General features: G+C 41.0%; 162 protein-coding genes, 2 pseudogenes and 1 riboswitch (1 of these 165 cut by a window edge). Of the genes and pseudogenes, 127 read left to right on the top strand and 37 right to left on the bottom strand.

The features are described 5' to 3' along the window. The first annotated feature begins 443 nt into the window (after positions 1 to 443). The 3 genes from AAV98_RS05985 (at position 444) to AAV98_RS05975 (ending at position 2,836) form a co-directional block, all read left to right on the top strand. The gene (locus AAV98_RS05985) at positions 444 to 899 is read left to right on the top strand and encodes a DUF1934 domain-containing protein (RefSeq protein WP_060664651.1); all 456 of its coding nucleotides are present in this window, start codon (positions 444 to 446) and stop codon (positions 897 to 899) included. Beyond that, the gene (gene argS, locus AAV98_RS05980; RefSeq protein WP_060664650.1) at positions 896 to 2,566 is read left to right on the top strand and encodes an arginine--tRNA ligase; all 1,671 of its coding nucleotides are present in this window, start codon (positions 896 to 898) and stop codon (positions 2,564 to 2,566) included. The genes AAV98_RS05985 and argS overlap by 4 nt, the downstream gene beginning before the upstream one ends. A 93-nt stretch (positions 2,567 to 2,659) precedes the next feature. Continuing rightward, positions 2,660 to 2,836 carry a XapX domain-containing protein gene (locus tag AAV98_RS05975; protein ID WP_010197488.1) on the top strand — a complete coding sequence of 59 codons (177 nt, stop codon included), beginning with the start codon at positions 2,660 to 2,662 and terminating at the stop codon, positions 2,834 to 2,836. Positions 2,837 to 2,907: 71 nt separating this feature from the next. Here AAV98_RS05975 and uvsE read toward each other — a convergent pair whose 3' ends face one another. Then, positions 2,908 to 3,861 (bottom strand): UV DNA damage repair endonuclease UvsE, encoded by a 954-nt coding sequence (gene uvsE, locus AAV98_RS05970; RefSeq protein ID WP_060664649.1) that lies wholly within the window; start codon positions 3,859 to 3,861, stop codon positions 2,908 to 2,910. A gap of 39 nt (positions 3,862 to 3,900) precedes the next feature. Beyond that, positions 3,901 to 5,106 (bottom strand): cardiolipin synthase, encoded by a 1,206-nt coding sequence (cls, locus tag AAV98_RS05965; RefSeq protein ID WP_060664648.1) that lies wholly within the window; start codon positions 5,104 to 5,106, stop codon positions 3,901 to 3,903. Between the two features lie 266 nt (positions 5,107 to 5,372). Between cls and AAV98_RS05960 the strand changes: the two genes are divergently transcribed. From AAV98_RS05960 to AAV98_RS05915, 9 genes are all read left to right on the top strand, one after another. Beyond that, the gene (locus tag AAV98_RS05960) at positions 5,373 to 7,490 is read left to right on the top strand and encodes a heterodisulfide reductase-related iron-sulfur binding cluster (RefSeq protein ID WP_060664662.1); all 2,118 of its coding nucleotides are present in this window, start codon (positions 5,373 to 5,375) and stop codon (positions 7,488 to 7,490) included. A gap of 634 nt (positions 7,491 to 8,124) precedes the next feature. Continuing rightward, positions 8,125 to 9,303 carry an acetyl-CoA C-acetyltransferase gene (locus AAV98_RS05955; RefSeq protein WP_060664647.1) on the top strand — a complete coding sequence of 393 codons (1,179 nt, stop codon included), beginning with the start codon at positions 8,125 to 8,127 and terminating at the stop codon, positions 9,301 to 9,303. Positions 9,304 to 9,330: 27 nt separating this feature from the next. Then, positions 9,331 to 10,185 (top strand): 3-hydroxybutyryl-CoA dehydrogenase, encoded by an 855-nt coding sequence (locus AAV98_RS05950; RefSeq protein ID WP_060664646.1) that lies wholly within the window; start codon positions 9,331 to 9,333, stop codon positions 10,183 to 10,185. 60 nt (positions 10,186 to 10,245) lie between these two features. Next, positions 10,246 to 11,382: an acyl-CoA dehydrogenase gene (locus AAV98_RS05945; RefSeq protein ID WP_060664645.1), complete on the top strand. Its 1,137-nt coding sequence runs from the start codon at positions 10,246 to 10,248 to the stop codon at positions 11,380 to 11,382. 447 nt (positions 11,383 to 11,829) lie between these two features. Beyond that, positions 11,830 to 12,969: an acyl-CoA dehydrogenase gene (locus AAV98_RS05935; RefSeq protein ID WP_060664643.1), complete on the top strand. Its 1,140-nt coding sequence runs from the start codon at positions 11,830 to 11,832 to the stop codon at positions 12,967 to 12,969. Between the two features lie 19 nt (positions 12,970 to 12,988). After that, positions 12,989 to 13,645, top strand: a complete 657-nt coding sequence (locus AAV98_RS05930) for a TetR/AcrR family transcriptional regulator (protein ID WP_060664661.1) — start codon at positions 12,989 to 12,991, stop codon at positions 13,643 to 13,645. Next, positions 13,623 to 16,886 (top strand): fused isobutyryl-CoA mutase/GTPase IcmF, encoded by a 3,264-nt coding sequence (icmF, locus tag AAV98_RS05925; RefSeq protein ID WP_060664642.1) that lies wholly within the window; start codon positions 13,623 to 13,625, stop codon positions 16,884 to 16,886. The genes AAV98_RS05930 and icmF overlap by 23 nt, the downstream gene beginning before the upstream one ends. Before the next feature lie 284 nt (positions 16,887 to 17,170). Then, the gene (gene rpoE, locus AAV98_RS05920; RefSeq protein ID WP_060664641.1) at positions 17,171 to 17,737 is read left to right on the top strand and encodes a DNA-directed RNA polymerase subunit delta; all 567 of its coding nucleotides are present in this window, start codon (positions 17,171 to 17,173) and stop codon (positions 17,735 to 17,737) included. 394 nt (positions 17,738 to 18,131) lie between these two features. Next, positions 18,132 to 19,745 (top strand): CTP synthase, encoded by a 1,614-nt coding sequence (locus AAV98_RS05915; protein ID WP_060664640.1) that lies wholly within the window; start codon positions 18,132 to 18,134, stop codon positions 19,743 to 19,745. Positions 19,746 to 19,798: 53 nt separating this feature from the next. Here AAV98_RS05915 and AAV98_RS05910 read toward each other — a convergent pair whose 3' ends face one another. Further along, positions 19,799 to 20,347: a DUF2529 domain-containing protein gene (locus AAV98_RS05910; RefSeq protein WP_060664639.1), complete on the bottom strand. Its 549-nt coding sequence runs from the start codon at positions 20,345 to 20,347 to the stop codon at positions 19,799 to 19,801. 349 nt (positions 20,348 to 20,696) lie between these two features. Here AAV98_RS05910 and AAV98_RS05905 point away from each other — a divergent pair, with 349 nt between their 5' ends. From AAV98_RS05905 to prmC, 11 genes are all read left to right on the top strand, one after another. After that, positions 20,697 to 21,068, top strand: coding sequence for a response regulator (locus AAV98_RS05905; RefSeq protein ID WP_029326551.1), 372 nt, complete (start codon positions 20,697 to 20,699; stop codon positions 21,066 to 21,068). Between the two features lie 307 nt (positions 21,069 to 21,375). Continuing rightward, complete coding sequence (locus AAV98_RS05900) at positions 21,376 to 22,233, top strand: class II fructose-bisphosphate aldolase (RefSeq protein ID WP_060664638.1); 858 nt, start codon at positions 21,376 to 21,378, stop codon at positions 22,231 to 22,233. Between the two features lie 142 nt (positions 22,234 to 22,375). After that, positions 22,376 to 23,020: a fructose-6-phosphate aldolase gene (fsa, locus tag AAV98_RS05895; protein WP_060664637.1), complete on the top strand. Its 645-nt coding sequence runs from the start codon at positions 22,376 to 22,378 to the stop codon at positions 23,018 to 23,020. A 331-nt stretch (positions 23,021 to 23,351) separates the two neighbouring features. Further along, positions 23,352 to 24,644, top strand: a complete 1,293-nt coding sequence (locus tag AAV98_RS05890; protein WP_060664636.1) for a UDP-N-acetylglucosamine 1-carboxyvinyltransferase — start codon at positions 23,352 to 23,354, stop codon at positions 24,642 to 24,644. 189 nt (positions 24,645 to 24,833) lie between these two features. Beyond that, complete coding sequence (gene glpX / locus AAV98_RS05885) at positions 24,834 to 25,802, top strand: class II fructose-bisphosphatase (protein ID WP_060664635.1); 969 nt, start codon at positions 24,834 to 24,836, stop codon at positions 25,800 to 25,802. Between the two features lie 771 nt (positions 25,803 to 26,573). Continuing rightward, the gene (rho, locus tag AAV98_RS05880; protein WP_060664634.1) at positions 26,574 to 27,845 is read left to right on the top strand and encodes a transcription termination factor Rho; all 1,272 of its coding nucleotides are present in this window, start codon (positions 26,574 to 26,576) and stop codon (positions 27,843 to 27,845) included. A gap of 397 nt (positions 27,846 to 28,242) precedes the next feature. Beyond that, positions 28,243 to 28,488, top strand: coding sequence for a type B 50S ribosomal protein L31 (locus AAV98_RS05875; protein ID WP_010200435.1), 246 nt, complete (start codon positions 28,243 to 28,245; stop codon positions 28,486 to 28,488). A 141-nt stretch (positions 28,489 to 28,629) separates the two neighbouring features. Continuing rightward, positions 28,630 to 29,235, top strand: a complete 606-nt coding sequence (locus AAV98_RS05870; protein WP_060664633.1) for a thymidine kinase — start codon at positions 28,630 to 28,632, stop codon at positions 29,233 to 29,235. A 68-nt stretch (positions 29,236 to 29,303) separates the two neighbouring features. After that, positions 29,304 to 29,741 (top strand): hypothetical protein, encoded by a 438-nt coding sequence (locus AAV98_RS05865; protein ID WP_060664632.1) that lies wholly within the window; start codon positions 29,304 to 29,306, stop codon positions 29,739 to 29,741. A gap of 171 nt (positions 29,742 to 29,912) precedes the next feature. Beyond that, positions 29,913 to 30,983, top strand: a complete 1,071-nt coding sequence (gene prfA, locus AAV98_RS05860) for a peptide chain release factor 1 (RefSeq protein ID WP_060664631.1) — start codon at positions 29,913 to 29,915, stop codon at positions 30,981 to 30,983. An 8-nt stretch (positions 30,984 to 30,991) separates the two neighbouring features. After that, positions 30,992 to 31,861 (top strand): peptide chain release factor N(5)-glutamine methyltransferase, encoded by an 870-nt coding sequence (gene prmC, locus AAV98_RS05855; protein WP_060664660.1) that lies wholly within the window; start codon positions 30,992 to 30,994, stop codon positions 31,859 to 31,861. 115 nt (positions 31,862 to 31,976) lie between these two features. On the opposite strand, the gene AAV98_RS05850 is transcribed toward prmC, so the two are convergent. Further along, the gene (locus AAV98_RS05850) at positions 31,977 to 32,288 is read right to left on the bottom strand and encodes a hypothetical protein (RefSeq protein WP_060664630.1); all 312 of its coding nucleotides are present in this window, start codon (positions 32,286 to 32,288) and stop codon (positions 31,977 to 31,979) included. 342 nt (positions 32,289 to 32,630) lie between these two features. On the opposite strand from AAV98_RS05850, the gene spoIIR reads away from it, so the two are divergent. From spoIIR to AAV98_RS05745, 21 genes are all read left to right on the top strand, one after another. Then, positions 32,631 to 33,335 (top strand): stage II sporulation protein R, encoded by a 705-nt coding sequence (spoIIR, locus tag AAV98_RS05845; protein WP_060664629.1) that lies wholly within the window; start codon positions 32,631 to 32,633, stop codon positions 33,333 to 33,335. A 64-nt stretch (positions 33,336 to 33,399) separates the two neighbouring features. Then, positions 33,400 to 33,855, top strand: coding sequence for a GNAT family N-acetyltransferase (locus AAV98_RS05840; RefSeq protein ID WP_060664628.1), 456 nt, complete (start codon positions 33,400 to 33,402; stop codon positions 33,853 to 33,855). A 246-nt stretch (positions 33,856 to 34,101) separates the two neighbouring features. Continuing rightward, entirely contained in the window at positions 34,102 to 35,154 is a 1,053-nt protein-coding gene (locus tag AAV98_RS05835; RefSeq protein WP_060664627.1) for an L-threonylcarbamoyladenylate synthase, read from the top strand. Between the two features lie 108 nt (positions 35,155 to 35,262). Next, a complete protein-coding gene (locus tag AAV98_RS05830) occupies positions 35,263 to 35,817 on the top strand; it encodes a manganese efflux pump MntP (RefSeq protein ID WP_060664626.1) in 555 nt (184 codons plus the stop codon). Between the two features lie 142 nt (positions 35,818 to 35,959). Beyond that, on the top strand, positions 35,960 to 36,388 hold the full coding sequence (locus tag AAV98_RS05825) for a low molecular weight protein arginine phosphatase (RefSeq protein WP_060664625.1): 429 nt from the start codon (positions 35,960 to 35,962) through the stop codon (positions 36,386 to 36,388). A 66-nt stretch (positions 36,389 to 36,454) separates the two neighbouring features. Then, positions 36,455 to 37,744, top strand: a complete 1,290-nt coding sequence (locus AAV98_RS05820) for a methyl-accepting chemotaxis protein (protein ID WP_060664624.1) — start codon at positions 36,455 to 36,457, stop codon at positions 37,742 to 37,744. Between the two features lie 135 nt (positions 37,745 to 37,879). Continuing rightward, the gene (gene rpiB / locus AAV98_RS05815) at positions 37,880 to 38,317 is read left to right on the top strand and encodes a ribose 5-phosphate isomerase B (RefSeq protein WP_060664623.1); all 438 of its coding nucleotides are present in this window, start codon (positions 37,880 to 37,882) and stop codon (positions 38,315 to 38,317) included. Position 38,318: 1 nt separating this feature from the next. Beyond that, positions 38,319 to 38,882 (top strand): TIGR01440 family protein, encoded by a 564-nt coding sequence (locus AAV98_RS05810; protein ID WP_060664622.1) that lies wholly within the window; start codon positions 38,319 to 38,321, stop codon positions 38,880 to 38,882. Between the two features lie 236 nt (positions 38,883 to 39,118). Continuing rightward, positions 39,119 to 40,360 (top strand): serine hydroxymethyltransferase, encoded by a 1,242-nt coding sequence (gene glyA, locus AAV98_RS05805; RefSeq protein WP_082380789.1) that lies wholly within the window; start codon positions 39,119 to 39,121, stop codon positions 40,358 to 40,360. Between the two features lie 158 nt (positions 40,361 to 40,518). Continuing rightward, a complete protein-coding gene (upp, locus tag AAV98_RS05800) occupies positions 40,519 to 41,148 on the top strand; it encodes a uracil phosphoribosyltransferase (RefSeq protein ID WP_060664620.1) in 630 nt (209 codons plus the stop codon). A gap of 280 nt (positions 41,149 to 41,428) precedes the next feature. Continuing rightward, on the top strand, positions 41,429 to 43,738 hold the full coding sequence (locus tag AAV98_RS05795; RefSeq protein ID WP_060664619.1) for a S8 family serine peptidase: 2,310 nt from the start codon (positions 41,429 to 41,431) through the stop codon (positions 43,736 to 43,738). Between the two features lie 427 nt (positions 43,739 to 44,165). Beyond that, complete coding sequence (locus AAV98_RS05790; RefSeq protein WP_060664618.1) at positions 44,166 to 44,387, top strand: AtpZ/AtpI family protein; 222 nt, start codon at positions 44,166 to 44,168, stop codon at positions 44,385 to 44,387. A 2-nt stretch (positions 44,388 to 44,389) separates the two neighbouring features. Then, the gene (locus tag AAV98_RS05785; RefSeq protein WP_060664617.1) at positions 44,390 to 44,776 is read left to right on the top strand and encodes an ATP synthase subunit I; all 387 of its coding nucleotides are present in this window, start codon (positions 44,390 to 44,392) and stop codon (positions 44,774 to 44,776) included. Positions 44,777 to 44,778: 2 nt separating this feature from the next. Then, on the top strand, positions 44,779 to 45,531 hold the full coding sequence (atpB, locus tag AAV98_RS05780) for a F0F1 ATP synthase subunit A (RefSeq protein WP_060664616.1): 753 nt from the start codon (positions 44,779 to 44,781) through the stop codon (positions 45,529 to 45,531). Positions 45,532 to 45,588: 57 nt separating this feature from the next. Continuing rightward, a complete protein-coding gene (gene atpE, locus AAV98_RS05775) occupies positions 45,589 to 45,801 on the top strand; it encodes a F0F1 ATP synthase subunit C (protein WP_060664615.1) in 213 nt (70 codons plus the stop codon). A gap of 134 nt (positions 45,802 to 45,935) precedes the next feature. Continuing rightward, complete coding sequence (gene atpF / locus AAV98_RS05770; RefSeq protein WP_060664614.1) at positions 45,936 to 46,481, top strand: F0F1 ATP synthase subunit B; 546 nt, start codon at positions 45,936 to 45,938, stop codon at positions 46,479 to 46,481. Then, complete coding sequence (locus AAV98_RS05765; RefSeq protein ID WP_060664613.1) at positions 46,478 to 47,020, top strand: F0F1 ATP synthase subunit delta; 543 nt, start codon at positions 46,478 to 46,480, stop codon at positions 47,018 to 47,020. Before atpF ends, AAV98_RS05765 begins: the two co-directional genes overlap by 4 nt. Positions 47,021 to 47,038: 18 nt before the next feature. Further along, positions 47,039 to 48,550, top strand: a complete 1,512-nt coding sequence (atpA, locus tag AAV98_RS05760) for a F0F1 ATP synthase subunit alpha (protein WP_060664612.1) — start codon at positions 47,039 to 47,041, stop codon at positions 48,548 to 48,550. 113 nt (positions 48,551 to 48,663) lie between these two features. Beyond that, entirely contained in the window at positions 48,664 to 49,524 is an 861-nt protein-coding gene (locus AAV98_RS05755) for a F0F1 ATP synthase subunit gamma (protein ID WP_060664611.1), read from the top strand. A 173-nt stretch (positions 49,525 to 49,697) separates the two neighbouring features. After that, positions 49,698 to 51,116, top strand: a complete 1,419-nt coding sequence (atpD, locus tag AAV98_RS05750) for a F0F1 ATP synthase subunit beta (RefSeq protein ID WP_060664610.1) — start codon at positions 49,698 to 49,700, stop codon at positions 51,114 to 51,116. A 25-nt stretch (positions 51,117 to 51,141) separates the two neighbouring features. Continuing rightward, on the top strand, positions 51,142 to 51,543 hold the full coding sequence (locus tag AAV98_RS05745) for a F0F1 ATP synthase subunit epsilon (RefSeq protein ID WP_060664609.1): 402 nt from the start codon (positions 51,142 to 51,144) through the stop codon (positions 51,541 to 51,543). Positions 51,544 to 52,140: 597 nt separating this feature from the next. Here AAV98_RS05745 and AAV98_RS05740 read toward each other — a convergent pair. Next, complete coding sequence (locus AAV98_RS05740) at positions 52,141 to 52,368, bottom strand: hypothetical protein (RefSeq protein WP_060664608.1); 228 nt, start codon at positions 52,366 to 52,368, stop codon at positions 52,141 to 52,143. A gap of 115 nt (positions 52,369 to 52,483) precedes the next feature. Here AAV98_RS05740 and AAV98_RS05735 point away from each other — a divergent pair, with 115 nt between their 5' ends. From AAV98_RS05735 to AAV98_RS05630, 21 genes are all read left to right on the top strand, one after another. Then, positions 52,484 to 52,858: an NADH-quinone oxidoreductase subunit A gene (locus AAV98_RS05735; RefSeq protein WP_010200369.1), complete on the top strand. Its 375-nt coding sequence runs from the start codon at positions 52,484 to 52,486 to the stop codon at positions 52,856 to 52,858. Then, positions 52,849 to 53,361 (top strand): NuoB/complex I 20 kDa subunit family protein, encoded by a 513-nt coding sequence (locus AAV98_RS05730; RefSeq protein ID WP_010200368.1) that lies wholly within the window; start codon positions 52,849 to 52,851, stop codon positions 53,359 to 53,361. The genes AAV98_RS05735 and AAV98_RS05730 overlap by 10 nt, the downstream gene beginning before the upstream one ends. A gap of 2 nt (positions 53,362 to 53,363) precedes the next feature. Beyond that, a complete protein-coding gene (locus AAV98_RS05725) occupies positions 53,364 to 54,629 on the top strand; it encodes an NADH-quinone oxidoreductase subunit C (RefSeq protein WP_060664607.1) in 1,266 nt (421 codons plus the stop codon). 3 nt (positions 54,630 to 54,632) lie between these two features. Beyond that, on the top strand, positions 54,633 to 55,733 hold the full coding sequence (locus AAV98_RS05720) for an NADH-quinone oxidoreductase subunit D (RefSeq protein WP_060664606.1): 1,101 nt from the start codon (positions 54,633 to 54,635) through the stop codon (positions 55,731 to 55,733). Continuing rightward, positions 55,733 to 56,743 (top strand): NADH-quinone oxidoreductase subunit NuoH, encoded by a 1,011-nt coding sequence (nuoH, locus tag AAV98_RS05715; RefSeq protein ID WP_060664605.1) that lies wholly within the window; start codon positions 55,733 to 55,735, stop codon positions 56,741 to 56,743. Before AAV98_RS05720 ends, nuoH begins: the two co-directional genes overlap by 1 nt. A 147-nt stretch (positions 56,744 to 56,890) precedes the next feature. Continuing rightward, entirely contained in the window at positions 56,891 to 57,310 is a 420-nt protein-coding gene (gene nuoI, locus AAV98_RS05710) for an NADH-quinone oxidoreductase subunit NuoI (protein WP_060664604.1), read from the top strand. Further along, positions 57,307 to 57,846, top strand: coding sequence for an NADH-quinone oxidoreductase subunit J (locus AAV98_RS05705; protein WP_060664603.1), 540 nt, complete (start codon positions 57,307 to 57,309; stop codon positions 57,844 to 57,846). Before nuoI ends, AAV98_RS05705 begins: the two co-directional genes overlap by 4 nt. Beyond that, positions 57,843 to 58,157 (top strand): NADH-quinone oxidoreductase subunit NuoK, encoded by a 315-nt coding sequence (nuoK, locus tag AAV98_RS05700; protein WP_060664602.1) that lies wholly within the window; start codon positions 57,843 to 57,845, stop codon positions 58,155 to 58,157. The genes AAV98_RS05705 and nuoK overlap by 4 nt, the downstream gene beginning before the upstream one ends. 314 nt (positions 58,158 to 58,471) lie before the next feature. After that, positions 58,472 to 60,340 (top strand): NADH-quinone oxidoreductase subunit L, encoded by a 1,869-nt coding sequence (gene nuoL / locus AAV98_RS05690; protein ID WP_060664600.1) that lies wholly within the window; start codon positions 58,472 to 58,474, stop codon positions 60,338 to 60,340. Beyond that, positions 60,337 to 61,875: a complex I subunit 4 family protein gene (locus tag AAV98_RS05685; RefSeq protein WP_060664599.1), complete on the top strand. Its 1,539-nt coding sequence runs from the start codon at positions 60,337 to 60,339 to the stop codon at positions 61,873 to 61,875. The genes nuoL and AAV98_RS05685 overlap by 4 nt, the downstream gene beginning before the upstream one ends. 7 nt (positions 61,876 to 61,882) lie before the next feature. Next, entirely contained in the window at positions 61,883 to 63,412 is a 1,530-nt protein-coding gene (gene nuoN / locus AAV98_RS05680) for an NADH-quinone oxidoreductase subunit NuoN (RefSeq protein WP_060664598.1), read from the top strand. A 225-nt stretch (positions 63,413 to 63,637) separates the two neighbouring features. Continuing rightward, entirely contained in the window at positions 63,638 to 63,868 is a 231-nt protein-coding gene (locus AAV98_RS05675; RefSeq protein WP_060664597.1) for a DUF1146 family protein, read from the top strand. Between the two features lie 400 nt (positions 63,869 to 64,268). Continuing rightward, complete coding sequence (locus tag AAV98_RS05670; RefSeq protein WP_060664596.1) at positions 64,269 to 65,102, top strand: YwmB family TATA-box binding protein; 834 nt, start codon at positions 64,269 to 64,271, stop codon at positions 65,100 to 65,102. A gap of 32 nt (positions 65,103 to 65,134) precedes the next feature. Next, positions 65,135 to 66,439: a UDP-N-acetylglucosamine 1-carboxyvinyltransferase gene (murA, locus tag AAV98_RS05665; protein WP_060664595.1), complete on the top strand. Its 1,305-nt coding sequence runs from the start codon at positions 65,135 to 65,137 to the stop codon at positions 66,437 to 66,439. A 413-nt stretch (positions 66,440 to 66,852) separates the two neighbouring features. Continuing rightward, positions 66,853 to 67,881, top strand: coding sequence for a stage II sporulation protein D (spoIID, locus tag AAV98_RS05660; protein WP_060664594.1), 1,029 nt, complete (start codon positions 66,853 to 66,855; stop codon positions 67,879 to 67,881). A gap of 263 nt (positions 67,882 to 68,144) precedes the next feature. After that, complete coding sequence (locus tag AAV98_RS05655) at positions 68,145 to 68,984, top strand: M23 family metallopeptidase (RefSeq protein WP_060664593.1); 840 nt, start codon at positions 68,145 to 68,147, stop codon at positions 68,982 to 68,984. A 455-nt stretch (positions 68,985 to 69,439) separates the two neighbouring features. Continuing rightward, the gene (locus AAV98_RS19880; protein ID WP_082380787.1) at positions 69,440 to 70,036 is read left to right on the top strand and encodes a transposase; all 597 of its coding nucleotides are present in this window, start codon (positions 69,440 to 69,442) and stop codon (positions 70,034 to 70,036) included. 58 nt (positions 70,037 to 70,094) lie between these two features. After that, entirely contained in the window at positions 70,095 to 71,711 is a 1,617-nt protein-coding gene (locus AAV98_RS05645; RefSeq protein WP_060664591.1) for a gamma-glutamyltransferase family protein, read from the top strand. 167 nt (positions 71,712 to 71,878) lie between these two features. Then, positions 71,879 to 72,442, top strand: a complete 564-nt coding sequence (locus AAV98_RS05640) for a chromate transporter (RefSeq protein WP_060664590.1) — start codon at positions 71,879 to 71,881, stop codon at positions 72,440 to 72,442. Continuing rightward, on the top strand, positions 72,442 to 72,969 hold the full coding sequence (locus AAV98_RS05635; RefSeq protein WP_060664659.1) for a chromate transporter: 528 nt from the start codon (positions 72,442 to 72,444) through the stop codon (positions 72,967 to 72,969). The genes AAV98_RS05640 and AAV98_RS05635 overlap by 1 nt, the downstream gene beginning before the upstream one ends. Positions 72,970 to 73,069: 100 nt before the next feature. After that, a complete protein-coding gene (locus AAV98_RS05630) occupies positions 73,070 to 73,723 on the top strand; it encodes a pyroglutamyl-peptidase I (RefSeq protein WP_060664589.1) in 654 nt (217 codons plus the stop codon). A 67-nt stretch (positions 73,724 to 73,790) separates the two neighbouring features. Here AAV98_RS05630 and AAV98_RS05625 read toward each other — a convergent pair whose 3' ends face one another. Both AAV98_RS05625 and AAV98_RS05620 read right to left on the bottom strand, forming a co-directional pair. Further along, positions 73,791 to 76,397, bottom strand: a complete 2,607-nt coding sequence (locus AAV98_RS05625; protein WP_060664588.1) for a calcium-translocating P-type ATPase, PMCA-type — start codon at positions 76,395 to 76,397, stop codon at positions 73,791 to 73,793. 1,123 nt (positions 76,398 to 77,520) lie between these two features. Then, a complete protein-coding gene (locus AAV98_RS05620) occupies positions 77,521 to 78,723 on the bottom strand; it encodes a hypothetical protein (RefSeq protein ID WP_060664587.1) in 1,203 nt (400 codons plus the stop codon). 336 nt (positions 78,724 to 79,059) lie between these two features. On the opposite strand from AAV98_RS05620, the gene AAV98_RS05615 reads away from it, so the two are divergent. From AAV98_RS05615 to AAV98_RS05600, 4 genes are all read left to right on the top strand, one after another. Beyond that, positions 79,060 to 79,566, top strand: coding sequence for a hypothetical protein (locus AAV98_RS05615; protein WP_060664586.1), 507 nt, complete (start codon positions 79,060 to 79,062; stop codon positions 79,564 to 79,566). 407 nt (positions 79,567 to 79,973) lie between these two features. Further along, positions 79,974 to 80,156 carry a hypothetical protein gene (locus AAV98_RS05610; RefSeq protein WP_060664585.1) on the top strand — a complete coding sequence of 61 codons (183 nt, stop codon included), beginning with the start codon at positions 79,974 to 79,976 and terminating at the stop codon, positions 80,154 to 80,156. Between the two features lie 107 nt (positions 80,157 to 80,263). Further along, positions 80,264 to 80,566 carry a DUF4212 domain-containing protein gene (locus tag AAV98_RS05605; protein WP_060664584.1) on the top strand — a complete coding sequence of 101 codons (303 nt, stop codon included), beginning with the start codon at positions 80,264 to 80,266 and terminating at the stop codon, positions 80,564 to 80,566. A 159-nt stretch (positions 80,567 to 80,725) separates the two neighbouring features. Further along, entirely contained in the window at positions 80,726 to 82,378 is a 1,653-nt protein-coding gene (locus tag AAV98_RS05600) for a sodium:solute symporter family protein (RefSeq protein ID WP_060664583.1), read from the top strand. Between the two features lie 441 nt (positions 82,379 to 82,819). Here AAV98_RS05600 and AAV98_RS05595 read toward each other — a convergent pair whose 3' ends face one another. Next, a complete protein-coding gene (locus tag AAV98_RS05595) occupies positions 82,820 to 83,158 on the bottom strand; it encodes a BsuPI-related putative proteinase inhibitor (RefSeq protein WP_060664582.1) in 339 nt (112 codons plus the stop codon). A gap of 411 nt (positions 83,159 to 83,569) precedes the next feature. Between AAV98_RS05595 and spoIIID the strand changes: the two genes are divergently transcribed. The 7 genes from spoIIID to AAV98_RS05560 all read left to right on the top strand — a co-directional run bounded on the left by spoIIID (position 83,570) and on the right by AAV98_RS05560 (position 88,770). Beyond that, on the top strand, positions 83,570 to 83,833 hold the full coding sequence (gene spoIIID / locus AAV98_RS05590) for a sporulation transcriptional regulator SpoIIID (protein ID WP_010200304.1): 264 nt from the start codon (positions 83,570 to 83,572) through the stop codon (positions 83,831 to 83,833). A gap of 370 nt (positions 83,834 to 84,203) precedes the next feature. Next, positions 84,204 to 85,205 (top strand): rod shape-determining protein, encoded by a 1,002-nt coding sequence (locus AAV98_RS05585; protein WP_060664581.1) that lies wholly within the window; start codon positions 84,204 to 84,206, stop codon positions 85,203 to 85,205. 681 nt (positions 85,206 to 85,886) lie between these two features. Beyond that, positions 85,887 to 86,708: a flagellar hook-basal body protein gene (locus AAV98_RS05580; RefSeq protein WP_060664580.1), complete on the top strand. Its 822-nt coding sequence runs from the start codon at positions 85,887 to 85,889 to the stop codon at positions 86,706 to 86,708. A gap of 32 nt (positions 86,709 to 86,740) precedes the next feature. Next, positions 86,741 to 87,577 carry a flagellar hook-basal body protein gene (locus AAV98_RS05575; RefSeq protein WP_060664579.1) on the top strand — a complete coding sequence of 279 codons (837 nt, stop codon included), beginning with the start codon at positions 86,741 to 86,743 and terminating at the stop codon, positions 87,575 to 87,577. 28 nt (positions 87,578 to 87,605) lie between these two features. Further along, positions 87,606 to 87,908: a DNA-directed RNA polymerase subunit beta gene (locus AAV98_RS05570; RefSeq protein WP_060664578.1), complete on the top strand. Its 303-nt coding sequence runs from the start codon at positions 87,606 to 87,608 to the stop codon at positions 87,906 to 87,908. Positions 87,909 to 87,988: 80 nt separating this feature from the next. Next, the gene (gene fabZ, locus AAV98_RS05565) at positions 87,989 to 88,420 is read left to right on the top strand and encodes a 3-hydroxyacyl-ACP dehydratase FabZ (RefSeq protein ID WP_060664577.1); all 432 of its coding nucleotides are present in this window, start codon (positions 87,989 to 87,991) and stop codon (positions 88,418 to 88,420) included. Between the two features lie 119 nt (positions 88,421 to 88,539). Beyond that, positions 88,540 to 88,770, top strand: coding sequence for a hypothetical protein (locus AAV98_RS05560; RefSeq protein WP_060664576.1), 231 nt, complete (start codon positions 88,540 to 88,542; stop codon positions 88,768 to 88,770). A gap of 55 nt (positions 88,771 to 88,825) precedes the next feature. On the opposite strand, the gene AAV98_RS05555 is transcribed toward AAV98_RS05560, so the two are convergent. Then, on the bottom strand, positions 88,826 to 89,290 hold the full coding sequence (locus AAV98_RS05555; RefSeq protein WP_060664575.1) for a hypothetical protein: 465 nt from the start codon (positions 89,288 to 89,290) through the stop codon (positions 88,826 to 88,828). Between the two features lie 292 nt (positions 89,291 to 89,582). Here AAV98_RS05555 and AAV98_RS05550 point away from each other — a divergent pair, with 292 nt between their 5' ends. The 20 genes from AAV98_RS05550 (at position 89,583) to AAV98_RS05450 (ending at position 110,802) form a co-directional block, all read left to right on the top strand. Continuing rightward, positions 89,583 to 90,332 (top strand): YveK family protein, encoded by a 750-nt coding sequence (locus tag AAV98_RS05550; protein ID WP_060664574.1) that lies wholly within the window; start codon positions 89,583 to 89,585, stop codon positions 90,330 to 90,332. Beyond that, on the top strand, positions 90,322 to 91,032 hold the full coding sequence (locus tag AAV98_RS05545) for a CpsD/CapB family tyrosine-protein kinase (protein WP_060664573.1): 711 nt from the start codon (positions 90,322 to 90,324) through the stop codon (positions 91,030 to 91,032). Before AAV98_RS05550 ends, AAV98_RS05545 begins: the two co-directional genes overlap by 11 nt. Before the next feature lie 93 nt (positions 91,033 to 91,125). Further along, positions 91,126 to 92,961: a polysaccharide biosynthesis protein gene (locus AAV98_RS05540; protein ID WP_060664572.1), complete on the top strand. Its 1,836-nt coding sequence runs from the start codon at positions 91,126 to 91,128 to the stop codon at positions 92,959 to 92,961. A gap of 15 nt (positions 92,962 to 92,976) precedes the next feature. Next, on the top strand, positions 92,977 to 93,870 hold the full coding sequence (gene galU, locus AAV98_RS05535; RefSeq protein ID WP_060664571.1) for a UTP--glucose-1-phosphate uridylyltransferase GalU: 894 nt from the start codon (positions 92,977 to 92,979) through the stop codon (positions 93,868 to 93,870). A 232-nt stretch (positions 93,871 to 94,102) separates the two neighbouring features. Next, the gene (locus AAV98_RS05530) at positions 94,103 to 94,462 is read left to right on the top strand and encodes a type IV pilin protein (RefSeq protein ID WP_060664570.1); all 360 of its coding nucleotides are present in this window, start codon (positions 94,103 to 94,105) and stop codon (positions 94,460 to 94,462) included. 372 nt (positions 94,463 to 94,834) lie between these two features. Next, the gene (locus AAV98_RS05525) at positions 94,835 to 95,464 is read left to right on the top strand and encodes a sugar transferase (protein ID WP_060664569.1); all 630 of its coding nucleotides are present in this window, start codon (positions 94,835 to 94,837) and stop codon (positions 95,462 to 95,464) included. Between the two features lie 28 nt (positions 95,465 to 95,492). Continuing rightward, on the top strand, positions 95,493 to 96,386 hold the full coding sequence (locus tag AAV98_RS19875; protein WP_082380786.1) for an NAD-dependent epimerase/dehydratase family protein: 894 nt from the start codon (positions 95,493 to 95,495) through the stop codon (positions 96,384 to 96,386). 12 nt (positions 96,387 to 96,398) lie between these two features. Further along, entirely contained in the window at positions 96,399 to 97,496 is a 1,098-nt protein-coding gene (locus AAV98_RS05515; protein ID WP_060664568.1) for a glycosyltransferase family 4 protein, read from the top strand. Positions 97,497 to 97,525: 29 nt separating this feature from the next. Further along, positions 97,526 to 98,641: a glycosyltransferase family 1 protein gene (locus tag AAV98_RS05510; protein WP_060664567.1), complete on the top strand. Its 1,116-nt coding sequence runs from the start codon at positions 97,526 to 97,528 to the stop codon at positions 98,639 to 98,641. A gap of 20 nt (positions 98,642 to 98,661) precedes the next feature. Next, complete coding sequence (locus tag AAV98_RS05505) at positions 98,662 to 99,633, top strand: glycosyltransferase family 8 protein (RefSeq protein WP_060664566.1); 972 nt, start codon at positions 98,662 to 98,664, stop codon at positions 99,631 to 99,633. 109 nt (positions 99,634 to 99,742) lie between these two features. Continuing rightward, positions 99,743 to 101,011, top strand: coding sequence for a hypothetical protein (locus AAV98_RS05500; RefSeq protein WP_060664565.1), 1,269 nt, complete (start codon positions 99,743 to 99,745; stop codon positions 101,009 to 101,011). A gap of 4 nt (positions 101,012 to 101,015) precedes the next feature. Beyond that, entirely contained in the window at positions 101,016 to 102,044 is a 1,029-nt protein-coding gene (locus AAV98_RS05495) for a polysaccharide biosynthesis protein (protein WP_060664564.1), read from the top strand. Continuing rightward, positions 102,041 to 102,895 carry an SDR family oxidoreductase gene (locus tag AAV98_RS05490; protein ID WP_060664563.1) on the top strand — a complete coding sequence of 285 codons (855 nt, stop codon included), beginning with the start codon at positions 102,041 to 102,043 and terminating at the stop codon, positions 102,893 to 102,895. The genes AAV98_RS05495 and AAV98_RS05490 overlap by 4 nt, the downstream gene beginning before the upstream one ends. A gap of 88 nt (positions 102,896 to 102,983) precedes the next feature. Further along, positions 102,984 to 104,411, top strand: a complete 1,428-nt coding sequence (locus tag AAV98_RS05485; RefSeq protein WP_082380784.1) for an oligosaccharide flippase family protein — start codon at positions 102,984 to 102,986, stop codon at positions 104,409 to 104,411. Positions 104,412 to 104,562: 151 nt separating this feature from the next. Next, positions 104,563 to 105,933: a UDP-glucose dehydrogenase family protein gene (locus tag AAV98_RS05480; protein WP_060664561.1), complete on the top strand. Its 1,371-nt coding sequence runs from the start codon at positions 104,563 to 104,565 to the stop codon at positions 105,931 to 105,933. Next, positions 105,914 to 106,945, top strand: coding sequence for an SDR family NAD(P)-dependent oxidoreductase (locus tag AAV98_RS05475; RefSeq protein ID WP_060664560.1), 1,032 nt, complete (start codon positions 105,914 to 105,916; stop codon positions 106,943 to 106,945). The genes AAV98_RS05480 and AAV98_RS05475 overlap by 20 nt, the downstream gene beginning before the upstream one ends. 37 nt (positions 106,946 to 106,982) lie before the next feature. Next, complete coding sequence (gene galE / locus AAV98_RS05470) at positions 106,983 to 107,972, top strand: UDP-glucose 4-epimerase GalE (RefSeq protein ID WP_060664559.1); 990 nt, start codon at positions 106,983 to 106,985, stop codon at positions 107,970 to 107,972. Positions 107,973 to 107,989: 17 nt separating this feature from the next. Then, positions 107,990 to 108,895: a UTP--glucose-1-phosphate uridylyltransferase GalU gene (galU, locus tag AAV98_RS05465; RefSeq protein ID WP_060664558.1), complete on the top strand. Its 906-nt coding sequence runs from the start codon at positions 107,990 to 107,992 to the stop codon at positions 108,893 to 108,895. Between the two features lie 166 nt (positions 108,896 to 109,061). Continuing rightward, complete coding sequence (locus AAV98_RS05460; protein ID WP_060664557.1) at positions 109,062 to 110,297, top strand: O-antigen ligase family protein; 1,236 nt, start codon at positions 109,062 to 109,064, stop codon at positions 110,295 to 110,297. A 259-nt stretch (positions 110,298 to 110,556) separates the two neighbouring features. After that, positions 110,557 to 110,802, top strand: coding sequence for a DapH/DapD/GlmU-related protein (locus tag AAV98_RS05450; RefSeq protein ID WP_060664555.1), 246 nt, complete (start codon positions 110,557 to 110,559; stop codon positions 110,800 to 110,802). A gap of 1,423 nt (positions 110,803 to 112,225) precedes the next feature. Here the strand turns inward: AAV98_RS05450 and AAV98_RS05435 are convergent. Continuing rightward, positions 112,226 to 112,567, bottom strand: a complete 342-nt coding sequence (locus AAV98_RS05435; protein ID WP_060664552.1) for a hypothetical protein — start codon at positions 112,565 to 112,567, stop codon at positions 112,226 to 112,228. Between the two features lie 59 nt (positions 112,568 to 112,626). Between AAV98_RS05435 and AAV98_RS19870 the strand changes: the two genes are divergently transcribed. Together AAV98_RS19870 and AAV98_RS05430 are read left to right on the top strand one after the other, a co-directional pair. Next, positions 112,627 to 112,860, top strand: coding sequence for an SMI1/KNR4 family protein (locus AAV98_RS19870; protein ID WP_082380793.1), 234 nt, complete (start codon positions 112,627 to 112,629; stop codon positions 112,858 to 112,860). A 458-nt stretch (positions 112,861 to 113,318) separates the two neighbouring features. Beyond that, positions 113,319 to 113,690 (top strand): immunity 22 family protein, encoded by a 372-nt coding sequence (locus AAV98_RS05430; RefSeq protein ID WP_060664551.1) that lies wholly within the window; start codon positions 113,319 to 113,321, stop codon positions 113,688 to 113,690. 352 nt (positions 113,691 to 114,042) lie between these two features. Here the strand turns inward: AAV98_RS05430 and AAV98_RS05425 are convergent, their stop codons facing one another. Both AAV98_RS05425 and AAV98_RS05420 read right to left on the bottom strand, forming a co-directional pair. Further along, positions 114,043 to 114,324: a DUF948 domain-containing protein gene (locus AAV98_RS05425; protein WP_060664550.1), complete on the bottom strand. Its 282-nt coding sequence runs from the start codon at positions 114,322 to 114,324 to the stop codon at positions 114,043 to 114,045. A gap of 123 nt (positions 114,325 to 114,447) precedes the next feature. Next, entirely contained in the window at positions 114,448 to 115,503 is a 1,056-nt protein-coding gene (locus AAV98_RS05420; protein ID WP_060664549.1) for a YcxB family protein, read from the bottom strand. A 165-nt stretch (positions 115,504 to 115,668) separates the two neighbouring features. On the opposite strand from AAV98_RS05420, the gene AAV98_RS05415 reads away from it, so the two are divergent. The 6 genes and pseudogenes from AAV98_RS05415 to AAV98_RS20700 all read left to right on the top strand — a co-directional run bounded on the left by AAV98_RS05415 (position 115,669) and on the right by AAV98_RS20700 (position 128,366). Beyond that, positions 115,669 to 116,742, top strand: coding sequence for a serine hydrolase domain-containing protein (locus AAV98_RS05415; protein ID WP_082380782.1), 1,074 nt, complete (start codon positions 115,669 to 115,671; stop codon positions 116,740 to 116,742). Between the two features lie 14 nt (positions 116,743 to 116,756). After that, positions 116,757 to 118,397: an ABC transporter transmembrane domain-containing protein gene (locus AAV98_RS05410; RefSeq protein ID WP_060664547.1), complete on the top strand. Its 1,641-nt coding sequence runs from the start codon at positions 116,757 to 116,759 to the stop codon at positions 118,395 to 118,397. Positions 118,398 to 118,485: 88 nt separating this feature from the next. Continuing rightward, on the top strand, positions 118,486 to 119,763 hold the full coding sequence (locus AAV98_RS05405; RefSeq protein ID WP_060664546.1) for a helix-turn-helix transcriptional regulator: 1,278 nt from the start codon (positions 118,486 to 118,488) through the stop codon (positions 119,761 to 119,763). Between the two features lie 583 nt (positions 119,764 to 120,346). Continuing rightward, the gene (locus AAV98_RS05400) at positions 120,347 to 120,619 is read left to right on the top strand and encodes an immunity protein YezG family protein (RefSeq protein WP_231687701.1); all 273 of its coding nucleotides are present in this window, start codon (positions 120,347 to 120,349) and stop codon (positions 120,617 to 120,619) included. A gap of 271 nt (positions 120,620 to 120,890) precedes the next feature. After that, a pseudogene (locus AAV98_RS20875) lies at positions 120,891 to 121,019 on the top strand (SMI1/KNR4 family protein); the annotation flags it as partial. 834 nt (positions 121,020 to 121,853) lie between these two features. Then, a complete protein-coding gene (locus AAV98_RS20700; RefSeq protein WP_060664545.1) occupies positions 121,854 to 128,366 on the top strand; it encodes a 5'-nucleotidase C-terminal domain-containing protein in 6,513 nt (2,170 codons plus the stop codon). A 434-nt stretch (positions 128,367 to 128,800) separates the two neighbouring features. Here AAV98_RS20700 and AAV98_RS05390 read toward each other — a convergent pair whose 3' ends face one another. The 8 genes from AAV98_RS05390 to AAV98_RS05365 form a co-directional block, all read right to left on the bottom strand. Next, positions 128,801 to 129,520, bottom strand: a complete 720-nt coding sequence (locus tag AAV98_RS05390; RefSeq protein WP_060664544.1) for a leucine-rich repeat domain-containing protein — start codon at positions 129,518 to 129,520, stop codon at positions 128,801 to 128,803. A gap of 110 nt (positions 129,521 to 129,630) precedes the next feature. Continuing rightward, a complete protein-coding gene (locus AAV98_RS05385; RefSeq protein ID WP_060664543.1) occupies positions 129,631 to 129,831 on the bottom strand; it encodes a hypothetical protein in 201 nt (66 codons plus the stop codon). 166 nt (positions 129,832 to 129,997) lie between these two features. Then, positions 129,998 to 130,429, bottom strand: coding sequence for a hypothetical protein (locus AAV98_RS05380; RefSeq protein WP_060664542.1), 432 nt, complete (start codon positions 130,427 to 130,429; stop codon positions 129,998 to 130,000). Between the two features lie 227 nt (positions 130,430 to 130,656). Then, positions 130,657 to 131,124 carry an SMI1/KNR4 family protein gene (locus AAV98_RS05375; protein ID WP_060664541.1) on the bottom strand — a complete coding sequence of 156 codons (468 nt, stop codon included), beginning with the start codon at positions 131,122 to 131,124 and terminating at the stop codon, positions 130,657 to 130,659. 208 nt (positions 131,125 to 131,332) lie between these two features. After that, on the bottom strand, positions 131,333 to 131,482 hold the full coding sequence (locus AAV98_RS20695; protein ID WP_231687700.1) for a hypothetical protein: 150 nt from the start codon (positions 131,480 to 131,482) through the stop codon (positions 131,333 to 131,335). 56 nt (positions 131,483 to 131,538) lie between these two features. Continuing rightward, entirely contained in the window at positions 131,539 to 131,661 is a 123-nt protein-coding gene (locus AAV98_RS20800; RefSeq protein WP_269433436.1) for a hypothetical protein, read from the bottom strand. A gap of 162 nt (positions 131,662 to 131,823) precedes the next feature. Next, positions 131,824 to 132,324: a hypothetical protein gene (locus tag AAV98_RS05370; protein ID WP_060664540.1), complete on the bottom strand. Its 501-nt coding sequence runs from the start codon at positions 132,322 to 132,324 to the stop codon at positions 131,824 to 131,826. Between the two features lie 391 nt (positions 132,325 to 132,715). Continuing rightward, positions 132,716 to 133,588 (bottom strand): helix-turn-helix domain-containing protein, encoded by an 873-nt coding sequence (locus tag AAV98_RS05365; RefSeq protein WP_060664539.1) that lies wholly within the window; start codon positions 133,586 to 133,588, stop codon positions 132,716 to 132,718. Between the two features lie 175 nt (positions 133,589 to 133,763). Between AAV98_RS05365 and AAV98_RS20200 the strand changes: the two genes are divergently transcribed. The 3 genes from AAV98_RS20200 (at position 133,764) to AAV98_RS05355 (ending at position 136,072) form a co-directional block, all read left to right on the top strand. Continuing rightward, positions 133,764 to 133,922 carry a hypothetical protein gene (locus tag AAV98_RS20200; protein WP_156317647.1) on the top strand — a complete coding sequence of 53 codons (159 nt, stop codon included), beginning with the start codon at positions 133,764 to 133,766 and terminating at the stop codon, positions 133,920 to 133,922. A 331-nt stretch (positions 133,923 to 134,253) separates the two neighbouring features. Beyond that, positions 134,254 to 134,889, top strand: a complete 636-nt coding sequence (locus AAV98_RS05360) for a hypothetical protein (RefSeq protein WP_060664538.1) — start codon at positions 134,254 to 134,256, stop codon at positions 134,887 to 134,889. Between the two features lie 103 nt (positions 134,890 to 134,992). Beyond that, a complete protein-coding gene (locus AAV98_RS05355) occupies positions 134,993 to 136,072 on the top strand; it encodes a hypothetical protein (protein WP_060664537.1) in 1,080 nt (359 codons plus the stop codon). Between the two features lie 42 nt (positions 136,073 to 136,114). Here the strand turns inward: AAV98_RS05355 and AAV98_RS05350 are convergent, their stop codons facing one another. The 3 genes from AAV98_RS05350 to AAV98_RS05335 form a co-directional block, all read right to left on the bottom strand. Continuing rightward, the gene (locus tag AAV98_RS05350; RefSeq protein WP_060664536.1) at positions 136,115 to 136,882 is read right to left on the bottom strand and encodes a TerC family protein; all 768 of its coding nucleotides are present in this window, start codon (positions 136,880 to 136,882) and stop codon (positions 136,115 to 136,117) included. Between the two features lie 585 nt (positions 136,883 to 137,467). Continuing rightward, on the bottom strand, positions 137,468 to 138,190 hold the full coding sequence (locus AAV98_RS05340) for a bacteriorhodopsin (protein WP_082380780.1): 723 nt from the start codon (positions 138,188 to 138,190) through the stop codon (positions 137,468 to 137,470). Positions 138,191 to 138,926: 736 nt separating this feature from the next. After that, positions 138,927 to 139,766 carry a TetR/AcrR family transcriptional regulator gene (locus tag AAV98_RS05335; RefSeq protein ID WP_060664534.1) on the bottom strand — a complete coding sequence of 280 codons (840 nt, stop codon included), beginning with the start codon at positions 139,764 to 139,766 and terminating at the stop codon, positions 138,927 to 138,929. 95 nt (positions 139,767 to 139,861) lie between these two features. Between AAV98_RS05335 and AAV98_RS05330 the strand changes: the two genes are divergently transcribed. Then, positions 139,862 to 142,942 carry an efflux RND transporter permease subunit gene (locus tag AAV98_RS05330; protein ID WP_060664533.1) on the top strand — a complete coding sequence of 1,027 codons (3,081 nt, stop codon included), beginning with the start codon at positions 139,862 to 139,864 and terminating at the stop codon, positions 142,940 to 142,942. An 856-nt stretch (positions 142,943 to 143,798) separates the two neighbouring features. On the opposite strand, the gene AAV98_RS05325 is transcribed toward AAV98_RS05330, so the two are convergent. Continuing rightward, positions 143,799 to 144,164 carry a DUF3889 domain-containing protein gene (locus AAV98_RS05325; RefSeq protein ID WP_082380779.1) on the bottom strand — a complete coding sequence of 122 codons (366 nt, stop codon included), beginning with the start codon at positions 144,162 to 144,164 and terminating at the stop codon, positions 143,799 to 143,801. A gap of 274 nt (positions 144,165 to 144,438) precedes the next feature. Between AAV98_RS05325 and AAV98_RS20190 the strand changes: the two genes are divergently transcribed. Continuing rightward, positions 144,439 to 144,606: a hypothetical protein gene (locus AAV98_RS20190; RefSeq protein ID WP_156317643.1), complete on the top strand. Its 168-nt coding sequence runs from the start codon at positions 144,439 to 144,441 to the stop codon at positions 144,604 to 144,606. A 337-nt stretch (positions 144,607 to 144,943) separates the two neighbouring features. Here the strand turns inward: AAV98_RS20190 and AAV98_RS05320 are convergent, their stop codons facing one another. Further along, positions 144,944 to 145,879 carry a S66 peptidase family protein gene (locus tag AAV98_RS05320; protein WP_060664531.1) on the bottom strand — a complete coding sequence of 312 codons (936 nt, stop codon included), beginning with the start codon at positions 145,877 to 145,879 and terminating at the stop codon, positions 144,944 to 144,946. A 178-nt stretch (positions 145,880 to 146,057) separates the two neighbouring features. Between AAV98_RS05320 and AAV98_RS05315 the strand changes: the two genes are divergently transcribed. Beyond that, positions 146,058 to 146,819: a TerC family protein gene (locus AAV98_RS05315; protein WP_060664530.1), complete on the top strand. Its 762-nt coding sequence runs from the start codon at positions 146,058 to 146,060 to the stop codon at positions 146,817 to 146,819. A gap of 190 nt (positions 146,820 to 147,009) precedes the next feature. After that, a complete protein-coding gene (locus AAV98_RS05310) occupies positions 147,010 to 147,516 on the top strand; it encodes an SRPBCC domain-containing protein (RefSeq protein ID WP_060664529.1) in 507 nt (168 codons plus the stop codon). A 91-nt stretch (positions 147,517 to 147,607) separates the two neighbouring features. Here the strand turns inward: AAV98_RS05310 and AAV98_RS05305 are convergent, their stop codons facing one another. Genes AAV98_RS05305 through AAV98_RS05295 form a run of 3 tightly spaced genes read right to left on the bottom strand, consistent with a single transcriptional unit; the run spans position 147,608 to position 149,005 of the window. Further along, a complete protein-coding gene (locus tag AAV98_RS05305) occupies positions 147,608 to 148,012 on the bottom strand; it encodes a hypothetical protein (RefSeq protein WP_060664528.1) in 405 nt (134 codons plus the stop codon). Between the two features lie 2 nt (positions 148,013 to 148,014). Beyond that, the gene (locus AAV98_RS05300) at positions 148,015 to 148,521 is read right to left on the bottom strand and encodes a hypothetical protein (protein WP_060664527.1); all 507 of its coding nucleotides are present in this window, start codon (positions 148,519 to 148,521) and stop codon (positions 148,015 to 148,017) included. Then, on the bottom strand, positions 148,511 to 149,005 hold the full coding sequence (locus AAV98_RS05295) for a hypothetical protein (RefSeq protein ID WP_060664526.1): 495 nt from the start codon (positions 149,003 to 149,005) through the stop codon (positions 148,511 to 148,513). The genes AAV98_RS05300 and AAV98_RS05295 overlap by 11 nt, the downstream gene beginning before the upstream one ends. A gap of 238 nt (positions 149,006 to 149,243) precedes the next feature. Here AAV98_RS05295 and AAV98_RS05290 point away from each other — a divergent pair, with 238 nt between their 5' ends. Then, entirely contained in the window at positions 149,244 to 149,747 is a 504-nt protein-coding gene (locus tag AAV98_RS05290) for a thioredoxin family protein (RefSeq protein WP_442853673.1), read from the top strand. Between the two features lie 620 nt (positions 149,748 to 150,367). Here the strand turns inward: AAV98_RS05290 and AAV98_RS05285 are convergent. Then, positions 150,368 to 151,078: a hypothetical protein gene (locus tag AAV98_RS05285; RefSeq protein WP_060664525.1), complete on the bottom strand. Its 711-nt coding sequence runs from the start codon at positions 151,076 to 151,078 to the stop codon at positions 150,368 to 150,370. Between the two features lie 173 nt (positions 151,079 to 151,251). Between AAV98_RS05285 and rarD the strand changes: the two genes are divergently transcribed. The 3 genes from rarD (at position 151,252) to AAV98_RS05270 (ending at position 153,287) form a co-directional block, all read left to right on the top strand. Next, the gene (rarD, locus tag AAV98_RS05280; protein ID WP_060664524.1) at positions 151,252 to 152,187 is read left to right on the top strand and encodes an EamA family transporter RarD; all 936 of its coding nucleotides are present in this window, start codon (positions 151,252 to 151,254) and stop codon (positions 152,185 to 152,187) included. A gap of 201 nt (positions 152,188 to 152,388) precedes the next feature. Then, on the top strand, positions 152,389 to 152,766 hold the full coding sequence (locus tag AAV98_RS05275; RefSeq protein ID WP_060664523.1) for a nuclear transport factor 2 family protein: 378 nt from the start codon (positions 152,389 to 152,391) through the stop codon (positions 152,764 to 152,766). A 65-nt stretch (positions 152,767 to 152,831) separates the two neighbouring features. After that, positions 152,832 to 153,287 carry a hypothetical protein gene (locus tag AAV98_RS05270; RefSeq protein ID WP_060664522.1) on the top strand — a complete coding sequence of 152 codons (456 nt, stop codon included), beginning with the start codon at positions 152,832 to 152,834 and terminating at the stop codon, positions 153,285 to 153,287. A 15-nt stretch (positions 153,288 to 153,302) separates the two neighbouring features. Here the strand turns inward: AAV98_RS05270 and AAV98_RS05265 are convergent, their stop codons facing one another. After that, a complete protein-coding gene (locus AAV98_RS05265; protein ID WP_060664521.1) occupies positions 153,303 to 153,575 on the bottom strand; it encodes a hypothetical protein in 273 nt (90 codons plus the stop codon). A gap of 509 nt (positions 153,576 to 154,084) precedes the next feature. Here AAV98_RS05265 and gloA2 point away from each other — a divergent pair. Continuing rightward, positions 154,085 to 154,471: pseudogene (gloA2, locus tag AAV98_RS05260) on the top strand (SMU1112c/YaeR family gloxylase I-like metalloprotein). 530 nt (positions 154,472 to 155,001) lie between these two features. After that, positions 155,002 to 155,427, top strand: a complete 426-nt coding sequence (locus AAV98_RS05255; RefSeq protein WP_060664520.1) for a DUF4064 domain-containing protein — start codon at positions 155,002 to 155,004, stop codon at positions 155,425 to 155,427. A gap of 136 nt (positions 155,428 to 155,563) precedes the next feature. Here the strand turns inward: AAV98_RS05255 and AAV98_RS20185 are convergent, their stop codons facing one another. Then, the gene (locus AAV98_RS20185; RefSeq protein WP_156317641.1) at positions 155,564 to 155,740 is read right to left on the bottom strand and encodes a hypothetical protein; all 177 of its coding nucleotides are present in this window, start codon (positions 155,738 to 155,740) and stop codon (positions 155,564 to 155,566) included. A 41-nt stretch (positions 155,741 to 155,781) separates the two neighbouring features. Next, positions 155,782 to 155,876, bottom strand: a riboswitch (cyclic di-GMP riboswitch). Positions 155,877 to 156,022: 146 nt separating this feature from the next. Then, complete coding sequence (locus AAV98_RS05250; protein ID WP_060664519.1) at positions 156,023 to 157,156, bottom strand: SEC-C metal-binding domain-containing protein; 1,134 nt, start codon at positions 157,154 to 157,156, stop codon at positions 156,023 to 156,025. Positions 157,157 to 157,370: 214 nt separating this feature from the next. On the opposite strand from AAV98_RS05250, the gene AAV98_RS20795 reads away from it, so the two are divergent. From AAV98_RS20795 to AAV98_RS05240, 3 genes are all read left to right on the top strand, one after another. Continuing rightward, positions 157,371 to 157,505: a hypothetical protein gene (locus tag AAV98_RS20795; RefSeq protein WP_269433435.1), complete on the top strand. Its 135-nt coding sequence runs from the start codon at positions 157,371 to 157,373 to the stop codon at positions 157,503 to 157,505. Next, positions 157,502 to 163,267, top strand: coding sequence for a pullulanase (locus tag AAV98_RS05245; RefSeq protein ID WP_082380777.1), 5,766 nt, complete (start codon positions 157,502 to 157,504; stop codon positions 163,265 to 163,267). The genes AAV98_RS20795 and AAV98_RS05245 overlap by 4 nt, the downstream gene beginning before the upstream one ends. A 132-nt stretch (positions 163,268 to 163,399) precedes the next feature. Beyond that, on the top strand, positions 163,400 to 164,323 hold the full coding sequence (locus AAV98_RS05240; protein WP_060664518.1) for a DMT family transporter: 924 nt from the start codon (positions 163,400 to 163,402) through the stop codon (positions 164,321 to 164,323). A 76-nt stretch (positions 164,324 to 164,399) separates the two neighbouring features. Here the strand turns inward: AAV98_RS05240 and AAV98_RS05235 are convergent, their stop codons facing one another. Further along, the gene (locus tag AAV98_RS05235) at positions 164,400 to 167,222 is read right to left on the bottom strand and encodes a leucine-rich repeat domain-containing protein (RefSeq protein WP_060664517.1); all 2,823 of its coding nucleotides are present in this window, start codon (positions 167,220 to 167,222) and stop codon (positions 164,400 to 164,402) included. 283 nt (positions 167,223 to 167,505) lie between these two features. Next, positions 167,506 to 168,039 (bottom strand): competence protein ComK, encoded by a 534-nt coding sequence (locus AAV98_RS05230; protein WP_060664516.1) that lies wholly within the window; start codon positions 168,037 to 168,039, stop codon positions 167,506 to 167,508. Positions 168,040 to 168,348: 309 nt separating this feature from the next. Between AAV98_RS05230 and AAV98_RS05225 the strand changes: the two genes are divergently transcribed. Continuing rightward, entirely contained in the window at positions 168,349 to 168,846 is a 498-nt protein-coding gene (locus AAV98_RS05225) for a VanZ family protein (RefSeq protein ID WP_060664515.1), read from the top strand. A gap of 132 nt (positions 168,847 to 168,978) precedes the next feature. On the opposite strand, the gene AAV98_RS05220 is transcribed toward AAV98_RS05225, so the two are convergent. Continuing rightward, complete coding sequence (locus AAV98_RS05220) at positions 168,979 to 170,607, bottom strand: diguanylate cyclase domain-containing protein (protein WP_060664514.1); 1,629 nt, start codon at positions 170,605 to 170,607, stop codon at positions 168,979 to 168,981. Between the two features lie 346 nt (positions 170,608 to 170,953). Here AAV98_RS05220 and AAV98_RS05215 point away from each other — a divergent pair, with 346 nt between their 5' ends. The 6 genes from AAV98_RS05215 (at position 170,954) to AAV98_RS05190 (ending at position 178,700) form a co-directional block, all read left to right on the top strand. Next, positions 170,954 to 171,865, top strand: coding sequence for a carbohydrate ABC transporter permease (locus tag AAV98_RS05215; protein WP_156317649.1), 912 nt, complete (start codon positions 170,954 to 170,956; stop codon positions 171,863 to 171,865). Further along, the gene (locus tag AAV98_RS05210) at positions 171,865 to 172,692 is read left to right on the top strand and encodes a carbohydrate ABC transporter permease (RefSeq protein WP_060664512.1); all 828 of its coding nucleotides are present in this window, start codon (positions 171,865 to 171,867) and stop codon (positions 172,690 to 172,692) included. Before AAV98_RS05215 ends, AAV98_RS05210 begins: the two co-directional genes overlap by 1 nt. Before the next feature lie 81 nt (positions 172,693 to 172,773). After that, positions 172,774 to 174,051, top strand: a complete 1,278-nt coding sequence (locus tag AAV98_RS05205; RefSeq protein ID WP_060664511.1) for an ABC transporter substrate-binding protein — start codon at positions 172,774 to 172,776, stop codon at positions 174,049 to 174,051. Positions 174,052 to 174,920: 869 nt separating this feature from the next. After that, on the top strand, positions 174,921 to 176,717 hold the full coding sequence (locus AAV98_RS05200; RefSeq protein WP_060664510.1) for a sensor histidine kinase: 1,797 nt from the start codon (positions 174,921 to 174,923) through the stop codon (positions 176,715 to 176,717). Continuing rightward, the gene (locus tag AAV98_RS05195; protein WP_060664509.1) at positions 176,695 to 177,465 is read left to right on the top strand and encodes a response regulator transcription factor; all 771 of its coding nucleotides are present in this window, start codon (positions 176,695 to 176,697) and stop codon (positions 177,463 to 177,465) included. The genes AAV98_RS05200 and AAV98_RS05195 overlap by 23 nt, the downstream gene beginning before the upstream one ends. 197 nt (positions 177,466 to 177,662) lie before the next feature. Continuing rightward, positions 177,663 to 178,700: a Gfo/Idh/MocA family protein gene (locus AAV98_RS05190; RefSeq protein WP_060664508.1), complete on the top strand. Its 1,038-nt coding sequence runs from the start codon at positions 177,663 to 177,665 to the stop codon at positions 178,698 to 178,700. A 123-nt stretch (positions 178,701 to 178,823) separates the two neighbouring features. Here AAV98_RS05190 and AAV98_RS05185 read toward each other — a convergent pair whose 3' ends face one another. Together AAV98_RS05185 and AAV98_RS05180 are read right to left on the bottom strand one after the other, a co-directional pair. After that, on the bottom strand, positions 178,824 to 180,194 hold the full coding sequence (locus AAV98_RS05185) for a general stress protein (RefSeq protein WP_060664507.1): 1,371 nt from the start codon (positions 180,192 to 180,194) through the stop codon (positions 178,824 to 178,826). Positions 180,195 to 180,690: 496 nt separating this feature from the next. Further along, positions 180,691 to 180,987: the 3' portion of a hypothetical protein gene (locus AAV98_RS05180; RefSeq protein ID WP_060664506.1), read on the bottom strand. 234 nt of this gene lie beyond the right edge of the window; the window shows 297 of its 531 coding nt (coding positions 235–531); its start codon lies beyond the right edge, outside the window; it ends in the stop codon at positions 180,691 to 180,693.

Genomic DNA, 180,987 nt, shown 5'->3' with positions numbered 1-180,987 from the left:
AAACTGTCCAATAGACCGCTTCTCTACGCCCGAAGTCCAAGGAAATCAAGGTAAACTGTCCAATAGACCGCTTCTCTACGCCCGAAGTCCTAGGAAATCAAGGTAAACTGTCCAAAAGACCGCCTCTGTACACCCGAAGTCCAAGGAAATCAAGGGAAACTGTCTAATAGACCGCTTCTCTACGCCCAAAGTCCAAGGAAATCAAGGCAAACTGTCCAAAAGACCGCCTCTATACACCCAAAGTCCAAGGAAATTAAGGGAAACTGTCCAATAGAACTCCTGATCGCACCCCCCAACCCCCCACAACACAAAAACCCGCCAATTTTCCACTGCCCACCAACATCCTCTATTGAACTCCACACCCTACTTGTTTTATACTATGAAGGTTATAGAAAAGTCGACGCGAACCAGTAAGCGTTAAAGATAAAAGGATGTGGGGCCAGATGGCAGACAATCAAAATCACTTAAAAATGCCGATAAAGGTGACGTTCCAATCGGAAATAATTAATGCGGATAATGACAGGGAATTTGTTGTGTTTGGAGCAGATGGTCAATACTACATAAAAGGTGATTCAGAATACATCGTCTTCTCAGAAGAACTTGAAGGCAAAGAGAAGGTCGATTGTTTTTATAAAATTACAGACAAAGAAGTACGTCTGAAGCGCTCAGGGGACATCAATATGTTGCAATCCTTCCGTGCCGGTGAAACGACAGATGGTAGTTACCAGGGCGGTGGAGCAAGGTTTCAGTTTGAAACGGAAACCGAAAAAGTAGTCTTGATGAAAGATCCAGATAAGAAACGAGGCTGTTTGCAGCTTGATTATAAATTGAAGGTTCAAGATCAGATTACCGGTCAATACTTGATAACAATCAACTACGAGGAGGAACAGGCAAGATGAATATAGTAGAACAAGTACAAGAACGCCTGAAAGAAGAAATTAAGGCTTCCGTTCTTAAAGCAGGCTTGGCAACAGAGGATCAAATTCCAGCTGTTGTGCTTGAAACACCAAAGGATAAAGCAAATGGGGACTATTCCACAAACATGGCGATGCAGCTTGCACGCGTAGCGAAAAAAGCACCACGGATGATCGCGGAAGAAATTGTGAAAAATTTTGATCAATCAAAGGCATCTATCGAAAAAATCGATATTGCTGGACCAGGATTCATCAACTTTTACATGAACAATGCTTATCTTACGGACTTGATTCCGACAATCCTAAAAGCAGGCTCCGAATATGGTCGTTCAAATGTCGGAAACGGGGAAAAAATTAATGTCGAGTTCGTATCAGCAAATCCTACAGGCGACCTTCACCTTGGACATGCTCGTGGTGCGGCAGTGGGAGATTCTCTATGTAATGTACTCGACAAGGCAGGCTACGATGTAACACGCGAATATTACATCAACGACGCGGGTAACCAAATTAACAACTTGGCACTTTCTGTTGAGGCACGCTATTTCCAAGCACTTGGCCAAGACAAAGAAATGCCGGAAGACGGCTATCATGGAAAAGACATCATTGGGATCGGCCAGGCAATCGCAGAAGAGTTTGGTGACCGCTTCGTCCATGAATCTGAAGAAGACCGCCGCAGCTTTTTCCGTGAGTACGGCTTAAAATACGAAATGAAAAAATTGCAACAGGACTTAGAAGAGTTCCGTGTCCGTTTTGACGTTTGGTACTCTGAAACTTCGCTATATAATAACGGGAAAATTGACGATGCAATGGCAACCCTTCGTGAACAGGGCCACATCTACGAAGAAGAAGGAGCAACGTGGTTCCGTTCTACAGAATTCGGCGATGACAAAAACCGTGTACTAATAAAAAATGACGGATCTTACACGTATTTAACTCCTGACATCGCGTACCATCAGGATAAACTAAAACGTGGCCATGATAAGCTGATCAATATCTGGGGAGCAGACCATCACGGCTATATCCCTCGTATGAAGGCTGCTATTGAAGCGCTTGGATACGGGAAAAATGCACTCGAAGTGGAGATCATCCAGCTTGTTCACCTTTTCCAAAACGGGGAAAAAATGAAAATGAGTAAACGTACGGGGAAAGCCGTAACCATGCGCGACTTGATGGAAGAAGTGGGCTTGGATGCGGTACGTTATTTCTTTGCGATGCGTTCAGGCGATACGCATTTAGATTTTGATATGGACTTAGCCGTATCTCAATCCAATGAAAATCCTGTATTCTACGCACAATATGCGCACGCTCGTATTTGCAGCATGCTTCGTCAAGGGGGAGAGCAAGCTCTAAGCCTAGAAGGGGACTTTGCGCTAGAACACATCTCGTCTGAAAAAGAGATTGACCTTTTGAAAAAGCTTGGGGAATACCCACTTGCGGTAGCGGAAGCGGCAGAAAAACGCATCCCTCACCGTATTACAAACTATACATTTGAACTTGCTTCCGCACTTCACAGTTTCTATAATGCGGAAAAAGTATTAGACCCTGACAACCAAGAAAAATCCAGAGCACGACTTGGTTTGATGAAAGCCGTTCAAATCACGCTTCAAGATGCACTTAAGTTGATTGGAGTTTCAGCACCAGAGAAAATGTAAGACCAAAAGCTCTCTACTATTAATAAGAGTAGAGAGCTTTCTTTTGGCCAAAATAACAACATAAGATAAAAACAACAAGGGAGTTTTTCAACAATGAAAGAAAGTTTATTAGCACTGGCAACAGGCATGGTCGTAGGATTCCTCTTTGCGCTGTTCCGCCTGCCAATCCCAGCACCGCCAGTATTCTCCGGCATCGTAGGAATCGTCGGTATATACCTCGGCTACCGCCTATTCACCTGGGTAGCACCTATCTTTCAATCAAGCAACTAAAAAGAGAGGGGGCTGATCCTTCACCGCTTTAGAGCGGTGAGGGTCAGACCCCTCTTTACTTCTTTATCTCTTCACCACTCCACCGCGCCGCCATTCAAACGTTTCACGCCTCGAATTTTGGCAATTTCTTCGCATAGTTGCAGTGCGGCTTCATCTTTTCGTTTTGCTTCTACCATAAAGTCCACATCCTGCCCCATGTCGACTGCCACTTTCAAAAATTCCATGATAAATTGCAGATCGACAAAGTCCGCATGGTGTCTCAATTTCTTTTCCGATATAGGGGAGGAGATATGTACCTTGGGAATGATGCCAATGTCTTGCCACGTTCCATATACACGTGGCAACAATTCCTCCCATGACACAGAACTTGGATTAGCATACTCATGATGGTAATCGAATGCAAGCGGAATCCCAAGCTCCTCGCACAATACCAATGTTTCCTCTGTTGTGTAAGTCTTATCATCGTTCTCCAGCGTCATCCGTGCCCTTACCTCATTTGGTAACGACATAATATTCTCACGAAACCTCTCCACTGCAAGCTCTTTGTTTCCATAAGCACCACCAACATGAATATTGATCGTACCCTCATCCTCTAACCCCATTGCTTTCAACATTTCATAATGGTACACCATATCAATCACCGCATTTTCAGTAATATGCGGTTTATCACTCGTAAACAATGTGAATTGGTTGGGGTGGAAACTTGAACGCATGCCATACCGCTTGACCAAGTCGCCAATCTCCTTAAATTCATCACCGAACTCACGAACAAAGTCCAATTTTACATCAGGATGGGTGGCAAGCGGAACGATGGAGGAGGAAAAGCGGAAGACTTGAATTTCATGTGCGATGCAAAAATAGATCGTCCTCAAAGTGTTCCGTAAATTTTCACGGGTGACGGCCAATAACTTGTCTTTTTTTTCCGCATCACTCAACTGCTTATACCGAGTATAGGTTAACGAGCGGGCAGGGGATGCCTCCCACAACGTCCAAGACTGTGATACAAAACCAAAGCGAATACGCATAACACCAGACTCCTTTTCAACAGCTTACCATGCCACATCTTACAACAACGGCGCAATAATCTTGGAAAGCTTTTCTTTTCCTTTATCCATCCAAGTTCTGTTTCGGATAAACTCAAGCGTCAACTTCTCCGAATTGTGCATGTCCTTATGAATCTCCTGAACGGTCTTGTGCACAAACTCTTTATCAAAAATTAAACAATTTATTTCATTGTTCAAAAAGAGGCTGCGTTTATCAAAGTTGGCAGTCCCAATATCACAAGTGTGGTCATCAATCACGAGAACTTTCGCATGATAAAACCCAAGATAGAAGCGATAAACTTCGGCACCTGCTTCAATAAGCGTTGCGAAATAAGGGAACGCAGCATCCATCACCAGCGCATGGTCCGCTTTTGCAGGTACAAGTATTGTTACCTTTACGCCGCGGCCGATAGCGTCTAGTAACTCATCCAACAATGGTTCACTTGGTATAAAGTAGGGAGTACAAATGATGATGGATGTTTCCGCTTTTTGAATTAGTTTAAAAAACGTTTCCGTCAAATGGCCGCCATTCGTTGGTACGAGTTTGTGTGTGATGGGTCCTTTCCGAAGCTCCGGATAATACCTTTTACCCCACTCACTAGATGGAAGATCGCCGGCTTGCTCCCAGTTCTGGATAAACTGAGACTGAAGGTCCTGAACACCTTCCCCCTCAATTTTCAAGTGGTAATCGCGCCAAACACCAAACTCCGGATCCTGCCCCAAATATTCTTTTCCAATATTGAATCCACCAACAAATCCGATTTTCCCGTCAATCACTGTAATTTTGCGGTGGTTTCGCTGATTAATACTGAAAAAAAAGAATGGGAATGCAGGCTTATGATAAACCTCTACTTCGATACCGTGCTGTTCAAGGTCTTTTATTGTTTCTTTTTTTACATCAAAAGATCCGAAATAATCAAGAAGGAGACGAACCTCCAACCCCTGATCAGCTTTATCTTTTAAAATGGACAGAAATTCATTGCTCGCATGATCGTTTCTTACCATGTAAAAGAGGGAATGAATGTGATTGGTGGCATGACGCATATCGTGAAATAAATCCTTATACAGCAAGTTGCCATCAGCATAGAGGAGAATCTCACTCTGCCTTTTCGGAAACTTCAACCTTTTAATTTCTTTCAAATGCTTTTTTCTCCCGAGATATAAATCAAGTGCCAACCAAGCAAACACAAGTACAATCGCCCCGATAATGAATAATGCAATCTCCATCCTTTTCCCTCCCAAAAACACGTCCATTTAGTTTTTACGTATTCCTGCGTTCTTATCCTATAACTAATTACCCATACCCTAATTCGTCGAAAAATAAAGCCAATATTTAAACTAAATGTGTTGACTGAATGCTCATTCAGTTATAAGATATAGGTAAATTACTAAAGTTCTGAAAATTATATTCTTTCCAAACATTGAGGCTCTTTCGTAGAAAAAAAACACGTAAACGGCCAACAGTAAAAGGGGACACGAAAGGAGTGGGAGATGTGAGTAACGGTTTGTTAATTGCCAATTGGATTTTAACGATAATTGTAACCGCTTACGCATTATCGCTATTTGTTTACTTAATCAGAACAAGGATTCAATTCATCAAACTTGGGAAAAAAGTTGAATTCGACAACAAAGTGAAAGAACGATTAGACAAAGTTTGGGTCAATGTTTTTGGCCAGAAAAAATTATTGAAGGATAAGAAAAGTGGGATTATCCATGTCATGTTCTTCTATGGCTTTTTAATGGTTCAGCTTGGGGCGCTGGACTTGATTATCAAAGGGCTTGCTCCAAACGCGCATTTGCCGCTTGGACCATTATATCCAGCCTTTACGTTTTTCCAAGAGTTAGTAACGCTAATGATTCTAGTTGCAGTTGTTTGGGCCTTCCACCGCCGCTATGTGGAAAAGTTAGTCCGTTTAAAAAGAGGCTTTAAATCAGGACTTGTCCTACTATTTATCGGCGGATTGATGCTTTCTGTTTTATTTTCAAACGGAATGGGGCTTATCTGGCATGACCATGGCTTAACATGGAGTGAGCCGGTAGCATCCTTATTCGCACTCATGTTCAGCTGGATTAATGAAACAGCTGCCATTGCATTATTCTATGTCGGCTGGTGGATTCACCTGTTATTCCTATTAACCTTCCTGGTTTACGTACCGCAATCCAAGCACGCTCATTTGATTGCAGGACCTGCGAATGTATTTTTCCACCGTACAACAAATCCAGGAAAGCTTGAGAAAATTAATTTTGAAGACGAAACACAAGAAACATTTGGTGTCGGAAAAGTAGAAGACTTCACCCAATACCAATTGATCGATATGTACGCCTGTGTAGAATGTGGACGCTGTACCAACATGTGTCCGGCAACAGGAACAGGAAAAATGCTGTCACCGATGGATTTGATTATCAAAATTCGTGATCACCTGACTGACAAGGGAGCGGCCATTACGTCTAAATCCCCTTGGGTACCAACATATGCGTTCAACAACACGCACGGAAATCAGCTTGCCATGATGGGAGCTGCAGGAAAAGGGGCACAAGAAAGCGCGGCAACAATCGAATACAGTCCGAGCCTGATCGGCGATGTTATCACAGAAGAAGAGATCTGGGCATGTACGACCTGTCGTAACTGTGAGGACCAATGTCCGGTAATGAACGAGCATGTGGATAAAATCATCGACCTTCGTCGTTATTTGGTTCTTACAGAAGGAAAAATGGATGCCGATGCACAGCGCGCGATGACCAACATTGAACGCCAAGGAAATCCTTGGGGGCTAAACCGTAAAGAACGCGAAAACTGGCGCGATGCAGCACCAGAAGTAAGCATTCCGACGGTAAAAGAAATGAAAAAAGCAGGCGAAGAGTTTGAGTACCTGTTCTGGGTAGGGTCCATGGGATCTTTCGACAATCGTTCTCAGAAAATCGCCATCTCTTTTGCAAAATTATTGAACGAAGCTGGCGTGAAATTCGCAATCCTCGGCAACAAGGAGAAAAACTCCGGAGATACACCGCGCCGTCTAGGGAACGAATTTTTATTCCAAGAGCTTGCAACAAGCAATATTGCGGAATTCGAGAAAAACGAAGTCAAAAAAATCGTCACCATCGACCCGCACGCTTACAACATTTTTAAAAACGAGTACCCTGATTTCGGGCTGGAAGCCGAAGTCTATCACCATACAGAAGTCTTAGCCGACCTTGTAAAAGAAGGTAAGCTGACACCAGTACACGAGGTAAAAGAAACCATCACGTATCACGATTCCTGCTACCTCGGAAGATACAACGAAGTCTACGAGCCGCCTCGTGACATCCTGAAAGCCATCCCAGGCGTCAAAGTGGTCGAAATGAACCGCAGCCGCGAAACGGGAATGTGCTGTGGAGCCGGCGGAGGACTCATGTGGATGGAAGAAGACACAGGCACACGCGTCAACGTCGCCCGTACCGAACAAGCACTCGAAGTCGCACCAAGCGTCATCAGCTCCGGCTGTCCTTACTGCTTAACTATGCTTTCTGACGGAACGAAAGCAAAAGAAGTGGAAGAAAACGTCGGCACATACGACGTAGCGGAACTACTAGAGCGCTCCGTCATCGGCGAAAAACAAGAATTAGTATCCTAATAGGAAGATGGATTAAACACCGCTGTTGATTTTACGCATCGGGCTTCGCTTATCCAGAGGGCGCATGTGGAACCTCCTCGGCAAGCCCGCGGGGTCTCCACTATACGCTACTTCCCGTCGGAGTCTGCGCCCTATGCTCCAATCACCAGCTAAGATACTAATAAAATAATAGAACCAGCATACAAGGTGTACGTAGTCTACTGCGTGCACCATATGCTTTTCACCAAAACTGAGCGACCGTTCAGTTTTAAAAGAATAATAATTGTAAGCGGTAACAAATTGTTTGTAGAATATCCCCTTATTGATTGTAGTGGAGGGGGTGAGACTCCTACGGGAGGAAGGGACAGGGAAGACCCCGCAACGAAGTGAGGAGGCTTCCGGACCGCCCGTGGAAAGCGAACCCCCGCAACGGAAATCGATGAGGGTGTGAAAAAGATTATATAAGTTATGAAAACTTACCCAGTTGCTTGGAGTGCAAGGTGTGAGACTCCTGCGGGGGGATAATGGTTGGGTGAGACCCCACAGGCGAAGCCGAGGAGGCTCAAACACCGTCCCGCGGAAAGCGAACACCTGGAACGCAAAGCAACTGGGAGTAAGCGCAAATTTTTTCTAAATAAAAAGGAGGAAATCACCCATGGGAAAAACAGTAATCGTTAGTGGAGTCCGCACACCAATCGGCCGTTTCGCAGGAGGATTAAGCACCCTATCAGCCTCAGACCTAGGAGCAGTTGCCATCAAAGAAGCACTAAACAGAGCAAACCTATCCGGTGACCAAGTAGGCGAAGTCATCATGGGCACCGTCCTTCAAGGCGGCCAAGGTCAACTTCCATCCCGCCAAGCCTCCCAAAAAGCAGGCCTGCCATGGGAAGTGCGCACCGAAACCATTAACAAAGTATGCGCATCCGGCATGCGCAGCGTCACACTAGGCGACATCCTAATCCGTTCCGGTGAAGAAGAAGTCATCGTCGCAGGTGGAATGGAATCCATGAGCAACGCGCCATACATGCTTCCAAAAGCAAGATGGGGACTTCGCATGGGGGACAGCACCGTACAAGACATGATGGTGCATGACGGACTTACGTGTACCTTCACAGGCGTTCACATGGGAACCTACGGAAACAGTGTCGCAAAGGAAATGGAGATCAGCCGTGAAGACCAAGATGCATGGGCTTTCAGAAGTCATCAGCGTGCCATTGAAGCAACAGAGAAGGGTTATTTTACAGATGAAATCGTCCCAGTTTCTGTACCGCAACGAAAAGGGGACCCGATTGTTGTTAGCAAGGATGAGTCACCTCGAAAAGATACATCCATAGAGAAACTTGCTTCATTAAGACCGGCTTTCGACCATGACGGAACAATTACCGCAGGAAACGCGCCAGGCGTGAATGACGGAGCAAGTGCGCTTGTGTTAATGAGCGAGGACCGAGCTGTAAAAGAAGGGAAAGAAGTGCTTGCAACCATTCTTGGTCATGCCTCCATCGCAGTGGAAGCAAAGGATTTCCCGAAAACTCCGGGACTAGTCATCACCGAACTCTTAAAGAAAACAGGAACCAAGCTGGAAGAGATAGACCTTTTTGAGATAAACGAAGCTTTTGCAGCGGTATCCCTTGCATCTGCCAATCTAGCAGGACTGGATCTGGAGAAGGTGAATGTAAACGGCGGAGCGGTAGCACTTGGACATCCGATTGGGGCAAGTGGAGCACGTATCATCGTTTCATTGATACATGAACTGAAGCGCCGCGGCGGCGGGCTTGGAATTGCTTCTATCTGCTCAGGCGGCGGACAGGGCGATGCAATGTTGATTCAAGTATAAGCGAAAACTTTTAGGAGGAATCAGAACATGACAATTCAAAAAGTAATGGTAATTGGAGCAGGACAGATGGGCTCAGGCATCGCGCAGGTTTGTGCGATGGCAGGGTATGACGTATATATGAATGATTTGAAGCAGGAATTTTTGGAGCGAGGGCTTGCAGGCATTACGAAAAATTTGAGCAGATCCGTGGATAAAGGGCGTATGACAGAGGATGAGAAAGCAGCTGTACTTGGTCGCCTAAAGTCAACCACTACCCTTGAAGATGCCAAACATGTCGACATCGTCATCGAAGCGGCAGTGGAAAACATGGACATCAAAAAGAAAATTTTCGCAGAGCTTGATCAACACGCTCCGGATCACACCATTTTAGCGACCAATACATCTTCACTTCCAATCACGGAGATTGCTGCAGCAACGTCTAGACCGGAAAAGGTAATTGGGATGCACTTTATGAATCCTGTACCTGTGATGAAACTGGTAGAAATCATTCGCGGTTTGCAGACAGCAGACGAAGTGTATGGCGCAATTGAAGATATGACGAAAAAGCTATCCAAGGTACCGGTGGAAGTGAACGATTTTCCGGGATTCGTTTCTAACCGTGTGTTGATGCCGATGATCAATGAAGCCATTTTCACGGTGTATGAAGGCGTGGCAACACCGGAAGCAATTGATGAAGTCATGAAACTTGGCATGAACCATCCGATGGGGCCGTTGACGCTAGCAGATTTTATTGGGCTTGATACATGTCTGTACATTATGGAAACGTTGCATGAAGGCTTTGGTGATGACAAATATCGTCCGTGTCCGTTGTTAAGAAAATATGTAAAAGCTGGTTGGCTGGGCCGCAAGACTGGCCGTGGATTTTATACGTACGAGACGTAAGAATGGGCTGCGTGAGACAAAGGGGTATTTTTTAAGACAGCAGGAGAGGGGACGAATAGCATGAATTTACGTTTTACAGAAGAGCAGGAAATGGTGCGGAAAATGGTGCGTGATTTTGCAGAAACCGAGATTGCACCTTTCGTGGAAAAAATGGAAGAGGGCGAGTTCCCACGTGAGATTTTGCGGAAAATGGCGGACCTTGGCTTAATGGGAATGACCATACCGGAAGAATACGGCGGAGCGGGCATGGACTTTCCATCCTACATCATCGCCATCAATGAACTTTCCCGTGTGAGCGCAACGGTAGGGGTAATCCTGTCCGTACACACCTCTGTTGGGACGAATCCAATTCTTTATTTTGGCACAGAAGAGCAGAAGCAAAAGTATGTGACAAAGCTTGCGTCTGGCGAGTATCTTGGAGCATTCTGTTTAACGGAGCCGAGTGCAGGGTCGGATGCAGGGAGTTTGAAAACACGTGCTGTTAAGCAAGGGGACCACTATGTGTTGAATGGAGCAAAGGTGTTCATCACAAACGGCGGGGAAGCGGACACGTACATTGTGTTTGCTTCGACAAATCCGGAACTTGGATCCAAAGGGGTTTCCGCATTTATCGTGGAAAAGGATACTCCAGGATTTGTCATTGGAAAAGATGAGCACAAAATGGGATTGCACGGTTCAAAAACGGTCCAACTGACGTTTGAGGATGCGAAGGTTCCTGTGGAAAACCTTCTTGGTGCAGAAGGGGAAGGCTTTAAAATAGCGATGGCGAATCTTGATGTCGGCAGAATCGGTATTGCGGCGCAGTCCCTTGGTATTGCAGAAGCGGCAGTGCAGGCGGCTACAGCCTATGCAAAAGAGCGAGTCCAGTTCGGGAAGCCAATCGCAGCACAACAAGGTGTTTCTTTTAAACTAGCAGACATGGCGACGGCTGTGGAAGGCGCGAGGTTGTTAACGTACCGAGCGGCCAACTTGCGTGCTTTGGGCAAGCCTTGCGGGAAGGAAGCATCGATGGCGAAGCTTTTTGCCTCACAGACAGCGATGAACGTGGCGATAGAGGCCGTTCAGGTATTCGGCGGTTACGGTTATACGAAGGATTATCCAGTCGAGCGCTATTTCCGTGACGCGAAGGTTTGTGAGATTTACGAGGGAACGAGTGAGATTCAGAGAATGGTGATTGGGAAGCATTTGATGAACTGATAGGGGACTGTTTTGAAAGATTAGTGGGCTTTAGCGAGTGATAGTGTGTGATTTTTGCTTTTTCACGAGCTGTTCGCGGCCAAATGTCCGAAGATTTTCGAAAGTTGTCCAAAGTTTTCAGGAAGTTGACCGAAGATTCGGCAAAGTTGGCCGAAGTTTCACCGAAAGTGTCCGAACCAATTTCTCAAATGGCCGAACCTCCCATCAAAGTTGTCCAAAGGTGCATGCAAATTGACCAAACTACCGGTAAAAAAGCACCAAAAGTGTCCGAAAGCCCTTTTTAATGACCGAACGGTTTTTAAAGGCACTAAAAATAGCATAAAAACGTTAATAATTCGTGAAATTTTCAATAAAACCAGACCACCCCGCCCCGTAACAAGCGGAGCAAGTATGGTGCCTAGAGTCTGGGACGACGCTAAAAAACTAACTCATCGGGGGATGAAAAATATGAACTTTTTACTATCTGAAGAACATGAAATGATTCGTAAAATGGTACGTGATTTTGCCAAGAACGAAGTGGAACCGACTGCAGCGGAACGTGATGAAGAAGAACGCTTTGATATGGATATTTTCAAAAAGATGGCGGACCTTGGGTTAACGGGAATCCCGTTTCCAGAAGAGTACGGCGGAATCGGCAGTGACTATCTTGCATACTGCATCGCGGTAGAGGAGCTTTCACGTGTGTGTGCGTCTACAGGGGTAACCTTATCCGCCCACACGTCGCTTGCGAGCTGGCCGATTTACAAGTACGGAACTGAAGAGCAGAAACAGAAATACTTGGTGCCTCTTGCGCAAGGAACAAGCATTGGGGGCTATGGCCTTACGGAACCAGGATCTGGATCTGATGCAGGCGGCATGCGAACAACAGCGAAATTAGACGGCGACCATTATGTCCTGAACGGTTCGAAAATTTTCATCACGAACGGTGGAATCGCGGACATCTATGTGGTGTTTGCGGTGACAGATCCGTCCAGCAAGCATAAAGGAACGAGCGCATTTATCGTGGAAGCAGACTTCCCTGGGTTCAGTGTTGGGAAAAAAGAACAAAAGTTAGGCATTCGTTCTTCTCCAACGACAGAAATCATGTTTGAAGATTGCCGTGTGCCGGTAGAAAACATGCTTGGCGCAGAAGGGGAAGGTTTTAAAGTTGCGATGACGACGCTTGATGGCGGGCGTAACGGGATTGCTGCACAGGCTGTTGGCATTGCGCAAGGTGCACTTGACGCGGCCGTTGCTTATGCCAAAGAGCGCGTGCAGTTCGGGAAGCCAATCGCGGCACAGCAGGGTGTTTCTTTTAAACTGGCAGACATGGCGACAACGGTAGAAGCTTCAAGATTGCTAACTTATCAGGCGGCTTGGAGAGAGTCGGAGGGCTTAAGCTACGGCTTGGAGTCTGCGATGTCTAAACTTTTCGCTGGCGACACGGCAATGAAGGTGACAACCGAAGCAGTACAGGTATTCGGCGGTTACGGCTATACGAAAGACTATCCGGTAGAGCGCTATATGAGGGATGCGAAAATTACGCAAATCTATGAGGGAACACAAGAAATCCAACGTCTCGTTATTTCCAGAATGCTTACTAAGTAAGTAGGTGACGGCCAGGATGATGAAAAAACGTCAAGTACATGCATCCGTTAAAGATGAGCGGCTGATCGAAAAGCGCCGCGACCAAATGATCAAGGGGGCGGTGAGCCTTTTCAAAGAGAAAGGCTTCCACCGCACGACCACAAGGGAAATAGCGAAAGAGGCAGGGTTCAGCATTGGCACGCTCTATGAATATATCAGAACGAAGGAAGATGTCCTTTATCTCGTCTGTGACCGGATTTATGACCAGGTAGGTGAGCGATTGCAGGAGGAACTCGACATGAAGCGAGGGAACCTGGAAAGCTTGAAATCCGCGATCCGGTATTATTTTAGGGTGATGGATGAAATGCAGGATGAGGTGCTCGTTATGTATCAGGAGGCGAAATCTTTATCAAAAGATGCGCTTCCTTACGTATTGAACAAGGAGCTTGCGATGGTGGCCATGTTTGAACAGGTTATTAGAAACTGCATGACAGCAGAGGGCATCACAATGAAAGAACAGCAAATCCAATTGATGGCGCATAACATCTTTGTGCAAGGCCAGATGTGGGGATTCAGGCGTTGGGTGCTGCACAAGCACTTTGAACTGGATGCCTATATCGAGGGTCAGATTGAACTATTAGTGCATGGACTTACAAAGGGGGAGAATGTGAAAAATGGAAGTTTATCGTCCAACTAACCATATTCGTTTTGTAACAGCTTCAAGTCTTTTTGACGGGCATGACGCCTCAATTAACATCATGCGCCGCATTATCCAGGCGAGCGGTGCCGAGGTCATTCACCTTGGCCACAACCGCTCCGTGGAGGAAATTGTGAACGCGGCGATCCAGGAGGATGTGCAGGGGATCGCGATTTCCTCCTATCAGGGCGGACATGTCGAATATTTTAAATATATGTATGACTTGTTGAAAGAGAAAGGTGCCTCTCATATCCGCATTTACGGTGGCGGTGGCGGGGTCATCATTCCTAGTGAGATAAAAGAACTGCATTCATACGGAATTGCCCGTATCTTTTCGCCGGAAGACGGCCGCGAACATGGGCTGCAAGGCATGATTAACTCGATGCTGAAGGAATGTGACTTTGTGACGGTCAAATCCCTGGGTGACGAGGTAGAGCGTCTGGATGCCGATAACCATCAGGCGATTGCCAAACTGATTACGTTGTCTGAACTGCAGGTGACTTCGGATGAAGAGGTGGCAGCAACAGCACAAACCGCTTTAGCTAAGGTAAAAGAAAAGCAGAAAACCGTGCCGGTACTTGGGATTACAGGTACAGGTGGAGCGGGAAAAAGCTCACTGACAGATGAGTTGATACGCAGATTTATCAACGAAGTACCAGATAAAAAAGTAGCGATTTTATCCATCGATCCGACGAAGCAGAAGACAGGCGGGGCATTGCTTGGGGACAGAATCCGCATGAACGCAATTTTTAACCCGCGTGTGTATATGCGTTCGCTTGCAACGCGTGGATCCCGTTCTGAGCTTTCTTTGGCAATTCAAGATGCGATTGCTGTTACGAAGGCTGCCGGTTTTGACTTGATTATTGTTGAGACTAGCGGAATCGGGCAGGGAGACGCAGGAATCACCGAGATTTGCGATATCTCCATGTATGTGATGACAAGTGAGTTTGGGGCGCCATCTCAGTTGGAAAAAATCGATATGATTGATTATGCGGATCTGATTGTTATTAATAAATATGAGCGAAAAGGTTCCGAGGACGCCAAACGTCAGGTGCAAAAGCAGTACCAACGCAGCCGTCTTTTATGGGATAAAGAATTGGATGAAATGCCGGTGTACGGGACGATTGCCAGCCAGTTCAATGACTTGGGGACGAACACGCTTTTTGCAGCGTTGCTTGAGTTAATGAATGAGAAGACTGGCTCGGAATACGCTAGCAGCCTGCCAACGTCTAAAGATGTGGAAAAACAGAATGTGATCATTCCGAATGACCGCCGCTATTATTTACGTGAGATTAGTGAAACGGTACGAAATTATCATAAGATGGCTGCGGAGCAGGTGGAATTGGCGCGGAAGTTGTTCCAGTTGGATGGGGCGATGGAGGCTGCTGGTGGTTCTGGGGGCGGTTCTTCAAGCGAGGATCTTGTAGCGGCACTTGCCGAGCTGCGCCGTGAATACGAGGAAAAATTGACAAGCGATTCCCGCAAAATTTTAGGTAGTTGGGATGAGAAGAAAGAGCAATATTCCGGTGATCAATTTGTTACAAAAATCCGCGACAAGGAAATCATCACGAAACTTACGACGAAAACATTGTCCGGTTTGAAGATTCCAAAAGTAGTTCTGCCGAAATATGTGGACTATGGGGAGATTTTGAAGTGGGTGTACCGTGAGAACGTGCCTGGGGAGTTTCCTTATACGGCCGGAGTGTTTCCGTTCAAACGTGAGGGGGAGGATCCGAAGCGTCAGTTCGCTGGAGAAGGAACACCAGAGCGTACAAACCGCCGCTTCCACTATTTAAGTAAGGATGACGATGCGAAGCGCTTAAGTACGGCTTTTGATTCGGTAACGTTGTACGGGGAAGACCCGGCTGAGCGTCCGGACATTTACGGAAAAGTAGGAAACAGTGGCGTGAGCATTTGTACATTGGATGACATGAAAAAGCTGTATGCAGGCTTTGACCTCTGTGCGCCAAGCACGTCCGTTTCCATGACAATCAACGGTCCGGCGCCTGTTATTTTAGCAATGTTTATGAACACGGCGATTGATCAGCAGGTGCAGAAGCGTGAAGAAGAACTTGGTCGTGTGTTAACGGTAGAAGAGTTTGCGGAAGTTCGTGCCGTGACGATGCAAACTGTTCGTGGTACGGTGCAGGCTGATATTTTAAAAGAAGATCAAGGACAGAATACGTGCATATTCTCAACGGAGTTTGCTTTAAGAGTGATGGGGGATATTCAGCAATACTTTATAGATAAAAAGGTGCGCAATTATTATTCCGTTTCCATTTCCGGATACCATATTGCCGAGGCAGGAGCGAACCCGATTACACAGTTGGCGTTCACGCTAGCGAATGGGTTCACGTATGTGGAGTATTACTTGAGCCGCGGGATGAAAATTGATGACTTTGCACCGAACTTGTCGTTCTTCTTCAGTAACGGACTGGATGCAGAGTACACGGTGATCGGCCGCGTAGCCCGCCGGATCTGGGCGACAGTGATGAAAAATAAATATGGTGCCAATGAACGCAGTCAAAAGTTGAAGTATCATATTCAGACGTCCGGCCGTTCCTTGCACGCGCAGGAAATTGATTTTAACGATATCCGGACGACGCTTCAAGCTTTGATGGCCCTGCAAGATAACTGCAACTCATTGCATACAAATGCGTATGATGAGGCAATTACAACGCCGACGGAAGAATCTGTTCGTCGAGCAATGGCGATTCAGATGATCATCACCAAAGAGCACGGCTTGGCGAAAAACGAGAATCCGTTGCAAGGAGCCTTTGTGGTGGAGGAGCTGACAGACCTTGTGGAGGAAATGGTGCTGCAGGAGTTTGAACGCTTAAATGACCGCGGTGGCGTCCTTGGTGCGATGGAGACTCAGTATCAGCGCGGGAAGATTCAGGATGAGTCCATGTATTATGAGATGAAAAAACATACAGGCGAGCTTCCGATCATCGGAGTAAATACGTATAAAAATCCGAATCCGCCTTCTGAGGACGATTTGAATGATATCGAGCTTGCTCGTTCGACAGAAGAAGAGAAGCAAACCCAGATCCAAAATCTTGCAGCGTTCCAGGAACGTAATGCAGCGGAAGTGGAAGCAGCGTTGGGTAGGCTGAAACAAGTGGCAATCAGCGGCGGTAACATCTTTGAAGAACTAATGGAAACCGTCCGAGTGGCAAGCCTCGGCCAAATCACCACAGCCCTCTACGAAGTCGGCGGCCAATTCAGACGAAATATGTAAAGAAAAGGAGTTGAAGAACCTCGAAGAAGCAGGGGGTTCTTCGCTAACTTTATAGAGTTCGACGCGGAGAGAGAAATACCTTTGGGGGTCTGACCCCCTTTTTTTCTTTTTTCTCTTTTTTTTCGCTATTTTCGCTTTTTTATAGGTTTTTCATTTTTTTGAGGGAAAGATTTATTTTATGCTGGATTAAACATTGGTATTTTGTTTATAATGAGTGGTATGGATTTTTCTAGGAATTGCTATGATTATTGTCTTTTTACATATATAGAAAGGATGTGCAGACATTGGCATTAAACCATTTAACGGCAGAAGAAGTACAAGAGATGTCATTGATCGAAATCGCTACTGCTTTATTCAATGAACAGAAGCAGTCTGTGACGTTTGGCGAATTAATTACGGAGATCAAGAAAATTACCGGTTTTACAGATGAAGACCTTAAAGGCAAGTTGTCTCAGTTCTATACGGACTTAAACATTGACGGCCGTTTCATTTGTATTGGAGAAAACCAATGGGGACTTCGTGCATGGTATCCTTATGATCAAATAGAAGAAGAAACAACTCCTCAGGTGAAGGCAAAGACCAAGAAGAAGAAGAAGGCTGTTGATGAGGACGATATCGATGCAGACGAATTCGATGAGTTGGATGAAGAAGAACTAGAATTCGACGATCTGGATGATTATGAAGAGGACGAAGTGGAAGAAGATGACTTTGACGACGCCGATGATGATGCAGACGAAGATGATGACGAAGAATTTGAAGAAGACCTAATCGAAGACGAGGAGTATGGGCTCGAAGACGATGAGGAAGAAGAAGAAGAAGAATTGGACGAAGATGAGGAAGAAGACCTCTAATCGCCACTAAAGAAACACTCCCAGGGACGACAAACGGGGAGTGTTTTTTCATAAAGCTTAATCGAAAAAAAGTGAAAATTCGCAAGTTTATTCAGACCTTGACTTTTCACCCCCGACTAGGTAGAATCTTTTTTGGGCTCCTTAAAAAAGGACACGTATAATTTGTTGAACATATACACGCTCCCCTTGCTAGAAATGCTGGCAAGTGGGGCGTTTTTTATTTTATTGGTGAATAAACATTCATATGCTGAACCTGATAATTTAGGGGCAGCTTCATTTTTTAGTAAATGAATTTTGTGTTTTTGACTAATGATAAAAATGTTAAATGCCTCTTACAAGCATATCGTTACTTATTATTATTTTTTAAATAAAATTATTTCGAGGGGGAGACAGCATGACAAAGTATATTTTCGTAACAGGTGGCGTAGTATCATCTTTAGGTAAAGGGATTACTGCTGCTTCATTAGGTAGATTGTTAAAAAATCGCGGGTTGAATGTTACCATTCAAAAATTTGATCCATATATTAACGTGGACCCTGGTACGATGAGTCCTTACCAGCACGGAGAAGTATTCGTAACAGGTGACGGAGCGGAAACGGATCTTGACTTAGGTCACTATGAGCGTTTCATCGACATCAACCTGAACAAATATTCAAACGTAACAACAGGGAAAATTTACTCTACAGTTCTGAAAAAAGAGCGTCGCGGCGATTACTTGGGTGGAACAGTGCAGGTTATCCCGCACATTACAAACGAAATTAAAGAGCGCGTTTTCCGCGCTGGCCGTGAGACTAATGCAGACGTGGTCATCACTGAAATTGGTGGAACAGTAGGGGATATTGAGTCCCTTCCGTATCTTGAAGCAATCCGTCAAATCAAGAGTGACATCGGTCGTGACAACGTGATGTACATCCACTGTACACTTGTTCCTTACATCCGTGTGGCGGGCGAGTTGAAAACAAAGCCGACACAGCACAGTGTAAAAGAACTTCGCGGTCTAGGAATACAGCCAAATATCATCGTATTGCGTTCTGAAATGCCAATCTCTCAAGATATGAAAGACAAGATTGCTTTGTTCTGTGATATCGATGAAAAGGCGGTTATTGAATCGATCGACGCTGACACACTTTATGAAGTACCATTAGCTTATCAGGCGCAAAACATGGACAACATTGTCGTGGATCACCTGAAGCTTGAGACAAAAGGTGAAGCGGACATGACAGAATGGACGGCTCTTGTGAACAAGGTGAAAAACCTTTCCAAGAAAACAACAATTGCTCTTGTCGGAAAATATGTGGAGCTTCAAGATGCATACCTATCTGTTGCGGAAGCATTACGTCATGCTGGATATGAGTACGATGCGGATGTAAAAATTAACTGGATCAACTCCGAAGAAGTAACGGCAGAAAACGTGGACGAGCTCTTGAACAGTGCAGACGGAATTCTTGTACCAGGTGGTTTCGGCGACCGCGGTGTGGAAGGGAAAATTGAAGCAATTCGCTATGCGCGTGAGAAAAAGGTGCCATTCTTCGGAATCTGCCTTGGCATGCAGCTTGCTTCTGTTGAGTTTGCACGAAATGTCCTTGGGTTTGAAGGTGCGCACTCTGCTGAGCTGAACCCGGAAACGCCTTATCCAATCATCGACCTTTTACCAGAGCAAAAAGACATTGAGGACCTTGGCGGAACGTTGCGCCTTGGATTATATCCTTGTAAGTTGAACGACGATTCCTTGGCACAAAAAGCTTACGCAGACGAAGTGGTCTACGAACGCCACCGTCACCGCTATGAGTTTAACAACCAATATCGTCAACAAATGGAAGACCACGGATTCATCTTCTCCGGTACAAGCCCTGACGGCCGCCTGGTAGAAGTGATTGAGATCAAAGACCACCCATGGTTCCTTGCATCCCAATTCCACCCAGAATTCACTTCCAGACCAAACCGCCCACAACCGCTATTCCGCGACTTTGTGGCAGCATCTTTGAAAAATGCTGAGGTTATGGCTTAATTAAATTTATTAAAAAAAGGGAAGACCGCGCGGATGACGGTCTTCCCTTTTCCTTACTCTTGCTCTTCCAATATCTCTTTCAAGGTAAAAGCTAACCCATGATAAACATATAACGCCACCATGCTTGAAGGAAAGCCAAAACGTTCCCCGTCGTCGCCGGGAATCAATGGTTTCTTTAGCTTTAAATCAATATGTACATCGGACAAGGTTTCAAGGGTTTCTGCTCCCTCAACTGTTTCTAACGAAGGCTCCATCACAGTCGATATTCCCACAATCTCAATTCCTAGCTCTTTCAACGCCTTAGCAGTACTTATCGCCTCTTCATCTGTAGAAAATCGAGACACTATTAAAGCCCGGTCCGTATCGGTCAGGTCATGATATCTGTCTAAGTTTGATAAAAGGGTAGCGCTCATTAGCGGCTCCGCTCCAGTAGTGGCTTCCGCCTCAACTGCTTTCATCTCCTTCACACCGTGCACATAAATGCGTCCATCCCCGACAGCCGCCTGAGCCAACAGTCTCGCTGCATCCTCAAAAGCAAACTCCTCGCTTGAACCAATTCTATTAAACACACCCTGCAACTGCGTCGTAAAAATCTTCAACATCCCAAATCACACTCCTATACCATAAATTATTTAACAAAACCCAACCCCTCATTCCACCAAAACTCAAGTATAATAAAAGCGTTATGACAAAAGTAGCAAAAATCCTAGGGGGGTCTGTCCCCTTTTCGTTCGCGTTTTTCCAACATAATCCGACATCTATTGATTTGGCGGGAGCCTTCTAGTTCAAGGGGGAAAGTCCTGCTGGGGTCTGACCCCTTAAAAAAATTTCTTTATAATTTCCCTTTTTCGAAAAATTTCCCGGTCGAAAAAGGAGGAAATAAGACTATTATAGTAGAATTAGGTGGGTGGATGGAAACGGATTGATTATTTTTAGAGATGGGGTGTAAAGGTGGGTCAAAAATTACTGATTGTGGATGACCAGTATGGAATACGCATTTTGTTGAATGAAGTATTCCAAAAAGAGGGCTATCAGACGTTTCAGGCAGCAAACGGGTACCAAGCATTAGATATCGTAGAAAAGCATTCACCGGACTTAGTATTGTTAGACATGAAGATCCCCGGTATGGACGGAATTGAGATCTTAAAGCGGCTAAAAGCAATTAATTCTGATATCCAGGTAATCATTATGACTGCTTACGGTGAATTGGATATGATTCAGGAGTCGAAAGACCTCGGAGCAATCACGCACTTTGCCAAACCATTCGATATTGATGAAATTAGAGATGCGGTCCGTAAAAACATGCCGCGCCAATCGGTGTAAAACGTCCATTTTATAACTGAATATTAAAACATTTTACGTGTTATCGCTTACATTGAAAAACGGCATACTTCAGTAGTTGCCGTTTTTCTACATAGTTGATATGCTAAGTACTGGATAAAAATCATCCGTTAATTTTTTTCACTTTTTGACCTCATATACATAACTGGTTTCCCGATGGGTCATGCTAGTTTTGATATGGGTGAAATTTTTTACAAAGGTATGCACGAAGGACAAGCCCTTGTGTTTACCACTTTGTAAAGGCGGGAAAACTTTTCGGAGTGAATATAATACAAAGGAGGATGTTATCATGCCTTTAGTTTCCATGACAGAAATGCTGAAAAAAGCAAATGCAGAAGGCTATGCAGTAGGTCAGTTCAACTTGAACAACCTAGAGTTCACACAAGCAATTCTACAAGCAGCACAAGAGGAGAATTCACCAGTTATCCTTGGTGTTTCTGAAGGTGCGGCTCGTTATATGGGTGGCTTCAAAACAATCGTAGCATTAGTAAAAGCGTTAATGGAAGAGTACGGTGTTACTGTACCTGTAGCGATTCACTTAGACCACGGTTCAAGCTTTGAATCTTGTGCAAAAGCGATCCACGCTGGATTTACTTCTGTAATGATCGATGCTTCTCACCATCCATTTGAGGAGAACATCGAAACAACTTCTAAAGTTGTAGAATTAGCACACTTCCACGGAGTATCTGTTGAGGCAGAGCTTGGAGTAGTAGGCGGACAAGAAGACGACGTTATCGCTGATGGCGTAATCTATGCTGACCCTAACGAGTGTGAAGAGCTTGTAAAACGCACAGGAATTGATTGCCTAGCTCCAGCTTTAGGTTCCGTACACGGTCCTTACAAAGGAGAACCGAACCTTGGCTTCAAAGAAATGGAAGACATCAACAACCGTGCTGGCGTTCCTCTAGTATTACACGGCGGAACTGGAATCCCTACGCATGACATCCAAAAAGCAATCTCTTTTGGAACAGCGAAGATCAACGTTAACACAGAAAACCAAATTGCATCTGCAAAAGCAGTTCGTGAAACACTTGCTGCAAAAACAGAAGAGTACGATCCACGTAAATACCTAGGACCTGCTCGCGACGCAATCAAAGATACAGTAAAAGGCAAAATGCGCGAATTTGGATCTGCTAACAAAGCGTAAATAATACAGTTTTTCAACAAAACAAGACAACAACTCAACCAACAACAAGGCAACGATATGCAGAACCGCCATACCCGGCGGTTTTGTTTCTTTTTAATATGAAAGCGCAAACATATATTCTACATACAAAGGAGAGAATGACATGAAGTTTTTCATCGACACAGCAAACCTTGAAGAAATCAAAGAAGCCCATGCACTTGGACTACTTGCAGGAGTTACGACAAATCCAAGTCTAGTAGCAAAAGAGAACATTACCTTTGAAGACCGCCTTCGCGAAATTACAGCATTTGTAGAAGGATCGGTCAGTGCGGAAGTTATTGCACTTGATGCAGATGGCATGATTGAAGAGGGGAAAGCTCTTGCGGCAATCGCTCCGAATATTACGGTGAAAGTACCGATGACTCCAGATGGCTTGAAAGCAGTAAAAGCATTCAGCGACCTCAACATCAAAACGAATGTCACCCTTATATTCAATGCCAACCAAGCCTTGATGGCAGCAAGAGCAGGAGCTACATATGTGTCACCTTTCCTTGGACGCTTGGATGACATCGGTCAAAATGGATTGGATTTAGTTTCCGATATCTCAGACATTTTCGCCATTCACGATATCCCGACGGAAATTATCGCAGCATCCATCCGCCACCCGATGCATATTACAGAAGCGGCACTAAAAGGAGCGCACATTGCCACGGTTCCATACAAAGTATTGCTGCAACTTTTCCACCACCCACTAACAGATCAGGGAATTGAAAAATTCTTAGCTGACTGGAATAATCGCAAGCAATAACCTAGTTGTATGCTGTGAGAGGCCCGAGGAAAACGAAGCGCCTGGAACGGAGAACAACGGTGTAATGAAATATGCAAACATTTACCCTCTGCTAAAAAATTTAGCAGGGGCTTTTTGTTATTTTCAGCTAATTTTCGACAAAAGGTCCGTGTCGAATATAGGCGGATGGTATCAAATATTACGATTTGATAAAGTTTCATGCATTTTCATATATGAAAAGAAAGTTTTCGTGTAAACTAATAGCTAACGAAAATTTTTATGATTGGTAATAATTGTGTATAATAGACAATAGCACTTTTGGAAACCAACCTCGCCTTGAAGGGAGAACTATATGGAAAAGTTAAAAATTCTTGGTGGTAACAAGTTAAATGGAACCGTACGCGTAAGTGGAGCGAAAAATAGTGCAGTGGCATTAATTCCTGCAACCATTCTAGCGGACACACCTGTCACAATTGAAGGGTTACCGCAAATATCAGATGTAGAAATCCTAAGCAGCTTGCTTGAAGAAATTGGCGGAAGCGTATCGCTTGAGGGAGAAGACCTAACAGTAGATCCTTCCCAAATGATTGCTATGCCTCTTCCAAGCGGTAAAGTGAAAAAGCTTCGTGCATCCTATTATTTAATGGGAGCGATGCTTGGACGTTTCAAAAAAGCAGTTGTAGGATTGCCTGGTGGCTGTCATTTAGGACCAAGACCTATCGATCAGCACATCAAAGGCTTTGAAGCGCTTGGAGCAGAGGTAACAAATGAGCAAGGGGCCATCTACCTGCGCGCTGAAGAGTTAAGAGGGGCACGCATTTACCTCGATGTGGTAAGTGTTGGTGCAACCATTAATATCATGCTTGCTGCAGTAAAAGCGAAAGGCAGAACGATCATCGAAAATGCGGCAAAAGAGCCGGAAATCATCGATGTAGCAACCCTTTTAAGCAGCATGGGTGCTAAAATTAAAGGTGCGGGGACAGATGTCATCCGTATTGATGGGGTGGAGAGCCTTCACGGATGTAAACACACCATTATTCCGGACCGAATCGAAGCAGGTACATACATGATTATGGCTGCTGCAACAGGCGGCGAGATGATCATCGATAATGTCATCCCAACCCACTTGGAGCCGCTAATCGCAAAGCTTCGTGAAATGGGCGTACGCATCGATATCAATAATGATCAAGATCAAGTTCTTGTCGTTCCAGGCGAAAAACTGAAAGCTGTCGACGTAAAAACCCTTGTCCATCCAGGGTTCCCGACTGACCTACAGCAACCGATGACGACCCTTTTAACAAAAGCAGAAGGAACGAGCATCGTAACAGACACCATCTATTCCGCCCGCTTCAAGCACGTCGATGAACTGCGTCGCATGAACGGACAGATTAAAGTAGAAGGCCGCTCTGCCATTATCAACGGACCGGTACAGCTCCAAGGTGCAAAAGTAAAAGCAAGCGACTTGCGTGCAGGAGCAGCGCTTGTCATCGCTGGCCTACTGGCTGACGGATTGACTGAGGTTACAGGTCTTGAACACATCGACCGCGGCTACAGTCATCTAGAAGAAAAGCTAGAAGGATTAGGTGCCACGATTTGGCGTGAAAAATTAACAGAAGAAGAAATCGAACAAATGCAAAATTCATAAATAAAAAAAGAAGGAATTCGCTTAGTATATAGCGGGTTCCTTCTTTTTTGTAGATACCGCTTTCAAATACCGACAAATGTGATATACTATTAACGAAAAGTATAGCACAATGCCTTAGGTTGCACACTCAACCTCGTGGCCTACCATAAAAAATAATTAGATTCATAGAATGCCAAAGGAGTGGAAGGTATGGAAAGAAGTTTATCCATGGAATTAATTCGAGTAACAGAAGCGGCGGCTTTATCCTCTGCACGCTGGATGGGGCGCGGAGATAAAGACAGCGCGGACGGCGCGGCAACTTCCGCCATGCGTGATGTGTTTGATACAGTCCCGATGAAAGGGACGGTTGTGATCGGAGAAGGGGAAATGGACGAAGCACCGATGCTCTATATCGGTGAAAAGCTTGGCACAGGCTACGGACCACGTGTGGATGTAGCGGTGGATCCACTGGAAGGGACGAGCATCGTAGCGTCCGGCGGATGGAATGCATTAGCAGTACTTGCTATCGCGGACCACGGTAATCTCCTTCACGCACCTGACATGTACATGGACAAAATAGCCGTCGGTCCAGCAGCCGTCGGGAAAATTGATATCAATGCATCTGTTACAGACAATCTGAGAGCGGTGGCAGAAGCTAAAAATAAAGATATTGAAGACGTCGTGGCGGTTATTTTGAACAGACCGCGTCATGAAAAAATCATTGCAGAACTACGCGAGGCTGGTGCCCGCATTAAGTTAATTGACGACGGAGACGTTGCTGCAGCCATCAACACGGCGTTTGATCACACGGGTGTAGATATTCTGTTCGGTTCGGGCGGCGCACCAGAAGGCGTAATCGCAGCAGTCGCATTGAAATGCCTTGGAGGCGAAATTCAAGGAAAACTCCTTCCACAAAATGAAGAAGAGTTGATCCGTTGCCGCAAAATGGGCATCGAGGACATTAACGCTGTACTAAGAATGGAAGACCTAGTACGCGGAGATGACGCCATCTTTGCCGCAACAGGAGTAACCGACGGAGAGTTGTTGCGAGGCGTACAATTCAAAGGCACCAACGCCACCACCCACTCCGTTGTCATGCGTGCAAAATCCGGTACCGTCCGCTTCATCGACGGCCAACACAACATTAAGAAAAAACCAAACCTAGTATTCAAGCCTTAAAATAAGGGAAGTTAATTCAGATTCCCCCTGTTGATTGGAGTGCAAGGTGTGAGACTCCTGAGGGAGAGAAACGGTAGATTGAGATCCCACAACGAAGCGAGACCATTGAAAAACTAATAACGTAAGTTTCTAATAATTCCTAGCTGTTGATTGGAGCAAAAGGCGAAGACTCCTGAGGGAGATAGCGCTAGGTGGAGACCCCGCAGGCAAAGCCGAGGAGGCTCCAGCACCGCCCCTAGGAAAGCGAACACCTGGAACGCAAATCAACAGGGAGTCAAAGCAAACCCTAAAATAAAACCGTAAATGGAACCACTCCATTTACGGTTTTCCTATATAACAGCGTCAAAAAACCCGCACACCTTCCGAATATTGTAATAGACAACAAGTCCCATTCGACACAAATAGGGGAAATGCAAGAATATTCCCCAGAAAATAAAGCCAATACTCAAAGCTTGTCTACAGAAAATAGTTGCTTAAAAGACCATTTTGTGGGTAAAATAAACAATACTACGAGTATTTATGCAAAATCTACCTTATATCTTCCTAGCGATTCTTCTACAATTTCTTCATAAGGAGAGTTTATCCCACAAACACGAGGGAAACGTCCTCACTTCCATTTCATCATCCTTAAAAAAGTGCAGCGACTAGTAATATATTTCCCATCCTTCGAACTTAATTCGACTTGAATCAGTGTTGGAAGACATACAAACATTTATCCTTAGATTATAAACGTACAAAACAATTAAACGAATAGAGTGGTGTTTTCTTTTTATGGATTTAACTATTTCTCACTTAGAAACTTTAAAATTAAAAGAATTATATGAGTTTGCCCGTCAGCATAAAGTGTCTTACTACAGCAAACTGACCAAAAAAGAACTTATTTTTGCTATTTTAAAAGCACAGGCCGAAAAAGACGGTCTATTGTTCATGGAAGGGGTATTGGAAGTCATCCAATCGGAAGGCTTTGGTTTCCTGCGCCCAATCAACTATTCTCCAAGCTCAGAGGATATCTATATTTCTGCTTCCCAAATCCGTCGTTTTGACTTAAGAAACGGGGACAAGGTTTCTGGTAAAGTACGCCCTCCAAAAGAGAATGAGCGTTATTACGGCCTCCTGCACGTTGAAGCAGTGAATGGTGACGATCCAGAATCCGCAAAAGAACGCGTCCATTTCCCAGCATTGACGCCTTTATATCCTGATCGTCAAATTGTGCTTGAAACAAAGCCTAAAGGTCTTTCTACGCGAATCATGGACTTGATTGCGCCTGTAGGATTTGGGCAACGTGGACTTATCGTTGCTCCGCCTAAAGCGGGTAAAACAATGTTAATCAAGGAAATAGCCAATAGCATTACAACGAATCACCCAGAAGCTGAATTAATTGTCCTTCTGATTGACGAGCGTCCTGAGGAAGTAACCGATATTGAGCGTTCCGTTGCTGGAGACGTTGTAAGCTCCACATTTGATGAAGTACCTGAAAACCACATCAAAGTAGCTGAGCTCGTTCTAGAGCGTGCCTTGCGCCTTGTAGAGCACAAGCGTGATGTTATTATTCTGATGGATAGTATTACTCGTTTAGCGCGTGCATACAACCTTGTAATCCCGCCAAGTGGACGTACACTTTCCGGCGGTATCGACCCTGCCGCATTCCACCGTCCGAAGCGATTCTTCGGTGCTGCGCGTAACATTGAAGAGGGTGGAAGCTTGACGATCCTAGCGACGGCTCTTGTGGACACAGGTTCCCGTATGGATGACGTCATCTATGAGGAGTTCAAAGGTACAGGTAACATGGAGCTTCACCTTGACCGTCAACTTGCAGAACGCCGCATCTTCCCGGCCATCGACATTCGTCGCTCCGGTACACGTAAAGAAGAGCTGCTTATCCCGAAAGACCACCTGGACAAGCTATGGGCTATCCGCAAAACGATGTCCGACTCTCCAGACTTTGCAGAAAAACTATTGCGTAGACTTCGCCAATCCAAAACAAACCAAGAATTCTTCGAAATGCTTGAAGAAGACCAAAAAGCGGGAACGGCAAAACGCTAATAAAATAAAACTCACACGCACCCTTGTTCATTGGGGTGCGTTTTATTGATAGATGATTTCTAGCTGGTGATTGGAGCACAGTGCGAAGACTCCGGCGGGAGGTAGCGGTAGACTTGAGACCCCACAGCGCAGCGAGGAGGCTCAAGCACCGCCCCGCGGAAAGCGAAGCCCAGGGCGGAAATCACCAGCGATGTTATAGTGGAGACTATCTCTCAAGGAAAACATTGGTTGCAATACCTTTAAATATATCTCCAAAAGTAATCTTGCAAAACGTGTCATTAGTTGATATAATTTCTTCAGTGTGTTTTTAAGATAAGTGATGGCGGCTAATATAGCTGGTATCATTTGAATGATAACTCTGTTTCGAAAGACTCAGGGCGAAAAGGAGATGACAAGAATGAAAGCTGGAATTCATCCGGATTACCGTAAAGTTGTATTCATGGACATCAACACTAGTTTCAAATTCATCACAGGTTCTACGATGAAAACAAACGAAACTATTGAATGGGAAGACGGTACTACTTACCCTCTAATCAAAGTTGAGATCTCTTCTGATTCTCACCCATTCTACACTGGACGTCAGAAGCATGCTGCTGCTGATGGACGTGTTGAGCGTTTCAACAAAAAATACGGCCTTAAGTAATAAAGTAAAACAGGCAGGTTATCCTATATCTTGCCTGTTTTTTTACTTCTATTTACATAAACTAGTGCTTAGAAGTCGTTTTTTGGACGGTGCTGCTAAGCACTTTTTATACGTAAAATTATTAAAAAGGAGAGGCCGTATATGTATGTAATGAAGCATTCCGGTTGGGTGGAAGCGATATGTGGCAGCATGTTTTCGGGTAAGTCCGAAGAGCTGATTCGCCGCATGAGACGTTCCCAATTTGCCAAACAGGAAATTCAAGTATTTAAGCCAGCCATCGATAATCGTTATAGTGATGAAGCGGTTGTTTCCCACAACGGAACCTCGATCATAGCGTTGCCTGTTCCGACTTCACAATCGATTCTAGATAAGGTGCTGCCTGAGACAGAAGTGGTCGGTATCGATGAAGTGCAATTTTTCGATGATCAAATCGTAGAAGTGGTGCAGGAATTGGCAAACAGAGGCTATTGTGTGATTGTAGCTGGACTAGACCAGGACTTTCGCGGAGAGCCGTTCGGTAAAATGCCGGAGCTTTTGGCCATTGCGGAATCCGTCACAAAGCTGCAAGCGGTATGTGCTGTCTGTGGATCCCCTGCAAGCCGTACGCAACGTTTAATCAATGGAGAACCGGCTTGCTACGATGACCCAATAATTTTAGTGGGCGCTTCGGAATCATACGAACCTCGCTGTCGTCATCATCATGAAGTTCCTCACAAAGTATCTGTGCTGCAAGAAATGAAAAAATAAATATTTCCTAAATTTAGTCGGTAGATAAAAGAAGAAAGAGGATACGCTAAGAAACAGGAGGTGTTTGCATGAAACATGCAGTCCTGTTATTGGTGATATGCTCTTTTTTTATTAGTGGATGCAGTGGCGAACAACGCTTTGGTGCGGACGAGGATTTTGATGGAGAACGATTGATTGGTGTCAAAAATGATGAACAAGATGGTTTTTATAAGCGAGACCTCGACACAGAGGACTACAACACCAACCAAAATCCCAACTTCCTCGATCTTTCGGAAAATCGCCCTGATTACGGCGACGACGAAAATAAATTTGCTGAAGTGATTCAACTGAACAGTGACCTTAAACCTGGTCCAGTCTACATTACCGGTGACACGGCAAGAGTCACTGCTTATGCGCCGAGCGGCATTTCAAAAGAAGAAAAGAAGCGTGTGCAAAGAAAGCTCAAAGAGAAATTCTTAGAAGTCACTCCCCGCTACCACGTCAAACTGACAATTAAAGAAAGATAAGATGAGCTCGTTCTGATATTCAGGACGGGTTTTGTTTTTGATGGCAGGGTTTAAAGTGAATGGAGGTTATGTTGATTTTGACGCACCATCTAACCTATACTATAATTAGAATGTTGTAGATATAAAAATAATTGCAGATTTTTCTGTATACATTTATAGAGGTGAATGCACGTGTTTGATCGTTTGCAGGCAGTAGAAATGCGTTACGAGAAATTGACGGAGCTTTTGAGTGATCCGGAAGTCATCAGCGATACGAAAAAGTTGCGCGAGTACTCCAAGGAGCAGTCTGATATTCAGGAGACTGTAGAAGCGTACCGTGAATACAAGGCTGTTAAAGAGCAGTTGGATGATGCAAAAGCGATGCTTGAGGATAAATTGGATGCCGATATGCGCGAAATGGTAAAAGAAGAGATTTCTGAGTTGGAAGAGCAACAAGAAAGCTTGGCAGAACGCCTACATATCCTTCTTTTACCGAAGGACCCGAACGACGACAAGAACGTTATCATGGAAATCCGCGGTGCTGCGGGTGGAGATGAGGCCGCGCTGTTTGCAGGCGATCTATACCGTATGTACAGCCGATATGCAGAAGCTCAAGGCTGGAAAACAGAAGTAATGGAAGCTGCGTCTACGGGCGTTGGCGGCTACAAGGAAATCATTTTCATGATCACAGGGAAGGGTGCATATTCCAAGCTGAAATTTGAAAATGGTGCTCACCGCGTGCAACGTGTTCCCGAGACAGAATCAGGCGGACGCATCCATACGTCAACAGCGACGGTAGCCGTATTGCCTGAGGCGGAAGAGGTTGAAATTGAGATTCATGACAAGGACATTCGAGTAGATACATTTGCATCTAGCGGCCCTGGTGGACAATCTGTAAATACGACGATGTCCGCTGTTCGTTTAACGCATATCCCGACAAACACAGTTGTTTCCTGTCAGGACGAGAAGTCTCAGATCAAAAATAAAGAAAAAGCGATGAAAGTTCTTCGTGCCCGCGTGTACGATAAATTCCAACGTGAAGTACAAGCTGAATATGACGCGAACCGTAAGCAGGCGGTAGGTACAGGTGACCGCTCTGAGCGTATTCGTACGTACAACTTCCCGCAAAATCGTGTTACCGACCACCGCATCGGCCTGACCATTCAAAAACTTGATCAGATTCTTCAAGGAAAGCTTCAAGAAGTCATTGATGCTTTGATTATGGAAGACCAAGCGCTAAGAATGGAACAAATGGAAAAATGATGAAGGCAATGAAGGTGTACGAAGCCCTAAACTGGGCTTCTTCTTTTTTAAAAAAGAACGATCGCGACGAAAATGCGGGAGAATTGTTGTTGCGACATCATATGAAATTGGATCGAGCCCAGCTTTTTAGTAGAATGCAAGATATGATGCCAATGGACATGCAAAGCTCTTTCATTTTCAACGTGCATAAACATGTTGCTGGCATTCCCGTGCAGTACTTAATGGGAAAAGAAGAATTCTACGGCCGCAGCTTTTTTGTCAGTGAAGAGGTGTTGATTCCAAGACCTGAGACAGAAGAGTTGGTCGTTGGCGTGTTAGATCGCGTGAAAAAGCATTTTGGAAACGGTTCTGGTTCCGCTGACGAAACATGGAGTGTCGTGGACGTTGGGACAGGAAGCGGTGCGATTGCAATCACACTTGCTTTAGAAAACAGCCTTCTGAACGTGCATGCGACAGATATTGCCGGTGAATCGCTGGAAGTGGCGATGGATAATGCAGAAGCATTGGGCGCGGATGTAGAGTTCCTCCAAGGTGACTTATTGCTTCCATTCATCGAGCAAGATATAAAAGTGGATGTGGTCGTCTCCAATCCTCCCTATATCCCGCAAAAGGAGTATGAAGGATTGTCCACAGTAGTAAAAGATTTTGAACCGTATCGTGCATTGGTTGGCGGTATTTCTGGTTTGGAATTTTACGAACGCTTCATGGACGAGCTGCCGAAAGTGCTGAAGGAACGGGCCATTGTGGCGTTTGAAGTAGGCATGGGACAAGGAGAAGCGGTAAAAGCGTTGTTGGAAAAGACATTTCCTCACAGTGCGGTGGAGGTAGTGTTGGACATCAACGGTAAAGATCGGATGGTTTTTGCTCTAATTGGATGATGTTTTTATTGGGAAAAGAGGAGGGAGCTGCACCTTGCTTGCTTCAGTGAATCTGGGCAAGGTGTTACTGGTTTTCGGTTGATGGAAGAGTGCAGGTTCTTTTAAGCGGTCTAAATCACGCTTCCATTATGGCTCCGTCTTCCTGTTGAGGTCTGGCAAGTGTCAGGCCTCTATTTGTTTTTTCTTCCACAAATTTTACAAATGCTTGGCGGATTTCTTCCTTCTTTTCCGCAGTGCACAGATTGATTAATTGAGACAGGTTCGAATCATACGAAATGGTGCGATGATAATGATGGTAAAATGCTTTACCTGTCATCCATCTGCCGCCTACCAAAATTTCAAACACAATAGGAATGCTGATGTGATTGAATGCACTCTTCATGTCTCCAATGCGGAATGCCTCAATATTACAAGTAAACGATCTCATAAAGCCTATCTTCCTTTCATAAAAAATACATTACTTAAAGTAACCCGTCCTCTTTACATACCCTTATGTCGCATACCTCAAACCCCAAAACTAGCAAACTACCAAAAACCAACGTTAGTGTGGGGGTTCGACGTGGAGAAAGAAAAACCTTTAGGGGTCTGACCCCATATTTTTCGACAATCACACAAGACCACCCACTGCATGGCGCGTTCGACAGGAGGGAGGGATTTCCTGCAAGGGTCTGACCCCTTTATTAAATTTTTTCTCTCTATTTTTTGCATTTTAGTAGTTTAGGATTTTTGTTTTTTGCCTAGACTGTTTGCTAGAGGGGAGTTGGGGGAAATGTTGAAGAAAAATAAAATTACTTTATATATAGTGTTACTTTTTGTGGGGGCTTATCTTTCGCTTTTGGGAGAGCAGGCGACGGCGGGTGCGAATGTAAAGAATGGTGCGATGGTCATTCCGGATGAAGCTATTAGACTTCGCATTCTAGCAAATAGCGATAGTGATCAAGATCAGGAACTAAAAAGAAAGATTCGTGACCGTGTAAATGAGGAAATTACGGTTTGGGTGGAAGGGTTGACTTCCATGGAAAATGCTCGTGAAGTGATTACCGGCAACATGGATCAAATCGAAAAGATCGTACAAGAGGTAATGGCAGAAGAAGGACTGGTTCAAACTTATAATGTAGACTTTGGCAGAGTGGATTTTCCAACGAAAATGTACGGAAAATTTATCTATCCTGCAGGAGATTATGAAGCAATTTTGATTACACTTGGGGAAGGTACTGGAGCGAATTGGTGGTGCGTATTGTTCCCGCCACTGTGTTTCCTGGACTTTTCAAACGGAGAAGCAACGGCAAGTCCTTTTGAGGAAGAGGAAATGGAAGTATCCGGAGAAACGGCAGAAAGCACTGCGACAACGGCAAAGTCTGACACTAAAACGAATGCACAGGACTTTCTTGTAAATGAAGAACCGGAAGAAGTGGAAGTAGAATTTTTCCTAGTAGAGATTCTATCATCCCTATGGAATAAAGTTACGGCGTAAGGTTCTACTTTTTCATCTCTCTCAATAGAGTAGTATTAGAAAACTACTAGAAGAGGTGAAATAAATGAAAGTATTACGATCAGCCACACAAGATGACCTTTGGGCATTGCAAGTATTTTTAAGAAGAGCAAATATAAATATAGTGGATTTGGAAGATAAGATAGAGGATTTTATCATTCTTGAAGAAGAGAATGAGGGGATTTGCGGGACCATTGGAATAGAAGAGTATGGAAATGCAGGGCTTTTGCGCTCGCTTGTGATTGGTCCGTCCGTCAAGCAGTTTCAGTTATTGCAAATGTTTGAGCATACCCAGCAGCATGCCAGAAAAAAAGGATTAGAGCAGCTCTACTTAGTTACCAACAAAAATAATTTCATCCAATTTTTCGAACTGCTCAACTTTTATCCACAACCTATTCACAACGCACCCCAAACCATGCTCGCATCCGACTTCTTCCAAGAAATCACCCAACAAGAAGGATGCACACTTATGGTGTGTGAGTTAAAGGGTCAGACCCCTTAGCAGTGAGGTAACGCATTAACGCGGAGCGGGTCAGACCCCTTATCACCAAGGTAACGCATTAACGCGGAGCGGGTCAGACCCCCTTTACACTTAAATCCACATTACCCACAGAGTTATCCACGGTTTGGCGAGGCTTTATCCACAGTTTGTGGATAAGGCTTGTGTTATTTGTGGAAGTTCTTTATACTTTCAGGTGAAATGCTTACATATTAACATGTTAATAGATTGTAGAATGAGGGATAGTAAATGGAAACGAAATTATGGGCTGTGGATAAAGAAGAACCATTACTAAATAGTTATCCACAGATTGTGGAAGCGGCCAGTTTACTGAAAGAAAATGAAGTGGTGGCTTTCCCGACAGAGACGGTCTATGGTCTTGGGGCCAATGCCTTGTCAGATCAGGCTGTATTGAAGATTTTTGAAGCAAAGGGCCGTCCTAGTGACAACCCGCTTATCGTGCATATATCAAAATTAGAACAACTTAAAAACCTTGTGGATAACGTACCAGAATCTGCCCATAAGTTAATGGATGCTTTTTGGCCAGGGCCGCTTACTTTGGTTCTTCCAAAGAAAGAGGGCGTTTCACATTATGTGACGGCTGGACTTGAAACACTTGCTGTCCGTATGCCAGATCATGAGGTGGCGCGCGCGTTGATGGAAGTATCGGGACTTCCGCTTGCAGCACCGAGTGCAAACTTATCTGGAAAACCAAGTCCAACTACTGCCAAGCATGTGGAGGAAGATTTAATCCACAGGATTGCCGGAATTGTGGATGGAGGAGCAACAGGTGTGGGGCTTGAGTCTACCGTGGTGGATTGCACGACAGAGATCCCGGTAATCCTAAGGCCGGGTGGCGTGACAAAGGAAGAACTGGAGAAAGTAGTAGGTAAAGTGGACGTAGACCCTGCTTTATTTTCGCAAGATGAGCAACATAAACCTAAGTCCCCTGGGATGAAATACACGCATTATGCACCTGTTGCGCCGGTGTATCTGGTCGAGGGAAGCGAAAGTTTCTTGCAGCAAACGATCACAGATGCTCAACAAAAAGGGCAAAAGGTAGGGGTTCTCGCAACAGAAGAGACCATCACACAAATAAATACAACAGATCTTACCACCATAGCCTGTGGTACGAAAACAGATCTTACCACCGTAGCGAGCCAATTGTACGACGGCCTACGCGCGTTTAATGCGACAGATGTGGACGTAATCTTTAGTGAGACTTTCCCAAGAGACGGAGTAGGTGCGGCGATTATGAACCGACTGGAAAAAGCCGCTGGACATAAGTTTATAAAAGAATAATCCAAAGGACCTTTGTAACAACGGGGTCCTTTTTTGTTCCAATTTTCCTTCTATTCCCGAAGGCTTGTGCATATCTTGAAGTAGACAAGTCCTAAGGGGAGGCAGAGCATGGGGATTACGTTTGGGGAATTCATGACACTATTATTGATGGCGATTGCGCTCGGGATGGATGCTTTTTCCGTTGGGATTGGGATGGGTATGATAAAGCTGAGATTGCGACAGATCTTTTACATAGGGGTTACCATTGGAATTTTTCATATTTTCATGCCGCTTGGAGGAATGGCGGTGGGGAAGGTGCTGTCAGAGGAATTCGGCTCGATTGCGACGTTAATTGGAGGGTTGCTCCTTGTGTTGCTTGGCGTGCAGATGATGTTTTCCTCTTTTAAAGAAGAGAACGGGCCTATGATTTCTCCTGTTGGAGTGGGTTTATTCGTTTTTGCGCTGAGTGTGAGTTTGGATAGTTTTTCGGTCGGACTTAGCCTGGGAATTTACGGTGCGAGAACCTTATTAACCATATTCCTGTTTGGAGCGGTGAGCATGTTGTTGACGTGGATGGGGCTTATTTTCGGCAGGAAGTTGCAGGGGTGGCTCGGGTCTTACAGCGAAGCGCTTGGTGGCAGTATTTTACTAGGGTTTGGAATTAAGTTGTTGTTTTTTGTGTGAAGATAAAAGGCCTGTAGCGGGTCTTTTTTATTTTATCCTCTTGAAAAGTCGACGGTTATGCCGACATAACAAGAGAGAGGACCTTTATGACTATTTCTTCTTTCTTTTCGTTTATAATAAAAGGAAAAGGAGGAATCAGAAAATGAATGTATTATTTGTGTGTACGGGAAATACGTGCCGGAGTCCGATGGCTGCTGCGATCTTGGCAAGTCGTGACATGAAGGGTGTCGAGGTTAAATCCGCGGGTGTATTTGCGATGCCAGGTAGTGAAGCTTCCAGTCAGGCGCAGGAAGTGTTACAAGAAAAGGGATTGCCGGTTGAACATCAGTCTACCCAGGTCTCGGATGGGTTGATTAAGTGGGCCGATTACATTTTCACCATGACAGCACAACATAAAATGTTGCTCGAAAACAGCTATCCTAACAGCTTGGGGAAGACATATACCTTAAAGGGGTTTGCTGAGCAAAGTGGAGAAGTAATGGATCCATACGGTGGCACGGTTGAGACGTATCGCGCGACATTCGAAGAGCTTCAAAACGTCATAGAGTCCATAGTAGAAAAAATAAAATAGCACTCATGCAGGCTGCCATATGAGAAAGAGATCTCTGTGCGGACCATGCATGGAGGAGGAAGTACGATGGGGGAAAACGGGAAATATAAGTTTGGGTTACGTTACAAGCTCGTGTTGTTTACAACGATTTTAGCAGTCATCACGTATACGGTCAGTGGATTTTTCATTTATTTCTTAGTGGATTATGTGAAAGGATTTATGGGGGCAAGCCTCTTCACTGTCCTTACATTGGTACTTGGAATTGTATGGTCTGGGATTCTCGCTTTTTTTGCTTCAAAATATATTACTAAACCATTGCAACAACTAGAAGAGGTTGCTCAAAAAGCAGCAAATGGGGATTTATCTGAAGATGTGCCGGTTTCCAACTCGCGTGATGAGATCAGTGCGGTCGGGGATGCGTTCAACCTCATGTTACATAACTTGCGGGACATGGTAAAAACCATTAACGAAACATTTGAAAAAACGAATGAAAAAGTGGAAGAAATAAGCAATGTCTCCATGCAGGCTTCTGAGCAGGCTGAAAATATTTCTTTTACAATCGAAGAGATTGCAAAAGGGGCAGAAAGTTCCGCTGCTTCTATTCAAGATACGGCCGAATCGGTGGATGAGGTCATTAAAATTGCCGATGAAGTGCATGAAAAAGCTACGTCCTCCCAGCAGCTTTCTGAAGAAATGGTGAAGGACCTTGATGAAAGCAAGGAAGTTATTCATTCTCTTGTTTCCGGTATTCAGAAGCTTGCAGGCGAAAATCAGACGTCCTTAAAGACAGTGGAACGCCTTGAAAAGAATGCAAAAGAAGTAGAAAATATCATTTCACTTGTTGGGGATATTGCTGGTCAGACAAACCTATTGGCGCTAAACGCATCCATTGAAGCTGCAAGGGCAGGAGAGCATGGACGCGGCTTTGCGGTGGTTGCGGAAGAGGTCCGTTCCTTGGCGGATGAAAGTGCCAAAGCGGTGCAAGGAATATCTGAACTGATCAAAAACATTCAAGAAGAAGTGAAAAACGTTGTAACGCAGATCACAGGGCAAGTGAAAGCGGCAAATGCGGAAGCAGAAAAAGGTACAGCAACGAATACGGTCATTGCCGAAATGACCACTTCTGTATTAGAGGTTGCGGCATCTGTTAAACAAATCGCAAGCCTTGTGGACCGCCAGATGGACAGCATCCAAACGACAGCACGTCAGTCTCAAGAAGTGGCAGCAATTGCCGAAGAAACCTCTGCAGGAGCGGAAGAAGTAACGGCTACCACCCAAGAACAGGCAAGCATGATTGCGGATGTAGAGAAAATATCCCAAGAGCTTGCGGGTCAGGCGAGCAACTTGAAGCGGATGATATCAAGGTTTAAAGTGTAATATGATTAGCTTGGGCACTTAGTTGCTCGGGCTTTTTTGTTGGAGAAAATAGGACGTGAACATCCTAATGGATTTTTTTGCATTAGACGGGTAAGATGTACATATAAAAGAATCATTCGAATAGGGGATGAAAATATGAGAGTGGCAATTGCTTCAGATCACGGTGGGATCAACATCCGTGAGGAGATAAAAGGATTATTAAAAGAAATGAACATAGAGTTTGAAGACTTCGGGTGTGAGTGTGAGACTTCTGTAGATTATCCAGATTATGCCCAGCCAGTGGCGATGAAAGTGGCAGAAGGTGAATTTGACCGTGGTATCTTAATCTGCGGAACAGGAATTGGAATGTCGATTGCGGCGAACAAAGTAAAAGGCATTCGTTGTGCGCTTGTGCACGATATGTTCAGTGCGAAAGCAACGCGCGAACACAATGACACCAATGTCTTGGCAATGGGGGAACGTGTCATCGGACCTGGGCTTGCCCGTGAGATTGCAAAGATCTGGCTGACAACAGAATTTGAAGGCGGACGCCACGAAAACCGTGTGAATAAGATTCATCAGTTGGAGAAGTAACATGATGCATTTAGAGTGGAAAGAACAGTTGGAGCAGGTGCTACATGACTTGCAGGATCAGGCAGGGTTGAAAAAGGGCCAGATTCTAGTGGTAGGTTGCAGTACTAGTGAAGTGATCGGTGAAAAAATAGGAACAGCCGGAACGGAAGGTGTCGCTGAAACACTTTTTGCCGTGTTGAATGAGTTTTGTGAAAAGACAGGTGTCGAGCTTGCCTTTCAATGTTGTGAACATTTGAATCGCGCGCTTGTAATAGAAAGAGAAACAGCATGTAGACGTGGATTAGATGAAGTAACAGTTATCCCGGTGAGACATGCAGGTGGTGCTATGGCATCTTACGCCTTTCACAAAATGAAAGATGCGGTGATGGTTGAACACATCAAAGCGGACGCAGGCATCGATATTGGGGACACGCTTATCGGCATGCACCTCAAACACGTCGCTGTCCCAGTGCGCAGCTCGGTTAAATCCATCGGCAACGCCCACATCACCATGGCAAAAACCCGCCCCAAACTCATCGGCGGCGCCAGAGCAACCTACGAAATTTCCACAACAGAAACAAAATAAACAAAAATGGGTCGGCCTTCGACATGGATGACGAAAATCCTTTGAGGGTCTGACCCCTTTTCGTTATTTTTTATTTTCACGAAAGTTTTTCTAAGTAAGCGCTATCAATCTTCCTTTTCTGTTTCTATCTATTGTCCATCGTGATAAGATGGAGGAGGTAAAGGTTGAAAAGCCGAATGTAGTAGTTTTTTAGACATTTTAAATTTGATGTTCATACTTAAAGGGGGATTCCGAAAGTGAAATTAGCACAACAGGATCAGCAATTGTTTCAATCCATCCAGGATGAATTGGCAAGACAACGCACGAAAATCGAGTTGATTGCTTCTGAGAACTTTGTGAGTGAAGCGGTTATGGAGGCTCAAGGATCTGTACTGACGAATAAATATGCAGAAGGGTACCCAGGTCGTCGCTATTACGGAGGTTGTGAACACGTAGATGTAGCGGAGAACATTGCCCGTGACCGTGCGAAGGAAATTTTCGGAGCCGAGCATGCAAATGTTCAACCACACTCTGGTGCCCAAGCGAATATGGCGGTTTATTTTACCATTCTAGAACAGGGCGACACGGTCCTTGGGATGAACCTTTCCCACGGTGGCCATTTAACGCACGGAAGCCCGGTTAACTTTAGTGGTATTCAATATAATTTTGTGGAGTATGGAGTGGACAAAGACTCTCATACTATTAACTATGAAGATGTGGCAGATAAAGCAAGACTGCACAAACCGAAGCTAATCGTTGCTGGTGCAAGTGCATACCCGCGTGCGATTGATTTCGCGAAGTTCCGTGAAATCGCAGATGAAGTAGGAGCTTACTTGATGGTCGACATGGCGCATATTGCCGGTCTTGTTGCTGCTGGTCTTCACCAAAATCCGGTTCCTTATGCGGATTTCGTTACAACAACCACTCATAAAACGTTGCGTGGACCTCGTGGTGGGATGATTCTTTGTAAAGAAGAATGGGCAAAGAAAATTGATAAGTCCATTTTCCCTGGTCTTCAGGGTGGTCCGCTTATGCATGTGATCGCAGCTAAAGCTGTTGCATTTGGCGAAGCACTGCAACCGGAATTCAAAGACTATGCGCAAAAAATCATCGACAATGCTCACCGCTTGGCGGAAGCACTGAAAAATGAGGGCCTTTCTCTTGTTTCGAACGGAACAGACAACCATCTTTTACTTGTGGACGTACGCTCTCTTTCCATCACAGGGAAAATTGCAGAAAAAGTGTTGGATGAAGTAGGAATCACCGTGAACAAAAACACAATTCCTTTCGATCCGGAAAGCCCGTTTGTAACAAGTGGAATCCGTATTGGTACGGCAGCTGTCACAAGCCGTGGCTTCACACAGGAAGATATGGATGAAATTGCGTCCATCATTGCCTTCACATTGAAGAATCACGAAGATGAAACGAAACTGGAAGAAGCAAAAGCTCGTGTAGAAGCAGTTTCTGGAAAATATGAATTGTATCCTTCTTTAGGATAAAATGTTTGGGAGAGAGGTCTGAGGTTAGACCTCTCTTTTTTGTAGAAAAATAACTTGAATCAAACCTGCTTTTTCTGTAGAATCAATGGAAGTGTGATTTGAGAGCCGGAAAAGCTTTAATAATTACCGGCTAGACATGATAAAAGGAGAGATTTCGAATGGCAAAAGTGTACGTATTTGATCACCCGTTAATTCAGCACAAACTTACATACATCCGCGACAAAAAAACAGGTACGAAAGAGTTTCGTGAACTAGTTGATGAAGTGGCAAGTTTAATGGCATTCGAGATAACCCGTGACCTTCCGCTTGAGGAAGTGGACGTGGAAACACCGGTTTCTATTTCAAAATCAAACGTATTAGCAGGGAAAAAGTTAGGAATCGTTCCCATTCTTCGTGCAGGTCTTGGCATGGTAGAAGGAATGTTAAAGTTGATTCCAGCGGCAAAAGTTGGACATGTCGGCTTATACCGCGATCCAGAGACGCTTCAACCTGTTGAATATTATGTAAAATTACCATCGGACGTAGAAGAGCGCGACTTCATTGTAGTCGATCCAATGCTTGCAACGGGCGGATCTGCAATCGAAGCAATTCACTCTCTGAAAAAACGTGGCGCGAAAAACATTAAATTCATGTGCTTAATCGCTGCCCCTGAAGGTGTGGAATTACTTAAAGAAGCGCACCCTGACGTAGATATCTACATCGCAGCGCTTGACGAAAAACTAAACGAAAAAGGCTACATTGTCCCAGGTCTAGGAGATGCTGGCGACAGATTATACGGAACAAAATAAATGATTTGTGATGAAGGCTGTTTGGAGATTTTGTGAGATCTCTAAACAGCCTTTTTTATTGGTTTGCGCGTGGGAATATATGGATTCTTGATAATTTGACTTGTTTATTTGTATACTTCTCCTGTTTATTTGACTAATTTCCTTGCCTTTTTGACTAATTCCGCCGTTTTTTTGACTAATTCACACACCTCTACACTTAACCTATCGAACTTCCCACACAATTCCACCTCATGCATAATCCCTCTTCAATAACAAATGCTACATATCAGAGGTGAAGGACGTGAAACTAGGGAAATTATTATTTTGTATTGGACTTACTGTGCTGCTGGTGACAACTACTCTAGTGCAGCCGTTAATAAATACAACAGCAGCCACAAACATACGCACAATCGACTCACTACATACCACCAATGCCACTAACATTCCCAAATACCCAAAACGGCCGCCACTTCCGGTAAGCCAAGACAACAAACTGGAGGAACAGACGGTTATTTTAATCGTGGAGGAAAATAGCCAAGACTCCGTGAAAAATATAATCCAACAACAATATCCCAACCTGAAGATAAAGCGGACATATACGGCAGTCTTTAAGGGCTTTGCCGTCCACGGCCCGCTCAAAGATCTTGAAAAGCTTCAAAACGAAAAAGGAATCCTGGAAGTTTCTCCAGTCACCAATTACACCCCCAACATCGATGAAAGTGTGCCTTTTATTGGGGGAGAGAAGATACATCGCCTCTTTGACAAAGAAGGGAATCGTCTCACCGGAAAAGGTGTGAAGGTCGGAATCATTGACACTGGCATTGATTACACGCACCCTGACCTCCGGGATAATTATGCAGGCGGTTATGACTTTGTCGACGAGGACAACGATCCGATGGAGACAAAGCGGTCTCAAGGAATGCCAACTCTTCATGGCACCCATGTGGCGGGGATAGTCGGGGCAAACGGCCATCTTCATGGCGTGGCGCCGGAAGTGGAACTTATAGCGTACCGAGTTCTTGGTCCAGGCGGACATGGTTCAAGTGAGCACGTAATCGCCGCCATCGAGATGGCCATTCACGACAAGGTGGACGTGTTAAATCTTTCACTCGGAAACACCATTAACGGTCCTGATTGGCCGACAAGTCTTGCACTCAATAGAGCCGTAGAACATGGTGTCGTGGCAGTCACTTCAAGTGGCAACTCCGGTCCAAACCTTTGGACAGTCGGATCCCCCGGGACTTCATCTGAGGCTATCTCGGTCGGAGCCTCCACTCCGCCGCTTCACATTCCGCACCTGTCACCTATTTTTTCAAAAAGAGAAATAGAAATGCTTCCCCTGCAAGGCTCACTGCCATGGGATTTTCCGACCAAGCCGATGAGCATGGTGTATGCAGGACTTGGGGAAGAAAAAGATTGGGAGGGCAAAAAAATCGAAGGGAAAATAGTGCTGCTCGAACGCGGCAAAATCCCTTTTTCCGAAAAGGCACATCATGCTAAGATGCGTGGAGCGGCTGGTGTAGTTATTTACAATAACCTGGAGGGCAATTTTACGGGAACATTAGAAGTCGAGATGGATATGCCGGTTGTTTCTATCTCAAAAGAAGACGGGTTATTTTTGAAAAAGCATTTGAAAAGAAGTTTCTCCATGGTAAAGACGACGTTCAAATGGCACAAAGATGACATTGCCAGTTTTAGCTCACGCGGGCCGGTGACACATACTTGGGAAATTAAGCCCGATGTGGTCGCACCTGGTGTCGCAATTGACAGTACCATCCCTAACGGCTATCTCGCGCTTCAAGGCACCAGCATGGCCGCGCCTCATGTGGCAGGGGCGAGTGCACTCATCATTCAAGCTCATCCGGATTGGACGCCACAACAGGTAAAGGCCGCCTTAATGAATACGACAAAGCCTCTTATTAAAGAAGATGGATCAAGTTATTCTGTCTTGGAGCAAGGAACGGGACGTATCCAACTGGAGGAAGCCATCCAAACGAACAGCCTTGTGTATCCGGGTTCCCTGAATTTTGGAATGCTAGAGAAGAAGCAAACGCGAACGCAAAAAGAAGTTCCGATTACCATCGAAAACGTCTCAAACAAAGAAGTCACCTATTCCATAGACACACCAAAGCAGCAAAAAGGAGTGCAGTGGAAGATGCCAATCACCTTCACTCTCCAACCAAAAGAAAAACGTGAAACAATGATTACCCTAGACATCACTCCAAATCAGCAGAAGGCAGGGATGCATGAGGGGGAAGTCGTTGTGAACGCAAACAGCCAAAAGATTCGCCTGCCTTTCCTCTATATAATAGAAGAACCCAATTACCCGCGTATCATGGGCTTTCAGTTCGGTTATGGAGATAAAGAAGGCGAATATCAATATGAGGTGTATTTACCAGAGGGTGCAGAGGAGCTTGGAATAGCTCTTTATGAAGCAGATACACTCCACTTCATCGACTATCTTGACTGGGAGCGGGACCTCCCTCGTGGACTATATAAAAATCAGATCCCGGCAGATCGTGTGAAAGTAAAAGGTCTGGTGAAAGCAGTCGTCTTTGCCAAGAAGCTGGACAAGGAAGATACCGTGGAAGCCGATCTTTACTTTGAGTGAACTGGGTCATAGGGGACAGGCACGCTGACCCAAAGAGACACTTTTGTCGAACACTGTCAAGCAACACAACCTGAAACAACGGAATAGTCACATAATGTTCACAATCGACAAACTTAACCTATATGTCATATGTGATAAAATAATGTTATACAACAGCCGAATGAGGAAAACTGTTCATCATTTGGCTGTTTTTTTACTGCGAAAAATACATAGTGGAAAGCTGGTTGAAAGAGAAATCTTACCACTGAAAAGAATGTCGATTTTTCCTTAGAACACATTGACATTGACAAAGTGCTATTGTATGCTTACAAAGGGTATAAAATGATAGGGTTTTCATAGGTTTTCAAAAACCAATTTTATACATATTTAGCATCGATTTATCAGTAAGACCTCTAAACTTTACCGCATGTAAAACGGGGTGTTTTCTATGGAAGATAAACGCCGCCCATTCCAAGCAATGGCTTTGATGTCCGGAATCCTTTCCTACTTAGTTGGTCCCACCTTAGTCGGATTATTTGCAGGAAGATGGCTGGATGGAGAAATTGGTACCGAACCATTGTTCCTTATTATTGGACTTCTTTTAGGACTAGCAGCTGGTGTAATAGGAGTATTATACCTGGTCCAAAAATTCTTCTCAGGAGAGTCATAAATATGCCCGAATCAACCGAACAGTTTATGAGGCATATGAAGTATTTCTTATTTTTTCTTGCCTTTTTTGTACTAGGTTGGGGAGTTACCCCATACCAAGAATGGTTCCTTGGTTTGATCCTTGGGACGGTGATAAGTATTTACAGCCACTGGTTGCTGCACAAGAAAGTGAAGAAATTCACGGAAGCGGTTGCCGAAGGAGGAAAAGCTGTCACATTAGGTTCTTTTTCAAGAATGGCCGCCGCCATACTCGGTGTGGTCATCGCTATGAGATATCCAGAAACTCTGAATCTCTACGGCGTCATCATAGGGATTATGACATCCTATATTGTCATTATCATAGATTCATTTGTAACACTCTTTAAAGCAGTGGGGAAGAGAGGTGAGTAGTGTTGGGTCATAGTGCTCCTATAGCGACACTTGATTTGTTTGGTTACGACCTTCATTTCAATTTGTCGAATATTATGATGACTATTATAACAGCCTTAATCGTGTTTCTTATCGCAATACTTTGCACAAGAACACTTGCTTTGAGACCTACCGGAGCCCAGAACTTTATGGAATGGTTGGTTGACTTTGCAAAAGGTATCATTAACAGTACCATGGATTGGCAGACAGGGGGCAGATTCCTTTCATTAGCTCTGACCATACTTATGTATGTGTTCGTAGCAAATATGCTAGGGTTGCCATTTGCAATTATTCTTGGGGATGAACACACTTTATGGTGGAAATCACCGACAGCAGATCCTGTTATTACGCTTAGTCTCGCGGCAATGGTAGTAGCATTGACGCATTATTATGGGATTAAGATGAAAGGTTTCAAGGAATACGGGAAGGACTTCTTCAAACCGATGGCGTTTTTATTCCCACTTAAGATCATTGAAGAATTTGCTAACACATTAACGCTTGGTCTGCGTTTATACGGGAACATCTTTGCAGGGGAAATCTTGCTTGGATTACTTGCGGGACTAGCAGTTAACGGTTATCAAATGGGCTTCATGTCCGGAATCATTGGAACAGTAGTTGCAATTATTCCTATGTTAGCTTGGCAAGCCTTCAGTATTTTCGTTGGTACCATCCAGGCATTTATCTTCACCATGTTAACAATGGTTTATATGGCACACAAAGTGAGTCATGACCATTAATTTATAAATTTTTATTAACCAAAAAAACTTTTCTTAATCATAAGGAGGAAATTATCAATGGGTCTTTTAGCAGCAGCGATTGCAATTGGTTTAGCAGCACTTGGAGCAGGTATTGGTAACGGATTAATCGTAAGTCGTACAGTAGAAGGTATCGCTCGTCAACCTGAGCTTAAATCTACTCTTCAAACTACAATGTTCATCGGGGTAGCACTAGTTGAGGCTGTTCCAATCATCGCAGTAGTTATCGCGTTCATGGTTATCGGTGGTTAATTAACTGCCCGAATAATTCTTATCTTCAATAATGGCGAAGTACGTCTCACACGAGAACCTTCGCCTTTCCTTTAGTATGAACAATTTTTTTAAAAATCTAGCCAAGGTGCCCTTTAGGTGCTTGTGCTTTTCTTATGTATTCCTCGAAGGGAGTGAAAGCATTGTATAGCTTAGATCACTTAGTGCTTGGTGCAGGATCCCTAACTTTAGGAGATGCACTATTCCAGTTAATCACATTTTTAATCTTACTATATTTCCTTAGAAAATTTGCTTGGGATAAGCTTGTTGGAATGATGAAGCAACGTGAAGATCACATTGCAAACGAAATTACAGCAGCTGAACAAAGTAATGTAGAAGCGAAAACTCTTGTAGAAGAGCAAAAGGCTCTTTTAAAAGAAGCTCGCACGGAAGCTCAGGCTTTAGTGGAAAGCGCGAAAAAGATCGCAGAAGATCAAAAAGCAGATATCGTAAGAGCTGCTCAAGAGGAATCTGCACGTCTTAAAGAAGCGGCAAGAAAAGAAATCGTTCAGGAAAAAGAGCAGGCAGTTGTTGCTTTGCGTGAACAGGTTGCATCCTTGTCCGTATTAATCGCTTCTAAAGTGATTGAAAAAGAACTAAACGAAAAAGATCAGCAGAAGCTTATCGATGATTACGTGAAACAGGTAGGCGAAGTGCGATGAGCAAAAACGGAGTAGCAAAGCGTTATGCATTGGCTCTTTTCGAACTGGCTAAAGAAAACAATCTTTATGAGCAGTTTGATGCAGAGCTTGCAGAAGTAAAAAAGGTGTTCTTGAACAACAAGGAACTGGATGTTGTCCTGAGCAACCCGAAAGTACGCAAAGACTCTAAAAAGCAAATCGTCCGTGAGGCATTTGCTTCCGCATCACCATTTATCGTAAACACGTTACAGCTTTTAATAGACCGTCACCGTCAAGGTATCGTCGTGGATATGATTGACGAGTACAAAGCACTTTCTAATGAAGCCCTTAATGTGGCAGACGCGAAAGTGTACTCTGTTCGCGCCTTAACGGACGCAGAACAGGCTGAACTTTCCGCTGTATTTGCAGCAAAAGTTGGAAAGTCTTCTTTAAATATCAGCAATATCGTAGATCCATCTTTAATAGGCGGTTTGAAGATTCGCATCGGCAACCGTATTTTCGATGGAAGTGTTAGTGGAAAATTAGAACGTCTTGGACGTCAACTTACAACGAATAGATAGTAGATAGGGGTGAAATTCATGAGCATCAAAGCTGAAGAAATTAGTGCGCTGATAAAAAAGCAAATCGAAAACTATCAGTCTGAAATCGAAGTTAGCGATGTAGGTACTGTTATCCAAGTTGGGGATGGTATCGCTCGTGCTCATGGTCTCGACAACGTCATGGCTGGAGAGCTAGTTGAATTTTCTAACGGAGTTATGGGTCTTGCCCAAAACTTAGAGGAAAACAACGTCGGTATAGTAATCTTAGGACCTTATACTGAAATCCGCGAAGGCGATGCAGTTCGTCGTACAGGCCGTATCATGGAGGTACCGGTAGGTGAACAACTTATCGGCCGTGTAGTAAACGCATTAGGACAACCAGTTGATGGATTAGGTCCAATCGAAACAAACAAAACTCGTCCAATCGAAGCACAAGCTCCTGGTGTTATGGATCGTAAATCCGTTCATGAGCCACTTCAAACAGGTATCAAAGCGATTGACGCGCTTGTACCAATCGGACGTGGACAACGTGAGTTAATTATCGGAGACCGTCAAACAGGTAAAACATCTGTTGCGATCGATACGATTCTTAACCAAAAAGACCAAGACATGGTATGTATCTACGTTGCCATCGGTCAAAAAGAATCTACTGTTCGTGGAGTAGTAGAAACTCTACGTAAGCACGGTGCACTTGATTACACAATCGTTGTAACGGCATCTGCATCTGCACCAGCTCCAATGCTATTCTTAGCACCTTACACTGGAGTAACAATGGGTGAAGAATTCATGTACAACGGCAAGCACGTTCTAGTTATCTATGATGACTTAACAAAGCAAGCTGCTGCATACCGTGAACTTTCCCTACTATTAAAACGTCCTCCAGGGCGTGAAGCATATCCTGGTGACGTATTCTACCTTCACTCTCGTTTACTAGAGCGTGCAGCGAAACTTAGTGATGCAAAAGGCGCTGGATCTTTAACAGCTTTACCGTTCATCGAAACACAAGCTGGTGACGTATCTGCCTACATCCCGACAAACGTTATCTCCATCACTGATGGACAAATTTTCTTACAATCAGACCTATTCTTCTCTGGTGTTCGTCCTGCGATCAACGCTGGTCTTTCCGTATCTCGTGTAGGAGGATCCGCTCAAATCAAAGCGATGAAGAAGGTATCAGGTACATTACGTCTTGACCTTGCATCTTACCGTGAGCTAGAAGCGTTCGCGCAATTCGGTTCTGACTTAGATAAAGCAACGCAAGCAAAACTTAACCGTGGTGCTCGTACGGTTGAAGTACTTAAGCAAGGCTTGAACAAGCCACTTAAAGTAGAAAAGCAAGTTGCAATCCTTTATGCTCTAACAAAAGGTTTCATCGATGATGTTGCTGTACAAGACGTAACTCGTTTCGAAGACGAAATGCTTACTTGGTTAGAACACAACCGTAAAGAACTTTTAGAAGAAATCCGTACAACTAAAGGATTACCAAGCGACGAAGCGATGGCTGAAGCAATCAATGCATTCAAAAAAACTTTCGTAGCTACTGAAAAGTAATAGATCGACATAGTGAGTTACACCATGTGATGGAGGAACCCGAACCAACCTTCGATTCCTCCTTTCCATGTGTCTAACCACTCTGAATAGGGTTAAAAAGGTGGTGAAATCCTTTGGCATCATTACGCGACATAAAAACGAGAATTACCTCGACGAAGAAGACTAGTCAAATCACAAAAGCCATGCAGATGGTTTCCGCATCGAAACTAAATCGTGCTGAAACAAATGCAAAAGCTTTCAATCCTTATATGGATAAAATCCAAGAGGTTGTGGCAAGTATCGCACTAGGAAGTACCGATGTATCGCATCCAATGCTAGAAAGCCGTCCGGTAAAACGTACTGGCTACATCGTAATCTCCTCTGACCGTGGTCTTGCAGGTGCCTATAACAGTAACATCTTACGTACGGTTCATCAGACGGTTCAAAAACGTCATAAGTCTCAAGATGAATACGCAGTAATTGCCATCGGACGAATCGGCCGCGACTTTTTCAGAAAGCGTAATGTCCCTGTCTTCTCCGAAATTACTGGTCTAGGCGACCAAGTATCCTTCTCAGACATCAAGGATATTGCGAATCGTGCAGTCAGCATGTACGCGGATGGAACGTTTGATGAGTTATACGTGTATTACAACCACTTTGTAAGTGCAATCTCCCAAGAAGTAACAGAGAAGAAGCTTCTTCCTCTTACTGACATTGCACCTACATCCAACAAGATTACATCCTATGAGTTCGAACCTTCCCAAGAAGGTATCCTTGAAGTATTGCTACCGCAATATGCGGAAAGCCTGATCTACGGTGCATTACTAGACGCAAAAGCAAGTGAGCACGCTGCTCGTATGACAGCGATGCAAAGTGCGACAGATAACGCGAAAGAGCTTATCCAAGGCCTTACACTTTCTTACAACCGTGCCCGTCAAGCAGCAATCACTCAAGAGATCACCGAGATTACTGCGGGAGCTTCGGCTTTAGAATAGATGGAAAAGCATAGGTGGCTCGTTCAGCCCCGACAAGCATAAGACGTGTTTACGGAGGAGGTTGTTTTACCTCCACAGTAAAAACGGCTTATGACCTCGAGGGGCTAGCCGCCGGAGCTAGACAGACCGTACTTGAATTAAAATTTTGTAAAAGTAAGTTAGGAGGGAATACGATGAAAGGTCGCGTTACTCAAATCATGGGTCCAGTTGTCGACGTAAAATTCGATAGCGGACATCTTCCTGAAATATACAACGCTCTTCATATTAATCATAAAGCTCGTAGCGGAAATGAAGTAGACATTACTTTAACGCTTGAGGTTGCTCTTCACCTTGGAGACAACACAGTGCGTACAATCGCTATGGCTTCTACAGACGGTGTCGTTCGCGGCATGGAAGTAGAAGATGCTGGTCACCCTATTTCTGTACCAGTAGGTGACGTAACACTTGGTCGTGTTTTCAACGTACTAGGAGAAAACATTGACTTAGATGCTCCAATTCCAGCAGGTTCTCGTCGTGATCCAATTCACCGACAAGCTCCTACATTCGAACAGCTTTCAACAGACGTTGAAATCCTTGAAACTGGTATCAAAGTAGTAGACTTACTTGCTCCTTACATCAAGGGTGGTAAGATCGGTCTATTCGGTGGTGCCGGTGTAGGTAAAACGGTTCTTATCCAAGAATTGATCAACAACATCGCACAAGAGCACGGTGGTATCTCCGTATTCGCAGGTGTTGGTGAGCGTACTCGTGAAGGAAATGACCTTTACCACGAGATGACGGATTCTGGCGTTATCAAGAAAACTGCCATGGTATTCGGACAAATGAACGAGCCGCCTGGAGCACGTATGCGTGTTGCACTAACAGGTCTTACAATGGCTGAATTCTTCCGTGATGACCAAGGACAAGACGTTCTATTCTTCATGGACAACATCTTCCGTTTCACACAAGCAGGTTCTGAGGTATCTGCCCTACTAGGCCGTATGCCATCTGCCGTTGGTTACCAACCAACTCTTGCTACTGAAATGGGTCAATTACAAGAGCGTATCACGTCTACATCTGTAGGTTCTGTAACGTCTATCCAAGCGATCTACGTTCCTGCCGATGACTACACGGATCCGGCTCCAGCAACAACTTTCGCTCACTTGGATGCAACAACTAACCTTGAGCGTAAACTTTCTGAGATGGGTATTTATCCAGCGGTTGACCCTCTAGCTTCCACTTCCCGTGCATTAGCACCAGAAGTAGTTGGAGACGACCACTACGCAGTAGCGCGTGAAGTGCAATCAACTTTACAACGTTACAAAGAACTACAAGATATCATTGCTATCTTAGGTATGGATGAGTTAACGGATGAGGATAAATTAACCGTTCACCGTGCTCGTCGTATCCAGTTCTTCTTATCTCAAAACTTCCACGTAGCCGAGCAGTTCACTGGACAAAAAGGTTCTTACGTTCCTGTTCAGGAAACTGTAAAAGGATTCAGAGAAATCCTTGACGGCAAATACGACCACCTTCCTGAAGATGCATTCCGTCTAGTTGGACGCATCGAAGAAGTAGTGGAAAAAGCGAAGCAAATGGGTGTAGAAGTTTAATTAAAGGGACCTAGGAGGGAATGAAATGAAGACATTAAAAGTCAGCGTAGTTACTCCCGATGGCCCGGTTTATGAATCAGACGTAGAAATGGTAGTAGCCCGTGCTCAAAGCGGTGAGCTAGGAGTTCTACCAGGACATATCCCGATGGTTGCTCCACTCCAAATCGGCGGCGTGCGTATGAAAAAAGACGGCAAAACCGAACAAGTGGCAGTAAACGGAGGCTTCCTAGAAGTGCGTCCTGATAAAGTAACGATCCTTGCCCAAACTGCAGAAGCAGCTGAGCAAATCGATCTTACACGTGCAGAAGAAGCAAAAAAACGCGCCGAGCAACGACTACAGTCCAAAAAAGACGACGTCGACTACCGCCGCGCTGAACTTGCCCTTCAACGCGCAATCAACCGCATCAACGTAGCCAAAAGAGGGTAACAATACCCTGTAAATAAAAGAATGTGAAAACCCCCTCTCTTCAGAGCAGACGTGCTTTGGAGGGAGGGGGTTTTTTGTTTGTTTGTGTTTTTGTTTGTTTGTTGCTTTAAAGAGATGAAGAGGGGTCTGACCCGCTGTGCGGTGATGCGTTAAAGTTAAGCAGTCTCACGCACAGAGGTGGACTGGTGAGTAAAGGATGATTGTTGTCGAATGAACGAGGGGTGTGTCGATTTATTGATATAGAATAAGTTTTTCTTGATATAATTCAAGTTTTATTGATAAACGCTCCTGATTTCTCGATAAATCCGGATTTTTCTTGATATAATCTGATTTTTATTGATATCGGAAAGTCCAATTACCTAAAATAGGGGTCTGACCCGCTGTGCGGTGATGCGTTAAAGGATATATACCTTCAAACCTCTTATAATGGATATATTGCTTTTACAATGGATAAAAGTCCCTTAACAATGGTTAAATGGAATTTAGGATGGATATAAATTTTTTACAATGGATAAAGCCACTTTAACAATGGATAAGTTGGTTAAAAGTATTTTAATCGCACGAAATGTTCGTAAATTATAACGATTTTTAACCGTTTCATGTGTACCTCGCTCTAAAACTCAACCCCCATTTACCTACTTTCCAATAAAACCCGCCTGCAGTAGCTCCCATTTCAAGTGTTCCAGCAGTAACCAAGTACGCTCTTAATAAAAACAAGGTAATTTTCTTTTGAACTTTTAACAAAACGCCTCCACTGATCCCAAATAACAAAACTTCACCCTTCACGAAAACAATTCCCTTCGCCTCCCTAAAAACAATAGCCATAATAAGGATATCTCCTGTCGACACCGATATGGGTATTTGATATAATTGTTATCGGTTACAATTTTAAATATTGTGAGCAGTCTGAAAATGAAGAGAGACTTCGGAGGGGGCGGGCATGAATCTACTAAACTTATATCAAAATAACTATTTGATAGTGGTTGTATTCTTGGCTCTAGGGGTATTACTTCCGGTCGTGGCGCTTGCTATTGGACGTGTTTTGCGTCCGAATAAGCCATCAGCTGCCAAGCAGACGACCTATGAAAGTGGAATTGATCCCTTTCATGATTCACGTGTTCAGTTTAATGTTCGTTATTACATATTTGCCCTTCTATTTGTCATTTTCGATGTGGAGACCGTTTTTCTGTATCCATGGGCAGTGGCATATGAGAAATTGGGGATATTTGCACTAATTGAAATGCTTATTTTCGTCGTTTTATTACTGATCGGATTAATATACGCATGGAAGAAGAAGGTGTTGAAATGGATCTAAATCTAGAGAGTATCTCACCAGAGGAAATGGAAGAGCTGAAACAAACAGTCTTCCTGACAACATTGGAGGAGCTGAAAGCATGGGCCCGCAGCAATTCTATGTGGCCGATGACATTCGGTCTTGCTTGCTGTGCGATCGAAATGATGGGTGTTGGCTCGTCCCACTATGACCTCGACCGCTTTGGGTCCTTTTTTCGTACATCACCGCGTCAATCCGACTGTATGATTGTGTCTGGTACTGTGACGAAAAAAATGGCACCCGTGTTGAAGCGCTTGTATGATCAAATGCCTGAGCCTAAATGGGTTATTGCGATGGGGTCCTGTGCGACCGCGGGCGGTCCATATATTAAATCCTATGCCGTTGTAAAAGGTGTGGACCAAATTGTACCTGTAGATGTGTACATACCTGGATGCCCACCAAATCCAGCGGCTCTTATTTATGGAATCAACAAGCTCCGCGAAAAAATTCGTTATGAAGCCAAGACAGGGAAGCAGGTGATCTAGCAGTGAGCGATGAGAAAAGCCTGGAAGAAAAAAAGAAGGAGGCCGCAGCCAAAGCAAAAGCTGCTGCACTTGCAAAACTAGAAGCGAAAAAGAAAATGGAAGCAAAGGCTTCTGAAGATAAAGAAGAGGCACCACCTATCGAAACACCGGCTAGTGATGACGCCAAAGAACTAGCAAAAAAGAAAGCCGCCGCAGCAGCTAAAGCGAAAGCCGCTGCACTCGCAAAACAAAAAGCGAAAGAACAGGCGTCAACTGAAGCCGAAACAATAGAAACAACAGATGACGCCAAAGAACTAGCAAAAAAGAAAGCCGCCGCAGCAGCTAAAGCGAAGGCTGCTGCACTAGCAAAACAAAAAGCGAAAGAACAGGCGTCAACTGAAGCCGAAACAATAGAAACAACAGATGACGCCAAAGAACTAGCAAAAAAGAAAGCCGCCGCAGCAGCTAAAGCAAAAGCCGCTGCACTCGCAAAACAAAAACGCGACGCAGGCGAAGCACCAGCAGCCGATGGCGACGATGCCAAGGCCAAAGCCATCGCAGCCGCAAAAGCAAAAGCAGCAGCTGCAGCCAAGGCCAAAGCCGCAGCACTAGCCAAACAACAACGAGACGGAGAGGCATCAGCCGATACAGACCCTGCCTCCTCAGACCTCCAAGATGAAAAAGCAAAAGCTATCGCAGCAGCCAAAGCAAAAGCAAAGGCCGCCGCAGCAGCCAAAGCGAAAGCCGCAGCAAATGCCAAAGGAGCAGCATCCGTCACACCCGCCGACGCAACAGCATCAGATACACCATCACCAAACCAGAAATATCTCGATAAATACGTAAAAGTAATCAACGACAACCTCGGAGAAAACACTTTGGAAGCCGCATATATTAACAGGCTGTCCAAAGATGTTCCGACGCTTGTTGCGAAACCGGAGAACTATTTTAAAGTGGCATCATTCCTGCGTTATAACGAGCAGCTGACGTTTGAATTCCTATCGGAAATGCACGGCACAGACTTTGAAACGCATATGGAGATCTATAATCACTTATACTCTTATAAAAACAAGCAGTCTGTTGCCCTAAAGGTAAAAATAGATCGGGAAAATCCTGTCATCCCGTCCATCCAGCCCATTTGGGAAGGGGCAAACTGGCCAGAGAGGGAGACATACGATCTTCTTGGCATTCAATTTACAGGGCATCCGAATTTGACGCGCATTATGATGCCAGATGATTGGGTCGGTTATCCACTGCGAAAAGATTATGAGCCGTACGATGTGGAGGTGTAGCAGATGATTCGTACAGAGGAGATGCTACTGAATGTCGGACCACAGCATCCGAGTACCCACGGGGTGTTCCGACTCGTCATAAAAATCGATGGAGAGATCATCAAGGAAGCGACACCGGTCATTGGATACCTTCACCGCGGTACCGAAAAGCTTGCGGAGAACCTACAATACACGCAAATTATCCCGTACACCGACCGGATGGATTACCTTTCCGCCATGACCAACAACTATGTTATCTGTCACGCGGTGGAAACGATGATGGGCCTTGAGATTCCAGACCGCGCGGAATACCTTCGCGTGCTTGCGATGGAGCTTGGGCGTGTGGCCAGTCACTTAGTTTGGTATGGTACATATTTACTTGATATCGGGGCGGTAAGTCCGTTCCTATATGCGTTCCGTGAACGCGAAATGATTATCAATCTATTAAATGAGCTGTCAGGAGCCCGACTAACTTTCAACTACATGCGAGTTGGAGGCGTAAAGTGGGATGCACCTGAGGGTTGGATTAAAAAAGTAGAAGAATTTGTTCCATATATGAGGGAGCAGCTGAAGGGCTACCATGACCTTGTGACAGGCAATGAAATTTTCATGAGCCGTGTGAAAGGGGTTGGCCGTTACACGAAGGAGGATGCGTTTGCGTACTCCCTGAGTGGCGCGAACCTCAGATGTACCGGAGTGAAGTGGGATCTTCGTAAAGATGAGCCATACTCCATCTATGATCGCTTTGACTTTGACGTTCCAACACGTGAAGGTGGAGATGCGTGGGCGCGTTACCACTGCCGCATGGAGGAAATTGAAGAGTCCCTGAAGATCATTGAACAAGCTGTTGAACAATTCCCGGAAGAAGGCGAGATCATGGCAAAAGTGCCAAGAATCATCAAGGCGCCAAAGGGAGAGGCATATGTGCGCATCGAATCCCCGCGTGGAGAGATTGGCTGCTACATTGCCAGTGACGGAAAAAAAGAACCATATCGCTTAAAATTCCGCCGTCCGTCTTTTTACAATCTGCAGATCTTACCGAAACTTTTAGAAGGCGAAAACATGGCAAACCTGATCGCCATTTTAGGGGCAATTGATATTGTCCTCGGGGAGGTGGATGGCTAATGATGGAGAGCTTACTGCATTCATCACCATCCTGGACGAACTTTTTCATCTTTTTCGGATTGGCAACGGCACTGCTCCTTGCCGTCCTTGGCTTTGTAACGTACGGAATCCTTGCAGAGCGTAAAGTAATGGGCTTCATGCAAGGACGTATGGGACCGAATCAGGTTGGGGGCTCATGGGGCTTGCTCCAAACAGTAGCCGACGTGTTGAAGCTTCTTATAAAAGAAGACACGATCCCGAAACTCGCAGATCGACCGTTATACATTATCGCACCAGTTATCGCCTTCACACCGGCGTTCATGGTGCTTGCCACCATCCCATTCACCGACCGCTTTCAATTTGCGGATATTGGGGTCGGCTTGCTCTACTACATTGCCATTTCCGGCATCACAACAGTCGGCGTCGTAGCGGCAGGATGGGCTTCTAACAACAAGTACTCGTTACTAGGAGGAATGCGTGCCGCAGCACAAATGATTTCCTATGAAGTGCCACTTGTCATGTCGGTAATCGGGGTTGTCCTCTTGGCAGGCAGCCTGAACTTAAACGAAATCGTTGCAGCACAAGGCGAAACATTCTGGTTCATCATCCTTCAGCCGGTCGGGTTTTTAATTTTCGTGATAGCATCTGTCGCAGAGTTGAACCGTACACCATTTGACTTGCCAGAAGCAGAATCCGAGCTTGTCGCGGGTTACCATGTCGAATACTCCGGCTTCCGCTGGGCATTCTTCATGCTAGCAGAATATGTGTACCTGTTCGCCATGGCTTCACTTACAACCGTCCTGTTCCTAGGCGGATGGCTGCCACCATTCGAGTTCCTCGGATTCATCCCGGGTGCCGTCTGGTTCGCACTAAAATTCAGCGTAGTCGTATTCGTGCTCATCTGGATTCGTGTCACCTTCCCGCGTCTGCGCGCAGACCAATTGATGGAGTTTGGCTGGAAGGTACTGTTGCCAGTAGCACTAGCGAATATCTTTTTCTCAGCGATTATGAAGGAATTGTTTTTCAAATAGGGGGAAGAGTTTTGGGCAACAAATATGGGAATCGCCCGTATTTTCAAAAAGTCGCCCGAAACCAACGGGAAATCGCCCGATTCCCATATAGCTACTATGACCATTAGTCTCTTAATAAAAGTAACGGAAGAATAGGGGTGAAGCGAAATGCGCGGTCTTGCAAAAGGTTTAAAATATACCCTACAAAACTTAACGAAGAAAAAAGTGACCTATGATTATCCAAACGAACCGCTTCCACTACCGGACCGGTTCCGCGGCATCCAGAAATTTTACCCGGAAAAGTGCATCGTCTGCAACCAGTGCTCCAACATCTGTCCAACAGACTGCATCGACCTTACCGGAAAAAAACACCCGGATCCAACCAAAAAAGGGAAAATCATCGACACATACGATATCAATTTTGAAATTTGCATCCTCTGCGACCTTTGCACAGAAGTCTGTCCGACAGAGGCCATCATCATGACCAACAACTTTGAGCTTGCCGAATACAGCCGGGATCGACTTTTCAAAGACCTGCAATGGCTCGATGAAAACGATACGAACATCAGAAGGGAGAATAAAGCATGACGATAACCGGTGAATTTATCGCATTTCTTTTCCTAGCAATCGCTGCGATCGCCGGTGGAGTGCTTATGCTAAACCTGACAAAGGTCGTTCACATGGTTGTAGCCCTTGTGTTCACCTTCATCAGCATCGCCGGCATCTATGTCATGCTCTCCGCTGAATTCGTAGCGGCCGTACAAATACTCATCTATTCTGGTGCCATCACCATCATCATGCTGTTCGGAATTATGCTGACCCGCCACAATGACGAGTCCGAAACATCCGGCCTTGGCCGAAAAATACTCGTTGGCGCAGGGGTTCTCGGTTTTGCAGCAGTCATGTACTTCGGATTGTACAGCCTTGACCTTGGCTCTCAAGAATCACCCGACCTGCATGTGAACAACACCGAACAGATTGGTATAGCCATCTATTCAAAATACGTCATTCCATTTGAATTGACCTCCGTAATCCTGCTTGTCGCACTAGTCGGAGCAATCATTTTGGCAAGACGAGATGACGAAGACGCAGACGCTTTAAAAGAGGAGGCGACCAAGGAATGAGCGGAGTTCCATTATCAGCCTACCTGGTATTAGCACTTATTCTATTCTGTATCGGACTTTACGGGGCGCTCACCAAACGCAACACGGTCATCGTCCTGATCTGTATCGAACTCATGCTGAACGCCGTCAACATTAACCTTGTCGCATTCAGCAAATTCGGCATCGGACCATCCATCACAGGGCAAGTATTCTCCCTGTTCACCATCACCGTCGCAGCAGCAGAAGCCGCAGTAGGTCTGGCTATCCTCATAGCCCTCTACCGCAACCGCCGCACCGTCAACATCGACGAAATGAATACGTTGAAGAACTAAGTCCTAGCAGATGATTCTAGCCTAGTGCAAAACACAGATCAGTATTTTTATCAAAAAGCTACTATGAATATAATTCCAGTTCCCCCTGATGATTGGAGTGCAAGGTGTGAGACTCCTGCGGGGGAGTAACGGTTGGTTGAGACCCCGCAACGAAGTGAGGAGGCTCAAGCACCGTCCCGCGGAAAGCGAACACGTGGAACGGAAATCAACAGGGAGTTATCGAATTACCAAACTAAATTCTACCTCCGCAACCAGCTTGCACAAAAACGCAGCCACCAAACACAAAGCTGCGTAAAAGAAGGGGACTTGATACGATGATGGAGAATGCCTGGATCATCCCGCTTTTTCCGCTGATCTCCTTTATCCTGTTACTGCTTGTCGGCAAAAGAATGAAAGAATCGAGCGCATTCCTCGGAATCGCACTCATCGCTCTATCACTCATCTTTTCCCTCACAGCACTATGGGAGCGGTTTTCAGCACCAACCTTCAAAGCCACAATCGACTGGCTCCAAATAGGAGACGTCGTACTGACGGCGGGATATGAAGTCAATCAATTAAATGCCTTGATGCTTGTCGTAGTATCACTTGTCAGCTTACTCGTACATATTTATTCCAAAGGATACATACACGGAGACGACCGTTTCCATGTATTCTACGCCTATCTTGGCCTATTTACCTTTGCCATGTTGGCACTTGTCATGTCACCGAACCTGCTTCAGCTCTACATTTTCTGGGAGCTTGTTGGAGTAGGATCATTCTTGCTCATCGGGTTCTATTTTTATAAAAATGAAGCAAAAGCCGCTGCCAAAAAAGCGTTCATCATGACGCGTATTGGGGATGTAGGATTATTCATCGGGATTATCCTATTATTCTGGCAGGTCGGAAGCTTCGAATACGATGTTATTTTTGAAGCAGTGAATGCAGGAGCAATATCGGCTGGAATGCTAACCCTCATTGCCATCCTTATTTTCATCGGAGCAATGGGGAAATCCGGTCAATTTCCACTACATTCCTGGTTACCTGACGCGATGGAAGGTCCAACACCAGTGTCTGCTCTCATTCACGCCGCAACGATGGTTGCAGCAGGGGTGTACTTAGTGGCAAGCCTGTTTCCACTATTCAATGCGAGTGAAACAGCGCTGATGACCGTCGCAATCGTTGGTGCATTCACGGCCATTTTTGCAGCGTCCATCGGCCTTGTACAAAAAGATATTAAGAGAGTACTAGCCTATTCTACCGTCAGTCAGCTCGGCTTCATGATGCTTGCACTCGGATCTGCAGGCTATGTGGCAGGAGTTTTCCATCTCACCACACACGCATTCTTCAAAGCCTTGCTGTTTCTTGCAGCAGGAAGCGTGATCCATGCCGTCCACACACAAAACATCGACGAGATGGGTGGACTTTGGAAAAAAATGCGCACTACTGGAATCTTATTTTTAATTGGAACCCTTGCGATCACAGGTGTTCCATTGTTCTCCGGATTCTTCAGTAAAGAGGAAATCCTCCTTGCTGCCTGGGTGAATGGAAATCCTTTTCTTTTCTTACTAGCACTGATTGCCGCATTTTTCACTGCATTCTATATGTTCCGCCTGTTCTTCCTGGTTTTCACAGGCGAAGCACGCGGGGACCAGCGTCATGTTCATGAATCACCGTCCGTCATGACCATTCCGATGATCGTGCTTGGCGTCCTTGCAGTCGTGGCCGGTTACATGAACACCCCTTGGTTTGGCCATTTTCTCGGAGACTGGCTGACAGAAGGGACCACTATGTATGGACCATCCCATATTGAGGGACCAAAATGGATCATGGCAGCTGCCATTCTTGTATCAGTTGCCGGAATTGGAATCGCCTACCTGATTTACTACCGCCGCTCGATTGCGCGCGAAACATTCAGTCAAGGCGCACCGTATCTTTACAGCATTTTACGCAACAAATACTTCGTCGATGAAATCTACAATATGACATTCATCTACGGAACTAGAGTAATTAGCCTGTTCCTGAAGTACATCGACGAGTTCCTTGTCCACGGAACGATGAAGGGGATTGCCGCGGCATCTCAACAAATCGGTAGATTAGGAGCGAAAGTACAGAACGGCCAAACCCAGACATACGGCGCAGTAGCGTTTGTCGGACTCGCCATTCTCATCATCATTTTCGTCTTCACAGGGGGGTACATCGGATGAACAGCCTATTTCTGACAGCCTTAATCTTTGCCCCTCTTTTAGGTATTTTGGTTCTTCTTTTTACACCAAAAACAAACGTGGAAGCCATCAAAATGGTGGGGTTCCTAGCAACCTTGCCGTCCTTGATTCTCGCGGTGATCGCGTTCTGGCAATACAAAGCGGGAGCGGGACTTGAGCAGTACGCGGTGAAACTGGAGTGGATCACTTTTGGTAACAAAGATCTGACCAAAGAAATTTACGGAGCTCAAGTATACCAGCCGATTTCTTTCGAGCTTGGTATCAATGGCTTCTCGCTTGTCATGATTTTACTGACGGCAGTGCTCTCGACCCTTGCAGCAATTGCAAGCATCCATGTAAAAAAAGAATGGAAAGGTTACTTCATTCTCTTTCTTCTTTTACAAATCGGAATGCTTGGGGTCTTTGTAGCGGAAAACCTGCTCTTATTCTTCTTTTTCTTTGAGCTTACCTTAATCCCAATGTTCTTCCTCATCGGTAAGTGGGGTTATTTTGAAAAAGAAAGTGCAGCATACCGATTCCTTATCTACAACGGACTTGGTTCTGCCATTCTATTAATCGTTTTTGTTGTCCTTTTCACCAAAACAGGAACGATGAATATCGCCGAAATCACGGCTATGTTCACCGGCAACAGCGATGCCATGTTCCTTGGCAAAGTTTCAGATGACCTACGCATGGGATTGCTCCTTGCATTGCTTGTGGCATTCGGTATCAAGTTACCGATCGTCCCGCTTCACAGCTGGATGCTGAAGGTCCACGTGCAAGCACCGCCATCCATCGTTATGTTGCATGCCGGCGTTCTTTTAAAAATAGGGGCATTCGGTCTCATCCGTTTCGGCGTTGGAATTTTCCCGGAACAATTCGACCAACTCGCTTTCATTCTAGCAATCTTGGGAGTTGTGAACCTCCTTTACGGAGCGTTCCTCGCACTCATCCAAACAGATTTCAAAATGGTGCTGGCCTACTCCAGTATCTCGCATATGGGAATCGTCCTGATCGGGCTTGCGGCCCTGAACGAAGCGGGAATCCAAGGCGCGATCTTCCAGGTAGTCTCCCACGGATTCATCGCAGCACTCTTGTTCTTTTTAATCGGAGTGATGTATGAACGCACAGGAACGACAGAAATTGGCAAGCTTGGCGGTCTCGCAAAAGCAATGCCACTTACAGCCGGCTTCTTCCTAGTTGCCGCCATGGCCTCACTCGGCTTGCCTGGCATGTCTGGATTTGTCAGCGAATTCCTTGCCTTCATGGGACTTTTCCATGACATGCCAGTGGTCGCAGCAGTCGGAACACTCGGAATCATTTTAACAGCGGCATACCTGTTGCGAGCAGTGCTCGGCATGACTTTTGGCACGAAAGCGGCAGGATATAGCGAGAAAGTAGTGGACCTGCGCGGTATTGAATTTGTTCCCGTATTTGCCATGCTATTCTTCATCATCCTGATCGGAGTATACCCTAGCATTCTCGCACAACCGCTGCAAGACACCATTAACGCCATTATTTTAGGGATAGGGGGGTGAACAGGAGATGGATTTAGAAACCTTACTCAGCTTTGATTGGAGTGTCATGGCACCAGAATTCATCATCCTTGGTGTAGCAACCCTTCTCTCACTACTGGACTTATTTTTGCCGAAAAAAATAGACCGGAGACTGCTCGGCTGGCTAGGATTCGCCAGCATCCTGACAGCCCTCGGATTCTTGGTGGGCATGTACGACAAGGGCCCAACAGAAGTCACCACAATTTTATACGAAACATACCGTCTTGACAGCTTCGCGATGGCCTTTAAAACGTTAATTTTAGCAGGGGCAGCATTTGTGATGCTCATGGCCATCAGCTACGAGCCAAAAGAAGGGTTGAGGGAGTACAGAGGCGAGTTCTTCTACCTCTTGCTGCTAGGCGTCCTCGGGGCCATGATTATGTCCTCAAGCGGCGACCTGATTACATTGTTTGTCGGACTTGAATTATTATCCCTGGCTTCTTACATCTTGGCAGGCCTTCGCAAAAAGAACCTGCAATCAAACGAAGCGGCTATGAAATACGTCATTAACGGCGGAATCGCCACGGCGATCACCCTGTTTGGGATGAGCTACGTGTACGGACTGACCGGCACAACCAACCTGCAGGAAATGTGGATATCACTATCGCAAATCAACGCTCGCGACATGCAATACTTACTGGTCATCGCCTTCATGATGATGTTCGTCGGCTTGTCCTTCAAGCTCGCGACCGCCCCATTCCACATGTGGGCACCAGACGTCTACCAAGGCGCGCCGACACCAGTAACAGCATTCCTTGCAGTTGTGTCCAAAACTGCAGGCTTCATCATCGTCCTGCGCCTATTTGTAACCCTGTTCTTCCCAACGCGCTCAGCAGAAGGCTCATCCATGCTGTTCTCCATGGGGGAATTTATTGCAGTCTTGGCCGTCGCCTCTATGATTGTCGGTAACTTTGTTGCTTTGCGTCAGCGCAACGTTAAGCGGATGTTCGCTTACTCCGGAGTCGCACACGCCGGTTACTTGCTGGTTCCACTAGCCACCGTCAACTTCATCTTCATTTTTGAAGCAATGTGGTTCTACCTGGTTGCCTACTTGTTCATGAACATCGGAGCATTGGCAGTACTGCAAGTCGTCACCGCACAGGATGACTCAGAAGATCTAAGTCGTTTCGCTGGTTTGTATCAACGCTCACCTTTGCTTGCAGTGTTGATGTCAGTATTCTTACTGTCGTTGGCTGGAATCCCGGGAACAGCCGGATTCATCGGAAAATTATCGATCTTCGTCGGTGCCATTTCCGAACCTAACAACGCCTACGTCCTGGCATCCGTCTTAATCCTGACCACCGTCGTCTCATACTTTTACTATTTCGGTATCATGACACAAATGTTCTTCCGCCCAGCTGCAAGCCAGGAAAAAATTCACGTTCCCGTTGGAATCAGGATTACGGTGTTAGTTTGCGCGGTTGCTACACTGGTCCTCGGAATCTTCCCAGGCCTTGCCATAGACATGTTCGGAAGCAATTTTGATATTTTATTAGATATCTTTGAAACAGACAACTAACCGATTGTAATCTTTTAGGGGTATATGATTTAATATGAAAGAAGGAGTTTCTACGCTCCTTCTTTTTTGTGGATTACTATAGGAAGAAACTAATGAAGTAAGGTGTTTTAAGCTGGTAATTGAGACCACGCAGCATCTTGAGGAGACTCAAGCACCGTCCGTGGAAATCAACAGCGGCGAATACCGAAAACTTTAATTTAAAATAAAGAGGAGGCTGCTTTCACAATGATCGATTTCGGAGTACAAGCACTCGTCAGCATCATCTCCCACCTACTATTCATCAGCATCACCTGGTGGGCACTCCAAGCCATCCAATACGAAAAATGGATGAAACCAAACAAAGTCGTCCAAATCAGACTGCTACTGATCCTCGTCACCATCGCTATCGGATCCTCAGTCAGCAACTTTTTCCTAGACTACCTGTTCCTATCACAAAGACTGCCGATGATTTGGTGAAAATAAGCATATTTCAGCATGCCAGGGGAAAAACTCCTCTGGCTTTAGTACAAATCTCGTTGAATCAGTGTTCAATCATTGAGAATTTTTAAGATTTTTTAAATACATGCGAAACCCCAATGAATACTGTCCAAACAACCCCAAAAACATGCGGAATAATCTAAAAAACTGTCCAAACAACCTCAAATACATGCCAACCGACTAAGTTCCCCAAAAATCGACACCAAACTCAACACACAAATAACCACACTTGCAGCCTTCTACGTAAGAGTTAAAACTCCTGCCGGGGTCTGACCCCAAAAAAGAAAAAAACCACAAAAATTTTGACGAACATTTCTATGTATCTCTTACTTCCACATTGGCGACACTGTTTAGTAACAAACAGAGGGGCGTGGGGGATATGTTTAAGATGGAGAATGCGAACAAGGGCTTGGTAACTCATACGAAATATACAGAGAAAAAGTGGAAACTTTTTATTAATAGATTGCTAGGACTATTTTTTATTTTCGTTATATGTTTTACGTGGGTAATTCTTGGGAATGAAAGAAGCAGAGCTCAATTACCAAACGATATCAGTACTGAGATACTTGAAATCGCGGAAGTTTTTCAGAAGGAGAAAATAAATATTCAGGAGTGGAAACTTTATAGTCGGAAGAACGTCTATAAAATTAGGGATTTAGTCGCTTTTCAAAATGAGGTAAATCGTTTAAAACAGAGTATGGGCCATCTTACTTGGAACGTGATAGAAGAAGAGAATCAATGGAAGGCAGTTGGGACTTATTATAATGACTTACTAAAGCAAGAAGAGACTCTTCAGCTCATCACCACCCACACAAACTCATCCAAATCATCGTATTTATTATATGAGGTTACTGGATATGGTTGGGAAAAGCCTGTAGCAACAGAGATAATAAACGATTTCCATTCGAATCTTACCAAAATTTCTCACGAAGACTTTGAAATATTTAGTTGTATGACTGGGGATTTCAGTGCTAAAATTGAAGATGGTTTGCAAAATACGACAAATATTTTACTAGACGCATTTTCAGCACAAGTAGTTGAAGAGATTCAGGAAGATACCTTTGTTTCCGTTTCAGCATATACTGATGCATGGAATAATGTTCTTCCGACACATCAGGGAAAGATGAACTTACAAATTGGGTTACGAACACAAGGAATGGGCGATAAGACTACCGTGATTGTAGGCACGCCAATTATTACTGTTGAATATTAATATATAGAATAAAAGACGCGGAGGGGAACGTTTTGGAAAAAATCATCGTCCGCGGCGGACAAAGGTTAACAGGTACTGTTAAAGTAGAGGGAGCAAAAAATGCAGTACTACCTGTCATCGCCGCAACTTTATTAGCTAGCAAAGGCAAATGCGAAATCTTAGATGTACCTGAGCTCTCCGACGTTTATACGATTAACGAGGTTTTGCGATATTTGAATGCCGATGTTGATTTTGAAAATAATCGTATAATTGTCGACGCAACAAGAGAGCTTCATACGGAAGCACCGTTTGAATATGTAAGAAAAATGCGTGCATCTGTCCTAGTAATGGGATCATTGCTTGCACGTAACGGAAAAGCGCAAATTGCTCTACCTGGAGGCTGTGCAATTGGATCAAGACCAATCGATCAGCATTTAAAAGGATTCGAAGCGATGGGTGCGAAAGTGAAAGTAGGAAATGGTTATATCGATGCCGAAGTAGACGGAAGATTACAAGGCGCGAAAATATATCTTGATTTCCCAAGTGTAGGGGCAACAGAAAACATCATGATGGCTGCAACTCTTGCTGAAGGTACAACAATCATGGAAAACGTTGCAAAAGAACCGGAAATCGTGGACTTGGCGAACTTCTTAAACTCTATGGGAGCAAAAGTTCGTGGAGCAGGTACAGGTACCATTAGAATTGAAGGGGTTTCCGAATTACATGGATGCCAACACAACATCATCCCTGACCGCATTGAAGCAGGTACATTCATGGTAGCAGCTGCAATCACAGGTGGAGACGTTATTGTGGAAGGCGCAGTGCCGGAACATTCCAGCTCTTTAATCGCCAAAATGGAAGAAATGGGCGTTAAGTTTGAAGAAGTCGAAAACGGATTACGCGTTATTGGACCAGAAAAGCTTAAGTCAATTGACATCAAAACAATGCCTCACCCAGGATTCCCAACAGATATGCAATCCCAAATGATGTCTTTATTATTGGCAGCTGAAGGCACGAGCATGATTACGGAAACAGTATTTGAAAACCGCTTCATGCACGTTGAAGAGTTCCGTCGTATGAACGGCGACATCAAGATTGAAGGACGTTCCGTTGTTATCAATGGACCATCCAAATTACAAGGCGCAGAAGTAGCGGCAACAGATCTTCGTGCAGCAGCAGCATTAACCCTAGCAGGATTAATCGCAGACGGCTACACTCGTGTAACCGAGCTAAAACACCTAGACCGTGGATACGTAAACTTCCACAACAAACTAGCAGCACTAGGCGCAGACATCGAACGCGTAAGCTCCATGGAACAAGAACAAACAGTTATCCTAGAGCAAATCAAAGAAGCCTAAACACACCAAAACAGCCAATCATTTATTTATATTCTACATTGAGGGTCAGACTCCTTTAAGGGTCAGACCCTTTTTTGAACTTTTTTTGCTGGGTTTCGACGTGAAGGATGAAATTCCTGCTGGGGTCTGACCCCAGCACAGCATTTTTTCATTACTTATTAATATTCCACCTTTTTTTCTGTCAGACCATTTTTTTTATGGGATATGAAATTGTTTTCTGATAGTTGTGGGTTATGTGTATATAATATAGAAGTTTTTAGGAGTTTTTTAGGGTTAGAGGCTTCTGTAGGATCATAATAAACCTGCCCATATTTTAGTCATAATTGCTTGTCCACTTCCATAAGAATGAAGAGTAAAGGTATCCAACCATTAACAAACAACTACTACTTTATTGTTATCGGAGGCTCGGCGCTATGAGAAACTTGAAACCAATCATCGTACTCACTTCTATTCTATTTGTCATGGTATTAATGGTACCAACGTTATTAGTCATGCCGTTTGTCGATAAGGAAAGCGGCCAGTTAGCAGAAGAACTCCAACCGAATCAGCAGATCCAAAACCAAGTGGATTCCATTGACTCTCCGATTGATGTAGCCGTCTATCGACACAAACAGGAGATGATTGAAAAGATACCGCTAGAGGACTATATTGTTGGTGTGGTAGCTTCGGAAATGCCGGCTGATTTTGAAATAGAGGCGCTAAAAGCACAAGCCTTGGCAGCGCGGACGTATATATTAAGGCAACTGATGGCGGAAGAAAAACTAGGCACACCAGAAGGCGCTGATGTGACAGATACTGAACAGCATCAAGTTTATAAAAGTCCAGAAGAACTAAAAACAATCTGGTCAGCGGAAGACTTTAACTGGAAGATGGAAAAAATAAAACAGGCGGTCGCGGAAACAGCCGGATCTGTCCTTATCTATAATAATGCACCAATTGATGCAAGCTATTTCTCCACCAGCAATGGGTATACAGAGAACTCAGAAGAATACTGGCCAAACGAAATTCCATATCTACGAAGTGTAGAAAGCCCCTGGGATGTAGATTCTGAAAAATACTTAAGTCAAGTATCTTTGCCGGTACAAGAGTTTCAATCCAAACTTGGTGTAAGCCTGGGAAGTGACGGTTCTGTAGGGAAAATCATTGCCCGTACCACTGGGAACCGAGTGGAGACGGTAGATATAAATGGGAAGACGCTGAGTGGAAGGGAAGTGCGTGACATCCTTAAGCTGCGCTCAAGCGACTTTACATGGGAGCGTAAAGGGGAAAATATCGTCATCACCACTAAAGGCTTTGGGCACGGAGTTGGGATGAGCCAATACGGCGCCAACGGCATGGCCCTAGAAGGCAAGAACTACACCCAAATCATCTCCCACTACTACAAAGACGTCCAAATCGCCAGCGCCGAACAATATTTAAATAAAGTAACAGCGAAGAGATAGAGAAGGGGGAAGCTTGAAAAAATTGAAAAAAATAACCCTTTGGGGGTCAGACCCCCAAAGGGTTTTCCCTCTTCATGTCGAATAAAGGTTCACCCGTCAGACCCCGGCTCCTGCCGGGGTCTGACCCCTTTTCAAAATTATTTTCAATTTCCATGCATAATTCCCCCTCCATTGAAGAAAAATAAGCATTTCAAAAATTTTTTCAGCCTGCATGTATATTATTCTGTGAATCTGTTCAGAATGATTGCTGAGGTGATGATACAATGAGAGAGGAAGAAAAGAAACGGACTTCTCAAAATTCAAATTGGCAACGCTTAATGAAAAAGCGTTGGGTGTTCCCAGCAATCTATCTTGGGTGCGCAGCAATCATTTTGACAGCGGTTTTAGTATCCCAATCAGGTAATGAATCAAAAGGTAATCCAGGAAACACAGAAGGGCAAGGACCTACCACTTCTTATGGTGATCAAGATTCCATGGAAGTAAACAGCCCGGTAGAAAACTTTGTAATGCCGGTAACAGACGTTAACTCTTCTGTCATCCAAAGACCATTCTGGGATGCAAATGCATCTAAAGAAGACCAAGAAGCAGCTTTCATTGAGTACAATGGCATTTACCAACCAAACACAGGTATCGACATTGCAATGAAAGACGGCGAAACATTCGAAGTAGTTGCTTCTTTAAGTGGAACTGTAACGCATGTTGAAAATGATCCATTACTAGGAAACGTCGTAGAAATTGAGCATTTGGATGGTGTGAAAACAATCTATCAATCACTGACTGACGTAAAAGTTAAAGTCAACGATTTCGTAGAGCAAGGTGAAACAATCGCCAAAGCACACACAAACCAACTGAACAAAGACGCAGTACATGTTCATTTTGAAATCCGCAAGGACAATGTAGCAGTGAATCCGAGTAGCTTTTTTAACAAACCAGTCACTTCCCTACTAGAGGAAGAAGGACAAGCTTCTGAAGAAGGAAGCGAGCCAGCTGGTGAACAAGAAGGAACTCCTGCTGAAGGCGAAGACAAGCCTGAAGACGGAGAAGACAAAGATGGCGAAGAAGGATCTTCTGACGAAGAAGAATCTGTCAGCTATCTAACATAATCTAAAGTCTTGTTAACAAAATAAATGCTAGAACGATAAACTCTATTGAGCCAAAGAGCAGCTTACAAACGGGAAACAAAACTCCGGAAAGCTGCTCTTTTTCTATGCAAATTTTTATCTACTTTCATACAAAACTAGGAATAAAGCCAAGCATACCTGGGTATACTAACAATACCGATACACAAACAACACAACAGCGCAAAACAAGAGAATGTCAAAACCGCCAAACGTAGGTACCGTTTGGCGGTATTTTTTGGTTTAAAAAGAATTTTTTTCAAAAGGGGTCAGACCCCTAAAGGTGTTTTCCACTTCATGTCGAATACTATATAAGTTGGCCCACTCCACGCCTTCACGCCACAACATGACCCCCACACTATCCACTTAGCCCCATCCCAACATATGCCAACACAAACCACTAAATCCAAATCCCATCCCCGAAAGGAGCACCATCCACTATGCCCAGAAACCCAAGAATCTGGTTCCCAGGAGCCATGTACCACGTCACCACACGAGGAAACCGCCGCAGCATCATCTTCTTTGAACCAAAAGACTACCATACCTACAAGCGCATCCTCCTCGAAATCAAACACAAATATCCATTTAAACTGCACGCCTACTGCCTCATGACCAACCACACCCACTTGCTCATCGAAACGGAAACCACCAACATCAGTCTCATCATGCAAAAAATCAACACCAAATACGCCCAGTACATCAACCGAAAATACCAACTCACCGGCCACCTCTTAGAAGGAAGATTTAAATCCAGCATCATCCACGACATTGACTATCAGATCGACGTCAGCAAATACATCCACCTGAACCCTGTCGCAGCACAGATGGTCCACAACCCCGAAGACTACCCCTTCAGCAGTTACAAGCAATACCTCTACAACAATCAACACGACCCACTCGTTACCACAAAAGACATCCTAAAATACTTTTCCACCACCCACTACCAAGACTCCTATCCACACTACGTCAACACCCCAAACACCCGAATCCATTTTACTTCTAACAATAAAGCAAAATTTCTTATTTTGAAAAAATAAAGAAAATTACGTATAATAGAAAATAATTCGCATAACGAAATAATAGGGGGATCAACACATGACACTCAAACTCGACTATCTCAACAATCCATATCCATCTCAGCGCAATACTGTCTTTGCGCAAAAAGGCATGGTTGCCACATCCCAGCCATTAGCTGCACAAGCCGGCCTCGACATACTGAAAAAAGGGGGTAACGCCATTGATGCCGCCATCGCAACTGCAGCCTGCTTGACCGTCGTGGAACCAACCTCCAACGGAATCGGCGGCGATGCATTTGCACTTGTCTGGACAAAAGGGGAGCTTCACGGACTAAACGCAAGCGGCCCAGCTCCACAATCTATCTCCATCGAAGCGGTAAAAGAAAGAGGCCACGAAACCATGCCGAAAATGGGTCTGATCCCAGTAACAGTCCCTGGTGCACCATCTGCCTGGGCGGAGCTATCCAAGAAATTTGGCAAACTACCACTCTCAGAAGTGCTGCAACCTGCCATCGAGTACGCAGAAAATGGCTACCCAGTCTCCCCAACACTCGGAAAGTACTGGAAGGCCGCCTACAATGCCTATAAAAAATCCTGCACAACCGAAGAATTCACGCACTGGTTTGAGACCTTCGCACCAGACGGACGTGCGCCAGAAATCGGCGAAATTTGGTCCTCCAAAGGCCACGCCGACACCCTAAGGCAAATCGGTGAAACAAACGGAGAAGCATTTTACCGCGGCGAACTAGCCCATAAAATCGCGGACTTCTCCAAGCAACACAACGGCTTCCTTACATATGGCGACCTGGCAGCCTACCAACCGGAATGGGTACAGCCAATCAAGGTCAACTACAGAGGTTACGACGTTTGGGAGATTCCGCCGAACGGCCAAGGAATCGTCGCACTCATGGCACTTAACATGCTAAAAGAGGACACCTTCACCGAACGCGACAGTCTTGAAACCTATCACAAACAAATCGAAGCAATGAAACTAGCTTTCGCCGACGCAAAGAAATACGTCTCAGATACAACGACTATGACCCACACCGCAGAAGAATTGCTGTCCGATTCCTTTGCAAAAGAAAGAAGAGGCCTCATCACCGACACAGCCCTTACTCCAGAACCAGGAACTCCGCCAAAAGGGGGAACCGTCTATTTGGCAACCGCCGATGGGGAGGGGAATATGGTATCCTTTATCCAGAGCAACTACATGGGCTTCGGATCCGGTGTCGTCGTACCAGAAACCGGGATTGGCCTGCAAAACAGAGGACATGACTTCTCCCTTGACCCAGAACACGAAAACGCGCTGACACCAGGAAAGAAAACGTATCATACCATCATCCCGGGCTTCCTGACAAAAGACAACGAAGCAGTCGGACCGTTCGGCGTCATGGGAGGCTACATGCAGCCACAGGGTCACATGCAAGTCGTCATGAACACCGTCGACTTCCACCTTAACCCGCAGGCAGCCCTAGACGCACCAAGATGGCAGTGGATGGAAGGCAAAACGGTACACGTCGAGCACCACTTCCCACAACACCTGGCCCAAGCACTCCAACGCAAAGGCCACAACATACAAGTCACACTCGACGGAGGCAGCTTCGGCCGCGGCCAAATCATCTGGCGCGACCCCAAAACCGGCACCCTCACCGGCGGCACCGAACCAAGAACCGACGGCCGCATTGCATCGTGGTAGAGGGGTAAAGAGGTAAACGATTAAAGAGGGGTCTTAAAAAGGGGTCTGACCCGCTCTCCATTAAAGCACTAAAGAACTAAAGAGGGGTCTGACCCTCACTCCACTAAAGCACCAAAGCAAAGTAGAGTCAGTCAGCTCCCTCTTCACAAAGGAGGAAACCATACACCATGAAGCAATGGGACTTATTTATCGCATTCTTCCGTGTTGGGATGCTTGGCTACGGCGGAGGTCCGTCTAGCATTCCGCTTGTACATAAAGAGGTAGTAGGCAAGTACAAATGGCTCTCAGACGACGATTTCTCTGACATCCTGGCACTCGCCAACACCCTGCCCGGACCAATTAACACTAAGATGGCCGGTTACATCGGGTACCGCGTTGGCGGCTACACAGGCATGATGAACGCTATCTTAGCTTCCACCATCCCGACCATCATACTCATGATCGTCCTGCTCACCACCCTTACAAGCTTCAAAGACCAAGCGTGGGTACAAGGAATGACCAAAGCAGTACTCCCTGTTGTCGGAGTCCTACTTGCTGTCCTAACATGGGACTTTCTATCAAAATCACAAAAAGGACTTGGGTGGCCCATAGCCTTCTTCCTAATCCTAGCTAGTTTCCTATTCATCGAGATTCTAAGCATCCATCCAGGAATCGTCATTGCCCTATTACTTGCAGCGGCAGTTCTCAAAAAAGATAAACCAAAACCGGAAAAAGGAGGGACCCAACCATGATGATTTATTGGGAGATTTTCCTAGCCTTTTTCATACCAGGCATCCTAGGGTACGGCGGAGGCCCTGCATCGATTCCGCTAGTGGAGAACGAGGTCGTCCACCGCTACGGATGGTTGTCAGTATCTGAATTCAGTGAAGTACTCGCTCTCGGAAACGCACTACCAGGACCAATCGCAACGAAAATGGCCGGCTACATTGGCTACGAACAAGCAGGAATTCTAGGCGCAGCCGTCGGCGTATTCGCCACCGTCGCACCATCACTCATCCTGATGATTGCACTCATGAGCCTGCTCTACAAATTCAAAGACTCGCCAAAAGTAAAACGAATGTCCAACTATGTGCGACCAACCATCGCACTCCTTCTGGGTGTCATGGCCTTTCGTTTCTTTGCCGAATCCTACGAAGCAAGCGGCACTATCCAAACAGCGTTTCTAATTATCGCAAGCTACCTACTTCTTGAAAAATGGAAAGTGCACCCCGCATACGTCATTGTGGGTGCATTAATTTACGGAGCTATATTACTTTGAAAAAAAGGTGGGACGGTTCACCAGCTCCTACGAACTTCAATCGAAGCGCCAAAAGCCAAAACCGTCCTTCCGCTTCCAACATATAAGGAGGTCTTCGAACATGACCAAAACTCTACTTCTAACAGGTTTTGAACCGTTTTTGAATTTTAAGATCAATCCAACAGAGGAGATTGTAAGAGAATTGGACCAACAGATAGTTGGTCCATACCAAGTCATAAGCCGGGTGCTGCCTGTTGATTTCACCGAATCGGAAAAGTTGTTATTGGAGTATATGGAGGAGCTGCAACCAGATGCAGTGATTTCACTTGGGCTTGCAGCGGGTCGGGCGCACATAACACCGGAGCGAATTGCAATCAATTGTAAGGATGCTGGTGGTGCGCCTGATAATAATGGAGTAGTGCTTCAGGATGCACCAATCAACCCAGAAGGCCCCGATGGCTACTTTTCCACCTTGCCGATCCGCGCGATGGTTAACCATCTAAATGAACATAACTTTCCTGCAAAAATATCCAATACAGCAGGGACCTATCTATGTAATAACGTCATGTACGCGGCCCTGCACAAGCTAGCGCAACAGGGGGCAGACCGAGCGACTAACCATATTAATACAGGTGAACCGAACACAGCCCATATCCCGGCAGGCTTCATCCACATTCCAGCCTCCCACCAGCTCGCGACCCAACTCAACAACACACCAAGCTGGTCCCAGACTGACCTGACTGCAGCCATCAAACTGACAATCGAAACGATGTGAGTGAAGGGACCAATTAACGTAAAAAAACCTGTATTCCATATGGAGTACAGGTCACCATAATTCTCTTTCAATTTTTCACAAAAATCAACTTATACAGTTGAATCAACACAAGCGGCATTAGTGCCAGAGCATAGACATAGCCGAACTGGGCAGAAGTTAGTGTGGCAACTTCAAAGATACCCTTTAAAGGATCAACCAGCAAAACAAGCTGCAGGAGCGCGATGCCTAAGACGACTGCCCCTATCAAGTAGAGGTTCGAAAACAAGCCCACTTTGAATATTGACTGTCTGGAACGTGCGTTGAAGCCATGAAACAGTCGGGCAAGACATAGTGTGGAAAAAGCCATGGTACTGGCTGTCAAAGGGTCGTCCATGGTTAGTCCGATATGAAATGCAATTAGGGTAGCTACAGCAATTAAGAATCCTTCACTTAGGAGCCGGGCTGCAAACACTTTATTGAGAAGAGGGGTTTCCACATCCCTCGGTTTTTCCTCCATCACTTTTTTATTATGAGGTTCAAGTCCAATTGCAATCGCCGGCAGGCTATCTGTCAGCAAATTGATGAACAGCAGATGCACTGGTGCAAATGGAACAGGTAACCCGCCTATCGCCGCATAAAGGACAGATAGAATGCCTGCGGTGTTACCGGCAAGCAGGAACCGGATGGAATTTTTGATGTTGGCATAGATGCTTCTTCCATTGGCAATCGCCTTAACGATGGTGGAAAAGTTATCATCTGTCAACACCATGGACGAGGCATCCTTGGCCACTTCTGTTCCTGTGATTCCCATGGCGATTCCAATATTCGCCTGTTTTAATGCAGGACCATCGTTGACTCCGTCGCCGGTCATTGCAACAATATTCCCTTTTTCCTGCCAGGCTCGGACAATTCGAATTTTATGCTCTGGAGATACTCGTGCATAGACGGAAATGTCCTCCACCATGCCTTTTAAGTCTTCGTCATTTATCTTTTCGAGCTCAAATCCTTCCATTGCTTTATCGCCATCTCTTAAAATCCCGATCTCCTTTGCTATCGCAGAAGCGGTTATTTTATGATCTCCTGTGATCATCACTGGTTTGATGCCTGCTGAAATGCATCGTTCGACCGCTTCCTTAGACTCCGCACGGGGAGGATCCATCATGGCAGTCAATCCTACAAATATTAAGTCCTGTTCATCCTTTGTCGAGATATCCTCATAATCCTCCACCTCTTTATAAGCAAAGGCTAGCACACGCAGTCCGCTTTCCGAAAAGGAATGATTCACTTCGTCGATTTTCTTTCTGTCCTCTTCTGAAAAATTGGATATGCCATCTGAAGTTTCTATTTTTACCACCCTATCCATTAAAACATCAACGGCACCCTTAGTAATCAGTACCGGTTTAGAATTTAGGGTATGGACAGTACTCATCAGCTTTCTGTCAGAATCAAAAGGGACTTCCTTCAGTCTAGGGTAGGATTTTCTTGTTTCCATTTCGTCCAATTCATAAATTTCTTCCCCGAAATCCACCAAGGCAATCTCGGTAGGATCACCAATCTCCTTATCCTTGGTGGTCTCTGCATCGTTACACAAAATCTGCATAAGCAGGAATTTTTCATGAAGCTCCTGGTCCATCTCCAATTTGTCATGTTCATGGACCTCTGAATCCAGGAACACTTTCTGCACGGTCATTTTATTTTGAGTCAGGGTACCGGTCTTATCTGAACAAATCACAGAGATGCTTCCGAGGCTTTCTACTGCATGAAGTTTTCGAATAATGGCATTTTCCTTTGCCATCTTCTGTGTACCAAACGCAAGCACGATGGTCACGATGGAGCTTAATGCTTCCGGTATGGCCGCGACTGCCAGGGCAACGGCAAACATGAAGGAGTCTATCAATGTCCGTCCCCGAATGATATCAATTGCAAAAATAAGAACAGCAATGATGATAATAGCAATCGCAAGTTTCTTTCCGAAATTATCAAGATTCATCTGAAGTGGCGTTTTCTTCTCTTTCGCACTTTCCATCAAGTTGGCGATTTTACCGATTTCCGTTTTCTCTCCGATTTCTGTAACTACAATTACAGCTCTTCCATATGTAACAAAGCTCCCGGAGAATACCATATTCGTCTTATCACCAATGGAAACATCATCCTCATCAATCGGATCAAGGGTTTTAAGCACACTGATGGATTCACCGGTCAAGGAGCTTTCATTTACCTGAAGGCTGTGGGTTTCAATAATTCTGCCATCCGCACTTATGTAATCCCCCGCATCAAGGTAGAGTATATCTCCAACCACGACTTCCTTGGATGGTATTTCTATTTTATCTCCATTTCTTAAAACTTTGGCAGTGGGAGAGGACAGGTTTTTCAGACTCTTTAGCGATTGCTCTGCTTTAACATGCTGAACAGTTCCAAGAATGGCATTGATGATAACCACGACCACAATGACGATGGTGCTTTCAAATTTTCCTAAAAAGGCAGATAGTAAAGCTGCTACTATAAGAATAATGACAAGAAAATCCTTGAACTGTTCCATAAAGACCTGAAAGGTGCTTTTTCGCTGATCTTCTCCAAGCTCATTAAAACCATACTGCTCCTGTCTTTTTTTCACTTCCGAATCAGTAAGGCCATCCTTTGAAACCTCAATAGTCTTCAGCACTTCTTCAAAGGGTAACTTATAGAATTTATCCATATATAACTCCTTTCTTAACAGATGTATACTGTCTATACCCGAACTTTAATCACTACATACTATTCCTAAAAAAATTACTGTTATACACAAATGAAATCGGTGTTAACGAGAGGTCACAGCAAGACCTAACCAATGTAATAAAGTTCTGCATCAAAACGCTAGACTAAACCTAAAAAATGTCGCCAGTTTCCCAGGAGGAAATTTTTGATAGAATAAAGAACTATCCCTTAATGGACCCGAAGAAGTTTGCGAAGAGATATCATCATCAAATTTACCTCTCCACGATTTTTATCTGGATCGGCAATCTATACGACATTCAATATAGTTATTGTATTAATCCCTATTGCAAGTGATATGGATTGCCTTAAAAGAGATATGAAAATGTAAAGAACAAACCAAGAAGGTGCAAATTAGATGGTGCCGGGGAGGAAAAGGATTTAGTATGTAACCCTGATCATGAAAAAACTAGTCGAGGAATTTCTTTAGGCTGTACTTGTAAAACTGTTTCAAACTGGTCTGTAGTTTAAGAGATAAAAAGGCTTATTACCTTTGAGACCTTGCAAGATGTAATCCTATCCAATGCCGCCAACCACAAATGACAATCAACTTATAGCAGAATACGAATACGACCTTGGAAAATTTGAAATCAGGAGCAAGTACGTAGATGGCATTCATGTCAACACAACTTAAACAACTCTTGCCCATTATTGGCTAATTAAAAACGCACTGATTGTACGCGAATGGAGAATTGTAACAGATGAGAACTATTCAATCATAGTGGCAGTTTACAGAGTTTTTGCCCAAGAAATTAAACGATACGATGGACAAGTTTTCGTGTCAAAAGTTGATAAGGATAAATCCTTAAGCCAAGCTATGGAAGAGTACCATGATGCCATAGAGGTGTTGTTGGAGAGGGCAGCAACAAATATGCCCTGTACGCATTGACAATCTTAAGAGTTTACTTTAATTTCTTTTGCCTTATAAAATAAAAGATGTAGAAAATCTTACACCGGCACAGAGATTGGGATTAACTGAAAAGGCATTCAAGTTGAAAGATACTTTTTATATGCAATAAAACAGCAGTGAATGTAGGTTTCTGCTGTTTTTCGCATTAAGCACCTTTTCAATTAGTATTTATACAGTATAAAATTTCATTTATATTAAAACGATATTCTGATGGTAATTTATCTACATCTCGAGAAACCTCTGCCCTTAGACTACTTCTGCCCTTAATAACAATTTCATTTTTCTTTAATTGTATTTTACCTATACTATAAGGTGCATAATAAATATCTAACTTATCTATAGCTACGATTCCAGTCTTATTAGTATTTATTTCTGTTAGTCTTAATTTAAATTCAGTCTTTGTAAGATGACTATGTGGAACATGATATACGATTTCAACAAGATAAACTTTATTATGGACACTAGCATAAATTAGTTCCATATCAATTCCTTTTTTGGCAATATGCTCAATTACACCTTCAATTTTATCTTTTTCTAAATGGTCAAAATCAGCAATCAGCCTTAGACCTTCACACATTGAATTAAACACCATATTAGCTTTGCCTTTGTCATCTCCTTGATTATACTTAGATAAATTTAATGTGGAGTATGTGTATTTAAAAAATTCGTCAATAGCAATTGATTGTTTCGCTGGTTCTATTGTTTCACCAATACTGAAATAAATCTCTTCGTAGTCAGGTGACTTTAATTCGGCTCTTCTCAATAAATTACTAAATAGTTGAGAGTATATATAATCGTAAGGTGCTAATGTATCCCGTTCAAAATGGTCATATAATCTAACACCAATGATTCGTTTCAATAATGGTCTCGGATTAATCTTACACGAATATATCAAGCTATCAACACGTTTGACGGTATTCAAATAATTGATTTCTTTTTCTTTTTTTACATAATTTTCTAATTCTTCATCAGTCTGTGGAGCATTATTAATAATACTTTTAAGGCTATTTAATAACTTATCTTTATTAAAGTCCAGCTCTTCTTTTACTTGTATTAGTAGAACCAAATTTATTGCTTCTTCAACCTTCGATAATCCATGTTGAAAATCGGTAATGTTTAACCTTACGTTACTAGTAAAGTTCCCCTCAATTTCAACTTCTGCAATAATTTTATATAAAGATTTTAATTTAAATTTCTTCTTTGGTGGTGCATTGTTAATAAAACGAATTAATATACTCTCAAAAGTTCGTCCATGAAAATCACCAATTAGATGTTCATTTAAAAATATATCCAGTACACTTAAAGATTTATTTTTCTCCTCTTTGGAACTGAAATCTTTAAATTCAATCAAAAACCGCATAGGCAACTCCCTTGTAATAAAATACTTTTTGTTATTTTATCAATAATTCCTTTTAAACTGAACAACCACATTAAGAAAAAATACTGATAAAATAAATAAACTATTCCCTAGAAAAGGTTAAAAGCAGCGCGAATTCTTACGCGAAATCCACTGCTTTTATACTTGTTTTTATATTTACTTTTTCCTATACGGGTACTTCAAAAGAGAAAGGCTTAATAACCAACCGGGAACTCCTTTTTTACCCTTTAAATAGTACACCCCTACTTCGTGCTAAAAACCGTCCACCCCGAATACCATTCTAGAGTGTCAAAAACCATCACCCATGGAGGATCCACCATGACAAAAACACCGATGAAAGAGTTCCTGTGCTTCCTAGCAATCCTGTCCCTTTTAGCCCTGCCAGCCTGCAGCACGGACCTTGTCCAAGAAGACCTGAAGACCTACGTAAACGAAGACCTCATGAGCATCTTTGAACTCGAAGCAGAAGCCGTCGACTCCTACTCCAGTGTTTCCGGCAACAACTACACAGACGACTGGACCATGTACGAAACGATGGACACCGTCACCATTCCAGCCTACACTGAATTTATTGAAAAACTAGAAAACATCCGACCACAAACGAAAGAAGTACGCGAAGTCCACGAAATTTACATTGACGCCAGCAACACCCAATTTCGTGCCATGAAAATGATCCTAATCGCACTTGAACTCCAAAGCTATGACAAAATCTTAGAAGCGAACGAACTCCTCGACGAAGGCCGCGCCAAACTCCGCCAATTTCAAGACGAACTGGAAGAACTGATGAAAGAACACGAAGTAGAATGGGAAGAGGAAATTCTATAACGCAACTTTAAAGCGATCTAATCTGGAGCGCCTAATACGCCACAGCGCTCCAGCATATCGCCTGGCGATACATTCATGAAAAAAACTTTTCATCCCAATCAGGGGATTCACAAATCGATAAAATTCTATTTAACTAAATCGAAAGACTAAGATAATTTACACATTTAACCAATAAATCATGTCATTAAAACTAAATAACGTATTGTACTAATACACACGAATATACAATACTCGAAAATTGTAGATTTCTATTTATTAACAAACAGTTGACTAGAAACCGCCCGTATACCATAATCTAATTATTAGAATTATTATAAAATTCTGTAATAATACAGAATAAACTGTACAGAGATAGGAGGTAGTTTCGACACAAAATAAAGCGCTTACAAAAAGGAGACAAGCAAAACATGCTATTATTCTACTTATTCTTGATCATTACAGTCACCAGCATCTTTCTAGCAATCAAAAAACAAAAACCTATCCTACTATCAGTCCCAATAGCAACCCTAATCACCTACGCCGTCGTGGAAATCGCCCTAGTACCAGCACCCTTCTTCGACACCATCAAATTCATCTTCAGCCTAAGATAACGATAAAAGCGAATCTTAAAAAATTTTACCCCAAAAGGGGTCAGACCCCAGAAGGAATTTCGCCAACCATGTCGAACCCTACTCCAAAATTAAAAGGAGGTTAACCTTTGAAAAAAATTGAGAAGTCCGTTGCTGATGCTTATTTTCGCGAGAAGAACAAGTTCATTTTGATTTATTTAGCTATTTGGATGGGCGTTTCATATGGCATTGTCCTGTTTGCCGAGTCTTTGCAATTCACCATTTTCGGAGGCTTCCCATTCCATTACTTCATGGGCGCACAAGGATCAATCATTGTCTTTATCATTCTATTATTCGTTAACGCCAAAGTCAGCGACAAAATTGACGCAAAATACGGCATCGACGAAAAGGCCAACGAAGTCCTAAGCGCAGGAAGAACACTAGATCACTAATCCTATAGGAAAGACCACAACCTCACCAAGAAACTAACATCAAAAATTCTACAATCGAAAGTCTCACATCCAAGAACCTCACCCAACATGAATTACACAAAAAACATACTCAATCACTCATAAAAAGAATTCTCATTATACCCAAAGGGGGCCCAACGTTTGGACAATCAGTTTATCGTCTCACTCACCCTGATCCTCATCACATTCGGACTTTATATCGGAATCGCTATCTACAATAAAGCACGCCAAACCTCCGACTTCTACGTAGCAGGCCGCGGCGTTCCACCGATTTTTAATGGAATGGCTATCGGCGCCGACTGGATGAGTGCCGCCTCATTCATCGGACTTGCCGGGACCATCATGCTCCTTGGCTACGACGGACTTGCATACATAATGGGTTGGACAGGCGGTTACCTGCTCCTTACCTTCCTTCTTGCACCACAACTGAGAAAATACGGTCGCTACACCGTGCCAGAATTCATCGGCGATCGCTTTGACAGCCACACTGCTCGCGTCATCGCGGCACTATGTACCATCATTATCAGTTTCACCTACTCTATCGGCCAACTTTCTGGTTCAGGTGTAGTAATCGGCCGCTTGCTAGAAGTAGACGCAAGAATTGGGACCTTGATAGGGGTAGTCCTAATTGCATTCTACGCAGCATTCGGTGGGATGAAGGGGATTACCTGGACACAGGTGGCACAGTACATCATCCTAATTATCGCTTACCTGGTTCCTGTAATATTCATGTCCTTGCAACTGACAAACAATCCGTTACCATGGCTAACTTACGGAAACCTTGTAAACGAACTAGGGGCTCTCGACCGGGAACTCGGCCTATCCGAATACTTTGCACCGTTCACAAACGGCACCAAATGGCAGTTCCTAGCACTCATGTTTACACTGATGGCAGGAACAGCAGGTCTGCCACACGTAATCGTGCGTTTCTACACCGTTTCTACTATGAAAGCAGCTCGTTGGTCAGGCGCATGGGCCCTGCTTTTCATCGGTCTTCTATATCTTTCCGCACCGGCATATGCGGCATTCTCACGCTTCATCCTGATGAAACAGGTAGCAGGCAGCCCGATCGACCAGCTTCCGGCATGGACTAAATCCTGGGTCAACACAGGAAAACTCCAGCTGGCTGACACAAATGGGGATGGTGTCTTGCAATGGACCGAGCTGATCATCGCCAATGACATCGTTGTAATGGCCACACCAGAAATCGCAAACCTTGGTGTCTTTGTCATTGGACTCGTAGCGGCAGGCGCTATGGCAGCGGCACTGTCCACAGCTGGAGGGCTAATGATTGCCATCTCATCCTCATTCGCACACGATATTTATTACCGTGTGATGAGACCGAATGCATCCGAAAAGAACCGCCTAATGGTCGGACGTGTCACCATCGTCACCGCAACCGTTCTGGCAGGCCTTGTAGCGCTTAACCCACCAGGGGCCATCACCCAGATCGTCGCATGGGCATTTGCGCTCGCATCCGGAACCTTCTTCCCGGCACTACTCCTCGGAGTGTGGTGGAAACGTGCCAACGCACAAGGAGTCATCGCCGGAATGCTTGTAGGACTTGCCGTGACATTATCCTATATCTTCGCGGCAAAATACGGCGGCTTCACCGTCCTTGGCATTATCGACACAGGAGCAGGTGTCTTTGGAGCGACGGCAGCCATCCTCACCATCATTGTCGTATCGCTTAGAACAAAAGCCCCATCACAAAAGATTCAAGACGAAGTAGTCGACCTTCGCTATCCAGAGCAAATGTCATACAAGGATGGAGACGTTTGGATCGATAACTAAATTAGATAGAAGGGAGGAGCAGCGCCAAACCAAGCTGCTCCTCTTTTTTGCAATTAGCCTATCGTATCGCCACCCGATACATAGCGGTATATAAGACCCATATCTACCTAAATATAAGGGGGTATCTACAAAATATGTTCCCATTCGCAAAAAAACATTATTTCCCGAGCAATTTAGTAGAAAACAGCCCGCTTTCCACAACTGTCGACAAATAGAAACTTAGTTTGTCCCATACCGATACAATAGATTTCAGGGTGGCTAGTTATGACAGCCTTAAAAACAAGTTGTCTTACATTAACCCAACTCGACAAATTCCGCGGGAAATTAACAAGCTCACAGGAATTCACCTACTTCTATCTTCTAACCCTAACTTGAACCCTTAAGCATAATTAAAATAAAAAACCCGTCTTCACCGACGGGTCCCACACTCTTCCCACACTCTTAAATATCAAACTCCACACGATCTCTAACCCCTGGCCAAGCGGAGTCAGCCAGCCACACCATCACTTTATGACTTCCAGGCTGAAGCTCCTTCAATGGAATGTCAAAACTCAACTCCTGCCCAGGCTCAACGATGATTTCCTCATAAATCATCGTAAACATTTTCCCTTCAGAAAACTGTTCCACCCGTACTCCATCCCGGTACAAGATATAATCATATCGCTGCCCGCTACGGAAGGTTACCATCTCCGAAACGTCACCAGTATTTTCTACGACAAAATGCAACATAACTGAATCGGGACCACTTTCTGAATACGTCAACTTTGCTTCCAAACCCATGCTACAACACTCCCATCGCAATCTAATCCTTTACTAACCTATTCGACATAACTAGGTCTATACCTTTAATGATTGGAGAATAGGAAAAATAGGTTGACAAGACAAAGCGAAAATATCCCAATTATAACACCTAGGGACGCAAAACAGCTCTATTTTCAAAAAAATCAAACAAAAGCCTTGTCCCTCAAGACATTTCTGGCATAAACAACCAACCAAGCTAATAAACTGATACAAACCAAACATACAAAGAGAGTGTTTGAGGTGAGGGATCGTAGATTGTCTCGAAGAATTACACCAGCCATCCTACTTTTGTTTCCTATACAACTATAAATATATGCACTTCGTTACATCGGTATAAGCGAGTCTCATTTCACACTTCTCAACATCCACAATTTAGGGAGGGCGAGTGGTGTGCACGATTACATCAAAGAGAGAACTATCAAGATTGGAAAGTATATCGTGGAGACAAAGAAAACAGTTCGCGTGATAGCGAAAGAGTTTGGCGTTTCCAAAAGTACTGTCCACAAGGACTTGACCGAAAGGCTGCCAGAGATCAACCCAGACTTAGCAAACGAAGTCAAAACAATCCTTGATTACCATAAATCCATCAGGCATTTACGGGGCGGCGAAGCAACCAAGATGAAGTACAAGAAAGAGGAAGAAGCCGTAAAATAAAGCAGAAATACCAGGGCGAAGGAGAAGCTCTGGTATTTTTGGTTTTCGCTGGCTATTTGCTTGGAAAATGGTTTTGCATCAACATGGGTCCTTTTGGCATCAATTCTAGCAATTTTCGCACGAACTCCCTCCGTTTCCGCACGAACTTTTAGAGTGTCGTAATACGTTAAGCCTCAAGCAACCCCATTTCGACAAAATACTCAAAAAAATGACACCAACCTACTGTTAAATTTCACCTTTATTTAGTAAAATGTGATAGAATATACAATTAGGACTAAAGATAGTGTTCATTAGCAATTAAACAATCAAAGAACATTCAGATAAAAAGTCGCGAGTATAAAAGCATACGTGCAAGGAGGAAAAAAGAAAGATGTTTGCAAGGGATATTGGAATTGACCTGGGTACGGCAAACGTACTCATCCACGTAAAAGGAAAAGGCATCGTCTTAAACGAGCCATCCGTAGTAGCACTGGACACGAACACAGGAAAAGTATTGGCGGTAGGGGAAGAAGCACGCAAAATGGTCGGGCGTACTCCAGGAAACATCGTAGCGATGCGACCGCTAAAAGACGGAGTCATCGCAGACTTCGAAGTAACAGAAGCGATGCTTAAACACTTTATCAAAAAGCTGAACGTTAAAGGCTTCCTATCTAAACCACGCATCCTTATTTGCTGCCCAACCAACATCACATCCGTTGAGCAAAAAGCAATTAGAGAAGCGGCAGAAAAGAGCGGCGGCAAAAAAGTCTACCTTGAAGAAGAACCAAAAGTGGCAGCAATCGGAGCTGGCATGGACATCTTCCAACCGAGCGGAAACATGGTCGTGGACATCGGTGGAGGAACAACAGACGTTGCAGTCCTTTCCATGGGCGACATCGTAACTGCTTCTTCCATAAAAATGGCCGGCGACAAATTTGACGCCGAGATCCTTCAATACATCAAAAAGAAGTACAAGCTTCTTATCGGTGAGCGCACAGCCGAAAATATCAAAATTGAAATTGCAACCGTATTCCCTGGCGGACGTGACGAGTCCATCGACATCCGCGGACGCGACATGGTAAGCGGACTGCCACAAACCATCACAGTAAAATCAGCTGAGATCGAAGAAGCACTACGCGAATCCGTTCAAGTCATCGTCCAGGCGGCAAAAAGCGTCCTAGAACGCACACCGCCAGAACTATCCGCAGACATCATTGACCGCGGCGTCATCCTAACGGGCGGAGGAGCACTCCTGCACGGAATAGACCAACTCCTGGCAGATGAACTAAAAGTCCCGGTTTTAGTAGCAGAACAACCAATGGACTGCGTAGCAATCGGCACAGGCATCATGCTTGACCACATCGACCGCCTACCATCCAAAAGCTTCGCCTAACCAAATTGAACAAAACAACTAACCAAAGGAGCACCCACCAAGGCTGCTCCTTTTCTCTATACAAACTATGTCAAAAGCAACAACAAAGGGGTCTGGGGGTCTGTCCACCAAAAATAAATTCCAAAAATAATTAAATCCTCCACGCGGGGGACTGACCCCGCCCTCAAGCTCTTATCTCTTAAAACAAAAATTCAAACCAACAACCCCAGAGGTCTGACCCCCAAAAAAAATCCTCTACTCCGTTAAATTCCCCTTGAGGGGGTCTGACTCCCTTTCAAGTCCCAAAAACCTAGTCCTATAACCTCAAATGCACCTCCAAACCCCTAGAAAGTTATAAAACCTCCACGAAGGGTATAAATATAACACAACCACACCAAAAAACGGAGGTGTCCCAAATTGATCCAAAACCTTATCATAAAGTGGCACACTATCAGAGCAAACTACCACGAGATCCTCATTGAAGACTGTTTAGATGAAACGATCAAACAATCACTAATCAAAAAACTAAATTACCATAACCAACAACTCCATAAATACCACCGAATAAGCGCCTAATCCTTGGCGCTTATTAACATTCTCCAAAACATTCACAAAATTACATATATCGACAATTTAAAATTTATACTATAATAGAAAGTAGACATTTATGTACGTTAACAAAACCAAGAGGTGAACCTTATCATGTTACGTGGATTCCACACAGCAACAGCAGGAATGATCTCCCAGCAACGCAGGATGGAAATGCTGTCAAATAACCTATCCAATTCCAACACACCTGGCTACAAAGCAGACCAATCGTCCCTAAGAGCCTTCCCAGAAATACTCCTAAAAAAAATGGAGCAACCTACTATCCCAACAACCAAACCTATTGCATTCTCCCAGAACCAGCCAATCGGAGGGTTACATACAGGAGTCTATTTACAAGAAGTGGCACCAAAACACACCCAAGGCGACATGCGTCAAACCAGCAACCAAACAGACCTTGCAATCCTGAACCAAGCACTCCCTGAAGGAGCATCCATCTTCTTCACAGTTGAAAACCAAGATGGCACACTTAGATACACTAGAAACGGAAACTTTGCCATTGACCAACAAGGCTACCTAACAACCAATAACGGTCTTTTTATCCTTGACGACAACAACAACAGAATTCAACTGCAATCCGAAAACTTCGAGCTACAACAAGACGGTACCATCTTAGAAAACGGAACTTTCAACACCCGAATCGGGATTGCTCTTGCACCAGACGCAAATGCCCTTACAAGAGATAGCAACGGTCTATACCTTCTTAACAACGGCGAAGCTCTGCCAACTGCGATTAACAACCCTGGAACAGCCTTCCAGGTCCTACAAGGCCATATAGAACGCTCTAATGTTGACACGGCCCAAACTATGACTGACATGACAGCAGCTTACAGAGCATTCGAAGCCAACCAAAAAGTCATTCAAGCATATGACATGAGTATGCAAAAAGCAGCCAATGAGATTGGACGCATCAACTAAAACTAGTACAAAGAAAGGAAGCACCTACCAAAATGAGCAGAATCATGCTAAACGCAACCAACACCATGAATCAACTGCAAAAGCAACTCGACACCATCGGCCATAATATCGCTAATGTAGATACGGTAGGCTATAAAAATCGCCAATCGTCATTCCAAGAACTCTTAGTGCAGCAAAGCAATAACCAAACCCTCAATCAGTACGAAAACATAAGAAATACACCTTTAGGAATCCGCATGTCATCTGGTGCAGGCCTTGCCCAGACAAAGCTCACCCTAACACAAGGTGCTTTAAAAAACACCGATCGTATGCTAGACTTTGCACCAGCGAAAGAAGACCAGTTCTTCACCGTTCAAGTGACAGAAAACGGGGAGACAAGTACACAATTCACAAGAAATGGTGTATTCTATTTATCACCGGTCAATAACACAGAAGTGATGCTTGTAACAGCAGAAGGACATCCAGTCCTAGATAGCAACGAGCAACCAATTGTCCTACCCGAAAATGTAAAAGAAATTAAGCTACAACCTGAAGGAATCATCCTAGCGGAACTAACGAACGGACAAGCAGTAGCCAGAGAACTTGGAATGGCTCAAGTCATCCGCCCGCAAATGTTGCAAGCAAGACCAGACTCTTTGTTTGCTCTACCTCCAGTTGATGTTGCCAACCCACAAGACGTGGTGCAGTATATCCAAGGAGCAGCACGGAACGACATAAATATTAAACAAGGAATGCTGGAACAATCCAATGTGGACCTAGCATATGAAATGACCGAAATGACACTCATGCAGCGCTCGTATCAGTTTAACGCAAGATCCGTTCAGTTTGCTGATCAAATGATGGGGCTTGTGAACGGATTGAAATCATAATGAATATAGGCAAAGAGGAGGTTGCGCAATGGAACAAAAAGAACCAAAAAAGAGCTTAACTAGGGAAGAATTGCGCAAAGCTCAAAAAAATAAAGCAAAACAACAAGAGGAAATAGCAGCATCAGAAGAACAGGAGCGTCCAAAAAAATTACAATGGCGCATTCGCCTTATACCAATTTGGTTGCGTATCCTAATACTCTTAGCAGCTATGGCTATAGCTGCCATCTCAGGAGCAATGGTCGGTTATGGCGTTCTTGGTGGCGGAAATCCCATGGATGTGCTCGAAAAAGAAACTTGGCAGCATATACTGGATCTTGTGAACAAAGACTAAGGAAGCCCACAAAGGACTTCCTATTTTTTATGCCTTCCTATATAATTATTAGTAACTATTAGTAGGAGGTCATAAAAATTATGCTTGATATTAACCAAATCAAAGAAATCATTCCACATAGATACCCATTCCTTTTAATCGACAGAATCATTGAAATCGAAGAGGGTCAACGCGCAATCGGCATCAAAAACGTGACAGCCAATGAAGAATTCTTCAACGGACATTTCCCTGAATTCCCAGTCATGCCAGGCGTACTTATCGTAGAAGCGCTAGCCCAAGTCGGAGCGGTAGCCATGCTGAAAAAAGAAGAAAACAAAGGCCGCCTTGCATTCTTCACAGGAATTGACAACTGCCGATTCAAAAAACAAGTAGTGCCTGGGGACCAACTGCGCCTGGAAGTCGAAATGACCAGAGTTCGCGGCAGCATTGGTAAAGGAAAAGGTACCGCAACGGTTGACGGGCAACTTGTCTGTGAACTGGAAATGATGTTTGCGCTAGGACCAAAGCAGTGATTTGAAGAAATTTGTAATTATCATGCAAGCTTTCTCGAAAAATGGGGAATATAAAAAGGGACCAAGCAACTTGAGCTAATAAGGTCTTGAAATTCCATTTATGAAAGGAGAAGGTTTATATGAACAGCAAATGGTTATTAAAATTAACTGGTACTGCTTTAGCAGCGATGCTAATTACAGGATGTGCAGCAAACAATCAGGACGTTCCTCCGCCAGAAGAAGAGCCGCCAATGGAAGAACCTGCAGATCCTGAAATGGAAGAAGATCAAAACATGGAAGAAGATATGGAGCAAGACGAAGAGAACATGGAAGAAGATATGGAAATGGAAGAGGAAGAAGACCAGCAGTAATCTCTTTCATACATCGGGGGACAGTTCAAACTGTCCCTTTTGTACGAGCAAATCTTCACTTGTTATAATCCCAAACGATCCGCCACTCCCCGTCTTCCCGCACCACATAGACATATTGCACAAACATAAAATGGCCATACTTCCCGTGATAATCCTGCTTCACCTCAAATTCATAGGCAGTCCCAAACGCTTCTCCGCCTTTCTCCATTTTCCAATTTTTAATCTCTTTTGCCTTCCCAATATCAAATGAAAAGGTGTCAGCCCCAAAGTGTCCGTTAAACACATGTGCCCTATCTTGCAAATACCCACCTCTGGTAAACTTCTCCCTCATCTTAGTATGCAACAGTTCCCAAGAATGACTGTATTCCGCATTACTCTCGTGTTTGTAAAATTCATGGACGATTTGTTTGGCCTTTCTTTCGGATCCCATAAATATGGATGAAAAAATAAACATAAGTAAAACGGTCGTACCAAGACCAACTAGTAACACAATAATCCCATTGCCTCTCCGTCTCCGCATAAAATATCTCTCCTAAGTTTGTCCATTAAGATACAACCATTTATATGCAGAATGCCAAAACTTATTATCCTTTCGACAAACTTCAATCAACTTTCGACAAAAAACGATTTAATTGTAAAAAATTACTCGAAAACAGAAGGCGCTTTCAAAGAATTGCCTCTTTTATTACAAAGAAATTACAATTAATATGTAGATAAGAAAGGTAATCTAAACTATAATAGTTTCTGTATGACAAAATATGAAAAAATATGTAGGAACCATAAAGTTTACCAATATAATGTCGGAGGTTATCATGGAAGAAACTATTAGTCTAAAAGAACTATTTCAAACGATAAAAAAACGTCTGTGGCTTATCGTACTCTTAACTGTTCTAGCAACTACAGCCAGTGGAGTCGTGAGCTATTTTTTGTTAACCCCAATCTATCAATCTTCTACGCAACTACTTGTAAACCAGGCCAAATCTGAACAAACGCAGTTTACTTCAGCTGACATACAAACCAACTTGCAATTAATGAATACATATAATGTGATTATTAAGAGCCCAGCAATATTGGATAAAGTGAGCGATAATTTAGATGGAAAAGTTACTGCAGGTCAACTAAACGGAATGATTACAGTTGAAAGTGCAAATAACTCTCAAGTGTTAGATATTACAGTACAAAGTGCGGACCCTATTATGGCTGCTACTATTGCAAATGTGACGGCTCAAACATTCCAATCAGAGGTAGTAAATATTATGAATGTTGATAACGTTAGCATTCTTTCTGGAGCGCAGGTAGGAGAAAATCCCTCTCCAATAAAGCCTCAACCAGTGCTTAACATGGCAATTGCATTTGTTGTTGGTCTTATGGCAGGAGTGGGACTAGCCTTCCTACTAGAATTCCTAGATAACACAGTCAGAAACGAACAAGACGTGGAGAAACTACTTGGTTTACCGGTGCTCGGATCCATCACCGTTATTGAAGATAAAGATATACAGGAAGCAATAAGGCAACAGCGACAAATGAAAGCTAGAACAAGGGGTGAGACGGTTGGCTCTTAAGAAAAACAAACTCATTAACAAAGCGAAAGCTACGACAAGCCGCCATCTAATATCCGATAAATTACCAAAATCACCTATCTCAGAACAATATAGAACCATACGTACCAATATACAATTCTCTTCTGTTGATCAACAATTGCGCTCCATTATGGTTACATCTTCTGGTCCTTCTGAAGGGAAATCCACAACGGCTAGTAACTTAGCGGTGGTAAATGCACAACAAGGGAAAAAGGTGTTATTTGTTGATGCCGATTTAAGAAAGCCGACAGCACATTACACATTCCAACAGGAAAACTTTAGAGGTTTGACGACTATACTGACAAGACAAACGTCTTTAAGTGAAACCATTCAGCCAACACGTATAGCTAACCTGGATATATTGACAAGTGGTCCCATTCCTCCGAACCCAGCAGAATTATTGAGTTCAAAAGCGATGGAAGACCTCCTTGCAGCTGTTTATCACAGTTACGACTTGGTCATATTTGATACTCCACCTGTGCTTGCCGTTACGGATGCACAAATCTTGGCTAATCAGTGTGACGGTACTGTATTGGTCATCGCAAGCGGCGCTACTGATAAGGATAGTGCCATTAAAGCGAAAGAATTATTAAACTCCGCAAAAGCTAAACTGCTTGGGGTTGTATTAAATATGAAGAAATTAAAGGAAAGTTCGTACTACTATTACTATGGTGTAAAATAAGAGGATGCTTCATCCTCCTATTTTTCGACTTTTACTCGTGACCATATTACTGTAATTTTTACAGAAAATTCAATAGAAAAGGAGGGTACCACCTTGACTTACAGAAAGCGACTTTCTTTACTGATATTGGTTGACTCGCTAATTGTTTTGACAAGCATCTACTTTAGCTTTTGGATGATTAAGCCTAACGAGAGCCTGCTAAATTCTGAAACTTTATTCTACAGTTCGCTGACGCTAATCATATGGCATCATTTATTTGCATACTCCTACAAACTCTACAATAAAGCCTGGGAGTATGCGAGTATAGGAGAATTGATTGGCATCTCAAAGGCAGTAACATACTCTGTTACAGTGGCAGGTTTTGTTCAGCTAATTGTAGCTGGCGATATATATATACGAGTCCTAATTGTTACTTGGATGCTACATATGATTCTCATAGGTGGTTCCCGCTTTTCTTGGCGAGTCTACCGCGACTTCTATTACAACAAAGCCATGAACAAAAAGCGTACGCTTATTGTGGGAGCAGGTGCAGCAGGAACGATGGTTGCAAGACAACTACTACAAAACAGGGAAGCTGACTTGATTCCCGTTGCCTTTGTTGACGATGACCCCAAGAAACAAAAACTCCATATTCTTGGCATACCTGTAAACGGTGGAGTCACTGATATTAAAACAGTAGTAGACCAAATGGAAATTGACAACATTATTATCGCCATTCCATCCCTTGGGAAAAAAGAAATCAACACTATCTACCAAGAATGCGTAAAAACAGATGCAAAAACAAAAATTATTCCGATGCTAGAAGACCTAATGTCAGGAAAAGTTTCTGTCAATGAGTTTAGGGATGTAGAAGTAGAAGACTTATTAGGAAGAGATCCAGTAAAACTTGATATGGCAAGAATTTCGGAATCTATTACAAGAAAAACTGTTCTTGTAACAGGAGCGGGTGGTTCCATCGGATCCGAGATCTGTCGTCAGATATCCAACTTTACTCCTGAAAATCTAATATTGCTCGGTCACGGGGAGAATAGCATTTACTCCATTGAGTTGGAGTTGCGTGCAAAATACGACTCGACCATCAACATCTACACGGAAATTGCAGACATACAAGATAGAAGTAAGGTTTTCTCCATTATGGAAAAGTATAAACCGGATGTTGTGTATCATGCAGCCGCGCATAAGCATGTGCCATTGATGGAACGCAATCCGGAAGAAGCAGTGAAAAATAACATTTTCGGCTCCAAAAATGTCGCAGAAGCGGCGGATACATTCGGCGTCAACACATTTGTACTCGTTTCCTCGGACAAAGCAGTAAACCCTACCAACATCATGGGTTCCACTAAACGTTTTGCAGAAATGGTTGTCCAGCAGCTTGCGCAAGAAAGTAAGACGAAGTTTGTTGCTGTGCGCTTCGGGAATGTACTTGGGAGCAGGGGAAGTGTCATTCCTCTATTTAAAAAGCAAATTCAAACTGGCGGACCGGTTACCGTGACACATCCAGATATGACTCGTTATTTCATGACCATACCAGAGGCATCAAAACTCGTCATCCAAGCCGGCACCTTAGCGCGTGGTGGAGAGGTTTTTGTGTTGGATATGGGCGATCCTGTGAAAATTGTCGACCTTGCTAAAAACTTAATCACACTATCCGGCTACTCGATCGATGAGATTGGAATCAAATACTCCGGCATTAGACCTGGAGAAAAGATGTACGAAGAACTGCTGAACGAAAATGAAATCCATAAAGCGGATATTTTTCCTAAAATCCATATCGGGAAGGCACCGTTAAAAGATCAAGAAATATTAGCTTACTTCTTGAGAAATTTCGAAACAATGAGTGAGGCTGAATTGAGAACCTATCTTCTTTCTGTTGCAAACAACAAAGAAGATGAGTTGCAATATATATTTAAACAGACCATTTCAGTATAGTAGGAGGAAATCGATATGCAAAAAGTACGAAAAGCCATTATTCCAGCAGCAGGCTTAGGGACCAGATTCCTTCCTGCAACGAAAGCTCAGCCAAAAGAAATGCTCCCAATCGTGGATAAACCGACCATCCAGTTCATCATTGAAGAAGCAGTTGCTTCCGGAATAGAAGATATCATTATCGTAAGTGGCCGTGGCAAGCGTGCAATTGAAGATCATTTCGATAAATCCTATGAACTGGAAGAAACGTTAGAAAAGAAGGGCAAATTTGAGCAGTTGAAAGAGATTCAAGCAATTTCAAAGCTAGCAAACATCCATTACATCCGTCAAAAAGAGCCACTTGGACTGGGACACGCAATCGGCTGTGCAAAACGATTTATCGGTGACGAGCCATTTGCAGTACTACTTGGGGATGACATTGTCTACTCACCTGAAAAACCATGCTTGAAGCAATTGATCGAAGTGTATGAACGTTATAACTCTTCTGTTCTTGGTGTCCAACAGGTCCCTATGGAGGATGTATCCAAATATGGTGTTATCTCCAAGAAAACCGGAGAGATTGACGAACATTGCTTCCATATTGATAGCTTAGTAGAAAAACCGAAAATGGAAGATGCTCCATCTAATCATGCAATCATGGGAAGATACATACTTCGTCCGGAAATTTTTGAGATTCTAGAAACACAAGCGCCTGGTGCGGGTGGAGAAATTCAGCTGACAGATGCGATTAAAGAATTAAACGAAAAACAAATGGTCGTTGCTTATGAATTTAGTGGAGTACGCCATGATGTTGGGGATAAGTTTGGGTTTATTAAGGCGCAGTTGGATTTTGCGTTGGAGAGAGAAGATTTGAGAGAGCAAATTGTAGAATATATGGAACAGTTGGTGGAGAAAGCAAAGGCAACGATTTAAAGAGAATACTTTTGATTTTGGCGCCTTGAGGCCCGATCTAGTTGGCTTATTGATTGAAGAGAACAGGTGATGTCTCCTTACCTTTATCAATGAGGGCACTCGGTTGCACTGTGGGTGGGGAGCGGTCTCCGCCTTAGATACGAGGAGTTATCAGTGGTGTGGTGTGAGGTGAGGTGGGGTTAAATGCCCCTTTATTTTTTTGTGTAAATACATCAGAAGGTTGGTGTAGTACATGTTAAGGAAGATTGAGAAGAGAAATGAAGGTTTAACGTTAGTAGAGGTATTAGCCATTGTGGTGATTTTAGGGATATTAGCAGGTATTGCAGTACCTTCGGTACTTGGCCATATTAGGAAGACTGAAAATGAGGTTTGTGATGTTAATACTTCAGAGTTAACAAAGAACTATCATCAAGAATTAGTGCTGTTAGATAAGGAGCATAGTGATGTAAAATTTGTTTCTTTTTTACTTGAACATGGGGAATATGTTTGTCCAGTAGATGGAACGTTTCATTATGTTGATGGGGAAGTTGAGTGCAGTGAGCATGGTGAAGTAGAGGGAACAGAAGATGAAGGAGATGTTCCGTTTTTATAGAGGGAATTGGAAGAGTGTGGAAATGACTTCATGAAGATTGGGGAGATGTGCTCTCTTGATTGAATGGTTATTTGGAACTGACTATCGTAGTTAGATTGATCGTTAGAAACCTTGCGGGATAAGGGTTTGAGGCGATTTTAGTGAGATTTATAGATTGATTGAATAGTATATATTCTAGGAAGAAACTCGGTTTTGGGTGATAAATGCAAGAATATCTATTTCGTATTTGGTCGGGAGATTGAATAGATATTACGAGGTGAGTATCGGAATTTGATAAGATTTAGTGGTTTAGTAGTTGGTTGGAATTGAAACTTAACAGATTCTAATTAGGTCCTAATCTACTAAAGAACAAATTTTAAGGAGTGTAGCTTGATGTATATGAAGGTTAAAAGATTAATAGATATCATTCTTTCTTTAATAGGACTTATAGTATTGTCACCGAATTTTTTAATTCTAATTATTGCTATTAAGATCGATTCAAGAGGTCCGGTTCTGTTTAAGCAAAAGCGAGTAGGAATCAACAAGACACATTTCAATATCTTGAAGTTCCGTACTATGAGAATAGATACGCCTAAGGACACTCCAACACACTTATTAGGTAATCCAGAACAGTATATCACAAAGATGGGGAAGTTCCTGAGAAAAACCTCACTTGATGAGCTTCCGCAGATTTGGAATATATTTGTGGGACAAATGAGTATTATTGGGCCAAGACCAGCACTATGGAATCAGTATGATCTGATTGCTGAACGGGATAAGTATGGTGCTAATGATGTACCACCTGGACTAACTGGTTGGGCACAGATTAATGGTAGAGATGAGCTCCCTATTGAAGTGAAAGCAAAGTTGGATGGGGAGTACGTTGAGAAGATTAGCCTCTGGATGGATGTTAAGTGCTTCTTTGGGACCATCGTTAGTGTAGTAAAGAGTGACGGGGTTGTTGAAGGTGGTACTGGTGTAAAGAAAGAAGTTGCGAGTTCTAAGGAGACCAATTCATTATGACAGTAAATAGGATAATAGAGGTGTGGAAATGTTATTAGTTACAGGAATCACTGGTCATACAGGAAGATACTTTTTACAAGAACTTATTAATAATAAATATGAAGGTCCAGTTCGCTGTATTGTTAGGCAGTCATCCGATACTTTTTTATTGGATAACAGCGGCTTAAACATAGAAAAAGTGGTTGGTGATATTAGAGATGAGGATTTTCTAGATGAGTGTATGAAGGGTGTAAATACAATAGTTCATATTGTAAATATCAGACACACACAACGAATAATACGTGCTGCCATCGCGAATAAAGTAGGAAGAGCAATATGTGTTCATACAACAGGTATATACTCTAAATTTAGAAACGCATCTGAAGAGTATTTAAATATAGAGGAAGACTTGCAAGATTTAACCGCTTCAACAAACATTAAATTGACAATATTAAGACCTACTATGATATATGGCGATGTTTGTGACCGGAACATGAGCAAGTTTATAAAAATGGTAGATAGATTCAGGGTATTTCCAATAATAAACAATGGAATGGGCCTGATTCAACCTGTAAATGCCAGGGATCTTGGTAAAGCCTACTATGATGTACTTATGATGCCTATTGAAAGTGCTAAAAATGAATATAACTTGTCTGGCGAAAAGCCTATCACAATGTTAGAAGCGTTTAAACTTATCAGTGAGAACCTAGGTAAAAGAACAACTTTTATAAGTTTTCCTTTAGGTTTAGGTGTATTTTTTGCTAAATGCTTGAAACAGTTTTCATTTGGGAAAGTAGATTTTATTGAAAGAGTTCAAAGAATGAGTGAAGATCGGTGCTTCTCACATGAGGATGCAAAAAAAGACTTTGGCTACAATCCCGAACCTTTTGAAATTGGTATAGAAAGAGAAGTTGCTGAATACCTAAAAGATAAAAGACAGTAGGTGTATTAATCTGTGGGAAAGAAAGTTCTAATTTTAACAAATCATTTTATAACAATATATAACTTCAGAAAAGAGTTAATAACTAAGTTGATTGATGATGGACATGAAGTATATATTTCAATGCCGAATGCAGAGGAAAATAAATTCTTTAGTGACATGGGATGCAAAATCATTGAGACCTCTATAGACCGTCGAGGGATTAATCCTCTTAAAGATATTAAACTGATTTTTAATTATATTAAGATAATGAAAATGATAAAACCTGATATTGTTTTCTCTTATACAATTAAGCCCAACATATACGGATCTATAGCTTCAAACATTACTAGGAATAGGCAAGTTAGCAACATTACCGGAACTGGTGCTACTTTTATAAAGAAAAATGCTGTTAGCATAATCGCAAAGTTGTTATATAAGGTTTCGATAAAGAGATCTTATAAAGTTTTTTTCCAAAATAGAGGAGATATGAACTTTTTTACTGATAACAATATGTTGAAAAGCAATTATTCTATGCTACCTGGTTCTGGTGTAAATTTAGAACAATATTCTGTATGCAGATTGCCTTCTAATAAAGAAACAAGTTTTATATTTATTGGAAGGGTTATGGAATTAAAAGGTATAGACCAGTATATTGAGTGCGCAAAAATTGTAAAAAGTAAATATCCTAATACAAATTTTTATATAGCAGGTTTTATAGAAGAGGATAAATATAAAGGAATAATTGAAGATTTTCATGCAAAAGGAATTATTAACTACATTGGCTTTCAAAAGAACATAAAATCATGGATTCAACAATGCCATTGTACAGTTTTACCATCGCATGGTGGTGAAGGAGTTCCTAATGTTTTACTAGAGTCCGCAGCTATGGGAAGAATCTGTATTGCTTCTAATATTAATGGCTCTATTGATGTTATTGAAGACGGAAAATCAGGGTTTGTTTTTAAAGTAGGAAATGCTAAAGATTTAATAGAAAAGGTTGAAATGTTTTTAAGAATGAGTAATGAAACCAGAAAACAAATGGGATTAGCTGGTAGAGAAAAAGTAGAAAGAGAGTTCGATAGACAAATTGTAATAAATAGTTACTTAGAAGAGTTGAATAAGGTAATTTAAAATACCTTGAATATAAGGAGTAAATCAAAATGTTCAAACCTATTAGGGTATTACATGTATTAGGCGCTCTTAATAGGGGGGGCGCTGAAACAATGGTTATGAATTTATATAGAAATATTGATAGAGAAAAAGTACAATTTGATTTTATCATCCATACTAATAAAAAATGTGATTATGATGATGAAATAAAGTCATTAGGTGGTAAGATTTATAATTTGCCACGTTATAAAGGAATAAATCATTATCAATATAAGAAAGCGTGGCGGGAATTTTTAAAAAAACACCCAGAGTATAAAATTGTTCATGGCCATATGAGAAGTACAGCTTCAATTTACTTGAAAATTGCTAATAGATATGGATGTAATACCATAGCGCATAGTCATAATACATCTTCTGGAAAAGGCATTACTGCGGTCACTAAAAATATATATCAGTACCAAATAAGATATATAGCTGATTATCTTTTTGCATGTTCACAAACTGCAGGAACGTGGTTATTCGGTAAAAATGTATTAGATAATGAAAAATTTTTGTTATTAAAAAATGCTATAGATACGAAGAAATTTACTTTTAATAAAGATAAGAGAAAAACATGGAGGAAAGAACTTAATATTGAGGATAAATTTGTAATTGGGCATATAGGAAGGTTTCATGCTCAAAAGAACCATGATCTGTTAATTAATATATTTAAAGAAGTACACGATAAAAATAAAGATGCTGTTTTATTGCTAGTTGGAGAAGGTCATTTGCGAAATTCAATTGAAAAAAAAGTTGATGAACTTGGATTAAACAATAATGTAATTTTTACAGGAGTTAGAACCGATATTCCTGAATTATTACAAGCAATGGACGTTTTTGTGTTCCCTTCTTTATATGAAGGATTAGGTATAGTAGTCATTGAGGCACAAACAGCAGGTCTTCAAAGCATAGTTGCAGATACCCTCCCAGCCGAGGTGTATTTAACAGACTTGATACAGACAGTTCCTTTGAGTGCTCCAATAGATACTTGGGCACAAAAAATAATCCAATATTCTGGAGGATATAATAGAGACAGCAATTCTCATCAAATTATAAACTCAAAGGGTTACGATATAGAGCAAAATGCACTGTGGTTGGAGAACTTTTATTTAAACATGGAAAATTAGTAATAAGGAGTTGTTTTTTTTTGAGGTTAAACGTTGCTTACTCATGTGATGATAATTATTCTAGACATGTTGGGGTTTCTATGCTTTCTCTCTTACAAAGTAATAGAGAATTTGACGAGATATTTGTATATTTAATTGATAATAATATAAGTTCTGGAAATAAAAGAAAACTAAAAAATATTGCTAAAGAGTATGGAGGGGAATTGATATTTATCTCCTTTGAAGACTTATGTTTTGGCTTAAAGACTGATAATAAATATTCATTAAGTTCTTACGCAAGACTATTTTTATCCCGAATCGAAGATATAGAAAAAATTATTTATTTAGATTGCGATTCTATCATAACTGAATCATTTGTTGATTTATGGAAGCTTAATATCTCCGAATATTTAATTGCTGGTGTTCAAGATAATGTGAATGAATATTATAAAACTAGTATTGGATTATCTAATGACTTTAGATATGTTAATGCTGGCTTTTTATTAATTAATTTAGAAAAATGGCGGGCAGATAATATTGAAAATAAATTCTTGAATTTTATTGATAAGTATAATGGTTCCGTCCCCCACCATGATCAGGGAACGTTAAATGCTATTTGTAAGGATTCAATTTTGCTATTACATCCCAAATATAATGTAATGCCACCAATGCTTGAGTTTACTAGTGAACAAATTCTAAGATTGGAAAAAACATCTGAATATTATTCTCAGCAAGAAATAGACGAGGCAGTAAAAAGGCCTTGCTTTATCCATTTTACTAATGGTTTCTTCAACAGACCATGGAACAAAAATTCAACGCATCCGATGAAAAGTGAGTATTTAAGATTTTTGGAGCAAACACCCTGGAAAGACGATATTCTTGATAATAAACTATGCAGAAATGCCCGGATTATGAAAATATTTTACAAATATTTCCCTTTTAGTATTTATTGGATCATCAATAAAATCGTAGTGAAGAGAAAAGTTTACCTATTAAGTAAACAGAACAAATAATATAAATTTGTTTTTATTTTATGATTTAGAAATTATTTAATCCTTGAAAATATCAAGGGGGGTAGAACTTATATTATTCTAAGATACTTCTTATAGGGCGGGTAAAATTATGAAAAAAATTTTAATCATTACAGATTTATATTATCCCAAAGCTTCAGCAAATGGAGTGATTGTTAGGCAAGTGGCACTCGCTTTAAAAAAAAATGGATACGAAGTTCATATTGTAAGTTATAAGAATATTAATGAGTTATCAATGGAGACGATAGATGATATTCGGATTTTTAGGACTCAACCTAGGCTATTCTTCATGTTAAGACAATTTGGTGAAGAAAACATTGATAGAAAAATAGGTAGACTTGCTTATAAATTTGGAATGTTCTTAAATAAGTTGAAGAGGACTATATACTATCCAAGGTTTCCTTTGTCTTCTATATCATTTATATATCGTTACTTTAGGTTAATAGAAAAATTGCATAGAGAACATAAATACTCTTTGGTTATTTCTATATTTCACCCTTTTGAAAGTTTTGTTGCAGGAGCAATGCTTAAGAAAAAGATACCGGATTTAAAATTTATTTTATATGCATTTGATTCTTTATCTAATGTCCAAGGTACAAAGTTTGTATCAACAAAGACTCGTGATAAAAAGGGTTGGTTTTGGGAGCGTAAATTGTATAAATATCCAGATAAAATTTATAATATGAAATCACATACTAACCATTATAATCAAGAAAGATACGATATATTTAGAAATAAGATGGAATTCCTAGACATTCCACTTTTTCAAAAAACTTATCAAGTAAAACAAAAGGATGTTTTTGATAAATCCAATATTAATTGGGTATATGCTGGTAGTTTTGATTATGAGAAAAGAAATCCAGTTTATTTAATTAAATTATTTTTGGACGTAAATGAAGATAAAAATAGCCGGATGCATTTTTATAGTAGGGGAAATTGTGAAGAGTATATTATAAAACATAGTAAGCTATCAAACAATCAAATTGTTAGACATGGTTTTGTTAATGAAGACACTTTTTATGATGTGATTTATAATGCCGATGTTCTGGTTAACATAGGAGTTAAATCTGATGCAATATCAGGTAAAATATTCCAATATATTTCTACAGGGAGAAAGATTATTCACATTTACGAAAGTGAAGATGAACCATGTTTAGAATATTTGAAGAACTACCCTTATGCTTTATTAATCAATACAAATGATGATTATCAAAGTAATATTAATAAAACAAGAGAGTTTATAAATAAAACAGTAAAACCATTGAATTTGAACAAAATTGCTGAAATGTTTAATACTAATACTCCTGAATATGCAGCAGAAGTTTTTGACAAATTTATCAACAAGGATTTGGAGGTTTAATAATATGCGATTTAAAAACAAAACATTATTAATCACTGGTGGTACTGGTTCCTTTGGGAATACAGTTCTTAATTCGTTTCTTAAAACAGATATAAAAGAAATTAGAATTTTTTCGCGAGATGAAAAAAAGCAAGATGATATGAGACATCATTATAAAAGTGATAAGATAAAGTTTTATATCGGAGATGTAAGAGATCTTCAGTCTATAAAAAATGCGATGCATGGCGTAGATTATGTCTTCCATGCAGCAGCTTTAAAGCAGGTTCCCTCCTGTGAATTCTTTCCTTTGGAAGCCGTAAAAACAAATATTATTGGTACTGATAACGTACTTACAGCTTGTATAGAAAGTGAAGTTAAAAAAGTAATTTGCTTGTCTACTGATAAGGCAGCATATCCAGTCAATGCTATGGGTACGTCAAAAGCAATGATGGAAAAAGTATTTGTTGCGAAAAGTAGAACTGTATCGCCTGATAATACTTTAATATGTGGGACTCGTTATGGAAATGTAATGGGTTCACGAGGTTCGGTTATTCCGTTGTTCATTAATCAAATTATAAATGGGCAACCACTTACTGTTACTGATCCAAATATGACAAGATATATAATGAGTTTAGATGAAGCCGTTGATCTTGTGTTATATGCCTTTAAGCAAGCTGAAGCAGGGGATATAATGATTCAGAAGTCACCCTCATGTTATATTGGAGATTTAGCACAAGCATTGAAAGAGTTGTTTAATGTAAATAATGAAATAAAGATAATGGGAACTCGTCATGGTGAAAAATTATATGAAGTGTTGATGACAAAGGAAGAAGCTGCTAAATCAATTGACATGGGAAGTTTTTATAGAATACCGGCAGATAATAGAGAGTTAAATTATGAGAAATACCTAGAACAAGGTTCTACAAAAATATCCTTAACTGATGAATATAATTCGAACAACACAAAAATACTGTCCGTTGAAGAGATTAAAGAAAAGCTCCTTTCATTAGAATATATTAGAGATGAAATAGCTAGATGGGAGGAGAATCGATGAAATTTTTGGTACTTGGGGCAACAGGGATGGCTGGTCATATTATCTCTATTTATCTGCAGGAAAGAGGATATGAAGTAGTTGGGTTCAGTCGAAACAAAGTTAAATATGTAAAATCAATAGAAGGGGACGCAAAAGATACATATAATCTTACAGATATTATAAGAAATGGTAAATTTGATGCTGTCATAAACTCCATAGGTATACTTAATAAATTTGCTGAGGATGAGCCCCAAACTGCAGTTTTCTTAAATAGTTACTTACCGCATTTTCTAGCTGATATAACAAGTGATTTGGATACCCAAATTATTCAGATGAGTACAGATTGCGTTTTTTCTGGAGAAAGAGGAGGTTACACAGAGACATCCTTTAGGGATGGTAAAACATTTTATGATAGAAGTAAGGCTCTAGGGGAACTCGAGGACAATAAAAATATTACTTTTCGAAATTCGATTGTTGGTCCAGATACAAATTACAATGGAATAGGGTTACTTAATTGGTTTATGAAACAAAATGGCTCAGTTTATGGTTACGCGAATGCAATCTGGACTGGTGTTACTACGCTTGAATTAGCAAAAGTAATGGAAGCTGCAGCTAAAGAAAAGGTACACGGTCTTTTTAATATGGTTTATCAAGAATCAATTAACAAGTATGAATTGCTAAAATTATTTAATCATTATTTGAGAGATAATGAAATAGTCATAAATCCTTGTGATAAGGTTACTTTAGATAAATCACTTATTCGTACTAATTTTGACTTTAATTATGAAGTTCCAGACTATGATAGGATGATTTATGAACTTTACAACTGGATGTTGAATCATAAATACTTATACCCACATTATAATCTATAAACAAGGTGAGTAATAGATTAAATATGTTGTTAGATTGTATAAAGAACCTTGTAGTTAAAAGTGAAAAACTAACTTATGTGGGAAGGGTATGTTGATGGAAGAGCGCGGAAGTATCTTTTTGAAAAATATATTTTATGCATTTTTAGCTCAAGGAATCTCTCTCTGCCTAAGTGTTTTAATGAGTTTGATAGTGCCTAAGCTTTTAGGTGTTGAAGAATACAGTTATTGGCAGTTGTTTTTATTTTACTCTAGCTATGTAGGCTTTTTTTATTTTGGTCTTAATGATGGTATTTACTTACGAATAGGTGGATCGAATTATAAAAACCTTGATTTTTCTTTACTGGGTACACAATTTAAGGTTGCGACAGTAATTAATGCCTTTATATCTATTCTTATTATTATATTTAGTCTTATATTTATTGAAGACTCTAAAAGACTTTTTGTGCTTATCATGTCAGCATTATATTTAATAGTTTATAATGCAGTAGGGTTTTTAGGTTTTATTTTTCAGGCAGTGAATAAGACCAAAAATTACTCAATTTCGGTAATTATTGATCGAATAATTTTTATTATTTTTGTTTTAGTATTATTATTATTTAACTCGGCAGATTTTAGAATTTATGTAATATTGTTCTTTTTAAGTAAAGTAGTATCGTTATTTTACCTGACTATAGTAGGTAAAGAAATAATTTATTCCTCATTTAGAAATATTACTGGCGCACTAAAAGAAATGTGGAAGAATATAGCTGTAGGAATTAATCTAATGTTTTCAAATATTGCAAGTATGCTTGTATTAGGCAATGTGCGTTTTATTATTGATAGAAAATGGGGAATTACTGAATTTGGTATGTTTTCATTCGCATTATCATTAACAACTTTCTTCTTACTTTTTATTAATCAAATTAGCATAGTACTATTTCCTACATTGAGACAAATAAAAGAGGATAGTTTAAATTATGTATATAATGTTTCAAGAATAGGACTAAGTTTGTTTTTTCCTGTGGTTTTTTTGCTATATTACCCTATGATTTACTTACTGAACTTTTGGTTACCTCAATACAAAGATAGTTTTATTTATTGGGCATTATTGCTACCTATTTGTACATTTGACGGAAAAATGCAAATGCTATGTAGCACATTTTTTAAAGTTCTTAGGAAAGAAAGATTATTACTACTCATTAATATTTTTACAATGATTATAAGTATTATACTTAGTGTAGTTGGCGCATATGTTATTGGGAATTTATATTCTATTATTATTTTCTTAGTTTTATCAATAGCTATTAGAAGCATTATTGCAGAACTTTATCTATCGAAATTAATGGGGATTAGTGTAATCAAGGATTTAATTCTTGAGATAGGAGTTGCTTCTTCATTTATTATTAGTTTTTGGTATTTAAATGTGCAAGAATCTTTTCTAGTATTTTCTTTAGTATATTTTATATTCTTATTAATAAATTGGAATAAATTAAAATATCTAATAAGGACATTATTCCATTTAAAATTTAAAAACTAGTTTATTTTCTTTTTTTGGATTTTTTGAGTAGATGTTTCTAATAAAGGCTTATTGATTTAAATAGTAGCACTTTTTTATGAGACATTCCTATAGTAACTAGTGAGATGATTATTCAATTAAGAAATATTAAAATAAAAAGGCAGGCGTAACTATGTATAAAATAGCAGTAGCTGGAACAGGATATGTCGGCTTGGTAGCAGGAGTTTGTTTTGCTGAGGTATGCCATCAAGTAACATGTGTTGATATTGATGAAAAAAAAGTTAATATAATGAAATCTGGGGTTTCACCAATTTACGAAACACACTTAGAAGAATTGATGCAGAAGAATTATGCTGCAGGGAGAATTGATTACACAACAGATTATCGAACAGCATATAAGGATGCAGATGCTATATTTATCGGTGTGGGTACCCCAGAGCAACCAGATGGTTCTGCAAATTTATCACATATTGCAACTGTTGCTAGGCAAATTGCCGAATCAGTAGAAAAAGACTGTCTTGTAGTTGTAAAATCTACAGTTCCAGTTGGTACAAATGATAAAGTAGAACAGTTTATACAAGACTTTTTAGTTAATGATGTAAAGGTAGAAGTGGCATCTAATCCTGAATTCTTGGCGCAAGGATCTGCAGTCCATGACACATTAAATGCGGAAAGAATAATTATTGGAACTGAAAGTAAATGGGCTGAAGATTTACTTATGAAAATTTATAGGCCATTTCAATTACCAATTGTTTCAGTGAATAGAAGATCGGCTGAAATGATCAAGTATGCATCGAATGACTTCCTTGCTCTAAAAATTTCCTATATGAATGATATTGCTAACCTTTGTGAATTAGTGGGTGCAGATATTCAGGACGTTGCAAAAGGGATGAGCTTTGATGAACGAATTGGAAGTAAATTTTTAAACGCTGGAATAGGTTTTGGGGGTTCATGTTTTCCGAAGGATACAAAGGCTTTGGAGTATATTGCAAAACAGAATGGATACGAGCTTAAAACAGTTAAAGCCGCTATTGATGTAAACAAAGATCAGAAAACTATTCTATATAAGAAAGCTAGTAAAAGGCTAATTACTTTTAATGGCCTTAAAGTGGCTGTACTAGGGTTAACCTTCAAACCTGGAACAGATGATTTAAGAGAAGCGGCATCTCTTGAAAATGTGCCATTATTATTGGAACAAGGTGCAGATATCTATGCGTACGACCCTGTCGGAGCTGGAAATTTTGCTAAGCTTTATACGGAAGGGAAGAATGCCAAAGGAAGCATCACATATGTTTCGAATATCGAACATGCTTTAGAAGATGCAAATGTCTGCTTCATCTTTACTGAATGGGGAGAAGTGAAAGTGGTAGCACCTAAAAAGTATAAAAAGTTGATGAGAACCCCCTTGGTATATGATGGAAGAAACATGTACAAGGTAGAAGATATGGAAAAAGCAGGAGTGGAGTACCACTCAATCGGTAGAAGATCAACAAGTAGAGAAGGGTCGAAGGAGTCGATAAACCTTGAATCACAAACCTCATAATGCAAGTAAAACATACCTAGTTACCGGAGCAGCAGGATTTATTGGTTATTATCTGTCTAGAAAATTATTAGAACAGGGCTGTAAAGTAATTGGTGTTGATAATATCAATGATTACTATGATGTAAATCTTAAATATGCTAGATTGAATTTGCTGGAGCCATATGAGAGGTTTACCTTTATTAAAGGTGATATCTCTAACAAAGAAATGGTCATGAATATCTTTGAAGAGTACAAGCCTGATATTGTTGTAAATCTAGCTGCTCAAGCTGGTGTACGCTATTCTATAGAAAATCCCGATGTGTATATCCAAAGTAATATAATAGGCTTTTACAACATTCTTGAAGCTTGTAGACACAATCCAGTCGATCATCTTGTTTATGCATCATCTAGTTCAGTTTACGGAGCAAATAAAAAAGTCCCATTTGAAGAAACGGACTTTGTAGACAATCCAGTATCACTATATGCTTCTACTAAGAAATCAAATGAATTGATGGCACATACGTATAGTCATCTTTATAAGATTCCAGCTACAGGACTTCGATTCTTTACTGTATACGGCCCAATGGGCCGACCAGATATGGCTTATTTTGGATTTGCAAATAAATATTTTGCAGAAGAACCAATTAAGATATTTAATAATGGGGATTTTGAAAATGACCTTTACCGTGATTTTACTTATATAGATGACATCGTTGAGGGGATTGAAAGGTTATTAAATAATCCACCTGGAAGTGACGTACAACATAAAGTCTATAATATTGGAAACAATAGCCCAGAGAAGTTGATGATATTTATTGAAACGTTAGAAAAGGCTTTAGCCAAATCTCTAGGAAAAGAAGTACAATTTGAAAAGATCTTTGAACCAATTAAGCCAGGTGATGTACCAGCTACTTATGCTTTAACTGAGCGATTACAGAAAGCAATTGGGTTTAAGCCGGAGACTTCAATTGAAGATGGATTACAGAAGTTCGCCGATTGGTATGTAGATTATTATAAATATAGAAATCGGTAGTTTTTTTGTTATTTTTTATTAGGTGGTGCAAGGAGTAATGTCAATTTTGATAACTGGTGGTGCGGGATACATTGGATCTCATACAGTTAAATTTTTTATAGAACAAAGTGAAGATGTAGTTGTTGTTGATAACTTGCAAAGTGGTCATAAAGATTCTGTTGATGTAGAATACTTCTATCAAATTGACCTTAGAGATATGAAAGCTTTAGATAAGGTATTTAAGACTCATGATATTGAGGCTGTTATTCACTTTGCAGCCAATTCTTTAGTAGGAGAGAGTATGCAAAACCCTTATGAATATTACCATAATAATGTTTATGGGATGATGTGCCTTCTAAATGTAATGAAGAATAACAATGTAAATAAAATTGTATTCTCCTCTACTGCAGCTACTTATGGCGAACCTACGAATATTCCAATACTAGAAGATGATGAAACTAATCCTACTAATACTTATGGAGAAACAAAACTTGCCATGGAAAAAATGATGAAATGGTTTGAGAGAGGGTATGGTATTAGATATGTTTCTCTTAGATACTTTAATGCTGCAGGAGCAGATGAAACTGGTATGGTTGGAGAAGATCATAATCCTGAGACGCATCTTATTCCATTAATATTACAAGTACCACTAGGAAAGAGGGATAAGGTTTTCATCTTCGGTGATGACTACCCTACATTAGATGGGACTTGTATTAGGGATTATATACATGTAATGGATCTTGCGTCAGCTCATCATTTGTCTTTGCAATATTTAAGGGAAAATCAATCTAGTGATATTTTTAATCTTGGAAATGGAAATGGTTATTCAGTTAAAGAAGTGATTGATGTTGCAAGGCAGGTTACAAAACATTCAATACCTGCGGAAGTAAAAGAAAGAAGAGTTGGTGATCCAGCTATATTAATAGCTTCATCAGATAAAGCTAAAGATGTTTTAGGTTGGATCCCGAAGTTTGGCTCTTTAGAGAAAATTATTACTGATGCATGGAAGTGGCATGTCAATAATCCGACAGGATATCCTGAAAAATAATCAAAGGAGTGTTAGTGGTGCAATTGCGCAAAGCGATTATACCAGCGGCGGGACTTGGAACTAGATTTCTGCCAGTAACTAAAGCACAACCTAAGGAAATGTTACCTATTGTAGACAAGCCTACACTTCAATACATTATTGAAGAGGCAGTCAAATCTGGGATTGAAGAAATCCTTATTATTACAGGAAGAAATAAAAAAAGTATTGAAGATCATTTTGATAAATCAGTAGAATTAGAATTTGAATTAGAGGTAAAAGGAAAATATGATTTATTAGAGGAAGTTAGGAGAATATCTGATTTGGTGAATATTCACTTTATACGTCAGAAAGAACCTAAAGGGTTGGGACACGCTATTTATTGTGCTAAAAGTTTTATAGGGAATGAGCCATTTGCGGTAATGTTAGGTGATGATATTGTTGAAAATGATAAGCCTTGCCTTCTACAACTGATGGAAATGTATGAGCAATATAAGACTACTATTTTAGGTGTTCAAGAAATACCTCGTGAGAGTGTGAATAAATATGGGGTAGTTGAGGAAAAGCAAATTGAAGAAAGATTATATAAAGTTAATGGATTGGTAGAAAAGCCATTGGTTGAAGAAGCTCCCTCTAATATAACAATTCTAGGTAGGTATGTAATCACTCCGGCTATTCTTGAAATATTAGAACAAACTGAGCCGGGAAAAGGTGGAGAAATTCAACTTACTGACGCTTTGAAGGTACTAGCCCAGAAAGAAGCAATGTATTCATATATATTTGAAGGAAGAAGATATGACGTAGGTGATAAACAAGGTTTCCTGCAAGCAACGGTAGAGTTTGCACTTCAAAGAGAGGATCTTCGAGAAGAGTTCATAGATTATTTAGTAAATATAATTAATAGAGAAGAAAAGAAGGAATTAATGGCTATACCTGCTGGTGAATAGGAAAAGATAGTATTGATTTATTAATTAACAGTACAAGGTAATTCTACTTTACTCAACCACAGAATCTTATGAGAACAAGATTAAGAGAATTTTTTTTGCTAGGGTTATTATTAAGTACTCTGATGAAAAATAGGCTATTTAATTTAATTTGGAATGGTGGACTAGAATGATTTACTTATATTTTATTCTTTTAGGTTTTATTAGTGCTTTTAGCATTGATGAATGGGTACCTATACCCATGCTGATTTCATCATTGTTATTAGTTAATTTAACAATAATGACTTTAAAAAATAACCAAATTAAATTGATAAAACCAAATTTATTGCTGGGCTGGTATGGATTCTTTATAGTCCTATTACTAAGCTTTTTGCTACAAATTTATTCTATTGGATTTCAAATCAAAGGATTTACTCATGCGTTGTCATATTTTGCTATATTTTTTATGTACTACTTTATAGTTGAAACATCATTAAAATTCTATAAACCTCCAATAAAGAAAATATTTAAATATATATCGCTAGGTGTAATTTTTGTTTCTGTTTTTACTATTGTGGAGTTTATATCTAAAAATTTCCTATATATTGACTTTGATCGTTTTATTTATAGACCATTAGTACAAGAATATACTGCAATTTATAACTTTGGGGGTAAATACCTTTATCGGGCAAGAGGTACAGCAGAAGAATCAGGACCTATGGCAATGTATCTACTTATGTTTTTGCCGTTTGTTGTATATAATTATAAATATTTTTATCCTAATAAAAAGAAGTTGCTATTATCTCTTATTATTATTCTTTTTGCTTTATTAACAACATTTAGTGCAATTGGATTTTTCGAAATGATAGTAGCATTAATTATTGTCCTACTTTACTTCGGATATAAAAAAATAAAGATAGGTTTTACAAGGAAAGAGTACGTACTTATATATAGTATTACAATTCTATCAATATTAATGAGTTTTTATTTTATATTCTTCAATCGTGGTTTTAACTACTTAGAAGGAATTCTAAATAAAATTACACTTAGTAATTCTGGATCCGTCGACTCAAGGTTAGATAGATGGTCGTTTGCTTGGGAATTAATTATGGAAAAGCCAATTTTAGGAAGCGGTCCAGGTATTACAGCAATTCTGAATGGTACGGGTAGTACCAGTGTTTATATGGAAGTGTTAGCTGAGGTAGGATTTATAGGATTTCTTCTTTTTATCCTCATCTTTTTTATTACATTTATTTCTATTTTCAAACTAAGGGGAAATATTAAATTAGTATACCTTTTTTCTTTTATTGTTATGATTACACATTTATTTGTAATATCTCAATATTGGAACCCTTGGATTTGGGCTTTATTAACCATAATAAACTATAATGTTTTTGTTGAAAAGAAGGCAGGGTTAGATAGGTGATAAATAAAACAATAGACCGAATGGTTCAATATTATAGAGATGTTTTCTTAAATACAGTAGCTTCATCTTATATAATCCCAATGGAAATCACAAAGTTAATTTATAATCTCATGGGAGTCAATACTATGACGAAAATAATAAGACCGGGGTGTTATTTTGGAGGAAATAACATAAAGATTGGGAAGGGGACCACAATTAATGGTAAATGCTATTTTAAAATAGTGCCTATATTGAAATAGGGGAGAATTGTAATATTGCAATGGAGGTTTTATTTTGCACATCCACTCATGAGTTTGGAACTTGTGAAAGAAGAGCAGGGAAACCATATGGGAAACCAATTAAAATAGGTAATGGTTGTTGGGTTGGAGCAAGAGTGACTATATTGCCAGGAGTAACAATTGGTGATGGTTGTATTATTGCTGCGGGTTCGGTAGTAACAAAAGATTGTGAATCAAACAGTTTATATTCTGGAGTTCCTGCAAAACGAGTTAAAGGTCTTCAATAGGTATTTAAATGTTTATTAACTGAAGTAGGAGTAGAATCAAAATTGAACCACCCATTGCCCTTAAGGGTGGTTATTTTATCATCTTAATGAATCCATTAATATATTGTAAATTTAGGTCTTGCTAGTTGAATCTCTGCACATATATACAAAACTCACATGCTCGACCGATATTCTCTTTTGTAATTGGATCTCTATAATAAATTTCATAATCTCCACAGACTGAACATTCAACTTCGTGAATAACTTCTCGTTCACCTAGTAATCTATCCAATAAAAGTTCAAAATCCATTATGCCACCACCTGTATAATATATTTTTGTAACATTATATACAAAGATTTAATGAATTATGAAAAAATTATAGCGTTAGTTCATTGGATATTATTAGGTGAATTGTTAGTTAACCCTTTGCACTGAAAAAAGACAAATCCTTATCTAGGGAGGACAGCTAAATGTAACTATATCCCCAAGTCCCGTGATACTTTGGAGATCAGATAAAGAATAAAGGAGTATTTTGAGAGTTAATTTTACTTACTTGGCCAGAGTTGATTTGGCGGGCTTAATTGTCACAGTTACTCCATCTCAAAAAAGGACCATGCTGTTTAATTGGCATAATCCTCATAATTTAATCCTTCCTATATCTACATAAAATCTCTTCTTTTACAATTTTGCCCCACTCAAGATCAATAAGCATTACATATAAATTGGCTCGAAGGGATACAGGCGGCCTTCTCTTTATCATATCGAAATCTTTTTCATCGTTAACAACGATTGTAAATTTATCTGAATCGAGTATCTCATTTATTGATATTCGACCATACAGGTGAATAATATTTGAGAAAGATGAATAAAGACGTCCGGGAATACTAGGCCTAAATTCTAAAAACCATTTATTATAGCCTTCATAATCAATGCTAAGTACCATATCTGGGCGAGTAAATCTTCCTTCAAAGAAGCATGGGGACGGACCTCTGCTTCTTTTCTATCTTTATACCTCAAAGTAAGGAAGCAAAGGACCGTCTCCCGCTTCATCTGATTACTAATCAGATATACTGCGGATACTTTTGTGTACCAGCGATATTATGTTACCGATACGTTAGCCGGGAAAATGACTGAAAACAGAGGTGAATTGCCTCAGTAAACAATAAGGGATCACCCAGGCTAAAGGTTATTACCTTCGCCCCTTAATTTTCACATTCCACATAAAAAACATTTATTAGAGAAAATACTTAATTGGACAGAATTTTGGCCGCAATGTAAGCATTTTTTATACTTGAATTTTTGCTCGTTTCCTTTCTCATAAAACAGAATTTCTCTTGGTGCTATGACTAATAACTTACAGAAATTCCTATAATTTATAGAATTCCATATCAAATGGTTTTTTAACCCATTTTTTATTTTCCTAGCAAGTGCATATGTCTTACTTCAATGGTACTTCTGTTCAGGTGTTATTGCATTGTATCCTCGATATTCTAAAAATAAATTAAATAATGGTAAATAAAAGTCTGGATTATAGTATTCTTCCCTTTCACGGACTTTTACTTTTGTAAATAACATTTCAGATAATATGTTACTATCAAATGCTTGTAATTGCTTATAAAGGTTACTTTCTGATTTTGATCTGAATAAAATACCATCAACTTCTGTAGGGGTTCCCATAGTGACTTCTTCGCAGCGCCTTTCATTATTAAAAATTTGTTTTTGTTGTAATGCCTTTACACTATTAATCGAACATTCAAAACAACCTAGGGAAGCACGGGGACGCACCTCTGCTTCCTCCTCTCATTCTCGCACCTTTAAGCAACGGTTGAGTTAATGTACTTGGAATAGAAAATGAAAGCTGTTGTTCAGTTGAGGAAGTTACTAAAAAGTATAGGGAATTAGATTTACCCCATCATTATGTAGTTATTCAGAATGTAGAAGAATTTATATATTGTCTAGATACGGAACAAAATAACATAATCAGGTGGGATGAATTTAGCAAGAAAGAAGTTGTAAGGTATAGTTCCTTTGATGAATACTTAGAAGACAGCTTTCAAGAGGCGATAGATAATTGGTAGATTATTAAAGGTTTGAGAAGAAGCAGGGGGACGGACCTCTGCTTCTTTTCTATCTTTTATCCCTAGAACTCACGAAATACTGAACAAGGTAGAAACAACTAAATATTTTTCTAACAACCCGAAATGAATACCTCTCGAGTCAAATCCTTTTGATAAATATCGTAAAGTAAGGAAGCAAAGGACCGTCCCTCTGAATACAATTTAAGTATTGGAATATTAGTGCAGAAGAGATCAAAGAATTAAGAACTGTTATATCAGATGTAAAATTTTTTAATCCAGATGGTGTACATGGAGGATTAGGTTCAACTTGAGCACATAATGAATTGCTAGCGATAGTAGATACTTCTATAGACTATAATACATTTATAAGAAGACTTAATAATTGGGCCAACTATAGACTCGAGGGTGGCATTTCATCTTTACCATCAGGACTAAGGTTAAATTAGGAGGATCATTTAATGGAGAAAAAAGGATGGGTATCTATTTGGTTTGGAAATTTTAGTGGTAATTCAATAGGAGAGTATGTCGATTTAGGATATGATGACGACGGAGAATCAATCCCTTCCCAATTCTTTAAAGACTTTAAAATTGATATAGATGAAACGGATGAGGATACTATAGAAAAAGCAGTTTATAACAAAAGTAGTAATGAAATCAATTTTTTGTTAAATGGATGTTCCTATGAAGAAATTATCTTACCAAAAATACAGGAAATCTGTAATATCAAGAAAACATATAATGCAGTTATTCTAATTTACAATTTTGAGTACAAAAATAATATTACATCTGCAGGAAACTTTGACTTTGTCTCAGCATTAAAGTACGAGTAAATGAAAAGAGGTAGCTAATGGGAGAAGCGGGGGGACGGACCTCTGCTTCTTTTCTATCTTTTTTCAGTAGAACTCGCGAAATACTGCACAAGGTAGAATAATTTTTTTAACACCTGGAAGTGAATACCTCACGAGTCAAATCCTTTCGATAAAATATCATATCGTAAAGTAAGGAAGCAAAGGACCGTCCCTCTGAACACATGAGGAGAGTGGGAATTGGCCATCTCTCAAAGCGAGCCGAGAAAAGATGAGTTAGTCAAAAAACTAGAGCAAATAGTCAAAAAAACACGTCAAATTTTAAACAGGTCCGTTGCATCCCATGCGACGGACCTGTTTGTCCTATTACTTCAACTTAATTTGAACTAACATTGTGTATCATATCTCCTACATCATGAGCGGACTCAATTAAAGGATCTACAGCTTTCATTTTTCCTTTTACATCATCAGAAATTTGGTTGGCTTTCTGAATTAAATCCTTTGCCTCCTCTGTTATTCCGTTCACCGCTGTCCGTGCGTCAGACAGCGTTTGTTCCGTTTCAGCAAGTGTGGTCATTACTTTTCTTAATGTCATAATCAAATAGATGACGAGAATGATAAACGTGACAGCTGCAATAACAGCACTCCACTCAAGCATTGAGACCAGCTCCCTTCTTTTACTCTAAGCCTATGAGAATAGGAGCTGAGACATTCCTTTTATCCAGTTCAACCTACGTCCATCCAAAAAAGCACCTGTTTTCCCAACAGATGCTTTTCTTTTTCAGCTCGCTTTATCCATATACACAACTTTTTTCGATCTTGCATGTTCGTTGATGATGTTTTTTAACTTTTCTTTTTCTTCGTGGTTGAGGTATGTTTGCGGCAGGATGATTGCTCTGTTTTTTGAAAAGAAAAAGAGGAATGCCGTCTTCGTTTCGTGGATAGATAAAATGTTATCCCACGTAAAGTCAGCCTGCGAGTTTGATAGGGTTTGGATAATTCCAGCTGGGCTTACCTCTAAATGAATGTCATTATGCATGCGTCGGTCACTTCTGTATTCTGATGCAGCCTTCCAATTAATAACGGTTGATAACAAAAATCTGGTGGCTATGCTGATAACTACTGCAAATGCTGCGATGAGAATGGTTATTTCCTTGAACAAGAGCAGTGCTAAAAGAATATAAAGCATACCAACCCACATCGGAAACAACACCTTCGATTTTCTTGCGAGGAAATGAATATGGGCAATATACATCTTTTCACTAATAAAGATGGTAAAGCTTACACCATCGGGGTGCTCTGATTGTTTTCTCACAACCGGCTCCGTGTATTCATAGGTAGCACCCTTAGAATTCCCATTTTCCTTGATAAGCTGACGCAAACGTTGCATCTCACTTTTCAAAAGGAATTTTTGCGGTATGACAATTGCTTTGTTTTTAGACGCGTAAAATAAAAACAGGTTTTTGGTTTCATGAATGGAGCGAATGTCTTCCCATCTTGTCAGCATTTCTGACCTTCTCACTTTTTGATAAATTCCCTCTGCATTGATTGTGTAGAAAACCTCTTGCTGCATCAACTGATCACTTCTATATTCTTTAATCCCTTTCCTTGAATACATCTTCGGTACCATAAACCAAACAATGGTGCCCATAAACAAACTGGCAACTACCATGAAAATGATGGATACATCAGGGATTGCTATAGGTATCAAGCTAGAATAGAGTATAACGGATAAAATCACATACCATATTCTTGTTTTGTTCGAATGAAACACCATATATTCCTTCATAGCTTCTTCACTTATTAAGCCACTTACTTTTATTTCGTTATTTTCCAATATAACCACCCCTTTGGTATTAATGATAACATGGCGAGGGAAGGGAAAAAGGAGACTGTCCTCTGGTTTCCACATAGCGAAGCACAGAAAGAATATTAATACAAAATTGTAATTAAATGTTAGTATAAAGATAGGTTGATAGAACTGAAAATAGTTAGGAGATTAATGATGAAAAGAACACTTGGATTCATCCTGTTGATTGGTCTAGTGGTAATGGTAAGCTATTACTCTATAGAGAAGAAAGCAACCAGCACCTCCCAAATTTCTTACCCCGAAGAAACCTGGGAAGTTGCAACTGAGGAAGAAATAGTATTCTCTTCTGATAAGAAAAATGGTCTGTATCAAGCACTTGAAAAACGGCCCGAAATCCACACCATGCTTGTCATAAAAGAAGGGAAGGTCGTAGTAGATTACGGGCATGGATTAAATACCAATGACACAACTTATTCCGTCAATTCTGTCACCAAAAGTGTTGTTTCTATCCTTATCGGAATGGCTATACATAACGGGCATATGGAAGGTGCAGAACAGCCTATTGAAGATTTCATTCCGGAGATCAAGGAAATGGAAAATTACGAAATCCTTAAAACTCTAACAGTAAAAGATTTATTGACGATGAGATCTGGTATTGAGTGGAACAAAGATTCTGAAACTGCTTTTAAAGGGCAAAGCGATATGATTAATTATGTTCTCACTAAACCTTTCGTGCAAGAGCCTGACACTATATTCACATACAATTCTGGAACATCAAATATATTAGCCATTATAGTAGAACGAGCCACTGGTCAAAACCTACTTGACTTTGCAGAGGAAAATCTATTTAGCCCATTAAAAATAGATAAATATGAGTGGGAAAAGCAAGGGGAGCACTATAAAGGAGGAAGAGGCCTGTATATTCGTCCCAATGATTTGGCTAAAATAGGCTACCTTATGCTACACGATGGTGTTTGGAAAGAAGAGAGATTATTGCCAGAAGGCTGGGTGGAGGAAAGTACAAAAATTTATTCTGATGGAAGTTATATACAAACAGATGGATATGGATACCAATGGTGGATAGGCAAATATGGGAGAGGAAAAGAATATTTCTTTGCATCTGGCGGTTTGGGGCAAGGCATATTTATTGTACCAGAAGAAGATTTGATTGTCGTGTTCACAGCGCGAATCCTAGACAATGACGATAGTATCTACTATGCATTATTGAGAAATTACTTGATTGATTATCTTGAAATTAAGCGATGAAGAGGTAGAGACTAATGATTGGTGAACAAAGGAAAAAACAACTAAACTTTTTAACTTCACTATATAAAAAGCAATTAGGAAAAATTATTTTTTCCGTTTTTTTAACCATTTGTAATACCATTGCTGGCATTCTTACTCCATTAATAATAATGTATTTCATTGATAAAATACTTCCGCAGAATGATATGGATTCTATTTTGGAATACAGTCTATACGTTTTATTGTTTTATATCACTTATACTCTCTGCGTTTTTTCTTCGTACCTTGTAGAGGGAAAAATAGTATTCAATAGTAATTTTCAATTAAGAAAAGAAGCAATAAGCTTACTTAACAAATTAAAAATACAAAAGGTGAAAAGCTCGAATAATAGTGGAGAAATGACTCAATTAATTACTCAAGATATACCAATGTGCCAGTCTATCCTTTTTTCCTCAATTGTTCCTTTAGTTATGCAGGTCACTTCATTTTTTATTATTTTTGGTGTTATCTATCAGTTGCACGCTCCTTTATCGATGCTATTATGTTTATTTATCCCCCTATATTTTATTAATTATTGGGTTTTCAATAACAAAATAGTAAACGCAAATGAACAAATTTTATATGCGAGAGATGAATGTTCAACAATCATTCAAAATATTAATCGTAATTACGAAATGTTTAAGTTGGCCAATAAAGATAGTGTCCACCATGATTCATATTTGAGAAATATAAAAAAGACTTTTAATGCCCAAAACAAAAGTGGACTATTATATAGTAGTTTCTTAGGTAGTACGTCACTTATTCAATCTCTTACATTAATGTTTGTATTAATATACGGCGGCTATAGTGTAATTACTAATACCATTTCGATAGGATCATATGTAGCAATCTGTATGTACATTACAAAGTTCTTTTCTCCAATTGATACCGTGTTGAGATTGTACATCCAACTCAATACTAGTTTATTAGCTGTAAATAGAGTAATGAATTTTTGGAGCATTGAAAAGGAATTTGGTGACAGAGAAGAATTAAACTTTAATAACGGCGAAGTGTATATTAAGCAATATCAAAACCCTTCTTTTAGCGTAGTCGATCTCTCTTTTCTAAGAGGAGATTTGAATGTACTAATAGGTAAAAACGGAATAGGAAAAACATCCCTAGTAAATTCCCTTATAAAACTCCATGAAATACCAAAAAATAAAATTTTTATTGATGGAACAGATATCTATGACGTGAATCCGGAAAAAATACGGCGAAATATATATATTTCTTTTCAGACTCCACAGTTTTTAGGTAATACGATCTCAACTCAATTGCAGCATGCTAGAAAACGCGGGTCTTATAGGAATATGGATGAAACTATTTTACGGAAAATTGATAATGAAGGAATAATGCTAATTTCAAGTTTGGAAAAAAATAAAGATTTGAATGATTTCTCTGGTGGTGAGAGGCAACTTATATCTATTGCTACAGGAATAGTTAGTAAACCAGAAATATTAATATTAGATGAATCATTTTCAAATCTGGATTTCAATAAAATAAATGAAGTAATGGATACATTGAAAAGAATTAGCAGCTATATCACCATTATCATTGTTACTCATGACCAGAACATAATAAAAGAAGCTGATAGAGTCGTAAACCTTTCCCAAAATTCACTAAGTTCCATTTCTTAATTACATGAAACATTATATTTATACAAATTTCACCTTACATTAGTAAAAAAGTGGTATAATTATTGAAAAATATGTAAAGGTGTTCTGTATGCATATAGGTGAATTAATCCGTCATTACCGAAAAGAACAAGGGTTATCCCAAGAACAACTCTCTAGTGGAATAGTATCGATTTCCTATCTCTCAAAAATAGAAAACAACAAGATTTCCCCAGATGAAATGGTAGTGGACTTATTATTAGAAAGACTAAATATCACAAGAGATTCATTACAAAAGTTCGATAACACTTTTTATCAAGATCAACTATACAATGTTTATGAATGTGTCATTTCAGGCGATTTTTCTAAACTGAGTGAAGTTTATCATTCCTTTCTTAATGAAATAGACAATGAGAAGAAAATTCAACACCCCAATAACATTATTCATTTTTTGATAATTTCCCTTAGATACTATATGCATATGGATAAAATGGCTGAAAGTAAAAGTATTGTTAAGGAACTAAATTCCCTTTCAATCAAGTTGCCACCTAAGTCAGAATATATTCTGTATAGATCCTTAGCATTGTATCACTACCATGATCAAAATTATTTAGTTTCTATTGCTTTTTTGGAAAAAGCAGAAAGCAAGGTTTATTTAGAAACAGTTAAAATCAGCATTAAAGATAAGGCGGATTTGTATTACCAGTTGTCTATATTGAATAGTAAAAAAATGAGAATTTATAAATCAATATCTTATGCAGAAAACGCCCTACAAATTTACCAATCAATTTATGATATTGAAAGGTCTGCTGAGTGTCATATAATACTTGGCATAAATTATAGAAAGTTGAAGGAATTCTCTCAAGCAGAGGAATGCTATAACTCCGTTTTTTCTATATGCAAGATAAATAAAAATCCATATCTTGAAGCAATGGCACTTCAAAATTTAGGGAATGTGAATTCTGACTTAGGAAAACCGGAAAAAGCAATTAATTTTTATTTGCGTTCATTGAAAAAAAAGGAAGAGTACGGTGAGAAATCCTTGAATTCTTACCATTCTCTTGTTATGGAATATTACCATCTTAATGACTACGTGTTGGCAAAAGAGTGGGCAGATAAGGGATTGCAAAAAGCACTTCTATTTCAAAATAGAGAGTATGAAATTCATTTCACTATATATATTCAACTTATTACTGAGGCTTCTAGTTTCGAAGAATATGTAACAGATGTTGGGATTGTATTCTTTCAAAATACAGGAAGAAAAGAATATGTAATAAGATATACAGAACTATTAGCTATGTATTTATATGCTAAGAAAAAATATAAAGCTTCGAGTAAATATCTAATAAAGATAATAGAATTATCCAAAGATACTAGCTTGATGCAATAATTTTAATGAAGGAGAATGGAATATGAAAATGAAAAAACTATTAGTTATTGTACTTTTACTAGCTTGTTTTGCAACTGATCCCGTATCAGATGATGACTACCCTAGAATTACAAAAAATATTTCTGAGGCTAAAAATTAAGGGTGTATTATTTAGATCTTAGGGATGAGGAGCAGGAGAACGAACCTTGCTCCTTTTATTTTTGCTGGACAGTTAGTGGTGTTATGGAACTAGAACTTTATTAAGAATATGAAGATATATATTGGCAAAAGGTAGCTTTAAAGGAAATGTGTCAAGGGAGCAATTTGTATGCAATTATTTATAGTAATGTACAAGAGGAAATTGTTGGAGCTCTACTTCAGCTAAAAGATGGTAACCAAGGTGTGTCTAAATTGATTCCAAAAGCCTTTTACTTAGACAATTGCAATAAAACTATTTAGTAAAAAAGTAAAATAACTTTTCAGCTTGTGGGCAATGTCTAAAACCCAACTGTAGTTGAAAGGAGATTTAAATAAAAACGAGGCTTCTTAAATCAAGCATTGGTTAAAGAGTATGTAGAAGAAGGGAGGTAAGATTTCTGAATTCATGGAACATTTGTACCAGAGTATAGCAAACATTGTGAATGATATGATCCCTGAAGAGTGGGAAAAAATCTTATTATATGCTGAAATTAGAGAAGGTTATAAAAAGTGCTTTTTTTACTATAATTCACCCAATAGTTATAAGTATATCTACAGTCTAGGCATCCCTGATTTATTCTCAATGGATGATGAAGAGTACGACACGCTAGAAGATGAATTGTACGATACTTTCTTTAAACTGCAACAAGAGTTTAAAAGCCAAGTACAAGAAGAGTGAACCTACTTAACATACACTTTAAATCACAAAGGAAAATGAACATAAAATACAGTTACGAAGATATCTCCAAAATTAGTCCAGTAGAAAAGCAGAATAGATGGGAACAGGTAAATTCTTTAGGGTGAAGAACATAGAACCAGCAGTACTTTAAAGATAAGTAGGTGAAAAGAGGTATCTAATGAATAGCAATGAACTAACCATACAAGGAAATAGACGATTTCACAGACGGAGTAGATAGAGCGCAAATCAATTTCGTACAACACGAACTAGGAGTAAATGTCCAATTATGGCATGGAATAGAGTAGGAGGTCTTGATGACTACTACACATCCGAGAATTTCTACCATTTCTTATCACAAAGGTTATTGGACGCTAAAGAAGCGTGGGAAGAAGATTTTTAAAGTCTTTGATTTTCAATGAAAGTCTGCTGAGGAAACTTGAAAAGCAAAGTAATCAATGTTTTAAACCAAATAGTTGATACAGAAATCGTTGTCGTCATGGTAAGGGGAATCTTTGTAGGCGCCGATTTGGGTATTTTGAGATAGTTAGTGGGAAGTATAGAAAGAATTCTAGACACTACACCAAACAAGGGAAATAGGTCTAGGGACAACCTAGTCCCTTTGTTAGAGAGACGAACTAAACATCGTCTCTTATTTTTATTCCCTTATAGGCCAAACCTCTCGTTTCCTCAATCTACGAAGGTATATCCTTTAATAAGTCGAAATATAGCATATATGGTTTTTGTCAAAAAATATCGAGAGGAGACAAACCTTGAACTTCTTTGGTGAAAATATGTCACCGTACCTGTCCCCTCAGCCAAGCCTAAACCCCTTCAGGAAAGAAAAGGAAGCGATATCAAGAAGATTTTGTATTTACAGATAATTATCCCCAATCTATAATGATAAAGGGGGTTTTTGTTTAAATTAGTTAGAAAACGTCGAAAAGGACTCTGACCAATTCCTTTCATATAGTTATAGTCTAGTTGATATTTTTTGAATATTATCTTTTTTTGTGGTACTTCGACTATATTTTACATTAAATTAATACTAGATTCATAAGTAAACTATATGATATTGACTGGGAAGAGTTTGTTGTTGTATGCGTAGAAAATGGGTAATAAGTCTTAAAGGTATGACTTGTCAATAAAACAAATTCCCTTAAAACTACGAAAGAAACACAACTACAACAAGATTCAACAAACGGGTTTTTATTTTTCATAAAATGGGAGGAAGAAAATGAAAAGACAACACAAAAGAAGTATTAGTATTGTCACATTGGTGTTCTTAATTACAAGTTTATTTGCACCAGTGGCTAATACTAGAGTGCATGCGGATCCTGTTGTTGCGACAGATCTCATTATTTCGGAATATATTGAAGGATCGAGTAATAACAAAGCTATTGAGCTTTTTAATGGAACAGGTAACGAGGTCGACTTGAGTAACTACTCAATGGAACTCTATAGTAATGGTAATACTACAATTACAGGAACCTTAACATTAGAGGGGAAGCTTGTAACTGGTGATACATATGTAATTTCCAACTCTAATGCAAGTGATGCAATAAAATTAGTCTCTGATACTACGAACAATCAAGTCATTAATTTTACTGGAAACGATCAAATTGTCCTAAAAAAGAATGGACAAGTAATAGATTCTATTGGGCTAGTTGGCTCAGATTCAGAAGTTTTGAACGATAGGACTCTTGTTAGAAAAAGCACTGTTACAACAGGGGACGCTGTTATTGACGATGCATTTAATGAGGAAACAGAGTGGAATAACCTCGGCAATGATGTATTCACTGACTTAGGAAAACACACTTTTGGAGCGGAAGAACCTACTGACCCTGCTAATCCAGAACCAGTTGTTCCAACAGTTACTATTGCTAAAGCTCGCGAATTGGGTGTAGGTGAAACTGTAACTATTGAAGCTTTTGTGACAACAAATAGTGCTCTTTGGGGCGGCGGATCTTTCTTCCTGCAAGATGAAACTGCGGGTCTGTTTGTATATGGAAACCAGGATAGTGTGAAACCTGGTGATAAAATAAAAATTACTGGCCAACTTGCAACATATAAAAAACAATTACAAGTTGAAAATCCTACAAGTCTAGAAATCATCTCGACTGGAAACGACCTTCCTGCAGCACAAATTGTAAAAGCAGTAGGGGAGAGCACACAAGGTGAAATTTTAAAGCTTGAGAACGTAACAATCACGGACATGACAAAAGATAAATTCGGAACAGCTACGTTCCAAGCGGTGTTTGAAACTGGAGAAAAAGTTACAGTTATTCACGATAATCGCACAGGCTCCAATTATGATGAACTAATTAAGCACTACAAAGAAGGCGATAAAGTTCATATAACTGGAATTGGATCCATTGTTGATGATATCTATCACTTAAAAACTACGGGTCTAGAAAGCTATGATTTAGTGAACAAACCAGCTGTATATGCAACTCAAGCAGAAGGTGTAGTAGCAGCAGACACGAAAATTGAACTGAAAACTGGTTCAGAAGGTGCTGAAATCTACTTCACGACTGATGGTTCTGCGCCAACTTCAGCTAGTACGAAATACACAGAACCAATTGCTTTAGAAACTGGTAAAACGACAATTAAAGCTATCACAGTACTTGAAGGTGAGGAAAGTGAAGTATACAGCTTCACCTACACAATTCTTGATACAGAAGGCATCTTTATTCATGACATTCAAGGAAAAGGACATTACTCTGATTATGTAGGTTCTTCTGTGACAGATATTCCTGGTGTTGTTACACATGTTTTTGATGACAATAGCTTTGTAATACAAGATGAGGAAAATGCAGATGATGACAACGCAACTTCTCAAGCTATTGAAGTATATCTAAAAAACCACGGTGTTTCTGTAGGACAAACTGTTACAGTTGATGGAACAGTTATAGAGTTTGATGGTGGCTCTAAACTTCCTAGAACTCAAATTACTGGAACTGCAGTTAACTCAATAGGTACAGGAGCCCTTCCTGCACCACTAGTTGTGGGAGAAGATATTTTCCCTCCGAACAAAATCATTGATAACGACGGATTAGAATCTTTTGATCCTGAAGAAGATGGCATTGATTTCTGGGAATCTGTTGAATATATGCGTTTATCCTTCCCTGATGCCATTGTAGTCGGACCGCCCTATAACAACGATGTTCCAATCATTGTGGAAAGCACGACAAATAATGAACTGAATGTAATGGGCGGATTAAATATCGCAGTAGACGACTATAATCCAGAAAAAATCATGCTTGATAACGTTGGCAAAAACATTAACTTTAAGTCAGGCGATCAATTTGATGGAGATGTAATTGGTGTCCTTTCATACTCTAGCGCAGGCTACCAATTAGTAACAGACACGAGCACATTACCTGACGTAATTCCATCAACTATTAAACCAGAAGTGACACATATTGAACCTTCAGACGACAAATTGACTGTAGCAAACTACAATATTGAAAACTTCTCAAACAACACAGAAAAAACATCAGATGAGAAAGCAGCAAGAATTGCAAACTCATTTGTAAAAAATATGAAATCTCCTGACATTATTACGCTAGTAGAAGTCCAGGATAACGATGGACAGACGGATTCTGGTAATGCAGATGCATCTGAAAGCTATGAGCGTTTGATTGATGCCATCAAAGCTGCTGATGGTCCAACGTATGCATGGACAGATGTTGCACCTGAAAATAATACAAACGGTGGTGCGCCAGGTGCAAATATCCGTGTAGGATACCTGTACAACCCTGAGCGCGTTGAGTTAGTGGATGCTGCGGAAGGTACAGCAACTCAAGCGAACTCTTGGTCAGAGGAAGGTAATTTAACACTTAACCCAGGTGTAATCAATCCTGATGCTTTCACTGACACACGTAAACCGGTTGCTGCAGAATTCGAATTCCAAGGTGAACGCGTCGTAGTCATCGGTACTCACTTGAATTCTAAAGGTGGAGACCAATCTCTATGGGGTGCAAATCAACCTCCTAAATTGGGTTCAGAAGCAGAGCGACTTCTATTAGCACAAGAAATTAACAGTTTCGTTGATGCTGGACTTGAGAAAAATCCTGCATTAAATGTAGTCGTTGCTGGAGATATGAATGATTTTGAATTCACACCGGCACTTGACACACTTAAAGGCGGAGTACTAACAAATATGGTAGATTTAGTTCCTGCCGAAGATCGTTTCTCTTACTTCTACCAAGGAAACAACCAAGTGTTAGACCATATCTTGGTTTCTAATAATCTAGTACCGAATACTACAGTGGATATGATTCATATCAATGCGAATTTCACAGAACAGGCATCTGACCATGATCCTATGCTGGTTCAACTTGATTTAAATAAACCAGCTGGACCAGACCTAACACTTTTCCATACAAATGACACGCATTCTGCATTAGATTTAATGCCAAGAACTATTACGGCACTAAAAGAACTTAGAGCTGTCAATCCGGATGCATTGCTTCTTCATGCAGGTGATGCGTTTACTGGAACATTGTATTTCAATGAATTCCAAGGGAAAGCGGACTTAGCCATGATGAATTTGATGGACTTTGACGTGATGACTTTAGGGAACCATGAATTTGACCTAGGCTCTTCACCAGAAGGCCATCAAGCATTGATTGACTTTGTTAAGGGAGCAAACTTCCCGTTAGTAACTGCAAACGTTGATTTTTCAAAAGATGCAAAGTTTGATGGGTTACACACTGACTCCATTGAAGCTGCCTATGAAAATGGCAAAATTTACGATGGAATCATTAAAGAAGTAAACGGTGTTAAAGTTGGTATCTTCGGTTTAACGACAGAAGAAACAGCTGATATCTCCAGTCCGGGATCTATTGAATTCCAGAACTATCTAGAAGAAGCTGAAAAAGCTGTAGAATATTTAGAATCTCAGGGTGTAAACCGTATTGTCGCATTGACTCACATCGGATATGACGACAATGCAGCAGTCGACAATGACCTGGTTCTTGCTGAACAAGTAGAAGGCATTGACGTAATCGTCGGTGGACATAGTCATACTAAATTGGAAAAACCTAAAGTGATAGATAGTGAAGGAACACCAACCTTAATCGTTCAAACAGGTAATGCAAACAACAACCTTGGTGTGTTGAATGTTAATTTTGATAAAAATGGTGTAATTACCACATATGATGGTTACATCAAAGCAATAACGAATAAAATTGAAGAAGATAAAGAAGCAGCAGAAGTGCTTGCTCCATTTAAAAAGCGTGTGGATGAAGTAGCGCAAACAGAAATTGGCGTATCTACACCCAACACTTTAGAAAACCCACGTACAGGTGGCGACAATACAAAGCCAAGTGTACGTAGAAACGAAACAATCCTTGGTAATTTGATTACGGATGGAATGCTTGCAAAAGCGAAAGAATTCACTGGCAAGAATATTATTATGGCATTGCAAAATGGTGGTGGAATCCGTGCGGCTATTAACGCAGGGGAAATCACTGTAGGCGAAATTATGACCGTTCTTCCATTTGCGAATACACTGGCAACGATGGAGTTAACTGGCAAAGAGCTTAAAGAAGCGTTTGAAATCAGCTTAGGTCAATATCCAGGGGAAAATGGCGGTTTCTTACATGTAGCAGGTGGAAAAATAGAGTTTGATTCTACAAAATCGGCAGGTGAACGCGTAAAATCCATCAAGTTTTTAAATGAAGATGGCAACTATGTAAGAGTCAAAGATAGTGAAACGTACACGATTGCAACCAATGCATTCACAGCAAAAGGCGGAGACGGCTATACCGTTTTTGAAAAAGCTTATGAAGGAGGTCGTGTGACAGATCTAGGCTTATCTGATTGGGAAAACTTCCGCGATCACTTGAAGACTGTCGGCAGTGAAGGAATTCCAACGGAAACAGAAGGAAGAATCACGGATTTAGAAGGTAAATTTGATTTAACGGTTATGCATACAAATGATATTCACTCCGCTTTGGAAAACATGCCGAAAACCGTAACAGCTGTAAAAGAAATTAGAGCGGAAAACCCTGATGCACTTCTTCTTGATGCAGGAGATGCATTCACAGGTACCCTATATTTCAATGAATTCCAAGGTGAAGCGGAACTTGCCTTAATGAACTTAATGGGCATTGACGCTGTGACATTTGGTAACCATGAATTTGACTTAGGTGCTTCCGCAGAAGGCCATCAAGCACTAGTTAACTTTGTTAAGGGAGCAAACTTCCCATTCGTAAGTGCAAACGTTGATTTTTCAGAAGATGAGAAATTCGATGGATTGTTTAATGACTCCATTGAAGAAGCTTATGAAAATGGTGAAATCTATAATGGTATTATCAAAGAAGTGAACGGCGAGAAAATCGGTATCTTCGGTTTAACAACAGAAGAAACAGCCGATATCTCAAGCCCAGGTTCCATCACTTTTGAAAATTATTTAGAAGAAGCTGAAAAGGCAGTTGCATCTCTAGAAGAACAAGGCGTTAACAAGATTATTGCATTAACTCATATCGGATATGACGACAATGCAGCAGTTGATAATGATTTGGTTCTTGCAGAAGAAGTAGAGGGCATTGACATCATTGTAGGCGGACATAGTCATACAGCATTATCGGAACCGGAAGTGGTAGCCGAAGATGAAACACCAACAGTCATCGTACAAACTGGACACTCCAATAACAGTCTAGGCTTGCTGGACGTAAGATTTGATGAAAATGGTGTAGTTATTGCAAATGACGGACGCTTAATTAAAGTCAGCGACAAAGAAGCCGACCCAGAAGCAGTAGAAGTACTTGCTCCATTTAAAGCACATGTGGATGAAGTTTCTAATACAGAAATCGGCGTATCAACTCCAATTGAATTAGAAAATCCACGTACAGACGGCGACAATACAAAGCCAAGTGTACGTAAAAACGAAACAATCCTAGGTAACTTGATTACCGACGGAATGCTTGCAAAAGCGAAAGATTTCACTGGCAAAAATGTCATCATGGCATTGCAAAACGGCGGAGGAATCCGTGCAGCGATCAATCAAGGCCCAATTACCGTTGGGGAAGTTATCAAAGTACTTCCATTTGGAAATACGCTGGCAACGATGGATCTGACTGGTGCCGAGCTAAAAGCAGCATTCGAAAGAAGTTTCAGCCAATACCCAGGTGAGAATGGCGGATTCTTACACATATCCGGTGGAGTAGTAGAATTTGATTCTACTAAACCTGCAGGCGAACGTGTGGTATCTATTAATTATCTGGATGAATACGGTCATTTAGTGGAAGTGGAAGAGGATGAAACTTACACTGTTGCCACAAACGCATTCACAGCAAAAGGTGGAGACAGCTATGATGTCTTTGCAAATGCTTATGCAGAAGGCCGTGTAACAGATCTAGGTCTATCCGATTGGGAAAACTTCCGCGACCATTTAGTGAGTGTTGGAAGTGACGGAATTCCAACTGAAATTGAAGGTAGATTTGTAGATGTAAGTTTAGATCCAGGTGAAGAGCCAGGAGAACCAGGAGAACCAGAAGAGCCAGGTGAACCAGGTGAAAACCCAGGCAATAAACCAGGAGAGAACCCAGGGAATAAACCGGGTGACAAACCAGGTAGTAAGCCAGGAGAGAAACCAGGTAACAAACCAGTGGACAAGCCAGGAAAAGACAATAAACTTCCAAACACAGCAACAAATACAGTTAATGTTTTATTGATTGGACTAGTATTAGTTCTAGCTGGCGGAGGATTATTCTTCTGGAATAGAAGAAGAGCTGCTTAAAGTGGGCTAAGGGGACAAGTGCGACGACCCTTCTAAGCTTTAGAGCGCATAATAGTATGGTGTGAGGATCTCTAGATCTTCACACCATATTTTTCGTAGATAACTTTTTTCAAACAAACATTTGATTAAATTTATTCTTGTGGTTGATAAATGTGGATTTAAATTACATCGAGTAATATCGACTATTTACGCATAGTATGTTGCGATAATTTTTGGTGGTAGAATGAATGGGAGACAAGAAAATGGCAATAAAAAACACCCTACCAATTAAGTAACGGGTTTACTTGTGAGGTGCAAACAATAAAATCACAGGGGAAATTACGTCATTCTCCACATCAAAAAGCCTTAGAAAATTTTCTCTTCTAAGCCTTTTTACTTTGTTTAATTGTTCAACAATCGCTTCTATTTAATTGAATAATAAAGAGTGAACTAGGTCACTTTTTCCATCCTAAGTTCCTGAGACCTTTATTATTCTCTAACAAAATTTTCACTAGGGAATTCATCTTATGGATTTCCTCTACACTGTGCAATTTATTACAGGTGTCTACTTCTAACTCTTTTAAGTTAGGAAGGTATTCTATACCAGTAAGCCTTCTCAAGTTAGAACATCTATATAGTTTAAGAACGTTTAGTGTTTCTAATGCTTCGATACCATCTAAAGTAAGTAATTTACTGGAAGTGATGTCTAGGTATTCTAATTTCATCATCTCGCTTATTTCCTTTAGGTTTTCGTAAGGGTATTTATTTATAACTAAGTGCTTTAACTCTGTTTGGTTATTAAAATTCTTATATTTTGAGGACCAGCTTATTAAGCAGGTTTTTAGCTTAGTTAGCTTTGCAAAGTCTATTTCACCTTTTGCAAAGTCATCAATTCCTAAAAACTCTAAATTTTCTAGGGAGTATAACGGAGTTAAATCTATCAATGTGGAAAAGGAAAAATATATTTCTATCCCTCTCAAGAACTGTAGCGTTGATAAAAAGTTGATATTATTATCTTTCCATCCAGCCGCACCGCTCAATCTAAGATAATAAATCTCTTTATTTTGCATAACTTCTCCCATATAGTTGTTCCAATCCCCAGTACATACAAGCACCTTACCAGTATTCCAATCACCTTCTGTAATAAAATAACCATTACTATCATCAGCTCTCACCTTTATATCCCCCTAATTCCTAACTACCCTTTACTCCATTATTCTGCCCAATCCTTAAGTAAGAAGCGACCTACTATGCAGCAATCGCTCCTAGATTGCGGAATACTTTTTTAATCCCACCAAATAGAATAAACCTTGTACTCTGGTAACAGGATAGGGGCATTAGGAGGCTCTCCAAAAGCATATCCCTCATCTATTTCGGTTGGTTCTAAGTCTGTAACCCAAGAACCTAATAATGACTCATTTACACTCGTAATAACATAAATCCTTTCTGAAAAAGCCCAATACTCCTCATCATCTTCTAGTTCCATAATTTCAACAAGAACATCTTGTAATTGTAGTCTGATACATTTGTAATTATTTTCTCTGCTCTTGATTTTAATGACTAAAACGGGGCAGATGTTTCCCCATCTGGATTTGTAGAAGTAAGAAGCTATAAGCTATGCTGCCAACGCTCCTATTTAGTTTAATAAGAGTTTAATTTAGATTTGTTTTAATATCATTTTTATAAATGTTCACTTTGTTCGCAGTAAATTTTAAAAATTGTAATTCTTCGTTGATTATGAGCTCAATATTGATAGAGATTGGCAAATCGATTTCTTTAACCATATCTTCTAAAGCATAATATTCATCTTGTTTATCGTTATAATAAACAACAGAACTAATTGATACCTTGTCCCCTTCTATATCAAGACTGCACATCATAGGAAATTTATCATCATTATTTGTGTTTAATTCTCCTAATACAATTGAGCCGTTCAACTCTTCGGTAAAGTTCCGTTGTTCAGAGGGGCTTACCCACGTCTCGTCTTGTTCTTCATATTCTTCTTCATCTATTGTCCACTCCCATATAGGATGTTCTTTTAAGTCTTCAATGGTTAATTCATCTACAGATTTACTTTTTTTCATAAAATCATCCTCCATTTCTCATTTTCTTCATTGCAGGAATGCCGCACAACAATCTGTCCTATTTAATGGAAGATTATATTTAAGGGAAAGCAACAATTAGATTTTACTAATGACTTTCTTAAAATCTTCAATAGTAGGTTTGTTAGCTGGAGAAATATTTTCAGGTAATTCATCTATGTTTTAAAACCTGTTATTAATGAGATACTATAAATTGAATTTTTGAAAGTTCAGCTCTCTATTGAGTCTTCTAATGTTCTTATTAAAAATTCTCCGAAGCTTGGAAACACAGTTTCAAACTTTTGTGCTTCTTTTGGTGATCCACTTAAATATGAAACAACAGCAGCGTTATCATCTTTTTCATCCTTCACATTTGAACAATCTAAACAATAATACATATTGTCATAACCAGCAAAATAGAAACAAACCAGGTGTTCTGGTAATCCTTCTTTTTGTCTAAAGTGTTTCGTAATCCAAACCATACTTGGTACTCCACCTTCTTCAATTCCCAAACCGTATATTTCTTCCCCAAAAATGTCACCAACACCATATCTTTTTAGAAATAGTCTATAACTACTAGGTAATTTGACGTTTAACGTTTCCTCAGCAGAATAAATTAAATCTTCCTGAATTTCACCAATAAAATCTCCCTCATCCGAATGCTTCTCAATGATTTCAAATGCCTTTTTAATACCCATTTAATTTCTCCCCTAGTAAAAAAATTAGAATAACTCTCTTGGGTTAAACTGCTCAATTCTTATGTAAGGAGCTACGCAATATGCTGCAATCGCTCCAATTTAGTTTAACAAGAATTTAATTTAATTCAGATTTGTTTTAATGTCATTTTTTAAAAATGCCCTCTTTGTCCGCAGTGAATTTTAAAGAATGTAAATTCTCCGTTTATTATTAGCTCAATATTAATAGATATTGGCAAAGTGTATCATCTAAGGCATAATACTCATCTTGTTTATCGTAATAATAAACAACTGAACTAATTGATGCCTTGTCCTCATCAATATCAAGACTACACCTCATAGGAAATTTATCATCATTCATTGTGTTTAATTCTCCTAAAAAAATTGAGTCGTTCAATTCTTTGTAAAGTTCGTTGTTCAGTTGGTTTTACCCACGTCTTCTTGTTCTTCATTTTCTTCTTCGTCTATTGTCCATTCCCATGTAGGATTTTCTTTTAAATCCCCAATAGTTAATTCATCAACAGGTTTTCTTATTTTCATAAATTCATTCTCCATTTAAACTTTCCCACAAAAATTCTCTGAAGATAATATTAAGTCTTTCTTTCACTAACCATTTCATAAGCAAGGAGCGACCCACTTTGTTGCAATAGTTCCCATATTGTTCAATATACCTTTAGAAAAGAGTTATTTAATCCTGCCTAACTACATCGGTTTAAACCCCTGTGATACTAAATTTTTTATTGTTGGGCTGACATAAGAATTGCTTTCTTTTTCTTTCGGAACATTCTTTTTAATCCACTTTGAAAGTGTTTTATACCAATCATCCAATTCTAGTGATTTCTGAACAAGCTGATTTTCAATATCCCAATATTTCATTTCCACCCAAAACCTTCCGCCACTAATCTCCTTATTCTTTCCTATCTCTCTTATAACGGTTCTCGAAAACTCAATGACGGGAGATGTGGTAGAATCGATTATCTTTCTGTTATTAGGTAGCGAGATAAATTTCAAGTCACCTAAATCTGCTTTATAAAGATATACTTTGAACCATCCTTTTACCGAAAAGGGTTCAGGTAAAGATGTTATACTTCTAGGCTTAGGATTATCACCCTCAAATAATATTTCTCCACCATTGGTGATAATATAACGAACTAAATCTTTTTCAATTTCTTTATCTATATAAAATGTAATTTGTTTTCCCATATCACACCTCGGAAACTTTTTGCAGAAATAATTCTAATAATGATGTATAATTCCATCTTCCGTTATACTGCCCGTTTGTTGAATAGTGAAAATTTTTAATCATAACTATATTTTAACATATTTATTTCGTGACCTGCTTTTAACATCTACAAAAATTTCCATATTCACACACCCTCCAATAATCATTTCTATCTTTAGAAATGGTATGTGATTTCGTATTAAATTTAGACATTATAAGCTCATTTGACAGTTGATATATCAATAAAAACGCACTGTGAATTTCTATGTGAAATACAGTGCGTTCTGCATTGAATTTTAATTGTCTGCACCTCTGAAGTAAACCCGTTACCAATTAAGATCAGGTGTTTTGGTGAATAAAATCCAGCACTCTCTAAAGCATTTGCTTCAGTTCTTCCACAACTTTGATATGGTCTTCTCTGCTATAGAGTTGAAAGATAAATGTGGCATTGTGGTAATTCTGTAGTATTTTCGTTTTTTTACCTTTTTGACGAAATAGGCTTTGTCCGGCCTGAACATAAAGTGGGCCAAGAACAGATAGATCCTCCATTTTCAGAGAAATTCGAATCCCTTCTGAGGCATAGTGATGGGACTGTGCATAGTTTTCCATAACATAGTAGAGTTTGGAGATGTTAAAGTATACCTTCAATTGCATCCTATGATAGCCTTCCATATTAATTTCTTCATTTAGAATTTCGTTAAAAATGGCAAGGGCTTGAGGATATTGTTCATTGTTAGCAAGTACGTTCCCCATGCTATTTTTAATTCGGATATTCATAAATTGTTGCTTAATAGAATAGTGGTTGCTGTTAAGGAGAGTCTGTAATTGATCGATGCACTCCTCCCAGGTAAGCCGCTTTAACTCATAACTAGAAATCGCCAGCTGCCATTTTAAGAATAATTCTAAAGATTCGTCCTTGTAGCCGGTTTCTCTATTCAATTCATAATTAGTAATTTCTAATACATCCTCAAATTTATCTTGCTTAACTAACAGATTAATGTAAGAATATGTATCGTTTATATATTGTTCCTGCCTATAGGTGATTTTCTCTAAAAAGTAGTCCATTGATACCTGCAAACGCAGTGAAAGGTAATACAAGATGTCGATGCTGGGAAACGTTCTCCCCGATTCAATCCCACTAATGGTTGCTTGTGTACAAATACCATCAGCCAAATCAGCCTGAGTTAGTCCTTTGTTCTTGCGAATCCTCTTAATTTCTTCCCCAAGTAACCTACTGTTCAGCAAAACCCTCACTCCTCCAAAGTTAAATATAACAAATTTTATATTTTTGAAGATTTGTCCTGTAAAGACTAACATACTCCAAGAAAAACAAGGGAAAAGAATAGTTTTTTAAAAAATCAAAATATTTAACTTGCTATTATAATAATACTAGAAATAAGTTAAATTTTGGAGGGCTGTTATGAAAAAACTAATAGCAAGTATAGTTGTTTGTGCCATGTTTTTTGGTGGGTTTATCCATGCAGGTGTAGAAGCTATTTCTCCAGATTCAGTATTTCATGCAATAGAAGGAGACGATCGCGACCACAAAGATGATCCAGGGATCGGTTGGAGATATTAAATACTTACCCCTTAACCCCTTAAACTTAAGGGGTTTTTATTTTTATCTAAAAAAAATATAAGTAATCTTATAATTTTTTTGATAATGGATGAATCACTTAAACATCATTAACGAATTTAATTAATATGCCAACAAATGGTGAAATCAAGCATTTTTATAATATGTTAATTTAATCCTCAAGAAGCTAATTCCATCATTTTTATCATTTAGCTTTATTACATAATGAAGGGAGGGAAATTAACAGTTTTATGTTAGGTTGGCAAAAGTGCAGGTGTTTTCTTCATCTTCGCTTTAAAGTAAGAATTCTTTAATAATAAGGAGGAGTTATTAAATGAAGAAAATGTTAGTATCACTATTTTGCGGTGTTATTATCTTAGCTGGTGGTTTAGTTCCTACTGTGTCTCATGCAAACTCACAATCAGCAGAGGAAAAAATTATTTCAGAGCAGTTAGAGGCTTTTGACAAAATCGATCATGAAATTAAATCAGCTGCTATAACAATTCAAGCAGATAAAGGTGCAAAAAGTGGAGACGTAACTGTTATGGGAGGAACATATCCAACAAGAAAAGGTGTAATTTTAGTTACAAAAGATGGTAAATATGGCTCTTTAGTAGGGCATGCTGGTATTATATACTCTTCTACATCAACTGTAGAATCTTTCCCGAGTGGGGGGGTAGGGACCTATTCTAATAACTGGACAAAATACAGTACTGTATATGGCATAACTACTAGAGGAACTACCACAACACAAGATGCAAGTGTTGCAAACAGAGCGTACTCACACAAAGGAAAAGACTACAACTGGGACTTTACAAATATCAATACAACCTCTAAGTTTTACTGCTCACAATTAGTTTACGAGGGCTACAAATATATTACAGGATTAAACTTAAACCAAGGTGGAGGAATAGTATTTCCGATCGATCTAGTTCAATCATCACATACTTATACAATTTACTCTAAGTGAGTCTAGTTTTATCTAAATAAGATTCATAGCTTGTAGACAAAGTGTTAGTCTACAAGCTTTTAGCCTTTTTATGAACTTAATTAATTCTTAGGAGGAAGGCAACATGTTTATTAGGCATTCTTCAAGTACAAAGGGTAAATTTTTTTTCAGTATCAGTTTATTATTTCTTCTTATTATTATGCAAGGATGCAGTCAAAAAGAGACAGTGAGTTTGGAAGAATATACGTATGGAGCCGTATATACGGATATGTTTAATAAATCTGAAGTTCATTTGTACGATAAAGATGGGAAATTTCTTAATAAGCAATCTACTCCATATAAAGGAATCACGATGGGGGCTTTTATGGAGAACTCGATTACCTTAAATAACAAAGTTTATTATACAAACCCATTGTCAGATAACGATACCAATGATTTTATTTTGGAATTAGACAAAAAAAGCATGGAAGTTAAGAAGGTTGCTAATGGAAAAAAAGTTGCACCTACCGTATGGACTGTTGATGAGGAGTTTGCCTACATGGCAGGAGGACCGTTAGAACAAAGTGACATTACTAAAACGAACATCTCATCAGGGGATCCAATCGCTCACAAGGAGATAGAGGGTCAAGCTATTCATATGCTGGATGATTCGGATGTATTGTACTTATTAACGATTATCCATTCTGATCCAAATGATATCCATGGAATAATTAATGTATTAAGTAAAGAGGATTTATCGGTGGAAGACACTGTGAAAATTGACAACCTGATGTTTTCTTCCGGTATGAAGCTGCTAGATAACAATCTATATCTGCTTAAAACAAGTGATGGGATGGATAATAGCTCCAGCGAACTCATTAAAGTAAACGTTCAGGATAGTACTGTTGAGAATATCACGTTGCCCATAAACAATTTAAATGATATTCACATTCATGAGAAAACCATTTATATTACACAAGGAAATATTAGAAGAGAGCCTTCTGAAAAGAAAATTGCAAAATATAGCCTGGATTCCAACGAAATAGAAATATTCTCTACCGAAATTGAAAACAGTGTATCATATATTCATGAAAACAAATTCATCACATCCGATGGTAACCAAGTGCAAATTTATACTCTAAAAGACTTCCAAAAAGAAGAAGACTTTCAATGGAAAAAATCTGATAAATACTTTGCTTCATTTTTTATTAATAATACAAATTAAATGCCAGTCGAGGGGACAATAAAGTCTCCTCGACAAGTACTATCAATTTTCTGCTTGCATCTTAGTGTTCTCCTTGGACAACATCCATCCAAGCACCCCAATCAGCACAAGTACAGTCCAGAACGTGATCTTCCAAGGAGCTCCTTTAGCAAATCCTTCTGACAGTATCGCCAGTTCCGGATGGGACATTGCGTACACTCCAAGTTTCACCCCGACCCAACCTACCACAAAGAATGCAGCGGTCTCCAATCCAGGACGTTTCTCAAGCAAAGTAACGAAATAGCCGGCTGCAAATCTCATGATCACCAATCCGATAATCCCACCTGCAAGGATGACGGCAAAATGTCCGCCGTCCAAACCACCGATTGTCGGGAGATTTGTTGTCGGAAGCATAACCGCAAGTGCAACCGCGGCAAGGATGGCATCAACAGCAAAGGCGATATCAGCAAGCTCTACTTTGATAACAGTCATCCAGAAGCCAGAGCCTTTCTTTCCCTCCGCATGCTTGATGAGCTTCGGCTTTAATACATGTTTCTTCAAGAGATGATACACAGCAATCCCCAACAAATATAATGCTCCTACAGCCTGCACCTGCCAAATATGCACAAGGTAGGAGATGAGGAATAAGGATCCAAATCGGAAAACAAATGCCCCTGCCAATCCGTAAAATAAAGCTTTCTTCCGTTGATTCTCAGGTAAATGCCTTACCATGGTTGCAATAACCAGTGCATTATCCGCCGCAAGAATTCCTTCTAAACCAATAAGAATGAGTAGCACCCAACCGTATTCAAGCAACAATCCAATATCCAATGATGATCTTCCTCCTATCTATTATTTTTGTCCATCATGTAAAACAAGGTTCATTTAAATGGATGGTGTGGATGGTAAGGCCAATGATCTTGGCGGGTTGTGAAGATCCAAAGTTAAAATGGAAACGGCATACAACTTTAAGGTAACAAGTAAGGTTAACCAGATTAATAGATTTTTTTCAGATGAGTGGTTCAATTACGCTCGTTTTTCTCCTTTTTTCTTTGAGTTTTTAATTTTGGGTTCTTTGCTATCCGCTTGTTTAGATCGCCAATCCCTCCCTGAAAAATACAAAAAACCTTTACCAAATATAAGGTAAAGGTTTGAAAATACACAGATATATCCCTTTACCATGATGGCAAAGGTCTCGCAAACAACGTCAACGTTGCCAGTTAAGCCGGTGATATTGCTATCACGTATTGTCGACATAACTGTCAGCTACTCCCCTTTGGAGTATATGAGCTCAAAGCTTGAGCATAACACTAACTCATGTGCTATTGAGAGTATCATACAATGTTCTGAAAAGTTTTGCAAGAGAAATATTTAGAGGGATGAGGGGACAGGTACGACTGTCCCCATTGATCCCCTTTATTGAATGGGCTGGGGTACTTTGGACGAATTCTTCCCTAACTTCTGCAAACCAAATAAATCAATGAGACTAAAGCCGGCTTTAGAGAAGATAGGTAAAAACACAAAAAGTATGGTATCCGTTACTTGTCCAAAGAGATGATAACCCGATGGACCAAGAATCCAAAATGTAGGATATCCAAACCAAAGAATGGTTAAGTATCCCGCCACAATAAGGTAGAAACGATGTAGCTTTTTGCTTTGTGACATGGCCTTTCGTCTAAGGGGCCACCAGATGATATACATGATAAACATCAAGCCAACCCACCCTAACCCATACCAAAAGTACCTTACTGGAGTGGGAGATAAGTCTGCAATTAGACCTGTCAGTATCATGAACACGTCTGCAGTAATCAGCCCTCCAATTAGAACCTTATCTTTTGGTATATAATGCATCGCGGTAAAAGCTAACGCCACAAGTAAAAGTGGTGTCGTCACTAGCCAGTCAAGGTATCGTGCATAATAGGTTACTTTGTCTCCTATCATGACGTGGCCCTGCCCCAATGCTAACGCGGAATAGGCAGTTCCAGACCAAGCGACAATAATGAAAGCAATTAGATATTCAGCCCTTGGCAATTTTTTTCGCTTAAACCCCATTACTGCAAAAATAACAGCAGCTATGTACATGACAGCAACATAAAACCATAAAAGATTAACCTCAATGGGATACATCTCAGTATACAAAAGACTCACCTCGCTTTATCAGTATTTTATATGTGGTTATTCTTTCCTGGAATGTGAAGTTTATTCTTTTTTTGGGGAGATGGTGCGAGGGGATAGGCAGGTTGACCTGATTTCAATTTATAGAAGAAGAGAAAGGTGGCGTAAAATTTTTCTTGAATAATTATTTTTAAACAAACGTATGATTAATTTTGATTTTGGTGTTGAGGGATGTGGGGTGAGAAGGCGTCGAGTGATATCGACTATTTTTGCATAGTTTGGTGAGATAGTATTAGGAGGGGAATAGGATTAAGAACAGCGCAAAGTATCTTTTATTTACATAGTATACTAGATTTGCAAATGGTTGCCCTTGTCATGTTAAACAGTGAATAAATTTTTGTTGCTACCTATAGTGGTTTTTGAAAGAAAAACACCCATTTTTAGTTGAAAATGACTCCATTTTTGTCTGCTAATTTTCGTTCGGACATTTATCCCCTTGCTTCGGACAAAAGAAGAGGATATATACTAGGGGTTCGGTCAAATCAAAGAGGCATTCGGTCAACTTTCAAATACCTTTGGACACTTCAAAATTTCGTTCGGTCAATTTCCGGCAATCTTCGGCCAACTTTGCCAAAACTTCGGCCAACTTTTAAAAAACTTCGGTCAAAAATACGAAATCTTCGGACATTTAGCGAGCAACGGGACGAAGAGACAGGCCCACCGCCCCTCAATGGGTGCGTTGCCTGTCCCAAAAACCACCTTAAGTCCCAAACCACCGATCCAACACTAACGCGACCCATTTCCCGTCAGCGTGAACCCGCACGTTCTCAATCAACCCTCTCCGAACTGCAAGCGGCAGGGAAGGTTCCATAATCTCTTCACGCAACATCCGTAACGATTCTATAACGACTGGATCCTCCAGTTCACCTGCATACCGGTCCATTAAAGCAAGCACTTCTTCCTTGGAGTCGGAGTTCCCTATCTTTTCTACATTTTTCAAATAAAAATCCAGCTCCTCCGTAATAAACGGAATGTTAGAATGCTTTGCCAAGCTGTCCGTTTTCTCGACAAGCGACTGACAGAGCAAATTCATGTCCAAGTCCACCTCGTAGAAAAGAAACAGCTCCGAATAAATCCGCAGAAACCCCTTTATACAATAAACCAGGTCAAACTTGGTTGCCTGAACCTTTTCTCCGTACATACTCTCCACCATTACTAAGATGTTCTTGGACGTCTGAATATCATAAGAACGAGCTTTGATTAGTAATTCCTGGTTTAAAGAATGAGGCATTTCTTTTATGAGAACTTTTGCAAAATCGGCGTGCTTTGCAAAGAAATGAAACATCAGTTGATAGAATTTAAAAAGTAGTTTGGTATCATATTTATTAGAGTTGACTAACTGGTCAATCTCCGTTGTAACCTCTATGAAGAAGTGGTCAAGCATCTCGGTGATCAATTCATCTTTTGATTTAAAAGACAGGTAAAAAGACCCCTTTGATATGCCGCATTGTTCTGTTATTTGCTGAATGGAAGTTGCTTCAAAACCTTGATTGGCGAAGAGCTCTGTCGCTTTTTCCATAATTAGTTGTTTTTTAGACATGTCATTTCTCCTATACGTATTCGTTGACATATGACTGTATAGTCATTAGTATATGAAATAGAGTATATAAAGTCAATAAAAGGGCAGGTGCAAAAGTGAGAGGGTTAGTCAATTTTGTCATTAAAAATAAGCTAGCAGTGTGGTTACTGACTATTATTATTACTGTAGCAGGAATCTATTCCGGTACAAAAATGAAAACAGAAACGATTCCAGATATCTCTATCCCATTTTTAATGGTCATGGATGTTTATCCTGGAGCTACACCAGAAACCGTGATGGAAGATGTCTCGATTCCGCTGGAACAGGTGGCAGAAGGATTAGACAATGTGAAAGCTGTTTATTCCAACTCGTATTCCAACATTGCAAACTTACAGATTGAGTATGAATATGGAACAGATATGGAAGAAGCAAAGCGAGCATTAACTTCAGCATTAGCTGATGTGGCACTACCAGAGGGTGCGCAAGAACCAATGGTCAATTCCATCAGCATGAATATGATGCCTGTTGTTGCTTTAAGTGCAAGCAGTGAAACAGAGGATATTGTGGAACTTTCGGCAACTGTCGAAGAATCCCTGCTTCCGAAGATCCAAAAGCTTGAAGGCGTTGCGTCTGCGACCATTGCCGGACAGCATATTGAAGAAGTCGAGCTTCGCTATGACACAGAACGCATGGCGGAACTAGGGTTAACGGAAGACAATGTCAAACAGATGATTCAAGCAAGCAACTTGGATGTTTCCTTGGGACTTTACGAGTTTAAAGAGGGAGAGGAAGCCGTTTCCGTTGATGGGAAGTTCATGACTGCAGCGGAACTAGAGGAGATGATGATTCCAGTCACTCCGTCCGAAACAGTTCAAGTTCCTTTTGTAAAATTAAGTGATATTGCTGAAATCGAAGTAGTAGGTAAAGTGGAATCTGTTTCCAGAACGAACGGAGCAGACGCTATTGCGATTCAAGTGTTGAAACATCCGCAAGCAAACACGGTGGATGTCGTGAATCAAGTGAAAGAATTAATGGAACAAGAAGAAAAACGTATCGATGGTTTAGTGGTAGATGTCACGCTGGATCAAGGGGAACCTATTGAGAAATCCGTCGCAACAATGGTGGAAAAAGCATTGTTTGGTGGCGCGATCGCGATCTTAATCATCCTTTTATTCTTAAGGGATATTAAATCGACCCTTATCTCCATCGTGTCCATTCCGGTGTCGATCTTCATGGCATTTTTACTTTTAAACTGGATGGAAATTACGTTAAATATCATGACGCTTGGAGCGGTGACTGTCGCAATTGGTCGTGTTATCGATGACTCCATCGTTGTGGTGGAAAATATATACCGAAGATTACATCTGAAGGAAGAAAAATTAGCAGGCCGCGAACTCGTCCGGGAAGCAACGCTTGAAATGTTCAAGCCGATTCTATCCTCAACGCTTGTGACGGTTGCAGTTTTCGCACCGTTAATTTTTGTAGGTGGTATGGTAGGAGAGCTATTCATGCCATTCGCGCTGACGATGACCTTCGCGCTTGGTGCGTCCCTAATTGTGGCGGTAACCATCGTTCCGGCGATGTCGCACTTCCTTTTCAAGAAAAAGCTGTATAGCGAAAAAACAGAAAGTGGCCATAAGGAAGTTGGAAAACTTGCCAACTGGTACAAAGGTGTTTTGAGCTGGTCCTTGAATCATAAAATTATTACATCGATTATAGCGGTAGTTTTATTGGTCGGAAGTTTAGGCCTGACGCCACTGATCGGATTCAGCTTTTTAGGAAGCGAAGAAGAAAAAGTTATGTACTTAACGTACACGCCAGAAGCAGGGGAGCTGAAAGAAGAAACCCTCGCGAATGTGGAAGAAGTCGAAAAAGCCATGATGGAACGTGACGATATTGACATTGTTCAGCTGTCAGTCACAGAAGGAGCTAATGAACAAATGGCCATGATGGGCGGGGGATCTGACGGGGTGTTAATGTACCTTATTTTTGACCCTGACATGGAAAACTTCCCTGAAGCAAGAACGGAAGTGGAAGACTATGTGTTCAATATCGGTCAATCCGGTGAATGGAAAAGCCAAAACTTCGCCACTGGAGGAGCGATGGCATCCAACGAGATTAGCTATACGTTCTCTAGTGAAAATCTTGAAAACTTAAATGAAGCGGTGAAAAAGGTAGAAGACGCGATGAGCGGAACAGATTCTCTAGAGAATGTTTCGTCCACTGCTGAAGAAGCTTATGTGGAGCACACATTGAAGGTAAGCCAAGATGAGCTGCTTCAATACGGTCTGACAGCAGGTCAAATCGTGATGATGCTTAGCCCGCAATTTGAAGAAGTACTGACTAATGTAGAAAAAGACGGCAAAACCCTTGATGTCATTGTAAAACAAGAACAACAAGAGCAGCCAAAATCAATGGAGGAACTATTAGAAACTCAAGTTCCGACTGCAATGGGTGGGACGATGCCACTTTCAGATCTTGTGGAAGTAGAAGAAGGCACCACGTTGAACACCCTTGCTAGGTCAAAAGGCGAATACTACGCTTCTGTCAGCGGAACGGTCATTGGAGATGATGTGTCCAAAGCAACCGCAGAAGTGGATGGAGCAATCAGTGACGTAGACCTGCCAAACGGCGTAACGATGGAAGTTGCCGGTGTGACAGCTGACATGGAAGAAACCTTCACACAGCTCGGACTTGCGATGCTAGCAGCAATTGCGATCGTTTACTTCATTCTGGTTGTGACATTTGGGGAAGGAGTAGCACCATTTGCGATCCTATTCTCCTTACCATTTGCTGTAATCGGTGCCTTTGTCGGGTTGTTCTTGGCAGGAGAAACCATTTCGGTTCCAGTTATGATGGGACTACTTATGCTAATTGGTATCGTTGTAACAAACGCAATCGTACTTGTCGACCGCATCATCCACATGGAACGGGACGGATTGACAATGCGCGACGCCATCCTAGAAGCAGGCGCAACCCGTCTACGCCCAATCTTGATGACAGCCATTGCGACGATCGGAGCACTAATCCCACTAGCAATCGACGGTGGCGGAGGCCTGATTTCCAAAGGTCTTGGTATTACCGTTATTGGTGGACTGACGAGTTCTACCCTGTTGACACTAATTATTGTGCCGATTGTGTATGAAGTGTTGTCGAAGATGTTTAAGAAGAACCGTAGGGAAGTGCAGGAGAATTAGTTATTAGATATAGTGGAGAGGCGTCCGTTTAGTGGGCGCCTCTTTTTTTAGGGAATAGGTGAGGGGGGAAAGAGAAGTATTTTGGTGGTATATAGGTTAACTCTTTGTAACTGTTTATACTTCTGAAATTTGTTGGGAAGTCCTCTCTCCACCCGAAAATGGAGTGGGAACGGTTGAAGGGTAGAAGAGAAGCTCTCTCTCCACCCGAAAATGGAGTGGAAACGTGAACAGTAGAAGAGAAGCTCTCTCCACCCGAAAATGGAGTGGGAACGGTTGAACGGTAGAAGAGAAGCTCTTTCTCCGCCCGAAAATGAAGTTGGAACGGCTGAACGGTAGAAGAGAGCCTCTCTCTCCACCCGAAAATGTAGTAGAAACGGTAAAATGGTAGAAGAGAGCCTCTCTCTCCACCCGAAAATGGAGTGGGAACGAGGAAACGGTAGAAGAGAAGCTCTCTCTCCACCCGAAAATGGAGTGGGAACTGTTGAACGGTAGAAGAGAAGCTCTCTCTCCACCCGAAAATGGATTGCAAACGGTAAAACGGTAGAAGAGAGCCTCTCTCTCCACCCGAAAATGGAGTGGAAACGATAAAACGGTAGAAGAGAAGCTCTCTCTCCACCCGAAAATGAAGTGGAAACGGTAAAACGGTAGAAGAGAGCGTCTCTCTCCACCCGAAAATGGAGTGGGAACGGTAGAACGGTAGAAGAGACCCCAACCCACGCGCCAGAATCATCACCCCACGGTTAAAACAAACAACAAAAGCAGATTACTCAATATAACTTGGGTAATCTGCACAACAATTGAAAGAACACAAGGAAAAGAAAATATCTAGGGTAAATAGATAATATTACATCCTCCACTACCTCCGCTTCTTCCCTTTCCCCTTCCGCTTGATCTCCTCCAACTTTACCTCTTTAACCGTCTCCGTCTCGTTGTAAAAGCTAATCGTTACATTCACGCCGAACTCTTTTTCCCCTTCTTCTAACCATAGCCTGAATTTTTCCGTCGTTAGTATTGGTCCTTCCTGTCTGCCCATATGTGAATAGTCAACAATTATGGCTTCTGGATAAGCCTCTTTTGTCCGTTTCATCGCGAGCTGTCCCCACTTTGCGTAACTTGGTACTTGTTGAGATGAAACTTTTGCGGCCTCTGCTGATGAAACTGGTTGATAACCAACTAATACAAAACATGCTAAACAAAAAAGTATGGTAAACTTCTTCATCATTAATCCCTCCAGTTAAGCATATAGTGCCCACTAGGAGTGATATTAAAATGAATTTTGGAAAAAGGAGGATATCAATTGGAACTCTACGAAGGAATAGATAAGGAAAATAAAGGGTGGGATCAAATCAGGTGCCTTTCCCATATCAGGAGGAGATACTATGCGTCATTCTTTTTTGTGTTAGTACTTTTTAGCTTTTCCCTTCTTATAGCTTGTGGGAGCAATACAGTTGGTGGTGAGGAGAACCCAAATTCTTATTTTAATGATGAAAAAATGATTGAAAGAAGTGGTAGCCACTTGGATTGTATACGAAGATGAGCATGTGGTAGATTATAAAAAAGAGCTTGGAGTGGAGCATTTTCCTGTGATGTTGGTCTTTAACCAGGAGGAATTGGTCTTTAAGGCATATGAAGTACAGGATTTGTATGCTTTCTTCAAGCAGTAATTTTGATCATGTATAAGCTATTATTATTTTTGCATATTAAAATTTAAACAAACGTTTGTAGAAATTTATTTTTTTTGGCTTTAGATTGAAGTTGAGAACAAGAAGACAAAAACCGACTATTTCAGCATGGTATAGTAGGATAATGTTGAATTGACAGAGTGGATGGCTGTTTAATGGGGTGCTTCTCTCTATATAAGTCAAGCAAAGCTGAATTAGTCAAAAAACGCGACCAATTAGTCAAAAAACGTAACCAATTAGTCAAAAAAAGGCCTAAAATATACAATAAAACCGCTCAATTATACGACAATCCATAAATTTCGATGAAGATCATTCGAGATCACGGGACCTGTCCCCGAGATACCGCTGGCTCCATCACCGTTATCGTGTTATTTGTAGCGTTCATATTTACCCTAGCCCCAATCGGAATAGCTGCTTTAAACCTTCCATGACCGGTGGCGAAATTCATAATCAATGGCTTTCTTGTCGGTACAAGAACCGAGTTAATGAGGTCTGTATAAGACGTGTTATAAGATACTGGGCAGTTTGTACATTCCCCCATAATAATGCCGAGGCAATCCTTAAATTTTTCTGCCATGGACAGTTGGGTAAAATAGCGGAGAATCATGTTTGCAGGTGTGTGCGTGTCCTCTAGAAAAAGAATTTTGCCTTTTGTATCTATTTCATACGGCGTGCCAAGTGTATTAACGATGGAAGTGATATTCCCACCCACAATTGGCCCGGTTACATTTCCAGGATTTATCCCCATACGTACCACTTCCGGTGGATTTATAATAGCACGTGGGGAAACAAACGTAGAGGTCGCTGCAAAAAATTGATTAAAATTGTATGCAGGTGTTTCTGCTCGAAAATCTATAAGCATTAAGCTGTGAAATGTGATCAGATCACTAAACCGATTTAGATTGTTTAACAGTACGGTAATATCACTGTACCCGGAAATTAACTTAGGATTCTCCCTGATGGTATTAAAATCAAGATAAGGAAGGATCTCTTGTACACCAGTCCCCCCGCGTGTCGCAAGGATCATTTTTACATTTGGATTTTTAAACATATCCATGAGATCCTCCGCTCGTTTGTCAGCAGGAGCGGAAACTATTCCTTCAATAGAATAAACATAGCTGCCAAAAACAACGTTAAATCCCATATCCCGCAAAAATTGTGCCCTTGTATTTATTGTGGTCGCATCAAGAGGACTCCCCAAAGTAACCAACCCAATCGTATCTCCCCTTTGAAGCGCAAGTGGTTTAATGGCCATATACTTCGCTCCTCCAACATCATTTGTATTTCTATACATATTATGTGGGAACTCTCTTTTTAAGAAGAGAGCAGACGCGAAGGCCCAAAACTCTTCATATGCCTAAATCATCCATCACTAAAAATTTCCCATGTTGCAAACGATAATAGTAAGCCAACAGCTTTTAGGAGGTTTAATGATGGATGTTTCCATATTATTAGAATATACATGGGTTTTGCTCCTGCTTGTAGCACTTGAAGGACTTTTGGCAGCAGATAACGCCTTGGTGTTAGCAATCATGGTAAAGCATTTACCGGAAAAAGAACGTAAAAAAGCCTTGTTCTACGGTCTGGCTGGTGCGTTTGTATTTCGATTTGGTTCTTTATTTGTCATCTCGTTTTTAGTGGATGTATGGCAAGTACAGGCAATTGGGGCCATTTATCTCCTTTTTATAGCCTTGAACCATATCCTTCGAAAATATGTGTTTAAGAAACATAAAGTAAGAAAAGAAAAGGAAAAGAAAGCTGGTTTTTGGGGGACCGTGTTCAAGGTGGAGTTAGCGGACATCGCTTTTGCTGTAGACTCGATTTTAGCTGCTGTTGCACTTGCAGTAACATTGCCGGATACACCGCTACCTACAATTGGAGGGTTAGACGGAGGAAAGTTTCTTGTGATTTTTGCTGGAGGATTAATTGGGTTAATTATTATGCGTTTTGCGGCTAACTTATTTGTAGCATTATTGAAATCAAGACCAGGTCTTGAGATTGCTGCATTCCTCATTGTCGGATGGGTTGGGGTGAAGCTACTTGTGTATACGTTAGCTCATCCTCAATTAGGGATATTACCTGAAACGTTCCCAAAATCCACAGAGTGGAAAGTAACGTTCTACGTTGTTTTGCTTTTGATTGCAGCAGGAGGATGGTTTTTCTCAAAGGCAAAAGAAGAAGAAGTAATACACTGATGGGGCCGTCTCTAGACGGTCCTATTTTGCTATGCTAGAAAATGTATGAGTAATGAGTTTAAAAAAAGAAGGATACTACAGGCGGGCGAAGAATATAAAGGAGAGCAGAGGTCATCCATGGAAAGGGAACTCAACAAACACGAAGCCTCGAGAGACTTGATAAAATGAAAGTTGGAGGATTGATTGTGTTATGACAACCAAAATGATCTCAAAAGTCGAAGGAAACGTACTAGTTTTAGAGCGCGATTTTAATGCCCCAAAGGAAGTTGTATTTAACGCTTTTTCTGAAGCAGAGAATCTAAAGCAGTGGTGGGGACCGCGTGGTTGGGTTTTGACAGTTTGTAATTTAGATTTTAGAGAAGGTGGCACTTGGCATTATTGTTTGAAATGCGTGGATGAGAATCAAGGTGATTTCTTTGGTTACGAGTCATGGGGTAAAGCTGTTTACTCTACAATTGTTCAGGATAAGAAGATTGAGTACACCGACTATTTTTCCGATAAAGATGGCAATGAGTCTCAGGATATGCCCGCTACCGTTTCGACCTTGCTGTTCGAAGAGGTAGACGGTAAAACCAAACTAGTTAACCGGGCCGAATATGATTCACCGGAAGCCTTGAAAAAAGTCTTGGATATGGGTATAGAGCAGGGGATTAAAGAAACGTGGGATCGCTTGGAAGAGCATATTTCATCTCGATAACATTGCGTATGTAAAAGGGGATACGATAGTATCCCCTTTCCTATCTAAAAAAATGAATCAAGATGTGGGATCTCCACCAAGGTAGAGCCTATTACCTGCCCCCACACTCTATACAAAACGTCTTCTGAATAAATACCTCAGCTGCAGCTTCCCGTTGGCCTACTTCGTCGTTAAAGCGGATGGCGAGGAAACTGAAGTTTTCCACTTGAAATGCGCGTGTGTTTCCTTCGTTGAATAGTGCCGATCCTTGAACTTCTGCAATTATTGGAAAGAGACTGTCTTTTGTGAAGATGAAAACTTGAAGAGGGAATGGAGGAAAAGGACCGACCCCAATCGATTTAATTTGAATAAGTGTTTTATTATGGTTGTTGGTTTCGTCAGAGAATATAATTTCTGTTTCGTTAGGACGAAGAGGAAAAAGAAGAGGAATGTTCCCTGTCTGATTAAGCCCACTTCCTTGAACTAAATGGTTTTCTATCTGACTCATTTTTTTCATGGTTAGTGACCTCCATTTTTTCTGCAGCAGATGCAGAATGTTTTTTCGATATAAACTCGTAATGTGCTAGCAGTTTCTAATGGGTTAGAGACGGTGAGGCGGGCAAAATTCTCAACCTGAATGCCCCTAGGAATTCCGGTATACTCTGGTCCAATTGGGTTAGTAGAAAGTCGTATTTCAATGGGCTCTTCTGAATCCCTAGTAAAAATTTTTACATCTAAAACGCGGAATGTATTATCCATTGGGGATGTTTCTGCCGAAAGCTGTAAGAAAGTTTTATTATGGTTGTCCGTAAAATCCTCCAATACGGTTAATTCTTCACCATCACCTGGAACATTAATTAGAAGGGGGATGTTTCCAGTTAGCTCCTGTCCGTTTCCTCTTACCTTATGCGTTTCCACATTACAGCTTTCGTTCTTACAATGATGTTTTTTCATTCTTCCCTGCTGTTGACTTGGGGAAGTTATCGCCATTGTACAGTGCTTCATATGATTCTTCTTACATCCCATTATCCATTCCTCCTTCTGAACAGGATATACAAAATGTCTTTTCTAAATAAAAGCTAATTCTTCGTTGGAATAAAATTGGAAGATTATTAAGCTGAACGGTTACTCTACGTACATTTTCCAATTGAAATGACCGCGTTTGAGACAGTGGAATTGTGTATTCTAGGGGAGTTTCCGAGGAATCGGTCGTCACTCTTACTTGTAAATTAAATGCAAGATCTTCTAGGCTTAACGTAGGGCTGCCGATCTGAAAGTAAGTTTTGTTATGATTATCTGTAAAATCCTCAAATAAAACATACTCCACGCCAGCATTAATTATAAACGATAGCGGAATATTACCTGTCTCGTTCTCTCCAACCCCCTGAAACTTATGCGTCTCGACAAAACTCTTCGGCTTGCACTCTCTAATCCTGCTTTTAAAGCTGTTAACCATTGTTGACGGTCCCGGCTCGGTCACATCACTCTTCCTACTATATTTGCGTATCAAAACGATTTCCTCCTATTAATATATTTACTAGTAATATATTCTATGAAAGAGTTCTATGATTGGTGAAAAGATTGCTAGAATGGAATAAAGGCAAATAGATGTATCATCAATTAATTCAGGAAAATGTAGTAACTGATTGAGAATAACACTATAAAGGAGAATTAATTCATGAAAACCGAAGAATAATTTTTTCAAGAGGGAAGATCCATTCAAATCCATTCAAACTTATATGGATGAAATGAGTGTTTTAAAAGAGGAAAGCTTCAAGGTCTATGAAAAATTTCAATTGCCTGAAGATGGATTGGTAGAAAAGCTGCAACAACACTCCCTGCACATTCTCACCATTACAGAGGATTGGTGCGGTGATGCCATGATGATCAATCCAGTAATCCGTAAGATTGGTGAGGCTGCTGGCATAGATATACGAGTTGCTCTGAGAGACGTAGACACTAGTTTAATAGACCGTCATTTGACAAATGGGGGACGGGCGATTCCTATGATCTTAATTTTGAGCGAAAAAGGAGAATTGTTGGGAAAATGGGGACCGCGTGCACCGGAAGTTCAAAAGATTGTCGATGAACTCCGCGGGGCGCTGCCACCTAAGGAAGATCCTACTTTTGCAGAAAAGCAAAAGGAAGTCATCGCTACTTTAAGGGAGCGATATATCAGCGAGGAAATTCTATGGACATACGTGTATGAAAGTTTTAAGCATACAATGATGAATATTTTGGAAAAAGAATAGAGGAGACGGGTAGGCCGAGGTTAAATAAGTTAACTGAGGGCTACTTTTTTTAGGACAGCACTAAAAATTGGTCATGAGCCTGTCCCTAAAGCCCACCTAGAAAGGAGGTTATTCTTGTTTGGAAAAAAATAATAGACGGCTGAGATCAAATCAGTTGTAAAAGGGGAGAGTCAACGATTTAATACTCAAAATCTTACGATCCCTGTCGACAGAGAAGGCACTTTTGTATTTCAAACCCAAATGCCAAGCCATACAGAAATTTATAAGATCGACATCCAGAGTGTTACTAAATGGATACCGTATGAAAGGGAGTCCCATTAATCAGATAATTGGACCTGTATCATCCTGTCGACACACCGTCATTTTTGTAGATATTTCTCGGGAAATTGTTGAAATGTGATAGGCAGTAACATCAAAATACGACTCAAAAAGCCTGCTTTAGTCAAAAGAAACGCCTATAACATTATGTACGTGTGTCATAGGCGATAGCTCATATAATAATCTCCCGTATCGTGCATCGATATATGTAAAGAATTTTGAGAAGAAATAGAAAAATGCCGGCGTATCCTTGGTATCAATCAGCGTTATATCGCCATGCGATACGCTACTAGGGTAATTATCTATTTCTTAAACAAAGATAACAACCAAGCCCAATTGCCGCCATCCCGCTTTTGCATCTCTTCTTCTAACCGCTTATTAAAATCATTTTGAGATACCCATTCTTTTTTCTGTTCGTCGCGCATTTTTTTTATTTCTTCTTGTAAGAGCTCTGTTCTTTCTCTTTCTTGTTGTATAAGAGTTTCATAGTGTTCTCTTTGTTGTTCTGTTAATTTTTCAATCTTGTTATTCGTTTTTTGTGCCGAATTTCCAATGCTGGAACTTATGAAATGATGATCCTGTTGAAGCTGAGCCACCGTAGTTTTAATATGCGTCATATCGTTTTTTAGTTGAACATTCATTTCACGCGCAGCGGCTAATTCATTCACCAGGTACTTAAAGGCTTCTTTGATCTGGTTAGGATCAGTTGGTAATGTTTCACTCGTATCGGGTAGCGCTATGTCTGTTTGAGTTGTGTTTTCCAAGCGCTTTTTTTGTTCTTCCACTATATTGCGTGCTGTAGTGTCTAGAGGCTTGTCCGTATCGCGCAGCGCTACAAGTGCTTTAACATCCGATTCAACAAAAATTCTCCTGTCTCCATCCTTTAAAAACTCGTACCCATTCCGCTCAAGTATCTGTCCATACTTCCGTACAGTAGGGGTGGCAATCCCCACTTCTTCCGCCACTTCTTTGGTCGAATATGCCCGTTCATTTGGTTGTATATCGTTTCGCATATCGCACCTCCTACCTTTAAATATGAATGTTTTATAATCTTTTTGCAAGAGGTATATCGCCCTTCATTATAGAGTTTGAGTGGAATTTTTTCGCATCACGAAATTTTCCATTGCTTTTCCTTGTGAACGCGCCTACACTTAATACAAATATTCTTAGTAAAGAGGGCGCAGCCATGAACCAACCAACAGGTAACAAAGAGTTTGCAATAGGAATCGTCTCAGCGGGTTTATCATATATATTATGGGGAATCCTTCCTTTATTTTGGAAGCTGGTGGACGATGTACCGGCTGGGGAAATTCTTGCGCATAGGATCGTATGGTCACTCGTTTTTATACTAATTATTCTGGCAATGTTGAGGAAAATTCCTTCCTTTATATTTGAGGTTAAAGCGCTTGTCAGGAATCGGAAGAGGCTAATTGGCATCAGTCTTGCCTCCATTTTCATCAGCATTAATTGGGGTCTATATATTTGGGCCGTGAATGCGGACCGTGTCATTGAAGCGAGTCTAGGATACTATATTAACCCGCTTGTCAGTATCTTACTTGCTGTTATTGTATTAAAGGAAAAGCTGTCTGGTTTTCAGGTTTTGTCTATTATTCTAGCAGGAGTCGGTGTGCTCGTTCTGACGTTTAGTTTCGGTACCTTTCCATGGGTCGCCATTATGCTTGCCTTTAGCTTTGCATTTTATGGTCTGATTAAGAAGATGGTTCAAGTGGGTGCTTTAATTGGTTTGGCTATTGAGACACTTTTAATTACGCCGTTTGCGCTGCTTTTTTTAACTTATGTGCATGCTAAAACTGGTAGTGGCGCGTTTGGTGGAAACCTTAATGTGACGTTGCTTCTTTTGCTTGCTGGGGTAGTTACAGCCGTTCCGTTGTTACTTTTCGCAAGTGGTGCAAAAAGAATTCCGCTATCTATGGTCGGTTTGCTGCAGTATTTTGCGCCAACTATTAAGCTGATTATGGGCGTTTATTTGTTTCATGAGCCGTTTACTGGTGCGCATCTTGTAGCGTTTATTTGCATATGGGCGGCACTTGGGATTTATACCTTTACGCTGATGAGAAGTTGGCGGGTAAAGCGTGCAGTTGTGCCAGCTAGAAGTTTATAAACCCCATCACCAGAACTGGTGCTTATCCCTCCTATTATCAGGCTCCTTTGCTTATTGTCAAAGGGGTCTGATTTTTTTTTGAGATAGTGAAGGACTTACGTTTACAAAAGAAGAAATAAAACATATGCACGTATTCTCAAGACTTATAAGAGGTAGATGTTAGGGTAAGCAATTATTACATACATGAAAGGTTGAGTTGAAATGACTAGTAATTTATACAAAGAAGCATCCATCTTATTTCTCCAAATGGTTGTTTCCGGAAAAATTCGTGAAGCATTCGAACGCCACATTTCCTCTGATTTTCGTCATCACAATCCTTATTTTCGTGGGGATGCTGAATCGCTCATGCTAGCAATGGAAGAAAACGCGGTTCAAAGTCCTAACAAAACACTTGAAGTGAAGCATGCTATAGTAGAAGAAAATACTGTTGCTGTTCACTCTCACATTAAACAATATCCTGAGGACATCGGAGCCGCGGTTGTACATATTTTCCGTTTTGAAGAAGAGAAGATTGTGGAACTGTGGGATGTCGGTCAAGCTATTCCGGAAGAATTACCGAATGAGCATGGGATGTTTTAGTCTTTTTTACTGGTAAAGCACCCATCTAAGGCAATGTGATTTTCCATGAAAGAAGGGGGAAAACCATGGATCTCTTCAATAAATTTAAGAGTGGAATGAACCGTATCAAAGACAGCAAAGGCATTCCGGTGCCCATTACTGCTTACATGCTAGAGGAAGTACTTCGAAGAAACGATAAACTGCAGGAAGTTGCAGTAGAAATTACAGAGGGTGAGATTATTGTCACTGGAAAAGCGGAAGCAGATCTTAAACTGACCAAGAAAGACCTCTCTTTCTCCATCACCCTTGAGCCGGTTCAAATGGAAGGAAGAGAGCTAATTTTTAAGATTGCAAAACTGAAACCGTTGAATCTTAGTATTCTTAATAAACGTATTTTTGACAAACCGCCGCACCTCGCCTACAAAAGCGGTCATATCAGCATTGATTTTAATGGTTGGGAGCTTCTCAGAAAGATACCAATTGGCAAAATAAAGAGTTATCAGTTGGGTGAAGGGAAAATAGTAGTGATGGTAGGGGTCTAGTCTAACACCATAAAATTAAATTCTCTTTCTCCCCTCCATTTCCAGCTTTTTGCGTTCCTTATTTTGTTGATGAAGAGCAAGGGGGTCTGTGTAAATGCCGAATATATCCCCTTGTTTATATTCTTCCGGTTTATTTGGAAGATGGTTCTTAGGTTTAACTGAAGTTTGCGCTCTCCGATTGAAACCAGGCAGTATGATAGCCGTGCACAAAATGACCACGATAATCGCCCATAAATTTCCCTTCATAACTAAATACAAATATAAAATCCCCAATAGTATTAACCACATATGAGCCTCCAGGTAGAAAAAGTTTCACGACTACATATATGGTGTTTTCAAGAGAAATATGAGTTAATTTGTATTCCTTTTTATAGCAAAAAATCTATCATCCTCTATTAAAATCCACTCCCCCCTTCAGGACATAAGTCCATGCATCATCATCCGACATACATAGAATAATAGAGAAGGTAGCAAGACGGTTCCTAATTTCATCTAACAACCCGTCACCTATCTTTTAAAGGAGGTGAAACAACATTGAAATGCTACTACTATTCTAACTCAAAGAAAGACCACCACACACACTGCAAGCCAAAACATAAAGATAAACACGATTGTAAAAAATGTGAAAAAAACTTCAATATTAACATTTTTGGAATCAACATTAATATTGGCGGGAAACATCATTGCTAACTTAAGATAAGTTAATTACATGATGGGAAGGGCAGTGAATACTGTCCTATTTTTGTGTCTTTAATAAACTTTCTGTAAGATGAAAATAAGAAAGGGGGGGTACATAAATGAACCTGACAGGTATCCATCATATTGCCATTATTTGCTCCGAATATAAAATTTCTAAAGAGTTCTACGTTAATTTGATGGGCTTTCCCATTATTAATGAAGTATACAGAGAGGAAAGAGATTCTTATAAACTTGACTTAGCACTACCAGACGGCACCCAATTAGAGTTATTCTCTTTCCCTGGAGCTCCTGTAAGACCAAGCTATCCAGAAGCCCAGGGACTACGTCATTTGGCCTTTCAAACTCCTGATATCGTGGAAGCAGTGTAGGAACTAGAAGGGAAGGGGATAAAAGTGGAACCTATACGAATAGACGAGCATACAAAGAGGAGGTTTACTTTCTTTTCTGATCCAGACGGGATGCCGATTGAATTGTATGAATACTAGACTTAAGTCAAGAACAGGTCATATTACTAGATGTTCAGGCTCTGCTTGTAGAAGTAATTAGTAGAATTTAGAGTGTAATAAATGAGGCATAAGGAAGAGACCTGTTCTCTCTTTTAGAGATTTATGCACTTACTTTTGATTGTGATTGGCGGCTTACGGCTTTAAGAATGAACAATTTATCCTGGACAGTCAGCATTCTCCAGCTTTTTACTTTTATTTTCATCGAGGTTTCCCCACTTTCGTATTTTTCTGCTGTGTTTCTATACTTTGAAAATACCTTTTTTCAACTTGATATAAACAACAAAAATTCCTACATTTTCCGCGCCGGAATGTGCGTTTTAAGGGAGATTTTATCGAATCCTTGGAATAAGAGAGGACGGAGGAAATGTCTATTTTAGAAAAATAATAAAATTTTTACTATTTTATCCTACTTTCCACCGTGATAAAATTAGTTATAGATGTTTGAAACTTTATGGAGTTCATCTACGTATAACCCATATAAAGTTACATATTAAAAGGAGGAAATGAGTATGAAACGTACAGCAGAAATAGTGATGACAGTCATCGCAGTGATTATTAGTGGATTGACGGCGCTTTTTGGAGTGTTGATGAACTTGGGTATGTCCGACCCTGAATTAACAGAGGTAATGGAAGAGGAAATGGCGTCAGATCCGGCGATGGAAGGAATGGATATGGGTGGGTTCATGGATTTATTGTCTATGGCAGGTCCTACGCTACTAACAGTTGGAATTATTTCTTTAATTCTGGGAGTTGTCGGTATCATTGCCATTAAAGGAAACAAAAAACCTTTACTTGCTGGAATCATGCTAATCCTAGCAGCACTTGTCATCGGAATCGGGACCCTTGGTTTTGGAATCATCCCAGCAGTCCTATACTTGATTGCGGGAATCATGGCATTTGTTAGAAAGCCGAAAGTAACGGAACACCATATCTAAAGACCAGAGGGACAGGTACCGTGAGCCATATGAAGTACGGTGCCTGTCCCTTCATAACATGTGTACAACAAAAAGGCCCCATAACCTGAGGCCTTTTCTTTTTGTCTGTCTGTTTTTCTAAGCTGTCTATCAAGATTTAGTAAGTCAAATCTTGAATTTTCGTTCTGCATTGAATTGCATCTAGCCTATGGGATTCCGCTTTTTTCACCAGTTGCTGCTTCATGACTTGGTCCAGGCAATCTTCAGCAATAACAGTGTAATAGTGGGATCTCATATTGTGCCAGAAGAACTGTAAATTTCTTACTGTCTTCATAGCAAGACCTCCTTTTCACTCATAAATCAACGGAGGTTGGTGCGGGTAACTGGCTAACTGGTCCGTGCTTAAAACACAGACTGAAGTCCCTGTAGTTTTGCGTCACTAGTTTTCACTAGTTTTGCCTTTTTCCATGATTTATGAAAAGTACCTTTTAATTGTAGTCTTTTAGGTGGTGTAATGACATAGGACTTTAGGAGTGTTTTGTCGCATTTTGTCGGAGGTGAACGGAGGATAAAGAAGGGTATCCAGGAGCCACTGTTCCCGCCTCCCTAACCACACTCATTCCCCACAACACTTCTTATACTTCTTCCCGCTCCCGCATGGACAAGGGTCGTTTCTTCCAACTTTCTTACCGGATTCAAATTTGATTACGTTATTTTGCGCACGTGCGGGTGATTCACGCTTCTCATCATATCTAATTTCACTTGGTGCGTACCCCTTCAAGAACCATTGCTTAGTATTGTTGTAGAAAGACATCAACTCATCAATGACTTTCTTGGCGGAATCCATGTTTTCAAACACTACATCTTCAGTAAGTATCTTGACCACTTCATTTGGAGTGTACCCCTGTTTAAACATTGATTGGAACTCTTCTGTCAGGAGGTCTGCTTGTTTTTTGGAAAGGGAACACTCTCTGACTAAAAGGGCAGAAACCTTCTTAAAACTTGGCGTACGTTCCACATAATCTTCTTCCCCAGCAAGAATTAATTCCTTTTTCGTAAAAGGATAAAAATCGAGGCTTGGTCTCATTTTTTGTTGTTCTAAAATCATTTTAGGATAGATTACTTCATAATGCGAAAAACCGTTCTCATCGTGGTCATAATATTCATAATAGATTCTAGCCTCATGAATGGTGTTAAGAAAACGACGGAAATCCATCATCTCTATTAAGCCTTCTTCAAGTATCTCAAAGAATTGATCGACGCTTAGCGTGCCATAATAATAGAGGAGTCCATGAGTCATTTTAATCCACTCTGTATTCTGCTTAGCAATTGCAGACAATTTTGCATCATATAAAAGGTCTTTTAATCTCTCGGTCAAATTGGAATCAGAAGGTAGGACAAGATTTTCACTTCTTTCGTCCTTTACAAGAAAAATAAATCCAGTCGCTTGGAAAAAATAAATTTGCTGGGATTCCAAAGTTTCGGTAGAAACCTGTCCTTTTTTGAGGAAAAGGTCTTTCAGGATATTTATTCGGTGCTCATCCCAAGTTAATAAAAGATTCTCCAAACGCTTCGGTAACTCCTCTGACAACAAATCAATGAGCGGGCCTTTATTAAAACTGCTGGCATTTTCAATTCCATAATTTTTGCGTAAGGCATGTAGCTCGTCTTTTGTTTTAAGAGATAACCCTTCCTTTAAAGTAAATGGGATAGCGAGTTTGCTAGAATGCCTATCAATTATGTTCTTCATTTTTTCCCCTCCAGTAGCTAGTGTTATTTTCATATAGTATAACCTGTTAGTAGATATTCTAGAAGGGAACAGTCACCTCAACCTGCATGCGTTACTTTGCCTACCCCCAAATCAAAAAAACCAATTGAAAATTATCAGAATTCATAGTATATTAAAAGTAGAATATTGGTAGCGTTTGCATAAATTTGTAGGTTTATAGTTGTGGGGCTGCTTAATGCGCAACATTGCGCAAACGGTTCCGCAATTCGGTGCACCCTACCTGAGAGTGCAAACGCTTCCACGAATTAGCAAGTCAGTCATCACGATCAAGGATGTTGAGATTAAGATTACGAAAGGGGCAGGGTTATGAAGAGAAGGTTTCAAAGGGGAATGGCTGTACTACTTTCCGTTCTTCTGGTTGTTTCCATGTTTGCGGGCTATCTTCCGACTAAAGCGATAGCCGAGACAGGTGACAAACGGATTGTGTTTAGCTATGAAAGGCCTGATGGGGAGTATAATGGTTGGAATCTGTGGATCTGGGGAACAGGTGTAAAGGATAACCAGCAGCACGACTTTACAGAATTTAAAGATGGAAAAGCTTATGCCATCATAGAGGTTAGTGATACAGCGGAAAATGTAGGATTTATTGTCCGCAAAGGGGATTGGGAAGCGAAGGATTTTGATGGGGATCGCTACATTACAGTAAATAAAAATGACCACATTACTAAGGTTCTTGTAACAAGTGGGCAAAAAGAGATTAAAAAAATCCCTGACGGCAATGCACCTGTTGTTGCAGACGGGAGCGCAGACTTCTTTTTTCGTGATAAAGACCTGTATGCAACAGGTGAAATGGACAAGGTCGAAAAAGTCGAACTTTCCATATTAGGTGAAAAACATGAATTGAATGCAGACCCGGAAAATGAGCGGTTTACGTATACATTGAGCGATCTTCCGGTTGGTAAGCATGAATATACTTATTTTGTAACAATTGATGGGGAGACAAAGGAAGTCACAGATCCGTATAACACAGTGGATGGAAAATCAGTTATAGAGTATATTGTTGCGGACCTTGATGTGACAGCAACAGTAAAACCAACTGCAGTGGATTATAATCAAAACGCAGTGGTGACCTTGGATTTGAAAACGGAAACGGATACTAAAGCACGAGAACTTTCCATCGATTTATCCGAAATTGGCGGAAAAGAAAAGGTGACGATTGACCCTGATCTACAGGAGCTTACAGTAACAGTTGATCAGAAAGTTACAGCGGGTATGAAAACTTTGCCAATTACAGCGATTGATGAATTTGGCAACCGCCACAAGGGATCTGTGCAGCTTGAAGTGAAGGCACGCACACTTACAGGTGAAGAGGTGAATTTTGATTGGGATGAGGCTGTTGTTTATTTTATGCTGACAGACCGGTTCTTTGATGGAGATTCAACGAACAATGATCCACATAATATTGGCTATGATACAAGCAAGTCCGGTACATACCAAGGTGGGGATTTCAAAGGAATTACACAAAAACTGGACTACTTAGATGAATTAGGAATTAACACTATTTGGATCAATCCGGTAGTCGATAATATTAAGTATGATGTTAGATACAATGAAGATGGAGAAACGCCCTATTATGGCTATCACGGTTATTGGGCAGACAATTTTGGTGAATTAAATCCGCATTTTGGTTCCATGGAGGATTTTCACGAACTGATTGATGAAGCACATGAACGTGGCATGAAAATCATGGTGGATGTGGTGTTGAATCATACAGGTTATGGATTGAAGTCAGGTGACAGCAGTAGTGTTGCGAATTTCCCAACGAACGACGACCGTACCCGTTTTAACGGGATGCTTCGTGAAGTCAGTGAGTCTGGCGATGTTCGTTCAGAGCTTTCTGGCCTGCCTGACTTTCTGACAGAAAAATCTGCAGTGCGAGACCAGATTGTTAAATGGCAAACGGACTGGATTGAAAAGTCCAGAACAGCCAATGGAAATACCATTGACTATTTCCGTGTTGACACCGTAAAGCATGTGGAGAATACTACTTGGATGGCATTTAAGAATTCTTTGACAAAAGTCATGCCAGAGCACAAGTTAATTGGGGAAGCATGGGGAGCAAGTGTTGATAATGACCAAGGCTACTTGAACAGTGGGATGATGGACTCTTTGCTAGACTTTGAGTTTAAGAATTATGCACGAGACTTTGCAAACGGGCAGCTAGATGCGGTTCAGCAAAAGCTTGAGGCGCGGAACAGCAAATTGAACAATACAGCGACACTAGGTCAATTTTTAGGAAGTCATGACGAGGATCGTTTCTATGAGATGGTTGGGGGAGACCTAGGGAAGTATCAAGTGGCAGCATCCCTTCAGTTGACGTCAAAAGGGCAGCCGGTTATTTATTACGGAGAAGAGTTGGGCTTACCAGGTAAGAACGATTATCCGTATTATACCAACCGCCAAAACATGCCGTGGGATGAAGTAGAAGGAAATGACGTGTTAGCCCACTATCAAAAGGTATTGGCTTTCCGTAACGACAATCCAAATACGTTTGCTAAAGGTGACCGCAAAAAGGTAGCGGGATCTGACAGTGACGAATACCTTGTATTTTCACGCACGTACGGAGAAAATTCCGTTTACGTAGGTTTGAATACTGCCACTACTGCTAAAGAAGTAACCCTGAACTTTGGTTCCTCTGAAGCATTGGTAACGGACCACTATTCTGGTCAAGAGTATCAAGCAAATGAAGGTGGACAAGTGAGTTTCACCATTCCAGCGATGGAAGACGGGGGAACGGTTCTGCTTGAAGTAGTGAATGGCGACATTCCAGTTGAAGAAGAACCAACAGAACCAGGTGAAATTGGCGAAAACACGCTTCGTATTCACTATCAACGCACAGACAATAGCTATGAAAATCTTGGCTTATGGCTATGGGGAGACGTGGCAGCTCCATCTGAAAACTGGCCTTCTGGCGGTACACCATTTGAAGCGGAAAACGTCACAGATTATGGTGCATATGTAGACGTAGAGCTTGCAGAAGGCGCGCAAAATGTCGGTTTCCTTGTCTTAAACACGACAAATGGAGATAAAGACGGTGGCGATAAAGCTGTTGAACTTTTTAGTCCAGACTTAAACGAAGTATGGATCAAACAAGGCTCTGACGAAGTATTTTTATATGAACCTGCTGACCTTCCAGAAAATACGGTCCGTATTCATTATGAAAGAACAAACGCAGACTATGACGGCTGGGGAATGTGGAACTGGGAAGATGTAGAATCCCCATCTGACGGCTGGCCAAATGGTGCTGCTGATGCAGCTGGTATCGGAAAATATGGTGCTTACTATGACATTAAGTTAAAAGAAGATGCAAATAAAATCGGCTTCCTTTTTGTGAACAAACAATCAGGAGCACAAACGGGAGATATGACGTTTGAAATGTTACAACAATACAACCAACTTTTTGTAAAAGAAGGGGAGGACAAGGTTTACACAAACCCTTATGGAACCGTGCCATTGGCGCTTGTTTCCGGAGAAGTTTTGTCCAATAAACTGATCACTCTTACTTTTACAAAAACAGAAGGATTAGACGTAACAGAACTGAAAGAGCAGTTGAAGATTGTCGATGTTGATGGAAAGGATGTATCCTTTACAGATATCACCATTGAAGGTGAAAAGACCGTTCATGTTCACGGTGAGTTTGATTTAGAGAAGCTTCCTTTCGATGTTACTTATGGTGATGTGACGGTTTCTGCTAAATCAGGCTGGAAACTGATGGACGAAATGTATGCTTATGATGGCAAGCTGGGAGCAGATTTGCATAAAGACGGAACGGCTACGTTAAAAGTATGGTCGCCAAAAGCGGACAATGTGTCTGTGGTGCTTTATGACAAGGATGACCAAGATGAAGTTGTTAAAACAATTGAAATGGTCAAAGGAGATCGCGGTGTTTGGTCTGTTAAGCTATCTAACGATAATACCGGCCTTGATAGTTTAAAAGGTTACTACTACCATTATGAAATTACGCATGGTGATGTAACGAACCTTGCCTTAGATCCTTATGCAAAATCGATGGCAGCGTGGAACCATGAAGCAGGCGAAAAAGTAGGAAAAGCGGCAATTGTGGACGTAAGCTCTATTGGGCCTGAGCTTGATTACGCCGACATTCCTGGTTATGAAAAGAGAGAAGACACGATTATTTATGAGGTGCATGTACGCGACTTCACGTCTGATCCAAACATTGGGGAAGACTTAAAAGCACAGTTTGGTACATTTGCTTCTTTTGTAGAAAAATTGGATTATATTCAAGACCTTGGGGTGACGCATATCCAATTGCTGCCGGTCATGAGTTACTATTTTAGTAATGAATTTGAATCTGGCGAACGCATGCTAGACTATGCTTCTACCGATACGAATTACAACTGGGGTTATGACCCGCACGGTTATTTCTCCCTATCCGGCATGTATTCGGAGAACCCAGAAGATCCGGAACTGAGAATCAAAGAGTTCAAGAATTTGATTAACGAGATTCATAAGCGCGACATGGGTGTGGTACTCGACGTGGTGTTCAACCATACGGCACAGGTTCACATTTTTGAGGATCTTGTACCAAATTACTACCACTTCATGGATGCAGACGGAACGCCAAGAACAAGCTTTGGTGGCGGACGTCTTGGTACGACACATGAAATGTCCCGCCGCGTGCTGGTGGATTCCATTAAGCATTGGGTGGACGAGTACAAAGTGGACGGATTCCGCTTTGATATGATGGGTGACCATGATGCAGAAAGTATTCAACTTGCTTATGATGAAGCGAAAAAATTGAACCCGAATATCGTCATGATTGGCGAAGGCTGGGTAACATTCGCCGGTGACGAAGGCGAGCCGGTTCAAGCTGCTGACCAGCAATGGATGAAAGATACGGTAGCGGTGGGAAGTTTCTCTGACGAATTCCGTAACGAGCTGAAATCTGGCTTTGGAAGCGAAGGTCAACCACGCTTTATCACAGGCGGCGCGCGAAACGTACAACAAATTTTCGATAACATCAAAGGACAGCCTTACAATTTCGAAGCAGATCAGCCGGGAGATGTGGTTCAATATATTGCCGCACATGACAACTTGACCTTGCATGATGTCATTGCACAATCGATTAAAAAAGACCCGGAACTTCCTGAAAACAGTTTAGAGATTCATAAACGTATTCGTATAGGGAATGCGATGGTATTAACGTCTCAAGGGACAGCTTTCTTGCACGCAGGCCAAGAATTTGGTCGTACAAAGCAATGGAGAGCGGATGCAACGGATGCACCTTACAAGTCTACTTATATGATAGACTCTGAAGGCAACCCGTTTACCCATCCGTATTTTATCCACGATTCGTATGATTCTTCGGATATCATCAACCGAATCGATTGGGAAAAAGCAACAGATGCTGAGAAATATCCAGTAAATAACGTAACTCGTGAATACACAACAGGTTTAATAGAGCTGCGACGTTCTAGCGATGCATTCCGTCTAGGCGACCGTGCACTGGTGGATTCTAATGTATCAATGGTCACAGCACCTGAAATGAAGGAGCAAGATCTAGTTGTTGCATTCAAGAGCGTTTCCACTGCTGGAGTGGAGTATTACACATTCATTAATGCAGATACTTCTAGTAGAACACTGACGTTGGGGCAAGATTTGACGGATGGTGTGGTAGTAGTGGATGCGGATGAAGCAGGTGTGGATGAAGTTTCTGAGCAGACCGGTTTTGAACTGACTGCAGAAGGTATTACACTCGAGCCATTGACGACAGTTGTGGTGAGAGTCGGGGAGCCGGAAGGAACGGACCCTGATGATGGGGACAGTGAACCTGGTGATGGCGATGGAGACGGTAATGGTAACACTCCTCCTGGCAGCGGAGATGACGATGGAAACGGAAATGGAAATGGAAACAACCCGGGGACTTCGCCTGGTAAGGGTGGCGAAAACCCTGGCAATGGAAAAGGCAATGGGAAAACACCTCCTGGAAAAGGAAACAAGCTTCCCAAAACAGCAACATCTTCATTCAATTACATCATGCTTGGAATGGTGATGGTAGTGTTTGGTGGGGTATTGTATCTGGGGAGAAGAAGAATGAGATTAACTAAGTAGTTTTGTTTGGAAAGAGTGTGGGCTGGCGTGTAAACGCGGGTTCACACTCTTTTTTTGCTTACAGAAATACCTTCATCCCTGACAACCTTTTATGGTACGATATGGGAAAACATAAAAGGAGTTAGCCCCACCATGCAAAACACCAAATACTATTTAGCGCTTTTCCTCATCATGATCTTCTGGGGCATGAACGTTCCTTTAGTAAAAATACTTGTGGAGAACTTGAGTCCGATTACTATGACGGGTTTCCGTGTCATGACAGCAGGCCTTACCGTTTTTATGATTCTAGCAACCTTCAAACTTATAAGGCTACCAACAAAAAGAGAAGCCCAATATATCTTGCTGGCTACTTTTCTAAATGTGGTCTGTCATCATTACTTTTTATCCCTTGGACTGAAAGGGACTACAGGCACTAATGCAGGGATCATTTTAGGAGCGGGTCCTATCTTAACTGCTTTGATTGCAACAGTTCTCATTAAAAAAGAGACAAATATCCTAAAATGGACCGGGTTCATCCTTGGCGGAGCTGGTGTTACAATTACCATCTTAGTTGGGAGCAATGGCATATCCGAAGTTAACATAGGAGATTTCTATGTTTTCCTGTCCATATTAACCCAAGCCTTCAGCTTCATCCTTATAAGTAAACTTGCTAAAACATTGGATCCTCGCCTGTTGACTGGGTACATGCTGGTCATTGGGGCAGGAATCCTATTGGTTATTGGTTTAATTACAGAACCAGGAGCGGTAAGGGAGTTTGCATTTCTACCGGGTGAGATATGGCTGGCATTCTTCACATCTGCCATTATTGCAACCGCTCTTGGTCATATGTCTTATAACTTTATCATCGGTAAAATTGGTCCGGCAGAAGCATCCATTTTTCTAAACTTTACTCCATTTTTTGCCCTAATCGGATCTGTCTTTTTGCTTGATGAAAAAGTAACCTATTTTCACATGATCGGTCTAGTGCTGATTGTGGCAGGTGTGTTATTGGGGTCAGGGGCTTTGGAAAGGCGACATACTGACTCAGTTAACCAATATCGGGGAATAGGAAGGTAATGGGTGTTTGATATAAAAAAACCGGACGAAGGATTAAATCCTCTGTCCGGCTGTTTTCAAACTATGAAAATGTACTTTAAGCTATCACTCGGCGTCTTGCAATCCAAACTCCAACAATACCAGCAACCAACATAACGAATCCAACTAAGATATAGTTCAATGTGTTTGTTGCAGTAACAGGTAGCTTATTACCTTTTTTCGTGTCGGAAGCTGGTTGTTTAACCTTAGGATTTTTATCTTTAACGTCCACTGGTTTCTCCACGACTGGTGGTGTGTTTTCTTCTTCTTTTTCCTCTTTATCTTCTTCTTCCTCTACAGGCTGTTCTTCAACTGATAGAGTAGAAGCGTCAATCTCGAAGTAATCCATTTCCCATCCATCAACATCCACCGGGATAATTGCAATGGTATATAAAGTGTCTGACATCAAATCAGTGAAAAGGAAAGAGGTATCATTGGTAATATCTACTATCTCTCCATCTAAAAGTACCTGATAGTGATCGACTTCATCTGCCCACTCGTAAGACCACTCAATTTCAATGGTACTGTCCGTAACATCTACTACGTCAATGGTAAGAGCAGATGGACCGTGGAATTCATCCTCGGTTAGATAAACGGTCACACCAAATTCTCTAAGTTGCTCTACAATCTCAAGTTCTGGGGAGCCTTCCTCAAATGTTAGTCCTTCCATTCCAAAAAGAGTTACTTCCCACAGGTATTCAAGTTCCAGAAGAACGCTGATATCTGTAATGTTGGTTTCATGCAAGTACAGCATCTCCAAATCTGCCAACCCACTTAAGCCTGAGATATCAGAGATTGGGGTTACTGACAGATCAAGATAACTAATATATAAATCTTTCAATGGACTGATATCTGTAATAAGATTATCCGATAAATTTAGGGAGTTTAAAGACTCCATGCCTTTTAAAGGAGAAAGGTCTTTTATTTCATTTCCGCTAATATCAAGATCAAACAAGTTCACTGCATGTTCTATTCCATCCAGCTTTTTTATACCCATCCAAGATGCATATAGGTATTCCAAGCGTTCCATATCAGACTGATAAATATCACGTTCAAGTTCTTGGAGACCTAGCTGATAACGGATGGCTTCGTTTAAGCCACTGTCAGGAATAGTAACAGTATCACCCGTTGGAGATGCAAGAGTCTGTGCAATATCAAAACTATCATGAAGAAGAGTAGTTCCATCTTCATCATACATCTCTACTTTAATGTTGTAGTCTTTTGACGGTTCAAGTCCCAAAATGGTCGTTTCATTCATGTTTGTTTCTTCATAAAGTACATCATTTACATACACTTTATAAAGGTATTCTTTCTCATAATCTTCTTCGTTCTCTGTGTAGTACCACCAGCCAAGAGAAATGCTCTGTTCCGTTGTATTGTAGAATTCCAATTCTAGAGGTTCGAAGTATTCCTCTTCTAGAACATCTACATAAACTCCGGCGTCAGCCCAAACATTAAGGAGATCCCAAACAGGTGATTCTGGAGAAAAATCAATGTTAGTATCTGCTAATGTTACAAATGTAAGGTTATTCAAGTTCGCTAATGCTGAGATATCGGAGATTTGTGTATGATGCAAAGCTAAAACTTCAAGGTTCGTTAATCCAGCCAAAGCATCAATTTTCGTTATAGGGTTGTTCCCTAAACCAAGAATGGATAGATTGGTCAAATTGCTCAGAGGATTAACATTTGTCAGATTGTTTTCTTCCACATCCAACATATAAAGCTTTTTCAATCCTGCAAGAGGAGAGAGGTCTTCAATGCTGTTTTCGTAAAGGAATAAGAACTCTAAATTGACTGCTTTTTCAAGCCCTATAATACTTGTAAGACCAAGAGAGCTTGCATAAAGCATGGTTAAGTGTTGCATATCACTTTCGCGGATCTCCCTGTCTAAGTTCATCTGTGTTTGAATGGCAACTCCGAGGTTTGCATCGTCAAACTCAACCACTTCACCCGATGGAGAAGGAAGTGTATTTATTTGTAAAGTTTCTTCTAATAACAAATTACCGTTTTTATCTAATGCTTTCACCTTTACTTCATATAGCGTATTAGGTGTTAAATTTGTAAACTCGTAATCTGTTAGTCTAGGGCTGCCTGAAGTGATTAAAGTATTGTTGAGGTAAAGCTCGTACTTGGAAATTCTTCCAATACTTCTATCTACATGACCAAACCACATCATAGCAAAAGAATGCTCATTGACGAACATTTTTTCAAGATAAAGATAAGATTCCTCTTCTTCACCAATCAAGCTGTTCTTTAAAAAGTTCTCTTTTTCTGAAGGGACAAAGTTGACTTCAGCACCTTCTACCTCTTCTATGGTAGATTCGGTGTTTTCCTCTTCCTCAGTAGAAGGTAAGGGGTCTTCTGAAGTAACAGACTCTTCTTCACTTGAAACAGTTTCTACTTCTTCGTTAACGGCTTCGCTTCCTTCTTCTGTTTTTACATTAGGGTCTGAAGAGACAGATTCTTCTGAAGCGGTTGTAGTTTCCATCAAATCCACTACCATTTTATTGCTTTGCAAAGCTTGTCCATTCAAGTTCCATACGACACCATACTCGATAGCTGTTGGGTTATCTATCTTGTCTGTATATGTATAAACTCTTGTGAATTCTGTAGCCTGATTCACTAATTCTTCAGGGGCTACTTCCACTACATCACCATTTTTTACTACAATAAAGCTTTGTTCGTCACTGCCTGATAAAGGATTCACGCTAGTAGTCTCCCAAACTAAAACATTTCCATTCTCAGATGGCACTACTTCCCTTATTAATATTTTTGACGTTCCTTCTTCGGTTCCCTCCGAATAGGCATGTGCAGCAGGACTTACTAATGAAAGTATTAAGGTAAATACAACCAATACATTTAGCCAAAAACTCCTTTTCAACTAAAACAATCCCCCTTTTCAAAAATATAGAAATTTACCCAACAGGAAGATTATACTACCAAAGTTCGTTTTAGAGAATTACTTTTTTATGTAAATTTGTAGAAAAAATTGGATAAGTGTATAAAGAAGAAGAGTTGCTAAATGAGGAAGGAATATTACGCCGGATTTTCAAATAAAATTCATACAGATGAAAATCCGGCTCTCCTGTATATTAGTAACAGATTGGTGTAACCGTAATTCACGTTTTGGTTGCAGCAAGATCTTACTAATTCATGATGAAATGCTAGTCTTTTATTTTACGAGATTTTGATGAGCGCTTTACTTTCGGGTTTAACGAAAAATTGAACTGTTTGTTTGAACAGAAACGAGTTAAAACTACAGAAGCTTTTTTTACCTGTTCATAAATTGTGATGGCAGACACATTTAGAATCAAACGATCATGATTGTTAAATACAACTACACATCTCGTGGAGGATACGGCTTCAACATGTGACAAATGGTGAAGAAATAACCAGCAACATGCTTCCTGTTCAGGTGAATGTGAAGGAATGGCAATAATCCCTTCAGCCTGATCAATAAGAATAGGCGTCTTTTGAATATAATTGGTAAAATGAATGGTTGCAATCCGACGTCCATCATAAGTACTACTGTCATCTAAACAGCCGGTATGTAAAATATCCCTTGCGGTGTCATCAGTCATATAGTCCCCCTCGATATCCTTTATGTAGGTTTGATATTGTGGATGCCTATGTGCTTGCAATGCCATTGTCGAAAGACCAATCTGATATTGATAAATCACTTGAAGCTCTTTCCCCATCGGTTTCTAACCCCTCCCATACAATAAAATAAAGCGTTTACAAATACTATTATATATAAAGTGGTAAAAAATACCTAGTATTTTTAAAAGATAATTGTGATTTTTTGTAAAAAAATGTAGTTTACCTACAAAAAAAAGGAGACCTCAAAAATTCGTCAGGCTATTTCATGATGTTTTAACATGTTGTCTTGCAATGAAAGATTAGAATTTGTACCCCTAAAATATAAGAGTTCTAGACTGATGTAGTGTAGATATGCGTTGTGTTATACTAGATATATATATCTAGTGAAATTTTGAGGAAGTAGTGGAATGCAGTTGCAATTTCAGAAAAAAATGGTCGCGATATTATCTTGGGCACTTGTTATTAGTTGGATGGCATTAATTTTTTTCCTTTCTGCTCAGCATGCAGATCAGTCAGCGGACTTAAGCGGGGGAATTACAGAGCTAGTAAACAAAGTAGTGGAACAAGTCGCCCCTGAAGCAGAACTTCACATAGATGAGATTAGTTTTTTCGTTAGAAAGAACGCGCACTTTTTTGCTTATATGCTGCTTGTGATGCTCACATTGAATGCAGTTAGAAGAAGTGGGGGACATGGCTGGTTGAGCATAGGACTGGCATTTGTCATTACGGTCCTTTACGCCATTTCTGACGAAGTTCATCAGTTATATGTTCCCGGCAGAAGCGGACAGGTGAGCGATGTGGTATTGGATAGCACGGGTGCTGTCGTGGGAATTGCCCTGTATTTGGTGATAAGCCACAGGAACGATAGAAAACAAAAGGTCAAAAATAGAGACAGAGAAAACTAATGCTGCCTAAAACTAAAAGCCAAAAAGAGGAAGAGGGAACCCTAACTCTTTTTGGCTTTTTATTGGGTTTGCTTTAGTGCTTTAATTGATTGAGGGTCAGACCCCTCTTTACTTCTTTATTTCTCCACCGTGCTAAACCAGGGATAGGCGGTAGCCGTTACGGCCGCCGTTTTTGACAGCGTAGAGGGCTTGGTCGGCTTTGCGCAAGAGTTGTTTGACAGTGGATCCATTGGCTGGGTAGGTGGAAATTCCGATGGACGATGTAGCTTCTATCAGATGACCTTGAAGAGTGTATGGACTTCCTAAGATTCCTAAGATCCTATCTGCTATTTTTTCTACCTGTGTTAAATTTTCCATGTCGTGAAGAACGATGACAAATTCGTCACCGCCTAAGCGAGCAACAATATCGCCCTCTCTTACACATCTTTCCAAGCGTTTGGAGAAATGTATAAGCAATTCGTCCCCAACCTCATGTCCATATGTATCGTTTACTTCTTTCAAATGGTCACAATCCAAGAAAAACACAGCAAGCATACTTTCAGCTTGGGCCGCACCAATAAGTGATTCTTCTAGCTTTTCTTCTAACAACCTTCTGTTGGGTAGCTCTGTCAGGCTATCATGATACGCTTGAAAGGTAAGCTGTTCTTGTAGTTTTTCTCTTTCTTTTTCAATGCATCTTTTTTCCGTGATGTCTTGGGCAATGATATACGTACCCTTTAGAACTCCTTTTACTATGATAGGAACATTTGTGACAGACAAGCATAATTCACGGCCCTTAGAATCAGGGAAAAGCAACTCATAGTTTGTAACCTCGCCACACTTTGTCTTGTTGAAGTCTAAATCCGGAACAACCTTTTTGGCATACTCCACAATATTAAACCCAATAATGACTTCTCTTGGAAAACCTGAAATGTTCACACAAGCTTCATTAATATTCTCAATGATCCCATCTTCATTTACCATACATACAGCATTTTTATGATAGGAAAATAATGATTTATAGGCATCGTTGCTTTCTTCTAATTTTTCTTCAAGTTCTTTTAGATGCTGTATATTACGATAAATCATGGAAATGGCAACGACTTTGTTTTCCTCATTCAAAATGGGCGAATAGCTGACAGAAGTATGAATGGACTTTCCTTCTTTTGTTAGCCGGACAGTTTCTTGAGAAGGAACGGACTGTCCTCGCTTTATAAGAGCCAACGTTTCCATTGTTTTTGGTTTTAATTCTTTTGGTGTAATGGGAAATGATTCCCACGATTGACCTATTAGTTCAGAAGCACTCCATCCAAATTGTTGGACAAATGCTCCATTAATTTTCAGAACTGCGTCCTCCATGTCGATGACAAGCATCGCATCCACGGTGTTTGCTACCAACGATTCCAGAAAGATATAATCTTCCGCTTTCTTTTTTAAGGCACTTATATCTTTCGTAATCGCCAGCACAAATGTTTTTCCATCTTCCTCTATATATGTCAGGCTTGTTTCAGATGCGGGAAGATCGCTTACAAATAAATTCAAATCTGAGTAGGTTACAGTCTGCTGTGATTGAATGCACTTTGTATAATTTTCGTCCAGTAAGGTAAAAACGGATGGAGGAAGAACATCTACTAACTTTTTTCCCACCATACCAATTGCAAGCTTCTGTTGCGCAGATGGATTTACACTTGTGTACCATAATTCGTTATCTTTCCACTCCACCAAGAAGACCATATCTTCCATTTGGTCAAAAAACAATGAAAACTGCTGTCTAATAGTCATCGTACTCCTACTTTTCCAATAAATAAATTTAAATAGCATATTTCTTCCATTATATCAGAATATTCAATGAAACATTAGAAATTGTAAATTAATATTAGTTTAATATTAAAAATAAAATAAGGGGTCAGACCCCAGAAGGTATTTCCTTCCCTCTGTCGAAACCCCACTTCTCCTTTTCGCCATCTATCAATCTAGTACCCCTATGTTGTCAATTGAGTGACCCTGAAATGGTATGGAAGCGTTTTATAATGTAGGAAAGCGTTTACAAATAGGCGGTGAGTGAGTAAAGATGGAGACTAAAATTGAACCGAAAATGGATCCTGTTGTGCCGAATAGTTCAGGCAGGATGAAGTTGCATGATGTGAAGGGCGATCCGAAAAGGAAAGTCAAGCTAAAGAGCATATTAACGTACTCGGCTTTTGTGGGACCAGCACTTGTTTTTTTCTTTGTCATTCAAATCATCCCGTTTCTGATGGGAATCTATTATTCTTTTACGTCCTGGAATGGTGTCAGTTCCGCGATTGAGTGGGTGGGACTAGAAAACTATAAGCGGATCTTCACCAACGATGAAGTGTTTTTTAACTCTTTTATGTTCACGACAAAATTTATGTTTGCAGCAGTTATCATTAGTAATTTAATAGGTTTCGGCCTTGCGCTGTTATTGAATGCAGCATTGAAAACGAAAAATATCCTAAGAACCGTCTTTTTCATCCCAAATGTCATCGGGGGACTATTGCTCGGTTTCATCTGGCAGTTCATTTTTGTCAGAGGATTTGCATCGGTTGGAGAACTTACGGGACTTTCTTTTTTCAAGCTTCCTTGGCTTGGAGATGAAACAACAGCATTTTGGGGAATTGTCATCGTATTTGCTTGGCAAATCAGCGGTTACATGATGATTATTTACATCGCAGCCCTTCAAGGGGTGGACAATTCCTTATTGGAAGCAGCTAGAATTGATGGGGCTAACAACTTCACCCTTATCACCAAAATTATTATTCCATTAATTTTACCGGCCTTCACGATCTGTTTCTTTCTGACAATCGCGATGGCATTCAAAATATTCGACCTGAACCTGAGTTTAACAGGTGGTGGACCATTCAACTCTACGCAGTCAGTGGCCATCAACATTTATCAAGAAGCGTTCCAAAATAACCGTTATGGCCTTGGAACGGCAAAAGCAATCATCTTCTTTGTAGTCGTGGCTATCTTTACGACATTCCAAGTAATGGCAACAAAGAAAAGGGAGGTTGAGGCATAATGGATCAAAAGTATACGAAAAGAACCTTTGTGCTTGAAATTATAGGAATTCTTCTGGCAATCCTATTCCTCATTCCCTTTTACTTTGTCATCATAAACTCAGTGAAAAGCTTTAGTGAAATATTGATTGACGCGGCAGCATTGCCGACAGAAATCCTTTTCAGCAACTATGCAAAAGTGTGGGAAATCATCCAATTCCCACGCGCTTTCTGGAACTCGCTTATTATTACAGTTCTAAGTAACATTGGAATTGTCGTCATAAGTTCCATGGCTGCATGGAAAATGGTCCGCACTCCCGGAAAGTTTAGTAAAATATTATTTGTCATCATCGTTTCCGCGATGGTCATTCCGTTCCAAACGGTCATGATTCCATTGATGAAACTAGGTGGCGCGCTTAACCTTATCAACAGCATCCCTGGAATCGTCGTTATGTACTTCGGTTTCGGCGTACCGCTCTCACTTTTCCTCTACCACGGATTTGTGAAAACAGTGCCGGTGGAAATTGAGGAAGCAGCACGAATTGATGGTTGCAGTCAGTTTGGGGTGTTTTGGAGAATAGTATTCCCACTCCTCAAACCCATTACGGTCACAGTGGTTATCTTAAACACGCTTTGGATTTGGAACGATTATCTGTTGCCGCTACTTGTTCTGCAGACAGCGGAGCTTAGAACCATTCCACTTGCAACAAGTTCGTTCTTTGCGCAGTACACGAAGCAATGGGATATGGGGCTTGCAGCATTAATGCTGGGGATCGCGCCAATCATCATTTTCTTCTTATTTTTACAAAGGCATATCATCAAGGGGATTGCCGCAGGTTCTGTTAAGTAGACTTAGCATGGGCCGCAACCTTACTGTGGCCTTTGCCAAGTTACTATAAAATTTTTCATTTAAATCAAGGGGGGCAATTTAATGAAACGCTTAGTACTTCTTTTATTATCGTTGTCGTTAGTGGTTGGAATCTTTGCAGGTTGTTCTAGCGATAATTCTTCAAGCAACAGTGACAACAACTCCGGGGATGGAGATCAAGTTACACTGAATCTTTTCCAATTTAAAGTGGAAATCGCTGACCAGTTAGCGGAAATGATTAAAGAATTTGAAGCAGAACATCCGAACATCAAAGTAAAATTAGAAACAGTTGGTGGAGGAGCAGATTACGGTGCAGCACTTAAAGCAAAATTTGCTTCTGGTGAACAGCCGGACATCTTCAACAACGGTGGATTCAAAGAGCTTGAGCTTTGGAAAGAGCATTTAGCAGATCTATCTGAAGAGCCATGGGCAGAGCACGTTCTACCAATCGGTAAAGTACCAATGACAGATCCAGAAGACGGCAAGCTGTACGGAATGCCGGTTAACCTTGAAGGATACGGGTTCATCTACAACAAAGACTTGTTTGAGGAAGCTGGAATCACAGAACCTCCTACAAATATTACAGAATTGAAAGCGGCTGCTGAAAAATTAGAAGCAGCAGGCATCACTCCTTTCTCTGCTGGTTATGCAGAATGGTGGGTAATCGGGCAACATCTACTTAACATTCCATTTGCACAACAAGAAGATCCAGAAGCGTTCATCGCCGGCCTATACGACGGATCAGAGAAAATTGTAGGTAACAAGCATTTTAAAGAATTCAAAGAAGTTCTTGACGCTGAAATCAAATTTGGTAACGACAATCCATTAACAACAGACTACAACACACAAGTTACGCAATTTGCTAGTGGTCAAACGGCAATGCTTCAACAAGGTAACTGGACGGAAAACATGATCTATGAAGTAGATCCAGACATGAACATGGGCTTCCTACCAATTCCAATCAACGATGATGCAAGTGCAGACAGCCTACCTGTTGGCGTTCCAAACAACTGGGCTATCAACAAAAACTCTGAAAATATCGAAGAGGCAAAAACATTCTTAAACTGGATGGTATCCTCTGAAACTGGTAAACGCTTCATCACAGAAGAGTTCGCCTTCATTCCGGCATTCGATAACATCGAGCCAGCTGGACTTGGTGATCTTGGTCAATCTATCCTTGAGTACTCTACTGCGGAAAAAACGGTTCCTTGGACTTGGTTCATGTGGCCGGATGGAGCAAACAAAGAGTTTGCAGCAACTATCCAAGAATACGCTGCTGGAAGAATCGACTACGACACCGTTCTTGAGCGCTTCCAAACTACTTGGGATAACCTAAAATAATCACTATTTTCGAAAAGCATGTCTCATAGCAGGCATGCTTTTCTGGTATAATTAAAAGAAAGATATTGTACGTAAAATAGGTTTGAATTTACTCTGAACTGTTGATTTCTGTTCCAAGCGCCTATCAATAGGCCAGAAAAGTAGATGAATTAAGGTAAGGTTGCTGATTAGACATCGCTGTTGATTTCCGCAAATGGCTTCGCTTTCCTAGGGGCGGTGCTTGAGCCTCCTCGCTCCGCTGCGGGGTCTCAAGCTACCGATGTCTCCCTCAGGAGTCTTCGCCCTTTGCTCCAATCAACAGCTAAAGATTACTAGATACATAAAATTTATATTTTTCGGTAGCTAGTCTGCGGGGTCTCCCTTATCCCTTACTTCCGCAAAAATCTGCGCGCCATCCACTCTAATTACGTAGTTTTTGAATTTTTATAGAAAAGAAAAGAAGACCTTTTATTACCATAGGTTTCCCTTGTTGACTGAAGTGCAAGGTGTGAGACTCCAGAGGGGGAGTAACGGTAGATTGAGACCCCGCAACGAAGGAGGCCACTGAAAAACTTATAAAGTAAAGTTTATTACGATTCGTAGCTGGTGATTGGAGCAAAAGGCGAAGACTCCATAGGGAGATAGTGCTAGGTGGAGACCCCGCAGGCGAAGACGAGGAGGCTCCAGCAGCGCCCCTAGGAAAACGAAGCCATTTGCGGAAATCAACAGCGGTGTTTAAATACATTCTAAAATCAAAGAGTTACTCAGTGGTCTCCAACGAAGTGAGGAGGCTCAAGCACCGTCCCGCGGAAAGCGAATACCTGAAACGAAAGGAAACAAGGAGTATAGGAGTATCATAAAAATGTAAGCGCTTCGGAGGTGATGGATCCATGTTTAAAAAAAGCATACGCAACAAACTGATCGCACTCCTTTTAATCATTACGATCCTCCCATTCGGAACGTCGATCATCATTACATACTACCAAACAAAAGAAGCATTCAAAGACCTGGTCGTCCAAGAAAACAGCAACCTTCTCTACCAAGGGAAAATAAATCTCGAAAACTATTTGGAAGAGCTCAACAATCTCACCCTATCACTTTACAACAATCCTGATTTCATCAACTACATGCGGACACCAGACAATGAAGCGAACTATTTAACGATAGGAATTGTCAGAAACGTACTGCAGACCATTCTATACGCAGAAGAAAACATCACGAGGGTGCAGATCTCTTTTGCAGAGGAAAATAGGGGGATCACCGCCTCCAAACGGTCCACGGTCGTTTTCTCTGACCGCATCTCCAATGCCTACGAAGACGCATATAAACGCGCTCAAATCAGTCCGTACAACTATAATATTGACACCACCCAGCTTCAAGAGGGGCGAAATGTTTTGTATGTTCACCGTGCCTTGACGAATGTACCTTCTGATAAGGTGCTAGCTTATATTACCCTTGAAGTGGGCACGGAAAAAATTCTGGAGTTAAGTGAGAACCTTTACAACAAGGAAAAAGAAGAGTTATTCATCCTCTCTGCAACAGGAGAGTTGATCTATAGCTCGAACCCAATGGTCGCCTCCAAAAAGGAAGAGCAACGATGGATTCCAGAGATTATGAAATCAGAATCAACGCAGGGAACGATGGAATGGGACAATGGGCAATTTCAAGGCGTCATGATGTATGACCAAACGGAGCTTGCAGAAGGTGGATGGATCTTGGTGAAGCGGGTCCCTTACACTACCCTTTATGACAATGCCTTCGTGGTAACGAAAATCAATATTCTTTTTGGTGTTATTGGGTTGTGCTTGGTCATTTTAGCATCGCTTATTGTTTCTTTTAAAATTACTTCCCCTATCAGAGTATTGCTCCAAAACATCCAGCAAGTAAAAGAGGGGAACATGAATGTGCAGTTCCCATCTCTAGGAAATGATGAGATTGGTATATTGGGATATCGTTTTAAGCAAATGATGGAACGAATTAACCTCTTAATCAACAGAGAATACAAGTTGGAGATTGAAAATAAAACCAATCAGTTAAAGGTGCTTCAATCACAGCTGAATCCGCATTTTTTATATAATGCCTTGCAATCAATTGGAACACTTGCCTTGAAAAATAAGGTCCCGCAGATCTACACCCTCCTGACCCACCTCTCAAAAATCATGAGATATGGGATGAACATGGAGGAGGACATGGTACCGTTAAAAAAAGAAATTAATTATGTAAAGGCATTTCTTTTGCTGCAAAAAGAACGTTTCGGCGAGCATTTCGAATATGAGATAGAAATGGAAGAGAACGCGCTGGACATAGAGGTACCCAAAATGATCCTCCAACCGATTATCGAGAACTATTTTAAACATGGATTTGATATTCGAGAAGGGGTTGGGAAGATTGATATTCATGGGAAGATAGCAAGCAATTATCTTTATCTCGCCATTTGGGATAACGGTGCCGGTGTGAGTGACAGCAGATTGACGGAAATTTATCGCTTGTTGAGAGAAGGGAAACCAGCTTCTGACGTAGAAGAAACTAATATAGGATTGAAGAATATTCATACACGCTTGCAGCTTTATTACAATAACTTAGCCTCGCTTCACTTAGAAAATCATCATAAAGGTGGTTTTATGGTGACATTGAAGCTTCCGCTAGAAGTTGGGGGTGAAAAAAATGAAAGCAATTATCGTGGATGATGAAAAGCATGTGCGAGATGGACTGCAGCTGTTGGCAAATTGGAAGGAAAACGGGATTGATACGATTTATGAAGCAGAGGATGGGGACGAGGCGATTTTGCTCATCAAGCAGCATCGCCCCGAAATTATCTTTACCGATATGGCCATGCCGAAAAAGGATGGAATCAGCCTGCTTAAATGGATTGCAGAATCAGATTTACCGAGCGTGACCATTGTGGTTAGCGGATATGATGATTACACATTCATGCGGAATGCTATTTATTATAAGAGTTTTGATTATATTTTAAAGCCGATTGATCCGGACCTGTTAAATGAGACGTTAGAACGGGCCGTGAAAAAGTGGAAAGAAGATGCTTTGGCCAAAAGGGCTTTGAGTTCTGCAAGCGATGTGGAAACGATTCCTGTCCGGAGCTTTGAAGCAGGTTCCATTTCAAGTATGGATAAAATTGAGGAATACCTAAGGGACAACTATCAACAGGATATCACCCTTCAGGAAATTGCCGATCGTTTTTACTTGAGCCGTGAGCATATTTCCCGCAAGTTCAAGCAAGAGTATCATGAAACCATTACGGATTATGTAACGCGAATCAGAATGGAGAAGGCGAAGGAATTACTGGTGAATCCTAAGTTAAAAATTTATGAGATTGCGTATCATATTGGTTATCAGAATGAGAAGTATTTTAGTAAGGTGTATAAGAAGTTTTTTGGTGTGACGCCAAATGAGTATAGAGGTAGTTTAGTCAAATAGGTGACACCGCTGTTGCTTTCCGCACTGGGCTTCGCTTTCCTGCGGGCGGTCCGGGAGCCTCCTCGGCAAGCCTGCGGGGTCTCCCCAGTCCCTTCCTCCCGCGGGAGTCTTCGCCCTGTGCTCCAAGCAACAGCTAGAGAATCCTTATGCATTACTATTTTTGAAAAATACATATAAATGATAAATGAGGTGTAGGTATGAGTAAGTTACGTATGGGGATTATTGGGGTTGGAGGTATTGCGCAGAACCGTCATATCCCGACGTTTTTAAAAATGGAAGAGAAAGTGACGATTACGGCAATCAGTGATGTGAATGAAGAGACGGCACAAATGGTAGGGCAGAAGTTTGGAATTAGCAATGTGTATGCCCACTATGCGGATATGTTTGAACATGTGGATGCAGTGACAATTTGTACACCAAACAAGTTTCATGCAGAAATAACCATTGCAGCTTTAGAAGCAGGTTTGCATGTGTTCTGTGAAAAACCGATGGCAATGCGCCCAGATGAATGTGAAGCTATGGTTGCTGCTGCTGAAAATTCAGGCAAGCAGCTTGCAATTGCCTACCATTACCGGTTTATGAAAGAATCGGTGGCAGCGAAACGTTTGGTGGATGCGGATGAAATGGGTCGACCGATTGTTGCAAGGGCTCGCGGTATGCGTCGACGTAAAGTGCCTGGATGGGGTGTGTTTACGAACAAGGAATTACAGGGAGGAGGTAGCTTAATTGACTATGGTTGCCACTTGTTGGATCTATCTTTGTGGTTGCTCGGAAACCCGAAGCCTGTGGAAGTGATGGGATCTGCCTATAATGAGTTAAGTAAAATTCCAGGGCAAGTGAACCAATGGGGCAGCTTTGATCATGAAACGTTTGAAGTGGACGATCACGTGACAGCTTACATAAAATTTGAAGGTGGAGCTTCCTTGCTGTTTGAAACCTCTTGGTCAGCGAATGTAAAAGGGGACGAAGAGAGTGTAAGTATATCCGGAATTAGTGGAGGGGTGGACCTGTTTCCATTCCACGTTAATCAGATGAAGCACGGCATGCTCTTAAATACAGAAGCCGACTGGGTGCCAGGCGAAGACGACCCAAGTCTCCCGCAAGCAGAAAACTTTGTAAACAGCTGCCTCGGTCTAGAAGAACTAATCGTCAAACCACAACAAGCCATGCAAGTCTCCCTCATCATCGACGCCATCTACCGCAGCAGCGAGACCGGCAAAAGTGTGAGTTTATAGTGGAAGAAGGGGGTTTCGACGTCGAAGGGGAAAATCCTTTGAGGGTCTGACCCCTTTTCGAAAAAAAATAAGCAGTCCAAGAATTCTACCGAATTCCCGGACTGCTTTTGCATTTTATTCTGGTTATCTTCTAAAAAGGTCGTTGTCTCGGTCGTCGGTAAAAAGGTTGTTGCGTTTTTGGGTCATTCTTTCTTTTTTGCGGTCGGAGAATGGACCTTCTGAGCTGTCTTCTTCAAATAGTGGGCCTTCATTTTGTTCATTGTAGCGTACATGTCCCTCTTGCATGTACGTTTCTTCGTCAATATGGACAGATGTCTCTTCTTCCGGAGTATAAATGTCACCAGGTTGTTCTGTTTCATAGTTTGTAGACTCATAACTATTTATCAATGGCTCGTCTTTTTCGATTTCCTTTAATGTATCTTCAAAAAGAATAGGGCCTTTATCTCCTGTTTCTCTTACTTGCTCATCAGTTCTACCTGCAGTCTCAGAATCTACAGGTCTCGTAGAATAACCTGCTCCTGTATCCCCAGAGCGAAAGAGTGGCTTTTTGTCCTGACTGCGACTCATATCCCCTGCTGTTTCTTCCAACTCCACACCCAGTGGGCCATTTGAAACAACGCGCTGGTCATAGACATCTTCCTCATATGGCTTTTCCATCGGGAACGGCTGTCCATGTTCATAGAGTAATGCTTTGTCCACGTCTTCCTCTGAACTATTTTCGGCATAACGCTTTCCGTTATTAGTTGCAGTAGGCTGCGCGCCGTCTAAATCATTCTCTAAATCTAACTCAGAATCCACCCCACTTCTTAGCGAAGTTGATTCGCTCGTCACACTTGCCTGGTCATGGAGCGCAATGACCTCTTCCCGAGCGTAATTCTTCTCGGTTTCAACAGGATTGCCGGTCAAGAGTTGCTCATCTAGTGGAATGCTTCCATCTATGTTGGAATCAGGCACTGGACGATTAATGGAGGTGCTTGATTCTGTTATTCTTTCGTTCTCTGAAACGACAGGTTCTTCCGCTGTTAACGATTCTGTATCAGGATCTACCTGTAAAGCGGTTTTTTCCCTCGCATATCTCTCCAATCGGCTCTCTGTGATAGCTTCCTGGCGCAATTTCTTGCTCGATATCGGTTCGGCAAGTACAAGCACCTTTCCAACTTTTACATCAAACTCATAACGATATGCTTCCTCTTTTGCAATGCCCATCTCCATCAATGTAATTGCAACGCTTTTATTTTCAGGAGTGAATAGGCTTTTTGGTGTGACGATGGAGCTGCTCGGATTGATGCTTGAATACTCATTAAGTTGAGCTTCTCGTTCATCGTGAGTACGAGTTAATGCCCCGTCACCAAATTGCTCTACCAGTCCACGGTTATCACGAATAATCCAGATTTCCTCCGGTTGGTAGCCCTCTGACTGCAGCCAATCAATTTTCGCAAGTGCATCCTCTTCCAGTAAATAAGAACCAATAACCTCTTTACGTTGCTCTACCATGCAACTTCCTCCTTATAGTGCTGTAATAAAGTTCTTATACCCAGAAGAATAAAAAGGGTAAACCAACCTGGAATATGATTCAAATTTATTGTGTGAAAACTGCACTTATTAGCAAGTTAAGTGATCCAACGAGAGTGATTTTTTTAAGAAGAAACCTTAAGGACGCGTTGGACGATATCCAGAAACAAAAAAGACCTGTATCCTAGGTCTTTTTTGTTTTACAAACATAGCTTTTTCAAAAGTTAATCCGAAACACAACCGCTGTACCCTATGGGAATCCTATGTTTTCATTTCTGCTTAAACCAACGTTTGTTTTAAAAAAGCTATTCTAAATTAGTGAATGCGCATAGAACAACACAAACATGCCATTTTCGACAACATCAATTAAATTTTCCTTGTATAACTTTTTCAAAAGTTAATCCGAAACACAACCGCTGTATCCCTTGGAAATCCTATAATTCCATTTCTGCTTGAACCAACGTTTGTTTAAAAATTACTATTCTCTTTTTTCTGGTTTTTGCTTGCCTGTGGGGAACGAAATGGCAGTAAGCGATCGGTCTTGAACCTCTACGCTTGCAATATGTTGGTTTGGGAGGGTGATGTGGTTCACCTCTATATAATACGTATAAGTTCCAGGAAGCGGAATGATGTCAGTCCAGGTAATTTTTGTAGTGTTGATAATTGTTTTTTCACAATCATTTTGTCCAAATTGATTAATTAATGCAAAACTTTCACTTGTTAACGGGATTGTCTCGCGCAGCAAAGAGAACTCGACAATAAAACTATATGCAGG

Source organism: Bacillus sp. CHD6a, assembly GCF_001293645.1.
Lineage (GTDB): Bacteria > Bacillota > Bacilli > Bacillales > Bacillaceae_I > Sutcliffiella_A.
Note: the sequence above shows the minus strand (reverse complement) of the source record. Positions and strands in the feature narration are given on the sequence as shown.

Coding starts and splice junctions, on each gene's coding strand:
- AAV98_RS05950 (WP_060664646.1), top strand. CDS start 9,331: ATGACAATTCAAAAAGTAATGGTAATTGGAGCAGGACAGATGGGCTCA.
- nuoN (WP_060664598.1), top strand. CDS start 61,883: ATGGATTTAGAAACCTTACTCAGCTTTGATTGGAGTGTCATGGCACCA.
- AAV98_RS05265 (WP_060664521.1), bottom strand. CDS start 153,575: ATGTGGTTAATACTATTGGGGATTTTATATTTGTATTTAGTTATGAAG.
- AAV98_RS05355 (WP_060664537.1), top strand. CDS start 134,993: ATGTTTATTAGGCATTCTTCAAGTACAAAGGGTAAATTTTTTTTCAGT.
- AAV98_RS05240 (WP_060664518.1), top strand. CDS start 163,400: ATGCAAAACACCAAATACTATTTAGCGCTTTTCCTCATCATGATCTTC.
- AAV98_RS05560 (WP_060664576.1), top strand. CDS start 88,540: ATGAACAGCAAATGGTTATTAAAATTAACTGGTACTGCTTTAGCAGCG.
- AAV98_RS05670 (WP_060664596.1), top strand. CDS start 64,269: ATGTTTAAGATGGAGAATGCGAACAAGGGCTTGGTAACTCATACGAAA.
- AAV98_RS05595 (WP_060664582.1), bottom strand. CDS start 83,158: ATGGGTTTGGAAGCAAAGTTGACGTATTCAGAAAGTGGTCCCGATTCA.
- AAV98_RS05335 (WP_060664534.1), bottom strand. CDS start 139,766: ATGTCTAAAAAACAACTAATTATGGAAAAAGCGACAGAGCTCTTCGCC.
- AAV98_RS05275 (WP_060664523.1), top strand. CDS start 152,389: ATGACTAGTAATTTATACAAAGAAGCATCCATCTTATTTCTCCAAATG.
- AAV98_RS05360 (WP_060664538.1), top strand. CDS start 134,254: ATGAAGAAAATGTTAGTATCACTATTTTGCGGTGTTATTATCTTAGCT.
- AAV98_RS05705 (WP_060664603.1), top strand. CDS start 57,307: ATGACGATAACCGGTGAATTTATCGCATTTCTTTTCCTAGCAATCGCT.
- atpA (WP_060664612.1), top strand. CDS start 47,039: ATGAGCATCAAAGCTGAAGAAATTAGTGCGCTGATAAAAAAGCAAATC.
- AAV98_RS05840 (WP_060664628.1), top strand. CDS start 33,400: ATGAAAGTATTACGATCAGCCACACAAGATGACCTTTGGGCATTGCAA.
- AAV98_RS05730 (WP_010200368.1), top strand. CDS start 52,849: ATGGATCTAAATCTAGAGAGTATCTCACCAGAGGAAATGGAAGAGCTG.
- AAV98_RS05480 (WP_060664561.1), top strand. CDS start 104,563: ATGTATAAAATAGCAGTAGCTGGAACAGGATATGTCGGCTTGGTAGCA.
- AAV98_RS05490 (WP_060664563.1), top strand. CDS start 102,041: ATGAAATTTTTGGTACTTGGGGCAACAGGGATGGCTGGTCATATTATC.
- AAV98_RS05230 (WP_060664516.1), bottom strand. CDS start 168,039: ATGGGGAAAGAGCTTCAAGTGATTTATCAATATCAGATTGGTCTTTCG.
- AAV98_RS05450 (WP_060664555.1), top strand. CDS start 110,557: ATGGAGGTTTTATTTTGCACATCCACTCATGAGTTTGGAACTTGTGAA.
- AAV98_RS05290 (WP_442853673.1), top strand. CDS start 149,244: ATGAGTGTTTTAAAAGAGGAAAGCTTCAAGGTCTATGAAAAATTTCAA.
- AAV98_RS20200 (WP_156317647.1), top strand. CDS start 133,764: ATGAAAAAACTAATAGCAAGTATAGTTGTTTGTGCCATGTTTTTTGGT.
- upp (WP_060664620.1), top strand. CDS start 40,519: ATGGCAAAAGTGTACGTATTTGATCACCCGTTAATTCAGCACAAACTT.
- AAV98_RS05195 (WP_060664509.1), top strand. CDS start 176,695: ATGAAAGCAATTATCGTGGATGATGAAAAGCATGTGCGAGATGGACTG.
- atpF (WP_060664614.1), top strand. CDS start 45,936: ATGTATTCCTCGAAGGGAGTGAAAGCATTGTATAGCTTAGATCACTTA.
- AAV98_RS05825 (WP_060664625.1), top strand. CDS start 35,960: ATGAATGTATTATTTGTGTGTACGGGAAATACGTGCCGGAGTCCGATG.
- AAV98_RS05415 (WP_082380782.1), top strand. CDS start 115,669: ATGATGAAAAGAACACTTGGATTCATCCTGTTGATTGGTCTAGTGGTA.
- cls (WP_060664648.1), bottom strand. CDS start 5,106: ATGGAGATTGCATTATTCATTATCGGGGCGATTGTACTTGTGTTTGCT.
- AAV98_RS05645 (WP_060664591.1), top strand. CDS start 70,095: ATGACACTCAAACTCGACTATCTCAACAATCCATATCCATCTCAGCGC.
- AAV98_RS05785 (WP_060664617.1), top strand. CDS start 44,390: ATGCCCGAATCAACCGAACAGTTTATGAGGCATATGAAGTATTTCTTA.
- AAV98_RS05900 (WP_060664638.1), top strand. CDS start 21,376: ATGCCTTTAGTTTCCATGACAGAAATGCTGAAAAAAGCAAATGCAGAA.
- AAV98_RS05215 (WP_156317649.1), top strand. CDS start 170,954: ATGAAGTTGCATGATGTGAAGGGCGATCCGAAAAGGAAAGTCAAGCTA.
- nuoL (WP_060664600.1), top strand. CDS start 58,472: ATGATGGAGAATGCCTGGATCATCCCGCTTTTTCCGCTGATCTCCTTT.
- AAV98_RS05315 (WP_060664530.1), top strand. CDS start 146,058: ATGGATGTTTCCATATTATTAGAATATACATGGGTTTTGCTCCTGCTT.
- AAV98_RS05210 (WP_060664512.1), top strand. CDS start 171,865: ATGGATCAAAAGTATACGAAAAGAACCTTTGTGCTTGAAATTATAGGA.
- AAV98_RS20695 (WP_231687700.1), bottom strand. CDS start 131,482: ATGAATGATGATAAATTTCCTATGAGGTGTAGTCTTGATATTGATGAG.
- AAV98_RS05550 (WP_060664574.1), top strand. CDS start 89,583: ATGGAAGAAACTATTAGTCTAAAAGAACTATTTCAAACGATAAAAAAA.
- prmC (WP_060664660.1), top strand. CDS start 30,992: ATGAAGGTGTACGAAGCCCTAAACTGGGCTTCTTCTTTTTTAAAAAAG.
- AAV98_RS05975 (WP_010197488.1), top strand. CDS start 2,660: ATGAAAGAAAGTTTATTAGCACTGGCAACAGGCATGGTCGTAGGATTC.
- fabZ (WP_060664577.1), top strand. CDS start 87,989: ATGCTTGATATTAACCAAATCAAAGAAATCATTCCACATAGATACCCA.
- AAV98_RS05735 (WP_010200369.1), top strand. CDS start 52,484: ATGAATCTACTAAACTTATATCAAAATAACTATTTGATAGTGGTTGTA.
- glpX (WP_060664635.1), top strand. CDS start 24,834: ATGGAAAGAAGTTTATCCATGGAATTAATTCGAGTAACAGAAGCGGCG.
- rho (WP_060664634.1), top strand. CDS start 26,574: ATGGATTTAACTATTTCTCACTTAGAAACTTTAAAATTAAAAGAATTA.
- AAV98_RS05245 (WP_082380777.1), top strand. CDS start 157,502: ATGAAGAGAAGGTTTCAAAGGGGAATGGCTGTACTACTTTCCGTTCTT.
- AAV98_RS05320 (WP_060664531.1), bottom strand. CDS start 145,879: ATGGCCATTAAACCACTTGCGCTTCAAAGGGGAGATACGATTGGGTTG.
- AAV98_RS05615 (WP_060664586.1), top strand. CDS start 79,060: ATGACAAAAACACCGATGAAAGAGTTCCTGTGCTTCCTAGCAATCCTG.
- AAV98_RS05205 (WP_060664511.1), top strand. CDS start 172,774: ATGAAACGCTTAGTACTTCTTTTATTATCGTTGTCGTTAGTGGTTGGA.
- AAV98_RS05625 (WP_060664588.1), bottom strand. CDS start 76,397: ATGGATAAATTCTATAAGTTACCCTTTGAAGAAGTGCTGAAGACTATT.
- AAV98_RS05890 (WP_060664636.1), top strand. CDS start 23,352: ATGGAAAAGTTAAAAATTCTTGGTGGTAACAAGTTAAATGGAACCGTA.
- AAV98_RS05635 (WP_060664659.1), top strand. CDS start 72,442: ATGATTTATTGGGAGATTTTCCTAGCCTTTTTCATACCAGGCATCCTA.
- AAV98_RS05250 (WP_060664519.1), bottom strand. CDS start 157,156: ATGAAGAACATAATTGATAGGCATTCTAGCAAACTCGCTATCCCATTT.
- nuoK (WP_060664602.1), top strand. CDS start 57,843: ATGAGCGGAGTTCCATTATCAGCCTACCTGGTATTAGCACTTATTCTA.
- AAV98_RS05870 (WP_060664633.1), top strand. CDS start 28,630: ATGTATGTAATGAAGCATTCCGGTTGGGTGGAAGCGATATGTGGCAGC.
- AAV98_RS05425 (WP_060664550.1), bottom strand. CDS start 114,324: ATGCTTGAGTGGAGTGCTGTTATTGCAGCTGTCACGTTTATCATTCTC.
- spoIIR (WP_060664629.1), top strand. CDS start 32,631: ATGTTGAAGAAAAATAAAATTACTTTATATATAGTGTTACTTTTTGTG.
- AAV98_RS05985 (WP_060664651.1), top strand. CDS start 444: ATGGCAGACAATCAAAATCACTTAAAAATGCCGATAAAGGTGACGTTC.
- AAV98_RS05285 (WP_060664525.1), bottom strand. CDS start 151,078: ATGCGAAACGATATACAACCAAATGAACGGGCATATTCGACCAAAGAA.
- AAV98_RS05530 (WP_060664570.1), top strand. CDS start 94,103: ATGTTAAGGAAGATTGAGAAGAGAAATGAAGGTTTAACGTTAGTAGAG.
- AAV98_RS05675 (WP_060664597.1), top strand. CDS start 63,638: ATGATCGATTTCGGAGTACAAGCACTCGTCAGCATCATCTCCCACCTA.
- AAV98_RS05580 (WP_060664580.1), top strand. CDS start 85,887: ATGTTACGTGGATTCCACACAGCAACAGCAGGAATGATCTCCCAGCAA.
- AAV98_RS05185 (WP_060664507.1), bottom strand. CDS start 180,194: ATGGTAGAGCAACGTAAAGAGGTTATTGGTTCTTATTTACTGGAAGAG.
- AAV98_RS05370 (WP_060664540.1), bottom strand. CDS start 132,324: ATGGGAAAACAAATTACATTTTATATAGATAAAGAAATTGAAAAAGAT.
- AAV98_RS05945 (WP_060664645.1), top strand. CDS start 10,246: ATGAATTTACGTTTTACAGAAGAGCAGGAAATGGTGCGGAAAATGGTG.
- AAV98_RS05225 (WP_060664515.1), top strand. CDS start 168,349: ATGCAGTTGCAATTTCAGAAAAAAATGGTCGCGATATTATCTTGGGCA.
- AAV98_RS05835 (WP_060664627.1), top strand. CDS start 34,102: ATGGAAACGAAATTATGGGCTGTGGATAAAGAAGAACCATTACTAAAT.
- AAV98_RS05190 (WP_060664508.1), top strand. CDS start 177,663: ATGAGTAAGTTACGTATGGGGATTATTGGGGTTGGAGGTATTGCGCAG.
- AAV98_RS05380 (WP_060664542.1), bottom strand. CDS start 130,429: ATGAAAAAAAGTAAATCTGTAGATGAATTAACCATTGAAGACTTAAAA.
- AAV98_RS05460 (WP_060664557.1), top strand. CDS start 109,062: ATGATTTACTTATATTTTATTCTTTTAGGTTTTATTAGTGCTTTTAGC.
- AAV98_RS05630 (WP_060664589.1), top strand. CDS start 73,070: ATGACCAAAACTCTACTTCTAACAGGTTTTGAACCGTTTTTGAATTTT.
- AAV98_RS05495 (WP_060664564.1), top strand. CDS start 101,016: ATGCGATTTAAAAACAAAACATTATTAATCACTGGTGGTACTGGTTCC.
- AAV98_RS05915 (WP_060664640.1), top strand. CDS start 18,132: ATGACAAAGTATATTTTCGTAACAGGTGGCGTAGTATCATCTTTAGGT.
- AAV98_RS05935 (WP_060664643.1), top strand. CDS start 11,830: ATGAACTTTTTACTATCTGAAGAACATGAAATGATTCGTAAAATGGTA.
- icmF (WP_060664642.1), top strand. CDS start 13,623: ATGGAAGTTTATCGTCCAACTAACCATATTCGTTTTGTAACAGCTTCA.
- galE (WP_060664559.1), top strand. CDS start 106,983: ATGTCAATTTTGATAACTGGTGGTGCGGGATACATTGGATCTCATACA.
- AAV98_RS20700 (WP_060664545.1), top strand. CDS start 121,854: ATGAAAAGACAACACAAAAGAAGTATTAGTATTGTCACATTGGTGTTC.
- AAV98_RS05810 (WP_060664622.1), top strand. CDS start 38,319: ATGATGCATTTAGAGTGGAAAGAACAGTTGGAGCAGGTGCTACATGAC.
- AAV98_RS05685 (WP_060664599.1), top strand. CDS start 60,337: ATGAACAGCCTATTTCTGACAGCCTTAATCTTTGCCCCTCTTTTAGGT.
- AAV98_RS05740 (WP_060664608.1), bottom strand. CDS start 52,368: ATGGCTATTGTTTTTAGGGAGGCGAAGGGAATTGTTTTCGTGAAGGGT.
- AAV98_RS20795 (WP_269433435.1), top strand. CDS start 157,371: ATGCGCAACATTGCGCAAACGGTTCCGCAATTCGGTGCACCCTACCTG.
- AAV98_RS05830 (WP_060664626.1), top strand. CDS start 35,263: ATGGGGATTACGTTTGGGGAATTCATGACACTATTATTGATGGCGATT.
- AAV98_RS05575 (WP_060664579.1), top strand. CDS start 86,741: ATGAGCAGAATCATGCTAAACGCAACCAACACCATGAATCAACTGCAA.
- AAV98_RS05910 (WP_060664639.1), bottom strand. CDS start 20,347: ATGTTGAAGATTTTTACGACGCAGTTGCAGGGTGTGTTTAATAGAATT.
- AAV98_RS05610 (WP_060664585.1), top strand. CDS start 79,974: ATGCTATTATTCTACTTATTCTTGATCATTACAGTCACCAGCATCTTT.
- AAV98_RS05325 (WP_082380779.1), bottom strand. CDS start 144,164: ATGATGAAGAAGTTTACCATACTTTTTTGTTTAGCATGTTTTGTATTA.
- AAV98_RS19875 (WP_082380786.1), top strand. CDS start 95,493: ATGTTATTAGTTACAGGAATCACTGGTCATACAGGAAGATACTTTTTA.
- AAV98_RS05850 (WP_060664630.1), bottom strand. CDS start 32,288: ATGAGATCGTTTACTTGTAATATTGAGGCATTCCGCATTGGAGACATG.
- rarD (WP_060664524.1), top strand. CDS start 151,252: ATGAACCAACCAACAGGTAACAAAGAGTTTGCAATAGGAATCGTCTCA.
- AAV98_RS05865 (WP_060664632.1), top strand. CDS start 29,304: ATGAAACATGCAGTCCTGTTATTGGTGATATGCTCTTTTTTTATTAGT.
- AAV98_RS05500 (WP_060664565.1), top strand. CDS start 99,743: ATGAAAAAAATTTTAATCATTACAGATTTATATTATCCCAAAGCTTCA.
- AAV98_RS05720 (WP_060664606.1), top strand. CDS start 54,633: ATGATTCGTACAGAGGAGATGCTACTGAATGTCGGACCACAGCATCCG.
- AAV98_RS05765 (WP_060664613.1), top strand. CDS start 46,478: ATGAGCAAAAACGGAGTAGCAAAGCGTTATGCATTGGCTCTTTTCGAA.
- AAV98_RS05525 (WP_060664569.1), top strand. CDS start 94,835: ATGTATATGAAGGTTAAAAGATTAATAGATATCATTCTTTCTTTAATA.
- galU (WP_060664571.1), top strand. CDS start 92,977: ATGCAAAAAGTACGAAAAGCCATTATTCCAGCAGCAGGCTTAGGGACC.
- AAV98_RS05375 (WP_060664541.1), bottom strand. CDS start 131,124: ATGGGTATTAAAAAGGCATTTGAAATCATTGAGAAGCATTCGGATGAG.
- AAV98_RS05555 (WP_060664575.1), bottom strand. CDS start 89,290: ATGCGGAGACGGAGAGGCAATGGGATTATTGTGTTACTAGTTGGTCTT.
- AAV98_RS05300 (WP_060664527.1), bottom strand. CDS start 148,521: ATGGGATGTAAGAAGAATCATATGAAGCACTGTACAATGGCGATAACT.
- AAV98_RS05620 (WP_060664587.1), bottom strand. CDS start 78,723: ATGCGGTTTTTGATTGAATTTAAAGATTTCAGTTCCAAAGAGGAGAAA.
- AAV98_RS05410 (WP_060664547.1), top strand. CDS start 116,757: ATGATTGGTGAACAAAGGAAAAAACAACTAAACTTTTTAACTTCACTA.
- AAV98_RS05310 (WP_060664529.1), top strand. CDS start 147,010: ATGACAACCAAAATGATCTCAAAAGTCGAAGGAAACGTACTAGTTTTA.
- fsa (WP_060664637.1), top strand. CDS start 22,376: ATGAAGTTTTTCATCGACACAGCAAACCTTGAAGAAATCAAAGAAGCC.
- AAV98_RS05400 (WP_231687701.1), top strand. CDS start 120,347: ATGGAACATTTGTACCAGAGTATAGCAAACATTGTGAATGATATGATC.
- AAV98_RS05820 (WP_060664624.1), top strand. CDS start 36,455: ATGGGGGAAAACGGGAAATATAAGTTTGGGTTACGTTACAAGCTCGTG.
- AAV98_RS05270 (WP_060664522.1), top strand. CDS start 152,832: ATGGATCTCTTCAATAAATTTAAGAGTGGAATGAACCGTATCAAAGAC.
- AAV98_RS05930 (WP_060664661.1), top strand. CDS start 12,989: ATGAAAAAACGTCAAGTACATGCATCCGTTAAAGATGAGCGGCTGATC.
- AAV98_RS20800 (WP_269433436.1), bottom strand. CDS start 131,661: ATGAAAATAAGAAAACCTGTTGATGAATTAACTATTGGGGATTTAAAA.
- nuoH (WP_060664605.1), top strand. CDS start 55,733: ATGATGGAGAGCTTACTGCATTCATCACCATCCTGGACGAACTTTTTC.
- AAV98_RS05220 (WP_060664514.1), bottom strand. CDS start 170,607: ATGACTATTAGACAGCAGTTTTCATTGTTTTTTGACCAAATGGAAGAT.
- AAV98_RS05200 (WP_060664510.1), top strand. CDS start 174,921: ATGTTTAAAAAAAGCATACGCAACAAACTGATCGCACTCCTTTTAATC.
- AAV98_RS05385 (WP_060664543.1), bottom strand. CDS start 129,831: ATGGAACTAGAAGATGATGAGGAGTATTGGGCTTTTTCAGAAAGGATT.
- spoIID (WP_060664594.1), top strand. CDS start 66,853: ATGAGAAACTTGAAACCAATCATCGTACTCACTTCTATTCTATTTGTC.
- atpD (WP_060664610.1), top strand. CDS start 49,698: ATGAAAGGTCGCGTTACTCAAATCATGGGTCCAGTTGTCGACGTAAAA.
- AAV98_RS05405 (WP_060664546.1), top strand. CDS start 118,486: ATGCATATAGGTGAATTAATCCGTCATTACCGAAAAGAACAAGGGTTA.
- AAV98_RS05745 (WP_060664609.1), top strand. CDS start 51,142: ATGAAGACATTAAAAGTCAGCGTAGTTACTCCCGATGGCCCGGTTTAT.
- AAV98_RS05585 (WP_060664581.1), top strand. CDS start 84,204: ATGTTTGCAAGGGATATTGGAATTGACCTGGGTACGGCAAACGTACTC.
- atpE (WP_060664615.1), top strand. CDS start 45,589: ATGGGTCTTTTAGCAGCAGCGATTGCAATTGGTTTAGCAGCACTTGGA.
- rpiB (WP_060664623.1), top strand. CDS start 37,880: ATGAGAGTGGCAATTGCTTCAGATCACGGTGGGATCAACATCCGTGAG.
- AAV98_RS05640 (WP_060664590.1), top strand. CDS start 71,879: ATGAAGCAATGGGACTTATTTATCGCATTCTTCCGTGTTGGGATGCTT.
- AAV98_RS05510 (WP_060664567.1), top strand. CDS start 97,526: ATGTTCAAACCTATTAGGGTATTACATGTATTAGGCGCTCTTAATAGG.
- AAV98_RS05955 (WP_060664647.1), top strand. CDS start 8,125: ATGGGAAAAACAGTAATCGTTAGTGGAGTCCGCACACCAATCGGCCGT.
- AAV98_RS05655 (WP_060664593.1), top strand. CDS start 68,145: ATGAGAGAGGAAGAAAAGAAACGGACTTCTCAAAATTCAAATTGGCAA.
- argS (WP_060664650.1), top strand. CDS start 896: ATGAATATAGTAGAACAAGTACAAGAACGCCTGAAAGAAGAAATTAAG.
- AAV98_RS05790 (WP_060664618.1), top strand. CDS start 44,166: ATGGAAGATAAACGCCGCCCATTCCAAGCAATGGCTTTGATGTCCGGA.
- AAV98_RS20185 (WP_156317641.1), bottom strand. CDS start 155,740: ATGAAGACAGTAAGAAATTTACAGTTCTTCTGGCACAATATGAGATCC.
- AAV98_RS05875 (WP_010200435.1), top strand. CDS start 28,243: ATGAAAGCTGGAATTCATCCGGATTACCGTAAAGTTGTATTCATGGAC.
- AAV98_RS19880 (WP_082380787.1), top strand. CDS start 69,440: ATGCCCAGAAACCCAAGAATCTGGTTCCCAGGAGCCATGTACCACGTC.
- AAV98_RS05570 (WP_060664578.1), top strand. CDS start 87,606: ATGGAACAAAAAGAACCAAAAAAGAGCTTAACTAGGGAAGAATTGCGC.
- AAV98_RS05485 (WP_082380784.1), top strand. CDS start 102,984: ATGTTGATGGAAGAGCGCGGAAGTATCTTTTTGAAAAATATATTTTAT.
- AAV98_RS05305 (WP_060664528.1), bottom strand. CDS start 148,012: ATGAAAAAAATGAGTCAGATAGAAAACCATTTAGTTCAAGGAAGTGGG.
- nuoI (WP_060664604.1), top strand. CDS start 56,891: ATGCGCGGTCTTGCAAAAGGTTTAAAATATACCCTACAAAACTTAACG.
- AAV98_RS05430 (WP_060664551.1), top strand. CDS start 113,319: ATGGAGAAAAAAGGATGGGTATCTATTTGGTTTGGAAATTTTAGTGGT.
- AAV98_RS05255 (WP_060664520.1), top strand. CDS start 155,002: ATGAAACGTACAGCAGAAATAGTGATGACAGTCATCGCAGTGATTATT.
- uvsE (WP_060664649.1), bottom strand. CDS start 3,861: ATGCGTATTCGCTTTGGTTTTGTATCACAGTCTTGGACGTTGTGGGAG.